Genomic DNA, 230,686 nt, shown 5'->3' with positions numbered 1-230,686 from the left:
TTTTTTCGGAGTACAGGCACAACGATTTCAACGAGGCCAAGATGAAATACGTGTTTGGGTTCGTTATGATCGAGAAAATCGATCTTCTATCTTGGATCTCGATAATATGCGAATTTCTACGGCTTCAGGAGAGCGAGTACCTCTAAATGAAATTGTAGACTATTCTATTGAAAGAGGAGATGTAGCAGTAAACCATTTGGATGGTAGACGAGAAGTTCAAATATCCGCGGACTTAAAAGATCCTGAGACTACAAGTTCTACAGATATTTTAGACGAAATCAGATCTGTGATCATGCCAGAAATTATCGCAAAATATCCTACAGTTACTCCATCGTATGAAGGTCAGAATCGAGAAGCTGGTAAATTTCTTGGATCACTTGGTCCTGTTGGTCTAACAGCCCTAGCGCTGATTTATATTACGATTGCATTTACCTTTAGAAGTTATAGTCAGCCATTGCTGCTTTTGCTTCTGATACCGCTTAGCCTTCCAGCTGTTGCATTGGGTCATTGGATTCACGGTTTTCCGATTAATATATTGTCTTTACTGGGTATTATTGCTCTAATAGGAATCATGGTTAATGACGGATTGGTACTTATCGGAAAATTTAACAGTAATCTAAGGGATGGAATGACATTCGACAATGCAATTTTTGAGGCTGGGAAATCTCGTTTCAGAGCCATATTTCTAACATCCTTAACTACTATTGCAGGATTAGCACCGTTAATTTTTGAGGAAAGTCGCCAAGCAAAATTTTTAATTCCCATGGCAATCTCAATAGCGTACGGAATTGGGTTTGCAACTGTACTTACTTTACTGGTACTACCATTATTTTTGTCGTTTAGCAACAAGTTGAAAGTAGGGACCAAGTGGTTGGCCACAGGTAATAAAATAACCAAAGAAGAAGTAGAACGCGCTATAAAAGAACAAAAAGAGGAAAATGAAGAGCAACTCGAATTACAAGCATAGATATATAACCGGATTTATGTTGTTATTATTTATGGTCGGAAGCAACATTTTTGCCCAAAAGTTAAGTAAACAGGAAGCTATTAGACTAACCTTAGAAAATAACTATGGAATCCTAATAGCTACTAATAATATAGAAGCTGCTAAAAATAACAAAGGAATATTAAACTCAGGTTATTTACCAACCTTGGCCGCAAATGCAGGTGCAAATTATCAGGAGACATCTTCTACTACTTCATTTCCTGGGGCAATTAATCCGGATACAGGACTTCCAAGGGAAGATATTGAAATCTTAGGTGCCGAAACACAGCGATATAATGCTGCTCTCAATCTTAATTATACCCTGTTTGATGGTCTAGGACGTTATTATAATTACAAAAGATTAAAGGAACAATATAATCTTACAGGCTTGCAGGCAAGAGAAACCATAGAGAATACATTATTGCAGTTGTTTTCTGTGTACTATGAAGTAGCACGCCTTACTGAAAACGAACAAATTTTGGAAGAAACTTTACGTATTTCCAAAGAACGTGTAACCCGATCGAGTTATCAATTTGAATATGGACAAAACACGAAGCTGAATGTTCTAAATGCAGAGGTAGATGTAGCAAATGACAGTATTAATCTATTGAATTTAAAGCAGCAGTTAAGGAATACCAAAAGAGATCTAAATGTGATTGTTGACAATCAGTTGGAAAAACAGTTTACAGTAGACACTATTGTTAGTTTCATTTCAAGATTAGAAATTGATAGTTACTTGGAAAAGTCAATTGAAAATAATGTGACGCTATTACAAAATGAAGCTAATATTAGGATAAGTGATTACGACCTAAAAGTAAGTAAATCCGGATATTTACCAACGGTGGGTTTAACCGGATCTTATGGCTGGAACGAAAGTAGAAATCCACCCTCTGCGTTTTTTCCAGGAAATATCGGAGATACATATACATTGGCAGCAGGTGTTAGTTTAAGCTGGAATTTGTTTGATGGTGGTGGAACAATTACTAGAGTTAAGAATGCCAAAATTGCTTTAGATAATCAGGAATTAGCAAAAATGCAAGTAGCGCAACAGGTAAAAAGAGATATTGCAAATGCTTTGGGTAATTATGAAAATCGTTTAAAGGTGTATGAAATACAGCAACAAAATGTCCTGACCAATCAAAACAATTTTGAGCGCTCTAAAGAACGATTTAATTTAGGTCAAATCACCTCTATAGAATTTAGACAAGCTCAAATTAACCTGATACAAGCCCAAACCAATAAAACGTTGGCAAAATATGATGCTAAGTTAGCTGAGTTGCAATTGCTACAACTCACAGGTCAATTATTAAATATTGAATTTTAGTTTATATGTTCGAACATTTTTTTCAATGTCCTTATTGTTGGGAAGAAATCTCCATGTTATTGGATTCTTCGGTTCTTTATCAAGAATATGTAGAGGACTGTGAGGTATGTTGTAATCCGATGATGGTAAAACCAAGATTCGAAGATCAGGAACTGGTCGCTTTTGAAGCCCTTAGTATAGAACAGTAAGAATATGATGCTGCTTCAAGATTTATAAAATCCATAAAAATTAACAATGTAAATTTTTATTCATCTACAGTAAACTTCCATTCGTCGACACTTAAATAATATTTATCGAAATAAAGTTGAAATACAAATGGAAAAGAAGAATTTTATACCATAGAATTAAAACTTAATTTAAACCTAATGAGAGCCTTGAAGTTTTTGTTGATTGAAGATGATGAGATAGAACGATTAAAATTTGTTCGTGTATTGGATAAAAACAATTATCAATATAAGTTGTTAGAAGCTCAAAATGGTGAAGAAGCTTTAGATATACTCCAGAATCGTGAAGAATTTCCAGATCTGATCCTCTTGGATTTAAATATGCCTAGAATGAGTGGACTTGAGTTTCTCAAGATTTTAAAGTCAAACGAGAAATTAAAATATATTCCGGTAGTAATTTTAAGTACCTCAAATAATCATAAAGATTTGAAGCAGAGTTATGAAGCTGGAATTGCGGGCTACATAGTGAAACCTCTTAAATATGAAGACTACGTTGAAAAAATAAAGGCTCTTGTTGAATATTGGGGAAAAAACCAACTTTTTATTATGTAAAGAAACATAAAAAATGTAACTTTCATACCACAAGGAATGAGAGTTCACTATGTTAAGAAATAACATTCCAGCACAAAATTTTCTTACAGAAAACTCTACACATTTATAGTTAACCTACATTTATGAATTATGAAAGGTATTGTATTTACTGAGTTTTTAGAGCTAGTGGAAGATAAGTTTGGTCTAGAAATGGTTGATCGAATCATCGAAAAGTCGAATCTTCCTTCTCAAGGAATTTATACTTCTATAGGAACGTATAAATTTTCAGAAATGTTAAGTCTACTTACAAATCTGAGTATTAACACCAACATAAATACTGATGATCTGCTTTTAATCTATGGCGAACATTTTTTTGATGTTCTTTCTAAGAATTATGGGGATTTATTGAATCAATATGAGAGTCCACTCGAATTATTGGGGTCGATTGAAAATCACATTCATGTAGAAGTAAGAAAGATATACCCCGAAGCAGAATTACCTACTTTTGAGATTTTGAATAAAACTGAAACGGAGCTTATTATGGTTTATAAATCAAGTAGAGCTATGTATAGTTTCGGATTAGGTTTGATGAAAAAGACCTTTACGCATTTTAACAAGCAAGCAAGTATAGCGTTCGAGAAAATAAAAGAAGACGGGACAGAAGTTAAATTTATGATTCAATTGCATCATGAATAAAATTGATTCTGGTATCCTCGAAAGGGCTTTAAAAAGAGAAAAAGCAGCAAGAAAGCAAGCAGAAAATATTCTTGAAGAGAAATCCAGAGAACTATATAACACTACACAGGAATTAAGAGCAGCAAATCATAAGTTAGAAGAACTTTTTGATACTAAAAAAAATGAATTACAGGGAGTTTTTGATAATCTTGTAGATGCTTATGTACTTATGGATATCAACGGTAATATCCTAGATATGAATACTTCGGCAGTAAATCTATTTGGGTACAACATTAAAGATGAAAATGTCAATGTTTTATCACTGATTTATAAAGACGATTTTGAATATGCAATGTCTTCATTTCAAAAGTTAATAGCAGAAGGATCCTTTTCAGATTATAAAGCGAGAGTATATACAAAATTTAAAGGCGTTAGAACAGTTCATATTAATGCTAGTATCATAAGAAATAACGAAAAAGGTATTATCGGTGCGCAGGGTATTGTAAGGGATATTACTAGTCAGTTGGAAGAAGAGAAACAAAAGGAGAAGTTATTACAAAGCTTAGAAATCAGTAATAAAGAGCTTAATGATTTTGCCCATGTAGTTTCTCATGATCTAAAGTCTCCTTTAAGAGGGATGAACGCTTTAATTAATTGGTTGAAAGAAGATTACAAAAGTGTTTTAGACCAAAGTGCCCAGAATTCCTTTGACTCCTTACTTCATAAAATCGAGAAAATGGATAACCTTATTGAAGGTATTTTAGCATACTCGAGTATTGATAAACAACAGATTCAGGACAAGTGTATTGACCTTAATGAAATAGTAGAAGATATCCTTGCAATGATATTTGTACCGGATCATTTTAAAATTTCAGTCATAAATCAACTACCTGTGATAAAAGGCGATAGATATCGATTGCAGCAGTTGTTTCAAAACTTAATAGGAAATGCCATTAAATACAACGATAAAAAAAACGGTCGTCTTACAATAACATGTAGAGAAGATAAAGAATATTGGTTATTCGAATTCTCGGATAATGGACCCGGTATTCCAGTTGAATATCATAATAAAATATTTGAGGTTTTTCAGACCATAAACCCATCTAAAGAGTCAACAGGTGTAGGATTATCTATCGTAAAAAAAATTGTTGACTTGTATGAAGGTTCTGTCAGTGTTTCATCAGAAGAGGGTAAAGGAACCACATTTAATTTTACCATAAAAAAGCATCTTTAAAACATAATTTAATTATGAAAATACAACAGTACCAGAAAAAGAAAGACGGTAAATGGAAGTCTCTTAAGGGCTATGATGGTATATTAAAAAGGCCGCTGGTGATGGTTTTTGGTAATAGATATTTACTAGAAGATGCAATTATTTTTGATGAGATTCGCCACATGTATCCAGATGGAGAAATTGTAATAGGTTCTTCCGCAGGGGAGATTGTAAATGAAAGTGTTTCTGATTCTTCTATCTCTTTAACTGCAGTTGAATTCGAAAAAAGTGAGTTTACTATTGTCCGCGAAAATATTCTTGAACACCAAAAAGATGCTTTCGTTACTGGAAAGAAATTATCGGAAAAATTACCAACTGCAAATTTAAAACATGTTTTTATACTTAGTGAAGGTAGTTTCGTAAACGGGTCTGCTTTAATTAGTGGATTAGAGTCAATCGGTAATGAGGTAGTATTTACAGGAGGTTTGTGTGGAGATGATGCAAGATTTGAAAAAACAATAGTCGGTTATAATAGTACACCAAAAGAAGGAGAAATAATTGCTATCGGATTTTATGGTGATGAATTGGATATTACCAGTGCGCAGTTTGGTGGTTGGACTCCTTTTGGACCAGAACGAATTGTCACTAAATCAAATGGCAATGTCTTATATGAATTAGATGAACAACCGGCATTAGATTTATATAAAAAATACTTGGGCGATAAAGCTTCAGACTTGCCTCAGTCAGCTTTGTTATATCCATTAAGTGTGAAAATAAAAGGCAAAAAGGAAGCAATAGTTAGAACCATACTTTCAATTGATGAAAAAGATAATACAATGATTTTGGCAGGAGATGTTCCAGAAGGTTCGGTGGTACAGCTAATGATGGCGAATATTGATAAAATAGCGGAAGGAGCTGCTAAGGCAGCGGAAATAGGTATGAAAACACGGAAGAAAAATCCAGATTTAGCCATTTTAGTAAGTTGTATTGGTCGAAAATTAGTAATGGACCAACGGGTAGAAGAAGAAATTGAAGAAGTAATTGAGGTTGTTGGAAAAGGAGCTACTATAACTGGTTTTTATTCTTACGGAGAATTGGCACCATTTAGTAATAGTATGAAGTGTGAACTGCATAATCAGACCATGACATTAACTCTTTTAAGCGAGTGAATATGAATCCATTACTTAAACGGCAAATACGAAAAAACCTTCCGGAATATCTTAAAGAAAATTCTGATTTAGGATCTTTTTTAGATGCTATAGATAGATCATACTATAATTATGAAGAACAATTTACTATGCTACAACGAGCAATGTCTATTAGTTCGCAGGAATTATATGATGCTAATCTAAAGTTAAAAGAAGAAGCAGAACAACAAAGATTGGTAATTTCCAGCTTAAATGATGCAACAAAAACGCTAAGATCCATTAGTTATAAAACAGAAAAATCAAATTCTGGGACCAGTCAAGAATTAACGGGATTAGAATTGGCGTCTTTAATCGAACAACAGGCTAAGCAAATTTCTACTTTCGAAAAGCAAAGGGCTCAAATCCTTGAGGATCTCGAAAAAAGTAATGAAGAATTAAGTAATTATGCACAAATCGTTTCTCATGACTTAAAATCTCCGTTAAGGAACGTAAGTGCATTAGTAGCGTGGATCAAGGAAGATACCGAAAATATGGGAGGTACTGTTCTTAGCCACATAGATCATATAGAGAAAAATTTACTCAAAATGGATAATCTTATTAATGGAATACTTGAATATTCATTAATTGATAAAAAAGAGCAAGCAGAAAGTGTAATAGACTTAAACGAACTTGTGAAAGATACGATAGAGTCAATACACGCTCCAGATACCATAGAATTTATTATTGATAATGTTTTACCTAATGTAAAAAAAGATGCTAATCGAATTAGACAGCTTTTTCAAAATTTGATTAATAACGCTGTAAAAAGTATAGATGCAAATTCAGGAGAGATTCATATCGGATCAAAAGAGAGAAAAGACCATTGGGAACTGTATGTAAAAGATACAGGAAAGGGAATAGCAGAACGTTATTACAAAAAAATCTTTGAAATTTTTCAAAGTGTAGACAGCGGAGAACAATCAACTGGGATAGGACTATCAATTGTAAAGAAGATAGTGAATTATTATGGGGGAGAGATTTGGTTAGACTCTAAAATAGGAGTTGGTACTACTTTTTATTTTACTTTAAAAAAGAATGAATGATTGAAAAACCTAATTTAGAATATATCCACGAATTAGCCGCAGGATCCGAAACGTTTAAAAAAAAACTGATTACGATTATAAAACGTGAGTTTCCAGAAGAAAAAAATATCTTTCTAGAAAATTATCATGAAAAAAAGTATGGTGATGCAGCAGAAAATGTACACAAATTAAAACATAAAATAGGAATGCTTGGGTTTGAAAAGGGGTATCAAACCACAATAGATTTTGAAGAAGAATTACTTGACGGGGAACATTCCCTATTCTCAGAATTTATGCTTATTTTAGATTCGATAGAAAACTTTCTTACTACTATTTAAATGTTTACAACTATGAATTGTATTATTATCGATGATGAAGAAACTGCCAGAATGATTATAGAACAATTATGTTCTCAAGTGGATGATATAAATGTTGTAGAACAATTTCCTAATGCAATTCAGGCAATCAAATATTTAAATCATAATGAAGTTGACCTTATCTTTCTGGATATACATATGCCGGATTTTACAGGGTTCGATTTTATTCAGACACTTAAAAATCCTCCAAAAATCATTTTAACTACTTCTGATAAGAACTTTGCTTTAGAAGCTTTTGAATATGATTGTATCGTAGACTATATGGTAAAGCCAATTACATTGCCACGTTTTCTAAAGTCTATACAAAAATTACAAAATACTCCAACTCCACCCAAAGAGGATGTTTCTATTAATGAGATTACCGATGGAAACACTAAAATAAAGGATGGAAATGATCTATATATCAATATTGATAGGAGACTTATCAAGCTAGATATATCCAGTATTTATTTAATTGAAGCGAAAGGTGATTATATAACAGTTAAAACAGAAAAACAAAACTATACAGTACATTCTACTATGAAAAAAATAGAAGAAAAGTTACCAGATGATATTTTTCTTAAAATTCATAGATCATATATAATCAACACTAAGAAAATTATCGATATCGAAGATAATAGTGTTTTAATAGCTAAAGATGTTATCCCTGTTAGTCGCTCTAATCGTCCGGAGCTTATGAGAAGATTGAATCTACTATAATCTAGCTTCAGTCGTTTTACTACTAAATAGTAAATCTACCCTTTCTTACCATTCACCGAAAGGAACCGTTTACTCATCGTTTTTCAAGATTTTCAGGATCATTTCATTTTATTTTTGATCCAATAAAACCAAATCTTAGAATCATGAAACGAATTTTACTATTTCTACTATTATTAATCAGCAATCTAGTTAGCTGGTCACAAAATTATAACTACTTAGGAACTTACGATGCAGAGGGTGTACCTGACTATCTTGTAGAAAATGATACTGTAACACAAGCGCTATTGGATAGTATAGCTAATGCTTTGCCCGAAGGTTTTCCTGTTCCGGATTATAATCCACATTATATTTCTTCAGGTTATGACACCGATATTATTTTAGAAGAAGATGCTGATGTCTGGGTAACATTTGTTGGAGAAGGAGCAGGATATAAAAATGTCTTGGGTTTTTATACGTATGATATCAATAACCCTCCATCCACTATTCCTACTCCTGAAGAAATCACTATTATTTTTCCTAATGTCTCAAAAAAATATAGCGGCGGTGGATTAGAACCAGGCAATAAGGTTAAGATCGGAACATTTTCTGCTAATACTGGTATAGGATGGGTCTTACTGGCAAACGCATGGTCAAATGGTACCGTTGGATACGGACACTGGCAGTTATTTTCTAACCCTGACTATAATCCAGAAGCCGATCAAGCACTAAGATATCATAACGTCCTTTTGTCTGATGTAGAAAATGAAAGAATCATCTTAGGATTTGAAGATATTAGGAGAGATTATGGATCTTGTGATAATGATTTTAACGATGCGCTTTTTTATGTAACCGCTAATCCGTTTACGGCTATTAAATCTCAGAACTTTGCTGATATAAAAAGCGCTACCGACGTGAGTTCTGCTAACAATGGAGGGTTAGAAAGCAATGGTAAACTTGCAAACCTTATCGCCAAACGTAATTTTAAAAGAACAAAAAATAATAGTTCACAAAATAAAAAAAAGCTTCAGAAAAAGTTTTCGCCTAATACAGAAAACTATAAATCTGCTAGCGGGATAAACTTTGGAAAATATTTTCCTCAGACTGGTGTATCGGGAGTTGAAATACCACACGTTTCAAGTCCAGAAGATCTGATCTGGATTACTAACGCAGAGACTGTCTTTTCTGTAGATTATTATCAGCAAGATAAGAGAACTGCTGCTGCATTGGCAATACATACAACAGAATCAGTTTACAATCACACTAAGACTATTTGTGATCGATTAAATAGTTCGGTTCTTGAGGATATACGCACAGTTAAAGTCAAAAATCACGAAGTTGTTTTAACTAGACTAAAAAGAGCCTCTGGAGAAAGAGAATACGCTATACATTTTTCTGTAAAATCAGATACAAATAAAAATATATTATACAGTCTATGGAATATTGATGAATACCCATCTGGCGAGTATCAAAATTTTCAAATTTGGGGTAACTCTGTTCCACAAGTCGCTCATATAGCTAATAATGTCATTGACTCTTTAAAAGAAGAAAAAGATCTGATCAGTTACAATGTATCAGAAAGAATACCTAATCTATTTGTTAAAAAAGGATACTATGAGAATGGGAAGTTACATTTGACAGTTATAAACAAAACGAAGGTAAGATCTATCCATTTTGTCGGAAATTATCGAGAAACTGAACTTTCTGAAGAAAACACCATTGATTCAACTTTTACACTTACCGGAGAATATGAACAAGAATTGGTTATCAATTCTGGTAAATTATTTGATATAGGAGTATCAATTGGCAATACCAATTCAAGCATGAAAGATGTACTTTATCTTGCAGATGGTCCTTGGGGCTTAGATTATCTGGAAGAAGGAGCGAATATTGCAAATTTTGAAGTAATGCAATCACAAGAAGATCTTGATGACAGCTCCTATCTTATTGAAAGAAATGTGAGAGTTTCTGGCGAGGTTAAGGAAACGGTAAATATCTTCAGGAATATTTTAGCAGGTGATCAGGCAAAGGACATATCTTCATATCAAACTATAGAATTTGATCTTAAAAGCACATCGGATATAGAATTAATTTTAGTGCCTGAGAATTTAGCAAATTGGGAAGATCGGTTACGCTTTACTGTAAAAGCAAGCGACGAAATAAAAAATCACATCATAAGATTATCCGATTTTGATGGCGCCAAAATCAGAAATCTTGATAGTTTACGCATAAAAAATATTGTATTCTCTATTCAAGGAGACTATAATTCTCATAAAAGTTTTGAAGCTTATATAGAGAACGTAAAATTTTCTAATGAAGTTTTGTCAACGCCAGATTTACAAATGGAAATAGTGGAAGGAACAGTTAACTATCCAAATCCTTTTTCAGAAAAAACTACAATACAAATACCGTCTCAGGAAAATGAAGTTGATATAGTGATATATGATATGTTAGGCAGAGCGGTAAGAAAGAGTAATATCAGAACAAACTCTAAGAATCAGATAGAAGTAAGAAGAGAAGCCTTGCTTGTAGGTACCTATATTTATGAAATTAATTGTAATGACGGTAAAAGATATATAAATAGATTCACAGTTAGGTAGAGGCCTTTGGTTTCTTGATTTGGGAAAATAGCGAGATCAGTTTTGATTCTCGCTATTTGTTTTTAAGTTCATAATCTTTTTGTCAAAAATAGGTTTTTCAAGAAAGTACCACTTTAATTTAAAACCAATTTCTGTGAACTCGAAACCAGCTGCAGTAGCTGAGGCTATATTACTATACTTACCATAAATATTAGCCTTGAACCTCTTTGAAAAATGATGCCCTATCTTTCCTTCTGCTCTAAATGTAGTAGAAGCTGGATCTTCTTCGACATATTGACGACCCACTGCGGCACTTAGACTATAAAACCAATTTTGATTTTGATCGTTAAGAATCTCTCCAAAAAATTCCGCCAAATTAAATGAAGATGGACTAAAATATATTGTGGGAACTTGATTTTTAAAAGAAATATATTGATAATTTAATCCAACTTTTAGAACAGGCCTATTTAAAACATTGTAATATAAGGATGTAAATAGCAAGTTTCTGGTATTATCATCAGATTGCGAAGTATATATGGCTTGTGTATACCAACCTAAATTAAAATTAGTTCCTAAATTATAATTAAGAGAATAGTTATTCATAATAATCTCTCTATCGATCAGGTCTGCATTAAAATTTTGAAACTCCCTTTTATATCCAACATCCAAATTTTGAAGCTTAAAGGGTTTAATACTTAAGATAGCCTCTGCAATAATACCGGTATAATTATCTGTTTCAGCATTAGAACTATTAAAACCTATATTAGTTTTAAGGGTCACTTTGCCGCTAAATTTATAGTCTAATCCAATAGACGCTTCATTGGATTCTGCTTTAACATTAGTGCTGGTGTTCTCGGTTGATCTAAAAGAATAACTACTTTTTACTTTTAACTTAGTAGACAAAGGAATTTCCACGTTAAAATTGGTGTTGATTGCCTCATTATTACCATTGTCAAAAGTGTAAGCCGTTTTGTTTTCGATAAATGGAGTATGAGAAATTTTTAAGTCAGAAATTAATTTTTCTGCATCTGGTTGTTTTGGGTAAAAAGACAGTGTTTTAAAAGCGAATTCATAAGCTTTCATATCTAATCCGGAAGCTCTGTATGCATTAGCAATACCGAGATTGCCATCAAACGAACTTTTGTCAGAATCTAGAATTTTATTGTATTGATCAAGACTCATCCTGAAATCACTAGTATACATTCCATAACTTGCCTGCAAACCTAATAATTTTGAATTACCGGGATATTTATTCTGAAGTTCATCAATAGCAGCTTTGGCAGCTTTAAATTTTCTATTCCAAAAAAGAGCCTGTATATACCGTTCATAAGAGCTTAATAGTAGTTCGCTATCTGAGGCTAGTTTTTTAGCTTTTGTTAAAGATTCAGTAGCTAAATCAAGTGCCTTTTTTTCTTTATGCCTTTTATGTGCTACTAATGATAAACCTTGTAAAGAGATGATACTATCTTTAGGGCTTTTCGCCGTTTTATAGTACATTTCTTCTGCATCAGCATATTGATTAATAACCAGATATATGTTAGCCTTATTTAATAAAGTGTCTTTGTCATCAGGAAAATCTTGTAAGTTCTGATCTAACAGCGTTAAAGCTTTTTCATATTGTTTGTCTTGGGATAAAGTAAAAGCATACCCTAATCGAATATATTTTCTAGAGATTAATGCATTAGTATTACCTTCTTGTATTTCTAAAGCTTTATTTACTGTCTTAAGAGCTAAAGAATATTTTTTTAGGTTGGACAGCGTATTTGCATAACCGAGAACAGCTGCAAAACTGTTTGAATTTTCTTCTATTATTTTAACATAATACGCCTCAGCTTTTTCATAGTCTTTATTCCATAGCAAGGATTCTGCATAATTGAGTTTTATTTCCAAATCATCAGGATACTTTTCTTTTAATTCAGTAAATATTGAGACCGCCTCTTGGGAGTCTCCAAGAAGACCTACCGCCCTACCGTAGCATAATTTTGCAGTTCGATTATCCGGGAAATCAGTAAGAATATCATTAAAAAAAACTTTCGCTTTAACATAATTACCATTCTCCAGGTAATTAAATCCCTGAGTCATATCCTGACCATTGGACAAATGAATAAAAAATAAAAAAAAGACAAAGGATATTCTTTTGATCATAGGCAAAAACTAATAGTAACAAGATAAGAATATCTTTCTAAAACAAGCATACTTTATTTTTTTTATACCTCTAAAATTTCCCCACTCATCTACAGTAAAATGCAACTCATCGAAAAACATAGGGATTACTATTTTCATGTAATGATATTTGTATTGTTATTAATCTTAAAAAGAAATGTTATGGCACTAAAAATTACAAACAAACAAGGAGTTTATGAATTGGTAGGAAATTTACAAGGTAAGAACGCCCTATCATTACAGCATCATTTTGAGCAGTTAATGACCTCTACAGAAAAGGTAATTTTATCCTTAGACAAAGTGTCAAGTATTGATACCTATGGAATACACGTTCTTAATAAACTATACCGTACAGCTATTAAAGACAATAAAATTTTCTATCTAATTGGATCAGAAAATAATAAAATCAAAACTGCATTTGGTAATGTAAGCTATATGCTAAGAAATGATTTTCTGTAACAAGCCCCCAAATTAAAATATCATGGAATTACAAATACATAACACCAATGGACGAATAGAAATTAAAGGAAACTTCACTTCTGGTAATGTCAACAAAGTAAAAGATTACTTTAACTACTTATTAGATCATTATGAGGAAGTAGTAATGTGTCTTAATAACGTTCATCAGGTAGATAAAAGTGCTCTCAAAGTTTTAAAGAATATTTATGCAAAAGCACAGAAAAGAAGCAAAGTATTATTCGTATTAGGCAAAGGAAATAAAAAAGTTTTTAGAGCCTTAAAAAGAAACCAACTTACTCATATTTTTAGAAATGACTATTAGCACCTACATCCCCAAATTATCTGCAGAGCAAAAATTTATGGTAAGTGTTATCATCGTGAATGCTGGAAATTATCTATATAATCTGTTGTTAGGAAGAATCTTAGGACCAGAAATGTTTGCCGATGCAGCTTTATTAATTACTTTTTTGTTAGTACTGTCTTTTGTCGCGATGACGTTTCAATTAGCGACTGCCAAATTCTCTGTACTATTTGAGAATGATACATTAAAGAGTTTTATTAACGTAGCGTATAAATATGCAAGTATCACTGGATTGGTTATAGGAGCTGCGATGATAATTTTTTCGCAGGAACTACAAAATATTTTTAATACCAAGTCTTCTTTGATGTTTACCATATTTGGTTTAGGAATTCCTATCTATTTTGTTATGAGTGTGAATCGTGGATTCTTTCAAGGAACCAAGAAGTTTGAAAAATTAGCTCTTACCTATCAGGGTGAGATGTTTAGCAGGTTGCTAATTACTTTATTCTTAATTTTTTTCCTTACACAAGTAAATTCATCAATTTTAGTAGTTATAGGTATAGTAGCTTCCTTCTTTTTTGGATTATTACCATTTAAAAGAGAGAACATAACACTGCGATCAAAAAACATATTAAACAAAGAGCAAACTAAACAAATAAGTAAGTTTTTTGTACTAACTGCCTTTTATGAATTGACACAAATCATTATTAATAACAGTGATATACTTATGGTCAAGCATTATTTTGAAGAGTACGATGCTGGATTATATGCTTCTTTAGCACTTATCGGACGTGTGGTATATTTTGTAACCTGGATGTTCGTGATGCTTTTATTACCGGCAGTTATTGAAAAGAAAAAGCTTGGTGAAGCCACTACTCCAATTTTAATCAAGTATGTTGGTTATGTTGTGGGATTAGCTACAGCTGTAGTTTTAGGATGCTATCTTTTTCCTGAATTAGCAATTAATATCCTGTTCGGAAATGATTACTTATCAATAGCACCGTTACTCTGGAAATATGCCATTGCTACATCTCTTTTTGCAGTTTCTAACATATTTGCTTATTACTTTTTATCTCTGGATCAGTATATACCGGTAATTATTTCCGGGTTGCTAGGTGTTTCACAAATCGTATTGATAACCTTTTTTCATTCATCATTGCTAGAAGTCGTGATAGTACAGATAATTGCGATGGCGATTTTATTAAGTGTACAATTGATTTATTTTTTCTATCGATCTATAAAAATCTCAAACTAAAGATACTAGTTTTCCATTCGTCGACACAAAATTGCAAACCACCGAAAATGAATCTCATAACCTTCATTTCTGTAGCATATTTGTAGTGTAATAGTATAATCCAAATCAAAAAAACCAAAATCATGAAATTAGCAATCGTAACAGCATACCCACCTAGCAAAGTGACCTTAAATGAATATGCTTTTCATTTGGTAAAACAATTTAGACAGCAATCAGAAATCACTGAACTAATCTTACTTACAGACACTACAGAAACTGAAGCAAACATCGAGTTTGAAGAAGCCGGTTGTAAGGTTGTAATTAAACAATGTTGGAAATTTAATAGTTATAAAAACATTGTTTCTGTTATGAAAGCTGTAAATCAAACAAGTCCGGATGCCATTCTTTTTAATCTACAGTTTATGAAATTCGGAGATAAAAAAATTGCAGCAGCTTTAGGGTTATTATTACCGCTTTTATGTAGGATTAAGAAGATTCCTACTGTTGTTTTGTTACACAACATTATGGAGCAGGTAGACTTGGACAAAGCAGGATTTACAAATAATCCAATACTTAAAACAGTATTTAATTGGATAGGAACTGCATTGACGCGATTTGTTTTATCCGCAGACCGTGTTGCCGTTACCATTAGTAAATATGTAGATATTCTTGAAAAGAAATACAATGCCAAAAACGTTGTATTAATCCCTCACGGAACCTTTGAAATCCCAGCAGAACCATCTTATGACTTGCCATCTGGCTCATTAAAAATTATGACATTTGGAAAGTTTGGGACTTATAAAAAAGTAGAAATCTTAATTGATGCTGTAGAGAAAGTAAGAAAAACTACAGGAGTTGATTTAGAAGTTGTGATCGCAGGAACTGATAACCCAAATACTCCTGGCTACCTAGAGAATGTAAAAAACGAATACAAGAATACACCTCAAGTGACATTTACCGGATATGTAGAAGAAGAGGATGTCCCTAAGATTTTTGGAGAAAGCGCTATGGTTGTCTTTCCTTACACATCTACTACCGGAAGCTCTGGAGTATTACATCAGGCGGGTAGTTATGGTAAAGCAGTTGTTATGCCCGATCTTGGAGATCTGAGTATACTGGTTAAAGAAGAAGGATATAGAGGTGAATTTTTTGATCCTCAAAACACGGATAGCTTGGCAAATGCTATACAAAAAATAGTGGTGGACGCCAATTACAGAAAAGAATTGGCAAAAGCTAACTACGATGCTGCTACCGCATTCCCTATGAGTAGAATTACTCAAATGTATACAGATGCTTTTAAACAGATTAAAAAGGAACGATTTTCTAAAATAGAGAAAAGCTTAAAAAGAGTTTCTATTTAAAAAAATAACACTGTCAGTAGTTTGACAGGATTACCCCAGATTTTACAATCGTCATATTTTAAGAACCTTTGAGATATCTCAGAGGTTTTTAGTGTGTAATATATTCAAATGACTTCTTTTTATTGCCTTGTTTATCAATAAATCCAAAATGTTTTTGTGTGTTTTTTCTCCAAGGCAATCTACCAACAACATCAGTAGGTATGTTATCAAAATCATACAACGTCCAGGACATATAGTGAAGTTTATTCTTTTTTATAATTTCCTGAAAATCTTTGTGATAACTGGCTTGATCCTTTGCTGAATTTCCAAAGGGAGCCCATAACCCTTTATTAGAAGATAACCCGAATTCTTGCAGCACTAATGGTTTATCCAACGAGGATATAGATTTAAAAGATTCAGAGAAATTTTCTAAGTCCAAATAATAATGAAAAGAAACAATATCGACCTCATCGACCAGTAACTCTGCTGATTCTATGGATGACCAACCAATTGTTATTGGATGCACCCTATCTAAAGATCGTACCTGACCAATCATCTCCCTTAACCAAGCAAGCACTATTTCTTTTCCTCTACTATCAAAATCAAGATTAGGCTCATTCTTGATATCCCAGGCCAGTAAAGCTTTGTGATTTTTGAATTTACCTACAATTTTTTCTGCGTGTCTGTGTGTAAAGGTCCAATCTTGAATCGCATAATTACCATAAAAATCAAAAAGCGTGACAATTACTTTTAAGCGAGCAGCATCTGCCAAATCCAATACGGTTAGCAATTCCTCTAGTTTATCTTCTTTTACATTCTCTTTTCCAAAAACTGTATATGGAACAAAAATCCTAATCGTATTAAGATCTGCATTTTTAATAATATCAAAATCGGTTTTGATGATCTCAGGATTAAAATCTTCACCAAACATATTCCAAGGAGTTTTTTGAGGATAATAATTGATGCCTTTTATTTGGTAGGTACTACTATCAACTATAATCTTTTTGCCTTTTACGTATGGAGATTTCTTTTGTAATGTACTATCTGGTTGTGATAAAGATTGTTTAACAATATGACGAACTCTCCAGAATCCATCTTCTAGTAACATGGCTATTTTGTAATCAGCAGTATCTTTGGACGCAAACTGTAATTCATTCTCTTTAAAAAATTGAGTATAGGATGTTACATTTTGATCTTCAAAAACAACTAATTGCCCATCTGCGCTATAAAAATCTAAAGAGAGATGATGATTTAACGTTGTACTGATAACTTTTATATTATTTGTTCTATTAAACTGAAGACCGTTCAAGAGATTTTTGCGCGCGTTTTCTGTATAGAAATCAAAAATACCCAGCGAATCATAAGTGGCATATCCTACATTCTTCACATACCAAGAATTAACATAGTCTTTTTGAATGTCACCCATAGTTTGTTTTTCTATAGGTCGACCTGGATTCGTAGTATCTTTCCAAATAACTTTTGGCATATACGCTTGCTTATTTTTTACTCCAATATGCAACATACTCGAACGATCAGCTCCAGTATTAAGAAATGATAAAGTTTGACTTATACCAAAAAGAATGAGCGCATTTATAGCTATAAATGAAATAATAATAAAAGACCTGTATATCATTTTGTTTTGTTTCTTCATTTTAATTCTATACGATCATATTTTTTAGTAATACCCATACCATTAATTTCTACTGTATATTTTCCGTTAGGAAAGAAATCTTCTGACATATTAAACTCTACAAAGCCTTCTGAAGAAAATTCTGATAGGGTATCGATCATTTTATTATCATTTTCTATACTTAGAGAAATTATAGCACCATCCGGAATAATTTGATTCATAAAACTTAAAATTGGTCCGACAGTAATCTTTCTATTTGTTTTAGAAAATTGAATTTCATAATCCTTTACAGATGATTTAAATGTCATCGTTAGCTTATTACTTTGTGCCATTTCAGGAATAAAAGCCTGTATATCCCATGTGGTTTCAGAAACTGGGTGTACCATATATCCTGTTGCAACTCCGTTAATACTGGTCCCTGTAGTTCTTAATCGTTCTTGGTTTGCTGTGACGATACTGAATTCTACTAATCTGCCATCGCTAATTACATTACCGTAAGCATCTTTGATGATGGAGGTTGAAAATTCTATAATTTGATTACCATCTGCATACTCGTGTTTTTTTGAAGTATACAGATCAAAGTCTTGAGCTTGCGCCGGAAATACATCAAGAGTGAATTCTTTTGAAGCTGTTTTGGCTGTATGTGCACTTACCAGAATTCGACCAGATTTCTCATAAGAATATATATTATTCCAAACGATAAAATCCTTGGTATAGAATTCAGAATTCTTTTCAGTTTCTAAGAATTGATGTTTAATAGATATTAAGGTGCTATCCTCAATAGGATTGTCAAATACATCAGATGGTAATACGGTAATCATTCCATAATCTATACCTCCCGCAATAATACTGGTTGGTCCTAGATAAGATTCCAGTGGGGTTTTGATTTTGTCGGAAGCTTTGATATTTAGTCTTCCTGAATGTAGTTCTTTGGTATTGAAAATCAATTTATAGTGTAAAACTCCTTTTTTTTCTGATATAGAAGATGGAATTTTAAAAATGAGCATTTCATCCTGCTGTTGCGAATTAAGATGCGTTTTACAATAAGAGCTTTCTAGCAATAAGTTTGCTTCAATTCGTTTATTGGTTTTAAATTTTAGAACAATTTCATCTCCGGCAATATAATCTGTTTTATTGTGCACAGCTACAACATCTATTTCTTGAATTCCGCTATTAATTGGATTAATTACGGTGAAACCCAAAACGAGAATCATCAAAAACAGCAGATATATAACTTTATTCAGTTTCATCAATTAGGAGCTCCTATATAATTATTTACTTCAATTTTAATATAATCATACCCATTACCTTTGACAGGAATTAAATTATAATCAGGTTGATCTCTTTTTCTATTTGGTGTTATTTTATAAGCAATATCCTGATTAGGCAGGCCATTGATATAAATATTTTCCATACTCGTATTAATTGATTTTAGTTTGCCTATATCTTTTAAATAATATTCGAATATCTTTTTACGCTGTGGTCTTATTCCTTCTCTAACATAAGAATGATCAACCCAGATAAGTTCTTTATTGTCATTATAGTAGGATATAATCAACTGTGGTATCGTTACTTCTTGTAAACCAGAATTAAACAAAACTCCTTTTATAACATCTTGTTTAATTTCAATTTGTGAAAGTGCTAAACCTTTGTACAAATCGGTGGTAGCGACATTACCTGCACATTGAAGATTGAAGTTAAGGGGAATATCAGAAAATGAAACAGCCGTAAATTCATCCGGATTAAAGGTTTTTGGTTTTTGATCATCCTTATTCAACCAGGCTATTCCTTCAAAATTAATTCTAAAGCTAGTAACCTCTTTTGGCGTAAGTTTATGCTTCAGCTGATCTTTTGCATTATGCACTGCTAATTCTTTATTTTCAGAATTATATAACGTTGCCTTGATAACAATATCAGCCGGAACATTATCGACATTTTGTATTTCTCCAACAATGGTATAAATAGAATCTTTTTTGATAAGACTTGCATAAAGGACTTCCAACACCGGTTGTTTTATAACATCTTCGTGAAAAGTCTGTTCAGAAGATATCCTTCTTCTTCCGTGACTATAGAATTGAGTTTTGTTTTGTGAGAATAATTGGTCGGGTGGAATATCCAAATCATAATCTGATGGTTCTACATACCATTTACCATTTCTTTTTGCCAACTTATGATAGAAGGTCTTGTCAATTCTTTCAAGAGGTGTTATCCAGTAGGTTTCTGCTCTCACTTTTGCAGTGCTATCGGTTCGATCTAACACAATGGTTTTTATCTCATCCATTTTAGCATAAGAACTTAATAAACCATCAGTAACCGCTATTTCTAGCATGTATTGATCTTCCATTTTATTACTATTAGGATCAATGTAACTGTATGCTCTTTTAAATTCTTTAAAATCCAAAGCATCGTAATATGCTTCAACTACATTTTGCGGACTAATTTGTGTAGCATTTTTGATATAAAAAAGATAAATACCATATGACATGATCAATAACAATAATAACGCCCACATATGTTGAAAACGTATAAGATAGTTTTTAAAGCCTTTATATTTAATTGAATAGTTAAAAAAATCGGGATGGCTGCGATCACTCGTTTTTAGAGCCTGAACCCACATCATCTGGATATTTATGATAAAAGCTAATAAAGCAGTCGTAATAGGAATCAGACCCCACATCAACTTTAATGGTAATGCAACATCATCTTTTGGAATAATATTGGGTATTGGAGGAACATTTAGTTTTTCCCAAACCATGATACCATTTTCTAATTGTCTTAGTCTTTGCCAACCACAGAAAAATAGAATTGGGTCATAAAATTTATCATTAGAAAAAACATACTTTAAATTGTATTTTTCAGGCACGGTTAAAAACTGCTGTAAGGAACCTATACCTTCTACTCCTCTAAACTTAGAGTTTTCTAGTCGCTCTACAGCTCTTGATGTAAGCTCCGGAAGTCTTCTGGCAGAATGATAATTTCCGTCTACGGTCATTGCATTTGTTTGAGCAGATAACCAAGCCATTTGATCTCCAAAACCTAAAGGCAAATAACGCCAATGATCGTGCTGATCTTGTTTCAGGAAATTTAAAATCGGAAGCATCTTTATCTTCTGGGGTTGAGAAGGTCTGAAATATCCTAAACTCATTGTGAATACACAAGCAAAAATAAACGCTCCAGCCAGTAAACCGCCTAATAAACGATGATAAACGCTACCAAATTTTTCCTGAAGTTTATTCTTTATATCGCCTTCTACAAATCGATAACAAAACTCACCAAAAATCGGAAGAGACATTATTGATCCCCATAATGTAAATCGGTCTAAAGTGAGAATATTAAAAGCATTGTCTCCTAAGACCATTTTTGGGATCGGTGTGGTACCACCGGTTCCTAATAAGGTAAGTAAGGACAGTGATAAACCAAAAAACAAGTGCCGTTTACTATAATATCTATAAAATATATAAGGTAAAATAAACAAGAGAATTCCCCAGGGAATCAAAAAAAAGACCAATCCCGATGAAGTAACCTCCAAAAAATTATCTCTGGAACCGTGTGGAATGGGAACCTGCGTAATAGGATTGTTTTTAGTATTTATCCAGTATGGTAAAATGCAAAAAATAATGAGTGCCAGAGATCCCATTCCAAAGCCTACAATTCTCCAAAAAAGTTTAAAGAAGGTGTTTAAAAATATTTTAAATCTGATAGCCTTGTAAGAACCAGCGCTGTCTTTGGCAGTATCCATAATGACCATTCCAATTAATGGAAAAATGAAGAATACCATCCCAAAAATTGGGGTAACATGATGAGAAGTTACGGTTACTGCTAGCAAACTAAATGCCCTTAATAAATATTTATATCGACCAGTCTTGATCCATAGGTAAATTTCGGGTAGTGCGTGCATTAGAATCGAAATCCCAACAATACTAGGTAGTTGACCAAAGATATGCAAGGTTTCAACAAAAGAAGAAGAGAACACAGCCACAAGAGCAGCATAACCGGCAACATTTCTCTTGCCAGTCATTAGTAATGAAAATCTAAATACTCCGGTGATAAATAATATGATCGCAATAATAGCAACCGCAAAGAGCCCAAATTTAAGACCGCCAATTAGAGAGAATAGTCCAATACTTTGATGTACTAAAGGAGGATACCCCATAACCGTAAAACCTGTATACCAACTATAATTCCAAGGTTCGAACCAACTTGTAGCATAATGATCTGCAAAAAAAAGATGGATTAAAGCGTCATACGTAGTTTCTAATGTAAAAAAGATACAGGAGCTATGAAATACAACTCCTATTAATAGCGCGCTTATTAAGTATTTATTAGTAATTCTTTTCTTCATTCAATAGATATAAGCGGAAACTTCCCTAAAAAACTCATTAAAAAATTTCACTGGATTAAATATACAACAAAGCTTTGGGTTTCGACGAATGGTCCATCTTTCGACGAACGCCATTCATCGAAAGCTTTCTTTCGACCATCGAATTACCTCAATTTCAGGGAGCTAACCGTGCTACTTTTGACCTGTAACCCAAAATAATCTATTATGAAAACTGGAATAATCATACCGTGCTATAATGAAGAAAAAAGACTAAACACAAACGCTTTTATAGAGTTTATAAACCAAGAAAACGAATATCATTTATGTTTTGTAAACGATGGAAGCAAGGACAATACTGTTGGAGTGTTAAAAGAAATTCAAGAGGTAAATCCAACAAAAGTAAGTATTGTAGATATTAAAAAGAACGCTGGAAAAGCAGCAGCCGTAAGAGCAGGATCAAGGTATTTATATAGTAAAGGCGATATCAACTATATAGGATTTATAGATGCCGATCTTTCTACGGATTTTGAAGATTTTGGAGATCTTTTAAAAACATTAAAAACCAATAATAACTTAAGCTTTGTTTTTGGTTCACGAGCTAAGAATGCATCCGATGCTATAGAAAAAGACAAAATTAGAGCAGTAATATCTAAAGTTATAAATATTTTAATTGTATTGATTTTAGGTCTGTCTATTAAAGATACACAGTGTGGCGCAAAAGTTTTTAAGGCAGATTTGGTACCCGTGATCTTTGCAAACAGTTTTATAAGCAGATGGCTTTTTGATGTAGAAATGTTTATTAGAATGAAAAGATACTTTGGTAAGGCGCAGATTACGAAAGCTATTTTTGAGCAGCCTTTAAAAAGATGGGTTCATATGGAAGATTCTAAATTAGGGTTAAAAGATTCGCTGGAAATTCCTTATCGATTACTATCCATATGGTTTAACTATAATGTACTTGCTGTATTATCAACTAATAAAGATATAAAGGTTAGTGAACCAGTAGTAGAAATCTATGGTGCTTCTATCCCTACCATGGCGGCTTAATTAAATCTATAAAGTATCAAAGACCCTAAATCTAGAAATCATGATAAACTATCCTATAAAATTTGAACCTATATTGAAAGAAAAAATATGGGGAGGAAATAAATTAAAAAATGTTCTATGTAAAAATACTACTCAAAATAATATCGGAGAAAGCTGGGAGATAGCAGATGTTGATCAAGATGTATCTATTGTTGCTAATGGCATTGCTAAAGGAACTTCATTAAAGGAGTTGATCAATTATTACAAATCCTCATTATTAGGAAGAAAAAATTACAAAGCTTTTGGGGAAAAGTTTCCGTTACTTATTAAATTTATTGATGCAGATAAGGACCTTTCTATCCAAGTACATCCAGATGATAACGTAGCAAAAAGACGCCACAACTCATTTGGTAAAACCGAAATGTGGTATGTAATGCAAGCCGATAAAAATGCTAATCTTATTGTTGGTTTTGAAGAAGAAATATCCAAACAAGACTATGTAAATCATCTAAATAATAATAGTTTAGAAAGTATTTTACATTATGAGCGTGTTAATCCGGGTGATTCGTTCTTTATTAATGCCGGAAAAGTACACGCTATAGGGGCAGGCGTTTTGTTAGCAGAAATACAGCAGACATCAGATATTACATATCGTTTATACGATTGGAATAGAAAAGATGTTAATGGTAAATCTAGAGATCTTCATACTGAAGAAGCATTAGATGTTATTGAGTTTAGCAATAAAAATGATTATAAAAAAACGTACGACAGGTCGGCCAATGAAACTTCTACTATCGCGGCTTGTCCTTATTTTACAACTAATTTCACTTTAATTTCTGGTGAACTTACAAAGGATTATTGCAACTTAGACTCATTCGTAGTGTATGTATGCACAAAAGGGGAAGGTAGAGTCTCGGTAGATGATCATAGCGAAACTATTAAAGAAGGAGAAACAATTTTGCTTCCTGCTATGGTAAATAAGGTGCATATTCACTCTGATTATTGCGAGCTGCTAGAAGTGTTTATTTAATATCAGAAACAAGAGTTATTTATTAATAGAAGATAATTTGTTTCACATTTAATTTTGGGAAGAAAGCCCTGTAGATTGCATACGTAATCTTTAGGGCTTTTAATTATATATTCTTCACCAACCAATCTCCAACTTCGCTGGTTTTGTAGGCTTTGCCGTCTCCGGCTAAATCTTCGGTGACCACGCCTTCGTTTAAGGATTTATCAACTACATTTCTGATCGCTTGCGCTTCCTCATTCAATCCAAAAGCGGTTTCAAACATCATAGCAGCAGACAGTACCGTGGCTAATGGATTGGCGATATCTTTTCCTGCAGCTTGTGGATAAGATCCGTGAATAGGTTCAAATAAAGCAGTTTTCTCTCCAAGAGAGGCAGAAGGCATTAACCCCATAGAACCTGATATTACAGAGGCTTCATCTGTAAGGATATCTCCAAATAAATTCTCAGTAATCAAAACATCATAAGAATTTGGCCATTGTACTAACCGCATAGCTACTGCGTCAACGAATTCGTAGCTTACTTCAACTTCTGGATAATCTTTTTCCATTGCCTGAACAGTTTCTCTCCATAAACGAGAGGATTCCAGCACATTTGCTTTGTCTACACAACATAGTTTCTTGCTACGAGTCATAGCCATTTCAAAGCCTTTTTTAGCCAAACGTTTTACTTCTTCTCTGGTATAGGTGCACGTGTCATAAGCAGTATTTCCGTTATCTTCTCTTCCTCTTTTACCAAAGTAAATTCCACTGGTTAATTCACGAAGAAATACCAGATCAGTTCCTTCAATTCGTTCTCGCTTTAAAGGAGATTTGTCGATCAACGAAGGAAACGTAAAAGTGGGTCTTACATTAGCAAACAACCCTAGCTTTTGACGCATTTTGAGTAATCCTTGCTCTGGTCGAACCTTGGCAGACGGATCATTGTCAAATCTGGGATGACCGATTGCTCCAAATAATACTGCATCTGCATTTACACAAATTTCATGGGTTTCATCTGGGTACGGTTCTCCAACAGCATCAATAGCAGCAGCTCCTGTTAATGCTGATGTCCATTTTATTTTATGCCCATATTTTTTCGCAACTGCATCACAAACTTTGACTGCTTGATCTATTACTTCGGGTCCAATACCGTCTCCGGCTAGTAGTGCTATGTTTAATTCCATTCTTTTCTTTTATTCTAGATTGTTTTATCAGTTACTCTATTACATCTAGTCCTGAGCATAGTCGAAGGATACGATGTGACAAAAGTTTTTATTTATAGTTCGATAATATTCAGCATTTTTTCGGTAGCCTTAATGGCTGATACCGTTTGATCAGAGTCTAATCCTCTGGTTACAAATTCTTTTGTTTCGGTTTTCCAGGTGATCACTGTTTCACAAAGTGCATCAGAATTACTTCCCGGCGGAATCCGAACAGCATAGTCTATCAACGTAGGCAAAGACTTTTTTTTCTGCGCATATACTTTTTCCAAAGCATTCATAAATGCATCATATTGCCCATCTCCTTGTGCGTGTTGTTCAATCACCTCATCATCCATTTTGATAGCGAGTGTAGCAGATGGCTTCAATCCTTTTGCGTGAGTTAAAGCGTAGGACTTAATTTTTACTTTGTCTTTGTATAGTTTGCTATCCAATACATCCGAAATGATATACGGTAAATCTTCCTGAGTTACGACTTCTTTTTTGTCACCGAGTTTAATGATCTTCTGGGTTACTTTCTTAATATCTTCCGGGCTTAGTTTTAAACCTAATTCCTGAAGGTTTTTTTCGATATTAGCTTTACCCGAAGTTTTTCCCAGAGCATACTTTCGTTTTCGTCCAAAACGCTCCGGCATCAAATCATTAAAATACAGATTGTGTTTGTTGTCTCCATCAGCGTGTATTCCTGCAGTTTGTGTAAAGACGTTATCTCCGACCACAGGTTTATTTGCAGGAATTTTAAATCCAGAAAAAGTTTCCACCAGTTTACTTACCTTATATAATGCTGATTCTTTTACATTGATACTAACTTCTGGAAGGTAATCATTGATGACTGCTACTACACTAGCCAATGGCGCATTTCCTGCACGTTCACCCATGCCATTCATCGTAAGGTGTAATCCGTTTACTCCAGCTTTTACTCCTTCGATTGCATTGGCAACCCCCAAATCATAGTCATTATGCGCGTGGAAGTCAAAATGCAAATCCGGATATTTGTTTCGCAAAGAGGACAAATATTTATAGGCTTCTGACGGAATCAGCACGCCTAGCGTATCGGGCAATAATACTCTTTTTACTGGTTGCGTGGTCAAAAAATCTAAGAATTGATATACATACTCAGCAGAGTTGCGCATACCATTGCTCCAGTCTTCTAAATACACATTGGTGATGATTCCTTCTTTAGTTGCTTGTTTAAAAGTGGCTGCAATGTCCTCAAAATGCTGTTCTGGAGTTTTTTTTAACTGATAGGTAAGGTGATTTATAGATCCTTTGGTAAGAAGGTTTTGGACTTTAGCTCCGGTGTCTTTCATCCATTGTATGGATTTACCATCATCTACAAAGGTCAGTATTTCCACTTTATCTATATATCCATTTTCTTGAGCCCAGTCGATAATGTTTTTAACCGCTTCGAACTCACCTTCGGATACTCTAGCAGATGCCACTTCGATACGATCCACTCCTAACTCCTCGATCAAAAGACGCGCAATCGTTAGTTTTTCTGAAGCAGAAAAGGATATTCCAGAGGTCTGTTCTCCATCTCGGAGTGTAGTATCCATGATTTCTATTGATCTTTTGCCCATATATGTATTATTTTTCCTTCTCAGATCTCACAGGTTTTGAAAACCTTTCAGCCCTTTATTATCTCTTGCGTTAAGGATAGAAGTGGCATCCTTTTTTAAACTTGTGCCCAGAGGTTCTCGAAGAGTACAAGTTTAAAAAAGATATAACGGACTTGCCTGCTCACCGCAGGTAGGCAGGTAGCCCGCTCGAACGCCCTAATTATATCTTTAGAAAGGACGTGCTGCGGCGAATTCCTGAATTTCTGATTTCATTTTGGTCAGATAGTCAATATCATCATATCCATTTAGCATATTTTCTTTTTTGTAACTGTTAATTTCAAAAAATTCTGATTCGCCCGAATCCTTAATTGTAATAGTTTGCTGAGGTAAATTGACTTCGATTTCTGTAGTAGGATTTGCCTCAATCGCGTTAAAAATTTTTTCTAAAAATTCTGGACTTACCTGAACAGGTAATACACCAATATTTAAACAATTTCCTCTAAATATATCTGCAAAAAAACTAGAAACCACACATCTGAATCCGTAGTCATATACAGCCCAGGCAGCGTGTTCACGAGAAGATCCTGATCCAAAATTTTTACCACCTACAAGAATTTTACCACTATAAGTAGGGTTGTTTAATACAAAATCTTCTTTTGGAGTATCATCACTGTTATATCTCCAGTCTCTAAAAAGGTTGTCCCCAAAGCCTTTGCGTTCTGTTGCCTTTAGAAAACGTGCAGGTATGATTTGATCCGTATCTACATTTTCTATAGGCAATGGTACTGCGGTTGAGGTTAGTATGTTGAATTTATCGTATGCCATGTTTTAATTATGAATTATGAATTAAGAATTGCGAATTCAGGATGATCATTTGATTCTTTCTTATGTTCTGAATTCAACTTTCCAAACTCTGAATTACTTTTATGCTAATGCTTCTTCTAATAATGTTCTTGGGTCAGTTACTACTCCGGTTACTGCAGTGGCTGCGGCTACGAGCGGACTCGCCAATAAAGTTCTTGAACCTGGTCCTTGCCTTCCTTCAAAATTTCTATTAGAGGTACTAACTGCCAGTTTTCCTGCCGGAATTTTATCAGCATTCATAGCCAGACACGCAGAACATCCAGGTTCTCTTAACGAAAATCCTGCTTCTGTAATGATATCTAAGATACCTTCTTCTTTAATTAAAGCTTCTACTTCATGGGATCCTGGAACCAACCAGGCCGTGATGTTTTCAGCTTTCTTTTTTCCTTTTACAATCGATGCGAACGCTCTAAAATCTTCAATTCTACCGTTCGTACAGCTTCCTAAAAAAACATAATCTACAGGTTTACCAATCATCGCTTCTCCCTCCTTAAATTCCATATATCCCAAGGATTTTTTGTAGGTAGCAATACCACCTTCTACCTGAGAGGCATCCGGAATATTGTTCGTTATTCCAATCCCCATGCCTGGATTGGTCCCATAAGTAATCATAGGCTCTATTTCAGCGCCATTAAACGTAAGCTCCTTGTCAAAAACTGCATCTTGATCTGTATATAAGGTTTGCCAATATTCCATAGCCGTGTCCCAAGCTTCTCCTTTTGGAGTTAATGGTCTTCCTTTAATATAATCAAATGTTTTCTCGTCCGGGGCAATCATTCCGCCTCTTGCACCCATTTCTATACTTAGGTTACATACCGTCATACGACCTTCCATCGTCATATTTCTAAACACATCACCAGCATATTCTACAAAATATCCCGTAGCACCTGAAGTGGTTAATTGAGAAATGATATACAATGCTACATCTTTTGGGGTAACTCCAAAACCAAGCTCACCGTTCACATTAATTCGCATCTTCTTTGGTTTAGGTTGCATGATACATTGCGTCGATAACACCATTTCTACCTCTGAGGTACCAATACCAAAGGCAATCGCTCCAAACGCTCCGTGCGTTGAGGTATGAGAATCACCACATACAATGGTGGCCCCTGGTAATGTGATCCCATTTTCTGGTCCAACTACGTGTACAATACCATTTTTTTGATGTCCCAATCCCCAATGAGAAATGCCCCATTCTGCAGCATTTTTCTCTAAGGCTTTTAGTTGATTTGCTGATAGCGGATCTTCTACCGGTAAATGTTGATTCAAAGTAGGAGTGTTATGATCGGCTGTTGCGAACGTTCGTTCTGGATATAGCACTGAGTTTCCTCTGCTTTTCAATCCTAGAAAAGCAACGGGGCTGGTCACTTCATGAATGAAATGGCGATCAATAAAAAATACATCAGGTCCATTTTCTATGTTACGTATTACGTGTGAATCCCACACTTTATCAAATAATGTCTTACTCATTTTATGATCTATATTTATGATGCCTTGCGCATTTTCTTATTAAAATGTTAAAAAGGAGGTAAATTTACGAGTTACAGAAGATATCAGCTAATAAAACAGCAAAGAGGGAAGTAGTTTTAAGTATATCTCAAAATAAGCTGTGATTTTAGATAATTTGATAAAAAAGTAGCCAATTTTGACAAAAGCTTTTATTCTTTAATTGGAGTATATGATTTAAAATCAGATGGTAAGAAAAGATGATATAAAAAAAATGTTAGTTTTTGTTAAATATGCTTTGTAAAGCTAAAAAAGATTGTATATTTGCCGTCCAATAGCGCGGGATAGAGCAGTAGGCAGCTCGTCGGGCTCATAACCCGAAGGTCACAGGTTCGAGTCCTGTTCCCGCTACTAGATAAAAGCTTCACAGAAATGTGAAGCTTTTTTATTTTATGTATTTATTGTTACTCATATCGCCCTTATACAGACTCGGGATCAAAACCAATTGTTGTGTTTATGCAAATATTCTAGTTAATCTAAAGAGGAAGAATTCTACATTTTTCACATCTATAGACTGTGCTCTGAATGCTTTTATCTTTGCTACCACGATATCAGAAAGATCTGAGCAATATTATGAATATCGTCATTTGGATCTTGTCCGAGGATTGCATTATACATTTAGAAAGTACAGCTCCCAAACTCACTTTATAGACTCTTTTAGTAATAGCCCTCTCACTGCCTTAACTTTCGGAAAAAGAGGGCCTTTGTAGTAATATCAAAGAGACCAGATAAATTAAATCATACAGTAGTTTGAGAAATATATCCTCTTAAACGTTTTTAGTCAAATACATAACGCTCGTAAGAAGGTAATACTTGATTCAACCCCCAATCGTATTCTTTATAATCTAAATCCTGATTTTCTCTAATTTTAACATTTGAATATTGATTGATGAATTTGACAACGTCACCATCATTCACTTTAAAATCCCTTCGATACCAATCAAATAATTGAGAAATACGCACTTTAGATCTGGTAATTTCATTACGTGTTGGATCATTTATAAAATCCCTAGTTTGTTTATCAAGAGCTTCTTCCAGATTCTCTGCGGTATAGGCTCTATTCCATACTACGGGACAAGAGATTGCGGCACAATTGATAGCGAAATGTATCCTTGGATCATCAAATTTTCTTAAAATTTTGTGTTCTAAGTCATTTAGGCTGTACCATTCCCCATCTATCTTAAAAAACTTTTTTTTCCAGGGTTTTTTCAAGTTTGTTATACTTTTTAAGGGATAACTATCGATAATTAGTTTTATGGTATATGCGTTATACGCATTAATCCAATATGCCATACGCTCATTTCTTGTCCATGTTTCGTTAGGTTTGTTTTTTGATAGTTCCTGAAAATAATCATATAGCAAGTAACTGTTTTGCATAAAACCATCGTAATCCACTAATCCATTTCCGGAAACATTTAATAAGAGTGCTTTATCCCAACTGGTGTGGTCGAATTTATTTTGACCGATTATAGTGGTACACATAATTAATGCGATAAATAAAACTGTAAAATTCTTCATTATATATTTTTTTAAAATTATTGTTAATGTGATATTACTTTTCTGTGATACTTTTGATCTGTAGTATTACACATCAATACATACGAGAGAAAAGACAGTTAGGTTTTTGCGAGAATGTTAAAGTTTACTTAAAGCTTTTTTAATGAAACACTTGCTTTGCAGTCAATATTGCCAAACGTTCAGTGAAAAGTGTAGTTCAGAGCATAAAACGCACCCGCTTTAACTTCAAGTGCTCACGAGAACGATACGTTTAATAAATGAGATTTAGCAAAATTTTGATTAAGAATAAGAGCTTACGTAATAGGAAATCAAAAATGGTACTACTGTCTTTTTTACGTATCAAGCGAACCTATAAAATAAAGTTTGAACCAATATATGAATTGACTTTTTTAACGTATAAAAAAACGGCTATGTAAAAACATAACCGCTCTTCGTCCTAACTTCTAAACCTACACATTACATATTTGGTAAAAGGACTTGATCGATAACATGCACAATACCATTGGTAGTTTGAACATCTGGAATGACCATATTTGCCGGACTCATATTACCAGAACCGCTAACTGTAAGAACGCCATTAGTATATATGCCTAAAGTGATAGTATCTTCGCCTAAAGTATCGAAACTACCCGCAGATAGCTCTGATGTAAATTTATCTGCGGATACATCAGCAAACACATGATTAAGTAAAACAGCAGTAACGAGCTCTTGGGGTAATTGCCGTATATCAGCTGGTTCTGTAAATGTAAGACCTAATATAGTACCTAGATCTATAAAAGCCTGATCAGTAGGGGCAAAAACAGTGAAATTAGCATCAGGATTACTTAGGGCGTCAATTAAATCGGTATATACAACGGCTTCCACAAGAAATGACAGTTCTGGATTGATAAAAACGGCTGCATCGTTCAGCGCAAGCGCAGATTCTACTACGTTCCCACCTGTTGCAATCATGATTTTGTCGATTACATGAACGGTTCCATTAATCGCATTTACATCGGTAGCCAAAATTTTTGATCCGTTGATAAAGAGCTCATTGTCGCGGTTTACAAAGCGTCGGTTTATACCTAATGCCGACATTGACATATCTCCTTCCGAAATATTACTCCCTGCTAAGTTTCCGTTTGAAACATGATATAAAAGAGTGTTTGTCAAAAAATCTTTCTGCAGCACTCCCAGTGTGTTTTCGTTGAGACCCAGTCTTGCAAATGCATCATTTGTAGGTGCAAATACGGTATAATCTCCTGATGGGTCATTAGGGTTCGGATTACTTAAAGTGACTGCGACACCACCGGTTATAGCGGCTTCTTCTAAGGTACTAAAATCAGGGTTGCTCACCGCAATGTTCGCAATGGTTGGCTGTACATCTTCGTACGCACTTTGCGTTTCGCAACTTGAAATAAAGGTTGCAAAAGCGAAAAGTAACATTAAATAGTATGTTTTGTATAGTGTATTCATAATTTTAAAATTTATTGGTTAATACTAAAACGAGTAGGTTAGACCTCCATAAAACCCTGTTGATACACCTACATTTCTTCCGGCGACGTAGGTGTTAGCTCCTCCTGAAATACCGAAATTATTAATCACAGGAACGTAAGCATTAAGCCCTATTCTCGTATAATTTACCTGCGTAGCAGGAAAGAAACCATTAAAGCCTTCCCCCAAGATATCAACTCCATCCTGAGAGATTTGATTGGCTACATATACATCTACATAAAATTTTTGTGCAGCGTATCCTAGTTTTAGCTCATTAAAAAAAGCATCCGGTACATCGTTGTTTCTGATACTATATCCAATTTGAGCCGTAGCAAAAAAACCAGAATTGTGTTTAAAGGTTAAAACACCTAAAGTATTGATGTCCGTAGATCGGTTTCCAATCGCTATAATGGATTGTAAACCTTCATCCACTTCATAATTTCCCACAGGAAATTCAAGCCCCAAACTTCCTATAAAATCGAGTTTACTTTTCCCAATTTTTGCAGTGTAAAATCTATATTTGGTATACAGACTTAGGTCTTGCAATCCTTCACGTACATTTTCGAACCCATTATTTTCTTGGTTAGCTTCAGATGCGTCACCTTTAGCTCTTATAAATGGCAAATTGGCTATTACCATAAAATTATCGGTAAGTGAATAATCAACATACAGCGAAGTAGCGCTGATATCCACTTGATCAAATACAGGGACACGGTCCACTTTTTCAGGAACTAGAAAAACTTCGTCATAACTTTCCATAGATTGGGATAATGTAATACTTCCTTTACCTTTTTTTTTCATAAACCCGTCTATTGGGCTTTGGGCGAAACAGAATGTAGACGCCATTAAGGCTGAAAACATTATAATTGTTTTTATTTTCATAATTTAGATTTAGAATTCACTTTACTTACGAAGAATTCTGATGTACGGTTTTCTAAAACTTGTTAAAAAAAACTTAATGTCAATTTATTTACTGAATACTATTGAATTTTCTTGTTTTCGTTTACCGGGAGTTGTAGAAGAAAAGCTATCATTAGAAAGGCCCATAAATACATTTCGTATTTGAGTTAAAAATTGAAAGATTTCTACCTTTTTTTCTGGTATAAAGTTGTAAAAACTTTGCGAAACAGTATTTTGTAGTTCTATTGTTTTGAAGAGGATTAAACCAGAGCGTGAAATCTAAAATTCGATATTCGTCAGCTCGGTATTACTATAGGCAGCTTCCTATAACATAACACCTTCCTATTTAATTCTTCCAATTAATAGTACCGACACTTCCAATAAAAAGTGACCGACATCAGTGTCGGAAAAATGATAGCATTGTGCGGTTCTGTTACATCTTCATCGAGTGTTTGCCTATAATTTTGTCCTCAGAAGACGAACATATAAAGCACTATTTTGAATATAAAGTAATTCCCTTTAAAGCTGATTTTTCGTCTTCAACTAATTTCCAGATGGAATCTATAATAATACTATTGATGTTCCTATCTAGTAACAACAGAAAAGAAAAAGATGAAGAAAATGTATAAAAACCCGAAGAAGAAGTATTTCCTTTTCATTCTGATCGTATGGATCTTCGGTTGGTCGTATGATAAAATAACTGATCCCACTGAAGCAATTCAATATAGTAGCATACAGCTTGATGAAACAAACGACAGTATGGTAACAGATATAGATATTGACAACGAGAACCTTGATCGTGAAAAGGAGCTCTTAGTTGGAAACAAAACGAGACCTTATAGCTATCGAAGAAAAGCCAGGAAGCAGTATCAACCTATTTTTCAAAGCGAAAGTAAAAAGTTGAATACTATAAGAAGGTAATTTTTAGTGGGTTTCAGGAATGACACGTAAATATCTTTCCCTTTCAACCCTGTTTTTTTCCTTCTCACAGTATTTCTTTTGCCGGACAACGCATACGCAGCCTACTTTAGCCAAAGAATTAATAACCCTTAATATTTATAATTATGAAAACGATTTTAAACCTAAGAACGGTATTCACAACAATGATTTCTTTTATTAAAGAATTGCCAACCGCGGCACATTATGCACAACAACGATAAACGAATTCTATTGATATCAGAAAGTAGATACGTATAATATTCATAAAAGTTTAAACAGTGAATCTTCTAAAACTGATCATCAATAATTGAAACTATAAATAGTAATTAAAATGAAAAATTTTCTAATCACATTATTCGCTTTTACTGCTCTTTTCGGATTCATAAGCTGTGAGCAGGATGATACAGACGATATTGAAATCGATATTAGAAACATTAATGATCGCCTCAGTATAGCACGAGAAGAACACGAAAGGCTTTTGGACTCCATTACCGTACTTATTAGTTCCTTAGAAAATGATGCTGACTTTAATGTAAACGCCCTTAAAATGAGTCAGAACAATAGTTTGTTTTTTTCGATTGCCAGACAACCGGAAGTTGCCGAAGATCTTATTAGTGCATCAGAAAGTAGCTATAGTAATTTTACAGAACTACTGCCATTTTCTGACGATGTTATTTTAGAAAGAGGAATTGCCATGGGTAGTTTATTTATAGGAATGGCAAGACAGCCTTCTGCCAGTGATATTCTTAACATTGCGGCAGCTCAATTTCTTGGCGAGTTTGATGAGGTGCCGATGAGTGATGACTTTTTTGTCAACGGTAGATCAAGAGGGCTAGCTCTTAAGGATTTATTTGAAGGGGTAGCAAGACAACCGGAAGCATTTGATACTCTTGTAAATACTGCTACTCGATTCTTAGGCGATTATGATGCGGCTATTTTTGATAACGAAACAAACACCGTAGTAAAAGAATTTGCCATAGATGGACTTATTGAAGGTATTGCCAGAAACCCGGAAGCTATTGATCAATTAAATTCCATAAGTATTCAGTTTTTGGGATTTGCATTTATAAATGATCAGGGAACGTTCATTGATGAAGATATAGCTACGCTTGCAAAAAGAATACAGTTTTAAAATTTTAGATAACAAACAAAATTTCTACAGAAATACATTCAAAAACAAAAAAAACTAAGCAAAATGAAAAAACTAACCTTAACTCTTATCGGAATCATCATCTTAGGATTCGTTAGCTGTAGCGATGATGGATTGGATGATATAAATAATGATCTGGATACTATCAGAGAAAACGTAAACCTGATTGAAAATCAGAACGATCAGCTACTGGATTCAATTACAAACTTAATTGAAGATATTGATGAAACCAATGACGAAAATGCCGAAAGAATTAGAATATTGCAAAGAGGAGAAGCTATAGCTAATCTATTTCAGTTTATTTCCAGAAACCCTGCTGCGGTTGAACAACTAGCTAACACGGCTACACAGTTTATAGGAGTATTTGATGCTTCGCAATTATCAGGGGATGTGGCTGTTGATGGACAGGCCAGAGGTATTGCATTGAGTTCATTGTTTGAATCCATAGCAAGGCAACCCGAAGCCTCTGCTGTACTAATGGACACCGCAACCAAATTTTTAGGGGATTATGATCCTGTTATATTTAGTAATGAACTTAATGAAGTAGCCAAGACATTTGCCATCAATGGATTGACAGAAGGATTGGCAAGGCAGCCGGAAGCCATAGAACGATTTAGAGAAGCGTCGATTCGATTTTTGGATTTTACGTTTTGATTTTTCAGAAGCTATTGAATTTTAGCTACACGATTAACAATATATCTCAATACTGAATAGACCATTTTTAAGAAAACAAGAAAGCACAACTAAATAGTTTGATAAAAGTATAAACAAGGAAAGAGGAGAATTGTAACTAAGTTCGTTTTTGGTTTATTTGTAGAGATGAGATCCCGTTTATATGAGCGGGGTCTTTTTTGTTTTAATCCTTAGTATAAAGCCCCGATCTTATCGAATAAAAACAAAATAAAAGTATGCATTGGTTTAGCTAATCTATTTCTTATGATACATCGAACACCTAGGTGCCCGGCAAACAGGAATCTTTGTTTTTAAACTGACCCCAAGATGTAGTCAATGTGGGATCGATATTTATTTTCAAGCTAGTTTCTCAATTGTTTTAAAAATCTTTATACCAAAACGCTTTAGAATTACCTCTAACGTACTTGTTACCATTTATATGAATTATGTTATTTATAATTAAATATTATGAACTTTATATTTCACAATTACTACTAAGATTTCCTTAACAATTTATAAGATTTTTTAAAACTTTATAAAGTATAAAAATCTAGTAATCAATTTTTTATAAAAATTTCGATTGTTTTTTGGTTTGGTTGTTGCTAGGAGCTCTGTTAAACTAAACATAAAAAAATAAATACATTAAAATAACTTATAAAAATGATAATAATTATAAATAAAAATATATGAATTAAAACTCGTAAATTGAGGTAAAATGGTCAAACTTAAAAAGAAAATACTATGAAGACACGTATTTTATTGTATGCCGGAATCTTGATATTTTTATCCAACTGTGCAGTGATACGACCCGGAGAAGCCGGGGTTAAGCAAACTCTGGGAAAACTTTCAGATAATGTCGTTACACAAGGCACCATGTTCTATAATCCTTTTGTGAGTAGAGTTATAAAGGAGTCTACACAAACAAACAATATTAAATTAATCCTCAGTCTTCCTAGTAAGGAAGGATTAAGTGTGAATTCTGAAATTTCAATTCTCTACAGATTGGAACAGAATAAAATACCTAGTGTACTTGAAAATTTAGGCAGAGATTATGAGTCTATCATAACCAGCGTCTTCAGGTCAGCTTCTTCTGATGTATGTGCCCAGTTTTTCGCTAAAGATATGCACTCTGGTATGAGAGCAAATATAGAAGAAGAAATAAAAGTTAAAATGAAGGAAAACCTGGAGAAACAGGCCGATGGGATTGAACTTATAGCAGTACTTATGAAAAGTATACAGTTACCTCAAGGTTTAGCAAATTCAATAGAAAGAAAATTACAGGCAGAACAGGATGCTATGCGTATGAAATTTGTAATTGATCAGGCAAAATTAGAAGCAGACAGGAAAATTATAAATGCAAAAGGAGAAAGGGATGCTCAAAAAATATTGGCAGAAGGTCTTACCAAAGAAATTATAAGGATACGAAGTATTGAAGCTTTTAATAAGCTTTCTGAATCGCCAAATAGTAAAGTGATCATTACAGATGGTAAAGCACCTTTTCTCATAGCAGGAGACGATTAGTATAACGCAAACTTTAACCAGATGAGGTTGTGGGGGGTATTGCAAAAGCCTGAAAGGGTTATAATAAAAAGCTGGTTTTATGGTAAAAATTGAGCAAAACAGTTTATGCTTTGAATTAAACGGTTTATAAAAAATGAATACTCTATGAATGGAGTTGACATTGTAATAAACCTTGAAAATTATGAATTATTAAGGGGTTTGCCATATGTGAGGATGTTGGTTTTGTGAATAGATGAATGTTGAATCTCAAAAAATAAAGAATATGGAAATAGTTTTTGAATATCATAATGCGGGAAGTAGCAAATTCTTATCATCGCTGGCTAAAAAGAAAATAAAAAGACTTATTAAAAATTATCCTTTTGTGGCGAAAAGCTATGTGCTTTTTAAAGAAGAGCTTAGTCTTAAGGAAAAAGGACGCGGATACATCTGCGGAATTCGCCTTAGTAATCCCGGGCCGTTACTGTACGCTTCATCACATAATAATGATTTGCTAACCGCTTTTAATGAAGCAATTGAAAGTTTAAAAACACAACTCAAAAAGCGTAAGGCTCTTTTATAAAATAGGAAGTAATCAACACTAATAGTGTTCTGATTGATTGTTTATTTGTAGCCAACAAAAAGGCTGTTCCTTATTTTCCGAACAGCCTTCAATTTGCGATAGAGATTTGTTAATTTAAATGGATTTCGTAAAATACATTTGGGTTCAGCCAAAAATTGAGGTTGTAATCAAGGAATAAATTAGTAAAAGCTAAAAAAGGTGACCTAATGATAGATCACCTTCATTAAATAACTACAACACTCGTTTTATTTATCTAAAACCAGTTCTGGCTCGTTGATAGTTGTTTTTATTTCGAATTGATTACTTGTGTTTTTCTCACCGCCTGCTTTCAATGCTTTTTCGCCGGCAAAGAAAGTCTTGTGATCATCTCCTAAATCAGAACCAGCCATACGTTGGTGTTTTACACAGGCAACTCCTTTTCGAATTTCTTGGCGTTGTACAGAACTTACGTAGGCCAACATTCCTTTGTCGCCAAAATACCCTTCTACCAGATCATTCATATGTAGCGCCGTAGTATGATATGTTGGTAATGTAATTAAGTGATGGAATACACCAGCTTCACGAGAGGCATCAGCTTGAAAATTTCTAATCATTTCATCAGCTCTGTTGGATAATTCAGTACCATCATATTTAGCATCCATAAGTTCGGCACGGTTATATGCAGAAGTATCTTCTCCTTGTGCTACCATCAAATCAAATGCTTGTTGACGGAAGTTGATCGTCCAATTGAAAGAAGGGGAATTATTGTATACTAATTTAGCATTTGGTACCTGTTCCTTTACACGATTTACCATATGTGCAATCTGTTTTACGTTTGGAGTAGGAGTTTCAATCCATAATAAATCTGCTCCATTCTTTAAACTTGTAACACAATCCAATACTACACGATCGATATTTGAACCTTCTTTGAATTTATATAAACCGTTTGGTAATCGCACCGGACGTACTAATTTACCATCACGTTTAAACAATACATCATTTTCATTCACCTCTTCCATCGTAACTTCTTCTGCTTCTACAAAATCCATATACTGTGATGCCAAATCTCCTGGTTCTTGAGAAACAGGGAGTTTTTGAGTCAAACCGGCACCTTCAGAATCAGTTCTGGCCACAATGATACCGTCGTCTACACCTAATTCTAAAAATGCATACCTAAGAGCATTTAATTTAGCGATAAAATCTTCGTGTGGTACTGTTACTTTTCCATCTTGATGACCACATTGTTTGGCGTCGGACACCTGATTTTCAATCTGTAATGCACAAGCCCCGGCTTCAATCATTTTTTTAGCTAAAAGGTAGGTTGCTTCTTCATTACCAAAACCTGCATCGATATCTGCAATAATAGGTACTACGTGGGTTTCAAAATTATCGATTTCATCCTGAACATCTTCTCCGGCATCTAAACGGCGGAACAGATCATTTAATTCTACAGCATCCGCCTGACGTAAAAACGTATAGATCTCTTCGATCAATTTTGGAACAGATGTTTTTTCGTGCATAGACTGATCAGGCAAAGGTCCTAATTCAGAACGCAATGCAGCAACCATCCAACCAGATAGATATAAATAAGTTTTATCGGTGGTGCCCTTGTGTTTTTTTACTGCAATCATTTTTTGCTGCGCAACAAAACCGTGCCAGCAACCTAATGATTGTGTGTAATTTACGCTATTGGCATCATATGCTGCCATATCTTTACGCATGATAGACGCTGTATATCTGGCAATATCTAAACCTGTTTTAAATCTGTTTTGTACTGCAATACGAGCTGCATTTTCTGGTTTTATTGTAGCCCAGGTATTTCCATATTTTGTTTTTAACGTTCGTATGGTATCAAGTGCCGAATTATAAGTAGTCATAATGTTCTTCTTTTAAATTTTATATCAAGGGTTAATGTTTATTTAGCTTTTGTTTTTTCCACATTGTAGTCGATCGTATTATTAATAGCCCAATTGGTGACCAATGTTTTTGTTTTTACTGTTGATTTCATCCTTTTAGTTTTTATTTATTAATAATTCGAATTCTAATAGCTACAGCGTGGCATCTACCAGATTCTTTTTTTGTAATACCATTTACAAACACCGTAGTAAATTATTTACAGGACAATATTAAAAAAAAGTTTTTGATTAAAAAAGCGAACGTTCGCTAAAATTATAAAAAACTTGAAAAAATAATGTTCGCAAATACTGATTGTTCGCTAAAATCAAGTTTTTATAAAGGGGTTGAAATAAAATTATTTAATCTGATAATCAGTCACATATACATGTTCTTTTAGCTCTTTTCTTTTTGATCTGATTTAAAATTTTAATTTGTTTTTTAAATCATTTTTTTTAGAATTTAGGAATAATACTTAATTGAAAAATCGATAAGATCTCATTTTTTTTTGGGAATTGGATGCTTTTTTATCTGACTTCATTTATTAATTATAGTTAGCTTCAAGTATTTTGGCATAAATAAAATCCCAAAATATTTCTGAAGCTTTTTTGCTATTTCATTTATAAAAAAAGGGTATTCCGATTTGTTTTATCATTGCAGTTGGAGAAACAAATGAATGTGCCCTGTTTTTCCCGGATTCAACAGAACAGAGATTTTTTATGATTTTATTATCGAAAATAGTTGTGATATCTCTTCATTTTTTAATACCATGAATAGGTAAGCATAAAAAAAAGTATCAGAAGTATGTCGGAATTTAATGTAGAATTATTAAGAAAAATTTCAATTGGTTTAGTTGTTTTATTTCTAAGCTTTTTTCTAATCTTTTTTGTTTTGCAACTCATAGGGAATAATAAAAGAGTATTACTTCCATTGGAATTTGTAAGGCGTATAAAGGTTCCTCTTTTTTTGCTATTGTTTACAACTACTTTACACTTAAAGTTTATCAAAAGCATTTTCTCTGTCGATCAATTTAGGATTGTGAAAGGTATAACTACGGTGCTATACATTATTGCATTTACGTGGTTTGTTATTGTTTTCATTCGAGTTCTTAAAAATCAAATTATAAAAAGTTATGATGTGAATGTAAAAGATAATCTCAAGGCTAGAAAAGTGTTAACCCAGTTTAATATTTTAGAAAAAATATCAATTTTTATTACTGTAATTTTTGCTATAGGAGTTGGGTTAATGAGTTTCGAAAGTATTCGTAGTGTTGGGGTTAGTATGCTAACATCAGCAGGTGTAGCCGGTATTATTGTTGGGTTTTCTGCGCAAAAAGCGCTGGGTACAATTTTAGCGGGGATTCAAATAGCCTTTACGCAACCAATACGATTAGATGATGTTGTAATTGTAGAAGGAGAATGGGGGATAATTGAAGAAATTACCTTAACCTATGTAGTCGTTAGGATTTGGGATAAAAGAAGATTTATAGTTCCTACAACGTATTTTATAGAGAAGCCTTTTCAAAATTGGACAAGAAGTACATCAGAACTTTTAGGAACTGTTTTCATACATACTGATTACACAATCAACATAGATATATTAAGAAAAGAATTGACAAGAATTTTAAAGACTACGAATTTGTGGGACGGAAATGTGAATGTTATTCAGGTTACCGATGCCAAAAAAGATTCTATAGAAGTTAGAGCATTGGTTAGTGCTGTTGATGCCAATAATGCTTGGGATCTACGAGTATACGTTCGAGAAAAACTGGTTTTGTTTTTAAAAGAAAATTATCCCGAAAGTATTCCAAGAACAAGAATCTTAATTGATAAAAATGAACTTACGTCTTAAGACTTTAGTGAATATAAGTGTTTAGAACTGCAAGTTATGAACACTCATTTTTTCTTTCGATCTATTCATACTAGTTAATGGAAATTAAAAGTATAACATCAATTAAATTTATTTTAGTCAAATACTTTCTATAGAAACTATTTTTTAGTATCTTTGCAGAAATGGTTAATAATAAAGGTTTTTGTAATCATTTTCAATAGAATAGTAAGTAGTCATATATGCCTCAAAACATAGAGTTTATAGAAAAAAATAATCACTCTTCAGAAAATGGATTTTTCGTAAGTAGCACCAAAGTATCTAACGAAAGATTCGAGTACTCTAATTTCTATAGATTATGTGCTCTCTCTATTTATATTAGTTCTCTTGTGTTCTAATCCGCTCAGGCTAAGATTTAGCGTATAAGTCAGAGAGTTTTTGACTTATTTCTTGTACATATTTCTTTTTCCACTTTTAAAATTTTATCAATTTCCTAGATGACTTTAGGATTGACATAAAAAAAATATACCAGACTTTAAAAGGTTTTCAAAATTGATGGCCTATAAACTACTTACTCGCAGCGAATCGTGTGAAGCTTAGATTACTCATCAAGTTTTAACATAGTAAGATCTTCTGCAAATAAACATAAAATTTAAAAAATGAGACAATTAAAAATTACTAAACAAGTTACAAACCGAGAATCAAAATCACTTGAGAAATATTTACAGGATGTATCTAAATTACCACTGATTACTGCAGATGAGGAGGTAGAATTGGCTCAACAAATCAGGGAGGGAGATCAAAAAGCATTAGATAAATTGGTAAATGCAAATCTTCGTTTTGTAATTTCTGTGGCAAAGCAATACCAAAATCAAGGATTAAAACTTTCAGATCTTATCAATGAAGGTAATATCGGCTTAGTGAAAGCAGCCAAACGCTTTGACGAGACCAGGGGATTTAAGTTTATCTCTTACGCCGTTTGGTGGATCAGGCAATCAATCTTAAAATCACTTGCAGAGCAATCAAGAGTTGTTAGATTGCCACTTAATAGAATTAATACAATTAGTAAGGTCAAAAAAGCGATATCTTCTTTAGAGCAAAAACATCAGCGACATCCTAGTAATCAAGAATTGGCAACAGAGTTAGATCTTCCTATAGATAATATAGAAGAATCTGTTCGAAATGCCAGTAAAAATTTATCAATGGATGCTCCTTTAAAGGAAGGAGAAACATCAAATCTTTATAGTTTGGTAGCTCACAAAGAATCTACTAATCCCGACAAAAATTTATTATTGGAATCTTTACAATCTGATGTGGATAAAGCCCTTGACCGATTAACAGAGAAAGAAGCAAATATTATTCGTCTTTATTATGGGATTGGATCATTTGACTCGATAAGCTTATTCGAAATTGGAGAAATATTTGATCTAACCAGAGAAAGAGTAAGACAGATTAAAGATAGAGCAATAAACCGTCTGAGAAGATCTTCGGACACAAGAATATTAAGAACTTATTTGGGATAAACAAACTGAAATATGCTAAAAATAGAAGTAAAAGAAGGAGAAAATATAGATAGAGCATTAAAGCGCTATAAAAGAAAATATAGAAATGTAAAACAGTTGCAAGAATTAAGAGAGCGCAGTTATTACAAGAAAAAGTCTACCCAAAGAAGAGAACAGTTTAAAAAAGCACAGTACAAAGAAAAATATATTAGAGAGCATAGTGATTTGTAAGCATTCTCTCCAACAATTAAAACCAGATGTCAATCTTTCAAATATTGAATAAGTTTAATGAAATTGATAATTATTAAAAGAAAAACGAAAACGAAAACTACGTATCATCACGAAATAGGTAAACTTACTTCAAAAGTTACTTATGTAAAAAAATATTTCTTTGGATTACCGATTAAAACATTGCGTAGATACAACGAATCCTGCTATAGTGAACCTATAAATTATGGGGGTTATGTATTGTTTCTATGACTTCTTTATGAAAGTTTAAAAACAATAAATCTATAAAATTATAAGATACAATGAAGGTATTAGTAATTGGAGCAGGTAATATGGGATTAACATATGCCGAGGGAATGTCTAAATCAAAACTGCTCAAGAAAAAAAACATAATGGTTTTAGACAAATCTGAAGAAAAAATTGAAGAACTCCATCAAATTTCTCATTTTGATGCTTTTAAAAAACTAGAAGATTGTGTTCCCAAGGCAGATATAATTTTTATTGCAGTAAAACCACATCACGCCGAAGACTTATTTAAAAAGATTCGCTCTCTCGTAATATCGGATCAAATTATAATTTCAATAATGGCTGGGGTTACTTTGGATATGATCAGAGATTTATCTGGGTTAAAAAAGGTAGTTCGAGCAATGCCTAATTTACCAGCAAAGGTTGGACTAGGATTAACTTCTTATGTTGCCTCTCCAGATGTGTCTCGAATAGAACTTCTTACTGTCGAGAGTTTATTGAGTACTACCGGGAAATCAATACAGGTAAGTAACGAAAAATTTATTGATGCTTCTACGGGAATTTCTGGTAGTGGACCGGCTTATGTATTCTATTTCATGCAAAGTATGATGGAAGCTGCTTTACAAATGGGATTTTCGAAAAATGATTCAACCGTGTTGGTGAGTCAAACATTTACGGGTGCGATTGAACTTTTCAATCAATCTAGCTTATCTCCTAATTCCTGGATGGAAAGAGTAGCTTCAAAAGGGGGTACAACTCAGGCAGCGCTTGACTCTATGGACGATAATAATGTAAATGAATTAATTAAAGAAGCCGCCTTTGCCGCCTTTAGTCGCGCTATCGAACTAGGAAAAGAAAATCATAATGTATAAAGAAAAATTGTCATCAAAGGCAGTACTAATCTAATTACTAAGCAGAGCACCAATAATTTTGATGCTCTGCTCTAAGTCTAAGCCTGATTTATTCTTCTACAGAGAGAGTGTCTGAAACTTCTTCATTTTCTTCTATTTCATTTTCTTCCTCTTGATCATCATTTTCTTCTATTTCATCTGATAAGGAGTTTTCTTCTTCATTATACTCTTCTTCTTTTTGTGTCGCTGTTTCTTCTGTTTCAGTCTCTTCTTTTAATTCTTTTTTGGTTTCTCTACAAGAGATAGAAAACACTAAGAAAAGAGCAATAACCCAAAAGCTTTTATTCATTTTCATTATAAAGGTGTTTTTGAAATTAATCCAATAATTCTAAATCTGTAATGGTTCTAACCGTATATGCCTGTTCATCACCATCTTCGTCAACTTCGGTTTCAGTTTCAGAAATGAAAGTAATACTAAATGTTTTACCACTGTATTTTTCGTCGCTTAGATTGTATTTTGTTAATACTCCATCATTCGCTTTAGAAAAAAGCATAATATCTTCTTCATTATTTTCGTCTGTAATATTGAATATGAAATTTTCTCCGTCAAAAGTGTCAAATACTCCGGTTATAGTTTCTGTGTCCTGATCAAGACTTTCCTGAGCATTTGTGTGTAGACTACAAAAAAATAACAGGATCATTGAACATATTGTGTATATTGGTTTTTTCATTTTATTTAAAATTTAGTTTTTATGCTTATATATTGTTTGGTTCCAGATTTTTGTCACTTCAAGTCTGGGGGCTTTTAGTAGGCTATCTTTTGGATACCTTCGTGTGATAGAGGAACTTGATATTTGTTTTTTACATTTTATTCAAGATTTTAGCTAGAAGAGCCCGTACTCAGAGATTTTGTTTTAAGCAAGTTCTAGTTTTTCAATTTTGTACCATACAAAATCTTCATCATCATCTTCTATATATTCAGAATATGTAATTTCAAAACTTTTACCTTGAAATGTATTCGATTTTAGATCAAATTTTCGAATGGTCAATGGCGATGCTTCTTCAAAAACTAATGTATCTCCATCGTCCATAATAAACTGGAAGTACCCGTCATAGTATTTCTTAAATACTCCGTACTCCACATTTTGGTTAATAATCGAGCCTTTCATTTTATTGTGTTTTATGGTTAATCTTACAAGGTTTGAATAGTTCTTTGATTATTTTTTTATCCGACTTGTTTAAGGATTTTATGGCATCTTCCCAGTACACCCATTCTATTTTTCTAAAATTTTGTGGTTCTGCAAGGATAAATGGATTTGAATATTCTTTAGAAACAAAATAGTGTTTAGTAAGTCTATTCTTTTCGTCTTGATCTATAGTTATAGAAGTATGATATTTTAAATGTTCTGAAGAAAGCCTTACAGATGTTTCTTCATATGTTTCTCGGATCAAAGCTTCTTCTGGCGATTCTCCCTTTTTGAGAAAACCGCCTATAAGACCGTATTCAAGTTCGTTACTGACTTTCTGGAAAAGAAGTAATTCATTTCCTTTATATATAATGAGTCGTGATTTTTCTTTATGCTTCCTTATTTTCATCTTTATATATTTTACGTAGTAAGTCTGATGTTATAGTAACACTAGCTTTTTTTTGTCATTTCTTTCGTAATAATTAGATCTTATGGACTCCATTTTTGCCTCACCTTTTTCTATACGTACAATTAGTGACCATAAATCTTGATCGATTAGTACCTGCAAAGGTTGTTCAACTTTTGAAACGTATCTGAAAGCGCTAAGAAGTTTCTTATCCCAGAGTTTGTGATATTTCAACAGGTCATCAGGATATACTATTTTACGTTTTGTACCTTCTTCTATTCCTCTAAAAGGTCGATCTATATTAAGGTAACCATAATCATCGGTTAGCTGTTCTCCAGGATAAATATCTCTGATCGCAAGTTCAAAATTATATGCAGTAGTAAGGCAATTTGAATTAAAACTATGATTGACAAACCTTCCGTTGTCCCAACATAATACTAGATTTCCTCTATTATTTTTGTAAGCATATGTTTCAAAAATATCTTTGTAAACAGGCTCCATGTTTTCTAGTTCGTTTGGGGTAAACTCGCGGTCTAACTTATCTAAAACCCAAGTAATAGTACCTTTTGGAATAAATTCTTTGGCTATAACCCCATAGCCAATATCGTTATTGATAAATTGTATTTCTGTTTTTGGATGTATCATCTGTATCTTGTTTTAAATCGAATTGATGGTTTTTTTCATTTTGATCTAAGTATATCTTCTTGCTGGAAATATTTGTCTGTAGTGTTCCTTACTAATTATAAGCTTGGAAAAGTATACTCGTTAAAGAAAAAAAGAAATTAGGTTTATCATATTTATTAGGTTAGTTGTATTGCAAATAATTCATCTTTGTTCTTGAAATTTTTAAACTCTACCATGTATCCATTAGGATCTTTAACAAAAAAAGATCCGTGTTCTCCTATATTTTGTTCAAAAAAAGTAGCTTTTTTAGTCACCTCTAAATTCATCGAGATTAATCTCAGATACAGCATATTCCATCTTTCGGAGTTCACGATGACTCCAAAGTGAAAGGATGGTAATACTTGGTCACTTAGGCGATAGCTTTTAAAACTAAAATCAAAAGCCCCGGCCTTGGTAAAAGTTATTTGATTTCCGTGTAGATTAATATCAATCCAGGTGTTTGAAGATCTTCCTAATTGAGCTCCAAGTTTATACACATAAAAGTGTTTTGTTTTTTCCAAGTCTTCACAAGGAAGAGCAAGATGGAATGAGGCATTTTTCATTGTTCATCATTATTGTTTTATGTTTGATTTTCCGAATTATTCTTATAAGATACGCTCCTTTACATCTCTTAAATCATCTAAATATGTTGATGTTTATTCTAGAATTTTGTTAGAATGAACCGGAGATCATTACTAAGCTGTATTTTCTTTATTTCCCTCAATTTGGTTGAAGAAAATATGTTATTGATAAAATCTTAATCTATTTTGGAATTTGATTCATCGTTCTATTTCCCAAGAACTAGAAAATAAATGATTAATAAACTTTTATAGCGACAACATAGGGGTAATTGAACCGTTGTACGTTCAAAGAATTGAAGTGCAGAATAATTTTTTTTAGAAGTCAGCCTTAAAATTCGGATCCCCATCCTTGAGGCAGCTTTTGGAGTAGACTTCTTTATCCTCCTAAGCCCGAATCTGAAAATAGTTTCCATTTATGTAGGCAATGCGTCTGTATTGATCAGACTCATTATCGATTATATCAAATGTAATAAAAAAGTAATATCGCAATCAATTTTTCTTTAAAAAATCCAAAGTATTACTTTATTTAAATGAAGTCAAAGAAGATAGAATCAAAACTATTTATGTATTTGTACGGTTTAATATAAAAAAGTTGCGAAAGTATTAATCTTCTTCATAGACTCAATGAAATGAAAGCAGGTGTATACAAAAAAAGCTTCAGAAACATTCTAAAGCTTTTAGTGGTTTAGCAAATTTGATTAAAAATAAATTGGCTAACTTTTGTTTACGGAGTGTCTTCTCCTTCTCCTACTGGTTCTTTTCCTGTACTAAGCGATCCCCACTTGAGCGTAGTATGAAACTTTACGTATACTGGATCTTCATTCCTTAAGGTGTCAATCAGTGACTCCATTTCAGCTTCATGGAAATAAATGTTTAGAATATTATTGGAATGCTGCACATTTTGTGGCAATGCTTGTCCGTCTTTAATAATCCCAAAATATCCTAAATATTTATTGTTAGCATCGTATAAGTATATGAATGCTACTTGTTTTCCTCCAGAGTAATTACTAATAATTAAGGTGCTATAATCTTTGATTTTGTGTGAAACTACCATTTTTGTTTGTTTTAAAAGTTAAATTTTATATCCGTACAAATGTAGATGATAGTATTTATTAAAATAAGGGTTAAAAAACTGATTTTCAAATAGTTGTTTTCCTGTTTAAATAGTGTTTTAAGAGAAGATATTTGTTTTGACTAGTAATTCCTATTTCCTGTCTACTAAATAGTTATACTCTTCAAAATCAAGTGATCCTTGAAAAAATTTTATTGACTTTTTAATGAGTTTCAAAGCCTTTTCTTCAGAAATGAATTAAAAATAAGATTAAAAAGAGCTAGAATTAAAGCCTTTGAAGGGCACGATATGATTCGCTAAATACGGTTCTTTTTAATCATAGTGTTCTTCTTCACTGTCTTCAATCTCCGTAATCTCATCGTCTAATATTTCAATTCCTTTTTGAATAACCAATGCATTTGGTAATGTAATATTACGACCATCATCGGTTTTCATAAAAAGATAAAAACCTGTAATATCCTTTACCTGTCCGGTCCAATCAAAATCTTTATCCAAAACTCTTATTCGGTCACCGATTCGTAAAGGATGACTGAAAAATAGAATTACACTAGCCGTTAGGTTCGAAAGAATAGACCATTGGGCAAAGAAGCCGACACCAAGTACCGCCAATATTGAAGAAATGAATAAGGCAAATTGTCGATGATCTACTCCCCAAATAAGTGCAAGTAGCGAACCTGCCGTTATATAAATAACAAGATAGCTTAAGTTAAAGATAATTTTTCTGCGGTTAACATCTATTGATTTAACAAAACTAAACCTTCTTATGGCTCTTTTAGTTAATAAAATTGCCAGTATAATGGTAGAAACCAAAATTAGCGTTAAAAGAAGCTCTTGCTTATATACCAACATGTATAAAATAATATTTGATGATTTAAACGGCAAAAATAAAACACATTAATGAATGGGCGATATCTTTATAAATTATTTATGTTTTTTCTATTTCCATTCGGATAGTATAAGCAAAGGTAAGGGACTATTAAAGCTTATCTTATCTACAACGTCTTCTTCTAATAGTTTTTGAAAAAAGTTGTGTTTATGATGTATCAGTGCAATCAAATCACTTTCTGTATATTTAGCAAAATCTTTCAACGCATTTGTTTCGGATGTTTCTACATCAATTTTGCAAAAAATATAGTCAAGATTGTTAAATAAGCTTTTCAGAGTTTCCTTATTCTCTTTTTGACGATCTGTTAAATATTCTTCTTGCATTATTCTTGCAATATTAATTTTTGAATTATTAGCAATCGCGATATCTATTAGTGGTTTTAATTCTTTCTCAACAAAAGCTCTTTTAAAATTTGTGGAAAATGCAATAACAGAAGGTAGTTTAGATTGGTAATTTTGGGGAACAACAACTACAGGGCAGTTTTCGATACCATTGATAACTTTGACAGCATTGCTACCCAGAAATACTTCTTTACTGCCTTTTGCACCTTTTGTACCCATCACAACAAAATCGATTTTGTTTGTCAGGATAGCGGCGTTCATTTCCTTTACCAAACTACCAGTTTTAGAAATAATTTGGAAAAAGTGCTGCCCATTATTATTTTCTTTCCTAGCTATATTCAAAAAATCTTTTAGATCCTGTTCTTCATTGTCCGACATCCCATCGAGTATAGAAGTATGCTGTTCAGAACTTATCAGGTTTGAGGAGGTACTGATATATACGTGCATCAAATAAAAAGTGGCGGCATCATTAGAAAATAATGTTTTCGCATAATTTAATGCATTATAGGCATTGTCCGAAAAATCTGTTGGAATCAAAATATGTTTCATCATCATAAAGTTTAGGCTATTAATAAATGTACAAAATAAAACTTCAACAAAAACCGATGAATAATACTTGAGGTTAAGATTATTTTTGATAATGATTGCTTAGTTAAGTTGCTTAATACCAGATATCAATAAAAAATGATCAAAAAAAATACTAAATAATGTTTTGGTATTACTTTTTTAGTATTTTTAACCTTACGAATGAGTCAACTAAAAAGACGCATTGCCTACATAAATGAAACCGTATTTCAGATTCGGGCCTAGGAGAATAAAGAAGTCTACTCCAAAAGCTGCCTCACGTTCGAGGAACCGAATTCTCAGGCTGACTTCTGAAATTCATACAGCATTCTTGCTCCTAGAGCCCAAGATGTTCATGCCTGCTACTATTTTTATTTTTCGTATCTGAATTCTTAGAGGTTTTCCTTTTACCAGGCTTAATTACATTCTAAAATATTTATTTATAAAACAATGAAAACCAAATATATTGATCTAATCGATCAAACATTTTATTTTCCGCAGGAAGAATTTACCCTGGAAAATAACGAACTGCATTTTCATGGTGTAGATTTAATGGCTTTGATAGCTCAATATGGAGCGCCTTTAAAATTTACATACCTCCCAAAAATATCAGAGAATATTAACAGAGCAAAAGAGTGGTTCAATACTGCTATAACCGCAAATAATTATGCAGGTAGTTATAACTATTGCTATTGTACCAAAAGTTCTCATTTTAAACATGTCTTGAACGAGGCTTTAAAGAATGATATTCATATAGAAACTTCATCAGCTTTTGACATCGATATCGTGGAAAAGCTAAAAGTTGAAGGTAAGATTACAAATGATACCTATGTAATTAGCAATGGTTTCAAACGGGATCGATACGTTAAGAATATTGCTAGATTAATTAACAATGGGCATCACAATTGTATTCCAATAATTGATAATTATGAAGAATTAACTTTGTTGAGTGATGAAATTGAAAAAGATTTTCAGGTTGGTATACGGATAGCCTCTGAAGAAGAACCAAAATTTGAGTTTTATACTTCTCGTTTAGGGATCGGGTACAAAAACATCGTACCATTTTACAATAATCAGATTAAAGGAAATGCTAAGGTAAAACTTAAAATGCTTCACTTTTTTATCAACACGGGTATTCGCGATACAGCTTACTACTGGAATGAGTTGCTAAAGTGTCTTAAAGTATATATCAATCTTAAAAAGATTTGTCCTAGTCTGGATAGTTTGAATATAGGTGGTGGTTTTCCGATTAAGAATTCTTTGGCGTTTGACTATGATTATCAGTATATGATTACTGAAATCGTAAGTCAAATTCAAAAAGCCTGTGAAGAGGCTCAAGTAGATGTTCCAAACATTTTTACAGAATTTGGTAGTTTTACGGTGGGCGAAAGTGGAGGAGCTCTTTATGAAGTATTATATCAAAAGCAGCAAAATGATCGTGAAAAGTGGAATATGATCAATTCATCATTCATAACTACCATGCCGGATACCTGGGCGATTAATAAACGTTTTGTAATGTTGGCCGTGAATCGATGGAATCGCGAATATGAACGTGTTTTGTTAGGTGGGTTAACCTGTGATAGCGATGATTATTATAATTCTGAGCAACACATGAATGCTATTTATTTACCTAAATACAAAAAAGAAGAACCTTTGTATATTGGTTTTTTTAATACAGGGGCCTACCAAGAAACTATAGGAGGTTTTGGAGGATTACAACATTGTTTAATTCCGCAACCTAAACATATTTTAATCGATAAAGATGAATTTGGGAATATAACGACAGAAGTTTTTGTAGAACAACAAACTTCTGAGCAACTGTTGTCAATTCTTGGATATCAAAATAAGATATCTCAATCTCAAAGTGATGATCCTGAGAAAGAGGTTCTATTACAATCAAAGTAAGCAATTAATCAAAGTATTATATTAAAAATGAAAACTAATAAGACGTACGCCGGCATAGAAGAAAAATATGCTAGTTATGAAAAATCCAAAGTAGTTTTAATTCCGGTTCCCTATGATGGAACCAGCACATGGGGTAAAGGAGCAGATAAAGGTCCAGAAGCTTTTTTGCATGCTTCCGAAAATATGGAACTTTACGACATCGAAACGGATACCGAGGTGTATAAACAAGGGATCCACCTAGCAGATCCGGTAACCGATACCAGCTCTCCCGATACAATGGTAGCCGCTGTACATAAATTGGTAAAAACAAACATCAAACGTAACAAGTTTGTTACGACCTTTGGAGGAGAACATTCTGTTTCTATAGGTGCCATTCGTGCATTTAACGAATGTTTTGATGATCTTACGGTACTTCAGATTGATGCACATGCAGATTTGAGAAAAGAGTATGAAGGCTCTCGTTATAATCACGCTTGTGCATTATACGAGGCGAATGAAACTACAAACTTAGTTCAGGTAGGAATACGAAGTATGGATGTTTCAGAGAAGTCAGTCATGAATGAAGAGAATGTATTCTTTGCACACGAAATGGCTACAGATGATTATTGGATGGACAATGTGGTTGATCTTTTAGGAGATAATGTATATATCACTTTTGATTTAGATGCTTTGGATCCATCTATTATGCCCAGTACTGGTACGCCAGAGCCTGGAGGATTGTTTTGGTATGAGACCTTAGAGTTTCTAAAAAAGGTATTTGAAGAAAAAAACGTAGTAGGTTTTGATATCGTAGAACTATGCCCTAACGAAACAGATAAATCATCTGATTTTCTGGCTGCAAAGCTTTATTACAAAATGCTAAGTTATAAGTTTTTTGAAAAAAATGTAGACGAAGAGAATGACAACCTTTATACAAATCAAAAAGAAAATAACATCAACAAATTAAAATACGATCAGGATGAAGACTAAAGGGGCGATCTCACAATTCATAGAAAAGTATTATTTGCATTTTAATGCTGCTACGGTTGTAGATGCTGCCAAGTCCTATGAGGAACAAATTAATAATGGATCTAAGATGTTGGTTTCTCTTGCAGGTGCTATGAGTACCGCAGAATTGGGAAAGATATTTGCAGAAATGATCCGTAAAGAAAAAGTTCATATCGTTTCTTGTACAGGTGCAAATCTGGAGGAAGATATCATGAATTTGGTAGCTCACAGTCATTATCGTAGAGTTCCTGAGTATCGAGATCTTACACCACAACAAGAATGGGATTTGTTAGAAAAAGGATTGAATAGGGTTACGGATACTTGTATTCCTGAAGAAGAAGCTTTTAGAAGGCTGCAACAACATATCTTTAAAATCTGGAAAGATGCAGAAGACAAAGGAGAACGTTATTTTCCGCACGAATTTATGTATAAAATGCTGTTGTCAGGAGTACTAGAACAATACTATGAAATTGATATAAAGGATAGTTGGATGTATGCTGCTGCAGAAGCAAATTTACCAATGGTGGTTCCAGGATGGGAAGACAGTACTATGGGTAATATTTTTGCCAGTTATGTAATGAAAGGAGAATTAAAAGCCAGTACCATGAAGTCGGGTATTGAATATATGACCTTTTTAGCAGATTGGTACACAGACAATTCGGAAAATGGAATAGGATTCTTTCAAATCGGAGGAGGTATTGCAGGAGATTTTCCTATTTGTGTTGTGCCTATGTTATATCAGGACATGGAACGAACAGACACCCCTTTTTGGAATTATTTCTGTCAAATTAGTGACTCTACTACGAGTTACGGGTCGTATAGTGGAGCAGTGCCTAATGAAAAAATTACCTGGGGGAAACTGGATATAAACACACCCAAATTTGTTATAGAATCGGATGCAACCATTGTAGCGCCGTTAATATTTGCTTATTTATTAGATATGTAAAGTTATGAAAGGATCAAGAAACAGTAATCTTAAAAGAGTCATTGTCGACTTTAAAAAATTAAATAACGATATTCTCGACTTGTTAGTAGAGAAATATCCTGATGGATATGATGAAGACGATATTATCACTTTCAGGAATGCACAGAACGAAATTGTAGAATGTGTAGAGGTTAAAACTGAAGATACTTTATATTTGGTTAAAGTCAGTAAACGTTTGGTAGCAGCTATGGAAGATCACGAAGAAGAAAGTGATGATAATTCTGATATAGAAGTTCCGGATGAAATGGATGATGATGATGATGATTAGATCCAAAACCAATATTTCTTATGAAAAAAGCTGATTTTCATCTCGCTCTTCCTTGCGATGACCTGGAAGCAACTAAAGACTTCTATGTTTCTAAAATTGGAGCGTCGTTGGGAAGACATACAGATACTTGGATAGATATTAATTTGTTTGGAAACCAGATTACGTTTACCAAAGCGGGAAATTTTAGTTTTGATTTTAAAAATTATCGACTAGGAGATCAGGTTTTGCCATCTTTCCATTTCGGGGTGATTGTCGATGTGCAGATTTGGGGAACATTATATTCTAAGCTTTTTTCAATGGATTTGGAAGTAACCGCAGAAACTACATATTTTCTAAATAAAACCGGGGAACATTTATCTTTTTTTGTTAAAGACCCAAATGGATATCAGGTAGAGTTTAAAAGCTTCAAAAATGAAAATGAAGTTTTTGAATCTATGGATGGTCTAGGTTAGGTCATTTAATTTATTAGTGTTATTTTATCTTTGACAATTTTTTTGAACACTTAAAAAAGGAAGTCACAAAACAAAATCAAGTGAATATACAAGATATAGAAAATATAGAGCTTAAATTCCTGAATCTAGATGATTATCAGGAGCTTAAAGAAGCTATGATACAGGCTTACATTAGAATGCCGGATGCTTATTGGAAAGAGTATCAGATTAAATCTTTAATCAATAAATTCCCCGAAGGTCAAATTGTAATTAAGGTAAATGGGCAAATTGCGGGTTGTGCGCTTTCGCTTATTTTAGATTATGATCAATTTGATAATAGTCACACCTACAAAGATATTACAGGTAATTATACATTTGACACACACACCAATGATGGAGATGTGCTTTACGGAATTGATGTATTTATAAAACCTGAGTTTCGAGGTTTAAGGTTAGGAAGAAGATTATACGACTACAGAAAAGAGCTTTGCGAAAAACTAAACTTACGCAGTATCGCATTCGGCGGTAGGATACCGGGGTACCATAAGTATTCGAATACCATTACTCCTAAGGAATATATCAACAAAGTAAAGCGTAAAGAAATCAATGATCCTGTTTTGAATTTTCAAATTTCAAATGACTTTCACCCAGCAAAGATCTTAAAAGGATATCTGGAAGGTGATGAGGATTCGAATGAATTTGCAGTCTTAATGGAATGGGATAATATTTATTATCAAAAACCGTCTAAAAAAGCTGCTACCAAGAAGAAGGTAATTCGATTAGGTTTGATTCAATGGCAAATGAGGCCTTACAAAGATTTAGATGAACTTTTGCAACAAGCAGAATACTTTATCGATGCGGTTGCTGGATATCGATCAGATTTTGCATTATTTCCCGAATTTTTCAATGCACCATTGATGGCAGAGAATAATCATATGTCAGAATCCGAGGCCATTCGTGAATTGGCAAAACATACAGAAGCGATAGTGCAAAAGTTCTCAGAGTTTTCAATTTCATACAATATCAATATCATTTCCGGTAGTATGCCAGAGATAAAAGAAGGTAAGCTGTACAATGCAGGATATCTTTGTAAAAGAGATGGAACCATAGAAAGGTATGAAAAATTGCACGTTACACCAGATGAGGCCAAGGTTTGGGGAATGCAAGGAGGAAACGAGTTAAAAGCGTTTGATACCGACTGTGGGAAAATAGGTATTTTAATTTGTTATGACTCAGAATTTCCAGAATTAAGTCGTTTGTTGGCGGATGAAGGTATGGATATCCTATTCATTCCGTTTCTAACCGACACACAAAACGGATATTCCAGAGTTCGTAATTGTTCGCAAGCCAGAGCTATCGAAAATGAATGTTATGTAGCTATTGCAGGTAGCGTGGGCAACCTTCCTAATGTACATAATATGGATATTCAATTTGCCCAGTCTATGGTGTTTACGCCTTGCGATTTTTCTTTTCCGAGTAATGGAATTAAAGCAGAAGCAACGCCAAATACAGAAATGATATTGATTGCTGATGTTGATATTGATCTTTTAAGAGAATTAAACCAGTTTGGCGCTGTTCGTAATTTAAAAGACCGTAGAAAAGATATCTTTCAACTCACTAAAAAGTAAAGCATAAGCTACAACACTTTTTTAGAGGATATAGTGTTGATACTATTGGACAGTAAAAGGATGATAATACATTTAAAAAAATGGTGGTAGAACTAATAAGTTTTACCACCTTGTTTAATAGCTTGCTTAAGTACAATTTTTCTTCATTTCGTTACCAAAAATCACTCAAATTGACGCTTTCCTTTTTACATTTCATTCAAAATGTACGAGGGATTAATATGTTTTAGAATAAGTAGGTGACTTATCATACAGATTTGTGTCTAAATCAATAGAATACACAAAAGCGTATATTATTTTTTGAAGATATTATCTTTTATTTAGAGATTAGACAGAAAGGAAATATTCGTGATGGTAAAAACGATTATCAACTTAATTATAAATAACATGAAAGAATTAAAATTTTTCTTTGTATTGATGATACTATCTACAAGTTTTGCTGTTTTTTCTCAGGAAGAGGAAGAAGAGGAAGAGGTTGAAGAAGTGATTGTTGAAGCTGTAGCAGAGATAGCAGCAGAGGGAACAGAAACTATCCAAGCTACTTTTGATGGATTTGAAAGAGACTCTTATAGTTTTAATTATAAAAATGAAGAGAATGAAGATGATTCGATATTTTTTCAAGATATTACTCCCGAAGTTTTAAAAATGTATAACCTAAAAGATAAAAAATATATTGGTAAAAATTTTGAGGTTACCTTTTCTTTTAAATACGAAAATGAAGTAGATGAAGATGGAGATAAACAAGAATTTATAAAAAGAAGAGTAACAGGATTAAAGCTTTTAAACTAAATCGTGAAGAAGTAGTAGATCATTTGTTTAATGCGTATTACACAAACTCAACTAATGAAAATGCCTGCATATCGCAGGCATTTTCTATTTATAATGAAGTCGTAAAGCTGTATGCTTCTTACAACCATTTTTTTCTTTTAAAATAATACAACAAACCAAAGAAAATGACAATCATCAATCCCCAAAGCACAAAGTATCCATATTTGTATTTTAATTCAGGGATGTATTCAAAATTCATTCCATAGATTCCTGCCAAAAATGACAACGGAATGAAGATTGATGTTATAATCGTAAGAACTTTCATCACTTCGTTCATTTTATTACTAATCGTCGTCATATACATATCCATTAATCCCCAGATCATCTCTCGATAAATATCGATACTTTCTGAAACCTGAATAATATGATCGTATAAATCTCTTAAATAAAACTGGGTTTTATCGGTGATTAAGGGATGATCACTTTTTTCGATCCTGTTTACCACTTCTCGTAATGGAAATACGGCTCTTCTGATCTTTAGAATTTCTCTTTTCTGACTTTGGATGTCATAGGTAATATCATCATTAGGTTTTTCTTCGAATAAATCATCCTCTAATTCTTCAATTTTTTCACCCATCGCTTCGATCAGGTTAAAATAATTATCTACTACTGCATCCATCAGAGCGTATAAGAGATAATCAGATCCCATCGATCGCACTCTTCCTTTGCCGGTTCTGATACGGTTTCTTATGGCATCAAAAACATCACCATCTGCCTCCTGAAAAGTGATTACATAATTGGGTCCCAAAACAAAACTGATATGTTCAATTTCTAAATCTTCGTCCTGATTAAAATACAGCATTTTCAGGACTACAAAAAGATACCCGTCGTATTCGTCAATTTTAGGACGTTGTTGGGTATTGGCAATATCTTCTAGAATTAAAGGGTGTAGTTTGTAATGATCACCTATTTTTTCAATAGCTTCTGTATGATTAATCCCATTGACATTGATCCAGGTTACAGGTTCGGTATCTACATAAGTAAACGCTTCTTCTATTTGATTCAATTCTTTTTCTTCAAAAGAATCTTCGTCATAATCGAAAACTTCTATAAATAAATCACCAGATGATTTATTTCCGGTGTAGACTACCGTTCCTGGAACTAAACCTGATTGTTTGTTTGCAGGTGATACTGTATTATTTGCCATGCTCTGTACTTTGTATGATTACAATGTAGTATAATTTAAATGTCTTTACAAAATAATCATAGAGTTCAGGTTTTCTTTATTGTCTGTTTTTTTTGGCTTTATAGAAAAGATGATGAACACTTTTTATTATCGATGCATACTATCCAAAATCTCCATTACTTCTACTTTTTTACGAACAGAAACAGGAACATTCTCACCATTTTTTAGCATCAAATACCCACCATCGGCTTTGATAAAAGCACTAATACATTGCAAATTAATTAAGTGACTCTGATGAACTCTTAAAAATTGATAATTCTTAAGCATATCTGCAAAATATTTCAATGTTTTGGTTACAAAAACCTTTTGTCCATCTTGTAGATAAAATATGGTGTTGTTACTATCTGATTCGCAACGAACAATGTCATCCAAACTAACAATGATAATCTTATCCAAAGTGTGTAAGGATATTTTATCAGGTTTTTGTTCTGGAGCTGATAATGTCTCTTTTAGGATGTCTAAGCGTTCTTTGTTGGGTTGAATTTGTTGTTTTGCCTTGCTCACCGCTTGTGCTAATTCTTCATTAGAATATGGTTTTAGTACATAATCTATAGCTGCAAATTTGAAAGCCCTAATGGCATATTCATCGCTAGCTGTTACAAATATAATTTTGGATTTTAGTTCCGGAAATATTTCTAATACATCAAAACCGGTACCGTCTCCAAGCATAATATCAAGAAAAAGGATATCGGGCTCATTTGTTCGAAGAGCTTTTGCAGCTTCTACAACGCTTCGGGCTGTATCAATAATTTTTATTTCAGGGTGGTTTGTTTCCAGATCACTTTTTAAAAGTTGAAGAGCGTCTGGCATATCTTCTACAATAATTGCTGTGAGCATAGTGGTTATTAATAGTCGGTTAATAATGGTATTTTAAACGATATTTCGGTGCCTGCTACAGTGGCATCTTCTTCTAGAATTTCCTTTATTTGCAGCGCATCTTTTCCAGAGATTGATTCTAATCGTTCTCTGGTTACCGTCAATGCCATGGATTGATGATCAGTTTTGGTTTTAGCTTTTTGGGATTGAAAAATACCCAATCCGTTATCTAATATTTTACAATGTAAGAATTCTTCATCAGTATCAAAAAATACTTTTAGTTTTCCATCTCTATTTCCTTTCAAAATACCGTGTCTTATTGCATTTTCGACAAAGGGTTGGATGAGCATTGGAGGTATCAACACCTCTTCAGGATCAAATTCTGAGTCAATAGAAATGGTATAGTCAAAAGATTTGTTGGCCATTAGTTTTTCGACTTCAATATAGTGTTTTAAAGTTTTCATTTCCTGATCCAGCGTAATGTGGTCTTTTCTGGAATTATAAAGCGTTTCTCTTAGGAGCGTAGCAAACGTATTGATTGTGCTATTCATTTTAGTTGGGTTGCTGGTACCCATTGCTTTAATACCGTTGAGAACATTGAAAATAAAATGTGGGTTCATTTGTAATCTCAGCGCTTTTTGCTCTAAAGAAAGGAGATGATTTTGCATTTGTAATTTTTCACGTTCTTCAGCATTTTTCAGTTTGACCTTTCTTATATATAAAAACGTGATGATGGTGAGTATCAACAGTAAAATTCCGAGCATAGTGAGCTGAAACCATATTTTATTATAAATAGGACTATCGATAAATATTTTAAAAGTAATGGGATCACTTTCTTCCCATCGATAATTTCTGGATTGCGCAGAAAACGAATGTGCACCATAGGCTAATCCGGCCAGGTTTTGCTTCATTTCTGAAGACCACGGACTCCAGGCAGTATTATTCAACTTATATCGATACTCTATATCACTTGGATGATCCAAATCAACTGTTTTATAGCTAAATGATAACTCGGTTTGTTCCGGAGTTAATTGTAATACATTGCTATTTTTTGCCCAGATGTCAGGGTTAATAGAATCAAGTGTTTGATAAGCTATTTCAATATTTTCAAAGTGTATCTCGGGTTTTACCGTGTCTTTACCAATTTCTCCAGGTTCATATTTTGTTAGCCCGTAGATGGCACCAAACCATAGATTTCCTTGAGTGTCTTTGGTAATAGCATTCAGACAGGTTTCGATACCTAAGAAACCATCGTTTCTTCCAAAATGCAGCACATCTTTTATTTGATTAAGAAGATTAATTTCTACGCGATCCACGCCTCTTTCGGTCCCGACCCATAGATTTTCCTCATTATCAAAAATCATTTGATAAATATTGTTGGAGTACAAATTCTTCTCACCATTTAATTTTTTGAAAGAAAGTTCTCCATCCAGACTACTCCACCAAATACCTTGTCCTGCGGTACCCACGTATATTTTGTTGTCTTTAAAAACAAAAGAATTTATCGCGATTTTTTGATCAAGCACATTGCGGTGATGTGTAACTTTGTTTTTCACGATAAATCCAAGATCTCCATTCTCTGTAGCGTACCATATTTTGCCCTTTCCATCAGCGGCCATATGTTTAATCTCCAGGTCTTTTATCCCACTTTTTTTGGCAAATTTACGTATGGATCTTACTTTATGTTTTTTATAATCGTATTTAAACCTGGTAATTCCAGAAGAATAGGTGGCTGCCCAAACGGTATCATTAGAAATATGTATAGATCGAATCCAATTTGCAGATAATCCTCGTTTTTTGTTGATGATATAGTTCTTAATGATTTTTTTGGTGACTGTATCTTTTATCGGTTTTTTAGACTTTTTCTTAGTAACGATGATACTGTCTCTAAATGTAATCTCTTTAAATAAAATACCTTTCCCTTCAGTTCCAGCCCATATATTACCTTTACTGTCACTGGTAATTGTTTTTATTTTGATATCGGCTAATCGTTTGTCTTGTTTAATTTGATGGATGCCTGCACTGTCAATTTTTATAAGTCCTTCCTCAGAGTTAGATGCCCATATCTCATTATTAATGCTATATACGGCATATACTCTGTTGCCTTTTAATCCGGTATCCTGATTATAATGCGTAAAATTGTTTTGAGAATACTTATAGAATCCTCCCCCAGAGGTAGCAATCCAGATGTTAGATTGACGATCAGTAATACTTTTGCTAATATTAGAAACTGCAAGTCCGTTTTTACGGTTTATTTTTTTCTTAAGCCGGTAATTATTGCCATCCAAGATGGTTATCCCGGCATTATTGGTAGAAAACCATAATTCAGAATTGAGTATAGAAATGTCGTTAACATTCAATGGTTCTGGTATCCACTTATTACCATAACTTTTGGCATTTGTATTTAAAACTAAGATTCCCTGGTTGGTAGCGGCAGCAAATACCTTTGTTTTATGATATAAAGCGGCAGTAAAATCATACGCACTATGCCTTACCATAATGCTTGCATCCTTTTCAATTTTATTGAGTTTCCAGAGTCCTTTATTAGTAGCAATCCAAAATAATTTTCCGTCAAATACAATGTCGTTTACAATGCTTGTGTTGATTTTTGGATCTAATTGTATTTTTTTTAACCCTGCAGAAGGTTGGTAGAGGTGGATTCCAATATTGGTCGCCAGATACGTTTTGTTATGAATTCTAAATATTTTATTGATCTGTAATCCTTCAAAATTAACAAACTGCTTTTTTGTTTTGATAGAAAGCCCTCTTCTAGTCCCGATGAATAAACTATCATTTGCAAAATGCAGTGCGTGGATATAATTAGATAATAGACCGTCGTCTTCGTTCCAGGTCTTAAATTCTTCTCCGTTAAATCTGCTTAGTCCTCCACCACGTGTTCCCAACCATAAATAGCCAATATCATCTTGTATGATATCATTTACTTGTGATTGCGGAAGTCCGTCTTCTAGGGTGTATGCTCTAAGCCCGTTATTTTGGGCAAATAATGTGTGAAATGAACTTATCCCTAGTAAGGTTATAAGTAATACATAGGAAAAACGATTGGGGCTCATAAAACTATGGTTTGATAACAAATATAATCAAACTGATTTTTTTGTTTTGTAAACCCATAAAATATTGAGATAAAAAATGTGGTTTTTAAAACCGTATACAAGCAGGCAGTTTTTTTGGGAAAAACAATAATTGGAAATAATTGGACGCGCCTGCTGTATACATTGGTTTTTAAACTGTTAATAGAAAATCTTAAAGCTTAGTACGGTAATGAAACCAAACAAAAACAAACAGTATAATAAAATTATAGAATAATAGATGTTATGTCGTTCTTTACTTATCATGTTAATTGCTAGTGATTGCCGTATTTCTTATAGTACTTACCTTGTTATCGTTCCAGGTTAAGCTTTGTTTTAGATTTACGTATTTAATAATTTCTGATGTTTCTTTATATAGCGTTTCGGTTTCCAAGATATTTCCTTTAATACCATACTCTTGGTTAGGAAATGTGTATTGGGTATCCGTGTCTGCATTTTCACAATATACGTTTGTTAATTGTGGAAGCGGAATAATGGTGTTACTATCTTCGGTTACCAAAAAGTAGTAAGCTTCTACCTGAGCACAACACGCAAGATATTCAACTTCCATCTTAATCACCTCAGAGATCCCTTCCAGACCAGGGTTCTCTAAGGTGGTGATAAAGATGTCCTCAAAAAGCTCAGTGTCGTTAATCCTGAACGTAGCTAAGTTTTCCGAAATTCCCCCCAAACGATTCAGATTAACAATGCAAGTCGGTTGTTCTGAACCATTCTCTTTAATTTCAGTCACTGCTACGTACTTTTCAGTGTTCTGAAAACTTTGCGCTTTCATAAACTGAAACCCTATGATTAGGATGAAAAGAACAATGATCTTTTTCATAACAGTATATTTTGAGGTTGATTATTTTGTACGAATTTATGCGCTTAATGCTGTAAGTAAAGTTAGGTTTTAGAATTCGTTGCCATCAATTTAGAATTCGTAATCCATCTTGGTTTTTCAACACGGTTATTATTGTGATTAGTGCATACACTTCATATTTTTGTGATATGGTTGATAATTTTGAAAATGAGTTCTTTGGTATTGGAATTCAGAACGGAAAAACACCCGAGAACCTCGGAGTCTTATGGAGAACTGCTCAGAATATGGGAGCCAGCTATATATTTACCATTGGTAACCGGTATGCTAAACAAGCGTGTGACACACATAATGCAGTAAAATCAATGCCTTATTTTCATTATAAAACTTTTGAAGATTTTTATCATCATCTTCCTAAAGGTGCTATGCTTGTTGGTGTAGAGTTGACCAAAGATGCTGTTCCGCTAGAAACCTTTAACCACCCAAAAAGATGTGTATATTTATTAGGTGCAGAAGATCATGGTCTATCTAATAAAGCCATAGAAAAGTCACATTTTTTAGTCAAGTTCAAATCAGAATTAAGTATTAATGTGGCTGTTGCAGGAAGTATCGTGATGTATGACAGAGGAATTAATAAACCTAGGTTCATTAGAGTTGCAGAATAGTTTTATGGGCGTGGGCTATCAGCACTGCACGGTAGCTTGCTCCTATCCCTGCCTGCAGAAGGTAGGCCTCACGCAATCAGAAGTAGACTTTTGAGTTTAGAATTCTTTTTTAACTACATTTATACTATCCAATATGTTGATATGGTAAAAGCTCTAGAAAATGCAATCGCTGCATTTAGTTCTTGGATATGGGATTGGCCTTTGTTGATTCTTTTAGTTGGTGGAGGGTTGTTTTTTCTTATCTTTTCTCGATTTACTCCTTTTTTATATTTTCGACACGCTATTGATATTCTCAGAGGTAAATATGACCACGAAAATGCTCCAGGACAATTAAGTCATTTTCAGGCATTGTCATCTGCCATTGCTGCTACTGTGGGAATGGGTAATATAAGTGGGGTTGCCATAGCTTTAGTAATGGGTGGTCCCGGGGCTATTTTCTGGATGTGGATCAGCGCATTAATCGGTATGGCTACCAAGTTTTATACGTGTACACTCGCCGTAATGTATCGATCCGAAAGTAAAGAAGGAACCACACTGAGCGGACCTATGTATGTTATTACAGAAGGATTAGGAAAACGCTGGAGGCCATTGGCAGTATTCTTTGCGCTCGCTGGTTTAGTTGGCACTTTACCAGCTTTTACAGCAAACCAGCTTACACAAACGTTAGTAGATGTATTAGATTGGAAAGAAAGTGATAAGCTCTATATAGGTATAGTTTTGGCTGGGATTGCATCTTTTGTAATTCTGGGTGGTATTAAAAGAATCGGAATCGTAGCAAGCCGATTAGTACCGTTTATGGTAGTATTGTATTTTATTACGGTATTTACTATTCTAATTTTACAGATCGATCAAGTATCAGAGATGTTTGTATTGATTTTTTCTGATGCTTTTACCGGAGAAGCTGCTGCAGGTGGTGCTTTAGGGTATTTAATTAAAACTGGTGTAAAACGAGCAGCTTTTTCTAACGAGGCAGGAATTGGTACTGCTTCGATGATGCACGGAACCGCTAAGACGCACGAACCGATTCGAGAAGGATTAGTAGCAATGATCGGCCCTGCAATTGATACCTTGCTGGTCTGTACATTAACAGCATTGGCAATTTTGTCTACGGGAGTTTGGCAACACTCTGACGATAACGGAATCTCTTTGACTTTAGCCGCATTTAATTCTGTTTTACCCTATAGAATAGGAGATGGTGTGGTCATAATTATGGTGCTTGTATTTGCTTTTTCTACCTTGTTTTCTTACTCTTATTATGGAGTAACTTGTTTGGGTTTTTTAACCAAACCAAAATATGGTATGTATTACAACTATATTTATATTGTCTCCATCGTGGTAGCTGCCGTGGTAAAGATTGATGTGGCTATTAATTTAATTGATAGTGCATTTGCTTTGATGGCAATACCTACAGTGTTTTCTGCTTTATTATTAGCACCTAAGGTTAACAAAAGAGCTAAGATGTATTTTAATACCGTTAAGACTACCAGGAAATAGTATATATTTTTAAGGTCGACATAGGGAAAGAAAAATAAATTCGAAAAGTTGAAAACCATCAATTCGATTTTTTCGTATATATTTGGCATAACCTCAAAATAACATAAAATGAATAGATTTTTTTGCATCCTTACATTATTGGTTTTGGCAACGACTACTTCTTGCGAAGAGTTAAATAGATTAACAGTTTTTGAACTTGATTACGAATCAGAATTTACAGTTGCCTCTACTACTATTATTGATGTGCCTATCAGTATAGAAACACCACCGGTACCTACAAATTCTGAGTCTGAGTTTGAAAATAATAATACCAGTAGCTCTTTAATAGAGAGCATTCAGCTGAAAAGGTTACGATTGATTCTTGAGAATCCTGCTGATGGAGATTTTAATTTTTTACAAGAGGTACGTTTGTTTATTGATGCCGAAGGTTTAGACGAACAAGAAATTGCTTTTGCTGAAAACTTGGAAAATCAAGATCTTAGAGTGATAGAGTTAGAAACCACAGGAGTGGAACTTAAAGAGTACTTGAAACAAGATTCTTTTTCACTAAGAGCATCAACTACCACAGATGAAACCATCAACGAGAATCACGATATCAAAGTAGATTGTACGTTTAGGGTAGATGCTAATATATTAGGGTTGTAGAGCGTTTTTGTAGCAAGATTACATTAGAAAAGCCAGATATTCAAAGAAGTACGTAACAATTGCACCGCGACAAAAAATGATCACTTTCGCCAACAAATTTCAGTAGGTCGGTTTTTGAGAATCTTGTAAAATACATTTATTACTTTTCAATAACCCACCTCACCCCATCCTATACCCCCTCTGAGCCCTTAAAAAAGTGGTTCGAAATACCTTTTTAATCCTTCGAAAGAGTTCAGTAACGCTTCGAATGATTTCTGAAATGGTTAGAGAGACTACAGCAAGGGGTTTTAAAATTTAATTTGCTATAAAAATGCCTTCCGGTTGCTCCCTCAACAAAGGTGGGGGAGCTGTCCACCAGAAGCAGACTGAGGGGGCAATGGCATAGTTATACTATTTTTTGATTACTATATAATTTTAAAAAGTGCTCTTTGATTTTATCTATAAAGAGGCACTATAACATAGTGTCGGTGGCATTAGAATTGTTACTGTTGGTTTTTGGATTTTTTTGAAAAATTATTGGTTTATGCATGTATGCGCCGTAGGAGGAATGGTTACCATCGTTGTAGTAAGTACATTATTTTCGTATCATCGGTTTTTGATTAATTAGACTGGTTTTCTTTAAAAAGATTTTATCTAAAGAATCGTTCTTTTCTTTCAGCTCAGTTTCATTCAAAGTACCTTTTTGTAGTTCAATTTCTAATTCAATATTTTGAGAAATTCTGATCAATGTTAAATTATACTGTTCTGCTACTAAACTACTTTGCTTAAAAGAGTAGGTATGAAACAAATTTTTCATTTTTTTTGAAGATTCAAATCGAGATAAGAGTGATTTGTAGGTGTTCTTAGAAATATACTGGCTTATTTTTGAATCAGCGAAAATAATTTCTTCGGTAAAGGTTGGATAATTTAAAGCATTAATAGCAACATTTAGCGAGTCTAATTTTACTTTTCTGTATAAATCAATAAGACTTTTATTTTCATCTATATTTTGATCTACATTGCTCTTGGATATTTCTAAAATATCGATGACATATTGCTTGTCTTTTCTTTTTTCAGCCAAGTCAGAAAAATAAAAGGCTAACAACACACCAATGATCGTTGCTATGAGAGTGAAATAGAAATCAATTCCGTTGCTATATCGCTTTCTAATTCTGTTGAATTTTTTGTTGAAAGAGAAAATGGTTATAACAACAACTAAAATGATGATGACAATTAAAAATCTCATATTAATTAATTTCCGTTTCTTCGATAAGCTACATAATTTACTGCAATGTAAAGATAATGTGTTTGTGATTAGTTATTTCTTAAATCTAAATAATTGTAATTTTAGATGTCAGATTGATAGATTGGTCTTCTGCTAGATTTACCGTTTTACCTGTTAGGATTTGTTTTATGCCTAAAAGATGCTGGTCTAGTTGTGTTAATTTTTCTTCTGTAAAATTTACACTAATTAGATTTTCTAGTAAGATTGTTGTGTGTGTTTTATTTATAAAATTCTCGTTCATCCACTTTAATTGTCGTTAATTCGACTGTATGTCCGTCGAGGTCTTTGGTATATATTGAGTCAAAGTAATGATGGTCTTGGATAATAAATTCCAAATTCAATTCTTCATATTTTTTTTTAGCTTTTTTAAAATTTTCCTGTGTTACATTAAAAGCAAAATGGTCAATTTTTACATTATTTGAAGAAGGGTCAAATTTAGTGGCAGTCAAATTAGCGGGAAATAATGCGATTCCTGTCTTTCCAGAGAGTAAAAAGATTGGAAATATTCCCCATTCAGGTAATCGATATCTTTTCAGTCCTAACACTTTTTCATACCATTGTGCAGAAGCTTCTAGGTCAGCAACTCTAATTGCTACGTGATCCAAAAAATCAATTTCTATGTCGTACTTTTTATTTGTCATTTCTTAAATTATAAAAAATGGTTGTGCAATAATTAGTCAGGTAAATTAGCATTCAATTTTCCTTTATTTATCCGGCCCAAAATGAGATGTTATCTCTCCATTTTTTGGATATAAATTTTGTTTAGATTAGATATACATTTCTTTTATGTTGCGTTTATCGCAATACGGGAGCATGTGCTGTATATAATTTTTAAGTTTGAAAGATAATGAAAATAAGATCTATTCTTTAAACCCGTTTTTTGAAAGTATATCTGAATACCAGCTATAGGAAATTTCTCCCCTTTCGTAGTATTTCTGTACTTCTTCAATACTACCCTTTATACCATAATCAATTGTAGATTTCAGTTTACCGTTTAGGTCATAGTACTTCCATGTTCCTATCTTAATTCTCCAATCTTTATAGTTGCCTTCTGCTTTAATAATTCCGTTTTCGTAATACTTTTTTATTGGCCCTTCAACAAGGTTATTATTATAGTATCCTACTTCCTTGTAGTTTCCGTTTTCATAGTAGTTTATCCATTTTCCTTGACCAACTCCCTTAACATATTCTTGCCAAGATGAATAATTTCCATTGGGATATTTTGCAAATAGTATTCCTGTAAAGGGTTTGTCATCCCCTTTAGCATAATACTTATATATACCATCAGTTCTTTTGCCAGTTGCATCAGACATCGAAACTTCTCTTTTCGTCACAGTTTGTGACATTGATATTGTTTTTTGAGCATATCCTATAGCTGTTATACAGAAAATCAAAGAAAGGGGAACTATTTTAGACAAAGAATTAGTAATTGAAATCATAATGTTGTTTTTTAAATTTTAATGATAATCTCCGGACTTCCATACAAAATGTGATGGGTTTTACAAACTTACCTTTCGGTTTGTTATTAACTTCTGTTCATACTAGAAGTTGTTTTCTTTATATACACCAGAAAAGGTAGTTTGGATGAGGAAAAAATATATTTTATAGATTTTTAAAAATATACAACCTTTTTGGCACTCTTTTATTCGTCCATTATTTTTGTAATTCACTTTTTTGTCCGTTGTATATTTTAAAGAAATCAGCTGGCTTGTTGGCAATTAATTTTACTCGCTCTTTGTGGTCATGATTTAGACGATATACTTTTCCTTTTTTATCTACTGCAATATAATTTCCATCTTCCATGTCCAAAATTGTGTAGAATAACTTTTCGTTAAATTCGATTTCAAATGAGTATTCCAATTCCAAAAGTAAGAGTTGCTCTTGATTTAATGATTTAAGAGCTCTTTCAGCAATTTTTTGGTCAGGATTTTCTATTTCAAAATGCTCCAGTTTAATTTCGTTCTTCTCAATTTGATCTAAGTCAAACGTTTAAAAACAATAAAATAACCGTTTATTATACCTTATAATTGAACGTTTATGTTTTGCTTTTTATTTAAAAGTAGCCTAAATTTTCCCACAAACAAAAACACATCACCTCTGTTGATAAAATGCTTTGCAAGACACTGTACCGTATATGTAACGCTACTTTCTTACAATAAATTCGCTTCTTCTATTTTCCTGATGCTCTTCTTCTGTACAAGGAACGCCGTTGGCGCATTTATTAATAAGTCTTCGTTCTCCATACGCTTTTCCTCGTATTCTTCTCCAGTTAATCCCACCTTTACGTACGATATATCGTACCGTAGCTCGCATTCTCTTTACACTAAGTCTTTTGTTGTACCAGTAACTAGACCTACTATCTGTATGAGACCGAACTTCTATTTTTAGGTTTGGGTTTTGTTTCATAAAAGCAATCACTTTTTGCAGGTCTGCTATCGCATCAAGTCTGATCTCGTCCTTATCAAGATCAAAGAAGATTTTACCTAACTGTAAAGGATCAACTATATCATCCCCTAGATTGACTGGTTCTGAAGTGCTGGATAGTAATTTTTCTCTTTTAAATTCTATAGGAACTTTATTGGTAGTTTCGTAAGAAGCTTTTGATCTAAAAATGATGTCATTTGGATTAAATCCTTCAATAGATGCTCTAATAAGATATTGCTTGTCACAATCTACTTCAAACTGGTAACCACCATCAGTATCAGATTTCATTTTGTTAACAATATTTCCTTCCATGTCTATCAATGACACCTCAACATCAGATATGGGATCATTACTTTCATGATCGGTTATAATACCTTCTAGATATTCTCTGCAAGAAGTAATTAATGCTTCTGTTTGTTTAAAGCTGTAAATATCATCGTTTCCTTTGCCTCCTTTTCTGTTACTGGCAAAATAACCTGTTTTAGTCTCTTCATCTATAACAAACGAAAAATCATCTTTAGGGCTGTTGATGGGTTTGCCAACATTAAAAACTTCATAGCCACCATCTTCTTTGGTAACGGCAACAAATACATCCAATCCACCTAAACCTACGTGTCCATCACTAGCAAAGTATAATCTTCCGTCATTACTGATATACGGAAATGTTTCCCGGGCTTCTGTATTGATGTCGTCTCCTAAGTTTCTTGGTTTTCCGTATTTTCCACCAGGTAGGATGTCTACCACAAATAGGTCTGATTTCCCCCTTGTACCCTTCATATCACTAGCGAAATACAATTGTTTGCCATCTGGGCTCAAGGCGGGATGCGATATTGAATAATTATCACTATTAAAGGATAACTCTGTCACATCAGACCATCGATTATTGTTATAAGTAGCTTTATAAAGCTTGAGCAGCACTACTCCTTTTCTACTTTTTCCAAGTTTGTTGTTGGTAAAATTATTACGGGTAAAATATACTGTGTTTCCGTCTTTGGTAAAGCTTGTAGAAGATTCGTGAAACTTGGTATTGATCTTACCTTTTAATTTTTTCGGCTCCTCGGTAGATACGTTATCTTCTTTGATGGTAGAAGAGAATAAGTCTAAAAAAGGCATTTGATTCCATTCATGAACTTTCGCATTTTTGCTGCGAGAAGAAGCAAATACAATATCACCTCTATGGTTAAAACTCGGAGCATAATCCGAATACTCAGAATTGATGGTTAACGTATATAAGTCATATTTGCCGGATTGCTTTTCGATAAAATCAAGATAATCTCTCTTATTGATAAAAGATTCCGCACGTTTGTCATTTCCGGTAACTGTGTTAAACCTTTCCATAATCGCATCAGATTCACTGTAACGTTCAGCACTTTTTAAACTTTGAGCATATCTAAACAGATATTCGGGCTTTACCTTTTCTGGAAACGAGGAGATTAATTTCTGATACCATTGTATAGATGCTTCTAATTCACCTGTAAAATAGTAAGAGTCCGCTAACTTTCTAAATAAATCATAAGAAGAATATCCTTGTTTTGCAACATCTAGATAAATGTCGCGGGCGTTTATATAGGCCAGCGCTTCGAAGCTTTGATCCGCTTTGGCAAGTTGCTTATCTCTATCTTGTGTAAAACCAGTATATGACAACAATAATAGTACGATTACAAGTACAGACGTATTGTAATTAATCTTTATAGAATACGAAAAAAGTAAAGAATAGTTTCCCAAAATGATCCCAGTATTATAATGATAAATTCTTTGTTTTCGTGGGGTTTTGAAAACGTACTGGAATTAAATTTACGAAAAATTAACATAAAGGTCATTTTCTTGATGGTTTTTTCCCAAAGAACGCTCTTGATATCACGATGTTTAATGAGTGACTTAGATGTTTTGTGATGAATAATCCTTTATAGGATTCACTGAACTTGAAGAATAATCAACTAACTTTGTAGCAAAATTTTTTCTATGGGTCATAAAGCCGGTTTCGTAAATATCATTGGAAATCCTAACGTTGGAAAGTCTACCTTGATGAATGCTTTCATTGGAGAGCGATTATCCATAATTACATCTAAAGCACAAACTACCAGACACAGAATACTAGGTATTGTAAATGGAGAGGATTTTCAGGTTATTCTGTCGGACACTCCTGGGATTATTAAACCCGCTTACGAATTACAGGAGTCTATGATGGGTTTCGTAAAATCAGCTTTTGAGGATGCCGACATACTAATTTATATGGTAGAGATCGGAGAAAAAGAATTGAAGGATGAAGCCTTTTTTAATAAGATTACCAACGCTAAAATTCCGGTTTTTTTATTACTCAATAAGATTGATAAGTCTAATCAGGAACAACTTGAAGAACAAATGCAATTTTGGGCAGAAAAAGTACCCAACGCAGAATTGTATCCCATTTCGGCATTAGAAAATTTTAACGTGAAGGAGGTTTTTGGAAGAATTGTAGAGTTATTACCAGAGTCTCCCGCGTTTTATCCAAAGGATCAATTAACAGATAAACCAGAACGTTTTTTTGTAAATGAAGCGATTCGTGAAAAAATTTTAATGCACTACAAAAAAGAAATTCCTTATGCAGTAGAAGTGGAAACCGAGGAATTTTTTGAGGATGAGAACATAATAAGGATCAGATCTGTAATTATGGTCGAAAGGGATTCTCAAAAAGGAATTATTATTGGTCATAAGGGCGCTGCACTAAAAAGAGTTGGTATAGAAGCAAGAAAAGAATTAGAAAAATTCTTTGGCAAACAGATTCATATAGAACTGTATGTAAAAGTGAATAAAAATTGGCGTAATAATGAGCGTCAACTAAAAAGGTTTGGCTACAATAAATAATTTTTGTGATAATGTCGTTCTCTTAGATTGATTTGTAAGATTTTTTGTAAGTTTTTCAAATGTCTTGTTTACGGGAAAACTGTAGTTTGAAGGTAAAATGCTGCATTTGAACGTTTTTGCCTAGTTTTTTTATGCTTTTTTCAAAGGAATCTTCTAATTTAGTATCCTTAACTAATTCAAAAATGCCCCACATATGATATAAACTTTACTTTATCTTCACACACTTTTTTACGTAACGGCTTAACTTTAAAAATCAAATACTTTTCTAAAGAGTACAAGTATTCATAGCGTCTTAGACTTCTATGTGATATTTTATCTTCAATTTTATTTGATAAATACCCAAAATAAATTAACCAGATTGAATTTTTAAATTCAAACGAAAAACAACTACACAATGTCAAAATTTACTAACAAGCTTAACTCATTAAGCCAAAAGATTAAAACGACCCCTCTTTTGTCGTCTTTGTCTGGTTTAACATTGATCATCATTTTTATAATGACTTCGGGATTTAATGCTATCATCGAAGAAAATAAAAAAGAACTACCTAATCAATCTGCAAGAAATATTCATTCTCCATTGGCGAATGGTTGTCAATTAACAGTAGATGCGGGTGAAGACTCTGAATTTTGCGGAGAAGGAGAAGTAACGCTAACGGCTACGATCTCTGGCGCTTCAGAATGTATCAATTGTACCGGAGAATACGGTGTGGAAAATACTAATAATTGTAGAAGAGACCAAAACTATGTAATGTGGTTAACAGATGGAAATAATCCGCGATGGTTTTCTAATATAGATTTAGAGTGGAATGAACTAGCCGATGGCACAGCTACTCTAACAGGAACAATTTTTGACCATACCTTAACTCAGACAACCTACGAGGTGAATGCCCTATATTCTGGAAGGACGAGTACAGCACCTGCCAACAGTCCTAAAGGACATGAATGTAATAATGAAGATGAATCAGGTTGGATTTATTATACAGAGTTATCAGGTACTGTGACTAGCACCGACGGCTCCTGGTCAATTGATTTGTCAAGAAGAGGTCCTGCATTTCAGTTAGGAAACGGGGCAAATGTTACCGAAACCGAACGAGGTAAATATGGAGCTTGTGGATGGTTTAATACCACCGATGGTCAATATAACCGAGGAGATTTTAATTTTAATTTGGGAGACTGTGTGACAACCTCAACTACAGAGGTGAATTATTTATGGTCTACCGGAGAAACTACACCGTCCATCACGGTAAATCAAGGAGGAGCGTATACCGTAACAGTATCAGATTGTGAAAACTGTGAAGCTTCTGATAGTGTTGAAGTGATCATAAGTGAGTTGCCTCAGGTAGATGCCGGTGAAGATCAGGAAATATGTTTAGGTGACGAAGTTACTTTAACGGCAGTAACGAGTAGTAATGAAAGTTGCGAAAGTTGTATAGAGTATGGTATCCAAAACACTGATTATTGTTCAGGTGATCAAAGCTATGTACTGTGGTTACAAGGAGGAAGATTTTTCTCTAATGTAGATTTAGAATGGAACGAATTAGCAGATGGAACCGCTACCTTAAAAGGAACTGTATTTGATTATACAATTACCCAGTCCAACTATGAAGTAGATGTAGTTTTTACAGGCAAAACCAGTACTACACCACAAAATAGTCCGAAGTCGCATGATTGTAATGATGAGGATACATCAGCTTGGGAATACTATACCGAATTTACCGGTACTATCACTAGCGAAGATGGCTCCTGGTCCACAACAGTAACAAGAAGAGGGCCAGCATTCCAAATGGGTAATGGTGCTAATGTAACTGAAACCGCACAAGGAAAATTTGGTGCTTGTGGATGGTTTGACACAACGGATAACGAATATGCGGTTGGTGATTTTAATTTCAATTTCGGAGATTGTATTACTTCAGAAACAAGAAACACTTCTATCTTGTGGTCTACAGGAGAGACTACAGAAAGTATCACTGTATCCCCAGAAGAGGATACGGTATATTCCGTAACTGTCACTAACTGTAACGGATGTTCTTCCACCGATGAGGTGAAGGTATTTGTTAAGTCAGCAGCCGTAGATGCCGGTGATGATCAAAACATTTGTTTAGGTGATACTGTAACCCTTGCAGCTACCGGTGAAGGTGCATTTATGTGGTCTACGGGAGAAACGACAGAAACAATTATAGTTTCGCCAACAGAAACTACTACGTATACTGTAATCGCAACAAGCGGTAATTGTGAAGCGTCTGATGCTGTAACCGTGGTTGTTAATGATCCTGTAATAGTAGATGCTGGAGAGGATCAGGAGATTTGTTTAGGAGATGAAGTAACACTTACTGCGCAGGTAAGCGGTATTGAAAATTGTTCAGAATGTATAGAATACGTAGTTGCCGGCACAGATTATTGTGCAGGGAATCACGATTTTGTGATCTGGATGACTAATGCAGATAGATCGGATAAAAGATGGTATTCAAATGTTGATTTGGTTTGGAAAGAAAATCAGGATGGCACAGCGACGTTAACTGGTACTGTTTTGGATTATACAGTAACTCAAGATACTTATGAGTTAAACGTTACATATTCAGGCAGAACGACCGTTGCTCCAACAAATAGTCCTAAAGAACATGAGTGTAATGATGAAGATGCAAACGGATGGATTTATTATCCTGAGATGACAGGAACAATTACTAAAACTGATGGTTCAGAGATAATTACAATTACCAGAAGAGGAGAAGCTTTTCAGGTAGGGAATGGAGCAAATGTTTTTGAAACTGAAGAAGGTAAAAACGGAGCTTCAGGATGGATCGATGTAATAGATGGGTATTTTGCTTATGGTGATATCAATATCAATTTTGGTGATTGCATCACTCCAGGTCAAGGGGAGGCTACTTATTTGTGGTCCACAGGAGAAACTACTCCAAGTATCGCCGTGTCTCCAGAAGAAGATACAACATATACAGTTACTGTTACCAACTGCTCTAATTGTGTTGGCGAAGATGAAATAACAGTAATTGTTAATTCTACAACAGCAGATGCTGGAGAAGACCAAACAATTGCAACAGGAGAAACCGCTACTCTAACAGCTTCAGGAGGTGATACTTATCTGTGGTCTACAGGGGAAACAAGTGCAACAATAAATGTTTCTCCAACAGAAACTACTGCGTATAGTGTTACCGTTACTTCTAATGGATGCGAAGATAGTGATGAGGTGACTGTATTTGTAGAAGGATGTGCTGTTACTGCTGATGCAGGAGAAGATCAGGAGATTTGTTTTGGAGAGGAAACTGTTCTTACAGTAGTAGGAGAAGGAGATATCTTATGGTCTACAGGAGAAACTACAGAAAGTATCACGGTTTCTCCCGGGGATACCACCACCTATTCTGTGATGGTAACCAATGGAAGCTGTGAAGCGATGGATGAAGTAATCGTAGAAGTGACAATAGTAGAAGCCAGTGCAGGAAGAGACAGATTCTTGTGCGAAGGATTTGGAGAAGAGGCTACATTGAGAGCGACGGGAGGAGATACATATCTATGGTCAACAGGCGAAACGACAAATACAATTGTGGTTTCTCCAACCGTGACGACAGATTATTCTGTAATCGTATCTATAGGAGACTGCAGTGAAACCGACGAGGTTACTGTATTTGTTGATAATTGTGATGACAGTATTATTGGTTCAAAAGTATATCCAACAGTACTAAAATCGGGAGATAAACTAACTATCGATGTGATGTCCAAAAAGGAGCAAAATATAGCGGTTTCCGTTTATAGCATGTCAGGAGCCACCATGATTCCGGTATCTTATAACAACGTCACAAATGGTAAGGCCTCCTTAACACTTGATATGTTAGGTTCTATGAAATCAGGAATGTATCTGGTAAAAATAGATAAAGAGGAAGGTACAGAATACAAGAAGTTTATTATTGATTAAATATTATTTAGAACAAAAGTTTGATGAAACGGTCTATTTTTTAGACCGTTTTTTTATCCGAATTACACGCATAAACTATTAAAGAAGGTTTAATGAGCTTTATGATACACGTAACTCTTAGTATTGCTGTAGTTGGTAAGGTCACTTATTTTATAACATTTAATTCAAATTCGACTATATAAGTTATAAGTAATTTATTCATTAGATAACATTAAGGATATATGTATTATTCAATTTAGCTGCCGAACGCAAATCAAATGAATAATGAAAATTTTTAGCAAATTAAGCTTTTTTATACTTGGAGTTTTAGGAGTATTGTATTCTTGTAACTCCGATGATTATCAAGGAGGAGGAGGAAGTGCAAATAACCTTACATTTAACAAAATCGGGAGTATTATCAACGGAACTGGAGATGAAGGTTTTGCCGAAATTTCTGCTTTCGATCCACAAACCGCAAAACTTTTTGTGGTAAATCCAAATGATCTAAAACTTTCTGTATGGGATCTTTCAAATCCATTTAATCCCGTTGCAGGTATAGATATCGCGTTAGACGGAATTCCGAATAGCGTTGCTGTCCACGATGGTTTGGTAGCGGTTGCATTAGAAAATGCAGCAAATAAGCAGGCAAATGGTACTGTAGCGATTTATGATACAGATTCACAAACATTACTAGAAACGTATACCGCCGGAGCTTTGCCCGATATGGTTGCATTTAGTCCAAATGGCAAATATATTGTTATCGCAAATGAAGGAGAACCTAATGATAATTATACAATTGATCCTGAAGGTTCTGTAACGGTAATTGAAATAGGCACAGGAGAGGTAAGCCAAGTTGATTTTACAATGTTCAATGGCCAAACGATCGGAAAAGATTTCAGGGTATTTGGCCCTGGAGCTACGTTAGCTCAGGATATAGAACCAGAATACATTGCAGTTTCTGATGATTCAAAAACAGCTTATGTAGCGTTACAAGAAAATAATGGGATCGCTGCGATAGATTTAATAACAAAAACGGTAAGCTATATTACCGGTTTAGGAGTAAAGGATTATTCGCTCCTGGAGAATCAAATGGATGCCAGTGATAAAGATGGTATTGTAGGTAACTTTCAGAATTGGCCTGTTTTAGGATACTATCATCCTGATGCAATAGCTTTTACAAGAGTTGGAGGGGCAGCATTTTTAATTACAGCAAACGAGGGTGATGCCAGAGATTATGATGGATACTCTGAAGAAACGCGGGTAAAAGATCTAACACTAGACCCAACAACGTATCCAGATGCGGAAACACTTCAGTTGGATGAAAACCTTGGAAGATTAAAGACTACCCTTGCAAATGGTGATACCGATGGAGACGGAGATATGGATCAGATTTATGCATATGGAGGAAGATCTTTTACTATTTGGTCAACTACAGGGGATAAAGTTTATGATAGTGGCGATCAAATTTCCAGGACCGTATTAGAATTGGATTCTAACGCTTTTAATAGTAATGAAGGTGATGGTGTAGATGAAAGATCCGATGATAAAGGAGCAGAACCGGAATCCGTAGAAACATTAACAGTAGGAAGAAATACTATATTATTTGTAGGTTTAGAAAGAACTGGTGGAGTAATGGTGTATGATATTTCCAATCCTGTTAGCCCTAGATTTATAGATTGGTTAAGAGATACATCTGATATCTCCCCAGAAGGTTTGATTACTGTAAAGGCTGAAAATAGCCCGACTGGTAATGCATTGGTAATCGTAACACACGAAGTTTCTAATACCATTGCAATTTATGAAGTAAAGTAAGAACATCCATAAAAATTTTGATGTTTTACAGTAACCAACTTATATAGATTTGTTTATATCTTTGAAATAAGTAATTATTTCACTGACTGACTATCAATTATGAAAAAGTTCAACAGGTCGATGCGCTGACCGTTGAGCTTTTTTGTTTTAATAATCCTCACTTTCATATTTATTTACCTCATAATTTGTGTTCAATAGTATAGGAAGAATAAAAAGACTAATTTTGCACAAATTTTAGAATTCAGGATAATGGGTAATATAGTGGCAATTGTAGGAAGACCTAACGTAGGTAAATCTACATTCTTTAATAGACTGATCCAAAGGAGAGAAGCAATCGTAGATGCCGTTAGTGGAGTTACTAGGGATCGTCACTATGGTAAGAGTGATTGGAATGGCAAAGAATTCTCTTTAATAGATACCGGTGGTTATGTAGTAGGTAGCGATGATATCTTCGAAGCAGAGATTGATAAACAGGTAGAGTTAGCAATCGATGAGGCTGATGCCATTATTTTTATGGTTGATGTAGAATCGGGCGTGACCGGCATGGATGAAGAAGTTGCCAATTTACTTCGTAAAGTAGATAAACCCATTTTTTTAGCAGTAAATAAAGTTGATAACTCAAAAAGAGCCTCAGATGCCGTAGAGTTTTATAGTTTAGGGTTGGGGGAATACTATACAATTGCCAGTATTAATGGTAGTGGTACAGGAGAACTTCTGGATGCATTGGTAGAAGCATTACCAGAACAGGAAGAAGAGGAAGCATCAGAATTACCACGTTTTGCTGTAGTAGGAAGACCAAATGCAGGAAAATCTTCTTTTATCAATGCCTTGATAGGCGAGGATCGATATATAGTAACAGATATTGCCGGTACCACAAGGGATGCAATTGATACTAAATACAATCGCTTTGGTTTCGAGTTTAATTTGGTAGATACTGCCGGAATTAGACGTAAATCTAAAGTAAAAGAAGACTTAGAGTTTTATTCTGTTATGCGATCCGTTCGTGCCATCGAACATAGTGATGTTTGCTTATTATTAGTAGATGCTACTCGTGGATTTGATGCACAGGTTCAAAATATATTCTGGTTGGCAGAACGTAATCGAAAAGGAATTGTGATCCTAGTAAATAAGTGGGATTTAATTGAAAATAAGGAAAGCAATACCTTAAAGGATTTTGAAAAATATATCCGTAAACAAATAGAGCCATTTACCGATGTGCCTATTGTGTTTATTTCGGCATTGACCAAACAAAGGCTTTTTAAAGCTATAGAAACTGCTGTAGAAGTATACAAAAATCGTTCAAAAAAGATTAAAACCAGTGTGATGAATGATACTATGTTACCTATTATCGAAAGAAATCCTCCACCGGCTTATAAAGGAAAATACGTAAAAATAAAGTACTGTATGCAGTTACCAACACCACAACCGCAATTTGCATTTTTCTGTAACTTACCTCAGTATATCAGAGAACCATATAAGCGGTTTATCGAAAATCAATTACGAAAGGAGTTTGACTTTCATGGTGTGCCGGTAGCGGTGTATTTCAGGAAGAAGTAATAGCACGGTATATAGGTTATGAAATAAGCAATAACCATTTAAGTTGATATGCAATCAAAAATGATGCTATATCGATTTTATTCTTGCATTGAACTAATTCGAAGTATGACCTTTAAAAAGCAATATATAAAGAGATGAAAAAACCACTATTGATTATACTGGTGTTATTGGTCTTCGTAGTATCAGGAATCAGTTTTTTAGTTTCTAGAGCCAGAAAGAAAATGTTGATTGATTATGTCCATATGGATCAAAAATTGGAGCAAATGACCTATCCTTTAGAAAAAGAAAATGATTCTTTATTACGATTGATAACGAATTCGGATATATGGAACAAAGCCCAAGAAATTGATTTGTTAACCAAAGGTTATAAAAAATATCTGGAATCTGTAAAACTAGAAATGCAGGGAACCAAAGATCCAGAACAGTATGAACTGTTGTACGAGCCTAATAATATGTTTTTTACTGAGAATGGGTTGTCCGAAAAAGGGAAAGAATTCGTTAAAAGAACCGATGAGCTCAGAGAAAGTCTGATTATATTAGTAGAAACTCCAGAATTAAAAACCAAAATAACCAATGTGTTAAGTACAGGACAAGTATATGACAGAAATCGTGTAAGACGAGATTGGTTAGAATTTAATTTCAAGGATTTTCCGTTAATTGCCAACATCACAAGGCTTACTCAAATGCAATCGGATGTCTCTTCTATCGAATCTGATATTTATAAATACTATTTAAGATTATCACATTAAGTCTGCATATGTTACAAAAACGTAACAAAACTGAAGGATTAAGCGTGGTCAAAGTCCGATTTTTTTTGAATGAAGGCATTATAAACCTAAAGCTGCTCCTTGATTTTAAGCAATTGCCCTCGGATAGATTCTAACTTTCTTATAATATCAAAACTGTCAAGTGCTTCCTGCTTTTGCTCTTTGAGATGAATCTTAGCACCTTCTAATGTAAAACCACGTTCCTTTACCAAATGATAGATGAGCTCCAGGTTTTTGATATCTTCCGGAGTAAATTTTCTATTGCCCTTGGCATTCTTTTTAGGTTTTAGAATATCAAATTCTTTCTCCCAAAAACGAATAAGAGAAGCGTTTACATCAAATGCATCAGCTACTTCACCAATACCGTAGTATAATTTTTTTGGTAAGTCTACATACATACTTAATTCTCTTTTTGTTGGGTAAAACTTCCATCTTCTTTAAATACCAAATTGCTTTCCGGAAAATCTTCCTGAGTCAATTTTTTTATTTCTTCAAGCGCTCTTTTTTTGTCATCCATAAATGGATACACCTCATCAATTTGCTTCGCAGAATGCAATTTCCCTTTGATGAAATTGCCTTCGGGATCGATGTCTATCTCAGCGATAGGAGCATATCCTTTAATTCCGGTTAAATTAAACCTTGAATAGGTGCAAAAATTACCTAAGCTATAGGCAATAAACTTGTTATTATACACTTCAAAAGCTCTTGATACGTGAGGCCCATGACCTAAAACAATATCTGCACCCGCATCTATCAATGTATGTGCAAAAAGGTATACATTTCCGCGATCTTCTCCATAAAAACGTTCAGTTTTTCTTGGCACGTGCGTGTGATCAGCACCTTCTGCACCACCGTGAAACGATACTATTACGATATCTGCTTTTTCCTTCAGCTCCTGAACAATCCTTTTCGCTTTGGTTAAGTTATGAATTTTTACGCAATCTTTATTTGGCGCAAAGGCACAAAATCCATAGGTGATTCCATTTTTTTCAAATAGAGTAGATTCCTGAGCAAAAACTCCGGCATAGGCAATGTTATGTTTTTCTAAGGTTTTGGCTGTATTTTTGATACCTATAGCTCCAAAATCTCCAATATGGTTATTGGCAATGCTCATTACATCAAAACCGGTTTCTTCCAGGTATTTTCCAAAAGATTCTGGAGACCGAAACGAATAACACTTTGAGGGATCAGAACATCGCTTTGCATTTTCTCCTTCATCGGTAAGCGTTCCTTCCAGATTACCAAATAGGATGTCAGCTTGCTGTAAAACCACATTTACATTATCAAAAGGACCTTTGTTTTCTGGAGGCATATAGCTTGCATTGGGAAAATTTGTGCCCATCATGATATCTCCAACAGCCATTAGTTTAATGCTTGTGGGAGCGGCTAATTTTTCCATCTCCAATTTGAAATTCTCAACGATTGTAGTCATCGAGTCGATCTCTTCTTTCGAAAATTTCTGAGCTTGAATTGTACAACTAAAAACAGCAAAAATTATAAAAAGAAGTATTCTGCGCATTGGTGCTAATCTAGGGTTTCATTAATAACAGAAGAAGCTTTCAGCATTTCGTTAAACTCTTCAGAAGTTAAACTTCCGTAGTAAAAATTACGTGGGTTAATGCGCTCTCCATCTTTAAATATTTCATAATGGAGGTGAGGTGCTACAGATCTTCCTGTACTTCCTACATACCCAATAATATCGCCACGCTTTACTTTTTGACCTTTCTCTACATTATATTTGCTTAAATGTGCATAGAGACTCACATAATTAAATCCGTGGTCTATACGTACGTGTTTTCCATAACCGGTAGAGTTTGCATCTGCTCTGGTAACAACACCGTTACCCGATGCATATATAGGAGTTCCGGTAGCAGCAGAAAAATCCATTCCGTAATGAAATTTTCTAGCTTTGGTGAAAGGATCACTTCTCCATCCATATCCTGAAGCCATACGTTTTAAGTCAGAATTTTGAATAGGCTGTATTGCAGGTATGGTAGATAGTAATTCTTCTTTTTGTTCTGCTAATTCTTTTATTTCATCTAATGAAATAGATTGCACAGCAATTTGCTTAGTGAGTTTATCTATCTGTTTTTGGGTTTCGATGATAATTTCAGAATTATCATATCCTTCATATCCCTTATATCGGTTTACACCTCCAAAACCTGCGTTTCGTACTTCTTCAGGTATAGGTGGTGCCCCAAAATAAAGACGATAGATGTTATCATCTCTTTCGGCGATTTCGTCAAGAACAGCATGATCTTTTTTCAACTGCTTATTCATAAGCTCATATTGGAGCTTCATATTTTCTAATTCTCTTCTGTATGCTTTTTCTTTCGGAGTTTCTAGTTGTGGAATGTTTAGATAGATCAATAATAGTACAAAACCAGCTAAAAAAGCACCAAGAACACCTAAAATGGCAAAACCAAATTTACGTCCTTTCTTTTGCTCAATTCTACGATAAGATAGCGTCTCGCTATCGTAGTAATATTTAACCTTTGACATAATCTAAAATATACTATTTTTGCAGGATATTAGCCAAAAATAGGCTTGTTTATACTTTGCGGCGAGAACAAAGATAATAAAATGTCACAAAGTCGAGAAAAAACTGACAAATATCGGTAGCATATCTTTAGGTAGGTTACTGTAATTAATTGATTATTAAGAAAATATTTAAAAATGAAATCCCAAGACATCAGAAACCAATTTTTAGCGTTTTTTGAATCCAAAAAACATAGTATAGTGCCTTCTGCACCGATGGTGATTAAGGACGACCCGACCCTGATGTTTACCAATGCCGGGATGAACCAGTTTAAAGAATATTTTTTAGGCAATGGAGTTTCTAAAAATAACCGAATCACAGATACACAAAAATGTCTTAGGGTCAGTGGTAAGCATAATGATTTGGAGGAAGTTGGCATGGATACCTATCACCATACCATGTTTGAGATGCTGGGCAATTGGAGTTTTGGAGATTATTTTAAAAAAGAAGCTATTGAATGGGCGTGGGAACTGCTAACAGAGGTATTTGGGATTGATAAAGACATACTTTATGTTTCTGTTTTTGAAGGAGCAGAAGATGAAAACTTAGAAATGGATCAGGAAGCCTATGATTTGTGGAAAAATATTGTCCCCGAAGATCGTATTATCATGGGTAACAAAAAGGATAATTTTTGGGAGATGGGAGATCAGGGACCATGTGGACCTTGTTCAGAAATTCACGTAGATCTTAGGTCAGAAGAAGAAAAAGCAAAAACACCAGGTCGTGATTTGGTTAATCAGGATGATCCGTTAGTTGTAGAAATCTGGAATCTCGTATTTATGCAATTTAATCGCAAAGCAGATGGTTCTCTGGAGAAATTACCAGCACAACACGTGGATACAGGAATGGGATTTGAGCGTTTGTGTATGGCGCTACAAGGTGTTAAATCTAATTACGATACAGATGTATTTACACCTTTGATACGAGAGATAGAGACAGTTACCAATACTACATATGATAAAAATAGTTTACCAACTGACCCAGATGGTAAAGTAAGTGTAGCTATTCGTGTGATTGCAGATCATCTTAGAGCAGTATCATTCTCTATAGCAGACGGACAGCTACCAAGTAATACCGGAGCTGGATACGTGATCCGCAGAATTTTGAGAAGAGCTATCAGATATGGATTCACATTTCTAAACACCAAAGAGCCTTTTATCTACAAATTGGTTGAAACGCTTAGTAATGAAATGGGAAGTGCTTTTCCTGAGTTAAAATCTCAAAAAAATCTAATTACCAATGTGATTAAAGAAGAAGAGAATTCATTTCTACGAACTTTAGACCAAGGATTAGTATTACTGGATAATGTGATTAAGAATACAAAAGGTAAAGTGGTTTCAGGAAAAAAAGTATTTGAATTATACGATACCTATGGTTTCCCTGAGGATCTTACAGCACTTATTTTGTCAGAGCAAGGATATGAATATGAAAAAGAAATTTTTGAAGCAGAACTACAGAAACAGAAAGATCGTTCTAGAGCTGCTTCTGAAATAAAAGCCGGAGATTGGGAAGTTTTAATTCCGAATGCAGAAGAAGAATTCATAGGATATGATCACATCTCAAGCGAAGTAAAAATATCGCGTTATCGCAAAGTAAATAGTAAAAAAGATGGTGAGTTGTATCAATTAGTTTTAGATAAAACGCCTTTTTATCCCGAAGGCGGTGGACAAGTTGGAGACAAAGGATATTTGGAAGCTGCTAATGGTGATGTGTATTATATTTTGGATACAAAGAAAGAGAATAATCTGATCATTCATTTTACAAAAAGTTTACCTAATCACGTAAAAGACACTTTTACAGCAGTAGTGAGCGATAAGACACGTACAACATCTGCAGCAAACCATTCTGCAACTCATTTGTTACATCAGGCATTACGTACTGTTTTGGGAACTCACGTCGAACAAAAAGGTTCTATGGTGCAAAGTGCTAATTTACGCTTTGATTTTTCGCATTTTTCGAAGGTTACATCGGAAGAGTTACAACAAGTAGAAGATTTTGTAAATGCTAGAATACGAGAAGCATTACCATTAGAAGAAAAACGAAATATCTCCTATGATCAAGCTATTGCAGAAGGCGCTATTGCACTGTTTGGTGAAAAATATGGAGATTCTGTTCGTGCCATCCGTTTTGGGGAATCCATGGAATTATGTGGAGGAATCCACGTGCAAAACACTAGTGATATTTGGCATTTTAAAATCACATCAGAAAGTGCTGTGGCTGCCGGAATTCGAAGAATTGAAGCAATCACCAGTGATGCTGCGAAGGATTATTTTACCAATCAGTCTGAAGCATTTTCTGAAGTAAGAGCTGTTCTGAAAAACCCAAAAGATCCAATTAAAGCCATTACAGCACTGCAGGAAGAAAACGCAAGTCTCAAAAAACAAATAGAGGTTTTGCTTAAGGATAAAGCCAAGAATCTAAAAGGAGATCTGAAGTCAGAATTCATGGACATAAACGGGATTCAATTTTTAGCAAAGAAAGTAGATCTTGATCCGGCAGGTATCAAAGATCTGTCTTTTGAAATAGGTGGAGAAATAGAAAATGCTTTCATGATTTTCGGAGCTGATAATAATGGGAAAGCATTACTGTCGTGTTACATTTCAAAAAATCTGGTAGAAGAAAAAGGATTGAACGCAGGTCAAGTGGTTCGAGAACTTGGAAAATATATTCAAGGAGGTGGTGGTGGACAACCCTTCTTTGCCACGGCCGGCGGGAAAAATCCGGCAGGAATTGAAGAAGCTTTGGAGAAAGCTAAGCAATATGTATAACTAAAACTGAAGCCCCCTCTCTCTCCCTTTGGGGTGAGGGTTGGGGTGAGGGCTTATGAATTTACAAACCAAAATATCCTTAAAACCTCAGCAACCTAAAATTGATTATGATGCCGAGTTGTTATTGCTAGGATCTTGCTTTGCAGAAAATATAGGAGAAAAGTTTGATTACTTTAAATTTAAAACCTTGATCAATCCTTTTGGGATACTTTTTCATCCAAAAGCCATAGAAACCTTTCTTTGGATGGCTACTCAGAAGGAACAGTATACTGAAACTGATTTGTTTTACCATAACGAGCAATGGCATTGTTTTGATGCGCATTCTAAGTTGAGTCATCCGGATCAGAAACAATTACTGCAATCTCTTAATGAATCCTTGAAGGAGACTTCTAAGAAGATTCAGTGTGCTACGCATATCTGCATTACATTGGGTACCGCTTGGGTATATCGGTTACACGCGTTGGATATGATTGTGGCCAATTGTCATAAAATTCCGCAAAAAGAGTTTCAAAAAGAGCTATTATCTGTAGAAGAAGTAAGTCAGTGTTTACAAAATAGTATTGGTTTGATTAAGAGCTTGAATCCAAGCGTAAAAATAATATTCACCATATCTCCCGTAAGACACAGCAAAGATGGTTTTATAGAAAATAATCGTAGTAAATCACATTTGATTGCGGCAATTCACCAAACGATAGATGCTAATCAAACTTGTGATTATTTTCCTTCATATGAAATAATGATGGATGAGCTAAGAGATTACAGGTTTTATGATACTGATATGATTCATCCGAGTGCGGTTGCTATTGATTATATCTGGGAGTATTTTAAACAAACATGGATTTCTGAAGAAGCGTTAAAAACGATGAATACAGTCAAAGAAATCCAAAATGCAATGGCGCATAGGCCATTTAATCCAAAAAGCAAACAACATCAGTTATTTCTTCAAAAGTTAGAAGAGAAAAAAATACTGGTACAGCAGAAATATTCTTTTATCCGTTTTTAATTTTATTTTTGTTGTTTTTCGCTATCGTATCAGGCTAAAACTTCCTTTGAAAATAGTATTATTGGTATCAATAAAAGTAAACCAATATTGACTAGAAGGCATCAAGCTTCCATTGTATGTTCCATCCCATCCACCAGAATTACTTGAGTTAAACTGTTTTAATAGTTTTCCTAATCTGTCGTAAATTCTAATAGTTCCAGAAGTATTAATTGCTTGGGTAGGTTTAATATTCCAAAATTCATGAAACCCATCACCATTTGGGGTAAAATACTCTGGAAACAAATCAGAAACATCACAAGTTCCTGTACTGATATTTATCTCGAAACTTGATTCTATACTACAGTTTATTGTATTATTATAAATGTAAATAGTTTGTGAAGTCGTGATTTGATCACCCGGAAAAAAAGATATGCCAGTACCATTAGGTGAAGAGAAATAATTTCCATTGTCAAGTGCAGGTAAAATATATGTATTACAAGCAACCACATCCTCTAATTCGTCTACTTCCAAATTTTCAATAGTTACAACAAAACTACTTTCGTTAGAGCAGTTCAAATTTTCGGTGTAAATAAAGATTTCTTGTGTGCTTCCAATAATATCGCCAGGGAGTAAAAGTGTCCCAGATCCTCCACTTTCGGTAAAATAGTCATTGTTTGGATTTAAAGCTGGTAACGTATAGCTTTCGCATTCCACAATATCCATAAGAGTGTCTACCGTAGGTGGCCCAGTTATAGTCACTGTAAAGCTGCTTTCGTTGTTACAGGTTGCAGTTCCGGTATAAATATAGATTTGCTGGGTGGTCATAATCATATCTCCTACAGTCAATTGAGTACCGGTGGCACCACTACCTGTATAATAAAAATTATCAGTGCTCAAGGCAGGTAATTCGTAACTTGTACATTCAGTGGTATCTGGTAATGTATCTGCTACAGGTTGCCCCAGTATGGTTACAGTAAAGCTACTTTCGTTATTACAAGTTGCAGTTCCTGTATAAATATAGATTTGTTGAGAACTCATAATCATATCTCCGGCAGTTAATTGAGCTCCTGTTGCACCACTACCTGTATAATAAAAATTATCAGCGCTTAAGACAGGTAATTCATAGCTTATACATTCAGTAACATCTGTTAGAGTGTCTACTACAGGCTGTCCAGTTATGGTTACAGTAAAGCTACTTTCGTTGTTACAGGCCGTAGTTCCGGTGTAAATATAGATTTGCTGGGTGGTCATAATCATATCTCCAGCAGTCAATTGTGTTCCTGTTGCACCACTACCTGTATAATAAAAATTGTCTGCGCTTAAAACAGGTAATTCATAATTTATACATTCGGTAATGTCTGAAATTGTATCAACAGTTGGTAGGTCCGATCCTCCATCTGTAACCATCCATCCATCTGAGGTGATCATATTTTCTCTAGCCGCTTCTCCAAGACAGTACAAGCTATTACCTCCACTAAAGGTTACATTGGGTTGTAGGTTTTGCGCGTTCCAATTTATTAATAAAGAATCATAGTTTTGGGTAGATAAAGTAATACCACCAAACATCCCTGATGCATCAGTAACATTTTCTACATTCCAGTTACCCAAATCTTGATCAAAAGAGCTGGCGTTATTAAACATAAGACTCATATCCATTACAGATGAAACATCCCATCCACTAATATCTTGATTGAATGAAGCGGCGGCTCTAAACATTCCGTGCATATTTGTCACAGCGGATACGTTCCAATTTCCAATATCTTGATTAAATAGAGTAACTTCATTAAACATAAGAAACATATCCGTTACAGAAGATACATTCCATCCACTAATATCTTGATTAAACATTGATGCTCTATTAAACATAGAGGACATGCTGGTAACAGAAGATACATCCCAACCACCAATATTTTGGTTAAAACTACTGGCATCCTGAAATAGCGCTGACATATCAGATACAGAAGATACATCCCATCCACCGATATTTTGATTAAAAGAAGCTGCACCATTAAACATAAAATCCATTTGGGAAACATTAGCAACATTCCAAGTGCTTAGATCTCCATTAAAAGAAGTTGCATTTTCAAACATAAACCTCAAATTCACTACGTTTGTAACATCCCAAGAACTAAGATTTTGATTGAAAGAAGTTGCTCCTCTAAACATTGCTGACATATTTGTAATTGTAGATACATCCCAACTAGTGACATCGCCATCAAATGAAGCGGCGTCATTAAACATTCTTCTTAAATTAGTAACATTCGATAAGTCAGGAGTGTCGATTGCAGGATTAATGATATTGAGGTTAGTGCAACCACTAAAAGCATTTTCCATTGAGAACCAAGATATATTACCCCATTGTTCGATTGTTTGGATTTTGTCTCTGTCAGCAGCAACACTATTAAAGAAAATTCTAGGAAAATCGCCTGAAATACTCACTGTATAAACTCCCGGTGTTGTATAATTATGTATAGCATCTCCTGTTTCTCCAGTTGTGATGATACCATCTCCCCAGTCTACATTGTAATTATAGCCACCTCCTACAGTAGGAATTGTTATGGTTTCATTAGCAACAGTTGTTTCCCAAGTGGTAATAAAAGCTCCAATATTATTAATAAGTGTTAGTTGAAAACTTTGTTCTATACTATCGCAGCCATTAGGATCATATGCATATAGGGTAATCGGATAAGAAGGGAAATCAGCAAAATTTAGAATTGTGCCCGCTGTGTAAGCAGTTCCTCCACCATTGGTTGCGGTATAATACATTTCTGTTCCTGAAAGGTCTGTACCTGTAATTGCAGGTAATGTATAAGAATTGTTTTGAACAACATCACTGATAGTATTTAGAACTGCTGTATTTTCTTTTCCTCCATCTGTAATTATCCAGTTAAAATTGTCGATAATAGATTGACGCTCTGCCTCTGCATTACAGTATATACTATCACCCCCGCTAAATGTAACATTAGGCTGTAAAGTCTGAGTACTCCAACCAATCAATAAGGCGTCATAGTTTTGGGTGGATAAAGTTACCCCATCAAACATGTTTGATGCATCGGTGACATTCTGAATATTCCATACACCAATGTTCTGATCAAAAGAACTAGCCCCTTGGAACATAGTAACCATATTGGTAACCGAAGACACATTCCAGATGCCTATGTCTTGATTGAAAGCAAATGTATTTCTCAGCATACTCTGCATATTAGTAACAGAAGAAACATTCCAAGCGCTAATGTCTTGGTTAAATGAAGTAGCAGAATTAAACATAAAGGACATATCTGTTACAGAGGATACGTCCCATATTCCAATATTTTGATTGAAAGTATTTGCTGATGCAAACATTGCTCTCATATTTGTAACATTAGAAACATCCCATCCGCTTATGTTTTGATTAAAAATCGTAGCACGATTAAACATAGCATTCATATTAGTAACATTCGCTACATTCCAACTTCCTATATCAGCATTAAAATCTCTAGCTTCAGAAAACATACCTCTCATGTTTGTGACATTAGATACATCCCACGAGCTAATATCCTGATTAAAAAAATCTGTTTGACCAAACATAAACTCCATATCCACTACATTGCTAACATCCCAAGTGCTGATATCCTGATTAAATACCTGTGCATTTATAAACATTGTACTCGTATCTGTAACATTAGATACATCCCAATTGCTAATGTTCTGATCAAAAGAGACTGCATTGTTAAACATGGAACTCATGTCCGTAACATTAGATACATCCCAACTACTGATATCACCATTAAAAGTACTTGCGTCTGAAAACATTAGGCTTAAACTACTTACGTTTGATAGATCAGGAGCATCAATACCGGGGTTGGTAATGGTAAGATTGCTACAGTTTGCAAAAGCACCAGCCATAGAGGTCCAGGCTATATTTCCCCATTGTTCTATGGTCAAAATCTTATTTTGATTGTCTGCAGTGGAAAAAATAAATGTTATTCTGGGGAAATCCCCGGAAATACTCACGGTGTGTATTCCTGGTGTGGTATAGCTATGCGTAGCATTACCCATTTCTCCAGTCGTAATAGTACCATCACCCCAATTTACATTATAATTATAGCCTACACCATTGGTAGGAATTGTAATAGTTTCATTGGCAGTGGTAGTTCGCCAGGTAGTAATAAAATCCTGCGCTACTATCGATTGATTTTGTAATAATACTAATAGTAGAAAGATAAGAAATTGAAAAATTTTTTTGTAGATAAGTGTCTTTTTAAAAAGACCTAAATATGGAGGCATAGAATAATTAATTTTTAAAGAGCAAACAAACGGTCATTAAGTTTGATGCATAATAAAAGCTTACTTTTTTTAATGATTATCAGTTAATTGTAGATGTGAAGTCTGTCAATTACGGCGACCAATATAAGAATTAAGAAAACAAGTAGGGCCAATTTTTTATGACATGATTTAAAATTTAAGATTAAATCAATTCTTTTCATAAATATTAGAATTTTTCTCAATTTCTTTTTCACTAGAAGATTCTGTGTTTATAAAATATTTCAGATTTTATTCCTCACTTTAACAACAACATACTTTTCTAATATCATAGCGACAAAATTATTCATTAATTAAATAGAATTAGATTTTTTAGAACGTTATGTTAACTTGTTAAATATAAAGACACTAATTAAGTAGGATAGATGCATAAGTACAAAAATCTTTATTGTGAGGTTTTTTACGTGAGATCGGGTGATGACTATATAGAGTCGTCCCCGATCTTTATCTAATTATTTCTTCTTGGCTCTTCTTCAAGCAAAACAATTTTAGTTTCTAAGTCAAGTAAACGGTCATACACATCTATAGGTTCTGGAATCTGTTTTGAAGCAAACATTGTAATATACCAGGTTTCTAGGCTTTCTTCAGAATTGATAGTATAGGTTGGATAATTACCATCTTTATTGTTTGATTTAAGAATAAGTTTTCCAGGCTCTTCAATCCTGTTACTAACCTCCTTAATTAATGAGCATATTTTGTGTAATAATTTCAATACCACTTTCGATCAAGTGCTTTATACTTGGTTTTTTCTTCTTTATACCATCCAGATATTTTAAAATAGCATTGGCAAAATTTGGTTCTCTATGATATACTAATTCATAGATTTCGATAGGAAGTAACCAATCTTCGGAATGGTCTTTTTTGATAATAGCAAAAACAGCCTCTAAAGAAAACTTAGTATTTTTACCTTTTCTTACATTTCTAACAGCCTGATATAGAGTGTGTAGTTCTTGTTCTTTTGGGGAGTAGGTTCTTTTTATCGTATTCATATCCGGATTATGCGTTATCATATCAAATGAGTAATCATCAGCCGGTCCAGAGAATGCAGATACAATTTCTTTTCCCACCGCCAGATCAAAAGTGCCCCACTCGGGTTTAAATAAATATTCACCTCTATATTTGATGGTACACTCTTTAAACTGAATAAGAATTAACTCTCCTTTGATATTTCTCATTCCAGTGATATTTATTCCCGCAACAGTAATACCACTTTCAAACTCAAATTCGATATATTCTCCATCATAAAAATTATAAGCTTTTAGATCTCTGGGAGACATATTCTCTATAGCTAAATTGATGCCTTTCAACTTGCCCAGTGGAGATCTAAACCCATTAGGATGTGTATCGATTCCTTGTCCAATTAGTTCTTTTTCTCTAAAAGATAGTGCTGTTGGCCCTGAAGTTTCAAAATAAATAACCTCATTATCTTCATTCTTGATCATCCTGGTAAACACACCAGAAATTTGTAAACCGGTGCTGAGTTCTATAGTGCCTAGATTCTCAGATTCGATTAGTTTCGTAAGCCCACGATGTCCACCTTTTCGTAAAGCCATAGTGTCAGCAAATTCCTCAAGAACTTGACACAAATAGGCAAAATCAGGGGTTACAAATAATTGAGGCTGAGGTTTGGTGATATCAAAATCTTGAAATGCAGCATCCGGAGAATATGAAAGTTTTTTCACATTATCTGTCATACACCATTCACTTTCTCCAATCGACGAAAGCAAACCTGCACCGTAAATCTTTGGATCATCAAGCGTACCAATCAATCCATATTCAACCGTCCACCAATGTAAATTACGGATCAAAGCCATTTCTGAAGGTTCGGACTTTTGATTCTGCAGTTCATTGACTCTGTTTTCAGCATCTTCAATCTCTTGGGCAGAGGAATCTGCAGATTCTTTTAAAATAGAAAGTGTACGAACCGCATCATACATGTCATAATCTCTTTTAGATGAAATTGCTTTGCATCCAATTTTTCCAAAACGTCTCAAGTATTCGGCGTAATCTGGATTGGCAATAATGGGAGCATGACCCGCTGCCTCATGAATGATATCAGGAGCGGGTGTGTATTCTATATTTTCTAACTGTCTGATGTCAGATGCTATAACCAGAATATTATACGCCTGAAATTCCATAAAAGCATTGGGTGGTATGAATCCATCGACCGCAACTGCCGCCCATCCAATTTCTTTTAGGATCCTATTCATTCCGTACATACTAGGAATTTCATCGATAGAAATCCCTGTTTTTTCTAATCCTGTTAAATAAGATTTATGTGCTACTTTACTCAAAGAGGCAATGTTTTTACGCATTACATACCTCCAAACTGCTTGATCCACAGGGGTGTATTCATCGTAGTTTTGAGGTTTGATGAATTGTTTAAGATGAGGTGGTAATCTGTCGAGTAAAGGATTAGATACTATCTGTTCAGGCATAGCACATTCAAATTTTAGTCTAAAATTTTGTTTTCGAAAGTACTAGTTTTGAAGATAATATTGGAATTAATTAACTAATTTTGTTAAGAGGCATTAAGGCCTTGACTGGACTTATCGTTATTATTTTAGAAAGATATTCGATTATCTGATCTTTCTAATTGCTTGATTAATAAAAAAATACACTAACTTAATATACCACACAAATATTATGAGAAAACTTATTTTATATGCTGTAGCTTTACTCGTAAGCAGTCTTGCTAGCAGTCAGGTAACAAACGAAGGATCTCCAAAGAGTTGGGATTTAGATTTTTTAAGTAAGGAAAAGCAAGCTTTAACTGCTATTGAAATGCCGACTTTTGATCTAAAAAAGATACAGATGGAAGATGCAATAAATGATCAGGATAAATCAAAAGTATATCGTTTTGGATATGAATTTAAAGTTGATTTGGGTTTTAAAAATGCTGGTGTATGGAATCGACTAGAGAATGGAGATTGGATTTGGAGAATTAGAATAAAGTCAAATAATGCTAAAACCATCAATTTCGTTTTTGATAATTATAAATTGCCAAAAGGCGCTTCTGTGTATTTTTATAATACTGATAGATCTGATTTATTGGGTGCATATACAGATGTATTTAATAGGGAAGATAAAATGTTAGGGACTTGGATGATAGAAGGAGATGATATTATTGTAGAATATTTTGTTCCGGCATTGATGAAAGGAAAAGGAGAATTAAATATCTCTAAGGTAGTACATGGATATAGATCCGTTACAGATACAGAACTAGAGGCTAAAGCTTTAAATGATTCAGGGAACTGTAATCAAGATGTTGATTGCCCTGTAGGATCGGATTTTGATGGTTTGAAGGATGGGTTGAAACCTGGGGTAGCACTTTTTATTCTAGGTGGAGGTGTCTGTTCAGGAACATTAGTAAATAATACTAGTAACAATAGAAATCCTTATTTTCTATCTGCAAATCATTGTTTTGAAAACACTAATGGGACGAGTAACCCAGCTACCTGGGCGTTTAGATTTAACTGGGTTAGCCCAAATCCTTCTTGCGGCAATACAACACCAAGTACTAATGGAACTTTTGATCAAACCACCAGTGGAGCAACGATATTAGCCAATAATAGAAAATCTGATGTGTTATTGGTAAATATTGATACAAATTTACCGGAGAGTTGGAACTTAGAATGGGCAGGTTGGGACAGAACGGGTAATGCGCCAAGTTTTGTAATAGGAATTCATCATCCATCGGGGGATATCATGAAGGTATGTCGTGAAAATGTAAGTCCAACAGTTGTAAATAATGTTAATATCGGCGGATTGCTTGCTCCTACGGATACTTGGAGAGTTGCTGATTGGGATTTGGGTGTTACAGAAGGAGGGTCGTCAGGATCAGCCATTTTTGATCCTTTAGGTCGAATTATAGGTCAATTGGCAGGAGGGTCTGCTTTTTGTGCTAATGGTGGTTCAGGAACTAATGATAATAATCTACCGGATTTTTATGGAAGGTTTGATGTTTCTTGGGATTTTGGAACAACAAATGCGACAAGGCTATCTAATTGGTTGGATCCAACCAATACAGGAAGAACTACACTGAATTCTTTATCCGAAGAAATAGCATTAAGTGTGGATGAAAATGAATTTGCCAGTAGTATGGTTTTATATCCTAATCCTTCTCAGGGAATTTTGAACGTAAATAATAGGTCTGGAAGTCAGCTAACTTACGAAGTTTACAATATCGTTGGTCAACAAATCAAAAAAGGACGAGTTGTTTCAGAAAGTTCGTCAATTGATTTATCAGGAAATGAAAATGGAGTTTATTTTATTTCCATAACAGATATCTCTACTAATGTGAATATTACTAAAAAAGTGGTATTGAGGAGATAAAATTTAATTTATAATAATCCCCTGAACTTTAAAATACATTAAAGTTCAGGGGATTTTTTACTTTTCTTTTTTGGCAAAAAGTATATTTTCTTTTTTTCCGTTAGTTAAACTAAGAGTGTTTCCTTCTAAATTTTTGTTTTTTTCTTCTGAAAGCATTTTAAAAAACTGTTTTTCGAGATTACTAGTTTCTTCACAAAACATTTTAGTGGCTATAGGAAAACCAGTGGTTAATAACTTGCCATCTACGCTATACTCACTAGTATAGGAATTACATCCTGAGAATCCAGAAAGTGTTTTTTTGGAAGGGTCAAAGGTTAAAGTAAGTTTATATTTAGAAACGTCTTCACCATAAAGTGTAGAAACAAAGTAAGTGCCTGTAAGCTCAGGCTCTTTTTGCGATGTTTCACTTTTGTTGTTTGCTATATTTGCACTATTACAATTACTCAATAAGGTAACTGAAAACAGGAGAAAGCTTACGTATTTCATGAGGGTTTGGATTGTTTTTAAACATCAATGCGATGTAGTATAGGCATAATATAACAAATTTATTATATTTTAGTCTATAATCTCTTGCAAAGCACGGAGCATATTCTAAAAATTATTAGTAACCCTAACGTAAACCCCATTTTGCCAATGAAACAAGAAAGTAGAAAGCAAGAAATTATCAATGCAGCTGCCATTCTGTTTAAGGAAAAAGGGTATAGTGCTGTTACCATGAGGGATTTGGCAACAACTATGGGTATCAAAGCAGCTAGTTTATATAATCATATCCAATCTAAACAAGAGATTTTATCTACAATTATTATAGAACTTGCAGAAGAATTTACTTCAGGAATGAATGAAATAGTGCACTCTGATCAAAATTCAATTCAGAAACTAGAACATATTATAAGCTTACATATTGATGTAACATTACGCAATGCTGACGGATTGGCTTCATTGAATAATGATTGGATGCATCTGGAAGAAGAAAATCTTTTATACTTCGAAAAAATGCGCAGGGATTATGAAGAGAACTTTAGGAACATCATAAAGAAGGGCGTAGAATTCAACGAAATCAAACCGAACAATATTGAGATTATGGTATTTTCTACACTCTCTACCCTAAGAACCTTGTACTTATGGTATCCGAAACAGAAAAATATTGACGCAAATATTCTAAAGAAAGATATGATCTCTGTGTTGCTCAAAGGGGTAGTTTAAAATTAACAATTAATTAATTGCGTAAGAAACTAACAATTGTTAGTTTTGTGATACTATAACGATATAGTATAGCGCCAAATGAATGATTTTCATACCATAAAAATAGCTGAAGTCCATAAAGAAACAAAAGATTGTACTTCTATCACTTTTGATATTCCTAAAGAATTAAAAGAAAAATTTTCCTATAAACAAGGTCAATATCTAACTCTAAAGACATTATTGAATGGAGAAGAGGTTAGGAGAAATTATTCTTTATGTTCCAGCCCTATTGAGGATAAATGGCAAGTAGCCGTAAAAAAAATAGAAGGAGGACTTTTCTCCACTCACGCATGCCAGGTTCTGAAAGCAGGAGATGAGCTAGAAGTTTTGGCACCCAACGGAAGTTTTTTTACCGAAGTCGATCCAACGAAATCAAAAAATTATATTGTTTTTGCAGCAGGAAGTGGTATCACACCTATTTTGTCAATCATTAAGACACATTTAGCATTAGAGTCCAACTGTACGTTCAAATTATTTTACTTGAATCGCACCGTAAAATCAATTATCTTTAAGGAAGAGATAGAGGCCTTAAGAAATATGTACTTCGGAAGGTTCGAGATATTTTATTTCTTAACAAAAGAACACCGAGATATACCTTTGTTAAATGGGAGATTTACGTCGGATAAATTAAAAGAGCTCACCGACAAGATTATTGATGTTTCTAGTGTCGATGAATGCTTTATTTGTGGCCCAGAAGAGATGATCTTTTTAATACGGGATGAGCTGTTAGAGGCAGGATTGTCTAAAGATAAAATTCATTATGAACTTTTTTTCTCGGGCGTTACAGAACAGGATAAGAAAAGAGCAGCTACAGCAGTAGAACATAAATTTGATGAAACCAAAGTGACTATTATCGATGGTGGTAAGGAATTTCATTTTGGGATGAGTAATGAGTATGATAATATTTTAGACGGAGCATTGGCCGCTGGAGCGGATCTTCCTTTTGCCTGTAAAGGAGGTGTTTGCAGTACCTGTAAATGTAAATTAATAGAGGGAGAGGTAGAAATGAAAATAAATTATGCGCTCGAGGAAGATGAGGTCGCCAAAGGATTGGTTTTGTCTTGCCAAGCAGTGCCAACTACAGAAAAAGTTGTGGTTGATTTTGATGTATAAAATTTAGTTGTTTTCCAGTGTGCCACATAGATTTTATCAAAACGTAAACTGGAATCTAAATCATAATAAAAATTGTTGTTATGAGTGAAAAAGAAATTAAAAACACCCGGGCTGAGCGTAGTCGAAGTCTGGAAGAAATCTTTGAGCAGAGAATTGCCAGAGATGAAAAAATTGAGCCAAAAGATTGGATGCCTGAGAAGTATCGCAAAACACATATCAGGCAGATATCTCAGCACGCACACTCCGAAATAGTGGGAATGCTACCAGAAGGCAATTGGATATCCAGAGCGCCTTCGTTAAGGCGTAAAGTAGCATTATTAGCAAAGGTTCAGGATGAAGCCGGACATGGATTGTATCTTTACAGTGCTTGCGAAACACTAGGCGTTTCGAGAGAAGAGCTTTATGAGCAGTTACACACCGGAAAGGCAAAATACTCTAGTATTTTTAATTACCCAACCTTAACCTGGGCAGATATAGGTGCTATTGGTTGGTTGGTTGATGGTGCAGCGATTATTAATCAGGTACCGTTATGTAGTACTTCATATGGACCATATGCGAGAGCAATGATCCGTGTATGTAAAGAAGAAAGTTTTCACCAACGTCAGGGTTATGAAATAATGATGACCTTGGCAAAAGGAACTCCTGAACAAAAAGAAATGGCGCAGGATGCGCTAAACCGTTGGTGGTGGCCTTCTCTAATGATGTTAGGTCCAACTGATGCAGAATCAGTACACACAGAACAGTCCATGAAATGGAAGTTGAAACGTAAAACAAACGATGAACTTCGTCAACAATTTATAGATCAAACTGTTCCTCAAGCGGATCTTATAGGATTAACCATTCCGGATCCAGATTTAAAATGGAACGAAGAAACTAAGCATTACGATTTTGGCGAAATTGATTGGGATGAATTCTGGCAAGTCGTTAAAGGTCACGGTCCTTGCAATGAAGAACGATTATCCGCTAGGGTAAATGCTTGGAATGAAGGTGAATGGGTTCGCGATGCCGCAATGGCGTACGCTGATAAGCAACGAAATAATAAAATAAAAAAAGCAATTTAATAAATCTTATTTACACCTTTTCTCTTTACGAGAAGGTTGAAAGTGAGGGTCTTTAATTATGAAAAAAAACTGGCCACTTTGGGAAGTCTTCGTAAGAAGCAAAAACGGACTAGAACATCGTCATTTTGGAAGTTTACACGCAGCCGATGCAGATATGGCATTAGAAAATGCTAGGGATGTATATACCCGAAGAAGTGAAGGCGTAAGTATTTGGGTGGTGGAGTCAAAACATATCACTGCTTCTAACCCTGCAAATAACGGAGAGTTGTTTGAGCCGGCACAGGATAAGGTGTATAGACATCCTACTTTCTACACGTTACCGGATGAGGTAAAACATATGTGATTTGCTTCGCAAATCACCCTGAGCGAAGCCGAAGGGTAAAACTTGTAAAATTAAAGATAGCTTTAACAGATGAAAAAAGAAAATTTAATTCAATACATCTACGGGATTGCAGATAACGCATTAATATTAGGACAACGTCTTTCTGAATTATGTGGTCATGGGCCCAACTTAGAAACTGATATCGCTTGTACTAATATGGCATTGGATTTATTAGGTCAAACACGTAGTTATTATCAATACGCAGCTCAACTATCAAATGATAAAGTTACAGAAGATGATATAGCATTTCTAAGAACCGAAAGGCAATACAAAAATGTATTGTTAGTGGAACAACCAAATAATCACTTTGGCTACATCATAACGAGACAGTTTTTTTTCGATGTTTTTCATTTATTGTTGTTACAAGAGTTACAAAACAGTAAGGATTTAACACTTTCTGCGATTGCAAAAAAAGCAATCAAAGAAGTAAGTTACCACCAGCGTTTTTCTTCAGATTGGATTAAACGATTAGGTGACGGTACCGAGCTAAGTCAACAAAAAGTGCAGGAAGCAGTAAACGATCTCTGGAAATTTACAAATGAGTTATTTCAATTAACCGATATTGATGAAGTAGCTGTTGAGCAAGGTGTTGGTGTTGATGTAAGACTTTTAAAAGATAAATATTACGAGATCATTAGAAAGGTTTTAGAAGAAGCCACCTTAACAATTCCAGAACCAAAATGGTTTAGAAAAGGAGGGAAAGAAGGAATACATAGTGAACACATGGGATATTTACTTGCAGATTTACAATATATGCAACGTACATATCCTAATATGAAATGGTAAATAGTATATTTTATGCTATTTCCGTGAAAACGGAAACTTTATTTTGAGTATGGATGTCAAAAATGACAATTGAATTAGAACAGCATATTGACCCTCAATTATACGAGATTCTAGAGAAAGTTAGTGATCCGGAAATTCCGGTATTGTCTATAATGGACATGGGTGTTGTTCGATCTGCCAAAGTAGTTGATAATGTTGCCGAGATAAAAATTACGCCAACATATAGTGGATGCCCGGCGATGGATGTCATTGGTGATGATATTATTAATGCTTTTAAACAAGAAAACATTATAGCAAACGTATCTCTGGTACTATCTCCCGCGTGGACTACAGATTGGATTACTCCAAGAGGGAGAAAAGCTTTAGAAGCATATGGAATCGCAGCACCTTTGGAGGAAGAAGCAGATAAAGAAGCTTTATTGGGTAATAAAAAAAATGTAAAATGTCCGCAATGTAAATCTACTAATACCAAAATGATAAGCCAATTTGGTTCTACAGCTTGCAAAGCTTTATTTCAATGTGAAGATTGTTTGGAACCTTTTGATTACTTCAAATGTTTAAAATAAAATGCTAGGACTAAGAACTACCATATATAAAGTCAGTGACTTAGAAAAAGCGAAACAATGGTATGCAAAGGCTTTTGATACGAAACAATATTTTGATGAGCCATTTTATGTTGGTTTCAACATAGGCGGATACGAACTAGGACTTTTACCAGAAGAAGACAATGCGAAAGACAAATCAGACAACGTCCTTTCCTATTGGGGAGTAGATGATATATATAAGATGTATCAAAAACTTATCGATATAGGTGCAAATGAACACGAAATACCCACCAATGTAGGAGGAGAGCTTATGGTAGCCTCAGTAAAAGATCCCTGGAATAATGTAATCGGAATTATTTATAATCCGCATTTTAAAATAGAAAGTTTAACAAATTAAAAAAATAACCCGTAGTCTTCTCCTTGCGAGCGGATTGGGTTGAGGGCTTATGAACTCAATAGAACTAACAATAGAAAACAAAATTGCCAAAGTAATCTTAAATCGTCCTGATTCCTTTAATAGTTTTAATAGAGAAATGGCATTAAGATTACAAGATACCTTAGACTCCTGTGAAACAAATGATCAAGTAAGAGCAATAATTTTAACCGGTAACGGTAAAGCCTTCTGTGCCGGTCAGGATCTCAAAGAGGTTACTTCTCCTGAACTAAACCCTGGTTTCAGAAAAATACTGGAAGAACACTATAATCCAATAGTAAAAAAAATAAGAAGTATCGAAAAGCCTATTATTGCAGCAGTTAATGGTGTAGCAGCAGGAGCCGGAGCAAATCTGGCCTTGGCTTGCGATATTGTGGTGGCTTCAGAAGTAGCAAGCTTCATTCAGGCGTTTAGTAAGATTGGATTAATCCCGGATAGTGCAGGAACTTTTTTTCTGCCAAGATTGATAGGTTTTCAAAAAGCTTCTGCGCTGATGATGCTTGGCGATAAGGTGTCAGCAAAAGAAGCAGAAAATCTAGGAATGCTGTATAAAGTTTTTGCTACGGATTCTTTCGATGAAGAAGTTACGAAGTTAGCCTTCAAGATTGCACAAATGCCAACAAAAGCTCTTGGATTGACAAAAAGGTTGCTAAATCAATCTATGGTTAATACTCTAGAAGAGCAGTTAGCAATGGAGTCAGATTTGCAAATAGAAGCCGCGGAAAGTGAGGATTATGCAGAAGGTGTTCACGCTTTTATAGAAAAAAGAAAACCAGTTTTTAAAGGAAATTAAAGTATAATTCACAAAATATCGATATAAATATTGTTAATCGTGATTTTCAAATCAAAAATATGATCATAGGCGTAATAGGATCCGGAACTATGGGAAGTGGTATAGCACAAGTTGCTGCTACAGCTGGTTGTAAAGTGAAAGTGTTTGACACGAAACAGGAAGCTCTCGAAAGAAGTCGAAAAGCACTTGATAAGATTCTTTCTCGATTGATCGAAAAAGGAAGAATCGATCATAAAGAAAAACAACATATTCAGTCAAACATCTCATATGTAAATTCTCTTAAGGATCTTAGTGATAATGAGCTTATTATCGAAGCAATTATTGAAGATTTGGAAATCAAGAAAAAAGTATTCTCCGAACTTGAAGGCTACGTTTCTGAAGATACCATTATCGCATCAAATACATCTTCGTTATCTATAGCTTCCATAGCTTCTTCTTTGCAAAAGCCTGAAAGATGTATCGGAATCCATTTTTTCAATCCAGCTCCATTGATGAAACTTGTAGAAGTCATACCTGCTGTACAAACGTCTGATGAGATAAAGGATAAAGTTGTAAAGATTATCCAGAGTTGGAAAAAAGTGGTAGCTATTGCAAAAGATACACCTGGTTTTATAGTTAATAGAGTGGCTAGACCGTTTTATGGAGAATCGCTTCGTATTTATGAGGAAGGATTAGCAGATATCACCACAATAGATTCAAGTTTGAAAGAATTAGGAGGTTTTAGAATGGGACCTTTTGAACTTATGGATTTTATAGGTAATGATGTTAATTATACAGTAACCGAAACAGTATTTAAAGCTTTTTACTACGATCCTCGATACAAACCATCATTTACTCAAAAACGATTATCCGAAGCGGGATATTTAGGAAGAAAATCAGGAAAAGGCTATTACAATTATGATTCACAAAGTAAAATAATATCTCAAAATGTTGGAACCAATCCTGATAGTAATTCAAAGATGAACATATCGGAAGGTTTCTCTAATGAAGAACTTTCTCAATATATATTTAATCGTGTTTTGGTAATGCTTATTAATGAAGCAGCAGATGCTTTATTCTGGAATATAGCTTCTGCCGAAGACATTGATAACGCGATGACCAAAGGAGTAAATTATCCAAAAGGACTATTATCGTGGGCAGATAAAAAAGGAATTGATTGGTGTGTCAATAAATTGGATAAATTATACAGTGTATATCATGAAGATAGATACCGCTGCAGTCCGTTATTAAGAAAGATGGAACAAGAGAATAAAAAGTTTTTCTCGTAAGAATGAGTGCCAAGGATTGAGCAATAAGAAAACAAAGGTTGTATATGGATTCTAAACATAATTTTATATTCGAAAATTTGACTGTCAATTATAAAGCATTGAAATTTAGCAATGTAGCACACACCTGGTTAAAAAAGTTCTTTAGACAAATACCATCTGAACGGAGTTCTCAATTCAAAATAGTTGTAGATTCCAGAGCCCTTAATACTGCCAATAGGTTAGAAAGAATTGTTTTTCAATTTTATAATTATTTAGGAAATATCTCCGATAGTGTATGTCAGGATGTTTCCTGTAGTGCAAAAGCTAGGACAAGAAAATATGGTACCTTCAGGACACTGAAGAGAAAAGAAGAATGATCACTGAACTTTATAAGATGATTAAAGCCATACGAAGTTTAGTTTCCAACAGAATAAAAAATAGATCATGAAAAAACTCAAACCTACTTCCTCAAACCTTATACCACATCAGATGCTCAGTCTGGATCCATTTAGCCAATGGTTAGGTATTGAAGTTTTAGAGGTTGAAAAAGGAAAATGTAAGGTGGGTATGACAATTAGAAAAGAAATGCTAAATAGTATGGGCAAAGCTCATGGAGGAATATCTTATAGTCTGGCAGATACCGCTTTTGGTTTTTCTGCAAATACACATGGTAAGTATGCGGTGTCTATAGAAACGTCTATTAACCATATTGAAGCATTAGAAGAAGGAGATTATCTAACAGCAGAAGCAGTGACTGATATCGCAAAGACTAAAATTGGATTTAATATCGTTGAGGTCAAAAGAGGAGATCAAATTGTGGCACTTTTTAAGGGAGTCGTGTATAGGACTAATAAGAACTGGTAATAGATAAATTAACTAACTAACGAATATGAACCAATGAGAAATTTTGTAGTAGCAATAATATTTTTATCAATTATTTCCTGCGGAAAAGAAGCAAAATCAAAAAAAGAAACTCTAAACGGAACGGAGCCAATCCCTACCGAAATCACAGAGGAAATTTCACAAGAAACTCAAAATACTATCGAAGATCTTTTTAGTGACCAAATAGACATGAAAGTTGATGAAACGGTGTTTGTAATTGATAACGGAACAAACCGAGCAAATGAAGATATGTCTGCTGGTATTATGAAAATGCTGGCGCCTCAACCTTATGATGCCTTCAAACAAAGAATGATGGAAGAACCCGGAGAACAAAACGGAGTAACTTCTTTGGGAATTAAAGAAGTTGAATTGGAAGGTAAAAAGGTACTTGTGCAGAAATCAATGACACTCGATGAGACTGGTGAAAAAATGATAATGATGATGCACGCTTTACCTGCAGGAGAAAAAACTATAATGATATCTTCTTATTTTATGGAAAAAGAAGAATCTAAATACTTACCATTAATAGAAAAATCAGTAGTGACAGCAAAACTGAAAAAATAATACTAAATGAAAGAAGCATACATAATAGATGGAGTTCGAACTCCCATCGGAAGTTATAAAGGAACATTATCTGCTGTTAGAACTGATGATTTAGGAGCTTTGGTTATCAAAGATTTGGTAGAAAAGAATCCAAACATTCCTAAAGAAGACTATGATGATGTCATTATGGGATGCGCTAATCAGGCAGGAGAAGATAATCGAAATGTGGCTAGAATGTGTTCATTACTGGCAGGACTACCGTTTACGGTACCAGGAGAAACAGTAAATCGTTTATGTAGTTCAGGGCTCTCTGCGATCATACACGCGAATAGGGCAATAAAAGCAGGAGATGGAGATCTTTTCATTTCAGGAGGAGTGGAAAATATGACTCGTGGGCCATATGTGATTGCAAAACCTTCTTCTGCGTTTGGCAATGATGCTAAGATGTATGATTCTAGTTTTGGTTGGAGGTTTGTGAACCAAAAAATGCATGAATTGTATGGTACTGATGGAATGGGAAATACAGCTGAGAATTTAGTGGAAAAATATAATATATCACGAGAAGATCAGGATGCTTATGCGTACTGGAGTCAGATGAAAGCTGCAAAAGCTCAGGAATCTGGCAGATTAGCAAAAGAAATTACTACTGTAGAGATTCCGCAGCGAAAAAAAGATCCGATTCTATTTGCTAAAGATGAGTTTATAAAACCTTCAACCAGTAGAGAAGTGCTTGCAAAATTACGTCCGGCATTCAAAAAAGACGGAAGCGTAACTGCAGGAAATTCATCTGGACTCAACGATGGTGCTGCTGCTACTATTATTGCTTCAGAGGATGCAGTAAAAAAATATAATTTAAAACCTCTTGCACGGATCGTAAGTTCTGCAGTAGTAGGAGTAGAACCTAGAATTATGGGGATAGGCCCTGTTCAGGCTTCTAATAAAGCTTTACAAAAAGCAGGAATTACAATAGATGATATTGACGTGATTGAACTAAATGAAGCTTTTGCTTCACAAGCGCTAGCGTGTATAAGAGAATGGGGATTAAAAGATGATGATCCTAGAATAAATCCTAATGGTGGATCCATTGCTATCGGACATCCATTAGGTGTAACCGGAACCAGAATTGCATACTCCGCAGCTTTAGAATTACAAGAACAAAACAAACGATACGCATTAATCACTATGTGTGTAGGGGTAGGACAAGGATATGCCGCTGTTATTGAAAATGCTAAAATGAAATAATTATGAGCATCCCTTTTATAGTCTTTGTCTTTACCTTAATTATTGCTGTTATTATTTTTAACTCCAGCAAAAACCCTAATGCAAAACCAATACGGAATGCTCTTTTAGTCATTCTAATGGTACTTGGGACATACACAGTAACTGCAATTACTTGGGATCTATATGAAGATTATTTAGAGGAGGAGATTTTTACAGAACAAGATGCGAATAAACAAATATTGGCTAACAAACAAAAATTAGAGATTTTTAGAAAAGAAAGTACAGAAAAACAATTATACATAGATATTAAAAATCATTATGAATATCTAAAGAATACTAGTGAATATATTTTACAGCAACATACAACCAAATCCGAATTATTTGAGAGTTATACCTTTAGGAATGAAATAGAAGAAGAAGCGTATGATGATGGTATGGATTATGATTCTGAGTATTTTTTCAATACTTCAGTAGAAAAATTATCAGATGGAATACCACCGCCAATTCCGTTTTGGATAATTCTTCAAAATATTTACACATATTCAGACTTAGACATAGAAGAGGATAATCTATACGATGATTATGATTTGTCAGAGTTCAAACATAACTTTTTTAAACCAGAAAGCGTTTCTGTAGATACCTTCATTAAAGAGAAAGTAGCAACCAAACACTTGATGCAGTACCTGTCTCAAGATATTCGTTCTGTTGACTTTATTGATAATTTTTGGAAATCTCATAAAAATAGAATAATGAAATTTATGCCTTCCATAGAGATGAAATATGGTGAAACACCTGAGCAACGAACAAAAGATTTATTGAAAATATTTAATCAAGGTGTTCTTAAAACTCCTTATAAATCTCTATTCAAAGAATATAACTATGATGATAAAGAATTAGTTGATGAAATAAAACCAATATTAGAGGATATTAACCTGAGCGAAATAGACACAGTTAAATATTATTATGTTAATGAAATGGAACGTAAAATAGAATTGTATGGTTTTTGGGATCGAAGATATACAGAAGGAAATTTAGAGGTAGTATTAAAAATTTTAAATGAGATTCAATAAAAGTACTTAAACCGTGAAAAAGACATATTGGATTTTCGGAATAATTAATACAGTTCTAATTGGCTTAGGAGTTTATTTTTATTACCAGGTTCATCTGGTAGAGAAAGGCGCATCAAGAAAGACCATGGATGAACTGTATGAACATAGTTTAGCTCTGCAGGAAGCAAAAGATAATGAGAACAATTATTCTGAAACCGTAATTCATTATTTCACAGATACAGAAGATTGGGATGTATATAAAGCATTGGAAATTGAAAAAAGAAATTTACGAAGATATAGTGATACATCTGCTCCTCAACTTTTGGTAGATTTATTTAAGTCAGAAGGAGAAATGACTTTTTATAAAAGCATTTTAGGTTATGAGTTGTTCCACCGTAGAGCTGAAATTGATACAAGTAATTTTTCGTTGCACAGTTTTGTAAGTAATTTTATTTATCGGGACTTGAATACTTCTGAAGGAATTATGATATCGGTTATAAAAAATCAGATGGATACTTTAAGAAATCCTATTCACCTTAGAAATACTTTTGAAAAGTATAAAAGAGAGTTTTTTAATTATATTCCAAAAAGTTTTTATCAAAAAGTGTTTAAAAAACAAGTTGCAGAATTATTAAAGTCTTATGATTTTGTCAATAAAATAGAAGATCAAGAATCATATTTTAACGAGTTGTTTTTAAAGGCTAATGAGACACAAACACATTTTGAGGTATGGGACAAAACCTTTTGGTATCGAAGAACATTAGAAAATAATAAAGAAGAGGTATTTCAAATTTTATCAGAGATTGAAACGTATTATCAGCAATAAAGATTAATTAAAAAACATGAAGCTACAATCATACATAACCGGAAAATGGGCTGAAGGTTCTGGTGAAGGAATCGTAATGAACGATGCCGTTACTGGAGAAGTTATAGGTACATCCACTACCGAAGGCTTGGATATTCCAGAAGTTTTACAATACGGAAGAACGAAAGGTGGTGAGGTGTTACGAAAGATGACTTTTCAGGAGAGAGGAAATATGCTTAAATCATTAGCACTATATCTTACTAAAAGAAAAGAACAGTTCTATGAGTTAAGTTATAGGACAGGAGCTACTCGAGTTGACAGTTGGATTGATATAGAAGGTGGTTTTGGTAATCTTTTTGCCAATGCGTCTTTACGTAAGCTATTTCCTAATCAATCCTATCACGTAGAAGGAGATCCTATTGATTTGTCAAGAGGAGGAAGATTTATGGCACATCACATATTAGTACCAAAGCGAGGTGTTGCGGTTCATATCAATGCCTTTAATTTTCCGATTTGGGGAATGCTGGAAAAATGTGCTGTAAACTGGATGGCAGGAATGCCGGCAGTGGTTTTACCAGCACCACAAACTGCATATCTTACCGAAGCTGTGGTGAGAGTAATTGTGGATTCAGGGATTTTACCAGAAGGATCATTGCAGCTTTTAAGCGGAATGACTAAGAATATCTTAGATACAGTAGGATCACAAGATGTAGTAACATTTACAGGTTCGGCACATACAGGAAGAATATTAAAAGCACATCCTAGATTGATCGAAGAATCCGTACCTTTTACGATGGAAGCAGATTCATTAAATGCTTGTATTCTAGGAGAAGATGCAGTACCGGGAACACCTGAATTTGATTTATTTGTAAAGGAAGTTCGAAAAGAAATGACGGTAAAGACCGGACAGAAATGTACAGCCATCCGAAGAATTATTGTCCCTACTAAATTAGTAGAGGATGTACAAATAGCTTTAAGCAGTCAATTAGACAAAGTGACCATAGGAGACCCAAGACTGAAAGAGGTACGAATGGGAGCTTTGGCAAGTAAACAACAAGTAGAAAGTTTTAAAAATAATGTTTCAGAAATTGCTAAAACAGCTCAGATTGTATATGGCGATCTAGACAAAATAGAAACTGTCGGTGCAGATGCTCAAAAAGGAGCATTTGTCAGTCCAATTTTGATGAGACAAGATAATCCTTTCCAAAATACTAATGTTCATGAGATTGAAGCTTTTGGACCGGTATCGACTATTATGCCATATGATACATTGGATGATGCTATAACACTATCCCAGATGGGTAAAGGCTCTTTAGTGTCTTCTATTTTTACATACGACGACCAAATTGCAAAAGAATATGTAGTTGGAGCAGCTTCTCATCATGGACGTATTTTAGTAGGAAATAGAGAAAATGCAAAACAAAGTACAGGTCATGGTTCTCCATTGCCAATGCTTACACACGGAGGGCCAGGAAGAGCAGGTGGCGGAGAAGAAATGGGAGGAATGCGTGGCATCAAACATTATATGCAACGTTGTGCCATACAAGGAACACCGACAACCTTAACAGAAGTTACTGGGATTTATCAAGCTAACTCAAAATATAAAGAATCGGATAAACATCCATTTGCATATCATTGGGAAGACATTGAGCCAGGGATGTCTCTTAAAACTCATAAGCGAACAGTAACAGATACCGATATCATCAATTTTGGTAACCTGACTTGGGATCATTTTTATGCCCATACCGATATCACCTCTTTAGAAGGAAGTATTTTCGAGAAACGTACTGCTCACGGATACTTTATTTTGGCTGCTGCTGCTGGATTATTTGTATATCCGAATAAAGGACCAGTTGCTGCTAATTACGGTTTAGAAGAATGTAGATTCTTACGCCCTATTTATCATAATGATACGGTGTATGTGAGATTAACGTGTAAACAAAAAATAGATCGAGATCATCGTGGCAAAGAATTACCTAGCGGAATTGTAAAATGGTTTGTAGAGGTATTTGATCAGGAAGATGAATTAACTGCAATAGCTACAATTTTGACGATGGTACAAAAGAAATCACCATTTGTACAAGTGAATCGTAAAAATATTGAAGCATATTTAGCAAAGCTAAAAGAAGAGACCAAAGCTAAATGGGGGATGATGACAGCACACCATATGGTGGAGCACTTAGAAAAAACAATTAGAATTGGTGCCGGAGAAATTCAGGATTTCGAGATTGCTACGCCAGAACAGTATTTAGAGAAGGTACAAGAGATGATCTATAATCATAAACCAATGCCCCAAGGACATAATCATCCTTTAATGAAAGAAGGAGTATTAGAAGAGTTGGTTCATGAAGATTTAGACACGGCCAAAATGAAACTTTTAGAAGCTATGGATAAATTTGAAACGTATTTCAAAGAAAATCCAGATGCACTTACCAAGAATGCAGTGTTTGGAGAGATGAATAAGTTTGAATGGGATTTGTTAAACGTGAAACATTTGAATCATCATTTTGAACAATTTGGATTATTATAAAATTTAAGAATAAAGAATTGACAGCACCTTACGTAAACATAGAAATAGAAAATAGAGTAGGAACTATAGAGTTTTTCCATCCAGCCCACAACTCTCTACCAGGTGATATCTTAGCAAAGTTAGCTCAGACTATAACAGAGGCGGGTAATGCTGACGAAATTAAAGTTATTGTACTAAAAAGCGGTGGAGATAGAACGTTTTGTGCAGGAGCCAGTTTTAAAGAATTGATCAATATTAACGACGCTCAAACTGGTAAAATATTTTTCTCGGGATTTGCTAATGTGATTAATGCAATGCGTAAATGCCCAAAATTTATTATTGGTCGCGTACAAGGTAAGACTGTTGGAGGCGGCGTTGGAGTTGCATCAGCAACAGATTATTGTATGGCAACAAAATTTGCTGCTATTAAGTTAAGCGAATTGAATGTAGGTATAGGGCCTTTCGTTGTAGGACCTGCTGTAGAAAGAAAAATAGGGCTATCGGCAATGACACAAATAGCGATTGATGCTAATTCGTTTTATGATGCAGAATGGGCTCGAGATAAAGGATTATTTACTAAAGTATTTGAAGATACTGAAACCTTAGACAAAGAGGTAAAAATATTTGCGGAACATTTATGTACCTACAATCCTGAGGCTATGCGAGATATGAAAAAAGCTTTTTGGGAAGGAACGGAGCATTGGGATACACTTTTAGCGGATAGAGCCGTAATAAGTGGGAGATTAGTTTTAAGTGATTTTACAAAAGAAACATTGAAACGGTTTAAGTAATTTATGATGTACGATCTTAGATTGACGACTTTGTTGAAAAGTAATAGAATCGTAAATCGTAACTCAAAAATCTAAAATTAAAATGATTTACAGCTTCAAGGGATACATACCAGTAGTACACGAAAGCAGTTTTGTGCATCCGTTAGCCGCAGTAACGGGTAATGTTATTATTGGTAAGAATTGTTATATCGGTCCTGGAGCTGCCATACGAGGAGATTGGGGTGAAATTATTCTTGAAGACGGAGTGAATGTACAAGAAAATTGCACAGTGCATATGTTTCCCGGTAAATCTATTGTACTTAAGGAAAGTGCTCACGTAGGTCACGGTGCTGTTATTCACGGAGCTAATTTGGGACGTAATTGTCTTATAGGAATGAATACGGTTATTATGGATGATGCAGAGATTGGAGATGAGTGTATCGTTGGCGCTATGTCTTTTGTAAAAGCAAATGCCGTTTTTCCAAAAAGAAGTTTGATTGTAGGCAATCCGGCAAAAGTTATAAAAGAGGTGAGTGATGAGATGATTGTCTGGAAAACGAAAGGTACAGGCTTATACCAGCAATTACCCGCTGATTGTTTTGAGTCCCTTAGAGAAGTAGAGCCTTTAAGAGAAGTGCCAAAAGATAGGCCAACGCAAGAGGTGTTTTATAAAACATTGTCAACGTTTAAAACGAAATAAGACTGTACTGAACCTTCCTTGTCGGTAGACAAGTTTGTCGAAGCATTGTCATCCCTGACTTGATCTGGGATCTTTTATGGAGGAGTTTGTAAATTAAATAAGGAAAAGATAAAAACTAACAAACATTAGTTCGTAAATAGTAATAAAAATTTAAATCGAAATACTGAATTTATAATTCTTAATTATACAGATGTCAACAGTAGAATTGAAAATGCCCAAAATGGGCGAAAGTATATCCGAAGCAACCATTCTTAATTGGTTAAAGAATGTAGGTGATACTGTAGAAGAAGATGAAACTATTTTGGAAGTAGCGACAGATAAAGTAGATTCTGAAGTGCCTTCTCCTTGTAATGGTACTATTAAAGAGTTACTTTTTCAACCTAATACGGTGGTTGAAGTAGGCAGAGTGATCGCTATTATTAGCGCAGAATTGGGAGCTATATCCAATGTAGATAAATCTGAGAAATCACAAAATCTTTCGTCTGATGAACAAAAACGTGATCAAGCTTCTCTCCCTTTGGGAGAGATGTCCGCTAAAAGCGGACAGAGAGGGCAATTTAAGTCGGAGCTTTCCTCGGTAAACGATGTTTTCTTGTCTCCGCTAGTCATCAGTATCGCTCAAAAAGAAAACTTGACCATTGAGGAAGTTCAAAGTATTGCTGGTACCGGAGATGGAGGTCGTATTCGTAAGAGTGATGTGATGCGGTATCTTAAAAACAGAAAATATCCATTACCCAGCAGACCGCAAGCTATTGCTCCAAAACCATCATATAATGCACCTCCAATTTCTTATATAGAAGGAAAAGATCGTATCGTAGAAATGGATCGTATGAGAACCATGATTGCAGATCATATGGTGTATTCTAAACATACATCACCTCACGTAACAAGTTATATAGAAGTAGATGTAACAAACTTAGTCAATTGGAGAAATAATGTGAAGCAAGAGTTTTTAGAAAAGTATGGAGAGAAATTAACCTTTACTCCAATTTTTGTAGAAGCGGTTGCCAAAGCAATTCAGGAATATCCGATGATCAATGTTTCTGTTGATGGTAAAAAAATTATAGTTCATAAAGACATTAATGTTGGTATGGCAACAGCCTTACCAAGCGGAAATCTGATTGTGCCTGTAGTTAGAAATGCTGATGAAAAGAATTTATTAGGTTTAGCTAAAAATGTAAATCAATTAGCTAATAATGCCAGAAACAATGCATTAAAGCCTGATGAGATTGGAGGAAGCACCTTTACGATTTCTAATGTAGGAACGTTTGGTAGTTTAATGGGAACACCCATCATCAATCAACCAGAAGTTGCTATTCTGGCTTTGGGGATTATTAAGAAAAGACCGGAAGTAATCACAACAGACAAAGGCGACGAAATTGCAATCAGAAGTATGATGTATTTATCATTGTCATTTGATCATAGAGTGGTAGATGGATTTTTAGGAGGTTCGTTTTTACGTAAAGTAGGAGATGAACTAGAAGCTTTTGATATAAATAGAGAAATATAGTAAATGCGCAAGGCCTGCCTGATGGTAGGCAGGGATAGTAGTGACATCCTTTTCTGGCACTTCGAGCGGAGTCGAGAAGTAAGACAGAAAAGATATAACGAATAGCCCGACCCACCTCAGGGGGATGCGCCCAAAATAAATCAAAATGGAGCAACAAATCAAAATTACGAGAACCTCAAACTCAAAACTAAAGGATATAGATTTTTCTACTATTCCTTTAGGGAGAGCTTTTACAGATCATATGTTTATCTGCGAATATGAAAATGGAACCTGGAACAATCCTAGAATAGAACCATTGGAGCTGATCCCAACACATCCTGCAGCAATGGCACTTCATTATGGTCAAGCAATTTTTGAGGGAATGAAAGCAACCGTAGGAAAAGAGAATACTTCATTACTTTTTCGTCCTGAAGAGAATGCAAAGCGTTTTAACCATAGTGCTGCTAGACTGGGAATGCCTTCAGTTCCTACTGAGCTTTTCGTAGAAGCGGTAAAACAAATCGTTGGAGTAGAGCATAACTGGATTCCTCCTCAAGACGGAAGCGCATTATATCTTAGACCTTTTATGTATGCCGATGAACCTTTTATTGGTATGCGAGCTGCTACTAGTTATAAGTTTATTGTGATATGTTCACCTGCTGGGCCGTTTTTTACAAAAAAAATCCGATTGTGGGCAGAAACTGAATATATCAGAGCTGCAGACGGAGGAACCGGAGAAGCAAAAGCAGCCGGAAACTACGCTGCCGCTATCTTACCAACTGAAAAGGCAAAAGAAAAAGGATATGATCAGGTATTGTGGTTAGATGCTATTGAACACAAATATATTCAGGAAGTTGGTACGATGAATATATTCTTTAAAATTGATGGAAAATTCATTACACCATCTACAGATGGTTCTATTTTGAAAGGAATTACCAGAGATAGCGTTATCACCTTGTTAAAAGACAAAGGTTTTGATGTGGAAGAGCGTCCGATAACTATTGATGAAATTATCCAATATTCTAAAGAAGGGATATTAGAAGAAGCTTTTGGTACGGGAACAGCCGTGGCCATTGCAATGATAGAAGCAATCGGATATAAAGATGAAGTAATTACCTTATCTGATCACAATCCGGTAAGTCAAGATGTGAAAAATACGTTAGATGGGATCAAGACTCAAAAAATAAAGGATAAGTTTGGTTGGATGATACCAGTAAAAGTAGAAGAGAAGGTAGGATAACTATTAAATGCGAATGAAGCATTCAGAATTACCAATAGTCGTAACTCATAAATCGTACATCAAAAACTAAAGAGAGATGTTAGCTGAAAAAACAATAGCAAAAGAAGTTCTGAAAAAAGCATTTAGTACCCTTTGTACTGCTAAAAGTATGACAGAACTATATGAAGAAAATTTTAAAACAGTTTCAAAATATGTTCATGCAACGTCCAGAGGACACGAGGCTATTCAGATCGCCGTAGCGATGCAATTGTTACCTCAGGATTACGCCTTTCCGTATTATAGAGATGATTCGATGTTGTTAGGGATCGGAATGAAACCTTATGACTTAATGTTGCAATTGTTGGCGAAAAAGAATGATCCTTTTTCTGGAGGAAGAACCTATTATTCGCATCCGAGTCTTAGAGATGATGACAAACCAAAAATTCCACACCAATCATCTGCCACAGGTATGCAGGCAATTCCTGCTACAGGAGTTGCATTAGGAATGCAGTATAAAGAACTGGTTGGGATCGATCATAATGAGTTCCATAAGGTTGAGATATCAAAACCATCTATGATGGAGAGTGAGATACTAAAACCGTCTATGACGGAGAGTGAGATAAATAAACAGCATATGGCTGCACCTCTCGTCGTATGTTCGTTGGGAGATGCATCGGTTACCGAAGGAGAGATTGCAGAAGCATTTCAGATGGCAGCTTTAAAGCAGTTGCCGATATTGTATTTGGTACAGGATAATGGTTGGGATATTTCTGCGAATGAAGCTGAAACCAGAGCGCAGAGCGCTTATGAGTATGCAGCAGGATTTCATGGATTAGATGCCATCACCATTGATGGAGCCAATTTTACAGAAAGTTATATAGCAGTACAAGAGGCTATTCGGATTATACGAGAGGAAAGAAGACCCATTTTAGTTCATGCAAAAGTACCGTTATTAAATCACCATACTTCTGGAGTTCGAATGGAATGGTATCGTGATGATCTGGAAGAAGCTCGTTCTAGAGATCCATATCCAGTTCTACGAAATCAGTTGTTAGAAGCTGGTTTTACTGAAGATGAGGTAAATAATATTGAAACTGAAGCAAAGGAAATAGTTGTGCAAGATCTTCAGGAAGCAATGAAAGCAGAAGATCCTAAACCGGAAGATTTGTTTACAAACGATTTTGCTCCAACACCAATTACAGAGGAAACTGGTGAACGATCTCCAAAGGATAAAGAGGAGGTAGTTATGGTAGATTGTGCACTTTTTGCTGTAGAAGAATTAATGCGGAAGCATAAAGAATGTTTATTATATGGTCAGGACGTCGGCGGACGGTTAGGAGGAGTGTTTAGAGAAGCGGCTACATTGGCACAAAAATTTGGTGATGAACGTGTTTTTAATACACCGATACAAGAAGCATTTATTGTTGGATCTACGGTGGGGATGTCTGCTGTTGGTTTAAAACCAATTGTAGAAGTACAATTTGCAGATTATATTTGGCCGGGACTGAATCAATTGTTTACAGAGGTAAGCAGATCGTGTTATTTATCTAATGGTAAATGGCCAGTGTCTATGATCTTACGTGTTCCTATCGGTGCCTATGGTAGTGGCGGACCCTATCATTCATCATCTGTAGAATCTGTGGTTACAAATATAAGAGGGATCAAAATTGCATATCCAAGTAATGGAGCTGATCTAAAAGGATTAATGAAAGCTGCATATTATGATCCTAATCCTGTAGTAATTTTAGAACACAAAGGATTGTATTGGTCTAAGGTAAAAGGAACTGAAGCAGCTAGAACTATCGAGCCTGCAGAAGATTATATATTACCTTTTGGTAAAGCCAATATCGTACAACAGATATGGCCACAAGAAGAAAAGGAGACAATGACTGTGGTAACATACGGAATGGGAGTACATTGGGCATTGAATGCAACAAAAGATCTGAAAGATGTCGTAGAGATTATAGATCTACGTACCTTATATCCATTAGATGAGAGCACTATTATGGAATCTGTAAAAAAGACAAAGAAGTGTTTAGTAGTAACAGAGGAACCAACTAATAACTCTTTTGCCAGAGCCTTATCAGGAAAAATTCAGGAAGAATGTTTCCGTTACCTAGATGCACCGGTAATGACGATTGGTTCAGAAAATATGCCCGCTATACCATTAAATAGTACATTAGAACAAACAATGATCCCTTCTACTGAAAAAGTAAGAGTTAAAATTGAGGAGTTACTCAGGTATTAGAAGCCTGCTAAAATCAAGGTTTTTTTAAGAGTTATAAAATCAATTTTTATGGATTCCTGATTTTTGTTTTAAGTCCGGTATTTCTTAATGTAGTTTAGGATGTAATCTTTAGTTCAATTTCAGGGTGTAAATTCGACTATCTTTTACTTTAAAACCTAACTGGGTATAAAGTTGAATTGCAGCGGTTCGATGGTCTTCTGTAAAAAGAAGTATTTCTGAAAGATTTTTTTGTTTAGCCGCTTCAAGTAGTTTGGTTATTAGTTTTCTGCCGATTCCCTTACCTCTAGAATCAGCTTGTACTACTACGTCTTCGATCCATCCCTTTTTACCCGAAATAACTTTATAAGTACCCATCATGGCTATCCCTTCAATTTTAGTATTCTCAGAGCAATAAGCAAGTGTTATCTGATTTTTTTCTTCTAATATCTCACTTAGAGCTACTTGATTTTTATCACCACCTAATTGACGAAACAATTTGGATATCTGATCTTGAATAAGAGGATTTAGATCGTGCTTGGTTAAAATGTCTATTCTCATTTTTAGTTTTTTAAATAAAAATTAAACGTCAAATTGATTTCTGAATATAATCAATTTGACGTTTAGGCGGAATTCGAGAACTCTAATTAAAAAGTTTACAATGTTGATCTGATGTTACTACGACTGCTCAAACTTAATTTGAACCGAACCATCGGTTGTAATGTAGCTTTGTTTATTTACTAAGTCAATCTCGTATTTTCCCTGACTCAAGTTAATGGTTCTTATTTCAGTACTACCTTCTTCTGCAGAGGCAACTACTGAACCTTGCTCATCGTAAATAGTGATGTAGGTATTAGTTGTATTTACAGAAATAGTAACAATCGCTGATGAAGCAATTTCAAAATTTATTCCAAGTCTATTATCAGGTTCGCAATCCTGAATACTAAATTCATAAGATTCATCTAGCGTAGTGGAAAGGACGCCAAGATTCATATCCGTATCACGAGCACCTCTTATTGAAATGGAAAGATCTCCTGCTAATTCTGTTGCATCTCTATTGATAATTTCTAAAGTCATGGTACCAGAAGATAGCATTTCTCCGCCAGTAATTTCAGAACTCACGGGATCACTTGTAATAAAATTATCTCCCGAGGCAAGGATATTATCTTCATTATCTTTCAGGACCAGCGTTACATTTTGATCTGATTTAATGATATAACTTCTTTGTAAATCAACACTAAAGGTATAGGTGATTTTATTGTCCGGTTCATTTTCTCTAAAAGAATAATCAAAAGAGTTTTTATAAGGGATATTGAGTTCTCCTAATTCAAAAATTTGGGGATCAATAATCGGGTTTCCAAACGTTATGCTTATAGATCCATTAATGGTAGTATATTCCTGTTCGTTTACCAAATCGATCGTATATTTTCCAGCACTTAATGATGTCCCGGAAACTTCTGATTCATCTAAAGATTCTGCTACCACTGTACCTTGTTCATTATATATTGCAATAGATACTTCTGCATTGGTGGAAATCGTATAAGTTGTAGATTCTACGATTTCAAAAGTAATCCCAAGTCTATTATCGGGTTCACAGTCTTGTATGCCAAAATCAAAAGATTGGTCTAGCGGTGTAGAAAGCACACCAAGATCCATATCTGTGTCACGAACATCTCTTATAGAAATGGAAAGGTTTCCTGTAAGTGGTGTAGCATTATTATGGACAAGTTCCAGAGTCATAATGCCAGAAGATGGTAATTCTCCAGGTGTGATCTGTGAACTAGAAGGATCGCTTGTGATGAAATTTTCTCCCGATGCTAGAACAGCACCTTGATCATCTCTCAAGATTAATGTTATATTTTGATCTGATTTGATAATATAACTTCTTTGCAAATCTACACTAAAAGTATAGGTTATTTTATTATCCGGTTCATTTTCTCTAAATGTGTAGGCAAAGGTATTTTTGTAAGGAATGTTTAATTCTCCTAATTCGATTAGTTGTGGTTCTAAAGCAACCGGAGGATTATCATCATCATTGCAACAAGAGCTGATAAAAATAGAAGTAAATAAAAATAAAATGTGTGAAATCTTTTTCATTAAAATTTGATTTAAATATTAGTAATTGTTTCTGTTTGGTAAGCTCATTTTTTAAAACTGACTGACATTTGAGCTTGATTAAAAAATTATGTTTCTTTCTAAATTGAAAAAAGTTTTTTTTGGTTTTTGTTTTATGGGAGCAAATCTAAGATTTAAAAACCCTTTTTTTCCTCATTAAGCTCCCTACATTATCTCTACGGATTGTTATTTCTGATCATAAAAAACCTCTACAATTTTATTTTTTTATTCTGATTTTCAGTTTTTTATGATTGAATCTTATCTACAACAATGTTTTCATATAATTAATGAGTTTTCGTAGTTTATGAGATATTGGTACAAGCGTGGTTATTTGATAAAGAATCAAAAAAGTCTTGTAATTTTTTATCAGAGGATAGATTTAGTTTTTTTCTTAATCTGTATCGTGCCATATCTACAGAACTTGGCGAAATATTAGATAAAATGGAGATGTCTTTTGACGAATATCCTAATCTGAGCATTAGAGCAAGTTCTTTTTCTTTTGATGAAAGGTTCGGAAATTTTGAATTCAAGTCAAATAAAAAGGTTTTGTGTAACTCCGTAATGTTCCCATAGAATTCTTTTCTAGACTTTTCTAGGTTCATCGTTTGTTTCACAAATGAATCGAGTTCTTTAATTTTTTTGATATTTTCCTCTTTTTCGAGTTTGGAGGTGGTGAGTTTGATTTTTTTGCTAATCTGGGTTAAAAGTTCGTGGTTTTTGATGATTTCTAAGGCCGAATTTAGTAACTCATTATTTTTAAAAACCAGCTCTTTTTTCTTGTTATTTAACTCATATTCTAATTTTAATTTTTCTGAAGTAGAATCCTGTAGCTTGTTTTTAAGATTTTTCTGGATCAATACGTGTTTTTCTTTCGTAATCTTAATTCGTTTTTTTTGTAACCAATAGAGTGTTGCTAAAACTATACAAACTAAAAAAAGTGATAATCCAAAGATCAGGTACCACATTTTTTTTTCTTGTTGCTCGTGTTTTATTTGTATGAGATTATTATCGTATTCGTGGTTTAATTCCAGTTGAGCAATTTGTTTTTTAGTCTGTTGATCAGAAATGCTATCGCTTACTTGAGCATATTTTTTAAACAACTCTAAGGATTTTTTATAGTCTTTTTTGAAGGAATAAATTTCACTTAGCTTTTCTAGTGAAAGCTTTACAAAATCAGAGATACCTCTTTCTTTGGAAAGCTCAAGAGACTTTTGCAGATAGGTGATCGCATTTTCGTAGTTTCGATTATCCATATAGTACAAACCGAACAGATAATAAAACTCTGCCTTGTCCAGAAAATCATAAAGAGAGCTTTCGAGCGATTTTATGTACGTAAGTTTGTCATATGCTTGTCCATATTGTCCTTTTTTCAGATCTATATGTATAAGATTTATATTACTATTGATTATATACCTAGTGTCTTTGTAGTAGGATATTGCCTTATGTAAATAATCCGATGCCTCTTCATATTTCTCTCTTTTGAATAACATATATCCAAGGTTGTTATAGATGTTTCCAATTCCACTAGAATCGTTGAGCTTTTTATAATAGGAGAGTGATTTTTCGTAATAGGTTTTGGATTTATCAATTTCTTCTATTTTAGAATAATTCATTCCTATATAATTGTAAATAGAAGCGTAAGAACGTTTTGATTGTACTTCTTCGTTTAATTTGATCGCCAAGAAAAGTTCTTCCTGAGATAGGTCGTGCCGGCTCATATAATAAAGTATAATTCCCTTTAATTGATGACCGGCCATTTTTCCATAAGCATCATCAATTCTTTCGGCCAACTGGATGGATTGATTAATGTATTTCATTCCTTTTTTAAGATCATAATCGAAAATATTCCTGCTTAAATGGTATAATTCGTCAATTTTAGTCGTGTCATTTTTGGAAATAGCAAATTTATTGAGCAAGCTATCTTCCATTTTTAAAATTGCTTCAGGTATATCTTGCGCAGAGCAAAAAACAGTTTGAACAATACATAAGAAAAGCGTTAATCTATAGAAGGTTGAAAACAATATATTCATGTTTTTATTAAGTAAATATTCATTCAAAAAATCGTAAGCATTTGCGTTTACGGATTGATTATGGAAGCTTGGATTAAAGAAGTTAACATAAGGCGTGGAATGTTTCAGCCTTTTTTAAAATCATAGATATGAATCTAGCTCTTCAATTCTTTTCTTATTCTGCTTAATTGGGTTGAAGTAATATTTAGAAAAGATGCTATATGATAAAGAGCAACCCTATTTTCAATGTCAGGATACTGCTGTAACAAATGAAGATATCGTTCTGTGGCATTTTTTGTAGCATAGAGAAATTCTTTTTCTTCTTTCTTAATAACCCAATTGACTTCTAAATATTTAAGATATAAATCTTTTAAATCAGGTAAAATTTCAGTTAGCTTTCTGAATTTTTTAAAATTAATTCCAATTAGCGTAGTTTTCTCTATAGATTGGATGGAAATAGTACTTTTCGTTTCTTGAATCAAACAAGAGGTGGCAGCAGGAAAGTCATTTTCAAATAGTAAATTCTTAGTATATACCTTACCATTTGCGTCGGTATAGTATAAGATTACAGAACCTTGATAAATAAAAAAGATATTTTTAGGGATTTGTCCTACTTCAATAATGAATTGGTCTTTTTCTATAGAATAGAATTTCAGCAATTTTTCTAACTGCGTCCAGGATTCTGGCGAAATTTTACTTAAACCATTCATAACGTTTTGTAAACGTAAACTTAGGGCTACCGTATTCTCTTTTATTTCCTCCATTGATATTATCAAATCTAGTTAATACTATAACTAAGTTGAATTCTTTGATTATAATAAATGTTTCATTGATTTGAGGTCGGCAAAAGTATTAAATGATTGTCTTATAAAAAATTACATATGTTGATTTCTTTAGACATTCATATCTATATAAATATGTAAGAATAATACTACTTATACGTTTTTATTTGATATTAAGATATGTTGAAAAGCATTTTTTTTAGACAAAATACACAAAAAGTTTGGTGAATTAAAAAATAGTTGTATCTTTACACCAGAGTTAATGAGTTAGTGTTTTCATCCTCCCCAAGATGAAAACATTTATAAAAAGTGAGTTTTAATTTTAGAATAAGCCCCTAAATTAAGATGATTTGTGTGAAGAAAAAGAGCGTGGAGACGCTCTTTTTTGTTTTACAATATTTTCTTTTTGAGTGCCAACTTACTTCCGCCTGATTAAGACAAAACTTCTAATAAAAATAATTTTCAATTTAAGTGTTTGATAGTCAGTTTTTTGTTTCTTGTAGATTCTTTTTTTTGATAATTTTTTTAAAAAATAGTAGGGTGTTTTTAGAGGCATGTGTTTTAGGTCTATAAAAATTAAAAACAAAAACACAATCATGAAAAAAATCATTTTATTAGTAGCTGTTTCAATTTCAATTTGTTTAATCTCTTGTCAATCTGATGATGATGCAGGACCTTCAAACGCACAAGACCCTTTTATAGGCAGTTGGAAAATCGCCCAAGAGTTTGAAAACGGTGTCGAGGTGGAGGTAGAACCATGTACCTTACTTGATGTATTAACCGTGTCCATAGATCAAAAATTTTCATCTACCAGTTACATTGAAGAGAATGGAACCTGTGTCCTGGAAGACACTTTTACCGGCAATTGGGAGAACATAGGAGATAATATTTATAAATTTACTCACGATTCTGATGACGGGGAAGCTGCAGAAACAAAAATTACATTCTCCGGAAACACTATGAGAATTGAGGTAATCTTTCTGGAAGCAGTATTCGTGCAAGTATTTACCAAAATTTAATGTTATAAGTCAAAAAGCAAAACTGCTCGTGATCGCAGTTTTACTTTTTATTATAGTTTCTTACTCCTTATTCATTACTTTATCAGGGGTTTGCAATTATTTAATACCTAAAATTAACTACTAACAAACTAAAGTTTTAGTCATTATATTCTTTCGGATAAAGTTTCTCTAAATATTATTTTTTCTAAAAAAAAAGTAGGGTGTTTTAGGGAGTATATGTTTTAGGGTTGTAAAAATTAATAAATCAAAAAAACACTCATGAAAAAACTCATTTTATTAGTAGCCGTTTCAATTTCAGTATTTTTAACCTCTTGTCAATCAGATGATGATGCAGGACCTGCGAATACACAGGATCTTTTTATAGGAAGTTGGAAAATAACTCAAGAATTTGAGAATGGCGTTGAACTGGAAGTAGAGACTTGTGACTTACAAGATGTTTTAACTGTGACAGCAGATCAGAATTTTTCAGGAACCAGCCATATAGAGGAGAATGGAACTTGTATATTAGAAGATACGTTTACAGGAAATTGGGAGAATCTGGGAGATAACATTTACAAAATTACGCCAGATATGGATGCAGCAGAAGCTATAGATGCTACCATTACCTTCTCTGGAAATACCATGAGAGTTGTAATAACTGATGAAGACGGTCAATTCGTACAAATATTAACCAGAATTTAATGTTACACCTAAAGAGCAAAACTGTAATCATGAACAGTTTTGCTCTTTTATTAGGCATCAAAAGTTAAAGCGCAATACCAGATCCGGGGTAAATGGTAAGGATGCATTATTAAAAGTTTTTAGTGTAGTATTGAAATCGTTATCTGTCAATTCTAAATATCCTTGTCCAATTGTATTAGTCCTATCATAAAGATTTCTGATAGAAATTCCAATCATCCCGTTCCAATCTTTTTTTGAGTCTACTTTAAAGCGATAGACTCCCGAAACGTCTAAGCGATGATAGTCTTTGAATCTACTTGAATTTATACCTCTGGGATCTATGGTACCTCCAAATAGAGCATCAGAATCTTCGATGATTCTAGTAAAGGGCCTTCCTGTGGCGTAGTTCCACCCCAAAGCAATTTCGAAATTCTTGATTTTTAAAGTTTGAGATAAATTAAAAACATGGCGCTGATCAAAATTTCCCACAAAATACGAATCCTGAACTGTAGGAAAGGATGTAATCGTTTTACTAAGAGAATATCCGGCCCAAATTCTGTAATTTTGAAATCGTTTTTTTATCAAAAAATCTATACCTATCCGTTCTTCTTCTCCATAAAAAATATCTACTATCGACTCATCGTCTTGGGTTGCGATATCTAAAATAAGGTCACTCAAAGATGAGAGATCTGTTATTTTTTTATAATATCCCTCTAGATCAAAATTCCAACCATTGTATGAATATAACGCACCTACTGTAAATTGCATACTCTTAAGGACTCTAATACTTGGAGAATCATCAATATCAGAAGAAGAGTTATTAGAAAGAATCCAAACATTATCAGCAACTGGTAAGGTAGATAGCACCCCGTCTTCGGTACTACCGTAAGTAGAATAATTGTTAAGTTGCTGATTCTTCAATTCTGCAGAAGTGTTTACCGTAAAATTTTTAAATAGCTCATAAGAAGCAAATATTCTGGGTTCAATAAAAAAGTCCTTGACATTACTTAATTGAGAGGCTCTGAAGCCTAAATTGAGATATGTTTTTGTTGTCTTATATTGATATTCTGAATATAACGTATGATTGGTTCCATTGGCATCTAAAATTACAGGGTCATCATCACCCAGGCCTAAATCAAATGAAAATTTAAAATCAGTTTCGTTATAAGAGAATTGATATCCCGTATGTAGAGAATGATTTTTAGCAATCGGGAAACGGATAGAATATTCAAGACCAACATCTTTGACAACGTTTTCTGTATTGGTAACTCTTGTAAGATTCTCATCTGGTCTATTTATTCCTAAAGCATACCTTTGATCATAGGATGAATAGTATACATTGGCATTTTGGAAAATTGAGTTGGTACTTGTTTTATCCCAATGTACACTTGCTCCCAAATTTCTAATTTTAAGAATATCCTGAGTTTCATTGAGATTGTCCTCAACAATAATATTTTTTTTGTTGTCCAGTCGGTTCTCTGCAAGTATCGAACTGAATTTAATTGTAGAGTTGCTATCCAGATGCCAAATAGCTTTAAAATTAACATCAGAAAAAGAAATATCGTCTTCTCTGGATGCTTCTTCCGGTGTAACTTCTGAACCTGCAGGAGGAATCGTAGCCCTTGTATTTTGAAATACTTTTCGAACCAGATTATTATAAGTTATATTTTGATATATATCTGTGGTAGATCTTCTACCTGCTAACATAATTCCTAATTTTCTAGACAAGGGCAGTTTCACGTAGGCATCAGCATGAGTAAGATTGAGACCACCTCCCACTTGTATTTCTTCTGTAAGGTCATCATCAGATTCTATGACGACTACACCAGAGATTCGGTCTCCATACCTAACACTAGTACCTCCTCTGTATACTCTTACATTCTTTGTGATAAAAGGATTGAATGAAGAAATTTGGTTAAAAAAGTGACCGTTTTGATACATCTTTATTCCGTCCCATAGCACTAAATTCTGTCCTGGTGTTCCACCACGGATATAGAGTCCGGCAGGGTCTTCAGTTGGACTACTAATACCCGGTAATAATTGAAGACTTTGTAAAACATCGGGCTCTGCAAGACCAGGAAGAATTCTAAGTTTTTTAGTTGATATGTTTACAGATGCGTCTTGATTTTTTTGTATACCTCCTGTTAGGTATTCCTTTACCAAAACCTGACCCAGATTCTGAATCTCAGGTTGTAATCGAATCGTATCACATCGATTGTGACTTAATTCTGAAATTTTGACCGTCCTGTTTCGATACCCAAAATATGATATTGAGATAGAATCGGAGGGGAGAAGCTGTAATTCGAACTCTCCATTTTTGTCTGTTAGCCCGATAGTTTTTTTATGTAATAGTATATCAGCTTGTGGTAATTCGAATTTAGAATCTGCATCAATAACTACACCGCAGATATTGACAACTTTCGTGTTTTTTACAATGATATAATCCGTATCACTAATTTTTTGTAATAAAAATGGAGTTTGAAACTCAATGATTTCTTGTAAGGAGCTAATAGATAGTTCAACGTTTTGCAGATGTAATACAATGTTTTTGATCGCTTCTACATCGTAAGAGAAGTTTAGTTGACGTTGACTTTTAAAAGCTTCTAAAACTTCTGAGAGTGATTGATTTTTATCTGTATTCGTTAATTTTACTTCTTGCGAAAAAGCTATATAATGGCAAAAAAATAAAAAGAATACTAGTTTTTTAAACGATGTCACTTATTTGTTAATTCTATATTTTTTGAGGTTTTAAAGATATAATTAATATTCATGGGTTCAAAACAAGTTTTTAACGCTTTCTCAAGATCATTATGAACAAAGAATCCAGAGAACAATCGGTTTAAATCAATATCGGTCGTCGTAATTTTTACGTCATATTGCCTTTCTAATTCTGAAATCAAACGTCGAAGCGTAACTTGACTAAAAGTACTTTTTCCTTTGATCCAAGTAGGTGTCGATCCAATAGTTTCTTCTGTTATTAATACGCCATTGGTATCAGGTTTCACTCCTTTTCCAGGAGTGAGTATGATTGTTTGGTCAGCATTGCTAACTTGAACTTTTCCTTCAAAACAATGTACCTCTATTGTTTTATTTCGAGAATAGACATTAAATTCTGTTCCCAGTACAGTAATATCTCCATTTTTTGTTTTCACAATAAAACTGGATCCTTTAGCCACATCAAAAAAGGCTTCTCCATTGAGATGAATAATTCTATTTTCTACAAATGATTTTTTATCATACGTTATTGATGATTCGGCATTCAGAGTAACTACAGAATTTTCTGGCAAAGTCCAGATTTTAGATTCCGCTATGTGGGTCGAAACTTCTATGGTATTAAAAAACACTGTTCTAAGTGTCAATAAAACCACGACTACTGCTGCAGCTGCAAAGAGCCAAAATCGAGGTTTAATTACCATTCCCTTCGGAATGTTTTTATAAGTCTTGTTATATTCTTTTTGGTTTTTAAGCCCCTCTTCGACATCAAATACAGGGCGTTCAAATTTTTCTACGCCTCTTAAAATATCTTTATATGCCAAATATTCAGGGCTGTTTTCAAAATCTTTTTTTTCTTTTTCTGATAGGTCGTTTGCCAACCACCTACCAAGAAAGTTGTCTTTATCTTTATTCATTTGGGACTATTTTGTAAATTTTTTATTTCAGTTTTAGAAGTTACCAGGTTTCTATATAATTGCGAATTGATAAAATCCATATACTCCTCAAAAGTGAGTTCACTGTATATCCATTTTGTTAAAAATTCGTTTTGCTTATCTAGATATAAAAAGGCCATAGCTTTAAAGTTTAGATATTTCCTATTTTTTTTCTTAGTGTTACTAATGCTAAATGCATTCTTTTTTCCACTGCTTTTACAGAAATATCAAGCATTTCTGCAATTTCTTTGTAGGTTTTCTTTTCGATACGATTTAGAAGAAAAACTTCTCTTTGTCCTTCTTTGAGATTTCCGATAGCAATATTTAACTTATCCATAAACTCTTTCTCTTCCATTTGAAACTCAGGGGACTCATTCGTATATGTTTTCTGTTCGATAGATTTATATTTGAGCACTGTTTTCTGGTGTTTGTAATCATTTATCGAAGCGTTATTCGCTATTTTGTATAGAAAACTTTTTGCTGCACCAAAAATAATTTTGGAACAATTTGTCCATAATTTTGCAAAACTATCTTGTACAATATCCTGAGCTTTTTCCATATCACCATATTTATAATATAGATAGTAACAAATTTTTTCGGCGTGATCCCGATATAATTGTTCATACACTTTCTCGTCGCAGACACTAACTAAATTGTTGGGCATTTTTGTTAAATTTTGGTCAATCATTTAAAAGTTATTGTTCTTTTCAGGGTTAAATTAATAATATTACCAAGAGTAGCCTATAGAAAATTCTAATAGTGTTCTTGCAGAAAATTTTTCTATGAATTCTTTTAACTTAAATATACCATCTACACCAGCAACCACCCCTAGGGTAAATCCTTTTTTAAAAATCCATTGATAGCCTGTTTTAACAGACCCTCCGATTAAAAACGCTATGTAATCTTCATTATTGGGTGTATTGGATTTCTGGAAATATATATGTTCATAACCACATATAATACCAGGGCCAATAAACCATCCTCTGGGAGCAGTTTTTCGTTTTGATATATAATATCGAACTCCGATTTCAGAAACAACTTTGTTTCTTTTCGCAATTTCTCCTTGTTTTATAGAAGGATGTTGAACACGATTGGAATTGTAAAAATCACCAAAAAATTGAATGAATAAAGAGATATCCCGTGAAAAGGTACGTTCATATTCAAAATGTATTCCTCCAAATAAAATAGGTAGTGGTAAAATTCTTATACTATTCTTAAAGGTATCATTTTTAACTGTAGTCGGAGTTGAAGATATAGTATCTTGCGCCTGACTTATATAAAAGATACAACATATGGCTATCAATGTAAGAGCACTTGATTTCATCACATTTTTGCTAGAGTTCGTATATTATTTATCCCTAAAACAAAAATGTTTCAAAATACCCTACCTAAAATAGTCAAAGAACTTTGATTTTATCAAAATGAAAGAAAAATACTACAAAATTATATTATTTAAGATTAAAATATTGACAAAAAGCATTTTTATAAGATAAAATGCATAAAAAATTTGGTGGAATGGAAAATAGTTGTATCTTTACACCAGAGTTAATGAGTTAGCGTTTTCATTCCCCCCAAGATGAAAACATTTATAAAAAGTGAGTTTTAATTTTAGAATAAGCCCCTAAATTAAGATGATTTGTGTGAAGAAAAAGAGCGTGGAGACGCTCTTTTTTGTTTTCTGCTATTTCCCATTAATAATTTCTTTAGACTTTTTTTGTTTTCTACCTTTTAGATAATTGAGAATCGTATAAGTTTTTCATTTTATAGATGGGCAATTCACTTTTTTGAAAAAAATAGGAAGCTTGTGTTTATTTAAAGGAAAGTAAAAAGTAAGATTAATATTACATTATTGTTGTTTAATACTGTTAAAAACGTTAAAAAGTATATTTTTTAAGATAAAATGCACAAAAAGTTTGGTAAAATGAAAAATAGATGTATCTTTACACCAGAGTTAATGAGTTAGCGTTTTCATCCTCCCCAAGATGAAAACATTTATAAAAAGTGAGTTTTAATTTTAGAATAAGCCCCTAAATTAAGATGATTTGTGTGAAGAAAAAGAGCGTGGAGACGCTCTTTTTTGTTTTCCAATATTTCCATTTGATGAGTTACATATAAAAATGTGCTGATCATTATAATCAGCACATTTTTTTCACACCTACCTATTCACAGAGAATATATCCTTCAATTGTTTTACCATTCCACCATTCCCGGAGAGAGTGATTTCACCGATCTTATCAGCAATTTTCTCTACATATTCCATTTCTTTCAGTTTGTAAAGCATCTCGTTATCTTCCATTAGTTTTGCTGTATTCAGCAAACTTCTGGTAGATGCAGTTTCCTCTCGCCTGGTGATGATATTAGCTTGAGCTCTCTTTTGTGCTACCAGTACTTGGTTCATGATTTCTTTCATTTCACCAGTAAGAATAATATCTCTGATACCACAATTCAATACTTTTACACCTAGTTTACTTGTTTGAGTTTTGGTTGCTTCTAGTATAGCATTTGCCATACTGTCTTTACGTTCCAAAAGTTCATCCAGGGTATAATTTCCTACGAAAGCTCTAAGAGCTAATTGCATCTCGATATATAATTGTTTTTCATATTCTTTATTGTCAAGTAAAGCCTTTTCGATATCTACAACTTTATATTGTGTGTAGAAATTGATACGAATAGCAGCTTTATCTTTAGTCAACAATTCCTGACCTGCAATTTCTAGCTGTAATTGACGCAAATCGGCTTTGGCAATTTTAATGGTGGTATCGTTTCTCCAGAAACGATAGGTACCACTAGCTAATGTTTGATCGTATACATCATCTATGATTAATACTGCTTTTTCATAAGCAGCAACATCAAAAACTCGAATGTATTTGCTAAGCGCAAAATTGCTGAATAGCGATTTGTCAATCTTTTCTGTAATGTAAATTTTGCTAAGATCTACAGTAGTAAATTCATATTTAAGCAATCCTTTCCATAGCGTATATCTTCCGGCAGAGAATACGCTTTTGAAGTTTCCATTCTCATAGACCAACACAATTTCATTATCCTTTACCTCAATTAGATGTAACATATCTTCCAACACTGTATCTTTTAACAAGAGTTCCAGCGCAATTGGAGCCGAAAAAGGTTTAGAAAGATCATATTGTATAACACGCTCATGAAATCCTAACCAATGGATTCCTTGTGTTATTACCCGATTGTAATCACCTTTTCTGAAAACCAAGCCTACTTTGCCAGCATTGATTCGTACTCTTTTCATTTTTTTCATTTTTTGTCTGCTTTCTTACAGACAGATTTAACATTAATTGAGTGATAATCCCGTAACGGAGGCATTATCTACTTCTTTAAATTATCTTTAGATTAGTATTAGTAAAGAAGTATATTTTTAGGGCGTATTCCGCTTAAGGCGGATCGGGCTATCCGCGCTACATGGTAGCTTGCTTCTATCCCTTACGCAACTCCATATCATAATTGTATAATTCTCAAACTTCAGTTTCGATCCTTTTTAAGGAGAGATATCCGAAGGACAGAGAGCTTAAAAAACTGTGAAAGCAAATCATCTTTCCAGTACGGAAATCATAGCACCTGATATCTGCTACAATTAGTTTTTAGTATCGAGATAAAAGAATAGCTATCGAAAAAGGGATAGTTAATTCTAAAACCTGAACACAAAAAAGTAACTATTTCTGATGACAAGATCACTACCATCTCAAAGCACTTTTAAGACTGTTCTTATACCAAGAGTATAAGAACGGATTTGCTAATCACTGTTTTTGTTATTTTTACAGCTTAACAGGCTGTGGATCAGTTTTAAAAGATGATCAGCTTTTAACCTACATTATGAGTGTAGTGCTCTAGCCTACTGAGCTACGAAACCTATTTTGGTGGTCTCGACGGGAATCGAACCCGTGCAATTTAGAAAAGGCATTTTCAGTGCCTTGTTCGCTAGATCCTAAATCTAGTGCGTTTACCAATTCCGCCATATCCCAAGAGGATAGTGGGATTCGAACCCACATGAACAAAAGTCTATTGCTCTACCAACTGAGCTACGGGACCATTTTTTTACTTTTATTAGTGGTCCCGATGGGATTCGAACCCATGACACATAGAGTTGAGACTATTATTTGGTTAACAGTCAAACCTTCAAACCAAGTTGAATATGAAGTGATGATACAAACCTGCAATACTTCATACAATAGTGCTATACAGAAACACCCAACAAGACTTGCTTGATATTTTTATTGTACCTCTTACCAGATTCGAACTGGTACTTTTGCCTAAGCGAACAGATTGGCTCTAAACCTGCCTGCCGGCAGGCAGGTGCGCTTCCCTACTTTGAATCCTGTTCATTTCGGTGCTTCTGCAAAACCTATTCATTAACGAGCGCGTCATTAACAACATCATCCAATCACTCCACGGTTACGTAACTGTCTTTTTCCGCAGCACTTCCCTTTGTGCTAAAGAGGTATAGTAATACTAAAGCAGGATTTCTTTAGGAAAGGTCTCTAGTATTGTATTATCACCTTCGACTCTAAAAATACTTACACAGCATCCACATCCTTCATCTTCCGAAATGTAGGTTAGTGTATTTTTATTCTTATGAATCCAATCATGAAGTATATCCTGATAATTTCCTTTAGCTTCAACAATATATTCTTCCTTTGCTTTCATAATGTTATCTTTTTATAATTGCCCTGCTACCTTCCTCACGTATAGCAGGGCGCTACAACAAACCCTCATTTGTTTACCCCTTATTAAAGAAGGTTTGTTTTAATTACTATGCAAATGTTTAATGTATCAGCGCAATGTTTTTGCGTAGTAATTATTTATTTATAAAAAATACGATTTTGATCATTCTTACCCTTTGGAGTATCCGCATCAGGATATAAGGCCTTAGTCATACTATTGACATAGCCAGATACCCACTTTATAAGTAAAAGCTGCAAAACGTTTTTTCTTTTTTGTTTGGTAATTGTTAGTTGTGTTTTCATAATATTAGTTTTTACATCATATTTTAATTATGGTTTGTTTAATAATTCATATTCGTGATCACGTCTGTCAATTTCACCTAAAGGACTTCCTTTAAAAATGGAGATGTTTTTAAATCCATTTTCTTCAAGAATTAAGGATTCTTCTTTTTTAACAGCTCCTCTACGAGAATTTCCGTAGTCACCAGTAAGCTTTTTGGTAGCAGGATCCAGATCACCCCAAAGCTTTTCTGGTTTACCATTATCGATTGGTTCTACGAAATAGGTAATACCAGTAATTTTGGATTGAACTATGAATCTACCTGTGTCTTCGGTTTTACATAAAAACCTTTGTAATAAATTGTTTTTCATAGTTATTAAGTTTAATAATTAGTGGAACAGACAGAAATCGAATACCGGATCTAGTCTGGAACATGCCGTATATCTTCGGAGATTAACTCCGGTAGATCTATTTGATAAATAGTTTTTGTTGAATTCGTGGACTCATTTCAATTCAACCCGCCTGCCTGCCAAAGCTGCGTGCAGGGAGGTTGACCAACTCAGCTACTATTCCTTGTTAGGGTGTACTCCGGGGCTCGAACCCTGTTCTTCTCATTCACAATGAGATGCTTTACCAAATAAGCCTGCCCGCCATACAGCAGGTAGGCAGGTTAGAGACACCATTTTATCGTATTTGGATTGTTTGATATTCAGAGTGTTGATTAATAAATCTTTATATTAGTCAATAGATTGGAAAACAAAGTTTATGGATAACACTTCGACGATTATTTTAGCTGCAGCCTTATTCATCATTATGTTAGGGATGGGTTTATCTCTCGTAACAGCCGATTTTAAGAGGATACTTATTTATCCAAAAGCTATTTTAGTTGGTTTAACAAATCAACTCGTAATTTTACCACTTATAGGATTTGCAATTGCGTCATTATTTCCTTTAAAACCAGAGATTGCCGTAGGGATCATGATATTAGCGGCTTGTCCTGGTGGAGCAACGTCTAATTTAATCTCTCATTTAGCTAAAGGTGATATTGCCTTGTCCGTTACCCTTACAGCATTTAGCAGTCTGATCACGATCATAACCATACCGTTTATAGTCAATTTTTCACTGCTTCATTTTTTATCAGAAGATCAAACCATTCAGCTGAATGTGATCGAAACTATTATACAGATTCTGTTAATCATTATTGTGCCAGTAGGTATAGGAATGATTATTAGAAAATACAATGAATCTTTTGCTTTAAGAATGGCTAAACCAGTAAAAATTGCTTCTGCACTGGTTTTGGCTTTAGTTATTGTTGGTATTTTAATCAAAGAAAAAGATAATTTCATTTCTTATTTTCAGGAAGCGGGATTGGTTGCTTTAGTACTAAACATACTAACAATGACAATCGGCTACTATTCTGCCAAGTTATTTCGAGTCCATCATCGTGGGGCAATTTCTATTTCGATTGAATCTGGAATTCAAAATGGGACGCTAGCGATATCAATTGCCATCGCTTTGCTTCATAATACCTCTTTTGCAATTGCACCTGCTGTATATAGTTTGTTAATGTTTTTTACAGGAGGCCTTGCCATCTTTTTCGGAATTAATAGTAAAAAGTAGATGAGTCAATAATGTAAATTCACAGGCAATTTATGTGAGCTTTACGGTTTTTGCATTAATAATGTTTAAGGCATTGGGAATCGAACCCAAGACTCCCGCGATATGTCCGCGGTACTCTACCACTGAGTTATGCCTTGTTTTTTTACGTGGAACAGACAGGAATTGAACCTGTATCTTCGGATCTTCAATCCGCCGCATTGACCAACTTTGCTACTATTCCGGTTGGGTATTCTCCGGGATTCGAACCCTGTTCTTCTCATTCACAGTGAGATGCTTTACCAAATAAGCCTGCCTGCGATACCGCAGGTAGGCAGGCTAGAGATACCATAAATATTGTTTTAAATAAAAATATGTATTGATGACCTGAAAGGATTTGAACCTTTACACCAAGAGTCAAAGTCTTAGATGCTACCGTTACATCACAGGTCAATTTGTAAGCTCAATAGGATTTGAACCTATACTTCAAGGGTCGTAACCTTGGGTGCTTCCGTTTTACACTATGAGCCTGTTTTGTACTCCACCTTGGATTATTCATTGTTTTAAGAAATCGTGAATGCTATGCATTTCGAACCAAGACTGAACCAGGCTTAGACCGGATGCGGCTGACTGCAGGATAATGGAGCATAAGTACAGGAAGAGAGATTCGAATCTACCTGAGGCAAATCTTCCTCGTCGTTAGACAGGCAGGCTCTCAGAACCTTGATTCTAAATCAAGTGCGCCTGCCTCCCGAAGCTCTGCGCAGGCAGGTATGCCAGTTCCGCCATTCCTGTATTACATATAAAATTGTACTCTGTAGGAGAATCCCCGCCTGCCATCGTATTTCTTAAAAGCTGTGGCGGGCAGGGAACTCCTATTTCCTCATAGAAATGAGGAACGAATTCAACAAAACCTATTTATCAAATAAACTTCTTTGAGTTAAAGTGAGGTGTACTAAACTATTATACGAACAGAGCATTTGTAAACCTACTAAGACTTGAACTAAGACTTAGGGATTAGAAATGCTGTGCATTCACGAACTCTTTAGTGTGAAATAAATAACTTGTGAGCTAAATCCCTTGTGCTTCCAATTACACCATAGATATATAGTCTAGAGAGCAGGACTCGAACCTACAACCTCCCGCGTCCAAGGCGGGTAAACTACCATTGTTATATCTCTAGAAAATTAGCAGTACCGACGGGATTCCCTTCGACCTAGCTCAGGATAAACTTCTCATCCCAAGTCCTGCTTTGCAGTACCGACGGGATTCGAACCCGCGACCTTCCGAGAGACAGTCGGGTGCACTAGCCACTGTGCTACGATACTATATTTCCGTGAAAACGGAATTTTATATATAATCAGTATTTGATTTTGTGGAAGTAGTAGGACTCGAATCTACCTAGCGACAGACAGGCCTACACGCTCCGAAGAGACCAGATTTACAGTCTGGAGAGCCAACCAATTGCTCAATACTTCCATTTTTGGAGACAAGAATGAGATTCGAATCTACCTGAGGCAGACAGGCTCATAAAAAACGGATTTGCAGTCCGTTGCCTTAACCATTCAGCCACCTTGTCTTTTTTAATTCAGAATTATGAATTCATAATTCTGAATTGGAAAGCGGAGGACAAAGGAATTTCCGTCTGCCTTCAATTATTATAAATAAAAGCGGGCAGGGAACCTTCACAGCCGTTAGACTGACTTGGTTAACAGACAAGCGCAACAAACCAGTATTTGCCTATCCTCCAAAGCGGAAGAAGTGGGAGTCGAATCTACCTGAGGCAGATCTACCTCGTCGTTAGACAGGCAGGCCCATACGAATCATTAGCTCCTAACAGTTTTAACTCTTGTTTGCTATTTCCCTTTTTGATTCGCTGAATCGCAAGCTTATTTCAAGACTGCGGCCACCGCCAATTGGCTTCCTCTTCCTTAAAGTTGACACAGAGGGATTTGAACCCACATCACCTCGATTAAAAGTCGAGTGCTTTTCCAGTTAAGCCTGCCTGACCGTCAGGCAGGCTACGTGTCAATTTTGGTTTTCAGTATGTCAATGAACTAATACTATCATCTTCAATTAAAACACGAAGTGTTTTAGAAATCAGAATGTTAGTTTTTAGAATCCCGCTCTTTTGCGGGATGAGTTCAACTATTTTCTTTGTATAATCCACAAAAGTGGATTTCCAAAGCAAAGTTTTACTCATAAAAAAAGGCGCCTTATTCGGGCGCCTTTATATATCTTGTTATCGTATGTCAGTTTATAATCGCATACGTTTCCTTTCTATATAATAGACACCATGTATATTCCAATCGGAACAATATTCTCTTTGTTTGCTAAAGAGGCGGGTTACACTATGTTGTAAATTATTCGGTATCATTCTTACTTCTTTTATTGTTGTAAATAACTCAATCACTATTGATTTTTGTTTTATTGTGATTGCGATGCAAAGATCAAAACTTTTTTTTAATCTCCAAATATTTTTTTAATTTATTTAATTGATAATCAATTATTTATGTTTGTTTTTAAGCATAAGAATCCTTGTCCGTTTTTCAACAGATGTTGGATGTTTTTGCAATAGTCTGTCTCTCTGATGCTTACTTTCCAAAGGCTATTTTTTATGCGCTAATTATTTTTTAAACATTTTTTCAAAAAATTTTAATAAAAAAAGCGTCCAATTTCTTGAACGCTTGTAGTTTTATATAGATTTTATCTAATTCACTTCATAAATAAGGATTAAAAATGGCTACATAACGTCCGTTTTCGATGAGATAATTCTGTTATCCATCGATAATCACACTGACTAAACAGCGATTTCGGATTTATATGTGCTCTAATTTCTGTCATTTTCAATGCAAATATGTGATAATCGCGAGATATTTTCCAAATTTTCAATGTATTTTTTAAGATTGTCTTATTAGTTTAGAATGAATTTAAGTGGCTTTCCGCGAATAGAACTTGATATTATAAAAACTATATTCGTACTTTTATCGTTAATGACAGTTCAAGATTTTATCAATTGGTTTGGCAATAATCCGAATTTAGTGTTGGGTTATTTTGCAATAATTATAGCATTTTCCTTAATAGGTTTACTTTTTGTAAAGCCGTCAAACTTTAAACCTCCTATTAATTACTTATATGGAATTTTAATTTATGCGGTTACCATCCCAGGATTGCTAGCTTTGGTTTTGTTGTTGTATAGTTTTTTCTTCCTAAAAATAAACCTACTTCAAGTAGATTTGATTGCATATTTTGTTCCTTTGATAGCTACTATTATCACTTTGGTTATCATTAATAAAACCATTCCCATGTCTCGAATACCTGGTTTTGGGAAGTTATCAGGTCTTTTTATCCTAATTATGATTGCCTTTATCATTACTTATATTCTGCAGAGAATGTTCTTTGGGGTATTTTTTGTGGGTAGATTTCAATATTTGATACTATTCTTTTTAGTATTATTATTAGGTGTAAAAATAGCTTGGGATCGAATAGTAAAATGATGATGTGCAAAATATTTGTAACATTTTGATACCAGATGATACCAATAATATAAAGGTACAAGAGGAAAAACTACTCATAACCCCATATACAACACTTATTTTTTTAAATTTGTTTAAATTCACTAACCATGCTAAAAAACTTAAAATCTTTATTTATAGTAGATGATTCTGAGGAAGAAAATAAAAAGCCTGTAGAGTCGATAGAAAAAACAGAAGGAGGTTCTGAAAAAAACGTTGCTAGATCTACTCCACCACCAATTCCTAACAACGTGGTAAATACTTCGTCAGAAGGTGCTTTGGATACTAAGATTGTAGAAAAACTATTACAAGCTATTGAGAAGAATAATCTGGACGGATTTGATTATTTGGAATATAAAAAATCCTTAAAGGCATTGGAGAAGATGCCAATGGACGAAGCGACTAAATATCGCTCGGCTTTTGCTACAGCTTCAACAATGGGGGTGACTTTAGATAAACTTTTACAAACTACGAATTTTTACATAGGCGTTTTAGATAAAGAAAATGAACAGTTTTTGGGCGCTTTTAAAAATCAATTTGATAGTAAGGTATCGGGTAGGGAAAGAGAAATTGCTCAGTTTGAATCTATAATTAAAGAAAAATCGGAGCAAATTAAAAAACTAACAGAAGAGATAGCTAAACACCAACAACAAATTGGAGATCTAAAGGCAAAAGTAGAAGAGAGTAATCATAAGATCAATAAAACACAAAACGATTTTAAAGTGTCTTATGATCATCTGAAAGCGCAGTTTGAAGAAGATATTGTAAAAATGCAGAAATACTTAAAATAAATGGACAACAACTCATTAAAACCAAAGTCATTTTGGAAAAAACCCGAAGGTAAAACAGGGATGTTATTTATGGGGCTTCTAGGAGCTGGTGGATTATACGCATTATATAAAGCACTTCCTTTTCTTATCAATATAGTTGAAAACACCTTGTATTTAGGAGTATTGTTGGCTGTATTAGGAGCTCTGATTTATATAGTTTTAGACCCTAAGATGAGAAATCTTATTTTCTATATGTATAAATCTTTTATGCGCTGGCTTACGGGAATTTTCATTCAGATTGATCCTATCGGGATTCTAAAAAGTTATGTAGACGATCTTCATAGTAATTTGAAGAAGATGAATAAGCAAATAGCTGTTCTTAAAGGACAAATGAAACGCCTGCAAACGATTATATATGACAATAAGAAAAGTATAAATAGTAATCTAAAGTTAGCTAGTGCTGCAAAAGAAAGGGATAAAAAAGGAATAATGATTCTGAAATCCAGAAAAGCTGGTAGGTTAAAAGAATCAAACTTAAAGTTAGATGAGCTTTATAAAAAGATGGAAATCTTATACAGAGTGCTAGTGAAGATGTACGAGAATTCTGAAATCTTACTCGAAGATATTGAGGATCAGGTAATGGTTAAAGAACAAGAGAGAAAAGCAATCAGGGCGAGTCATTCTGCGATGAAGTCTGCAATGAACATTATTGCCGGGAATAACGATAAAAAAGAGATGTTTGATCGAGCGCTTGAAGCAATCGCCGATGACGTGAGTATGAAGATAGGAGAGATGGAACGTTTTATGGAAATGTCTAATAATTTTATGGATTCTATCGATTTACAAAATGGAATCTTTGAAGAAGAAGGTTTGGAATTACTTGAAAAATGGGAAAACGAAGGAGTTTCGCTTATTCTTGGAAACCAAAAAGATTTATTAGTGCACGATCAGCATAGTGTAGATTTGGACGCACCCATCGTAAAAACTAAAACACATAACAATCAATACTCAGACTTATTTAATTTTGAAGATTAAAAATAACACTAATCAAAAATTATGGCAAAAGGAAGATTAACACCGTTTTCGAAAATATTAATAGTAGTACTTATTATAGGAGGATTGTATTTTTTACTCAATAAATTTGTAAGAAATAATCCAGAAGCTAAAGAAAAAATAGAGGAACTGACCTCTAAAGACAAAAGCGGAAAAACCAAAGATGGATATAAAGATGTCATCAATGTTGGAGTAGTAACCTGGGGTGGATATGCTGGTGGACAATATTTCAACGAAGGATTTAAAGCAAATACCGATTCAAGATTTTACAAAGATTATGGATTTAAAGTGAATTTTGAAGTAATTGATGACTTTGATGCTTCTAGAGATGCTTTTAAGAATGGTTCTATCGATTTAATGTGGGCAACAATTGATGCATTCCCAACAGAAGTTGAAGGATTATCTCAATATCAACCACAGGTGGTTTTCCAGGCAGACTGGAGTCGTGGAGGAGATGCTATTGTAGCAGCTAGAGGTATCAACAAGGTAAGTGATCTGAGGGGAAAGAAAATAGCTGTTGCTCCAATGACACCCTCACACTCGTTCTTGATTTGGTTGTTAGAAGCAAGCGATATGACGACTAAAGATGTACAACTAATAGAAGTGCCAAGTGCTATTGATGCAGCCGATTCTTTTAAAAGTAATACAGTAGATGCTGCAGTTGTTTGGAGTCCGGATGATGCAGATTGTGTAGCTAAAGTAGCGGGAGCAAAGGTTCTAGAAAGTACTAAGAATGCTACTCACATTATCGCAGATGTTTTTGTGTCTAAAAAAGAATTCATTGAAACACATAAGGAACAGTTGCAAGATTTATACGAAGGATGGATGATAGGAGCTTCAGAATTAAATAACTCAGATAGTAATAAGAAAAAAGCTGCAAAAATTTTGGCAGAAGGACTATCACAACCTGAAGATTTTTGTTACGATGCTATCAATAATGTACGCTTAGCGACACACGGAGATAATAAGGATTTCTTTGGGTTAAACCCAAGTTATAATGGAGTAACAGGTGAAGATCTATATAACAAGATGAAAGTAAAATATGATGCACTAGGGTATAGTACAGCCGGAGCAAAAAGTTGGAGATTATTGTCGACAAAAGATTTGGTGAGTAAAACTTCACTTTCAGGTAGTGCTCATAATGCTGAGCAGCAAAAACAATTTACGGCAGTTGATAAGAGTTTAGAGGAAAAAGAATCATTATCATCTAAAAAAGTAAGTATCAGTTTTAGAACTGGAGAGTTTCGGTTAGACGAGAATTCTAAGCAATTAATAGATCTTCAGTTTACACCAATTGCAAAAGCATTTGCTAATGCGCGTATTAGAATTGAAGGAAATACCGACAACGTAGGATCAAGAGGTCCGAACATTGCTTTATCTAAAAAAAGAGCGCAATCAGTAGCAGATTATTTGATTCAACAGCATAACATGCCTGCCAACAGATTTATTATTATTGGTAATGGTCCAGATAAACCTGTTCCTGGATGTGAGCGTAACCAAAATGCGGATTGTAAGTCTAAGAACAGAAGAACAGATTTTGAACTGGTAGTAGACTAATGATAGGGATCAAAAAACTTTTTGAGCTTAGGGGGAACTTAGAATCAAGAGACAGAACAATTCTGACCATAATTGGTGCACTAGTTCTAATTGGTTTATGGTTTCTGCTGGCAGAGATGTTATCAACCTCGGTAATTACTCAGGATGAATCTATAGATATTTCTAAGATTTCACAAAATCAGCGAAAGTATTATGAAAGTGATTCACTTTTGGTAGCCAGTTATGATGCTTTAGAACTGATGAGTGTGGATGAATTGACATCCTTCGGATTGAAGAAAAATAAAGTGTATCCTTTGTTGCCATCACCAATTAAAGTAATTAAAGCTTTTCCGGATCTGAATCAAAACGATGATGTAATAGGAAACACTTTTTATTCCATTAAATTAAACTTTTTAGGATATCTGGTAGCAATTTTGGTTTCCATACCGATTGGGTTTTTATTAGGATTGATTCCGTTATTTAGAGGATTATTCAGTCAGATCATAAATTCGTACCGTTTTATTCCACTAACCGCTGTTACTGGTATCTTTATTATGTGGTTAGGATTGGGTAGTGATATGAAAGTATCTTTTTTAGCATTTGGTATTATAGTGTATCTGATACCTGTCGTCATCCAGCGAATCGATGAGGTTCAGAATGTATATCTCAATACTGTTTTTACATTAGGAGCAACTTCATGGCAAACGATCAGAACTGTGTATATGCCCTATGTGTTTTCAAAAATCATAGATGATATCAGGGTGTTGACAGCAATTTCTTGGACTTATATTACTATTGTAGAAATGCTGAATAAAGGTGGAGGGATTGGAGAACTGATCTGGACTGCAAAACGACAAAGTAGAATCGATAAAGCTTTTGCGATACTAATTATTATTGTAGTTATAGGGATATTACAAGATCGACTTTTTGTGATGATTGATAGAATATTATTCCCTTTCAAACACGTTAACAAAGGAAATAAACATTAATATGGCATTACAGTTTACAGATAATCCTCAGGCTCCCAATATTATTGAACTCAGAGGGATATCCCAATCCTATGATGGAGGCAAAACCAAAATTATAGAAAACTTAGATTTATTAGTAGAAGATAAACCCATGCAAGGTCAGTTTTCTGTCATTTTAGGTATGTCTGGATGTGGTAAATCTACTTTGTTGCGATATGTTGCGGGATTACAAGAGCCGACTTCAGGAACAGTTTTGGTAAAAGGGAAGCCTGTTAGTAAGGAGAATAGGGTGAGTATGGTGTTTCAACAATATTCGTCATTACCTTGGATGACCGTGCTGGATAATGTTGGTTTGGGATTACGTTTTAAAGGAGTCTCTAAGAAAGAACGTGATGAAAAAGCGATGGAAATGATTCAGTTAGTTGGATTAGATGGTCATCAAAAAAAGTACGCTCAGTATCCTACGCTTTCCGGAGGACAATTACAACGTGTAGCGATTGCCAGAAGTTTAATGTCTAATCCAGAAATTTTATTGATGGATGAGCCTTTTGGAGCATTAGATATCAAAACCAGATTGCAAATGCAGGATCTCTTGATTGGTATCTGGGAAAAATTTAGCCCTACAATCCTGTTTGTGACTCACGATATACAAGAGGCGGTTTATCTGGCAGATGATATTTATATCATGAAACATGCACCTTCTCATTTTGTGAAGCATATTGATATCGATTTACCATTCAATCGAAACAGAGAAACGAAAAGACTAGCACATTTTGATGAACTAGTACACGAAGTAGAAGATGCGATGATGCAAATTGATACTGGAAGTTAGTATCTCTATACAAGTTTCATATGAGTATTTGTTCTTTTAAAAATTTGTAAGAAAACTCTAGTAATAAATTTTTGATAGAATATTAAAAATAAAAAGGGATGCAAATGAAAAGTATAATAAGTATCATCTTGATTGCATTATCATTAGTGATTTTTGGAGTGCGGATTTCGAAAAAGATACAGTTTAAACAAAATGTTTCTGGATATTTAAAAAGGGCGGCAGACGCAAACACTATAGCACTTGCTAATGATGAGTTGACAAAAGTGATTGATTATTTAGAATCTAATAATATTACCAGTGGATATACTTCTGTTTTATGGGAAACTCCAGACGAAGATATTAGTTTTTGGTATAAAAACTTAAAAGCAAGTCAAACTGAACTTCAGAATTTGAAATCAAATAGTGCCTTAGAAAGAACCAATGTGTTAATAAAACTAAGAGAAACTTTGGTAGATACTGGCGAAAGAACAAGGGTTACTGTTCCCAAAGGGTTAGCGGTATATCCTAATAACACATTATGGAGTGTCCTAATGTGGATTGCAGTTTTATCAATATCCACTGGCTTTGTAATACTTGCCATAGAATCTGATAAGAGATCTAAAAAGAAAAAAGAGCAACAACTATCATCATCCTAAGTTAGATATTATAGGAGTATTATGACCAACAGAAAATACCATAAAACCACGGATCAGTTTTTTTCAAAATTACCTCAAGATGATAAAGCATCTTTTTTTAAAGGAAAGACGATCAATCCATTAAAGATTTTAGCTATTTCCTCTGCTTTTCCGTCGTTGAGGATTAAAGATGAAGATTTGTTGGTGTTATATTCTTTAAAAGAATCAATTGACGAATTAGATTTCATTATCACCACCCATCATATTCATATTGCAGCACATAAGATTCCTCTGGATAAAGATGTTTTTCAGGATGTGAAATTTAGCGCATTTCCAAAAGATCATGTTTCCTTACTAAATGATTTGATAGACGATTTGTTGTTGACCAAAAAAGATGAACGGAAGAACTTGTCAGACTTTACTAATAAGTTCAAAGATTTTGTTAATCAAAAAGAAGATACCGTCCAAAACTTTGATATCGATTATGAATTTCTTCAAATATTAAAAAATGAAGGCGAAAAGATTCAGAATCTCGCTGAGGATCTAAATAATAACAAACGGTTTTCTAATACCATCAATGCCATTGTTCATAAAACCGATGATGCCTTAGAATTTAAAGCAGAACATGTGATTCTTCAGGACATTATTAGGGTATTTAATATGATTTATCCTTTAAGTGATAACAAGAATACCGTTGCAGATGCCAAGATAAAGTTTTTGTTGGCTTTTATGTTTGAGAAGTTGCAAGGAAATGACATCATAGCCTCTCTTTCTATAGAACGTATTAATAAGTTCGTTCAATCAGATAAGTTTGACAAAAATATTGAAGTAATCAAAACAGCCAGTCTTTTTGATTTAGGCGAAGAGTATAAGAATGAATTTTTGCTGCCATCGCTTTTAAAGCGATTGGACAGCCAGCATTTTGCCAATTCGGCATCTTTTTTATACCGTATTGCTTCGCTTATAACAAAGGCAGACGATACAATCTCGGATGAAGAAACAATATTGCTTAAAAAGATTAATGATAAATTATTACATCCTAAAGAAAAACTTGAAGGAGTCAAACAAACAGAGATTGATGAGAATGAGACGCTGGAGGATGTGATGGACGAGCTAAATGAACTCATAGGTTTAGATAATATCAAGACTGCTGTAAAGGAACTTTCTAATTTCCTAAAGGTTCAAAAACTTAGAGAAGAAAAGGGTTTAAAAAACGTGAATAACTCGTTGCATTCTGTTTTTATGGGACCCCCGGGAACAGGCAAGACAACAGTAGCACGCTTGGTTTCTAAAATATACAAACACTTAGGGTATTTAGAAAAAGGACATTTGGTAGAAACCGATAGAACCGGAATGGTAGCAGGTTATGTAGGCCAAACTGCCTTAAAGGTAGAAGAAGTCATAAAAACTTCATTGGATGGAGTACTGTTTATTGACGAAGCATATTCCTTGGCGAAAGATAATAAAAAAGATTTTGGTAACGAAGCGGTTGAGGTATTACTGAAGAAGATGGAAGATCACCGAGATCAATTAGTCGTGATCGTTGCAGGATATCCTGATGAGATGGAGGAATTTATAGAATCAAATCCGGGATTGCAATCACGATTTAATCGATACTTTACTTTTGATCACTATAAACCCAAAGAACTTATTGGAATTTTTGAATTGTTTTGCTTGAAAAATGATTTTGTGTTGGCAGACGAGGCAAAAGAAAAGCTAGAATTCATCTTCGATAAGTTATACGAAAAAAGGCATAAAAGTTTTGGGAATGCCAGAGTTGCCAGAAATCTATTCGAAAAAATCATAGAGTATCAAGCGAATCGTATCGTATCTATTACTCCACTAACAGAAGAATTACTAAAAACGATCGTTGAGGATGATATTCCACCAATTAATCAAACCGTAGATGATTATTTAAGATTTCAAAAAGACGAGGAAGAAGCTTAAATTAGTGATGTATGCACATAGAAAAAGTCTTATCGTATTATCAGGATTGTTATAAGCAGGAATTCAGAGATAACGATGTACTCAATTTTTTAGGGACTAAAGTTCATAAACGATTCTTTCTAAATTCTATTGATCAGTTGTATCGTGAGGAGGACACGACTTTTATGAAAACCGATTTTGGTGAAGAGCTGTACAAATATCTTGAGATACATAGAAAAGAGAAAACATTTATAGCGTGTAGTTTTTTTGTTACTGGGAAACTTACTTTTTTAGGCAAAAAAAGAACAATATGTGCTCCACTTATAGTTACACCTGCCACATTAGATATTAATAGAGAAGCTTTATATCACATCAATTATAATTTTGATGAAAACAGAGTTAACGATGCTTTGCTCAACGTTCTGAAATCCAACTTTAATCTTGATGATTCCTTTATACTAGAATTAAAATCATTGATTAATGATCAGGAACCTGGTAAACAAGATATTCGGGCAATCGCCAGAAAGCTCAAAGAAAGTATAACAATAGATACCATTGCTCTAGAAGAGCTGCCAACACTTATTTCTGGAGAAAAACTAAGAAGTCATCTAAAATCTACGTCTCTAAAATTACTTCCTGCCATAGCCTTAGGAATTGTAGAGAAATCAAAATCGAGTCGCAATGTATTACACGAAATCGATGAAATAAAAGAAAGACATTTATTTAATAATACACTTCAAGGATTTTTTTCGAGAAGAAAAATAGAAATTAATTCTGATAGAAAATCAAAAGAGGCCGTATACGTTCCTTCAAACCTTAGCGAATCCCAATTAGATATTATTAGGGCTCTAAAATCGAATGATGTCACTGTGGTGATTGGTCCACCTGGAACCGGTAAGTCCTACACCATCGCTTCGCTAGCTCTGGATCAGGTGTATCATAATAAAAGTGTGTTAATCTGTTCTAAGTCCGACCAAGCAGTAGATGTGTTACAAGATAAGATTGTAAATGATTTAGGTGTAAAAGGACTTTCAATAAGAGCTGGTTCCGGAAGAAGTCATCGCGCTACCTTAAGAAAAAAAATAGAATCAATTACTAGATTCAGAAAATCAGGTGGTGATTATTACATTCCCAAAAAGCAAAGCGAAATCGACTATGCAAAGAATAAGATCAAGGAAATAAGCGAAGAAATACAAGAAAGAGAGCTTAGAGAGATTAATAATGCAGAACTATTCCTGGATCATAAACCTTCTTTTTTCAAAAGACTAAAGCGTAAGTATGTATCTAGACAAGTACTAAAAGAGTACCCATTTTGGCAATTGATTGAGTTATTGGATCATTATATCCATCAGAAAAACAAATTGATTAAAGAGATTATTTCCCTAAAATATCAGGATAAGATTTCTAATTTACTACAAAAAGATAGAACGTTCCCTCAATTATTAAAACTCATAAAGACCAAAGATCCTTTGGAAAGAGAACGATTATTTGAATCGATTGACTTTCCGTCACTGTTGCAATGTTTACCTATTTGGATTACAAAGGCTACCGATGTGAGTGATGTGTTTCCCTTAGAGAATAATATTTTTGATGTGGTGATTATAGATGAAGCCTCTCAATGTGATATCACCACAATGATTCCGGTATTAGCAAGAGCCAAAAAAGTAGTGGTAGTTGGAGATCCAAAACAACTTAAACATGTTTCCTTTTTGTCCAGGCAAGTGATGGAAAATATTGCTGATAGTTATGGCTTGCTAATGGGTGAGGATATTATGAATTATAGAGAAACCAGTTTCTTAGACTACGCTATGGAGCGATTACCATCTCAAAGCAATATCCACTTTCTAGATGAGCATTACCGCAGTGTACCCAGCATTATACGATATAGCAATCAGAAATTCTATTTTGATAAGCTAAAAGTTATGTCAGATTTACAGCTTCATAACAAATCATCAGCTGTACACTGGGTGTTCTGTGAAGGAGAAAAACTTAAAGATGGTACAAATCTAAAAGAAGCTGATAAAATATTAGAAGATGTACAGAAAGTAATTGATGAAGAGCTTCACGTTGCTTCTGGCGTTGCGACTACCATCGGAATTCTTTCCCCATTTCGAGATCAGGTAAATTATCTTAAGAATAAGATTGAGGAGTATGATCTTTCTGCTATAAAAAAGCATAGAATTGCGGTAGGAACGCCTTTCGAGTTTCAGGGTGAAGAACGAGATCAGATGTATATCACGTTTACTATTGATAATGACATTAGTACTTCGGTGTTTCAATATCTCGACAGAGAAGACGTATTCAATGTAAGCATCACCCGTGCGAAACATAAACAATTTTTGTATTATTCGTTTGATGCAAAAAACTTTAAAAATAAACATTTGTTAATCGATTATCAGTCTGAAACAAGGATACATTATCAGCATAGTATGATTGGAGAACATGTGGATAATTTTGCAACAGAAGTACACGAAGAATTGATTCAGTTGGGGATTGAAGAAGAAGATATTATTGTTAATTATATGTTGGCGGGATATGTGATGGATATTTTACTAACGTATAACCAAAGAACCATTTGTATCGACTTGGTAGGATATCCGGGAGCATTAGAAAAAACATTTTCTATTGATCAGTACAAAACCTTATTTAGAACAAAGATTCCTATCATTACCATACCGTATGCTTACTGGTTATTTAATAAAAATGCTTGCTTAGAACATATTAGTAAAAAAGTACGAATCAAAAAGTGATTACAGAAAAAGACATATCCAAGGATGTTGGCAGAACAATTAAATCACCTATTCGAGTTGGTGATGTCGCTGATTTAGGTATGGATGTGAAATCTTTTTTACATTTTTTTCAGCCTTTTTTCGAAGAATTACAAGATGATATCTATTTGGTAAGAGGAAAACAAATTGCTTTTTTAAAAGAAACGTTTCCCGAGGATGCGAGATCGCTTGAAAAGTTGCATAAGCCATATTTTGAAGGTACAAGATCCATAGATGCTTTAGCATTTTGGATACAACAATTAGATGATAATCAACAGCAAGAATTCGATCAATTATCTATGATCACTAGGCAACGAAATATTTCCTCTTTTTTAATAGAGATATGGGATAATCAATATTTTGTAGAACGTATAATACAACAGGGGTTTGAACAAGATGTGGATGATTTTAGAGTATGGAAACGCGTTTTTAAGCAAGCAACAAGAGAAGCCGTAGAGAATGATTTATTTTTCGGACTACTTAAAAAAATGGCAGATCTCGTCAAAAAATTACATCCGGAAGTTCGCAAGATTCAGATTACCAGTCATTTTATGAGAACTATTTCTAAAGAAAAAATAAAAGGTGAAAATGCTCCAGAAGGAGTACACGAAGATGGCGCTCAGTATATTATGTCTGCACTGGTGGTGAATCGCCAAAATATCAAAGGTGCCGAAAGTCATATTTATGAAAAAACAACTTCGGATACCAATGAACTCATCTATAAAAAAGTGTTACAACCTGGAGAATTTATCTTTCAGGCTGATACAGGAGAGGAGTTTACTTTTGGGAATGATCTTTGGCATTATGTAACTCCAATTGAACCAGAAGATATTTCTAAACCCGGAATACGAGATATTATTGGCTTTGATATGGATATTTTAGACTAAAGGCTTTCCGCCGTGTTCTTCTTGTAATTTTGAATACTTTAATATATTATTTTTGATTCCTTTATAGGAGGTTTCCTGATAGAGTTTTTTAAGTGCTTCCTTTCCGGTATCATCATATTGATAGGCCAGTGTATATATACAAAGTTTACCCAAAGATTGAGAAGTTTCTCCCAATCTAAGAGCATTAGCATTAGAAAAAGACCTTCCAATGATTTTTATAAGGTACGGAATTACGCTTTTCTTGTTATTAAAAATTGCAATGGATAAAATCATACTTTTTAAAACCGCAATGTTTTCTTTTCTTATATATTGACAGTTGTATTGAACTTCATAGCCGGTATTATACGTTACTCTTTCTACTCTTAAATTACTCATTTTGGGCTTAAATAATGAGGCTTTTTTAATAAAATCTACTACTTGTTTTTTGTAAGCATTTTCCCCAATATCTTCTATATGTTTTTTAATAACTACAGATAGTTTAAAAGGATTATAGAATTCTTTGTTTGTCTCAAAGGTTTTTAATATTTCACAATAAGCATTTTGTTCTTTTTGGTTAAGATTTCTAAGATATTTGTTGATGTAGTCTGCAAAAGGATCAGAAACTAAAAGGAATGGAGGTTCATTTTTCATCTTTATTCACTGAGTGATTATGAAGTATTTTTTGTAGGGTGTTTCTTGGAGTTTTATAGTAATTATAAAACTCATTATGAAAACGAGGATGCTTTAGGAATTTTTTTAAATACTCGTACATTTCATCGCTAATCCCTTTCTTTTGTGCTTTTTGTCGCAGACGTGAAGTAAGAGAACCTAAAGTGATATAGGCTGGGTAGTCTTTCCAAAAATTCATAAAATATATAAAGTCTTTCTCTTTGAAATGAAGATTAGACTGCAAAAGCAATCTCAGGATTTCTTGAAGATAATGTCCTTCCAAATCCTTTTGAAGCATTCTATGATGTTTTATAAAATTAACAAGTTTATCTACTATCCAATACGCAAAATCACGTTTGAACGAAGTTTTTTGCTCTGATAGAAATTTGTAAGAATCTAAGCTACTATATTTTGGTGCCCAATAATTATATCTATTAACTTTATATTTTTGAGTAGCTTCTGTAAATATAGTTTCTGAAAGTGATTCAAAACTGTCTTTAAATAATACAGTGGTATCTACATCAATGTTGTTATTCTCATCTAAACTTTTTGCAGAAATTTTTTCTAATTCTTTCTCTGAAATCTGAAAATTAGACTTTTTAACTCCAAGAATATAGGATATAAGTTTATCAAGCATAATCGTTTTGATAAAAATTTGTTAAAGCTATCGATTTTTTTAATCAGTAGGGTAACGTTTTACGGAATACTGCAATTAAAAAAGACATAAAACATTTTAACTTTTAAAACTTAGAATTATGTTAGAAACAATTTTGAATCTTAAGAACTCTCAGGAGCTTAGCAAAGAAAAACAAAAATTAATATCAGGAGGTTATATCCCGACACTGGAGCAGTTCTGTTGTGGTCCCCGTTCTCAGGGATGGTGGATTTCAAGATATCCTTTTTTAGGAAATGATCCGTATTATACTTGCTCGGACTCCACTTGTGGTGATTGGTAAATACTCTCTTTTAGGATCAATAAGAACAAGTTATTTTAGCTAGTTATGAAAGAGTTTGCTATAATCAATCAAAACCGAATAGTTATTTGTTTTCAGCAAACTCTTTCTTTTCTCAATAATAAAGAATTACCTCTTATTTTTCTCTAATACAAAATGTCAAGAGTCATTGTCATAATACATTTTTGTTAAAATTCTTTTATTTCGAGTTTTTGAAGGTAACCTTTAAACATCGCTCTGCAATAAACATATAATGAAAATTTTTAATCTCAAAAACCAGAAATCATGTTAAAAAAAATTTTAGAATTGCAAGGGGTGCAAACATTGGAAAAAAAAGATCAATCTACACTTAGGGGCGGTACTGATCCTATAGATGGAGATGGCAGTGGTGGCAACGGCGGAGGAGGTGGAAGCACTAGTTTTGGCTTTTGCTTGGAAAACGGCATTTTTGTTAGAGTTCCTTGCAACAGTCTGTGTAGTAACCGCACTCAACCTATATGCGGGTTTTAACTTTTAATTTATAAGGAGAGTGCGAGCGAAGTAGCTACATTCTCCTTTCAACAAAATACATTTTGCCCTTGATGATATATTCAATTTATTAGTTTATCAAGACAACACACAACTAATATCATCCAGAGAGGAACCATAGTTAAAACTAAAATCAATATGTACTAAATCTCCGGCTTTTACTTCCTGAGTGTTGGTGGTTTTAAGTACTGTCGGCGGCATCAAGCTGTCCGTGCCGGTAAAATTAGATCCTTCCGTTACTTCTACATAGGATTCCAGATATAAAGCATTCACAGTTCCTGAGAAGAGAACCGGAACAGAAAAACTAAGTTTTACGCCTTGCTTTTTTTCTTTAAGTAATTCAATTTCATTAACCAAAAATTGCTGGCTTAAAAACATGGGTTGGTGACGGGTAAAATTAACCGGATAATGATGAATACCTGTATCGATTTCTGCTTCACATAACCTAGCAAAATTTACAATACGATTAGGGAATAATTTTCCGCCTGGTTTTAAGAATTCTCGCATATGCTGAAAAATCTGTACTTGGAACTCATTCGCACAATAAATACTCATCAATTCGCCTACGACAAAGTCTACTTTTTCAGGTAAATTTACAGTTAATGCATCGGCATAAATAACCTCTACCTTATCTGCCCAAGGATACTTAGCAATCTCTTTGTTAATAAAAGGAATCAGATCAGGATTGTTTTCGATCAAATATGCTTTTTTTACATAAGGCATATACAATTTAGTCAGGGGTAGCGTTCCTACGCCAATTTCACAAACGGTTGCATCTTTAAAATTATTATTGAGCTGAAATGCTTTATGAAAAGCATCTACACGTTGCTTATCGGTTTCCATGATCTTATAATATATTTCTGGAAAACCAAAATGGGATTCATTGAAGGTCTGTGCTTTTAGTAAACTATATTTTAGTGCATCGTAATTATCAATTACTTCTTCAAATAATTTGTCTTTCATTACTTTTTGGTTGTTTTTAGTAAATATAAGGGTTAAGATAGTTAAAGCTATAAACAGCAAAAAACTAAAAGACAGAAAAATGATAAAATGTTTACTGGTAAGGGTAGGGTATTTTGAAAGTCACGCGTCTTATTAAAGAGGTGATAAAAGCCAATATTAGAAACACTTACTTTTATGAATATATTTCCTATCTCATTATTTACTTCAAAAAACGTTTTGAGAATTCCTCTTTTATTTTTGTTTATGTTTTTTACAGAGGGAAGTATATGTCAAATAAGTAACAGCTCTTATATTTTTGGACATAGTTTGGTAAACCACAGTGCGGATCCATCTACACAGAACCGGAGTAATATTCCGGATTGGATGTATTTATTGGCACAGCAAGCCGGGAATGGCTATTCGGTTGATGGTCAGTTTGGGTTTTTACCACTTCAGGAGTTGCCTCCTATATATCAATGGGGCTTTATCGATGCCCCAAATACCAGAACGAATGAATCCAACGAGGATTTTGGTAGCTGGGATTATGATAATGTAATTGTTACGCTGGCTAATTTTATTCAGCAAACATCCACGCCTTCTCAAAATGCTTTTTGTGATGAGCCTTATTACTATGACTGCAACCAAGATCCAAATGCGCTGAGTTCAGTAGAAGCAGTATTGAGAGTTTTGGATTATGCACGGAATGAAGAATCAGGCATTAACTTTTATATTTATGAAAACTGGCCAGAATTTAATGGAACTTTTCCTTCGGTTTCCCAGGAAGAAGAGGATAGAGAATTTGGTGCATTTTATGAGTATACTCGAGGAGAGTTTCATGATTGGTGGATTACTTTGCAGGATGAGGTATTGGCAGCAAGACCAGATGTGGATGTGAAATTAATTCCGGTGGGTCCTATACTTGCTGATTTGTTTTCAGACAACGGAATATTGGGAGATATTCCTGCCTCTACGTTATATGAAGATTCAGCTCCACACGGATATCCGGTTGTATATTTTCTAACAGCTTTGATACATTACTCTGTTTTATATGGAGAACGTCCTCCGACTAATTTTCAATTTCCTGATGCAGACCTACCGGCGCCGATTCGTATTCCGGATATGGTTAAAAATAATTATGCTGCTATTGTAGATTTTATCTGGAACAGTTTACAGCAATACACTTTTAGTACTGGCGAGAGCAGAGTGTTCTTAACAAGTCAGATGTTGTCAACAGACGATATATCAATACAAACTCCAAAACCAATACTTTATCCGAATCCCGGAAACGGTGTTGTCAATCTTGAGCTACCGAATTCGACAATTTTTCCGGTAGAAGTAAAGGTTATCAATACGATCGGTCAAGTGATCGATGTTGTTTCTATAACTGATCATCAATCAACAACGTTTAATTTAGATAAAAAAGGGACGTTTTTTCTAAAAATTATTGGTGATCAGTATTCGGATATTGTTAAACTCATTGTGAAGTAATGCATAATGCGGGCTAAAGGTAAAGAAGGAAAAATATCATGCTAAGCTCATTGAAGAATTTGTGTTAGGCTATTTTATTTGGGGAATAGTTTTCAATGAGCCACAGCATGATTTTAAAGGCAAAAAAAGGCATTATATTAAATGGATTCGATCTAATTTAATCGCATCCAAGATCGACTCTGGATATACTGTCGTTATTAGGAAAACAGTTTCCTGAGTTTATCGATGGAGGAACGTATCGTGATAAATCAGGGTCATGTAACCCGTTTTCAATAAACAAAACTAAATTGTCGATTTCAGTTTTATTTAATTTAATATTTCCGAATTGTTCTGCCAAGTTTTCTGAAGGTACTTCTGCATTTTGGGGCACTCCATTAATTTTATATTCTATTACCTCGCGCACGTAGGTAAAAGTACCTCCGTGACCATAGAAGCCATTATCGGTCAGATTGTACAAGGTTGGTGTTTTAAACTTATAGTTATCTGTAGCAACTTTCGTAAATCCGCCTCTTCCTTTTTTGACATCTTCAAAATTTACATTTTCTAATACAAATGCGTCTGTATCATTATCAAAATCTCCCATTCCGAAAGCATAGAAATTTTTATCATTCAAGGCAGGACCCGTATGGCATTGATAGCATTTTCCCTTATTAAAGAATACTTTTGCTCCTTTTTTTTCGGCAACAGATAAGGCATTATAGTTGCCACGTAACCATTTTTGCCAAGGTGATTGATTAGAAACAACAGTTCTTTCGTAAGCCGCAATAGCCAAGGCCGCATTTTCTGTAGAGTATCGTTCGGTGATGGGTGAATCTGGAAACGCATCATCAAACATTTGCTGGTACTCAAAATTTGTAACAAAGTCATCATCAACCAAAAGCCTATGCACTCCCTGCCCTTTAATAGCTTGAACTTCTACTCCTTCAAAACCTACAAAATTTTCAGGAATATTTGTCCAATTGGCCTCTGTACCTAAATTAGTTCCGGAACCTCCAAATTGCCCATTCCAGAGCATAATATCCTGGTACGCTACATTTAAAACAGTAGGGGAGCGAATAGGCTGTATATCTGCTTCGGTTAATGCGATGTTATCATTAAATATTCTACTTTCTCCTCTATTTCCAAAACCAATTCCAGCTTCGCCTATTCCTTGTCTTAATCCAGAACTAAATCCAGCAGCGGCGTGATGACAAGATGCACATGAATAGGTAAATAAGTTAGATACAGTTTTGGGGTTCCCTCCTGTAGCAGTTTCGTGAAAAAGTAGTTTACCCAATGCTACTTTTTCTGCGGTAATTGGATTTAGGGGGTCTTGTGGGAAATCAGCAAATTGATTACCATCAGGGAGTATAAAATAAGACGCTCCAATACCATTAGAAATAGCTTCTAATTCATCCAGAATTTGTTTGTCTAATCCAGCTGCCACAGGAGTGGATTTTGATATTGCAATAGGATCAACATCAATGTAATCATCTTTTTCGCAAGAGAATAAGGTGAAAACTACGACAAAAAAGAATATCTTTTTCATAAGAAAATGTTTAGATTGAAAAATTGTTTTTTTATTGATTATTACAGTTTAATTGGATTTTTGGGTTACTCCACTTTATATACTAATCCTAAAGAAAAACCGGATGCTCGATCAAAATTTTTACCGCTCATATTTGCAATATATCCAGAAGAAATACCAATACTTTGTTTATAAACCGGAACGTATAGATCAAAATAGAAATTGGTATAATCCACTTCTGTTTCGGGTAAAGCCCGAGCACCACCAGCAGCGGCAAATTCGGGAGATCCGATATCAAAACCATCCAATGAGTTCTGAGTGCCAATTTTTGCGTGAGCATAGAACCATTTGTTATAATATCCCAGTTTGGCACTAAACAGCGTAGCATTTGGAATTTCAAAATCAGAATTATTTCTTAGACTGTAAGCAGCTTGCAACTCTATAAAAAGATTAGACGGTGTTTTAATTTGGATAAAACCACATCCATCTACTGCAGTAGCTCCGTTTCCTAAGGAAAGAATACCTGCTTCTTCATAGCCGCCAACAGGTAGAGAAACCCCTGCCGCACCTCCTATAGCTACTTTTGAGGTGTTGAAGTTTTTTTCTAATACTTTGGCTTTTAAAAACAGGCTTAAGTCTTGTACCCCACTTACTTCACTGGTTTGTGATACAGGATCCAGAACTCCGGTCTCATTTTGAGTAGAAATGTATGGTAAAGAAACAGTGGTCGAAAGCCAATTTAGGATGCCATATTCACCATAGATACTTATAATAGTAGAGGAGATTTCGCCCATATCCATAGGGTTTGATTTGGTTTCATTACTGCCTCGATAAAAGTTATCAAAGCTTTTATATGAATAGGATGTAGCAAAAGTAAAATCATTTTTTTTTGGAAAAAAACCGTTAATAATAGTTTGAGCTGATACCGAAGAAACACATACTAAACTCAGGATCACAATTGTTTTTTTAAAATAGGTAATGTTGGTCATAAATAATAATGTTAAGGTTTTCAGAGTATTTGCTTATATCATATTTTGTGTTTGGAAGTTTTAAAAATTCCAATTCAGTGTATACAAAGTAATTGATTGATACTCGATGAGTATCTAATAATGATTTAAGTAAAATTTTGATTTAGGTAATGGATAGATGTGTGTTCTCAATTTTTATCAAGAACTTTATACTCCAAAACTATATGCACGGGTATTTAGTTGTTACTCGTTATCGGAGTTTTTTTATCATTTTTATTAAGGCTCCAATCATAGGTAACGTACTTTTTCGGCATATTTTTGTTTATGGTAATGGTCGAATATTGATTGATAAAGTCAATAACATCAATATGATTACTTGCAAAATCATCTTCATACCATTCGAATAGCTGAGAGATTCTAACCGTTTTAGAGTTGATCTGATTTCTTTGTGGATCATTAATAAACTCTTTTGTTCTTTCTTCAAGAGCATATGCAATATTGGTACTGGTGTATGCTCTATTCCATAGCCTGGGAGAAGATATAGAACCACAGTTTAATAAAAAGTGTATTCTGGGATCTCCGTATTTTCTTAAGATGTTGTGCTCGATGTCATCTAAGCTGTATCGCACACCTTTTGATTTAAATACCTTACGTTTCCAGGGGTTTTCTATTTGATTAATAGATTGAATAGGATATTCATCAATAATCATTTTCATTACAGTAGCATTATAAACATTTAGCCAATAAGCTAATTTTTCTTCTTGACTCCAATGGTTTTCCGGAGAAATATTTTGAAGATATCTGAAGTATTTATAAAAGACGAGTACATCACTAGTTACTCCGTCGTAATCCACCAAACCATCATCCGTAACGTTTAGAACCAGAATTTGATCCCAAGCTGAATGGTCAACAGTTTCTTGAGAAAATGTATTTAAAAATAATAGAGAAAATAGGACATGGGAAAAGGTTTTAAGGGTTTTCATTTTGTTAGTCATTTTGGGGTTATGTAGTAAATCTTTTATTTTGGAAGGACTAAATTAACAAAAAAAGAGACGTAAGAAAGAGGGTTGGTGTTTGTAGGAAAAAATGAAGAATGAGATTTTTGTGCCCTATTGAAATTAAGTTGTAATTTAATTACTGTTAAACCTTTTTGTCAATTACGGTTGTTTAGATTTAAGAATACTCTGTTTTTGACGTATTATCTGAACGCTCTGTTAGATCGATATAAAATGAATAATTTACTCATTTTTTCTGTGGTCTTTAACTTCTTTGAGACCTTGAATGTGCTAATGAGACTTAACTTCTGATTCGGGAATAAACCAAGAAATGAGAGTGTTGGTGTCTGTAGGAATTTTAGCAAAAAAAATGTCAGAATAATTATTGGAATTTGTGTTGAGACCGTACTTGTTTTTATATAAAAACAGAAATAAAAGGTTTCAATATAAAACCTTACAAAAAATATTTATTTTAACAATAAATTAACATTTTATTATGGTTTTCAAGTAGCTTGTTTATGATATAGTGCTAAGATAAAAGCGTTTGAGTTATCCTGTTAGTAAGGGTAAACAGGAATTCTTTTTTAAAAAAATGGTTGGAAGCATATTTTAGTGTTAAAAAAATGCAAAAATCATATTCTTTTTTTGTAGGAAGAGTATAATGTATAAGTCAAATGGTGTTATTTGAAGAGATTAGGCACCAATGCAAAATTTTAGCAATGTTTTTTGCATCATCAACACCTCTATGATGTATTCCCTCTAGTGGGATTTCCAAAATGTCTAAAGCTCCCTTCATCCCAACTTTTTTTCGTAAACCTTTTGTCTGCACAAAAAGCTCTTTGATGTTCACATGGTATTGTGATAAAGGGTATTCGATTCCTCTATAGCTACATTGTTTCTTCATCATATTTAAATCATATTGACCGTAACTTGCCCAGGTGTATTGATGCCCTTGATATGTTGTCCTTAAAATTTCGCAAGCTTCTGTAAAAGAAATCCCTTCTTGCTCCAGTAGTTCTTGCGCAATAGTCGTCAATTCTGTACAGAAAGGACTTACTTCAGATCGTTCTGGCTTGATAAGTATCCCTTGGTTTTTAGAGATCTCTCCAGTTTCTGTATTTAATAAACAGATACCGATTTCAATGATTTCGTTTACCTGTCCTTTTGGTATTGAACCGTTCCAGCACGTAGCTTCTAGGTCAATAATTATGATTGTATTTGTTGTTTTCATTTTAATATGCTTTAGGACCTGTTAGTCTGCCAAAGCCGACACCAGGTCTGGATTATTTTTTAAGTTTTCGGAATAGCAACTAATTCCTCTCTATCCAAAGGATCGATATCTTGATCTAATAGTTTGATCGCAGATTGTACTGCCCAGCACTTATCGCTAGAGTGGATATTAGAATACAATCCTAATATATAAGATGGCTCTACAATTGTCCATCCTTTTGCAATACGATGGGGAATATTGAGTTTTACGAAAAAGTCAATGGTGATTCGTACTGATTTTTCGTTTTTAGTAATCACTGTTTTTTCGTAACGTCTAAAATTCTCTTCACTTGGTAAATGATCGTAACGTGTCCATACTTTCTGAAAACCTGTTTTTTGTAGTATGTACATTACCTGAGCTACGTTTTTTGGATCTACAAAAAGATCAATATCCTTATGATCGTGAGCGTGTTTATATTCTGTATGACCCAATGGTGACAGAAAGTGCCATGCCCAGCCTCCGGATAATATCACTAATTCTTTAAGGGGCATTAAAGCAGCTAATGAATGCTGAATTCTATAGTTAGGCCATAGTTCTCCGTATCTTTTTTTGTTATGTGGTGCTCCCATGATTTTTTTATTTTGTCATTCTGGTATAGACCGGAGTCCACTGCTGTTTTGTGGATTCCAGCCTTTAGTTTAGCCTGAGCCAAGTCCAAGGGCTGGAATGACAGATTGTTATTATTTCTTCTTTTTCTTTTTAGAAGAACTCTGAGTTTTACTGCTCTTTTTCGTGTTCTTCTTTTTCTTCTTTTTTGGCATTTTGTCCTTGATTCTTTTTTCATCGCCTTCGATATCACTTATGAAATAGTTGTTATAAGTATATACCTTAGCAGTTTTTAGGACTTTCAACGCAGTCTTATATTCTTTTTTTTGTTCAAAAAGAATTCCTTTTTTTAAATACAAAACGGCTTTGTCTGTACCTTTTAGAGTCAATGCGAAGTCAATTAATTTTTCTGCTTCGTCATAATCTTCATTCCAGAGCAATACATTAATGTACTTTGGGTATACATCTAATGCATACATGTCTTCCGCTAATGCTTGTTGGTAGTACTCTTTTGCAGTTTCATAATCCCTGAGGTTTTCTGCATAAATCTGTCCCATCAAACAAAGTGCAACCGGATTTTTATCATCATATGACAATGCATAATTCAAAGATTCTACCGCTTCTTCTAAGTTATATGGATATGCATCCAATGCCTGAAATAGATATTTGTCTAGTAAATTTCCCATGATCCTAGTATTTTAAATCGTCGCGTAGATCTTTTTTAAGTTTTTGTCGATCAGAGGCATACGATTGTTTTTTATAATTTTTCTTAAAATCAGTTCCTTTAAATGTTCTAACAGGATTACCACGTTCTACACTTAGGTGATTTTCCCATTGATCAGACAAGGATTTTTTAATGTTGTCTAACTGACTTTGATGTACTTTTTCTTTTAATCGTTCTATTGCAATTTTTTTATTTTGATGTTGTGATCTGCTGTCCATTACTACTACCTGATCTCCTGTTGGATTGTATGTAGCTCGAACTGCAGAATTTACTTTGTTTACGTTTTGGCCTCCGGGACCTGAACTTCGCATCGCCTGAAACGAAATGTCTTTTTCCTTTAGAGCTATCAGTTGAGTCTGTTTAACTTCATACATTCCGATAAACCAATTTTTTCGTTTATGATGTTTTCTGAATGTAGAAGTGCCAATCCACTGAATGGTTCCTAACCAAGACGTTAAAAAGGAGTCTATTTCTTTTCCTTTTAGTTGTATGGTAACAGATTGTACCGTTCCGTTTTCAGAACCTGCATCCCTCTGCAGTATATTATAAGTAAATCCACTATTTTTAATTTCTTCTAGAAATAGTTTTAGTACTTGCGCTACTACCCAGCAACATTCTACGGGTCCTCTTCCGGCTGTTATTTGAATTATTTTAGTTTTCATTTATTTTATTTTTAAGCCTATCAGTCTGCCACTGCAGACTGATAGATCTGATATTGTCCTCGGGCCTCAAGCCTGAAACCTATTTATTTGTCCATTCGCACGATTTTAGGTGTGAATGTTCCAACTACCTCAACTAATTCTTGTTGATTTGCCATTACTTTATTAATATCCTTGTACGCCATAGGTGCTTCATCAATTCCTCCACCAATCAGCGTGACATCATTTTCTTTTAATTGCTTTTTGATATCACTCTTAGTAAATTTCTCTTTGCACTTTCTTCTGGAATGTAATCGTCCCGCTCCGTGAGATGCAGATTGTAAACTTTCTAGGTTTCCTAATCCTCTCACTATAAATCCTGGAGCTGTCATAGATCCCGGAATAATTCCTAACTCGCCTTTGGCGGCAGGAGTAGCTCCTTTTCTATGAACAATACATTCCTCACCGTTGACTTCTTGTTTCCAGGCAAAATTGTGATGGTTTTCAATTTTGGCAACAGGTTTCGATCCTAATAACTTTCCGATTCTGGCGTGAATATCATCGTGACATGCTTGCGCATAATCTCCGGCAAGATTCATAGCTAACCAATATTCCTGGCCATCGTGTGTGTTTAGATCCAACCAAGCTAATTGTTGTACATGCTTTGGTAACGGACATTGTTTGGTTGCCAAATAGGTATAGTGTTTAGCGATATTGGCTCCCAATCCTCGAGATCCGCTATGCGATAAAACTCCTATATAGGGTCCTACATCCAATCCCCATTCATTATTTGTATCTGTAATGTCTACCGATCCAAATTCTACAAAATGATTACCACCACCAGAGGTTCCCAATTGTTTGTATGCTTTGTCTTTTAGTCTTTTTACCAATGGAATGTTTTTAAACTCCTCTCGTTCAAAGATTTCATGATCATGCTTTATTTTGTGGGTTTCATACATTCCGAATTTGGTGTGTTCAGACAATATGTTCTCCAATTGATGTTTTTTCCCTTTTAAATAAGAGATTGCAATTGGATACACGGTTAAACACATTCTACACCCAATATCAACACCTACACCATAGGGTATCACTGCATTTTTTGTAGCAAGTACTCCACCAATTGGTAAGCCATAACCACTATGTGCATCTGGCATTAACGCTCCTGCAACTGCTACTGGTAACTTGAGTGCATCATACAATTGATATTTTGCCTGGTCATCGATTTCATTTTCTCCATAGATCTGAAATGGTACTCTGGTAGTTTTTAAAGCGTGTTTTTTTACTTCCACAGGCTTTAGTAAACTTTCGGCAATCTTACCCCAGATACCATCACCTTGATAAGCTTCTGGATTTAATAATACTTTTTTGGCTTCTATTAATATTTGTTCTTTTTTTACTCTTTTTTGATATCGATTAATCTGACCTAGTGTCACATTAATACTATTGTTTTTTGGAAAGCCTAATTTGATTAGGTCTTTTCCGCTTAATTTCTTTCCCATGATTTTGGAATTTGGGCGTTTTCCGCCTTGGCGGATCGGGCTTTCGCGCATACTCCTCGATAGTCTACACTTCGACAACACTTCGACAACACTTCGACAAGCTCAGTGTACGGCTCAGTGCGACAATCTGTGGGTAACCGCTCTATCCCTGCCTACTGTCAGGCAGGCCTAACGCAATACGTAATTATTCTATAAACTATTTTCGGAAAGGTCAAAATTCATACTAGTCAAGTAGAATTGATAATGAATTTTTACAAATAAAAAATCCGAAACTTTTTTCTGGCTTCGGACTTTATATCAAACTGATGGAATCAGCTTATGAATTATAGAAGTCCCGAAGCATACGCATAAAAGAACCTGGTTCTCTTAGTGTATCTGTGTACGTGTTTGTAAAGGTCATAGTACTTCGGTTATTAATGATTATTACACTTCGACAAGCTCAGTGTGACATTTTGTTTATTGCTTTATTGCGGTGCAAATATGAAATCTATTTTTTAATTACACAAATAAAATATTGATTTATTTTACTGATTATCAATTATTTAATCTTGTTTTTAGGCAAAGAAAACCCTGTCCGTTTAGTAACGGATAGTGATCTAATAGGTAACTAACTGTAGCTCTTATGAGTATCGCTCAAACAACATTTTATTTGATGTTCATCGTTTCTAAAAAAATAACATAAAAAAAGCGCCCAATTTTTTTGGACGCTCTTTAGAATATATGTTTTTCTAGTTTTTTATCTATGCTTTCGATTTGAAAACAGCTTTACGGCGTCCTTTTTTATGTGTACAAAATAGATTCATAGATACTTAAAACTTGTTTTTTGTTCTTATTTACAATGCAAATATGAGTTTATTATTAAATAAGTTCCAAATTTTTCAGATAATTCATTTTGATTCTAAGTAATGTTAGATGATGGTTATTGTATAACTACTTGTATGAATTTGTCCTTCATCAAGTTTTTGAATCCCTTCTTTCTCTTCGAGATTTTGAGTTGTTTCTTCTACGTCTGCATATCCTAACCAAGGTTCTATACAGATATATGGTGCTTTTGGTTTCGCCCAAATACCAAGATCCGGAAAGTCATTAAAATCTATCGATAACATTGGACCCTTGATTTTATGAGTGAGAATTGCTTTTTTCGCGTTTATATCCTTGAAAATTAAAGCATCTTTATCAAAAAGAGTTTCGGTAAGCCAAATTTTATGATCATCTATGATAGAAATAGTATTTTTAGAAATAAGTCCTTGATCATTTAGAACATAGCTTTTAGAGTTCTCTACACTTTCTAACTCAATATAATAATCCTCATAAGTTTCAGATACATGGAGAGGACAATTAAAAGCGGGATGCCCTCCAACTGAAAAAAACATGGTTTCTGAATCATTATTTGCTATGTTGTGAGAAACATGGATCTGATTATTGATAAGTTCGAAGCTAATCGTAAAATTGAATGTAAATGGATAACTTTTCAATGTCTCTTCTGAGGCACATAGTGTAAATGAGGCTTTAGTCGTGGAATCTTGAGTTCCAACAATATTCTTATTATACCGTATAAATCCATGTTTTGGAAGTGAATAGCTCTTTCCTTTATAAGTATACATGCCATTTTTTAGTCCACCAATAACCGGAAAAAGTACCGGTGCCTGACTTGCCCATATGGCTGGATCTCCTTGCCATAAAAATTCTTTAGTATCTTTTTTGGTTTTGATGCTTGTAAGTTCTGCTCCTACAGTATCAATACGAACTATTAATTCATCATTTTCTATGGTATAGATCATTGTGGGAAATTATAATTGATTAATAAAGTAATATTTAGTATTATCTTTTTGACTTTCATTGTCAGTCTGAGCCTGTCGAAGACTAACCAACTTATCAAGTTTATTTACACTTCGACACCTGTCCGCCTATGGAGGAAGCTCAGTGTGACACCTTAGTTTTATATCTTTGTTGATTACAATATTTAAAACTTACTATTTTACATCAAATGTACAGAAAGAGGTTATTTATTTGAGAATGGAATTTTATAAAAAAGGTTCTAAAAACCCAATTAACTTGGTTCCGTTGGCATTCCATCTAATTCCATGTCCACTTGGCACTCGAATCTCATATACCAGTTCGTGTTTATAATGATAAAAGATATTCCACCAGGTCTTGTTATCGATGATTTCCAGAATACGTTTTTTTACTTTTTCTTCTTTTTGAGTAGGATTGCCTTTCATTTCTCCCCAGAAATTATCAGATGATCTTCCGATATGCTTTTCCCAGGCTCTGGTTGCTATACAGATTTGATCATTAAAAGGCGTAAAACAGCTTTCGAGTAATGTTTCTTTTAGAGGAGGAATTGCTTCCTCATTTTTTAAAGTAGCTGAGGTCCATCGTTGTCCAATCAATATCAAAAGATATTCGAATGGAGTGGTTTCTATTACTTTTGCCCAATCTTTTGGTGTTGTATTTTGATCAGCTAATAACCTTTCGAAACTTTTGAATGCTTCTGATAGTGATGGTGTTATTTCTTCATCAAAATGGGGAAGTGGGTGCGTATCCGGAACTCCAAACTGATGGTAGCGTTCTAGATTTTTGGCAAAAACCAGTAAATGTTCTTCCTGTAAAAATCCAGCATACTGCTCCTTCCAGGAATCTGAAAGGAACTGAATGCTGTTTTGTATGGTTTCAAATAAATTTATTTCCACTGTTTTTTTCTTTGACTTTTCCAGTTTCGTTCTGGAATGGTGCAATTGATGGTTTCATATCCGTGTGGAAAGCACCAGGAACAACCTGATTCTTCACCAATTTTGATTCTGGAAACTTTAATCCCTGATATCTTTTTCGGAAAATTAATCATTTCAAGTTCGTTTAGTTCGAATACTTTTTTGAAGCGTTTGAACTTTTTCATCTGTATTAATTTTTAAGTTAAAAACTTAATACAGGGTTCCTTTTCTTGTTACCATTTCAAGTAATTTTTATTGTAAACATCTCCCTAAATCCCTCTTCGAAGAGGGACTTTTGATCTACCTTCCTTTGAAGGAAGGGTTAGGGATGGATGTTTGTTTAATGAAGATTAGATTTCAGTTCAGACTCTTTCATTATTTGTTTCTATTCCTCCTTTTTACCCTCCAAGGCGCATTGATCTGGAAATCTCCAGCCATAATACATCCATAAGGCATCACTTCATCAATCACCGTACCTAAACCAAACTCTGACATTTGATCTCTAACAGTTGCAGCATTTTTATAAGCACTCGGCAATTCAGAAATATCGATTTCTTTAGAGTAGAATCTAACATCTAGACCTTTGGTTTCGATCTCAAAGATTTCTTCTCGGGTTTGTCCTTCTTTATTTCTTTTATGTTGACTTCTACTCAGATTTCTACCAGCTCCGTGTGGGGCAAATCCCAGGTTCGTATCTGTAGTTGCTCCTTCGACAATTAAAACAGGTTCTGACATATTCAGCGGGATCAATCTTGGACCTTTGATATCCGGCATAAACTTATTATCTAACGGTGTGGCACCTTTGGCGTGATAAAACAAATCACCGTCTTTAAAAACAAAGTTATGTTCATTCCAGAATCTGTTTTCAGCTTCAATATTTAATGCCTTCAAAGTTGCATCATGAATTACTTCGTGATTTAGTTTTGTCCATTTTCTGATGGTTTGCAATGCAGACCAATAGGCTTGTCCTTCTTCTGTATCAAAAGGGATCCACGCATTTTGCTTTAGAGTATCCGGAGATAAGTCACATCTGAATTTGTTAGCAATATGCATTCCTTTTTTATACAATCTGGCACCCACACCTCTGGATCCGTGATGTGTGATCATCATGGTATTTCCTGTTTTGGCAGAAGTACCAATGAATAAAAAATGATTACCATCTCCTTGCGTTCCCAGGTGTTCTCTGGCCATACTGATATCTTTATCTTCTTTCAGGAAGAAGTTGGATTTGAATTCGGCTAATAGTTCATCCGTCAAATTATATTGTTGTCCTCTAGGTCTTCCACCAGGACCAAAGTGTGTGCTGGCGTGTGCAGCGTCCAATACTTTTTTCGGATCTGTTTTTCCAAAATCAGTTAACATCACAGAACAACAGATATCGGCACTATGCATTCCCGGATGGATTGCGTTTTTGGCAACCGCCACACCACCCACAGGAATGGTTCCGTTAGGGCCCGCAGGACATGCATCAGGCATCACCGCACCATTGACGATGGTTGGTGTTTTCATCAGGGTTTTCATAGAATCCAGAACCGAAGTCACATTGTCCTCTTCCAATTCGTTTTCTGCTTTGATGTTGATTTTAAAATCTATCGGAGTGTTATGTAATTCCTGGATAGGAGGCATTTTATATTGTTCTAAATATGCGTGCATTGCTTCATCAACTAATTGATGTGTATTGATATGTTCAATCGCTTCCGGAAACCATTTCCCGGATCTAAATCCTAAATCGATTAATGTTTTTCCTGTAATATTTACTTTATTTTCCATGTTTTCTTTAATTATGAAACAAAGATGAGGTGGTATTGCGCAATAGTTTTGCGTAGATTAATTTATTTATAAAAATCGTCTCTAATTTTAATCAATAGATTGTTTACTTCAGTTAAATCTGGTCTTTCGATCAAATTTGATTTCTCATACAAAAGATCTAAACTTTGTTTAAGTTCCATTTTGTTAACTAACTTAAATCACCTTACCCTCTTTTTATTTCCTGTTTCGGATTGTGTTTTCTGCACCAAGTTTCTTTTTCAACTGTATATTGCTTTTTTAGATCATCAACTATTCTAAAGCTACACTTTATTTTATTAGGAGCAGTTTGCCCCAATTGTAAATTTTTATTGTTGGGACAGCCAATTAAAATGATCTTAGCTTCCTTTAAGTACGATTTTCTTAAATTCTTTTGTAGATTTGATTAAACAATTGATTGGAGAAATATTCGATCATGTTGTTAAACTCACTTTTGTTTGGCAATATGGTAAGATTAATAAGGTCAATTTCTACTTCATATTTATCTTTATTGATCATTAAACTATATAATTTTCCGATTCCCCAATAACCTTGAACGTCATTATTACGACTAACAAATGATCCTAATACTCCGTTAGCTATATTTTTGAATAATTTTCTTTTTCCCATTGTGTTAATCTATTCTGAAACTTCTTCAATAATAATTTTATCCTTTGCTATTGCCAGATAGTGGTATGTATAACATTCAGTTACTATGGTAGCAATTCCTTTTTGACAATTTGGACAAATCTGATTTAGAGAATTGGTATCATAGTATCCACAACATCCCATATAATTTTTCAGAAGCTTATGATTTAATAATTTTGAATCTTTATTATTTACAAGTATTCTATCATTATGAGCTATCGAAATATCCTCATGACCATCACAGTAATGACCTTTTTCAACAATTTCTTCGCCTACATCAAAATGAGTTAGGTCAAGAACAAACCGTCGTATAGCATTAGTTAAAGTTTCTTGACAGCGAGCGCATCTAATTTTTATGATTTTCATCTTTACTTTAATTACCGTACAAAGAAGTAGTGTTATTACGCAAAGATTCTGCGTAGCAAAAAATAATTCAAAAAAAATCCTCAAATAAAAACTTTACTTGAGGACGATATACTAATTAGTGTTATTCTTTATTGTCTGAGAAAAATCTTGAGATCGTCGCTTTTTTTCATCGCATACGATAAGGATTTATTACTAAAAGATTTTTCAGGTTTATAATTAGTCAAAGACAAAACATTAGGCAGTTTCATATTCCACGAACCCGATTTTTTACTATCTCCAGGAACAATCATTACTACGTGACCATACGTTTCTGCGGTATCGATAATCAATGCTAAACCACCTCTGTTGGCATGCGCCAATGCCTGATCGATCGTTTCTTGAGTTACTGTACCTAACTGCAACCAGTTTTTAGAGCGTGCTACAATCGGTCGAATGCTGTCGTAAACCACATATCCTAATTTAGGATCGCTAAATTCTGTAAGGTCATATGCCTTTGATATTATCTTGGTAATACTATTTCTACAGTCATTCCTTTCTGTCGCGGCTTTTTTACAAATAATAAAATTCTCCACTTCTTGGTCTAAGTTCAAGTCAGATGTAATAGTTTTTGAAGTGGTAGGATGTGTATCAGTTGTTTTTGTAGTTTTCGATTCTTGACTTTGGATGGATTCTGTCTGTTTTTCTGTATCTGACTTTTTTTCTTTTGAATCTTCTTTACAAGAAAGTATGCAAATCATCAACACAAATAGGGGTAGTAGTTTTTTCATCTTTTTTCGTTTTAGTTTGATAATAATAGGGAATTTTTTATTGTCTACAAAGTCATCTTGAAACTCGGCGATACGTTTTGTAACGTTAAATATCTTTTTTTTGAAAAACTAGTAGGGTATTTCTGTGGTTAGCTGTTTATAGTATAAATGCGCTATTAAAAAGGAAATAGGGGTTATGTCTCATTTTTCATAATCGACTAGTCAGTCGGTAGTAAATGTGTTTAACACAGAAAACCAGGTTTAGGCCTGGTTTTTTTAATATAATAGCAATAAGCAAAAAACGTAATAACGATTAGGTGGGGCATCGTTTGCCGGGAGTCGAACCCGGTTCATCTCTGTGTATGAATCCTCCCCTTTCTTGGTACGAAGTAAGTTATCACTATGGCATTATTGCTGTGTTTTATTACATAAACAGCCTGGCAATATTTCTATAATCAATGATATTGATGGGATTCGAACCCATAATTAAACGAACCAGTAAGCGAAGTACGATTATAAAACGGCACATTCTGTTGTTTTTAAAAGAGGTAATTAGTTGAAAAGTGACAAATTTTTCAAAATCTTGTGAACGAAGTAACACTTTTCTACGACACTCTTTTTTTAATATTATTAAATTTTAAGCAAGGCAAAAAACGATAAAAGACCGTGCTCTACCAATTGAGCTACTCTCCCTAATTCATATTGTTAATTGCGGAAGAGACGGGACTCGAACCCGCAACACCGGCATTAAAAGTGCGAAGTAACTTTTATCTACGGCACTTACTTTTTGTATGTGTTAAAAGAGGTAATTATCAAAAAACGACTATAACGGTGTCCTACTATTAGACGACCTCTTGCGAAGGGAGGAGTTGCACCTACATTTCCGGAACCTGAATCGAAGTAACGTTTTTCTACGACACTCTTTATTTTAGTATTTTTTTCTCTTTTTGATAAAGGTAAAAAACGAGCAGTGATTCTTGCTCACCAAATTGAGCGTAATTCCCCCAAGATACTTGTTTTGTTAATTGTGGAGGAATTAGGAGTCGAACCTGTGAAGTAACACTAGTCTACGACACTTTATTTTCTAGAGAATATATTTTAAAGTAAGGTAAAAAGCGAGAAGTATGTTATGTATTGTGCTCTAACCTATCTGAGCTATCCACCAAAGTGGAATGGGACTCGAACCCATGACCCCAATATCCGAAAACGAAGTAGTACTTTTCTACGACACTTACTTTTCCCTCATTGAGGGCTTAAATCTTAAAACAAGGCAAAAAAGCAAAAAGAGAAATGCTCTTAAAAGAGCGTCGTTCTTATCCTAAATGAGGACAGTGAACCGGTGATTCTAAATCTCAAAGAGATGTGCACAAATATGCTTTCACCCTGCTGGTTTTCAACCCAGCTTCGCCCACACAATCGCTTGTGCTACGCTACCTTAGGACCGTTATAGTTACGAAGTAACTCTTTTTTACGGCACTTGTTTAATGAACTAATATTGTCAATGAACTTGATGATAAGCTCACACCACGGATAGATGTGAGCTAACTATTATAAGGATTGCTCCTTGATGTATTGAATTACTGAGTTTCCGTTTTCTAATGCATCTAGTACATCAAAAACTTTATCACTCCAACCTCCAATTAGGTATACATCATTTTTTTCAACTTGTAATGGCGCACTTTTGTACCCCATTAGGTCAAAGATGTATAATTTGGCATTAGGCGCGATACTTTTGTATTGTTTCCACTCGGTTTCAATATGTTTATCAGCGTTGTAATGACCGCTGTTCCATAATTGACAATCAGTAAAGATCATTACCTTGTCTACCATAGTTTTCTGGTTGTTCAAACTCTCAATTACTTTGTAACCATTGGTTGAATATCCAACTTCACCTTCAATTTTTTTCAGTTTCATTACGTTGGATAAGACATCACCTTTTGGTAAAATATATTGTTTCCATCTGTCTCCAAAAATACCAGTGATTACATTTTTACATTTGTTTTGCAAAAGCATGCCCAACACCAATCCGATATCGTAAGCTTGTATCTTACTATTTCTGGAAATTGGTTGCATCATTGATCCCGATACATCACAGGCAACCACCACTTTGGTATCCAGTTCGAAACCTTTCATATTGATCACGCTGATTTGGATTGCTTTTTCTAGAGCATCTAAAATATAAGCTGTGTATGAAGATTTAGTCGCGCTCAACTCTTGATATGCTGCCATAAATCTAAATGGTAATTGCTTCGATCTTTTTACTTTGTTTTCATCCGTAAGTGTCTCCACAATTTTAGCAACGTGTGTATGGCTTACTTCTGCTTCCAAAATGTTTCTTAAGTTTCGCATTAGTGCCATATAGCCTAATTTGTTACTATCAATTAATTCTTCCCACTTTGTGGTAAAAGCCTTTTTCTTTTCTGCAACATTTGCAAATTTTTGTTGCCCCAAGGTTGATAGCTCTACTTCCCACGTATATGGAATCTCTAGCGTATCATTGATAACTTTGTTAAAAATAGATTGCTGTAGATCATCTTTTGGTTTTGGATGTGTCAAAAAGATAGCATCTTTAAAAGTCACTTCAGTCTTTCTGTTGTACTTCGCAAATTGATACGCATCAAACTTATTTAATGCCATCACGATACCTTTTTGAATTTGTTTAGAAAGCTTGTTCAGTTTTTTGGCACCTTCTCTTTGATTCGCTACCTGGTAATAAGCTAAAAGCTCTGTGATTTCATCAGCTCTTTGTATCACACCATTTACCGTTTTACTCACTAAATTATCACCACTATGGATTTTTGATAATTCTACTGCTAATACAATAGGAATAGATCTTAAGTACATTTTTTGTCTTACATATATGGCTAACTGTGCCACAAAGTATGGATCATTTTTTTGCACAAGGCTTATGATTCTTTTTAGTCTGGCGTTACCGGATTCATATGTTGTCTTTTCTAAAGTAGCATTAACAACGGCTGTGTACAATTCCATTTGAGGCGATAGTCTAAATGCTTTAGCACCTTGATAATTTTTCACCTCATTTTTTGCTTTTGTAAATACATTAAATTTCATCTTACTTTTATTTAGTTGTTAATTACTCTGCAAATATTTTAAGCTAGTACGCATTCTTTTTGCGTAGTAAAAAATAAAACGTATTTTTCTTTTTTTTAAGTTGAAAATTGTGGCTTTAAGATTTTATGAGATGGATTTAATCTGCTTAAGCAGTGACTCTTAGTTCATTATACAACGGGTCTTTTTCAATCATTGTTAATAGTTGTTTTTTTACGTCAAATTTCTTTTTTCTGGTATATCCTTCAGTATATCCTGTCATTTTTGAAATTTCTCTAACAGATTTCCCTTCGAAATAGAGAAGTAAAAGATTTTTGTTGTCACTGCTTAGTTTTTGAAAATGTTTTCGGTACAAATGTTCTCGATCTGCAAGTTCGATTTCTCTGGTAACAGAGTCTATATCTTTTTCTTGGTTAATGATAAGCGTTTCATTGGTAAGAACTCTTTGTCTTTTGCGAAACCTACTTCTCCAGGTGTTTTTACAGATTCCATAAAAGTATGTTTTAACAGGTACACGAATTTCTAAGGATCCTGATTTTAGTTTTTGATATAGTACTACTAAAGCATCTTGAAAAACATCTTCTACATCTTCCATCGTGCCACCATTTCTGAGAACATATCCTTTAATATAAGTAATGTTATCCCTGTAAAATTTTTTTAATGTCTTTTCATCCCCCTTGATGATACCTGACTTAATTACTTGCTCTGTATTCATTTTCCCTCACTTTTTTTGTTTGTACAAACATAAATCTATGCATGGCGAAGTCCTTACAGATTTCCGTAATCGAGGGTATTTTTTGTTTGAAATTTAATTTTTAAGTGATAAGTGAGGATTTGTTTTGAAAAAAAACTTCTTAGAAAGTAATATAGAGCGATTTTGCCAAAAAATTATATGCAGCAAGGATGATAGACAAGAATTCACTTGCCTTTCTGTAATTGGATAGTTTTTTATAGGATTATCGTTATGATTAGAGATCGTTTCCTAATGGATCTTAATTTTATAAGAAGGACACAATGTGATTTCTAAAATCACTTGTTACAACAACCCTAAATCCTTTACAATCGCTACTAAATGTGTGGTGTTTTTGGCTTTAAAATCATCAAAAAGTTTACTTACTCTTTTGTCAATCGTACTTTCGCTATTGGGAGAGATTTTTTGTTTTTTTAATTTCTGTACGATTTCTTTTTTGGTAAAACCTTGGGCTAACTCTTCTAGTAGCATCATATCGAAATCATCTAGATTGATGATATTATCTTTGGTAGCATCTGTTACTTCTGCAGGAAGCACGGTTTCTCCTTTATATACACCTTGCACGCAGTTTACTAATTCTTTTACGGCATGTTGCCCTTTGCAAACATAGCCGTTGATATTGAGTTTTTGGAATAACATATTAATCTTATCAGGTCGGCTTTCTTGAGAGTATACGATAACTTTTATATCCGGTTGTATTTTTCGAATGTCCTGAATGAGCTCTATACCAGAAGTTCTTATTTGTACTTTATGATCTTCTTTAAAAGAAAGATCGGTAATCAGTAACTCAAACAATTCTCCATCCTGATGCGCTTTTCTGAATTTTAGATAAGCATCATCACAATATTTCGCCTCGTGAATATTGCGTATATCGACTTCGTCATTTAGTACTTTTACAATACCTTGATTAGCAATTTCATAGTCTTCTGCTACCAATACTTTTGTAAACATATGTGATCCTTTTTTACTCGGGATTTTAATCTCAGCTTTAAAGCCTTTATTTTTTTCTGAGTCAAAGATAATTGTTCCGATATTAGTTTGATTACGTTTTTCCGTATTCTCTACTATTTTCTTATGCTTTCTTCAAGATATCTCCCTAAATCTCTACCTTCATAATCGGAGACCAGCTTTCTAGGAGGGACTTTTTGGTTTATTGATAAAACATCCCTCCAACCTCCCTTCAAAGGGAGGCTTTATTAGCTCCCTTTCTTTAAAATGAAATCACGGGATTGATTGTGGGGCCTAAGCGTTGCAATGAGATGGATGTTTAGGAAGGGTGATTTTCGTTTAAAGAACATCTAACTGCATCTCTTCCTCTAAAATAGCGGACAAGCTTTCGAAGAGGGACTTTTTGGTTTATTGATAAAACATCCCTCCAACCTCCCTTCAAAGGGAGGCTTTATTAGCTCCCTTTCTTTAAAATGAAATCATAGGATTGATGGTTTTATATATCTGATCGTCACATCGAGTATTTTTTGTGTAGCGGTAGCGAATCAAAAAATGTATCGAGATGTTAGTAAGTTTTCCTCTTTAAAAGATTTTCGTCACACTTTTCTTTAGTCAAAGAAACCGAATTGACAGTTTTAGATATTCATTAAGCACCATCTCCCTTAATCTCTTCCTCCAAAATGGCGGACCAGCTTTCGAAGAGGGATTTTTTTAGCTCCTCTCCTTTGAAGGAGAGGCTGGGTGAGGATGTGCTTTATAAAGGAATAATTATCTCTGCTTTAAAGCCTTTGTTGTTTGCAGAGTCAAACGCAATGGTTCCACTAACGGCTTGAATACGTTTTTCTGTGTTGCGAAGACCGTTTTTGGATCTGATATCTTCTTGTTCGATGCCCACGCCATTATCAGAATATTTAATGAGGATTTTATTTTTATCATTTTTGAAGACAATAGCGACCAAATCTGCCTGGCTATGCTTTTGCATATTGGTCATTAGTTCCTGCAAAACTCTATAAATAGTAATTTTGAGGTTTTTATCTACGGTATCCCAATCTATTTTATCGATACCTCTCAGAACTAATTTACAATGGTTTTCTGTATAATTGGTGAGCATATCTGTGAGTTCCTCTACATAGGTCTCATCTACCTCGAATTCACTGTTTTCTCTGGATATATCTCTGGCTTTGGTATAAGCGGTATTGAGTTTTTTGGTGATTTGTGGATCGTGTGGATCGTTTTGATATTGCATCATTACCTGAAAAATATCATTCCCTAACTCATCGTGTAATCGTTTAGAAATCCGGGTTTCTGTTTCATAAGCCGCCTGGAATTCCACAATTTTGTTTTGTTGTGCCAGATATCGAGTACGTTGACGCGAAAAGTAGATGATAAAAGCAATAAAGGTAACGAGTAGGAGCATCCCAAGCAGATAGATAGTATTTTGATTTTGTACTTCCTGGATTTGTTGTTCTCCTTCCTTTATAAGTTGTTCTTTTTGCAGAATTTGTTTTTCCTTTTCCTCAGTTTCGAAACGTATTCTGGCAAACTTATCTCTAAATAGATTATCTCTTTTGGTTAAGCTATCACTCAGTTTGATATACTGCATAGCATATTGCCTCCCTTCTTCCGGAGGAGAAACTTGGGCTAATAAATCATAGGCTTGAAGGAGTTCTGTATTTTCATTGATCGTAGTAGCAGCTTGCTTAGCTTTTTCAGCAAATTCTTTTGATAAATAATTATCGTCTTTGGATTGGTAATATTTTGCTAAATGCAGATAATTAGTAGAAAGACCTCTAATGTCTTTTATACTATCCCGTATTTTATAGGCTTTGTTGAATAAGTACAGACTACTATCATTATTTTTATTAGCAAGAAATTTCACATAGCCTAAGTTATCTAATAACCTTGCAAATCGTTTTGGTTTATTTCTTAAGAAACTTTCAAAGGATAAGCCTTTTTTGAAATATTTTTCTGCTTTGTCATATTGTTCTTTAGATTTATATACAGTTCCGATATTATTAAATGAAACAGTTTTATATAAGGTATCTTGGTCTTTATTATCCGTGAGTTCAATTACTTTTTTATAATAATTTATTGCTTCATTATAGCGTTTTGAATTTTTAGCTATCATTCCTAGGTTATTATAGCAAATAGGAAGAAATCTTTCGTTTCCTGAGAACTTAAACTTTTTGATAGCTTCGATTGTAAGGGCCTCACTATTACCAAAGTTTTTAACATTTCTTGACAATTTAGCTAAGTCAATAAGTATTTTACCATGGTTAAAAGCATATATAGAATGATCAATACTTTTATTTTTATCATACGATTCATAAATCTTATTTGCAGAGTAAAAATAATGGTATGCGCTATCCAGTTTATTTATATTTCTATAATGAATTCCATAGTTGGAATAGGCTTTTGCTATTCCTAAAGAATCGTTTAGTAATTTAGATAATTCTAAAATCTTTTTATCCATTTTAAATGAAGCCTCAAAATCTTTTAAATTATAATATAAATTGGAAAGTGCCTCTGTTTTTTTTAATTTATTTAGATCTGCTTCAAGTTTGGAATATATATTCGATGCCTTTTTTAAATGTTTTTTTCTTTCAGTAATGGACTGTTTTCTGTCATTAGCATTTTTAATATGAAATTCAAAAACATCGTTAGTTGGGTTTTTATTTTGGGGTATATTATTTCTTTTTTTACAGGTATTATTGATAATAAGAAATAAAACAATAAGAATATATTTAAATAAGTTATTCATTGCAGATCTATTATAAACGAAAGTTAGTAAAATCATCTTTATATAAATTACACAAAGAAGAGCTTTTTACAGCTCTTCTTTCATTTAATTATAAATAAAATTATCCTTTAGGAACTTCGACATCTTCATCTTCAGTCAAGGAAGTTGTCTCAACTTCCTCCACCCCAATTTCATCATTAATAGTAGGAGGTTCGCAAGAAACGAAGTTTAGACCTAATAATATAGCTAATAGTATGTATCTTAAGTTTTTCATGTCGTTAGTTGTTTATGTTTGATATTCCAATGGTTGGGGTACGCCCATAGATTGCAACCCCAGCTCGTATGTAGTTACATACCTAGTACCTATGGGAAATGATCGATTTTGTTGGGAAAGTGATCCTTGTACAGTCGCGATACCCTACTTTCCCTTTTGGGTAGTGGCGAACTGCACTTCGACAGCACTTCGGCAACACTTCGACAACACTTCGACTTCGCTATTAGTTTAGTATTCTATATTTATAGGAAGTTTAATCGTATTAAATTTCTGAAAAACCAGAAGGAAAAGGTGAACTATTTCGACTCTTAGACTTCGAGATCTATCCTGAGCATTAGTCCTTTCCCTTCTTAGGTTTTGGTACCATTTAGAATGTTAAGCTTAAGACTTATTAATAGCGTTAGTACACAGACCTTTTGGCTTTTCAGGTTTTTAATAGCTAAATTAAAGTTATGAAAAAACTTATTGTAGGGATCGATATCTCTAAAGATACTTTAGATTTTTGTATACTAGTGGCTTGTGATGTGCAGATCAAAGACAAAGGTGTTTTAAGCAATGAACGGAAAAGTATTATAAAGTGGCTCAGTCAATTTGAAAAACATCAAGTCATTTTTACTCTGGAACATACGGGGCATTATGGTTCGATCTTAGTCCATTGTTTAAGCGAGCTAGGGTTTACTTTTTATTTGATCAATCCCTTGGAATTGAAAAAATCATTAGGTATTCAAAGAGGCAAAAGTGATTCAAAGGATGCCTATCGTATTGCTGAATATGCTGTCACCAACAAACACAAGTTGACTCCTTTTAATCTACCTACCGAAAACCTAAGCAAACTAAAAGCCCTTATGACAGCTAGAGAGCGTTATGTAAAGATATCCGTACAGATTCAAAACAGTCTGAAGGCCAATACGATATTGAACGAGTCGGTTGATGTAAGAATGCTAATCAGGGAAGAGAAAAAGCAGTATAAGTCTATTGAGAAAAGTATCAAAAAGATTGAAGCTGAGATGCTGAAATTGATCAATCAGGATAAAAGCCTAAAGGATAGCTATAGAAAGATTACAAGGATAACTGGTGTGGGTCCGATAATTGCTATGAAGTGTATCGTGGAAACAGAAAACTTTATCAAGTTTCAAAACGCTAGAAAGTTCAGCTGTCACTGTGGTCTTGCGCCTTTTCCTTATAAGTCAGGAAGCAGTATAAGAGGGAAAACCAAAACCCATTTTTTAAGAGATAAATCATTAAAAGCAATGTTGACTAAAGGAGCCATTAGTGCAATACAACACGATCCACAGATCAAAGCATATTACAAAAGAAAGATTGCTGAAGGCAAACATCATATGAGTGTGAAAAATGCAGTAGCAAACAAATTAGTACTTAGAATTTTTGCAGTAGCCAAAAGAAATGAGCCTTTTGTAAAATTGGTAGCATAAAAATTTGCTTTTGTCTTAGAATGCTCAGTGTGACATCTCAATGTGACATCTCAGTGTGACAGCTCAGTATGACAAAATGAGTTTTGTAACCTTGTTTCAATAAGCGTCATAGAAATGTATCACTGGATACGTTCGATATGTTGATGTTGTAAGCGGATAATAAGTGATTCAGAAAGAAACATCTCCCTAAATCCCTTTCTTCAAAATTGGAGACCAGCTTTCTAGGAGGGACTTTTTGGTTTTTTAATAAAACATCCCTCCAAACCTTGCTTCAAAGGGAGGCTTTATTAGCTACCTTTCTTTGAAGGAATGGCTGGGGATGGATGTTCAACATCAACTATAGTTTATCTCCCCAGAGGGAGAGGAGACTATTACTTTGATAAAAACTTACTTTTGGTTTTTACCATCACTTTATGCAGCTTACGAAAAGGAAACTATATGCGAAGTATAGCTGTCAGTTACAAACACTTTGCGAATACTCACGCTCATAAGGTTCAGTACCTTTTCCAGAGTTCTGTTGCTGTTTGCACCTGGCATTTTTAGTGGAGTAGTTTGTACAACAAAAGTGTGTAACCCCATTCCACTGAAGCCTGCAAATGCATCGGCTAACAGATAACTTCTGATCTCCTGCTCCTTTTTAGAAAATTGATTAAACTTCATTGTACTATCTTTTAATTGTTACTTATAAGAAACATCAAAATAATGCTTCTTGTTTTGTTATTGATAGTACAAATGTCCGGGGTCGGTACGCATTCTTTTTGCGTAGTAAAAAATAAAACGTATTTTTTACGAATTATTTTTAATCCGGAACTATAAAGCATGGTTTGCTGTGTACCTTTCGACTTGAGCGTGTCCTGAGTTTTGTCGAAGGGCTCAAGGTGACAGAAACATTCGTGTTTTTCAAAAAATTTTAAAAATGGCATCCAATAAAAACGCCCTGATACGATATAAAACAATTGATCAATGTCTTAGAAACAAGTACAGAGAGTGGACTTTGGACGACTTGATCGAGGCGTGTTCTGATGCTTTGTACGAATATGAAGGTAAAGATGTGTATGTAAGTAAAAGAACAATACAGTTAGATATACAAATGATGCGTAGTGATAAATTAGGATACAGTGCACCAATAGAAGTATACCAACGTAAGTATTATCGATATGCAGAAGAGGATTATAGTATAATGAATATTCCGGTTACGGATCACGATATAAAGATCATGAATGAATCTATACAAATCCTGAGACAATTCAAGGATTTTTCTCTTTTTAAAGAGATGAACGGAGTCATAGAACGATTGGAAGATTCTGTATACGCAACTCAAAAAAACAACATACCCATCATTCACCTCGAAAAAAATGACCAATTAAAAGGGTTAGTGCATATTGATACGTTGTATCACGCCATCCAAAATAAACAAGTATTGAAGATAACTTACAAATCTTTTAAGGCAACAGAGCAAACTGAAATTCTTATCCATCCGCAATTGCTGAAGGAGTTTAATAATCGATGGTTTTTATTGGCATTGGGGAATAAACGAAAAGTGTTAACGACCTTTGCATTGGATAGAATCGTTAGCATTGATCGTGCAAAAGAAAAGGTGACTTATATCGATCAACATATCGACGGGGATATATATTATAAGGACGTAATCGGTGTGACCGTTTCAGAAAATGTAGTGCCCGAAAAGATCATATTTAGAATTGATAACCGTAATGCGCCTTATGTAATCACAAAACCATTTCATAATTCGCAAGAAATTGTATCTCAGGATGAAAGAGGAGCAACCTTTAGTATCCGAGTACAAATGAATTTTGAATTAGAACGATTGATTCTTGGTTTTGGAGATAGTATCGAAGTCCTGGAGCCGGAAAAATTGCGAACCCGAATTCACAGCAAGCTAAAACGTGCCTTAGGGAGATATGACTAGTTTTTGATTCCGCAGAGAAGAGCAAAAAGTTGTTATAACTGACAATTATCATAGTAAAATATTTATGTATGGAGTAATTTAAGGGATGTATATTTTATGAATCAATAATTAGTTAGATTATGAAAAAGATCATTATTAGTTTATTGTTGATTGGGGCAGCATTTCCTTCTTTCTCTCAGATACTGGAAAAATTACCTGAGGTTGTAATCATTGCAACAAACTATAAATATTTAAGGACGGTAGATTCAGAAGACGAGTCGGTTTCTGTAGATTTATTGCAAAAAGAAGTAGCATCGTACGATTTAAAAAATTCGGATGTTTATGAAGACGAATACGATTTGTATTATGTTTCTTTTCATATTCCGGATGGAAAAATATTGGCAGCATATGATAAAAATGGTAAGGTTTTACGAACGATCGAAAAATTTAAAAATGTGAAACTACCCAAGGAAGTAATTCAAGCTGTCTCCCAGCGGTTTCCCGGTTGGATAATTGCCAAAGACGCATATTTGGTTAATTATCACAGTGAAAACGGTGTTTCAAAAAAATATAAACTCAGATTACAAAACGGAAATAAACGTATAAAAGTAAAAACAGATGAGTTTGGTAAATTTCTTTAAATTGTAAAGAAACCTGTTTATAAAGTAATTTATAATTGTCAGACTGAGCATTCTAAGACAAAAGCAAATTTTTATGCTACCAATTTTACAAAAGGCTCATTTCTTTTGGCTACTGCAAAAATTCTAAGTACTAATTTGTTTGCTACTGCATTTTTCACACTCATATGATGTTTGCCTTCAGCAATCTTTCTTTTGTAATATGCTTTGATCTGTGGATCGTGTTGTATTGCACTAATGGCTCCTTTAGTCAACATTGCTTTTAATGATTTATCTCTTAAAAAATGGGTTTTGGTTTTCCCTCTTATACTGCTTCCTGACTTATAAGGAAAAGGCGCAAGACCACAGTGACAGCTGAACTTTCTAGCGTTTTGAAACTTGATAAAGTTTTCTGTTTCCACGATACACTTCATAGCAATTATCGGACCCACACCAGTTATCCTTGTAATCTTTCTATAGCTATCCTTTAGGCTTTTATCCTGATTGATCAATTTCAGCATCTCAGCTTCAATCTTTTTGATACTTTTCTCAATAGACTTATACTGCTTTTTCTCTTCCCTGATTAGCATTCTTACATCAACCGACTCGTTCAATATCGTATTGGCCTTCAGACTGTTTTGAATCTGTACGGATATCTTTACATAACGCTCTCTAGCTGTCATAAGGGCTTTTAGTTTGCTTAGGTTTTCGGTAGGTAGATTAAAAGGAGTCAACTTGTGTTTGTTGGTGACAGCATATTCAGCAATACGATAGGCATCCTTTGAATCACTTTTGCCTCTTTGAATACCTAATGATTTTTTCAATTCCAAGGGATTGATCAAATAAAAAGTAAACCCTAGCTCGCTTAAACAATGGACTAAGATCGAACCATAATGCCCTGTATGTTCCAGAGTAAAAATGACTTGATGTTTTTCAAATTGACTGAGCCACTTTATAATACTTTTCCGTTCATTGCTTAAAACACCTTTGTCTTTGATCTGCACATCACAAGCCACTAGTATACAAAAATCTAAAGTATCTTTAGAGATATCGATCCCTACAATAAGTTTTTTCATAACTTTGATTTAGCTATTAAAAACCTGAAAAGCCAAAAGGTCTGTGTACTAACGCTATTAATAAGTCTTAAGCTTAACATTCTAAATGGTACCAAAACCTAAGAAGGGAAAGGACTAATGCTCAGGATAGATCTCGAAGTCTAAGAGTCGAAATAGTTCACCTTTTCCTTCTGGTTTTTCAGAAATTTAATACGATTAAACTTCCTATAAATATAGAATACTAAACTAATAGCTTGTCGAAGTGTTTGAATTTATAATTGTCATTATGTTTTCGACAAGCTTAGATCGACAAAGTTTTGTTTTTACGATTTTTAAAAAGTCTTTTGTTTTTGCAATCTTGTTTTTACTTTCCCAGCATTAAAAATTCATTACAAACTACTTCTGTGATATATCTTTTGTTTCCTTCACTATCATCATAGCTTCTGGAGGTAAGTTTGCCTTCTATTGCAACCTCCTGACCTTTGTTTACGTATTTCTCAATGATTTCTGCAGTTTTCCCCCAAGCAACAATGTTGTGCCACTGAGTATCTGTAACTTTATCACCTGCTTTGTTATAGTAATAATCATTGGTAGCAATAGAGAATTTTGCTAGTTTTCTACCAGAATCCAGGTTTACGATTTCTGGTTCTTGTCCTAAGTTTCCAATTAACTGTACTTTGTTTTTTATAGTATTCATAATATAAGTTTTAGTGCCTGCATATAACAGGTAGATTAAAAAGATGTTACTGTCGAGTTCTGATGTTTCGACGAGGCAAACATAGAAACCGAATGCATTGAGATTCGGTTAGGAAGTGTTTATTTTCGGTTGTAAACGTTTGTAGTCGTTTGTATTTTTATTTAAAACGTAATTTTCATAAAAATATCATACCTTAGAAACACTTATAAACAACGCTTTTTGACTGATGAGTGATTCTGTGATAGCAGTTCTAAAAACAATTTTTGATCGTGATTTGACTAAATTGAAAACAGAGATTGATGCCTATTCTAAAGAAGAAAATCTATGGATAGCAACCAAAGATATCAGTAATTCTGCCGGAAATCTTTGCCTACATCTTATTGGTAACCTCAAAACGTATCTAGGTGCTGAGTTTGGTAAAACAGGATATATCAGAGAAAGAGATAAAGAGTTTTCGTTAAAAAACGTTCCCAGAACTCAACTAATATCAATAATTGATGATGTCTTGACTATTGTGCAAGATGCTCTGGACAAAATAACTGATGATGATTTACAAAAAGAGTATCCTAGAATATTGATGGATAAGAATCCAAGCACCTTACGATTTCTCATACATCTTACCACACATCTCACCTATCATTTAGGGCAGATTAACTATCACAGGAGAATATTAGATGTGTGATCAGGAGGGAAAAACAATCTGAGATTAAAACCATTTTGATACAATTATGCTAAAAAAGTTCTTAAAAATAGTAGTGGTTGTCCTTGTTCTGCTGGGGATAGGTGCTGGTTATTTATATAGTAGATTGCATAATGATATTGAAAACATTTTGCAAGCGCACGATAATTGGCGGAGCGAAGTCTTAGAATTTCCGTTATTATTTGCAGGGGACCTAGAGTATGTGGGAGAAGAACACATCAGGTTTGCACCTGGTTGGGGAGAAACTAATAGTGAGGACTATTTTTCGTATGTTTTTGTTTGGGTGTTAGAAGAAGACCCAAAAATAAACGAACGGACTTTAGAAAACATAATGAACATTTATTTTGATGGATTGATGAACACGGGAGCCATCACAAATTTTAAGTTTTTTAAGGACATTCCAAAGACAAAATCTTCAATGCAGAAAATGAGGGATTATCGTTACCAAGGTTCTATAAAGCTTTATGATGAGTTTTTTGCTAAAGATATGATTACACTTAATGCAAATATCCAGTATCAATATTGCAATGATGGAGGAAAGCATTTGATTTGGTTTTACTTGTCTCCTCAAGAAAGGGTTCATAGGATTTGGGATGAACTTAGAGAAGTACGCTTAAACATGAGTTGTAATTAAAAACCATTTTTGATAATTACAGAGCGCATTATAGTATTTTTATGATAAGATTATAAAGACATATTTTCCAGAAAAACTATCTCATTTATATCAAGATGAATCAACTCTTAGCAACCGAATTTGGATTTTATACACCGGAAATTAAAAAGCTCGACGGCTACGATAACATCAATTATATTGTAAAAGATCAGTCTACACCATATATTTTTAAAACATACGGATATAGTAAACGATTAGTTCGTATTCTGGAAGCAGAAACTGAGGTACTGCTGTGTTTGCAGAAAGAAGGATCTAATAGATTTCCGAAGCCTATTCAATTTTTGGATGGTACTTTTGTAAAAGTATTAGACATAGGTGGTTCTAAAACCATTTGTAGAATGTTGTCATTTCTGGAAGGAAAATTTTTAGGTGACATAGTCCCTACAGAGGAGTTATTCTATTCCTTCGGAAAGTTTTTAGCAGAAATGAACCTTGCTTTTCAACAAATTGACAACTACGTGTTGCAAGCCAGACAATGGGAATGGGATATTCAATATCTACATTTAAACAAAAAATATCTTGAAGACATTGTGGATCCGCACAATAGAAATGTAGTACGCTATTTTTTTCAACAATTCGAAGAAAATGTAGTTCCAATACTTCCGGGATTAAGAAAGCAGATCATCCATAACGATGCAAATGAATGGAATGTCCTTACAAAAACTGGAAATGTTTCTGGTATTATTGACTTTGGTGATCTTGCATATTCGCAACTTATTAATGAGGTAGCCATCGCTATAACATATGGGTGTTATGATAAAGAAAACCCATTGGATTGGGCACCGGCAATTTTAAAAGGGTATCACGATATTTTTCCGTTAGAAGAAAAAGAGATTAAGGTATTGTATTACCTAATTGCAGCAAGATTGTGTACAAGTGTTTGCAATGCTGCTCATTCTCGAAAACTGAATCCCTATAATATCTATGCAACCGTAAGCGAAAAATCTGCTTGGCAAATGATACATAAATGGTTAAGAATTAACCCCATTCGAGCAGAATTGGTTTTTAGAAAGACTATAGGATTACCTATTGACCAAGTTGAAACTATCGAGGAACAAGTAGAAAAAAGACATCAACACATAAGTCCCATTTTGTCTTTGAGCTACAAGAAACCAATTAGTATGAGCCGTTCGGCTTTTCAATATATGTATGATACCAAAGGGAATACTTTTTTGGATGCATATAATAATATTCCTCATGTGGGGCATTCACATCCAAAAGTAGTAGCAGCTGGTCAAGAACAAATGGCTAGGTTGAATACCAACACGCGATATCTATATGATTTGTTGCCCAACTATGCAGAAAAACTACTGTCGAAATTCCCGGATTCACTAAGTAAAGTGTTTTTGGTGAACTCCGGGAGTGCAGCTAGTGATCTGGCCTTGCGAATGGCGTACGCACATACAAATCATAAAAAAATTATGGTGATGGAACACGGATATCACGGAAACACTCAAATTTCTATAGATATCAGTGATTATAAATTTAATAACCCAAAAGGACAAGGACAAAAAGAACATATACTTAAAACTCAAATTCCAGATACCTATCGGGGAAAATATACGGGTCAAAATGCTGGTAAGTTATATGCTGAAGAAGCTATAAAACAAATTGAAACGTCTGATCACCCTATTGCTGCTTTTATTACCGAACCCATTGTTGGATGTGGTGGCCAAGTTCCGTTGGCAAAAGGTTATCTAAAAGAAGTATATCCTGCAGTTAGAAAACAAGGTGGAATCTGTATAAGCGATGAGGTACAGACCGGTTTTGGGCGTTTGGGCGATCACTACTGGGGGTTCGAATCGCAGGATGTTGTGCCGGATATCGTTATCCTGGGGAAACCCATAGCAAACGGTCATCCTATGGGAGCGGTGGTGACAACCCAAGAAATAGCTAGATCGTTTGAGAAAGGTGTAGAGTTCTTTAGCTCTTTTGGTGGGAATCCGGTTTCTTGTGCGATTGCATCGTCGGTTTTAGAAGTATTAGAAGAGGAACAATTGCAGAAAAATGCTCGGGAAGTAGGTATCTACTATAAGTCGCTTTTAAAAGAACTTCAGAAAAAATACGATTGTATTGGTGATGTGCGAGGATCAGGTTTTTTTTTAGGAGTAGAAATAGTGAAAGGAGCGGATAAGGAAACGAACAAAACAATGGCTCATTACATTAAAAATGAACTGCGAAATAGACATATCCTCGTGAGTACAGATGGTCCTGATGATAGTGTGCTAAAAACAAAGCCGCCCTTATGTTTTACAAAAGAAAATGCTAAAGAAGTGGTGGATACTATCGATGAAATATTAGCAGTATATTACCAAAAAAATTAAAGGCTTTAAATCAGAATGATCAAAGGGAAGGTTAGACTTGTAACAGGAATTATCCTCTCATTAATTTTAGGATGTAATCAACCTGAAAAAGATGTGATTACGATTGCCGCTGCCGCAAATATGCAGTTTGCAATAGAAGAAATTACCAAGACATTTACAGAGCAATCAGGAATTCTTTGTGAATTGGTGATTAGTTCTTCTGGTAAATTAACCACACAGATAAAAGAAGGTGCTCCATATGATATTTTTATTGCTGCAAATATGAAGTATCCTGAAGAAATTTACAAAAGTAAATTGGCTGTTCATGCTCCTAAAATTCACGCATATGGTCAATTAGTATTGTGGTCAGTATATGACGATATAGAACCTTCTCTTGAAATATTAACCAATGAAAGTTTACAACACATTGCTTTAGCAAATCCTAAAACAGCGCCTTATGGTAAGGCAGCAATTGAACTTTTAAAAAATTATGGTATATATCATAATGTGAAAGATAAACTGGTATTTGGAGAAAGTATAGCGCAAACCAATCAATTTATTACATCTAAGGCTTCAGAAATTGGTTTTACCGCCAAATCTGTTGTATTATCTCCTAAAATGAAAGATACTGGAAATTGGGTAATACTAGACAAAAAACTGTATCAACCTATTGAACAAGGCATAGTAATGATTAAAAGAGAAAATCAAAATAAAAAAAATGTACAACAGTTTTATAATTTTCTTTTTTCACCAGAAGCGAAAGAAATACTGAAAGAATTCGGATATTTAGTGGTTGAAGAATGAATATTTTCTCAGGAAACATATCAAATATAAAAGTAAGCCAGAGTGTATCGTTGGTTACTATTCGATTAAATGAGCAGGTCGAATTTAAAACCATTTTAGTAGAAACTCCCGAAACTGCTTCCTACCTAAATCTGGGAAATCCCGTAAATGTGCTTTTTAAAGAAACAGAAGTAATTATTAGTATAGAGGATCGATCTATGATCAGTGTGCAAAACAAAACAAAAGGAGTTATAAAAGAGGTCATAAAAGGAACTTTGCTAAGTAAGGTTATTTTGAAAACATCGATAGGCGATATTGTTTCTGTAATTACAACCGAGGTTTTAGACGAACTAAAGTTGAGACAAAATCAAGATGTTATTGTGATGGTTAAGACAAACGAAATTATGTTATCTGAATAATGGATTGGGCCCCGATCATATTAACTGCAAAACTTGCCTTAGTAACCACCATAATTTTACTGGTGATTTCCATTCCGATTGCGTATTGGCTTGCTTATTCTAAATCACGAATCAAACCAATTATCGAAACTCTGGTGAGTATGCCATTAGTATTGCCGCCAACGGTGTTAGGATTTTATTTATTAATGGCGTTTAGTCCCGGTAATGCGTTAGGAAGTTGGTTACAGGATTGGTTTGGAATTCGATTAATTTTTTCATTTTCAGGATTGGTGATAGGATCCGTAATTTATAGCTTACCTTTTATGGTCAATCCAATTCAGTCTGGTCTTGCCAGTTTGCCGGCTTCCCTGTCAGAAGCTTCATACGTATTAGGTAAGTCAAAGATGCAAACCTTATTTAATGTATTGTTACCAAACATAAAACCTTCTATTTTAACAGGTATTGTTTTGGCCTTTGCACATACCGTAGGTGAATTTGGAGTAGTTTTAATGATTGGAGGAAATATTCCTGAAAAGACTAAAGTAGTTTCTATTGCAATTTATGATGAGGTAGAAGCACTTAATTATAGTAACGCACATACCTATTCCCTGATTTTGTTCTTGATTACATTTGTGGTGTTATTATCGGTGTATTTGATTAATGGTGGATATCTAAAACGTTTTTGGAAATGATAGAAGTGCAGATCAATAAAAGTTTAAGTACTTCAAAAGGGAAGATGCATCTGGATATTAAGTTACATATTCAAAAAGGTGAATTCATAACTTTATATGGCTCTTCTGGAGCCGGAAAAACATCTACCCTTAGGATACTAGCGGGATTGTTAGCTGCAGATAAAGGGCAAATCATAGTTGACAGTGCGACTTGGCTACAAACGGAGAAAAAGATCAACTTAGTGCCTCAAAAACGTAGCATTGGTTATGTTTTTCAGGATTATGCATTGTTTCCTAATATGACGGTCAAAAAAAATTTGGAATTTGCTCTAGAAAAAGGACAGGATAAGGCTATTATAGAAGAATTGATCGCCATTGTAGGTTTAGAAGAGTTACGGGATAGAAAACCCGAAACCTTGTCCGGAGGTCAGCAACAAAGGGTTGCCTTGGCTCGTGCGTTAGTTCGCAAACCAAAGGTTCTCTTGCTGGATGAACCACTTTCTGCATTGGATATAAAAATGAGGCATAGACTACAAGATTACATTTTAGAAGTACATCGACAGTATGAGCTTACCACTATTTTGGTAAGTCACGATGTTGGAGAGATTATTAAAATGTCTGATAAAATCTATTGTTTACAAGACGGAAAAATCAGTAAATCGGGAGATCCACTTACTGTATTTACCAATGATCAACTTAGTGGTAAATTTCAATTTACAGGAGAAGTAATTGGCATCCAAAAAGAAGAGGTTGTGTATATTATTACTGTTCTTATAGGGAATAATGTAGTAAAAATTATTGCGCAAGAATCAGAAATTACAGATTTAGGGATTGGATCTAAAGTAGTTGTTGCTTCCAAAGCTTTTAATCCGGTTCTGGTTAAAATTAAAGAATAGAGAGAAACGTATTCAGATGGATCTTATTTGACTTTGAAAGTTGCTTGAGAATTAGTTTTTCTATGACCTTGTAAAGAATATTTAAAGTGTCAATTGCTCAGAATCAGTAACGGACTGTCCTTTGTATACGAGTTTCCAGCCTAAAGAATTGGTGAGAATATAGATTTTCTGCAATTCACTTATCAATCTATTTTCAGCATTAGATTTAAGCGTAGAAGCTTCAATTTTTTTATTGAGCTGACGTATTACTTCTTTTTGAATCAGATTATGATCCTCTGGATTGAATTGATTAAAAAAATCTTCTTCTAGGTCGTGGTATCTTATATTTGGATTAATATTAATCTCCGCTTCGGGAATTTTCGTTATAGTGAGGGTTTTATTAACCTCGTCAATAATGTGTTCAATTTTACTTAGATCATAAGAAACGGTAACTCCCGCATTGACAACTACAATTGCTTTTTTCTCTGCAGTTAGTATATCGAGATAATATTTTTTTGCGTCTTTATAGGTAATTACTTCAGAAAAATGTCCCTCGGTAACTACCAATTTGCCTACATTTTTTATCTGATCCAAAATAAGATCAGAAGACTGTAATTCAGTTTTTTGTGTTTTTGACTGAGTAATAAAATAGTTGATACTTATTACGACAAAAACTGCAATCAATGCACCAAGAAGAAAATTACGCATATTGTTGTGAGTCAAGTTCTGCATAAATGTACATAAAAAAATAGCCTTTCTTTTAAAGAAAGGCTCTGATATTATCATACAATTCGTTATAAATACTCTATTTTATTTCTGGTGGGTATTTTTCTAAAATAGCACTTACAATCTGATTCATTCTTTCTTGCTTTTTTTCAACCTTGGTTGTCAAAGCTGCCGTTCCCATCCCTTGCCAGATCAATTCATTCTTAGAAGCGTCGATTAAATCAATATATAAAGTACCTTCTGTAGTTCTGGATACGGTATTGAAACCTGGGTTCCATAGCCACGGATTCCAGCCCCAGCCCCAACCCCAGCCAACACCGAAGTTATTTTGGTACACATTTACATTTTCTTTCGTCTTCGTAAAGATGCTTACCAGTACATCTGGATTTTGGGATTTAGTAAACCCTTTGGCAGCCATATCTGCTTCTATAGCTCTTAGAATCCTTTTTTTATCTAGATCGCTTATTTCTGCTTTGTCTATACCTGGTTTATAAAAGGCATAGCTTTTGTAAGAATTAAAATTAGTTTGCCTATCATAGTCAGAAGCAACTCTTACACTAGAGCAGGAACTGAGCGATATGATAAGGACTAGTGATAAAAGAGAGAAAAATTTCATAATCCTGTATTTTACATGTTCAACAATATGTTTTTGATAAAATATGCACAACAATCATACCACTAGTGCAATAAAAATGACTATTTGGTATACTTGTTTGTCTTTTTGTTATAGCCATAAGGGCAATGCCTGCAGCCGCTCTCACAACAATATCCTCTTTTAAGATGATATTGTTCTGTAAAACATCGATACCCTTCTGGAGTAAGATAATAATCTCCTTCTTCGGGTTTTAGCGTTCTTTTTGGGTTGTTCATCAATACAAAAATACTATCTTGCAGTAAGATGCCGGTAGTAGTTAACAAATATTTGATAGGTCGCCACTTTGTAGGAATTGCACTTTGGCCATTTATTGTGGTAAAAGATCATCATCTCAAGCATGATGAAGTTTTCATAAATCACGAAAAAATTCATCTTAAGCAACAATTAGAGTTGTTGGTGATACCCTTTTATTTTGTATATCTCACAGAATATATGATTCGATTGATTCAATATGGAAATTCAAGAGAAGCGTATCGTAATATTTCATTTGAACGTGAAGCGTACGAGATGGAAACCGAACTTTCTTATTTAAAACATCGAAAACTTTGGAGTTTCATCAAATACTTATAGTTTATTATGGATTTCTTTTCTTCGGAATTGAACGCTTCAAAAAATGAAGAAATAGTTCATCCTGTTCTAAAAAAAGCTGGAGTGCGTGTCTTTATAAAACGAGAGGATCAAATTCATAAGCACGTTTCCGGTAATAAATTCAGAAAACTAAAGCACAATCTGACAGAAGCTAAAAAATTAGGATTTGATACCGTTCTTACGTTTGGAGGTGCCTACAGCAATCATATCGCCGCTACTGCTGCGGCAGGAAAAATAGTTGGGTTAAAAACTATTGGAATTATTAGAGGAGAAGAACTGGCAAATGATTTAGAGCACACCTTATCAGAGAATAACACCTTACACTTTGCCAGCAAAAACAGAATGCTATTGAAGTTTGTTAGCAGAAACGATTATAAACAAAAAACTTCAGCGTCATTTTTAGAAACGTTAAAAAGAGAATTCGGATTATTTTATACGATTCCGGAAGGTGGAACTAATACATTGGCTGTTAAAGGATGCCAAGAGATTTTAACAGAAGAAGATAGAATATTTGATATTATTTGTTGCGCTGTTGGCACTGGAGGTACAATTTCGGGAGTTATTAATGCAAGTTCTAAACATCAACAGGTTATTGGATTTCCTGCACTAAAAGGAAGTTTTCTTTCTGATGAAATAAAAAAATATACCGATCGAACAAACTGGAATTTAATCGAGCAATATCATTTTGGGGGTTACGGTAAAATAAATACAGAGCTGATAGAGTTTATAAATAGATTCAGGGATGAACAAAATATACCACTGGATCCTATTTATACCGGAAAGATGATGTATGGTCTTTTTGATAAAATTCAGAAGGGCGTTTTTACAAAAAATACTCGTATTTTAGCCATTCATACTGGAGGTTTGCAAGGGATCATAGGTATGAATAAAATACTATCTAAAAAGAAGCTCCCGCTTATTAGAATTTGATATGAACGTGAGGAAAATTATATTGATGTTTTGTGTTACTACCCTTTTAATTTCTTGTGGTAGTAGTAAAAAGGCAACCTCTGCTAGGAGAACAACTGCGCCTTCTCCAAGAAAAACAGAGGTTAGCAGAGAAGTAAAAGAAGTCAAAGAAACAGAAAAAGAAGTTAAAAAACCTCTCGCAACTGTACCGTATAAGGAGAAAGTTCAGAATTATATTTTCGAATATGCTGGTATCGCTAAGCACGAGATGGTTCAATATGGTATTCCGGCAAGTATAACCCTAGCACAGGGGATTTTAGAATCGGGTGCTGGTTATGGAGATCTTACAAGTAGAGCCAACAATCATTTTGGAATAAAATGTCATGATTGGACAGGAGATAGAGTGTATCACGATGATGATCTCGCTCAGGAATGTTTCAGAAAATATGAAAAAGCAAGTCATTCATTTAGAGATCATTCTTTATTTTTAAAAAATAGGAAGCGCTATTCAAAGCTTTTTACTTATCAACAAGATGATTATAAGTCCTGGGCATATGGATTGCGAGCTGCCGGTTATGCAACTGATAAAAAGTATCCTGTAAAGCTGATAGGTATTATAGAAAGATACGGTTTGGATAAATACGATGCCGAGGTCTTAGGAAAAACGTACGTAGCAGAAAAACAAAAAAGATCCCAGGAGACTTCGATTCCTGAAGTTAATAATGGTGCATATGTCGTTCAAAAAGGAGATACATTATACTCAATATCCAGAAGATACAATATTAAGGTTGCTCAATTAAAAGCGTATAATAATTTAAAAGATAATGCAATCGCCATCGGGCAAGTTCTTAGGGTAGAAGAACCTGATGATGATGCAGAAGAATTTTAATCCAGTATGATTTATAAAAGAAGCAGTACTCTTTTTAAAGAGGCTCAAAAAGTAATCCCCGGCGGAGTTAACTCACCGGTTCGGGCATTTAAAGCAGTTGGAGGAGATCCAATTTTTGTAAAAGAAGCAAAAGGCGCGTATCTATATGATGAGGATGGGAATCGCTTGATTGATTACATAAACTCTTGGGGGCCAATGATTTTGGGTCACGCATATCCTCCTGTTGTGAATGCCGTTATAGAAAAAGCCAAAAAAGGAACTAGTTTTGGGGCGCCAACAGAGATTGAAACCAAAATTGCAGAATTGGCAGTTTCTATGGTGCCTAACATTGATAAAATAAGATTTGTAAATTCTGGAACAGAAGCTTGTATGAGTGCTGTTAGATTGGCACGTGGATTTACAAAAAGAGATAAGATTATAAAATTTGCAGGTTGCTATCATGGGCATAGTGATTCTTTCCTGATTCAAGCGGGTAGTGGAGCTGTTACTTTTGGTAGTCCCAATAGTCCTGGTGTTACCAAAGGTACTGCAAAGGATACTTTACTAGCCCGTTATAATGATTTAAAAAACGTAGAGGAGCTTATTAACGCTAATAAAGGTGAAATCGCTTGTATTATCGTGGAACCTGTAGCTGGCAATATGGGTTGTATTCCTCCAGTAGAAGGGTTTTTAGAAGGACTGCGATCTCTTTGTGATGCTAACAATATTTTATTGATTTTTGATGAGGTAATGACTGGTTTTAGATTGGCAAAAGGAGGCGTGCAGGAGCTATTGGGAGTAGATGCTGATATTATAACCTTTGGTAAAGTTATCGGAGGAGGACTTCCCGTTGGTGCATTTGCGGCGAGAGAAGAGATTATGAATCACTTAGCGCCATTAGGTCCTGTGTATCAAGCAGGAACCTTGAGTGGTAATCCATTAGCAATGGCAGCTGGATTGGCAATGCTAACAGAACTGAATGATAATGCCGCAATATTTAATAGCATCGCAAAAAAAACGGAATATCTTCATCAAGGGATGACCAAAGTTTTAGGTGAGAAGAACATCGTACATACGATTAACAGAATAGGATCAATGATCTCTGTTCATTTTTCTGAAGATCCTGTTGTTGATTTCAAAAGTGCCGCCAAAGGGAATAATGAAAGCTTCAAGAAGTTCTTTCACGGTTTGCTGGGTCAGGGTATTTATATTGCACCAAGTGCCTTTGAAAGCTGGTTTATTACGGACGCACTTACTTACGAAGATCTTGATGAAACTATAAGGGCAGTTTCTATAACTGCAGAAGTTTTATAAATTATAAAAGCTGATCGATCCTGATCAGCTTTTTTATTTGATTAGACGCAAAGATCTGGTTTTTATGATGCTTTCGGTAGCGTAATACAAAACGTACTTCCTTTACCAAGGATGCTTTTTACTTTAATTTCACCTTTGTTAAGTTCTATTAACTCTTTACAGATTCTAAGCCCAAGACCAGTTCCGGTTTCTTGCTGCGTTCCTTTTGTAGTAAAAGTATCTTCTGCAAACAATTTGTCTAAGTTTTCTTCCGGAATACCAACACCAGTATCTTCAAAACAAATCTCGTAATACTTTTCTTTTTCTTCAGAGTGCAGGGTGATAGAATCTCCGGGTTTACAAAATTTGATCGCATTAGCGATGAGGTTTTGTGAAACTATAGAAAACATGTCTTTATCAGCATATACTATTGTGGAATCTAACTGATTGTTGAGTTTGATCTCTTTTTGATCCGCTTTAGGCTCAAAAAAGTTGAACTTACTATTAATCACATCTTTAATATTAAATTCTGTTGGCTTTGCATTTAGCTCTTGCATTTGCGATTTGGACCAATTCAACAAGTTATTCAACATGATCGAAGTTTGATGGGTTTTATTTGCTAATAATGGTACTATTTCCTGAAATTCCTCACGAGAAATCGCATCTTCTTTCAATAGGTTTAGTGTGCCGTCTAATCCGTGAATTTCATTTTTTAAATCATGAGAGATGATAGAGAATAGTTTATTTTTTACCTGATTGGATTCATTTAATTCTTTGATATATCTTTTTCTTTCTTTTCTTGTTTTTATAACAAAAATCAAAAAGATAAAGATCAGAATTGAAACTCCTAAACTAATAAAAGTAAATATTCGATACCGGTATAATTCTTCTTTCGTTTGTAATTCAGTTTTTTTCTGGGCCTCCAGAAGTTTTAGTTGTTCCAGTTCGGATTTAAAACGGGTTTCGGCCTGTTTAATTTTTTCAGAGGTTTCTTCAGATGAATTTTGATCCGCTAATTCCTGGTATTTTTTTTGCCAGAGAAATGCAGATGCAAAGTTGTTCTTTGCTGAATCCAAGGATGCTGAATATTTGTAATTGGTTAAAAGTAACGGCGGTATATCTAACTTTAATAATTCTTTACGCGCATCTGTTAATAACTCGTCAGCTTCTTTGTAATTTTTAAGTTTGATTTCTATGAATCCCAATTGTTGTTTTATATTGGAGGCTACTCTGTAATTTTTTGATTGTACAGCATTACAATATGAGGAGTCATAGTATTTCTTTGATTTTTCGTACTCTTTGTTCTCCAAAAACAGGTTTGCTAATCTGTTGTAAGCCATTGCTTTGTCTAGTGTGTTGTTCTTTTTTTTGCTAATTTCCAAAGCTTCGTTGATTAGTTCTTTTGCTTCATCGATTTTACCTTGTCCGATGTAAATAAGTGACAGATTATTTAATGCAGAACCTAATTTTTCAGGTCTAAATTTTTTCTTTAAAGTGATAGATTTTTGATAATATTCCTCTGCAAGTTCATACTTATCAATGTCTGAATAGATATTGGCTAGGTTGTTATAAGTACTCGATAAAACCACACTGTCATTTATGCGTTCAAAATATAAGTTTGCTTCCAGTATATGGTGTATGGCTTTTTCAGAATTACCTCGTCCTTGTTCAATGGTGGATTTATTGTTATGAATGATAGCTAACCCTCTCTGATGATTAGCTTTTTCAAAATAACTTGCCGCCTTATCATAGTTATAAAAAGCCTTGATATGCTGCTGGGTCATATTATGGATATTTCCAATGTGTTGATACACATTGCCAATACCTTTGTCATAAAGTATGTTATTGGAAACAGATAAAAGTTTGGGTTCATAAGATAATGCAGCTTCAAATTCTCCCTGTCTCCAGATGTTCTCAAAATATTTCATCGCCGTATCAAATACGACAGAATCTTTTTCGGTCTTTATAAAAGGTAGTATGCTATCCAGAGATTTTTGTTGGGAAAAACAATAAGAACTCAGTAGCAAGCATAGGCTTATGATAAGAGTAGTTTTTTTCATACATTCTATTTTGGGGAACAGATTAAATGCAAAAATATGCTGCAAAATACAAATAAATATTGTTTTATAAGTATTTTTGTAGTCTTATTCTTTCAAGAAAAATCAATTTTTTATGGTTTTAACGTAAATTAAGTAGGTTTTATGTTTTTATAAGAAGTAGTGTTATACGTTTGAAACTCTAGTAGTTCTAAATAGTTAACTTAGAAATGTAAGATCTCTACAGGTAATTTACGGGTGTTATTTTCTTATAATTGTAATTTTTTTTCTAACTCAATGATTGAATTTATAAATTCTTTTGCGAGAGTCTCTTTGAGATCGGCATATGTTTTTTTATGCTGATGAGCCTTGTCTGCTATTTCACGTTTAAGGTTTTCATACTTTGCCCTGGCATCTTTATGTTTTCTTAGATGGTTTCTAAATAAAATGTGGCGATGTAATTCTTTGCTGTGGTGTGGGCAAACATATAAATGATGTATGATTGTATCTAATGTTTTATTTTGGGTGATGTTGTTTCTCTTAAAAACTTCTCGATCGGGAATTTCTTGATTTCCTTTATGACTATATCCAATCTGAGATAGTTTGTCTTTTATGATTTTAAAATCTAGAGTATTTTTATATACAAGATCAATATCTATTATTGGCTTTGCAGCTAATCCAGGAACTGACGTGCTTCCTACGTGTTCAATATAGAGGTCTAATCCAAATAATGTGCCTTCCAGAAGTTTTTTTATACTCAAAAACTGTGTTCTCCATTTCGGCTGGTAATCTTGGATGAGCAAATGGTCTTTCATTTTATACCTATGTTTATATTATAGTCCAATATAGTAGATCTCATTATGCGATAAATCTAAAATATATCAAGATTGATGTACGATTTCCAATGTAGTTTGGTACAAGTTAGATTTTAAAACCCAGGCTTTTAACCAGGCATAAAAACTCATGGCAAATATATCTTCCTGTTCAGGACTATTTTGTATTAATGATTGCTCTATTTTATTTAAAAATTCTTTTGTATTTATAGTATCTTGATTCAAATAGAAATTACTGGTCAATGATAAAAAAGTTAATACACGACCTTCATTATTCGTTTTTAAATAATCACTATGCTTCTTTCTGAAACTTTTTATTCTGGATTCTACCAGATCTATGTGATCTAATTCTATGCGCAGTAATATTTCGGTCAGATTTTTCTTAATTACCCAGATCAAGCCGGCTTTTTCGGTATACCAAGTATCACTATGGTGTAGTTCATTAAAAAGTCTTAACGCATCTTTGAATCTGGCTTGCTGAAAGTAACATACAATTAGAGACAATTTTAAGTCTAAAATGAAGGTGATTTGATCTTTAAATATACTAAAATCAACATCTTCTAGAATCGATATCGCTGTGGTTGCTTCGCCTGTATAATTATGGTTTAAAGCTTTTAACAGACAAAGTTGTGGGAGAAATCTTTTAAAATATTTTCCGTTCTGTTTGGTCATTTGTTCCTCCATCTGATGTAAGTATTCAAATGAAGTTGTAAAATTTTTATTTCTGAAATAAGAATTTGCTACATAGTAAAGAATCTGAATATGGTAGAATAAATGCTTATCTGTAAGTTGTTCTTTTGATTCAATTTGTTTATAAGTTTTTTCTACAAACAAAAGTGTTGAGTAGAAATTGCGTGCTGCATTGGCAGCTTGATTTATAATTTCAAGTATTTTAAACAAGGATCTAAATGTAAGATCCTCGGTTATCGAAATGTTATAAGTGCTCAAAGATTCTCTGATCATTTGCGAAATATCACTTCTGTTTTGCGCTAGTTTATTTTGAATATTCGCATAAAAAAGATTTAGGTTTTCTTCTTGTTGTAATAATTTTTGATTTTGTTTAAAATCTTGTATTAAGTTCTCTAAAGTAGTTTTTGGATCTTTATGTGCATATTGAATTCGTGTATAATAAATTTCGTGCAGAACACTAAAAAGATTGTAGGTTTTTGCTTTTAACTCTGCTTTCTTAATAGTTTTTACAGCAATCTTGTATTGTTTTTGTTCAAAGAAAATTCTGCTCGCCAGCAATAGTTTGAAGATTTCCATCTCTTCTGATGTCTCACTTTCAAAACTCTTTGTCGCAATAAAATCAATAAGGCTATCATGTAATCTTTTGCAAAGTGCATGAAAAGCCCCTTTTGACTTTTTTCCATATAGCTGTATATCTAAGTTTTTATGATCCGAAGAAACATCCAGTAGCTTAAACAATTGGATGTTTTTAACGTCGTTTCTCTTATTCTTTTGCTTAAGATTATTGATGAAATTCTTTTTTTCTTCAGTTGATAGCGTAGCAATTATAGAAGAAAGGGTGTTCATTATATCGTAAGTATTTTTTATTAAAAATATTAAAAATATTGAACAAAAATTATTTTAAGATGAATTATATCGTAAGTTTTTTAATAAAATCGAATTTTTAAACTGATCAAGTCGTTGCAAATTTGTCCCGTTCAAAACAATCAATTGAAATAAAAATTTAATCATCAAAATCAATTATTATGGACTACAAGTTTAGTAACGATGTAACAGAGGAAATTATCAATGATACTATTGATAAAAAAGAAGTGAAAGTATATGATCAAAAACCAACCCCAGCTTTTATCGGAGCTTCTTGGGTTGCGCTTTTCGCGGGTATGGTATCTTTTTGTACAGGTTTGTGGAATGCAGACATGCTGCTTAATGAGAAGGGATATTATTTTACCATCCTGCTATTTGGATTGTTCTCTGCAGTATCTGTTCAGAAAAATGTAAGAGATAAACTGGAAGGATTGCAAGTAACAGAGATTTACTATGGTATCAGTTGGTTTGCAGCATTAGCATCGATCGTATTATTAATTATAGGATTATGGAATGCAGATCTGGATTTAAGCGAAAAAGGATTCTACGGAATGTCATTTACCCTCAGTTTATTTGCAGCCATAGCCGTGCAAAAAAATACCAGAGACAAAAAATTCATTGAAAGTAAGGAGATGTAAATGGAATGAATCAAAAGGAGGAACTGCAGCAATGTGGTTCCTTGTTTTGATGATTAGGAAAGGCAGCTACAATGCTGTGGCTGTCTTTTTTTAAAGAAACAATTGTTATGAAAGACAGTTTAAGACGCATTCACGCATTTCTTCTTATTTGTTGTGGGTTTTTGACACTATTGATGTCTAAAATAATTCCAATTGGAGGCGGAGGAATCTCTTTAATATTTGGGATAACGACTCCATTTTTCATAATAATTGGGATTGTTTTTGGAGCAATCAGTTTCTATGGTGTAAGATCTAATACCAAAAGAAGGATTGTGGTGCCATTGTTGATTTACTTTTATGTTTCTCTTTTAATTGGAACACTGTTGATGTTTCCTTTTGAATAATTACAAATTAAAATCATTAAAAAACATGAGCTCAAAATTCAATAAAGAGTTGCAATTGCTAGTCAAAGATCAGGTCATCTCATCAGAGGTGGCAGATAAGATATCGCTATATTATGACCAGAAACAGGCATCTAAACCTAATCGGTTATTTACCATATTTGGGATTTTTGGAGCATTGCTGGTTGGGTCCGGAATCATCTTGATGCTGGCACATAATTGGGATGATTTCTCGAGGTTAACAAAAACCATATTGGCATTTACACCACTTATTATTGGTCAATGTTTTGCAGGTTTTTCTATTCTAAAGAATAAAAGCCGCACCTGGAAAGAGGCTTCAGGAACGTTTTTGTTTTTTGCGGTAGGAGCTAGTATATCTCTGGTGAGTCAGATTTATAATATTTCGGGCGATTTAGGAGCTTTCTTAAAGACTTGGACGATGCTTTGTTTACCATTGATTTATCTCCTAAGATCTCATTCGGTTATGTTACTTGTTATTTTGTCAAGTACGTATTATGCTGCAGAAGTAGGTATCTGGAGTTATAGAAACGATAGTATTCCTTGGTGGTACTTTGTTTTTATGTCGGCAATCATACCACATTACTGGTTACAGATAAAGAGTTACATAGCTAGTAATGCAACCACAATTTTTAGTTGGGTGATACCATTGAGTATTGCCGTTGGCTTTGGAGCATTTATAAACGGTAACGAGGAATTAGGCTTTGTGATGTATATGACACTTTTTGGAATCTATTACAATTTGGGTAGACTCTCTGTATTTAAAGAAGTAAGAACATTGAAAAACGGATTATTGATCGTAGGTTCTTTAGGAACGATTGTTTTGCTAATGATATTTACCTTCAGATGGCCTTGGAAAGAAATATATGATACAACTACGTACCAAGCACAAGAATTCTATATTTCATTGTTTTTGGTAGCTATAGCGATTTCGATTTTAGTATATAGCATTATTAAAAAAGGGATTCGATCCATAAATCTGTTTCAGATTTCATTTGTAGCATTTTGGGGTTTATTCTTCTTGCTTTCCGGAATGTCTTTGTTACCAATGATCTTGACAAATATGTTAGTTTTTGCACTAGGAATAACAGCTGTAAAAATTGGTGCTGATAAGTTCAATTTTGGGATTCTTAATTATGGATTGTTGATCGTTTCTATTCTAATCATATGTAGATTTTTTGACACCGATATGAGCTTTGTAATACGGGGATTATTATTTGTTATTGTAGGAGTAGGTTTTTTCATGACCAATTATATGATGTTAAAAAGACAGCAGAAAAAATCAAATTCATTAAAAACAAACTAAAATGAAAATCATTTATTTATTAATTTTATTTATAATAGTTGCACTGGCTCAGATCTTTGTTCCGACCCAGATGATTCTGGGGAGTGAAGGTACCATCAATAAGGGTACAGCCTATAAATTTAAAACCAGACCGATTGATCCAACAGATCCTTTTAGGGGTAAGTATATTACACTGCAGTATGAGATGAATCATTTTAATACAGCAGATAGTAGCTATGTAGTAGGAGAAGAAATCTATATTTATCTTAAAAATGATGAAGAAGGCTTTGCAGAAGTTTCAGATATAAGTAAAACGCCTTTAGAAACCGAAAGAGATTACGTAACTGCTAGAGTAACATATTACTATAAAGGCAAAGTGAACTTTCAGTTACCTTTTAATACTTTTTACATGGAAGAAACAAAAGCATATGATGCAGAGTTGGCGTATGCCAAAGCAAATAGAGATAGTTTGCCTAACAATGTCTATGCGTTAGTGTATGTCAAGGATGATCAGGTAGTTCTTAAAGACGTGCTGATAGACGATATTCCTATACAAGAGTATGTAGAGAAATAATTTTTATTTAAAGGAATTAAACCTTTTTGAGTAGTAATAGTCATAATAGTGAAGAACAAAAAAAGATGATTATTATGAAGACACTATTGAAAACACTGATATTAGGTATTTTGTTATCTACAGTAACTACATCTTGTGCAACTACAGTAAGAGTGCGTCCGGTAAATAGCGTGGTAGTGACCAAAGTACATAATCCTAGAATGGTAGTTCATAAAAATATAAAATACTATAGAAGCGGTGGCGTTTGGTATATCAAAAAGAATAGAAGGTACGTAACTGTTGCAGCTCCGATTGGTGTTCGCGTCAATGTGTTACCTACTGGTTATAGAGTCGTCAAAGTAAATGGAGTAAGATATTACAGATATAAAGGAGTATACTACAAAAAATCCGGTAGGAATTATGTAGTGGTAAGTGTATAGTGAGTTTAGATTGAGTTGGTTAGTTTAGTTAAGAAAAATTCCTTGAAGTTTTATGAAGTAAAATCTCGAGGAATTTTCATTAAAAATGGCTATTACCAGGCTTCCTCAATTTTTAAACGTTTTCCGTTTTGGTAAGAAGCAATAAAAGCACCTCTAAATCCTAAACGGACTAATTCTCTGCGGAATTTTTTGGCTTCGGCCAACGTCGCAAAATTACCAAGGGCATATTTATTAAAGCTTCCGGCTTTGATCTCTTTAAAATTCACAAACTTATCTGAATAAAGGGATAAGTCTTTTTGTTCAAACGCTCCAATCTGAACAGCATAGACCAGTTGATCTTGTAAAGAAGCTTTTTCTTGCAATTCATCTGCATCATTTCCGGCAGCATTGATCTCCTGATCCATAGAGAGATTCTTGATCGTTTCTTCAAGTTCAGCAATTTTGTTCTTAAGCATTGAAGATTCCTTGTTAGCCTCACTTTTCGCAATCATACTATCAGAAGTGCCAAAATTCATAAAATAAACCGTTCCGGCAATTCCTAAAAGAGCTATAATTCCTAAGATAATCGTGGCAATTTTAAACTTTTTTGTGTTTTCCTGTTCATCTCGCAGAGCTTTGGTATGTGCAAAGTTGGTAACACGTTTCGCTTCTTTGGCTTCGTCTATCTGAACCTGGAAATCCAATAGTTCATCATCACTGATATAAGGCATGATTTGTGGTTTTAATCTGTTCAAATATAGGAGATTATTGTTTTACCCAAAAATTAAATTACTGATAAACCGTAATCTTATCATAATATGAGTATGTTTTTGATGTTTTTCCCCGATAGAAATTGCGATAAGATCAAAACGGACAAAAGAAAATCATAAGTTGAGGTGTCATCTTTTTAGGTTTGATTTCGTTTATTTTGAAAACAAAATGCAAAATGTAGGATTTTTTCTCTATAAAAATTATAAATACATAATTAATGGGCAGATAGCGATATTTAATAACAGGATATCGAATACTTTCAAAAAATGGAAATATTATAAACACTACTGCGTTATCCTTTTTTTCTAGTACTCTATTTGAAAGATCTTCCACCCTAAATCAAAATAGAATACTACTGGTTTGACCATACAAAAAACTTAACCAACGTGAACATAAGGATATGCCTTAGGGTGTTTTTACTGTTTTTTCTTGTATCGAGTACAGAATTGTCGCTTTGTCAATGGGGTTTGAAAGTACAAAAAAGTGTACCTGAAACTTTCTTAGGATACATATCATTTGATGATGACCAACCTCTTAATCTATTCAGAAAAAATGTATTCGCTAATGTTCGACTATCCAGCTTAAATAATTCTTTTATAAAATCCAACTTCATAAAAACTAACCACTATGATACGTAAACTGTTTGTCAATTGCGTAGCGCTTTTTTTGTTTGTCTTTAGTTATGGACAAACTGTTACTTTTCTTACCGATGATGGTTTAGCAGCCAAAACGGTCTGTGAGAAAACCGAAATTCAATTAAATTTAGAAATTGATCCGCCCAGACCATCCGGAGGAGGTAGTACTTATAATGTACAATGGGAAAAAACAACGAATCCTACCTTTATAAGAAATTGTCCATTTCCAAGTACGGATAATTCTTGTTCATTTTACAGGGATGTTCCTCTGGTTACCACAACCTACACGGTTACCGTGAACGGTGGATCTAATGGCCCGGTTTCGGCAAGCGTTGTTATCACTGTAGAAAATCTCTCTAACCCAGGTCTTAACACCACTATGTTTTTATGTGGCAGAACCGGGATTATCGATTTGTTTGACGAATTAGATGGTGGCCCGGATCCCGGAGGTACCTGGAGCAATGGTACAGGTACTTATGATACGTCAGATCCTAATGGAGGTGCTTTTACATATACCATAGACAATGGTGGAGAATGCCCGGCGGTTAGTGCAGTAATTACAGTAAAACCCTGTGGAGATAACGATACAGATAAGGATGGAGTTCCTGATGTAACGGATAATGATGATGATAATGATGGTATTCCTGATACTATCGAAGACGGATTTTGTACCGCTGTAACAACCACCCCTATATTTGTTTTAGAAGAAGATTTTGGTTTTGGCGGGCCTACAAGAAGCAGATATTCAGAGGGTTTAGGCTTGACGTATAATCCACTTTTACCTGATGATCGCTTCAACTCCGGAGAATATAACGTGGCAACCTCCACATATTTCAGAACTGCCGGAGGATTTGATGCCACATTTCTTTCAACCAACATTATTGGCGAAGTAGATGCAAATGGTGATGTAGACGGACGTTATTTAGCTATCAATATGAAATCAGCTGATTTTGAAGATAAACCAGTCTTTGTGGCAGAAAACCTGCCGGTAACGCCAGGAATAGAATATGATTTTAGTATGTCTATAGCAAGTTTGAATGACAATAGAAATGAGGTACCTGCAAACTTAACCATAGAGGTGATTGATCAAGCTACCAATATGCAACTTACGTTTGCAGATTCTGGTGATATTGAGAATGGAACCGATGAGTGGATTTTGGTAGAACGTTCTTTTATACCGGGCCCGACTACAAATGTGGTGTCGATTAGGGTGATTAACAGGCAAGGTCAGGTTGGTGATGGAAACGATATTGGAATAGATAATATTTTTCTTTCTACCAATGCTTGTGATTTTGATCGTGACGGCATCCCTAATTCTCAGGATTTAGATGCAGATAATGATGGGATCTATGATATTGTCGAGTCGGGAAATTCAGCCTTTGATGGGAATGGTGACGGTCGTTTTGACGGGGCCATCAATACCGATGGAACATCCACTACTGTAGTCCATAATGTTATCAATTCTGATGGAGATCCTAACCAGGATTTTCTAGATATCGATTCAGATGGTGATGGTATTATTGATCATATAGAAGCGCAATCTACGGCTGGTTATATTCGTCCGAGTGGTATTGACGGAGACTTTAATGGAGTTGATGATAGCTACGATACAAATGGTACTGCAATTGTCCCGGTAAATAGTAATACTGACCCTGCTAATAATATTCTTCCGGATTACAGAGACCTGAACTCCGATCCTGTATCTGGTGATTGCCTGGAAGATACAGTAGAGGCTTATGATGTAGATCAAGATGGAATTCCGGACACGTTAGCCGGTGGTTCTGATAGTGATGGAGATGGATTGGATGATGCTTTTGATACGGTCGTATTGGATCGATTAACCGGAAATACGAACGCTAATAATGGAGGAACACTCCCAACAGATTTTCCTAACAATCATAATCCCCTTACAGAAGAAAGAGATTGGAGAGAAGAAATTGGGGATGTTGATGTCGGAAGTTTAACGATTACAGTATGCGATCCTGTAGACTTATTTGATGAATTACCAACGGGAACATTAACAACCGGGATTTGGACCGTGCCGGCAACAGGTACTACACTAACCGGAGGGCATTTAGGAACACTAGATCCTTCAATCAGCGGAATTTTGGATGGAGTATATACATACACACTTCCTGCCTTGGCAGCAAGTTGTCCACCAATACGGTTTCTAATAGATGTCACCATTAATGATACTTGTCAATGCCCTGATATTGATGAGCCAGTGGTTCCGACAACGCCTATATTAAGTTGTATTGATGCAAATCCTTTGCCATCTGTAACAGTGACACTTGCTCTCGGTTTAGAAGGACGTTGGTACCTTGCTGATGGAATAACACCAATCGCGAGAGCGCAGAATACAGATACATTTACACCTCTAAGATCAGAATTGGTATTAGGTGATAATATATTTAAAGTAGAAGCATACGAACCAACTGGAATGTGTGCTAGTGATATGGTAGATGTAATTATTACGGTGACGGCTGCACCCGAAGCTGGAGAACCTAATGATACACCACCGGTACCGGTATCACTTTGTGAAGGTGATACTACGAGTATTGATCTGTTCAATGAACTAACCGGAGAAGATACTGGAGGTGTTTGGACAGATGCTGCTGGTACTGTTATTCCGAATGGTACGATTACAGCGAGTGCAAATACTGCTGGGGATTATACGTATACCGTTAGCAGTAATGGATGTGAGGATACGGCAATGATTTCTGTACAGATAAACACTGTTCCCACATTAACCTTCGGCACTACAACCTGTGACACTGATCGAGCTACATACAATGTGTCTTTTACAACCAACGGAACCTGGGAAATATCAGTTGATCCTTCCAATAATGTAACTATCGATGTTGACAATTCGATAATTAGTGGAATACCCGCAGGAGTTGACATAACAATTTTGGCTATGAATCCCGCAAATGATAGTTGTGAAGGCACTTTGTTGGTTACCGCACCCGATTGTAATTGTCCTTTTGTTGCAGAACCAACGAATCCGAGTAATGAAAGTATATGTGTAGGTTCGACATCACCAGTATTGTCTGTAGATGTATTACCTGGCCAAACAGCTAATTGGTATGATGCAAATGGAAATACATTGATCAATAATAGTACTACATATACACCTGTAGATACCGCAGTAGGCAATTACATTTATAATGTAGAAGCCCTAGATACGACAGAAAATTGTGTAAGTGATCAAATTGAAGTTACTTTTCGAATTTTAGATATTCCGGTGATTGATCCTGTAGATCCCGTATCTGCGTGTGAATCCTATGAATTACCAAACCTTGAAGCAGGTAACTATTTTACGCAAATGAACGGAGCTGGCACCCAGCTTTCTGCTGGAGAAGTTATCAATACAAGCCAGGTTATTTATATCTACGCAGAAACAGGTACGACTCCTAATTGTTTTGATGAAAAAGAGTTAGAGATAACAATTAATCCACTACCCAACCCTGTGGCGCCTGTAAACTCTGGAGATCGTTTTTGTGATGGTTATACGTTGCCAGCTGTGCAAAATGGACAAGGCTATTTTACGGAACCAGAAGGAGGTGGAGCTCAATTAAATGCTGGTGATGTAATTCAAACGAGTCAAACCTTATTCTTACGTGAAGTTGACAATAATGGCTGCGCAAACGAAACTCCGTTTTTTGTAGAGATTTCAAATATTGAGGATATAGAGATCGAAGCCGGGATCATATGTGCCGGACCTATTACTAACACCTCATTTTTGATTGACACCGAGCTAAGTGATATAGATTTTTCTTTTGAATGGAGATTTGAAGGTGCAGTCATTCCAGGTGCTACCCAATCTTCTTATGAAGCAACACAGCCCGGAACATATACAGTAATTTTTACGGATGTGATAGCTACTTGTTCGGGTAGTTCAGAGGTTGTAATTACAGGTATAAACGATCCGATAAATTTAGATCTGCAGCTAACAGCTGGATCTTTTGCAGAAAGCAATGATATTGTTGCGACCGTGACCGGAGATGGCACCTATGAGTATATACTTGATAACGGTGGTCTACAGGATAGTAACATCTTTACCAATGTTGCTCCGGGATTACATGAGGTTACAGCTGTCGATGTCAACGGATGCGGTTCGATTACCGCTTCAATATTTGTTGTTGGGTTCCCTACGTTTTTTACTCCAAATAATGACGGCATCAATGATCAATGGGGAGTTATAGGAGATGCAGATACTCCTGATATGGATATCTATATTTTTGATCGATACGGAAAATTATTGCAACAGCTGAACAAAGAAAACAAATGGGATGGAACCTATGGAGGGAAACCATTGCCGGCTAGCGATTATTGGTTTGTTGCAGAGTTTAAAGATGGATCAGCTACCTACAGGAGGCACTTTACACTAAAACGATAATGGAAACATTATTTCTTTATTTCAAAACAAAAAAGATGAAGTTTACAAAAATATACCTGACAATAGTGATGTTATTGTCTATAGGAATTGGTACTGCTCAAGAGGGGTTGTCTATATATTCGGATTATCTCACTGATAATTATTACTTATTACATCCGTCTATGGCAGGAGCCGCGAATTGTTCACAAGTGAGGTTAACAGGACGCAGAAATTGGATTGGAGAAGAAAATAGTCCCGGGTTATATACCGCTGCATATAATGGTAGAATCGGAAACTCTCAATCGGGTATCGGAGCGATCCTTTACAATGATAAAAATGGTTTTTCTTCTCAAACGGGAGGTTATTTTACATATGCCCATCATTTAATGTTCTCTAGTAGTGAAGCAGATCTCAATCAACTATCGTTAGGTTTAAGTGCGGGGATTATTCAGTATAGATTAGATCAAACCAGATTTGACCCTAATGATCCTTTGGTGGGTCCTGGATCCATTAGTGAAGCAGAGTTTAATATGGATATTGGGTTTTCCTATAATCTGTATAACTTTTATACTCATGTGACCGTAAAAAATCTCTTGAAAAATTCAGGAATTAATAATGATCTCCAAATAGTCAATAACTTAAGAAATTATCTGGTGTCTGTTGGATATGTTTTTGATCGCCCGGGAAAAACCGTTTCTTACGAACCATCTATTTTATTTTCTCATAGAGAAGGAGTAGAGCAATCCAGTATTGATTTTAACCTGAAAGTGTATAGTGATCTAAGTTTTGGGAAACTATGGGGAGGATTATCATACAGAAGAAGTTTTGACTCAATAGATTTTGTAGAAGGTTCTGAAATAAAAAGCCAGAGCCTGAATTATGTTACTCCGTTTGTAGGAGTCAACTTTGGAAAATATATGTTTTCTTATACCTATTCTTATCAATCAAATCCGGTAACGTTTAATAATGGTGGTTTTCATCAAATCACATTAGGAATTGATTTTTCATGTCGAGCAAAAAAATATGCCTGCTACTGCCCTTGGGTAGAATAATCTTGTTTATTGAAATTAGCCAAAAAAACGCAACCTGTTCGGGTTGCGTTTTTTATCATTAGTATAGAATAGAAAACTATTCTACAACACAATTGGTTAGATCTTTACAGAATTGAAGTAAATCTTCCTGATTGTTTTTATATTCCTTGTTTGCCACTTTTTCCTGAATTGCAGAACATCCTTCTGCTAATTTGGTCAAATTCTTTTTAAAGCCAAATACATATCCGGTAGACATCGTAGAATTACCTTTTTCATTACCAGTAGGAAGTATTACCAGTTCTTTATTGTTAAAAAGGTATAGGTTGATTTTTTCAGACTCAAACAAAACTTTACACAGCTTATCTGTAGCACCGCCCAATAGCATTTGACCTGCATCAACCTCTCCGTTTTTGATAGAAGACTCTTTGAATCTGATATTTCTAAAACGATCTCCATCTACAAACACAAGCTCTTTACAATTTTTTGCTTTTCTTACTCTGGTACCAAAAGGTTTGCCATTTTGGTCGTATTCTACAGTTTTTAAGCTGTACGCGATATTATTCATATCCGAAGTTTTAATGTCCACAAGGGTGGTATCATTTTCTTTGGTAATTAAATATGCTTTATTAACTTCAATTTCAGCAACTTCATTTTCCTGGCTGTCTTCTTGCTGATTGCTTAGATCTTCTGTAACTACTTCAAAATGGCGTGTCTTAGTTTTATTAGCTTCAAATTCTTTTAATAAATCATCAGCAATTTCATTAAGATACTTTCCGTCAGACTTATCATAATCATTATCAATTAATTTCTGGGCATACTCTTTAGTTTTTTCAGGCATATCCAGATAGTAGTAGATTTTTGCAATATTGTAATAACTGGCGTATCTTACTTTTCGAATTTTTCTTTTATCACCTTGATAGTTCGGAATTACACTATTAAAGTAATCAATCACAGGTTGAACTTCTATTTTTAAAGAGTCAATGGGTTTATCGTGCTCCATTTTCTCAAAAGCGGTTTTCAATGTTTGATATGCTTCCTGATGTTTTGTGAATTCAGGATGTTTTTTTGAAGCCATTATCCAGAAAAATTCTCTTTCGTGAGATTCGATATCATATCCATAAGTTTTAATAAGATGGCGTTTTGCTGAATTTTTGAACTGACTTCTATGTTCACTTTTGTATTTATCCCTTAAGCTATAACGGTTATTATTATAGTATTCCTGCGCACCTTTGTAAGAATTAAATGATTTACTGGTATAGTTGTAACTTTCAGAATAATTTTTATCATACGTTTCTCCTGTGATCGCATTGCTTACTGTTAAGGTAGCAGATGATGAGTAGTCTACATTAGCGGTGTATGTATAACTTACAGAAAGTACTTTTCCTTCTTTATCCTTTCTCTCGTGTTTTTCTTTTTTAATATCTACGGTTCCAATTTTAGTACCGTTAAATTGGTAATTAATGTCCAATGTTCCACCTGTTTTTACTTTAGAAAACCCAGGGATTTTGATAGCATTGGTGTTAGTAGAATAGGTTCTTTTGCTATCATCCACGATAGGTTTTGAAGGTAAATTAACGTAGGATGTCTTGAAGTTTTCTCGATCTAAATTTGCTCTTTGTGCAATGGATACGGTGCATAGCAAAAATGCTACGCAAAAAAGTAGTATTCGTTTCATTAATAAGGGGCTTTTTTTAACGCCGCGAAAATAGTTAAAATAACGTTAATAAAAATCAAAGATTAGAAACTTTAACAGTTGTTTAATAAAAAAAAGTGTCCAAATTAGTATGAACACGTTTTCTTATTTTAAAAAAGTTATATGTTTTATTCAGCAACCTCCACAATCAGACTATCATCTGTTTTGGTAACTTTGGTAAGTCCTAGTTTCGAAAGACCTTTCATTCCTTTATCCCAGGCTTTGTTACTTAATCCTGAAGCAGCTTTTAGATCTGTTAAAGTCATACTTTGTTCCTTTTTGATAATCTCAAAAATCGCTTTTTCGTTCTCATTTAAAGACTCTATAACATTCGCCTGTGCGGCTCGCACTTCAGGTCTCATCTGTGGAAAGAACAATACCTCTTGTATCGATTGATTATTCGTTAAATACATAATCAATCGGTCCATACCAATTCCCATTCCGGATGTTGGTGGCATACCATATTCTAAAGCTCTGATAAAATCGTTATCGATAAACATGGCTTCATCATCACCTTTTTCACTTAGTTTTAGCTGTGCTTCAAAACGTTCTCGCTGATCGATAGGATCGTTCAACTCAGAATATGCATTGGCAATTTCTTTTCCACAAACCATCAATTCAAAACGTTCTGTTAGTTCCGGGTTATCTCTGTGTTCCTTACATAAAGGACTCATTTCTTTTGGATAATCTGTGATAAATGTTGGTTGGATGTAGTTTCCTTCGCATTTTTCTCCAAAAATCTCATCGATCAATTTTCCTTTCCCCATCGTTTCGTCCACTTCGATTCCCATTCCTTTGGCTGCTTCACGAATCTCTTCTTCAGATTTTCCTGTGATATCAAAACCGGTAAAATGTTTAATAGAATCAGTCATTGTTACACGCGCATACGGCGTTTTGAAATTGATAGTGTGTTCTCCAAAAGTAGCTTCAGTAGTACCATTTACTGCAATAGCACAATGTTCTACCAGGTTTTCGGTAAACTCCATCATCCAGTTATAGTCTTTGTAAGCTACATAGATTTCCATAGCCGTAAACTCAGGATTGTGAGTTCTATCCATTCCTTCATTTCTGAAGTTTTTAGAAAATTCATACACTCCTTCAAAACCACCTACGATTAATCGTTTTAGATATAACTCGTTTGCGATACGCATATATAAAGGAATGTCTAAAGAATTGTGGTGTGTAACAAAAGGACGTGCCGCAGCACCACCCGGAATTGGTTGAAGTATTGGCGTTTCTACTTCAAAATACCCTTTGCTATTAAAGAACTCACGCATCGCATTAAAAAGCTTTGTTCTTTTAACGAATACATCTTTCACATGCGGATTTACTACCAGGTCCACATAACGCTGGCGGTATCGTAACTCGGGATCCGTAAATGCATCGTGTACTTTACCATCTGCATCAGTTCTGGGTTGAGGTAACGGTTTTAAGGTTTTGCTTAATAAGGTAAAATCCTTAACCATGACTGTTTTTTCACCAACCTGCGTTGTAAAAAGTTCTCCTTTTACACCAATAAAATCACCAATGTCGAGTAGTTTTTTATAAATCTCGTTGTATTTGGTTTTATCTTCACCGGTACAGATCTCATCTCTATTAAAATATACTTGTATACGGCCATTAGAGTCTTGTAACTCTGCAAAAGAAGCTTTCCCTTGTATACGTCTGGACATTAATCTCCCCGCGATCACTACTTTTTTTCCTTCTTCAAATTGCTGTTTGATGTCTTTAGAAGTATGATCAACCGGAAATAAAGCTGCCGGATAGGGATTAATACCTAAGTCGCGTAGCGTTTGTAGTTTTTCTCTTCTTACAAGTTCTTGTTCTGATAATTGCATAATGCTGCCGTTTTAAGCGTGCAAAGATACAAAGTATGATATAATCTTTCAATTGATTTTTAAGGATAGTCAGGACAAGAGCATTTAAGAATTTCCAAACACCCAATAAAAATTGATTTTCTATGAATTAGAGCGTCCGGGCGAGCTATCCAATACAATTCCTCGCACCTCTCCGCCGCGGCGGATCGTGCTGCGGGATTTCCATTCCTATCCCTGACGCATATCCAATGTATCATCAGCTAAGAATATAGGACTTCGAGAGCACTTCGACCCTTATCCACCTGCGGCGGAAGCTTAATGTCACACCTCAGTCCTCGCATGGTATGAAAGTATAACTATTATACATTTCCGAAGGGTGAGGTGTCACATTGAGCCTGCCTTGTCGGCAGACAGGCGTAGTCGAAGTGCTCTCGAACCCTGAGCTGTCTTGCTGAGCGGCGTAGAAATGGGAGTCGAAGGGTACGATACCCCAAAAAGATGTACTTTCAACATCTGTTAAAATTGCTTCAAAATCTAAATTTCCTTCATTTTTAACACTTTATTTTATTAAGGATCAGTACATTGTGTATTGTAACACAAATCAGAGTACAATCAACGCTATGGGGATAGCATCATCGTAATCTTTATAAAACATAGATTTTTTCGTTTGTAAAAACACTATAAACGACAGTGTATAACCGTACACACTATTTTCATAAAGAAAAACCAGATGAGTTGTATTTGATCAACAAAAAAGTAATCCATGACATTGCAAAAAAACCTTTTGGGGCTGGTTTTTTTCTTTATGCTGAGTGCAACACAAGCTCAGCTAAATCCATTAGCATTGTATAATGAAACATATGATGAATATGCTTTTGTAGAGTCAGCCAACGAGTATGAAAACATAACAACAGATGTAGCGATACCAGCAGCCCTTTCTGAGGACTTAAAAGAAGTAAAAATATATGATTTTCTTGAAGGGCGGTCTGTATCTGTAGGTAAAGCTACAGAAAACTTTATTGTAGAATCTTTACCTTTTAACTCCAATACTTCAGACTATGCACCCAGTTTTTATAAAGGAGAACTGGTTTTCGCATCGTCTCGTAATAGCAAATCATTTACGGTCATCCTTCAGGAAAACACTAATGAACCTTTTCTGGATTTGTATACCACTAATAAGAACATTGCTAATAAAGGAGTTTCAAAACTTAAGGGAGCTATCAATACGAAATTTCATGAATCTTCTGCCACCTTTAGTCCCGACGGAAAAACCGTGTATTTTACCAGAAATAATTATGCTAATCGAAAGTTTAAGAGGAATACAAAAGGATGCGTTTTGTTAAAGATATATAAGGCAGATTATGTGAATGGTAAGTGGAAAAATGTAGCAGAATTACCGTTTAATAGTGACGAATATTCTACAGCGCATCCCGCATTATCACCCGATGGAAAGTTTTTATATTTTGCCAGTGATATGCCGGGAAGTAATGGCAAATCTGATATCTATGTCGTAGCCGTACACGAAGACGGAAGTTACGGTAAGCCCCAAAACCTCGGTAGCCTAATCAATTCTGCTGGTAGAGAAACGTTTCCGTTTGTGAGCGATAAAGGCACCTTGTTTTTTACCAGTGACGGTCACCTGGGTTTTGGAGGGCTAGACATTTTTATGGTATTGCCCGATGATCATACCGGGTGGGAAGTTTATAATATGGGAGTGCCTATCAATAGTCCTGAAGATGATTTTACCTTTATCATCAATGAAGAATATCATATGGGATATTTTGCAAGTAACCGATCCGGCGGTAAAGGCGGAGATGATATTTATGGGTTTAAACAATTAACTGCACTACAAGAATATCGCAATCACATGCCAGAGATCAAACGAAAAATCAAAAGACATTTAGATATAAAACCAGCAACAGAAGAGGTTACTTCTTTCTAGAATTTTGGATCATTTGATTGTTAGAAAATTTGGCAGAATAACAATATTTATTTTGCTACATTTACCTACGAATCCAAATGATTTTTATTTTCTGAAATGTATCTGACCTGTCAGTCTGAGCCTGTCGAAGACATTTTGAAAATCAAAAAGTTGAAAACTTCGACAAGCTTCTTTTGACAAAAGATTAGAAGAAAATAATAGTTTGGATGCTAACAGATTTATAGTCATAATGATTTCTTCAATTCTTCAATCTTACTCTCGATTTTTTCATTTTTCTTATATTTCAAAGAACTTTCGTAGTAAGCAATTGCATCAGTCAGGTTGTTGATAATAAACAATTTGTTGGCTAAACTTATATACGTATCCGCTTCTTCTGGAAATAGTAATGTATTCAACTTCAAAATCTCTATTGCCTCTTTTTCTTTACCTGCAAAAAATAAAACATTGGCATAGGTATTCAGTTCGTAGAAGCTTTCGGTAATTGTACTTAATTTTTCAATTAGCGATTCAGAATTGTTAACGAGATTATCTACACCTTCAGTTTCGATGATATGGTTGATGTGAGTGACAGATATGTAGTTTGGAACGTAATTTCCTGATATGATGTCATGAATATCTTCTTCAATAGATCTTTTAGGGGATTCTACGATACGGTTCACTTCTTTTCCGTTCTTATATAGAATAAAGGTAGGCACTCTATGAATGTTTAAACCTTCTTCTTCACCTCCGGGGCTTTGTTTATAATGTTCTCGATCTGCTGCTACCGCAATGATCGTTAATCGATTCATCGGAAACTCGCACGCATTCAATACTTTATAAAATTTAGGAACTTCTCGTTTACTATCACCACACCAGGTACCCATAAATACTTTGATCGTATATGCCAGTAGGTCAGTTTTTATAGTATTGATTGCGTCTTGCTTAGGTATGTAAGCCTCGTAATTAGCAGAAAACCAAGCGTCATAAGGAGCAGTATTTAGTTTTTCGAAATTGATTTTTCCGTAAAGTTGAGGTTTTCCTTGCTCATTGATAATTTCCTGATTAAAGGATTGTGCAACCAGACTAGAAGAAATCGCTAAAAAGATAACAAAGTATAGTATTGTTTTCATAAGAATAAGATTAAAATTTATACGAGAATATATATAGAGAATGATTATTTCAACCTAAGTATTATCATCAATTAGAATAAGAATGATCTAATACTTAGGCTGATAAATAGTGAGATTTATTTACACTTATTTACTAAATGGAATACCACTTGAAGCATTTTTAGTCTTGGGTGTGACCATAGCTTTTACTTTTAGGATTTCTTTTCCCGAAGCTGTATTGGCTGTGATAGTAACTTGTTTGTTTTGTAAGTTTGGTTTACCATTGGTATTAAAAGTAACCAGCATTTCCTTAGTCGCACCAGGAGCAATAGGTTCTTTGGGCCAGTTAGAAACCGTGCAACCACAACTTCCTTTGGCATTGACAATTACTAAAGGAGCATTTCCTGTGTTGGTAAAGGAAAATGAATGTTCTAGTATATCACCTTCTGCTACTGTTCCAAAATCAAATTCGGTGTATGTAAAAGTCATCACAGGAAGCTGGTTTTTATTAGTCAAATTTTGATCACTTTGCACAGCAATGGTTTGCGAAGAATTGTTATCGTTTTTTGTTCGATGGCTACAAGAGACCATAAGTCCAGAGGCGATCATCAATAATAGTAAAAGAGTGTTCTTTGCTTTCATGTCTTTTTAATATTTTAATTCATAATATTTTAGAATTCTGATTCTGGATCAAAACTCTGGACATGTGAATAAAAATGCAATAAAAGTGAGGTGGAAATAGGGACTAGACCCCCGATGGAAATTTAAAATCAGTAAGAAAATTAAGTAAGCATTATCGGTTCTTATAAAGCGTTTTTACCTCTTCGCGACTTTCGACATCTATTTTTTTGTATAAGTTATTAATGTGTGTTTTTATGGTGCTAACACTTAAAAACAACATAGACGCGATTTCTTTATTAGTTTTATCCTTTAAAATGAGATCCAATATTCTTTTCTCCTGCTGGGTGAGTCTTCTCTCTGTAAGCTTGTAGGAGTTTTGATGTTTTTTTAATTTCTGAAATTGAACTAGGTTAAAAATCCCAGATATAATGAGCAGGAGAATCAGTATCCATATCCAATACGATGAAGGTTGATTTTTAGTTATGGATACCGAGAATTTATCTGCAGACAATTCGGTTTTATATTGTCTGGTGTAAGAACTTTCGGGATATTTGTTTTCTAAACGTTCTAATAATTCATCGTAATATGTGTTTTGTTTCAGATCTTCCAGATAATAGGTATATAAATTATTTGACTTGTCAGATAAAAAAGAATAAACATATAACTCTATTAATGGTTCATTTTGGTTTTTACCATATTGCTGTAAAGTGTTAAACCATTTTTTGGAATTTACTTTTCTGTTCGCTTCACTGCGATAAGAATTAAATGCATAACGCATATTTTCTATAATCGAATCCACTTTTAAAAAAGCATTGCTACGTTCGTTGGTAGATATAACTTCGCAAAATACTTCTTGTTCTAAGGTAAACGGTAAGGAAATAGTATCATCATTCTTAGCAATAAAAAGAATTTCTTTACTATTCAGGCAGATGCCATTAAAATGCACAGATTCTTGATCAGTTTCAGTACAATTTTCAGTATGAATTCGATAAATACTATTTTCCAAGGGTAAATTGTTGTCTGTAAAAACAAAATAACCTGTGCTGTCCGGAGTTACTTTTTGTATAATCTGTTCGGGATAAATACCAGACATCTTTCGATAATCTTCGATCAGCGATAAGTAAACATTACTATCCTGATTGTTGTTGTCAACAAAACCCGAAAATTGATACTGACTCCAAATGGTTGTCGAACAGATCAAAAAAGCGATACAAAGAATAGTTTTTATGCAGTTCATGTTAATGTCAGGCTTTTTTTAGAAACCATCCCAATATAAAAATAATTTTAAGATAGGGCTGTAACATAATAGGAGATAAGACTACCTATAATTGTATTATTTAATTTATTTTTGTTTATGAGTATTTGGAGAGTTTTATTATCGATTTTTTTTCCGCCACTGGCAGTTTTAGACAAAGGATGCGGATCAATCATAATTGTACTTTTATTAACCTTATGTGGATGGGTTCCTGGTGTGATAGCAGCGCTGGTAATTATTAATAATCCCAATAAATAATTTTTTATGAAACGATTTTCCCTGTTTGTACAGGCTTTTTTGATGGCAATGTTGTTAGTAGGATGTCAATTTTCTGAGGATTTATATATTAATGAAGATGGAAGTGGAAAAATATCTTTCAATTTTGATGGTTCTGAAATTATGCAAATAGCCGGAGATAAGGTTACAGAAGAGAAAGAAGAGGTCATTGATTCTACCCTGGTTTTTAAGGATTTTTTAGAAGAGAAAAGAGATAGTATTGCCCAATTGCCTGTAGAAGAACAGGAAAAACTTAGAAAACTAGAAAATTTCAAAATGCATATGCTGATGAATCCTGAATCCAAAGAGATGAAATTTGATCTGTATTCAGAATTTAAAAGTGTAGAAGAATTGGGCGATGTATTTAATAATTTCAAAACTGCTTCTTCGATAGGAAATAATAATAAAGGCAGTGAATTGGATAGCCCAGTAGGAGATCCGTTATCTGCCTCTGAGGGAGAAGATCCTACTAAAGTTATCTATTCTTATAAGAAGAATAAATTTAAGAGGGTAACTCAAATTCTCGACAGAACCAAGTTGAAACAAAGTCTGGATAGTATTGAGCAAATGAAGATGTTTTTGGCAAGTTCTAAGTATAGAATCAATTATCACTTTCCGAAAAAAATAAAAAAGATCTCTTCCGAAAAGGCAATGTTTAGCCAGGACGGAAAGAGCTTTACACTAGAAGTAGGTTTTTTGGAATTTATGGAAAACCCAAAAGTCTTAGATATACAGGTTGAGTTGGAAAACTAGCATTTGGGTATCAGATGCTGAAGTAGAGAAGCGAATGAATAAAAAGGTAGAAATACAAGAGCTGGGTCTTAAGGATTTTAAAGAAACCTGGGAGTATCAAGAGGTACTGTTTCAGGGAATACTGGATACCAAGATCAAAAATAGAAGAGAGGATGCTAACCTGGATACCAAGAACTACTTTCTTTTTGTAGAACACCCTCATGTATATACCTTAGGAAAAAGTGGAGATATCAGTAATCTGCTTTTAAATGAAGAACAGCTCAAACAAAAAGGAGCTACTTTTTACAAGATCAATCGAGGAGGTGACATCACCTATCATGGCCCTGGTCAAATTGTTGGATATCCCATATTGGATTTAGATAATTTCTTTACTGATATTCACAAGTATCTGCGTTTTTTAGAAGAAATGGTCATACTAACGTTAGCAGAGTACGGAATCACAGGTGTGAGAAGTGATGGAGAAACCGGAGTTTGGTTGGATGTAGGAACTCCTTTTGCCCGTAAAATTTGTGCCATGGGTGTAAGAGCAAGCAGATGGGTAACCATGCACGGTTTTGCTTTTAATGTAAATGCAGATCTTGGATATTTTGATAATATTATTCCTTGTGGGATAAATGATAAAGCGGTGACTTCATTAAATGTAGAGTTAGGAGTAAAACAGGTAGATCTTGTAGAAGTAAAACAAAAATTACTAAAGCATTTTATCAATCTGTTCGAAGCAGAAAGGATTCAACAAAAAACCGAAGCATAGCATACTTCGGTTTTTTCGACTAAAAACTAAACAAATCAAATAAGTTGGGGTTAATTTATTTTATATCCTTCGAACCAACTACCTGTTCCATCGATGCGAACATCACTGGGACCAAAGTTTCTTAAGTTTACAAATACTTCTTGTCCAACATTTAGGAAATAAATACCGCTAACATCTATTTTTACATCATCACCATCAACGATTTGAGTAAAATCTACACCCGGATCTACATTAAAGCTAATTCTAAAAAAGGAAGAGGTCACCGTATTGGATTGTCTTACTACCGCATGCAGATAATAGTATCCGCTTTCTGGCACAACAAATCTATCTGTGGTGGTGTTAAAAGCATTTCTGGTATCATATGTTCTGATATCCCAGATATCCGTTTCTATGGTTGTATTAATATTTAGGTCTTTTACCGCAAAACCATTTCCTCTCACCTTAAATACAACGGGTGTAGTAGCAGCCGTGGCATTATCTACATAGGTTTTTATAGCTCTCTCTGTTGGGATAGCATTATTGCTATTGCTTCCTAGAGTTGCATCGGTTGATATCTCGTTAACTGATGTGCCATTTTGCAATCTTAAGTCTCCATTAATATCTAATTTGGCAGTAGGAGTCCTGTCAATACCTACATTTCCGCTATTTATATTTTCTATATCATTACCATTAGAAATCCATCGGGTATCTCCGGATGTTATCGCGTAGGGTACAGCCATCAGTTCATTGGTTCCAACTTCTGCACCATTTACAGATACAGTAACATAAGAAGCAATTCCTCCCCAAGGCAATGTGTTAAAGTCACCTGTCACTGCAGTTCCGTTACCAATTAATAATCCAAATACTCCATTAGGATTGGTAGTAACCGTATGATTTTCTACATAGCTCGCGGCAATATCAGGCGCTCCAAATTTTATAGCGATTTGTATATTAATAGATTCATCAACAAGAATATCTCCACTGGCGCTTCTCGCTACTCCCTGGTAGTTGATAAAGTTTTTTTGAACAGATTGTGCTGATAATAATGTGCAATAGAATAGCATACTAAACAATAGAAAATTTGATATTATTTTTTTCATGATATTAAAGTTTATGAGGTGTGGTTTATTTTTTTATGATTTTGAATACTTTGTTTTCATTAGTTTCAGGAACAGAAAGCTTGAGTAGATAAGTTCCCTTTGCTAGAGAACTGATGTCAATTTGATGGTCTCGTAATATAGCATTGACCTTTTGATTCATTACTTCTTGTCCATTCAGATTGTATAATGAAAAAGTGTAACTGTCGATATCTGGAATCCGTATCCTAAAGAAATCGGACACAGGATTTGGATATATCGTTACTATACTATTATTAAACAGAAACTCTTCAGTAGAGAGTGCATTTAGAGCAGCTATACCTGACCAAAATCCTTGATCTATTGAATCTGAATTAGTGATGGTTCCAACAAAGGTTTCGCCAATGGTAAAATTTATCACGTGAGAAGCGTTGCCATTACTGCTACCGGCATTAGAGACTACGTCGACACCAATGGATTGAGATTGACTGGTTAGTGCAAAACATAGAAATAGCAAAGTGTATACGAATTTCATAATATTTTAGATTTTAGATTTTATTTAAAGAAAGATGAATACCGAGGCAAGTCTTTACGATTAAATCGCAAGAAGTTTCTTAATTTCTAAATAATTCGTTGATTCCCGAACCACTTACAGTTATATCATTATTAGTTAAATTTTCATCATCATTACGCTCATTTCCATCAATAAAAATATCAGGGTCATAGTCCAAAACGATTCGATAATCTGGAGGGAATTCACCTTCTGCCGGTGATGAAGAGTTCCAAGATCTCATGTGGCTAATGGTAAGGGTTTCTCCGGCTGCCAAGTTTGTAAAATTTAAAGTGCTTACCAGATCGCCTGGAGCTGGTGCTCCGAGATTTCTTTGGTACAAACGTATGGACTGTTGTCCTGTAGAGGAATTAAAGTCAGCCGTGCCAATGTTGGTCACCGTTCCGGTGATGGTCGCTGTTCCTGTAAAATCGCTGCCTTCGTCTTTTACAATAGAAAATGTAATAGAAGTAGCTTCCAGATCAATGGTTCCTAAAGGAGTAGTATCATCATCACTATCGCAAGCAATGAAAAAAGCTGAAAGAAATAATACGGATAAAATTTTAAAAGTTTTCATGACGTTTTAATTACGTTGTTTCACATTAGTGATATACGTATTTAAAAAGTCAACATAAAAATGAAATTATTCAGTACACGAATTAGTTAATCTGATAAATCAGTACACTATTTTCTTCTCCCTGAACAGTAAATTCTAGATTCGGATCTTTATCCATGTTGCCAAGACTGATGATAGAATTACCATAGACAGGAAAATTAGGAAACAATTCTGCATTACTATCGTACAAGTATACTTTTTTGGCTTGTATGTCTGTAATAGCTACATAAATTTTATTGTTGATGTAGAATATTTGAGGCTTGGTATATACTCCAAAATCCAGTTCTAGAGTTTTTCCTTTAATGGATAGCTTATTTTCAGAAAAAGTGACGAGGGTTTTATTGGTAGCAACTAAAGAACTACCCGGGTTTAATTCTTTGTCTGTCAAGGATACAGTTCCATCAGATTGCACCTGAATAAGTTTTCCGTCTTTGGTAAGAGATGTAAATTTGTTTTCGTACTGATGCCAAGGATTTGTAGAAAAACTAACATTTTGTTTTACATCTACTCGGGTTCTTCCTAATCTATCTAAAATATTTAATTTCCCGTTTTCTTCAGAGATAAGAATGTAATCTTTACTCCCGATGCGAATATGCTGTGGGGGCATCACCAGATTTGTTTCAGTTCCTTTAAATCCAAAGCCGGTAACCACTTTTCCTTCAGCATCCAGCATGGTGACCTCATTTCCTTGCGCAATTAGGATTCGGTAACGCTTATTTTTATCATAATCAAATAGAGATAAAGGTTGCGTAATGGGTTTTTCAAATTTTTTAGGGTAAGAAGTTACATCATTACCGTCTCTATCAACTAGGTATAAGGTAGTTTCTGTATTGAACAAAAGCTGGTATCTTCCGTTTTTATAAATATCAATTTGTTGGATATCACCCATAATAGCGCCATTAATCTGTTTTTTCCAGAAAATACTCCCCTTATCAGAAATCAAATAAAGATTATTGTCTACATCTTGTATAGCGATATCCATACCTTTAGTTCTGTGGTTCTGAACCAAAATAGGTCTGGTTAATATTTTATTTTCCAAAGTGGTGGACGCTGTTTGGGTAACAGAGGTTGCAGCACCTTTACTTACATTCTTCTCAAAAACCCCGTGAATATGTGCAAAGTTGTTCTCTTTTGTAATTTGTAAGGCAGCAATTTGATATCCATTTATCTTAGCTTCTTTCCATTGCTGCTGATTTGATTCTCCAACATTAGTAGCAATATAATCCTGAAGTTTTTTAACCGAGCCTACTAGTAATATAGAAGATTCATCAGAGAGTTTTTGCATAGCATTGGCATAGTATGTCTGCTCCTTTAGTATTGTTTTATTAAGGATGTTGGCGATGATGGTTTGTAAACTGTTTTTAGATGCTGCGAATACAATGTGATCTTCGTAAGTAAAATAATAGTTTGCTTTAAACTCTGGTATCAGAGGTTTTAATAATCCTGAAAAAGTAGTGTTTTCTTCGTAACTAAAAATATCAATATTTCTGTAAGAACCTGATGCAGATCCTGCCAATTGTTCTAAAGTGTTTTCTGGTGCCAGTGAAGTTAAAGCAAATACACTTTCATTTCCAAGGAAAATCATTCCAATTTCTGAAACTCCGGATAGCATCTCATCCAGATCATCAGGTATATTTTCGATTTCCCGATCTTGAGCTAGTGCTAAATTCTTTTTTAATGTATAAAAATCATCATAGGTAAAAGATACAAAACCATCTGCTGTAACCGGAGTTATTTTTGCAATCTTGTTTTCTTGAGCAATGGTATTGTCAAAAATCCCAATGGTGGTAGGTAATGAGTCTCTTTCGATAGCAATACCATCAATATATATTGCATTTTGTTCTAATTTGGCATCCACAGAGATCCATCCACTAAAATTCGATATTTCAGATAAATTGTTATTTGATACTATAGAATTATGAATTTCACTAAGCTGTTTTCCGTTTACCAAAACCGATATGGGATTTTTAGAATCAGAAACATCATATGCCTTTATTAGGTCTTTACTGATCAAAACTTTATTTTCCTGCTGACGGATAGCATTTTCTATCAATATCTGAGAAGAAGAAGCGATGAGCAGGCTGTCTTGTTTAGTAGCATAAAAAGTATTATTGGCAGAAACTATTTTATGAATAGTTTTGTTAGAATAGGATATGTTTTCAATATTTTTTCGATGTACAGAATCATTTTGTACAATCGAAGAGTCAAATTTTGAGATATAGGTATATTCAAAATCATTTTTTCCGATAGGAGAAAAGCATAACAGTCCTTTGGGTTGGTTAATTTCATCCAAGATCGGAAGTTTTTTAAAATAGGTAAAAAAGGCAATCTCACTATTGTTTTTCAAAAAATCGTTATCCCGTAGCATATTCTTAGTTTGCTCCAAATCGTTGATTTTTATGACCACCTGAGCATCTTGCGGAATATAATCAATGAGGGTGTTTGGTTTTTCTGTGGTTGTGTTACAAGCTAAAACAATTGTGGATAGTAGAAGTACAACTATTTTTTTCATGTGTGAGTGTTCCTTTTTTTGTTTTTTATTTTCAAAAGTCTTCATAATTTAAATAAATGACTTTTTTGCAACAGTGGTTTTATAAAGCCTCTTTGAGGTCAAAGATAATTATTTGAAATCTAGTGTAAGCTGTTCTGGTAATAATCTAAAACTTTTTCTGTGATATTTCGTGATACCATACTTTTTGATCGCTTCTCTATGCTCTGCAGTGGGATATCCCTTGTTTTTTTTCCAGTTATACATTGGGAACTCCTCGTGGATCTTCTCCATATACTCATCACGATACGTTTTGGCCAAAACAGAGGCGGCAGCGATGTTCATAAATTTACCATCACCCTTAATAACGCAAGTATATGGGATATTATGATACGGTTTAAATCTGTTTCCGTCTACCGATATATGTTCTGGTTGAGGTGTTAATTGAGCAATAGAGCGTTGCATACCGAGGATCGAAGCGTTAAGAATATTAATTTTATCAATCTCTTTCATATCAATATGTGTCACACCATAGGTAATACAGCAGTCTTCTAGTAGAGGACGTAATGCTTTTCTTTTGGCTTCGCTAAGCTGTTTAGAGTCGTTTAGAACATCATTGCTGAAATCATCTGGAAGTATAATGGCTGCAGCAGTGACCGGTCCGGCCAAGCAACCACGACCAGCCTCATCTGTGCCGCATTCGATGAGATTAGGGTTTAATTTTAATTCGAGCATAACACGAAGATAATGTATGAGTTGAACATCAGAAAACTATTTTTAAGAATCAGTAAAAAAACGTGAACCCGGATAAGGTATTTAATACATCCCTCGAGTTAAATTTAAAACCGACAATCAGTGTCCTTAACTTTCGTTAAAAAAGTATATTTTTGCCAACAGTTTACCATATAGATGAAAAAAAACATAGTATTTATAATTATACTTCTCATAGGATCAATAGCAGTTGCTCAGGAAGGAAATGAAGAAGAAATAAATGAAGGGACGAAGACTTTTCAGACCAGACCTGATATTACAAAGAGTAAAAAGCCATTATTAAAAAATAAAAAACAGAAACCTCCTATTACGGATTATAAAATTGTAGATATCTCCAACGATACTACTTATGTAGATACAACCTTAACCATTCAAAGAGATTATAATTTTAATTACTTACGAAGAGATGATTTTGGGCTGCAACCCATAAATAATGTTGGTCAGAGTTACAATAGTCTTGTAAAAGTAGAAGAACCCGATCATCTATTGCCACTTTTTGGAGCAAGGGCAAGACACTTTAATTTTATGGAAGTAGAAGATATACAATACTATCACGTTCCTACACCACTTACAGAGTTATACTTTAAAACCACTTTTGAACAAGGACAGCAGTTAGATGCTTTTTTTACAGTCAATACTTCACCAAGGTTAAATCTTTCGATAGCATATAAAGGAAACCGTTCTTTGGGCAAATATCAGCATGCATTAACAAGTACTGGTAACTTTAGAGTAACAGCCAATTACACCACAAAAAATAATCGATATCATATAAAAACACACTTCGTATCCCAGGATTTACTTAATCAAGAAAATGGTGGATTATCAGCTACCGGAATAAATCAATATCTTAGCAATACTGAAGAATTTAGAAATGCAGATGAATTTGCAGACAGAGGATCCATAGAAGTTAATTTCGAAAATGCTGAAAGCATTTTATTGGGTAAAAGATTCTATCTGAACCACAGGTATGCAATTATCAAGAAAACGGATAGTAGTAATACAAATGTTGCTGTTGGTCATATACTAGACCTTACCGATAAGTCGTTCCAATTTGATCAGACGGCCCCTAGTGATCTTTTTGGGGAATCCTATGAGTCCGGTGCACTCATGGATAAAGTAGCACTGGAGGATTTTAGTAATCAGTTGTTTGTAAAACTAGATAATGATTGGTTAGGTAGTCTTAGTGTCAATGCGGGAATGTCAAATTATAACTATGGTTATAATACGTTAGTCAATTTCCAGAATGGGGTAAGTGTTGCCAATAGACTGAAAGGCGATATATTTGCTATCGGAGGCTCCTATCAAAAAAACTATAAAGGATTCGAATTAGCTGCAAATGGTAGATCTATTATTTCCGGAGGTTTTGATGGACATTATGTAAACGCCTCAGCAGCCTATCAACTTAGGGATTATGGATTGCGATTAGGGATCAGTACAAATTCTGTAGCCCCTAATTATAACTTCCTGTTATATCAAAGTGATTATGTACAATATAACTGGCAGAATTATAATAATAATATTCCTGACAATAACCCTGCCTCTTTGGTTAATTTCAAAAATGTAGAAACCCAAAAAATTCAAGCAAATTTAAATATAAAGAAATGGGCTAATATCGAAGCTAGTTATAGTAGCATAGACAATTATACCTATTTTACAAAAAACAGGGATTCAATTACGGTACCCGAGCAATTTGGTGGAAACATTAATCTTTTGAAATTAAAGTTTACCAATAGACTAAGCTTTGGTTGGCTAGGTTTTGATAATACCATACTTTATCAGAATGTTGATGGCGCGGTTAATTCGATTTCTAATGAAAATGTTACTAGGACGTATGAAGTGTATAACGTTCCAACATTCGTTACCAGAAACAGCGTGTATTATCAGGATCACTGGTTTAAAAGAGCTTTGTTTTTACAAACAGGAGTTACTTTTAAATATTACTCAGAATATAATGCCGATGGATATGATCCGGTGCTATCAGAATTTTACGTACAAAGCCCGGAAGAGATTGACTATTTTGATGACGTGGATAAGACTGATGAGGCAGGGGATACAACACAGACTTTTGGAGGTTTCCCTCAGTTTGATATATTCTTTAATGCCAAAATCAGACAAACTCGCATCTACTTTAAAGTAGAAAACTTTGGGGAAGCATTCAATCAGAATAATGAGTTTTCCGCTCCGGGTTATGCACCAAGAGATGCTGTGATTCGTTTTGGATTAGTTTGGAATTTCTTTTTATAATGTAAGGCACCCGAGCGGGCCTGCCTGCCAACAAGAGGCATATAATAGATTGCCTGGTAGGCTATTCGTTACAATTCCTCTCTGTCTACGTCGGATGCGGGATTTTAACTACGATCCCTGGTGCAAATCATTTTAGTAAATAGATTGTAAGGCGTATCTTTGATATAAATCACTTTCCATTTATACAAAATACATAATGAGCATCAAGAAACGAAACGTATCCGTCTTAGGTCCCGAAACTTTTACTGGAATCAAACTACAGGAACCTGCAGAGTATGCGGCAGGAATGCCAGCGGTGAAAGTTGCGCTTCAGCACGTGTTTAAAGAGATGGGAGTTGTAAAATCAATGAGTGGTCTTTTTCAGATGAACCAAAAAGATGGGTTTGATTGTCCGGGTTGCGCCTGGCCTGATCCCGAAAAGCCATCCAAGCTTGGCGAATACTGCGAAAATGGAGCCAAAGCACTGGCAGAAGAAGCAACGAATAAAAAAATAGATAGAGACTTTTTTGCTAAATATTCTGTAGAAGAACTTTCTAATTGGTCTGATTATCAAATAGGAAAAAGTGGAAGATTAACAGAACCTATGGTATTGAAACCGGATAATATTCATTATGAACCAATTTCTTGGGAAAAAGCATATGAGTTAGTGGCTCAAAAATTACACGAATTAGAAACTCCGGACGAGGCAATATTTTATACTTCAGGAAGATCGAGTAACGAGGCGGCTTTCTTATATGGTTTGTTTGTGAGGGCTTTTGGTACAAATAACATGCCGGATTGCTCTAATATGTGCCACGAATCTAGTGGAGTTGCACTTAGCGAAACCTTGGGGATAGGAAAAGGCTCAGTAAAACTAGAAGATTTTGATCAGGCAGATATAGTAATGGTCATAGGTCAAAATCCAGGCACCAATCATCCCAGAATGCTATCAGCATTGCAAAAATGCAAAGAAAATGGTGGAAAAATAATTAGTATCAATCCTTTAGAAGAAGCTGGTTTAATACGGTTTAAAAACCCTCAGGAAGTCAAAGGCGTCATAGGATCAGGAACATCATTAACAGATGTACATCTTCAAGTAAAAATAAATCAAGATGTTTCCTTATTAAAAGTAATTCAGAAAAAACTAGCAGTATTAGATAAAAGAAACAAAAATGTGTTCGATCATCAATTTATCGATTCGTATACGAATGGTTACGAAGAGTTATTAAAGCATCTTGATACATATTCCGAGGAAGAATTAATAGCATTATGTGGAGTAGAGGAAAACTTAATCGATACAGTGGTACGCATGCTGGCCAAAAAGGATAAGATTATTATCTGTTGGGCTATGGGATTGACTCAGCACAAAAATGGTGTGAACAATATAAAAGAATGCGTAAACCTGTTATTACTTAAAGGTAGCGTGGGAAAGCCGGGTGCAGGAACTTGTCCGGTTAGAGGGCATAGTAATGTTCAGGGAGATAGAACAGTAGGGATTATGCACCACGTGTCTCCTGAGCTTAACGAAAGAATAGAAAAAGCCTTTGGATTCACTCCTCCGAATAAAGAAGGTTTGGACACAGTGCATTCGATAGAAGCCATGCGAAAGGGTCAGGCAAAAGTCTTTATAGCATTGGGAGGTAATTTTTTGTCGGCGGCATCTGATACGCATTATACAGCAGAGGCGCTCCAGAATTGCGAGCTTACAGTAAACATAAGTACTAAGTTAAATAGAACACATCTGGTGGCGGGTAAAACGAGTTTGATCTTACCCACTTTAGGGCGCTCAGAATTAGATTTTAAAGATGGAGAACCAAGATTTTTTACGGTAGAAAACAGTATGGGTAAGGTTCACAGATCCAAAGGTATGTTGAAACCGGCTTCCGATAACCTAATTAGCGAGCCTGAAATTATTGGGGGTATAGCCAATGCCTATTTCAAAGCTAATCATATTGTAGATTGGAAAACTCTTAGTCAAAATTATGAATTGATTAGAGAAAAAATAGGAATCGTAATTAAAGGGTTCGAAGATGTGAATGCAAAATCGAAAGGATCAGGGTTTTATTTACCTAATAATGTTAGGAATTTAGATTTTAATAAATTACCTAATGGTAAAGCCCAATTTAGTTGTTGCGATTTGCCAGAACATGTATTAAAAGAAGATGAACTTCTATTAATGACAATTCGTTCGCACGATCAATTTAATACCACTATTTATGGTTTAGATGATCGTTATCGAGGAATATATAATGAACGTCGCATTGTTTTAATGAATGTAAAGGATATGAATAAACGTAACTTGAAAAAGTTTGATGTCATTAATATGATTAGCTTATATGATGGAAAAGAACGAAAAGCTTCCCGATTTTTAGTGATACCGTATAGTATTCCACAAGGAAATATAGCGGCATACTTTCCAGAGACAAATGTTTTAGTTCCTCATAATCACTTTGCAGATAAAAGCAACACACCTATTAGTAAGTCTATTGTAGTGAGTGTAGAGGTTTGTTTTGTTTAATTATTGTGTTTTTTTTATCTCTAACGATAATGTTTTTAGGGTGTTATAAAAAGGTTATAAAAATCTTTTTAAAAAAGTGTTGTTGATTAGAAAAAGGGTTGTATGTTTGCACCCGCAAAACGGGGTATTGTTTTGTTGAGTTCATTGAGGTTTTCGTTATTGTTTTACGGCGGTACTGTTTTTTTTGTTTTGGTATTACGGTGATTTTCTAGGGCTTTTTAATTTATTTCAAAATATTTTCAAAAAAGTTTTGGTGGATTAAAAAGGGGTTGTATATTTGCACCCGCTTTGAGAAACAAGCGATAGTTCATAGCGGAAATGAGTGATACTGGAGTATGGTGATTTAGGTCATTATTAGGGTTCGATTCCTTAGTTACTAGCAAGAGATCCGGGAGTGGTTGTGACAGATTGCTTCTCTCTTATTTAAGAGGCGTCCTGATGTATTTAGGCAGGGATTTAAAGTTCATTGATATATTGATTGACAGCGCGTATTGCGATTATATTTATATAATTGTTTTACAATAAGAATTAAGACTAGAATCATTTTTGAGATACGATTTATAATTTCTGTTGTGTTGTTTTTAGATAATATTTAAGAATACACGATGAAGAGTTTGATCCTGGCTCAGGATGAACGCTAGCGGCAGGCTTAACACATGCAAGTCGAGGGGTAACAGGTTAGTGCTTGCACTGATGCTGACGACCGGCGCACGGGTGCGTAACGCGTATAGAACCTACCTTGTAGTAAGGGATAGCCCAGAGAAATTTGGATTAATACCTTATAGTATGATAAGATGGCATCATTTAATCATTAAAGATTTATCGCTACAAGATGGCTATGCGTTCTATTAGCTAGTTGGTATGGTAACGGCATACCAAGGCTACGATAGATAGGGGTCCTGAGAGGGAGATCCCCCACACTGGTACTGAGACACGGACCAGACTCCTACGGGAGGCAGCAGTGAGGAATATTGGACAATGGAGGCAACTCTGATCCAGCCATGCCGCGTGTAGGAAGACTGCCCTATGGGTTGTAAACTACTTTTATAGAGGAAGAAACCGCCTGACGTGTCAGGCTCTGACGGTACTCTACGAATAAGGATCGGCTAACTCCGTGCCAGCAGCCGCGGTAATACGGAGGATCCAAGCGTTATCCGGAATCATTGGGTTTAAAGGGTCCGTAGGCGGGCTTGTAAGTCAGTGGTGAAAGTTTTCGGCTCAACCGGAAAATTGCCATTGATACTGCAGGTCTTGAATCATTATGAAGTGGTTAGAATAAGTAGTGTAGCGGTGAAATGCATAGATATTACTTAGAATACCGATTGCGAAGGCAGATCACTAATAATGTATTGACGCTAAGGGACGAAAGCGTGGGTAGCGAACAGGATTAGATACCCTGGTAGTCCACGCCGTAAACGATGGTTACTAGCTGTTCGGATTTCGGTCTGAGTGGCTAAGCGAAAGTGATAAGTAACCCACCTGGGGAGTACGTTCGCAAGAATGAAACTCAAAGGAATTGACGGGGGCCCGCACAAGCGGTGGAGCATGTGGTTTAATTCGATGATACGCGAGGAACCTTACCAGGGCTTAAATGTAGTATGACAGGTTTAGAGATAGACTTTTCTTCGGACATATTACAAGGTGCTGCATGGTTGTCGTCAGCTCGTGCCGTGAGGTGTCAGGTTAAGTCCTATAACGAGCGCAACCCCTGTTGTTAGTTGCCAGCGAGTAATGTCGGGAACTCTAGCAAGACTGCCGGTGCAAACCGCGAGGAAGGTGGGGATGACGTCAAATCATCACGGCCCTTACGTCCTGGGCCACACACGTGCTACAATGGTAGGTACAGAGAGCAGCCACTACGCGAGTAGGAGCGAATCTATAAAACCTATCACAGTTCGGATCGGAGTCTGCAACTCGACTCCGTGAAGCTGGAATCGCTAGTAATCGGATATCAGCCATGATCCGGTGAATACGTTCCCGGGCCTTGTACACACCGCCCGTCAAGCCATGGAAGCTGGGGGTACCTGAAGTCCGTCACCGCAAGGAGCGGCCTAGGGTAAAACTGGTAACTGGGGCTAAGTCGTAACAAGGTAGCCGTACCGGAAGGTGCGGCTGGAACACCTCCTTTCTAGAGACCTGTCTGCAGAGCGATCTGCGTAGGTAGAAAGACGATACACAGGAATTGTATTTTGGGAGTGTTTTTAGTCTTATGCTGTTAATTAATTAAACAATAGTTGTTAGTTTTTGGTTGTTAGTTGTTAGTATTTTTTTAAATATTTATAACGATCAACAAAAAACCACCAACCATCAACTATGAAGAAGTCTCATAGCTCAGCTGGTTAGAGCGCTACACTGATAATGTAGAGGTCGGCAGTTCGAGTCTGCCTGAGACTACGAAGCAGCAAAGCTGCAAGATTTAGATTCGAAGTTTTACATTTTGAATTTAAGAAAGTTCATTGATTATAGTATTGAAAGGAAATTCTAGAAGATAGAGTTTAAGTCACATTATTCGTAATTCTAAATTCGTAATTCTGAATTTCAAATAATGGGGGATTAGCTCAGCTGGCTAGAGCGCCTGCCTTGCACGCAGGAGGTCATCGGTTCGACTCCGATATTCTCCACAATTCTTTAGGTATAAGGATTGATAGTTCATAAAACACAGGATTCATTCAATTGAAAAAGTATTTATGTTCATCATTTTTATGCTGTTTATAAGAAAAACGTTCATTGACATATTGATTTAAAGAATACGAGCGTTAGATGTTCTCACAGGAGACATTTAACGACAAAAATAAAAAAGTGATAATACGATAGTTACTGTTGTATTATCAAAAAACTAAAAGAGCAAGTTACTACCAGCGATGGTAGTTAAAAAAGCAAGACGCATAAGCTAATTAAGGGCGTATGGGGAATGCCTAGGCTCTCAGAGGCGATGAAGGACGTGATAAGCTGCGAAAAGCTGTGGGGAGTGGCACATACACTATGATCCGCAGATATCCGAATGGGGCAACCCGGCATATTGAAGATATGTCACCTAGCAATAGGAGCGAACCCGGAGAACTGAAACATCTAAGTACCCGGAGGAGAAGAAAACAAAAGTGATTCCGTTAGTAGTGGCGAGCGAACGCGGATTAGCCCAAACCAGTATTGTTACGGCAATATTGGGGTTGTAGGACCACGCTATAAGATATATATTGAATTAGAACAGTTTGGAAAGACTGACCAAAGAGGGTGATAGTCCCGTATAGGTAAGATATATTGATTTAGTGGTATCCTGAGTAGTGCGGGGCACGTGTAACCCTGTATGAATCTGTGGGGACCATCCCATAAGGCTAAATACTCCTGAGAGACCGATAGTGAACCAGTACCGTGAGGGAAAGGTGAAAAGAACCCTGAATAAGGGAGTGAAATAGATCCTGAAACCATACGCTTACAAGCGGTCGGAGCGCATTTATGTGTGACGGCGTGCCTTTTGCATAATGAGCCTACGAGTTACTTTTACTAGCAAGGTTAATCTGTTAAGCAGAGCAGCCGTAGCGAAAGCGAGTCTGA

Annotated in this window: 200 protein-coding genes, 15 tRNA genes and 2 rRNA genes (2 of these 217 cut by a window edge); 113 read left to right on the top strand and 104 right to left on the bottom strand. The window is 34.4% G+C overall.

Going from position 1 to position 230,686, the window contains the following annotated elements:
* The 11 genes from ACE94K_RS01090 to ACE94K_RS01040 all read left to right on the top strand — a co-directional run.
* Window positions 1-967, top strand: the final stretch of a protein-coding gene (locus tag ACE94K_RS01090; RefSeq protein WP_378178712.1) for an efflux RND transporter permease subunit. The gene continues 2,258 nt to the left of window position 1, outside the view; the window shows 967 of its 3,225 coding nt (coding positions 2,259-3,225); its start codon lies off the left edge, out of view; the stop codon is at window positions 965-967.
* A complete protein-coding gene (locus ACE94K_RS01085) occupies window positions 939-2,309 on the top strand; it encodes a TolC family protein (protein ID WP_378178709.1) in 1,371 nt (456 codons plus the stop codon). Before ACE94K_RS01090 ends, ACE94K_RS01085 begins: the two co-directional genes overlap by 29 nt.
* 5 nt (window positions 2,310-2,314) lie before the next feature.
* Window positions 2,315-2,497, top strand: coding sequence for a CPXCG motif-containing cysteine-rich protein (locus tag ACE94K_RS01080; protein WP_378178706.1), 183 nt, complete (start codon window positions 2,315-2,317; stop codon window positions 2,495-2,497).
* Between the two features lie 177 nt (window positions 2,498-2,674).
* The gene (locus ACE94K_RS01075) at window positions 2,675-3,085 is read left to right on the top strand and encodes a response regulator (RefSeq protein ID WP_378178703.1); all 411 of its coding nucleotides are present in this window, start codon (window positions 2,675-2,677) and stop codon (window positions 3,083-3,085) included.
* Between the two features lie 129 nt (window positions 3,086-3,214).
* Window positions 3,215-3,760 (top strand): heme NO-binding domain-containing protein, encoded by a 546-nt coding sequence (locus tag ACE94K_RS01070; RefSeq protein ID WP_378178700.1) that lies wholly within the window; start codon window positions 3,215-3,217, stop codon window positions 3,758-3,760.
* On the top strand, window positions 3,753-4,973 hold the full coding sequence (locus tag ACE94K_RS01065; protein ID WP_378178697.1) for an ATP-binding protein: 1,221 nt from the start codon (window positions 3,753-3,755) through the stop codon (window positions 4,971-4,973). Before ACE94K_RS01070 ends, ACE94K_RS01065 begins: the two co-directional genes overlap by 8 nt.
* Window positions 4,974-4,987: 14 nt before the next feature.
* Window positions 4,988-6,121 carry an FIST signal transduction protein gene (locus tag ACE94K_RS01060; RefSeq protein WP_378178694.1) on the top strand — a complete coding sequence of 378 codons (1,134 nt, stop codon included), beginning with the start codon at window positions 4,988-4,990 and terminating at the stop codon, window positions 6,119-6,121.
* Window positions 6,122-6,123: 2 nt separating this feature from the next.
* Entirely contained in the window at window positions 6,124-7,182 is a 1,059-nt protein-coding gene (locus ACE94K_RS01055) for an ATP-binding protein (RefSeq protein ID WP_378178691.1), read from the top strand.
* On the top strand, window positions 7,179-7,499 hold the full coding sequence (locus ACE94K_RS01050) for an Hpt domain-containing protein (protein WP_378178688.1): 321 nt from the start codon (window positions 7,179-7,181) through the stop codon (window positions 7,497-7,499). Before ACE94K_RS01055 ends, ACE94K_RS01050 begins: the two co-directional genes overlap by 4 nt.
* Before the next feature lie 12 nt (window positions 7,500-7,511).
* Window positions 7,512-8,237, top strand: coding sequence for a LytR/AlgR family response regulator transcription factor (locus ACE94K_RS01045; RefSeq protein WP_378178685.1), 726 nt, complete (start codon window positions 7,512-7,514; stop codon window positions 8,235-8,237).
* Between the two features lie 143 nt (window positions 8,238-8,380).
* Complete coding sequence (locus tag ACE94K_RS01040; protein WP_378178682.1) at window positions 8,381-10,813, top strand: DUF4114 domain-containing protein; 2,433 nt, start codon at window positions 8,381-8,383, stop codon at window positions 10,811-10,813.
* Between the two features lie 36 nt (window positions 10,814-10,849).
* Here ACE94K_RS01040 and ACE94K_RS01035 read toward each other — a convergent pair whose 3' ends face one another.
* Complete coding sequence (locus ACE94K_RS01035) at window positions 10,850-12,937, bottom strand: tetratricopeptide repeat protein (RefSeq protein WP_378178679.1); 2,088 nt, start codon at window positions 12,935-12,937, stop codon at window positions 10,850-10,852.
* Window positions 12,938-13,117: 180 nt separating this feature from the next.
* On the opposite strand from ACE94K_RS01035, the gene ACE94K_RS01030 reads away from it, so the two are divergent.
* The 4 genes from ACE94K_RS01030 (at window position 13,118) to ACE94K_RS01015 (ending at window position 16,310) form a co-directional block, all read left to right on the top strand.
* Window positions 13,118-13,414, top strand: a complete 297-nt coding sequence (locus ACE94K_RS01030) for an STAS domain-containing protein (protein WP_378178676.1) — start codon at window positions 13,118-13,120, stop codon at window positions 13,412-13,414.
* Between the two features lie 22 nt (window positions 13,415-13,436).
* Entirely contained in the window at window positions 13,437-13,736 is a 300-nt protein-coding gene (locus ACE94K_RS01025; RefSeq protein ID WP_378178673.1) for an STAS domain-containing protein, read from the top strand.
* A complete protein-coding gene (locus tag ACE94K_RS01020; protein ID WP_378178670.1) occupies window positions 13,726-14,970 on the top strand; it encodes a sugar isomerase in 1,245 nt (414 codons plus the stop codon). Before ACE94K_RS01025 ends, ACE94K_RS01020 begins: the two co-directional genes overlap by 11 nt.
* A gap of 122 nt (window positions 14,971-15,092) precedes the next feature.
* Complete coding sequence (locus ACE94K_RS01015; RefSeq protein WP_378178667.1) at window positions 15,093-16,310, top strand: glycosyltransferase; 1,218 nt, start codon at window positions 15,093-15,095, stop codon at window positions 16,308-16,310.
* Window positions 16,311-16,398: 88 nt separating this feature from the next.
* Here the strand turns inward: ACE94K_RS01015 and ACE94K_RS01010 are convergent, their stop codons facing one another.
* The 3 genes from ACE94K_RS01010 to ACE94K_RS01000 are packed head-to-tail and all read right to left on the bottom strand — an operon-like array spanning window position 16,399 to window position 22,261.
* Window positions 16,399-17,940: a glycoside hydrolase family 2 TIM barrel-domain containing protein gene (locus ACE94K_RS01010; protein ID WP_378178664.1), complete on the bottom strand. Its 1,542-nt coding sequence runs from the start codon at window positions 17,938-17,940 to the stop codon at window positions 16,399-16,401.
* Window positions 17,937-19,169 (bottom strand): hypothetical protein, encoded by a 1,233-nt coding sequence (locus tag ACE94K_RS01005; RefSeq protein WP_378178661.1) that lies wholly within the window; start codon window positions 19,167-19,169, stop codon window positions 17,937-17,939. The genes ACE94K_RS01010 and ACE94K_RS01005 overlap by 4 nt, the downstream gene beginning before the upstream one ends.
* Window positions 19,169-22,261 carry a hypothetical protein gene (locus ACE94K_RS01000; RefSeq protein ID WP_378178659.1) on the bottom strand — a complete coding sequence of 1,031 codons (3,093 nt, stop codon included), beginning with the start codon at window positions 22,259-22,261 and terminating at the stop codon, window positions 19,169-19,171. Before ACE94K_RS01000 ends, ACE94K_RS01005 begins: the two co-directional genes overlap by 1 nt.
* Window positions 22,262-22,465: 204 nt before the next feature.
* Here ACE94K_RS01000 and ACE94K_RS00995 point away from each other — a divergent pair, with 204 nt between their 5' ends.
* Complete coding sequence (locus tag ACE94K_RS00995) at window positions 22,466-23,287, top strand: dolichyl-phosphate beta-glucosyltransferase (protein WP_378178656.1); 822 nt, start codon at window positions 22,466-22,468, stop codon at window positions 23,285-23,287.
* Between the two features lie 40 nt (window positions 23,288-23,327).
* Entirely contained in the window at window positions 23,328-24,296 is a 969-nt protein-coding gene (locus tag ACE94K_RS00990; protein WP_378178653.1) for a type I phosphomannose isomerase catalytic subunit, read from the top strand.
* A 103-nt stretch (window positions 24,297-24,399) separates the two neighbouring features.
* On the opposite strand, the gene leuB is transcribed toward ACE94K_RS00990, so the two are convergent.
* The 4 genes from leuB to leuC form a co-directional block, all read right to left on the bottom strand.
* Window positions 24,400-25,458, bottom strand: coding sequence for a 3-isopropylmalate dehydrogenase (gene leuB, locus ACE94K_RS00985; protein ID WP_378178650.1), 1,059 nt, complete (start codon window positions 25,456-25,458; stop codon window positions 24,400-24,402).
* Window positions 25,459-25,550: 92 nt separating this feature from the next.
* The gene (locus ACE94K_RS00980) at window positions 25,551-27,074 is read right to left on the bottom strand and encodes an alpha-isopropylmalate synthase regulatory domain-containing protein (RefSeq protein ID WP_378178647.1); all 1,524 of its coding nucleotides are present in this window, start codon (window positions 27,072-27,074) and stop codon (window positions 25,551-25,553) included.
* Between the two features lie 207 nt (window positions 27,075-27,281).
* Window positions 27,282-27,878: a 3-isopropylmalate dehydratase small subunit gene (gene leuD / locus ACE94K_RS00975; protein WP_378178644.1), complete on the bottom strand. Its 597-nt coding sequence runs from the start codon at window positions 27,876-27,878 to the stop codon at window positions 27,282-27,284.
* Window positions 27,879-27,977: 99 nt separating this feature from the next.
* On the bottom strand, window positions 27,978-29,387 hold the full coding sequence (gene leuC, locus ACE94K_RS00970; RefSeq protein WP_378178641.1) for a 3-isopropylmalate dehydratase large subunit: 1,410 nt from the start codon (window positions 29,385-29,387) through the stop codon (window positions 27,978-27,980).
* A 314-nt stretch (window positions 29,388-29,701) separates the two neighbouring features.
* Between leuC and ACE94K_RS00965 the strand changes: the two genes are divergently transcribed.
* A tRNA-Met gene (locus ACE94K_RS00965) sits at window positions 29,702-29,774 on the top strand.
* A 426-nt stretch (window positions 29,775-30,200) separates the two neighbouring features.
* Here the strand turns inward: ACE94K_RS00965 and ACE94K_RS00960 are convergent.
* The 3 genes from ACE94K_RS00960 to ACE94K_RS00950 form a co-directional block, all read right to left on the bottom strand.
* The gene (locus ACE94K_RS00960) at window positions 30,201-30,941 is read right to left on the bottom strand and encodes a DUF547 domain-containing protein (protein ID WP_378178638.1); all 741 of its coding nucleotides are present in this window, start codon (window positions 30,939-30,941) and stop codon (window positions 30,201-30,203) included.
* Window positions 30,942-31,397: 456 nt separating this feature from the next.
* A complete protein-coding gene (locus ACE94K_RS00955) occupies window positions 31,398-32,396 on the bottom strand; it encodes a fasciclin domain-containing protein (RefSeq protein ID WP_378178635.1) in 999 nt (332 codons plus the stop codon).
* Window positions 32,397-32,420: 24 nt separating this feature from the next.
* A complete protein-coding gene (locus ACE94K_RS00950; RefSeq protein ID WP_378178632.1) occupies window positions 32,421-33,215 on the bottom strand; it encodes a hypothetical protein in 795 nt (264 codons plus the stop codon).
* Window positions 33,216-33,926: 711 nt separating this feature from the next.
* Here ACE94K_RS00950 and ACE94K_RS00945 point away from each other — a divergent pair.
* The 5 genes from ACE94K_RS00945 (at window position 33,927) to ACE94K_RS00925 (ending at window position 38,155) form a co-directional block, all read left to right on the top strand.
* Window positions 33,927-34,235, top strand: a complete 309-nt coding sequence (locus ACE94K_RS00945) for a hypothetical protein (protein ID WP_378178629.1) — start codon at window positions 33,927-33,929, stop codon at window positions 34,233-34,235.
* 349 nt (window positions 34,236-34,584) lie between these two features.
* Window positions 34,585-35,385 carry a hypothetical protein gene (locus ACE94K_RS00940; protein WP_378178626.1) on the top strand — a complete coding sequence of 267 codons (801 nt, stop codon included), beginning with the start codon at window positions 34,585-34,587 and terminating at the stop codon, window positions 35,383-35,385.
* A gap of 63 nt (window positions 35,386-35,448) precedes the next feature.
* Window positions 35,449-36,057: a hypothetical protein gene (locus tag ACE94K_RS00935; RefSeq protein ID WP_378178623.1), complete on the top strand. Its 609-nt coding sequence runs from the start codon at window positions 35,449-35,451 to the stop codon at window positions 36,055-36,057.
* A 759-nt stretch (window positions 36,058-36,816) separates the two neighbouring features.
* Window positions 36,817-37,596, top strand: a complete 780-nt coding sequence (locus ACE94K_RS00930; protein ID WP_378178620.1) for a prohibitin family protein — start codon at window positions 36,817-36,819, stop codon at window positions 37,594-37,596.
* 262 nt (window positions 37,597-37,858) lie between these two features.
* Window positions 37,859-38,155: an HPF/RaiA family ribosome-associated protein gene (locus ACE94K_RS00925; RefSeq protein WP_378178617.1), complete on the top strand. Its 297-nt coding sequence runs from the start codon at window positions 37,859-37,861 to the stop codon at window positions 38,153-38,155.
* A gap of 245 nt (window positions 38,156-38,400) precedes the next feature.
* On the opposite strand, the gene ACE94K_RS00920 is transcribed toward ACE94K_RS00925, so the two are convergent.
* On the bottom strand, window positions 38,401-40,011 hold the full coding sequence (locus ACE94K_RS00920) for an isocitrate lyase (protein ID WP_378178614.1): 1,611 nt from the start codon (window positions 40,009-40,011) through the stop codon (window positions 38,401-38,403).
* Between the two features lie 1,054 nt (window positions 40,012-41,065).
* Here ACE94K_RS00920 and ACE94K_RS00915 point away from each other — a divergent pair.
* The 4 genes from ACE94K_RS00915 (at window position 41,066) to proC (ending at window position 44,702) form a co-directional block, all read left to right on the top strand.
* The gene (locus tag ACE94K_RS00915) at window positions 41,066-41,878 is read left to right on the top strand and encodes a mechanosensitive ion channel family protein (protein WP_378178611.1); all 813 of its coding nucleotides are present in this window, start codon (window positions 41,066-41,068) and stop codon (window positions 41,876-41,878) included.
* Window positions 41,879-42,513: 635 nt separating this feature from the next.
* Window positions 42,514-43,377, top strand: coding sequence for an RNA polymerase sigma factor RpoD/SigA (locus ACE94K_RS00910; protein WP_378178608.1), 864 nt, complete (start codon window positions 42,514-42,516; stop codon window positions 43,375-43,377).
* A 12-nt stretch (window positions 43,378-43,389) separates the two neighbouring features.
* A complete protein-coding gene (gene rpsU, locus ACE94K_RS00905; protein ID WP_378178605.1) occupies window positions 43,390-43,587 on the top strand; it encodes a 30S ribosomal protein S21 in 198 nt (65 codons plus the stop codon).
* Between the two features lie 299 nt (window positions 43,588-43,886).
* Entirely contained in the window at window positions 43,887-44,702 is an 816-nt protein-coding gene (gene proC, locus ACE94K_RS00900; protein ID WP_378178602.1) for a pyrroline-5-carboxylate reductase, read from the top strand.
* A gap of 88 nt (window positions 44,703-44,790) precedes the next feature.
* Here the strand turns inward: proC and ACE94K_RS00895 are convergent, their stop codons facing one another.
* From ACE94K_RS00895 to ACE94K_RS00855, 9 genes are all read right to left on the bottom strand, one after another.
* Window positions 44,791-45,036, bottom strand: a complete 246-nt coding sequence (locus ACE94K_RS00895) for a hypothetical protein (protein WP_378178599.1) — start codon at window positions 45,034-45,036, stop codon at window positions 44,791-44,793.
* A 19-nt stretch (window positions 45,037-45,055) separates the two neighbouring features.
* A complete protein-coding gene (locus ACE94K_RS00890) occupies window positions 45,056-45,412 on the bottom strand; it encodes a hypothetical protein (protein ID WP_378178596.1) in 357 nt (118 codons plus the stop codon).
* 183 nt (window positions 45,413-45,595) lie between these two features.
* Window positions 45,596-45,850 (bottom strand): hypothetical protein, encoded by a 255-nt coding sequence (locus ACE94K_RS00885; RefSeq protein WP_378178593.1) that lies wholly within the window; start codon window positions 45,848-45,850, stop codon window positions 45,596-45,598.
* A 1-nt stretch (window position 45,851) separates the two neighbouring features.
* Window positions 45,852-46,277 (bottom strand): NUDIX hydrolase, encoded by a 426-nt coding sequence (locus ACE94K_RS00880; RefSeq protein WP_378178590.1) that lies wholly within the window; start codon window positions 46,275-46,277, stop codon window positions 45,852-45,854.
* 30 nt (window positions 46,278-46,307) lie between these two features.
* A complete protein-coding gene (locus ACE94K_RS00875; protein ID WP_378178587.1) occupies window positions 46,308-46,919 on the bottom strand; it encodes an SET domain-containing protein in 612 nt (203 codons plus the stop codon).
* A gap of 155 nt (window positions 46,920-47,074) precedes the next feature.
* The gene (locus ACE94K_RS00870) at window positions 47,075-47,500 is read right to left on the bottom strand and encodes a VOC family protein (RefSeq protein ID WP_378178584.1); all 426 of its coding nucleotides are present in this window, start codon (window positions 47,498-47,500) and stop codon (window positions 47,075-47,077) included.
* A gap of 742 nt (window positions 47,501-48,242) precedes the next feature.
* Window positions 48,243-48,572 carry a hypothetical protein gene (locus ACE94K_RS00865; protein ID WP_378178581.1) on the bottom strand — a complete coding sequence of 110 codons (330 nt, stop codon included), beginning with the start codon at window positions 48,570-48,572 and terminating at the stop codon, window positions 48,243-48,245.
* Between the two features lie 330 nt (window positions 48,573-48,902).
* Complete coding sequence (locus ACE94K_RS00860) at window positions 48,903-49,439, bottom strand: mechanosensitive ion channel domain-containing protein (RefSeq protein ID WP_378178578.1); 537 nt, start codon at window positions 49,437-49,439, stop codon at window positions 48,903-48,905.
* 87 nt (window positions 49,440-49,526) lie between these two features.
* On the bottom strand, window positions 49,527-50,366 hold the full coding sequence (locus ACE94K_RS00855; RefSeq protein ID WP_378178575.1) for a universal stress protein: 840 nt from the start codon (window positions 50,364-50,366) through the stop codon (window positions 49,527-49,529).
* 465 nt (window positions 50,367-50,831) lie between these two features.
* Here ACE94K_RS00855 and ACE94K_RS00850 point away from each other — a divergent pair, with 465 nt between their 5' ends.
* From ACE94K_RS00850 to ACE94K_RS00820, 7 genes are all read left to right on the top strand, one after another.
* Entirely contained in the window at window positions 50,832-52,286 is a 1,455-nt protein-coding gene (locus ACE94K_RS00850; RefSeq protein ID WP_378178572.1) for an arginine decarboxylase, read from the top strand.
* A 27-nt stretch (window positions 52,287-52,313) separates the two neighbouring features.
* Window positions 52,314-53,255, top strand: coding sequence for an agmatinase (gene speB / locus ACE94K_RS00845; protein WP_378178569.1), 942 nt, complete (start codon window positions 52,314-52,316; stop codon window positions 53,253-53,255).
* Window positions 53,245-54,219: a deoxyhypusine synthase family protein gene (locus ACE94K_RS00840; RefSeq protein ID WP_378178566.1), complete on the top strand. Its 975-nt coding sequence runs from the start codon at window positions 53,245-53,247 to the stop codon at window positions 54,217-54,219. The genes speB and ACE94K_RS00840 overlap by 11 nt, the downstream gene beginning before the upstream one ends.
* A gap of 4 nt (window positions 54,220-54,223) precedes the next feature.
* Entirely contained in the window at window positions 54,224-54,526 is a 303-nt protein-coding gene (locus tag ACE94K_RS00835) for a hypothetical protein (protein WP_378178563.1), read from the top strand.
* A 20-nt stretch (window positions 54,527-54,546) separates the two neighbouring features.
* A complete protein-coding gene (locus tag ACE94K_RS00830) occupies window positions 54,547-54,978 on the top strand; it encodes a VOC family protein (RefSeq protein WP_378178560.1) in 432 nt (143 codons plus the stop codon).
* A gap of 80 nt (window positions 54,979-55,058) precedes the next feature.
* Window positions 55,059-56,585, top strand: a complete 1,527-nt coding sequence (locus tag ACE94K_RS00825; RefSeq protein WP_378178557.1) for a bifunctional GNAT family N-acetyltransferase/carbon-nitrogen hydrolase family protein — start codon at window positions 55,059-55,061, stop codon at window positions 56,583-56,585.
* Between the two features lie 384 nt (window positions 56,586-56,969).
* Window positions 56,970-57,371: a hypothetical protein gene (locus tag ACE94K_RS00820; protein WP_378178554.1), complete on the top strand. Its 402-nt coding sequence runs from the start codon at window positions 56,970-56,972 to the stop codon at window positions 57,369-57,371.
* 118 nt (window positions 57,372-57,489) lie between these two features.
* Here ACE94K_RS00820 and corA read toward each other — a convergent pair whose 3' ends face one another.
* The 4 genes from corA to ACE94K_RS00800 all read right to left on the bottom strand — a co-directional run bounded on the left by corA (window position 57,490) and on the right by ACE94K_RS00800 (window position 63,339).
* Window positions 57,490-58,557 carry a magnesium/cobalt transporter CorA gene (gene corA / locus ACE94K_RS00815; protein ID WP_378178551.1) on the bottom strand — a complete coding sequence of 356 codons (1,068 nt, stop codon included), beginning with the start codon at window positions 58,555-58,557 and terminating at the stop codon, window positions 57,490-57,492.
* A 126-nt stretch (window positions 58,558-58,683) separates the two neighbouring features.
* Complete coding sequence (locus ACE94K_RS00810) at window positions 58,684-59,433, bottom strand: LytTR family DNA-binding domain-containing protein (RefSeq protein ID WP_299260180.1); 750 nt, start codon at window positions 59,431-59,433, stop codon at window positions 58,684-58,686.
* Between the two features lie 8 nt (window positions 59,434-59,441).
* Entirely contained in the window at window positions 59,442-62,483 is a 3,042-nt protein-coding gene (locus ACE94K_RS00805) for a two-component regulator propeller domain-containing protein (protein ID WP_378178547.1), read from the bottom strand.
* A 283-nt stretch (window positions 62,484-62,766) separates the two neighbouring features.
* Entirely contained in the window at window positions 62,767-63,339 is a 573-nt protein-coding gene (locus ACE94K_RS00800) for a hypothetical protein (RefSeq protein ID WP_378178544.1), read from the bottom strand.
* Window positions 63,340-63,506: 167 nt separating this feature from the next.
* Here ACE94K_RS00800 and ACE94K_RS00795 point away from each other — a divergent pair, with 167 nt between their 5' ends.
* The 3 genes from ACE94K_RS00795 (at window position 63,507) to ACE94K_RS00785 (ending at window position 66,119) form a co-directional block, all read left to right on the top strand.
* The gene (locus ACE94K_RS00795) at window positions 63,507-63,980 is read left to right on the top strand and encodes an RNA methyltransferase (RefSeq protein ID WP_378178541.1); all 474 of its coding nucleotides are present in this window, start codon (window positions 63,507-63,509) and stop codon (window positions 63,978-63,980) included.
* A gap of 141 nt (window positions 63,981-64,121) precedes the next feature.
* Window positions 64,122-65,474 carry an alanine/glycine:cation symporter family protein gene (locus tag ACE94K_RS00790; protein ID WP_378178538.1) on the top strand — a complete coding sequence of 451 codons (1,353 nt, stop codon included), beginning with the start codon at window positions 64,122-64,124 and terminating at the stop codon, window positions 65,472-65,474.
* A gap of 108 nt (window positions 65,475-65,582) precedes the next feature.
* Window positions 65,583-66,119, top strand: coding sequence for a hypothetical protein (locus ACE94K_RS00785; RefSeq protein ID WP_378178535.1), 537 nt, complete (start codon window positions 65,583-65,585; stop codon window positions 66,117-66,119).
* Window positions 66,120-66,693: 574 nt separating this feature from the next.
* On the opposite strand, the gene ACE94K_RS00780 is transcribed toward ACE94K_RS00785, so the two are convergent.
* The 5 genes from ACE94K_RS00780 to ACE94K_RS00760 form a co-directional block, all read right to left on the bottom strand.
* Window positions 66,694-67,344, bottom strand: a complete 651-nt coding sequence (locus ACE94K_RS00780; RefSeq protein WP_378178532.1) for a hypothetical protein — start codon at window positions 67,342-67,344, stop codon at window positions 66,694-66,696.
* A 257-nt stretch (window positions 67,345-67,601) separates the two neighbouring features.
* Complete coding sequence (locus ACE94K_RS00775) at window positions 67,602-68,024, bottom strand: VOC family protein (protein ID WP_378178529.1); 423 nt, start codon at window positions 68,022-68,024, stop codon at window positions 67,602-67,604.
* A gap of 219 nt (window positions 68,025-68,243) precedes the next feature.
* Window positions 68,244-68,822, bottom strand: coding sequence for a toxin-antitoxin system YwqK family antitoxin (locus tag ACE94K_RS00770; protein WP_378178526.1), 579 nt, complete (start codon window positions 68,820-68,822; stop codon window positions 68,244-68,246).
* Between the two features lie 214 nt (window positions 68,823-69,036).
* Window positions 69,037-69,243: a hypothetical protein gene (locus ACE94K_RS00765; protein WP_378178523.1), complete on the bottom strand. Its 207-nt coding sequence runs from the start codon at window positions 69,241-69,243 to the stop codon at window positions 69,037-69,039.
* Window positions 69,244-69,525: 282 nt separating this feature from the next.
* Window positions 69,526-71,532: an OmpA family protein gene (locus tag ACE94K_RS00760; RefSeq protein WP_378178520.1), complete on the bottom strand. Its 2,007-nt coding sequence runs from the start codon at window positions 71,530-71,532 to the stop codon at window positions 69,526-69,528.
* A gap of 237 nt (window positions 71,533-71,769) precedes the next feature.
* Between ACE94K_RS00760 and era the strand changes: the two genes are divergently transcribed.
* The 5 genes from era to ACE94K_RS00735 all read left to right on the top strand — a co-directional run bounded on the left by era (window position 71,770) and on the right by ACE94K_RS00735 (window position 80,673).
* Window positions 71,770-72,651 (top strand): GTPase Era, encoded by an 882-nt coding sequence (era, locus tag ACE94K_RS00755; RefSeq protein WP_378178517.1) that lies wholly within the window; start codon window positions 71,770-71,772, stop codon window positions 72,649-72,651.
* Between the two features lie 394 nt (window positions 72,652-73,045).
* Window positions 73,046-76,576 carry a T9SS type A sorting domain-containing protein gene (locus tag ACE94K_RS00750; protein WP_378178514.1) on the top strand — a complete coding sequence of 1,177 codons (3,531 nt, stop codon included), beginning with the start codon at window positions 73,046-73,048 and terminating at the stop codon, window positions 76,574-76,576.
* A 264-nt stretch (window positions 76,577-76,840) separates the two neighbouring features.
* Window positions 76,841-78,367 carry a choice-of-anchor I family protein gene (locus ACE94K_RS00745; protein WP_378178511.1) on the top strand — a complete coding sequence of 509 codons (1,527 nt, stop codon included), beginning with the start codon at window positions 76,841-76,843 and terminating at the stop codon, window positions 78,365-78,367.
* Between the two features lie 249 nt (window positions 78,368-78,616).
* Window positions 78,617-79,924, top strand: a complete 1,308-nt coding sequence (der, locus tag ACE94K_RS00740) for a ribosome biogenesis GTPase Der (RefSeq protein ID WP_378178508.1) — start codon at window positions 78,617-78,619, stop codon at window positions 79,922-79,924.
* A gap of 134 nt (window positions 79,925-80,058) precedes the next feature.
* Window positions 80,059-80,673, top strand: coding sequence for a hypothetical protein (locus tag ACE94K_RS00735; RefSeq protein ID WP_378178505.1), 615 nt, complete (start codon window positions 80,059-80,061; stop codon window positions 80,671-80,673).
* A gap of 86 nt (window positions 80,674-80,759) precedes the next feature.
* On the opposite strand, the gene ACE94K_RS00730 is transcribed toward ACE94K_RS00735, so the two are convergent.
* The 3 genes from ACE94K_RS00730 to ACE94K_RS00720 are packed head-to-tail and all read right to left on the bottom strand — an operon-like array spanning window position 80,760 to window position 83,193.
* Window positions 80,760-81,089 carry a MerR family transcriptional regulator gene (locus tag ACE94K_RS00730; protein ID WP_378178502.1) on the bottom strand — a complete coding sequence of 110 codons (330 nt, stop codon included), beginning with the start codon at window positions 81,087-81,089 and terminating at the stop codon, window positions 80,760-80,762.
* 2 nt (window positions 81,090-81,091) lie between these two features.
* Window positions 81,092-82,210, bottom strand: a complete 1,119-nt coding sequence (locus tag ACE94K_RS00725) for a CapA family protein (RefSeq protein WP_378178499.1) — start codon at window positions 82,208-82,210, stop codon at window positions 81,092-81,094.
* A gap of 5 nt (window positions 82,211-82,215) precedes the next feature.
* The gene (locus tag ACE94K_RS00720) at window positions 82,216-83,193 is read right to left on the bottom strand and encodes a peptidoglycan DD-metalloendopeptidase family protein (RefSeq protein WP_378178496.1); all 978 of its coding nucleotides are present in this window, start codon (window positions 83,191-83,193) and stop codon (window positions 82,216-82,218) included.
* 174 nt (window positions 83,194-83,367) lie between these two features.
* Between ACE94K_RS00720 and alaS the strand changes: the two genes are divergently transcribed.
* Together alaS and ACE94K_RS00710 are read left to right on the top strand one after the other, a co-directional pair.
* Entirely contained in the window at window positions 83,368-85,998 is a 2,631-nt protein-coding gene (alaS, locus tag ACE94K_RS00715; protein ID WP_378178493.1) for an alanine--tRNA ligase, read from the top strand.
* Window positions 85,999-86,053: 55 nt separating this feature from the next.
* Entirely contained in the window at window positions 86,054-87,001 is a 948-nt protein-coding gene (locus tag ACE94K_RS00710) for a GSCFA domain-containing protein (RefSeq protein ID WP_378178490.1), read from the top strand.
* Window positions 87,002-87,022: 21 nt separating this feature from the next.
* On the opposite strand, the gene ACE94K_RS00705 is transcribed toward ACE94K_RS00710, so the two are convergent.
* The 3 genes from ACE94K_RS00705 to ACE94K_RS00695 all read right to left on the bottom strand — a co-directional run bounded on the left by ACE94K_RS00705 (window position 87,023) and on the right by ACE94K_RS00695 (window position 93,720).
* Window positions 87,023-91,246: a BspA family leucine-rich repeat surface protein gene (locus tag ACE94K_RS00705; protein ID WP_378178487.1), complete on the bottom strand. Its 4,224-nt coding sequence runs from the start codon at window positions 91,244-91,246 to the stop codon at window positions 87,023-87,025.
* Window positions 91,247-91,730: 484 nt separating this feature from the next.
* Window positions 91,731-91,994 carry a hypothetical protein gene (locus ACE94K_RS00700; RefSeq protein ID WP_378178484.1) on the bottom strand — a complete coding sequence of 88 codons (264 nt, stop codon included), beginning with the start codon at window positions 91,992-91,994 and terminating at the stop codon, window positions 91,731-91,733.
* Window positions 91,960-93,720, bottom strand: coding sequence for an aromatic amino acid hydroxylase (locus ACE94K_RS00695; protein ID WP_378178481.1), 1,761 nt, complete (start codon window positions 93,718-93,720; stop codon window positions 91,960-91,962). Before ACE94K_RS00695 ends, ACE94K_RS00700 begins: the two co-directional genes overlap by 35 nt.
* Before the next feature lie 208 nt (window positions 93,721-93,928).
* On the opposite strand from ACE94K_RS00695, the gene ACE94K_RS00690 reads away from it, so the two are divergent.
* Window positions 93,929-95,617, top strand: a complete 1,689-nt coding sequence (locus ACE94K_RS00690; protein WP_378178451.1) for a T9SS type A sorting domain-containing protein — start codon at window positions 93,929-93,931, stop codon at window positions 95,615-95,617.
* Window positions 95,618-95,674: 57 nt separating this feature from the next.
* Here the strand turns inward: ACE94K_RS00690 and ACE94K_RS00685 are convergent, their stop codons facing one another.
* The gene (locus tag ACE94K_RS00685; protein ID WP_378178448.1) at window positions 95,675-96,103 is read right to left on the bottom strand and encodes an META domain-containing protein; all 429 of its coding nucleotides are present in this window, start codon (window positions 96,101-96,103) and stop codon (window positions 95,675-95,677) included.
* 147 nt (window positions 96,104-96,250) lie between these two features.
* Here ACE94K_RS00685 and ACE94K_RS00680 point away from each other — a divergent pair, with 147 nt between their 5' ends.
* The 21 genes from ACE94K_RS00680 (at window position 96,251) to ACE94K_RS00580 (ending at window position 116,654) form a co-directional block, all read left to right on the top strand.
* A complete protein-coding gene (locus tag ACE94K_RS00680; RefSeq protein ID WP_378178445.1) occupies window positions 96,251-96,820 on the top strand; it encodes a TetR/AcrR family transcriptional regulator in 570 nt (189 codons plus the stop codon).
* A gap of 78 nt (window positions 96,821-96,898) precedes the next feature.
* Complete coding sequence (gene paaE, locus ACE94K_RS00675) at window positions 96,899-97,972, top strand: 1,2-phenylacetyl-CoA epoxidase subunit PaaE (protein WP_378178443.1); 1,074 nt, start codon at window positions 96,899-96,901, stop codon at window positions 97,970-97,972.
* Between the two features lie 80 nt (window positions 97,973-98,052).
* Window positions 98,053-99,033, top strand: coding sequence for a 1,2-phenylacetyl-CoA epoxidase subunit PaaA (gene paaA, locus ACE94K_RS00670; protein ID WP_378178440.1), 981 nt, complete (start codon window positions 98,053-98,055; stop codon window positions 99,031-99,033).
* A gap of 58 nt (window positions 99,034-99,091) precedes the next feature.
* The gene (paaB, locus tag ACE94K_RS00665; RefSeq protein WP_378178437.1) at window positions 99,092-99,376 is read left to right on the top strand and encodes a 1,2-phenylacetyl-CoA epoxidase subunit PaaB; all 285 of its coding nucleotides are present in this window, start codon (window positions 99,092-99,094) and stop codon (window positions 99,374-99,376) included.
* A 69-nt stretch (window positions 99,377-99,445) separates the two neighbouring features.
* Window positions 99,446-100,201 carry a 1,2-phenylacetyl-CoA epoxidase subunit PaaC gene (paaC, locus tag ACE94K_RS00660; RefSeq protein ID WP_378178434.1) on the top strand — a complete coding sequence of 252 codons (756 nt, stop codon included), beginning with the start codon at window positions 99,446-99,448 and terminating at the stop codon, window positions 100,199-100,201.
* Window positions 100,202-100,263: 62 nt separating this feature from the next.
* Entirely contained in the window at window positions 100,264-100,767 is a 504-nt protein-coding gene (paaD, locus tag ACE94K_RS00655) for a 1,2-phenylacetyl-CoA epoxidase subunit PaaD (RefSeq protein WP_378178431.1), read from the top strand.
* A gap of 1 nt (window position 100,768) precedes the next feature.
* The gene (locus ACE94K_RS00650; RefSeq protein ID WP_378178428.1) at window positions 100,769-101,143 is read left to right on the top strand and encodes a VOC family protein; all 375 of its coding nucleotides are present in this window, start codon (window positions 100,769-100,771) and stop codon (window positions 101,141-101,143) included.
* Between the two features lie 49 nt (window positions 101,144-101,192).
* On the top strand, window positions 101,193-101,972 hold the full coding sequence (locus tag ACE94K_RS00645; RefSeq protein WP_378178425.1) for an enoyl-CoA hydratase-related protein: 780 nt from the start codon (window positions 101,193-101,195) through the stop codon (window positions 101,970-101,972).
* A 59-nt stretch (window positions 101,973-102,031) separates the two neighbouring features.
* Window positions 102,032-103,240: a 3-hydroxyacyl-CoA dehydrogenase NAD-binding domain-containing protein gene (locus tag ACE94K_RS00640; RefSeq protein WP_378178422.1), complete on the top strand. Its 1,209-nt coding sequence runs from the start codon at window positions 102,032-102,034 to the stop codon at window positions 103,238-103,240.
* A gap of 44 nt (window positions 103,241-103,284) precedes the next feature.
* Complete coding sequence (locus tag ACE94K_RS00635) at window positions 103,285-103,596, top strand: four helix bundle protein (protein ID WP_378178419.1); 312 nt, start codon at window positions 103,285-103,287, stop codon at window positions 103,594-103,596.
* A 67-nt stretch (window positions 103,597-103,663) separates the two neighbouring features.
* Window positions 103,664-104,083, top strand: coding sequence for a PaaI family thioesterase (locus tag ACE94K_RS00630; RefSeq protein WP_378178416.1), 420 nt, complete (start codon window positions 103,664-103,666; stop codon window positions 104,081-104,083).
* Between the two features lie 33 nt (window positions 104,084-104,116).
* A complete protein-coding gene (locus ACE94K_RS00625; protein WP_378178413.1) occupies window positions 104,117-104,665 on the top strand; it encodes a hypothetical protein in 549 nt (182 codons plus the stop codon).
* Between the two features lie 6 nt (window positions 104,666-104,671).
* The gene (gene pcaF / locus ACE94K_RS00620) at window positions 104,672-105,886 is read left to right on the top strand and encodes a 3-oxoadipyl-CoA thiolase (protein ID WP_378178410.1); all 1,215 of its coding nucleotides are present in this window, start codon (window positions 104,672-104,674) and stop codon (window positions 105,884-105,886) included.
* Window positions 105,887-105,888: 2 nt separating this feature from the next.
* Window positions 105,889-106,935 (top strand): hypothetical protein, encoded by a 1,047-nt coding sequence (locus tag ACE94K_RS00615; RefSeq protein WP_378178407.1) that lies wholly within the window; start codon window positions 105,889-105,891, stop codon window positions 106,933-106,935.
* Between the two features lie 13 nt (window positions 106,936-106,948).
* Window positions 106,949-107,740: a hypothetical protein gene (locus tag ACE94K_RS00610; protein ID WP_378178404.1), complete on the top strand. Its 792-nt coding sequence runs from the start codon at window positions 106,949-106,951 to the stop codon at window positions 107,738-107,740.
* Window positions 107,741-107,756: 16 nt separating this feature from the next.
* Window positions 107,757-110,249: a phenylacetic acid degradation bifunctional protein PaaZ gene (gene paaZ / locus ACE94K_RS00605; protein ID WP_378178401.1), complete on the top strand. Its 2,493-nt coding sequence runs from the start codon at window positions 107,757-107,759 to the stop codon at window positions 110,247-110,249.
* A 17-nt stretch (window positions 110,250-110,266) separates the two neighbouring features.
* Window positions 110,267-111,019, top strand: coding sequence for an enoyl-CoA hydratase/isomerase family protein (locus tag ACE94K_RS00600; protein ID WP_378178397.1), 753 nt, complete (start codon window positions 110,267-110,269; stop codon window positions 111,017-111,019).
* Between the two features lie 82 nt (window positions 111,020-111,101).
* On the top strand, window positions 111,102-111,698 hold the full coding sequence (locus ACE94K_RS00595; RefSeq protein WP_378178394.1) for a transferase hexapeptide repeat family protein: 597 nt from the start codon (window positions 111,102-111,104) through the stop codon (window positions 111,696-111,698).
* A gap of 190 nt (window positions 111,699-111,888) precedes the next feature.
* A complete protein-coding gene (locus tag ACE94K_RS00590) occupies window positions 111,889-113,208 on the top strand; it encodes a dihydrolipoamide acetyltransferase family protein (RefSeq protein ID WP_378178391.1) in 1,320 nt (439 codons plus the stop codon).
* A gap of 145 nt (window positions 113,209-113,353) precedes the next feature.
* Window positions 113,354-114,427: a branched-chain amino acid aminotransferase gene (locus ACE94K_RS00585; RefSeq protein WP_378178389.1), complete on the top strand. Its 1,074-nt coding sequence runs from the start codon at window positions 113,354-113,356 to the stop codon at window positions 114,425-114,427.
* A gap of 76 nt (window positions 114,428-114,503) precedes the next feature.
* A complete protein-coding gene (locus tag ACE94K_RS00580; protein WP_378178386.1) occupies window positions 114,504-116,654 on the top strand; it encodes a thiamine pyrophosphate-dependent enzyme in 2,151 nt (716 codons plus the stop codon).
* Between the two features lie 108 nt (window positions 116,655-116,762).
* Here the strand turns inward: ACE94K_RS00580 and ACE94K_RS00575 are convergent, their stop codons facing one another.
* The 4 genes from ACE94K_RS00575 to ACE94K_RS00560 form a co-directional block, all read right to left on the bottom strand.
* Window positions 116,763-117,191 (bottom strand): GNAT family N-acetyltransferase, encoded by a 429-nt coding sequence (locus ACE94K_RS00575; RefSeq protein ID WP_378178383.1) that lies wholly within the window; start codon window positions 117,189-117,191, stop codon window positions 116,763-116,765.
* Window positions 117,192-117,308: 117 nt separating this feature from the next.
* Window positions 117,309-118,727, bottom strand: coding sequence for a hypothetical protein (locus ACE94K_RS00570; protein ID WP_378178380.1), 1,419 nt, complete (start codon window positions 118,725-118,727; stop codon window positions 117,309-117,311).
* A 320-nt stretch (window positions 118,728-119,047) separates the two neighbouring features.
* Window positions 119,048-120,775, bottom strand: coding sequence for a tetratricopeptide repeat protein (locus ACE94K_RS00565; protein WP_378178377.1), 1,728 nt, complete (start codon window positions 120,773-120,775; stop codon window positions 119,048-119,050).
* A gap of 134 nt (window positions 120,776-120,909) precedes the next feature.
* Window positions 120,910-121,518 (bottom strand): Crp/Fnr family transcriptional regulator, encoded by a 609-nt coding sequence (locus tag ACE94K_RS00560; RefSeq protein WP_378178374.1) that lies wholly within the window; start codon window positions 121,516-121,518, stop codon window positions 120,910-120,912.
* A 614-nt stretch (window positions 121,519-122,132) separates the two neighbouring features.
* Between ACE94K_RS00560 and ACE94K_RS00555 the strand changes: the two genes are divergently transcribed.
* Both ACE94K_RS00555 and ACE94K_RS00550 read left to right on the top strand, forming a co-directional pair.
* Window positions 122,133-122,555 (top strand): lipocalin family protein, encoded by a 423-nt coding sequence (locus tag ACE94K_RS00555; protein WP_378178371.1) that lies wholly within the window; start codon window positions 122,133-122,135, stop codon window positions 122,553-122,555.
* A gap of 258 nt (window positions 122,556-122,813) precedes the next feature.
* Window positions 122,814-123,236 (top strand): lipocalin family protein, encoded by a 423-nt coding sequence (locus ACE94K_RS00550; RefSeq protein ID WP_378178369.1) that lies wholly within the window; start codon window positions 122,814-122,816, stop codon window positions 123,234-123,236.
* Between the two features lie 57 nt (window positions 123,237-123,293).
* Here the strand turns inward: ACE94K_RS00550 and ACE94K_RS00545 are convergent, their stop codons facing one another.
* From ACE94K_RS00545 to ACE94K_RS00500, 10 genes are all read right to left on the bottom strand, one after another.
* On the bottom strand, window positions 123,294-125,933 hold the full coding sequence (locus ACE94K_RS00545; protein ID WP_378178366.1) for a TonB-dependent receptor plug domain-containing protein: 2,640 nt from the start codon (window positions 125,931-125,933) through the stop codon (window positions 123,294-123,296).
* Window positions 125,930-126,844 (bottom strand): FecR family protein, encoded by a 915-nt coding sequence (locus ACE94K_RS00540; protein WP_378178364.1) that lies wholly within the window; start codon window positions 126,842-126,844, stop codon window positions 125,930-125,932. The genes ACE94K_RS00545 and ACE94K_RS00540 overlap by 4 nt, the downstream gene beginning before the upstream one ends.
* A 169-nt stretch (window positions 126,845-127,013) precedes the next feature.
* Window positions 127,014-127,526: an RNA polymerase sigma factor gene (locus tag ACE94K_RS00535; RefSeq protein WP_378178361.1), complete on the bottom strand. Its 513-nt coding sequence runs from the start codon at window positions 127,524-127,526 to the stop codon at window positions 127,014-127,016.
* Window positions 127,527-127,589: 63 nt separating this feature from the next.
* Window positions 127,590-128,186, bottom strand: a complete 597-nt coding sequence (locus tag ACE94K_RS00530) for a hypothetical protein (RefSeq protein WP_378178358.1) — start codon at window positions 128,184-128,186, stop codon at window positions 127,590-127,592.
* Window positions 128,187-129,017: 831 nt separating this feature from the next.
* Window positions 129,018-130,118 (bottom strand): slipin family protein, encoded by a 1,101-nt coding sequence (locus tag ACE94K_RS00525; RefSeq protein WP_378178355.1) that lies wholly within the window; start codon window positions 130,116-130,118, stop codon window positions 129,018-129,020.
* 623 nt (window positions 130,119-130,741) lie between these two features.
* Window positions 130,742-130,840, bottom strand: a tRNA-Leu gene (locus ACE94K_RS00520).
* 94 nt (window positions 130,841-130,934) lie between these two features.
* A tRNA-Asn gene (locus ACE94K_RS00515) sits at window positions 130,935-131,025 on the bottom strand.
* 310 nt (window positions 131,026-131,335) lie between these two features.
* Complete coding sequence (locus ACE94K_RS00510; RefSeq protein WP_378178352.1) at window positions 131,336-131,530, bottom strand: hypothetical protein; 195 nt, start codon at window positions 131,528-131,530, stop codon at window positions 131,336-131,338.
* Between the two features lie 155 nt (window positions 131,531-131,685).
* Window positions 131,686-131,850, bottom strand: a complete 165-nt coding sequence (locus ACE94K_RS00505) for a hypothetical protein (protein WP_378178349.1) — start codon at window positions 131,848-131,850, stop codon at window positions 131,686-131,688.
* Window positions 131,851-131,877: 27 nt separating this feature from the next.
* Window positions 131,878-132,198, bottom strand: coding sequence for a hypothetical protein (locus tag ACE94K_RS00500; protein ID WP_378178346.1), 321 nt, complete (start codon window positions 132,196-132,198; stop codon window positions 131,878-131,880).
* A gap of 394 nt (window positions 132,199-132,592) precedes the next feature.
* Here ACE94K_RS00500 and ACE94K_RS00495 point away from each other — a divergent pair, with 394 nt between their 5' ends.
* Window positions 132,593-133,447 carry a bile acid:sodium symporter family protein gene (locus ACE94K_RS00495; RefSeq protein WP_378178343.1) on the top strand — a complete coding sequence of 285 codons (855 nt, stop codon included), beginning with the start codon at window positions 132,593-132,595 and terminating at the stop codon, window positions 133,445-133,447.
* 65 nt (window positions 133,448-133,512) lie between these two features.
* Here ACE94K_RS00495 and ACE94K_RS00490 read toward each other — a convergent pair.
* From ACE94K_RS00490 to ACE94K_RS00445, 10 genes are all read right to left on the bottom strand, one after another.
* Window positions 133,513-133,584: transfer RNA gene (locus ACE94K_RS00490), tRNA-Met, on the bottom strand.
* 10 nt (window positions 133,585-133,594) lie between these two features.
* Window positions 133,595-133,667, bottom strand: a tRNA-Phe gene (locus ACE94K_RS00485).
* A 12-nt stretch (window positions 133,668-133,679) separates the two neighbouring features.
* Window positions 133,680-133,736 (bottom strand) — tRNA-His (locus tag ACE94K_RS00480).
* Window positions 133,737-133,805: 69 nt separating this feature from the next.
* A tRNA-Gln gene (locus tag ACE94K_RS00475) sits at window positions 133,806-133,876 on the bottom strand.
* Between the two features lie 5 nt (window positions 133,877-133,881).
* Window positions 133,882-133,954: transfer RNA gene (locus ACE94K_RS00470), tRNA-Arg, on the bottom strand.
* A 121-nt stretch (window positions 133,955-134,075) separates the two neighbouring features.
* A tRNA-Leu gene (locus tag ACE94K_RS00465) sits at window positions 134,076-134,218 on the bottom strand.
* Window positions 134,219-134,534: 316 nt separating this feature from the next.
* Window positions 134,535-134,606 (bottom strand) — tRNA-Pro (locus ACE94K_RS00460).
* Window positions 134,607-134,678: 72 nt separating this feature from the next.
* Window positions 134,679-134,751, bottom strand: a tRNA-Asp gene (locus ACE94K_RS00455).
* Between the two features lie 48 nt (window positions 134,752-134,799).
* Window positions 134,800-134,902 (bottom strand) — tRNA-Tyr (locus tag ACE94K_RS00450).
* Between the two features lie 5 nt (window positions 134,903-134,907).
* Window positions 134,908-135,002: transfer RNA gene (locus ACE94K_RS00445), tRNA-Cys, on the bottom strand.
* 1,414 nt (window positions 135,003-136,416) lie between these two features.
* Here ACE94K_RS00445 and ACE94K_RS00440 point away from each other — a divergent pair.
* From ACE94K_RS00440 to ACE94K_RS00395, 10 genes are all read left to right on the top strand, one after another.
* Complete coding sequence (locus tag ACE94K_RS00440; RefSeq protein WP_378178340.1) at window positions 136,417-136,920, top strand: hypothetical protein; 504 nt, start codon at window positions 136,417-136,419, stop codon at window positions 136,918-136,920.
* 128 nt (window positions 136,921-137,048) lie between these two features.
* The gene (locus ACE94K_RS00435; protein ID WP_378178337.1) at window positions 137,049-137,729 is read left to right on the top strand and encodes a hypothetical protein; all 681 of its coding nucleotides are present in this window, start codon (window positions 137,049-137,051) and stop codon (window positions 137,727-137,729) included.
* Entirely contained in the window at window positions 137,730-138,743 is a 1,014-nt protein-coding gene (locus tag ACE94K_RS00430) for a hypothetical protein (RefSeq protein WP_378178334.1), read from the top strand.
* A 21-nt stretch (window positions 138,744-138,764) separates the two neighbouring features.
* On the top strand, window positions 138,765-140,318 hold the full coding sequence (locus ACE94K_RS00425) for a phosphate ABC transporter substrate-binding/OmpA family protein (protein ID WP_378178331.1): 1,554 nt from the start codon (window positions 138,765-138,767) through the stop codon (window positions 140,316-140,318).
* Window positions 140,318-141,286 carry an ABC transporter permease gene (locus ACE94K_RS00420; protein WP_378178328.1) on the top strand — a complete coding sequence of 323 codons (969 nt, stop codon included), beginning with the start codon at window positions 140,318-140,320 and terminating at the stop codon, window positions 141,284-141,286. The genes ACE94K_RS00425 and ACE94K_RS00420 overlap by 1 nt, the downstream gene beginning before the upstream one ends.
* A 1-nt stretch (window position 141,287) precedes the next feature.
* Window positions 141,288-142,097 carry an ABC transporter ATP-binding protein gene (locus tag ACE94K_RS00415; RefSeq protein ID WP_378178326.1) on the top strand — a complete coding sequence of 270 codons (810 nt, stop codon included), beginning with the start codon at window positions 141,288-141,290 and terminating at the stop codon, window positions 142,095-142,097.
* 104 nt (window positions 142,098-142,201) lie between these two features.
* Window positions 142,202-142,732 (top strand): hypothetical protein, encoded by a 531-nt coding sequence (locus tag ACE94K_RS00410; RefSeq protein ID WP_378178323.1) that lies wholly within the window; start codon window positions 142,202-142,204, stop codon window positions 142,730-142,732.
* A 21-nt stretch (window positions 142,733-142,753) separates the two neighbouring features.
* On the top strand, window positions 142,754-144,658 hold the full coding sequence (locus tag ACE94K_RS00405) for an AAA family ATPase (RefSeq protein ID WP_378178320.1): 1,905 nt from the start codon (window positions 142,754-142,756) through the stop codon (window positions 144,656-144,658).
* An 11-nt stretch (window positions 144,659-144,669) separates the two neighbouring features.
* A complete protein-coding gene (locus ACE94K_RS00400; protein ID WP_378178318.1) occupies window positions 144,670-147,387 on the top strand; it encodes a DEAD/DEAH box helicase in 2,718 nt (905 codons plus the stop codon).
* Entirely contained in the window at window positions 147,384-148,292 is a 909-nt protein-coding gene (locus ACE94K_RS00395) for a 2OG-Fe dioxygenase family protein (protein ID WP_378178315.1), read from the top strand. The genes ACE94K_RS00400 and ACE94K_RS00395 overlap by 4 nt, the downstream gene beginning before the upstream one ends.
* Here the strand turns inward: ACE94K_RS00395 and ACE94K_RS00390 are convergent.
* Together ACE94K_RS00390 and ACE94K_RS00385 are read right to left on the bottom strand one after the other, a co-directional pair.
* Window positions 148,284-148,922, bottom strand: a complete 639-nt coding sequence (locus tag ACE94K_RS00390; protein ID WP_378178312.1) for a hypothetical protein — start codon at window positions 148,920-148,922, stop codon at window positions 148,284-148,286. The genes ACE94K_RS00395 and ACE94K_RS00390 overlap by 9 nt on opposite strands.
* The gene (locus ACE94K_RS00385; protein ID WP_378178309.1) at window positions 148,912-149,577 is read right to left on the bottom strand and encodes a hypothetical protein; all 666 of its coding nucleotides are present in this window, start codon (window positions 149,575-149,577) and stop codon (window positions 148,912-148,914) included. Before ACE94K_RS00385 ends, ACE94K_RS00390 begins: the two co-directional genes overlap by 11 nt.
* Before the next feature lie 118 nt (window positions 149,578-149,695).
* Between ACE94K_RS00385 and ACE94K_RS00380 the strand changes: the two genes are divergently transcribed.
* Both ACE94K_RS00380 and ACE94K_RS00375 read left to right on the top strand, forming a co-directional pair.
* Window positions 149,696-149,896: a hypothetical protein gene (locus ACE94K_RS00380; RefSeq protein ID WP_378178306.1), complete on the top strand. Its 201-nt coding sequence runs from the start codon at window positions 149,696-149,698 to the stop codon at window positions 149,894-149,896.
* A gap of 312 nt (window positions 149,897-150,208) precedes the next feature.
* Entirely contained in the window at window positions 150,209-150,403 is a 195-nt protein-coding gene (locus tag ACE94K_RS00375; RefSeq protein ID WP_378178303.1) for a hypothetical protein, read from the top strand.
* 96 nt (window positions 150,404-150,499) lie between these two features.
* Here ACE94K_RS00375 and ACE94K_RS00370 read toward each other — a convergent pair whose 3' ends face one another.
* On the bottom strand, window positions 150,500-151,384 hold the full coding sequence (locus tag ACE94K_RS00370) for a methyltransferase domain-containing protein (RefSeq protein WP_378178300.1): 885 nt from the start codon (window positions 151,382-151,384) through the stop codon (window positions 150,500-150,502).
* 174 nt (window positions 151,385-151,558) lie between these two features.
* Between ACE94K_RS00370 and ACE94K_RS00365 the strand changes: the two genes are divergently transcribed.
* Window positions 151,559-152,851: a T9SS type A sorting domain-containing protein gene (locus tag ACE94K_RS00365; protein ID WP_378178297.1), complete on the top strand. Its 1,293-nt coding sequence runs from the start codon at window positions 151,559-151,561 to the stop codon at window positions 152,849-152,851.
* 157 nt (window positions 152,852-153,008) lie between these two features.
* Here the strand turns inward: ACE94K_RS00365 and ACE94K_RS00360 are convergent, their stop codons facing one another.
* From ACE94K_RS00360 to ACE94K_RS00265, 20 genes are all read right to left on the bottom strand, one after another.
* Window positions 153,009-154,379: a cytochrome-c peroxidase gene (locus ACE94K_RS00360; RefSeq protein ID WP_378178294.1), complete on the bottom strand. Its 1,371-nt coding sequence runs from the start codon at window positions 154,377-154,379 to the stop codon at window positions 153,009-153,011.
* 65 nt (window positions 154,380-154,444) lie between these two features.
* A complete protein-coding gene (locus ACE94K_RS00355) occupies window positions 154,445-155,347 on the bottom strand; it encodes a hypothetical protein (RefSeq protein ID WP_378178291.1) in 903 nt (300 codons plus the stop codon).
* A 215-nt stretch (window positions 155,348-155,562) separates the two neighbouring features.
* Window positions 155,563-156,309: a DUF547 domain-containing protein gene (locus ACE94K_RS00350; protein ID WP_378178288.1), complete on the bottom strand. Its 747-nt coding sequence runs from the start codon at window positions 156,307-156,309 to the stop codon at window positions 155,563-155,565.
* A 682-nt stretch (window positions 156,310-156,991) separates the two neighbouring features.
* A complete protein-coding gene (locus ACE94K_RS00345) occupies window positions 156,992-157,552 on the bottom strand; it encodes an exonuclease domain-containing protein (RefSeq protein ID WP_378178285.1) in 561 nt (186 codons plus the stop codon).
* 59 nt (window positions 157,553-157,611) lie between these two features.
* Window positions 157,612-158,160, bottom strand: a complete 549-nt coding sequence (locus ACE94K_RS00340; RefSeq protein ID WP_378178282.1) for a hypothetical protein — start codon at window positions 158,158-158,160, stop codon at window positions 157,612-157,614.
* A gap of 111 nt (window positions 158,161-158,271) precedes the next feature.
* The gene (locus ACE94K_RS00335) at window positions 158,272-158,823 is read right to left on the bottom strand and encodes a tetratricopeptide repeat protein (protein ID WP_378178279.1); all 552 of its coding nucleotides are present in this window, start codon (window positions 158,821-158,823) and stop codon (window positions 158,272-158,274) included.
* 4 nt (window positions 158,824-158,827) lie between these two features.
* The gene (gene prfH, locus ACE94K_RS00330) at window positions 158,828-159,523 is read right to left on the bottom strand and encodes a peptide chain release factor H (protein WP_378178276.1); all 696 of its coding nucleotides are present in this window, start codon (window positions 159,521-159,523) and stop codon (window positions 158,828-158,830) included.
* An 83-nt stretch (window positions 159,524-159,606) separates the two neighbouring features.
* On the bottom strand, window positions 159,607-160,998 hold the full coding sequence (locus ACE94K_RS00325) for an RtcB family protein (RefSeq protein ID WP_378178273.1): 1,392 nt from the start codon (window positions 160,996-160,998) through the stop codon (window positions 159,607-159,609).
* Between the two features lie 908 nt (window positions 160,999-161,906).
* Window positions 161,907-162,779, bottom strand: coding sequence for an aldose 1-epimerase family protein (locus tag ACE94K_RS00320; protein WP_378178270.1), 873 nt, complete (start codon window positions 162,777-162,779; stop codon window positions 161,907-161,909).
* A 243-nt stretch (window positions 162,780-163,022) separates the two neighbouring features.
* The gene (locus ACE94K_RS00315; protein WP_378178267.1) at window positions 163,023-163,691 is read right to left on the bottom strand and encodes a hypothetical protein; all 669 of its coding nucleotides are present in this window, start codon (window positions 163,689-163,691) and stop codon (window positions 163,023-163,025) included.
* Window positions 163,682-163,894: a phosphate ABC transporter substrate-binding protein gene (locus ACE94K_RS00310; RefSeq protein ID WP_378178264.1), complete on the bottom strand. Its 213-nt coding sequence runs from the start codon at window positions 163,892-163,894 to the stop codon at window positions 163,682-163,684. Before ACE94K_RS00310 ends, ACE94K_RS00315 begins: the two co-directional genes overlap by 10 nt.
* Before the next feature lie 190 nt (window positions 163,895-164,084).
* Window positions 164,085-165,479, bottom strand: coding sequence for an RtcB family protein (locus tag ACE94K_RS00305; protein WP_378178261.1), 1,395 nt, complete (start codon window positions 165,477-165,479; stop codon window positions 164,085-164,087).
* Window positions 165,480-165,878: 399 nt separating this feature from the next.
* The gene (locus tag ACE94K_RS00300; RefSeq protein WP_378178258.1) at window positions 165,879-166,124 is read right to left on the bottom strand and encodes a hypothetical protein; all 246 of its coding nucleotides are present in this window, start codon (window positions 166,122-166,124) and stop codon (window positions 165,879-165,881) included.
* Between the two features lie 9 nt (window positions 166,125-166,133).
* Window positions 166,134-166,508, bottom strand: coding sequence for a hypothetical protein (locus ACE94K_RS00295; protein WP_378178255.1), 375 nt, complete (start codon window positions 166,506-166,508; stop codon window positions 166,134-166,136).
* Between the two features lie 128 nt (window positions 166,509-166,636).
* On the bottom strand, window positions 166,637-167,275 hold the full coding sequence (locus ACE94K_RS00290; RefSeq protein WP_378178252.1) for a hypothetical protein: 639 nt from the start codon (window positions 167,273-167,275) through the stop codon (window positions 166,637-166,639).
* Window positions 167,276-168,802: 1,527 nt separating this feature from the next.
* Window positions 168,803-170,326, bottom strand: a complete 1,524-nt coding sequence (locus ACE94K_RS00285) for a TROVE domain-containing protein (protein WP_378178249.1) — start codon at window positions 170,324-170,326, stop codon at window positions 168,803-168,805.
* Between the two features lie 145 nt (window positions 170,327-170,471).
* A complete protein-coding gene (locus ACE94K_RS00280; protein WP_378178246.1) occupies window positions 170,472-171,038 on the bottom strand; it encodes an RNA polymerase sigma factor in 567 nt (188 codons plus the stop codon).
* A 321-nt stretch (window positions 171,039-171,359) separates the two neighbouring features.
* Complete coding sequence (locus ACE94K_RS00275) at window positions 171,360-172,025, bottom strand: response regulator (protein ID WP_378178243.1); 666 nt, start codon at window positions 172,023-172,025, stop codon at window positions 171,360-171,362.
* 751 nt (window positions 172,026-172,776) lie between these two features.
* A complete protein-coding gene (locus tag ACE94K_RS00270) occupies window positions 172,777-174,783 on the bottom strand; it encodes a tetratricopeptide repeat protein (RefSeq protein WP_378178240.1) in 2,007 nt (668 codons plus the stop codon).
* Window positions 174,784-174,883: 100 nt separating this feature from the next.
* Window positions 174,884-175,036, bottom strand: coding sequence for a hypothetical protein (locus ACE94K_RS00265; RefSeq protein ID WP_378178237.1), 153 nt, complete (start codon window positions 175,034-175,036; stop codon window positions 174,884-174,886).
* Window positions 175,037-175,488: 452 nt separating this feature from the next.
* Here ACE94K_RS00265 and ACE94K_RS00260 point away from each other — a divergent pair, with 452 nt between their 5' ends.
* A complete protein-coding gene (locus tag ACE94K_RS00260; RefSeq protein ID WP_378174882.1) occupies window positions 175,489-176,469 on the top strand; it encodes an IS110 family transposase in 981 nt (326 codons plus the stop codon).
* Between the two features lie 420 nt (window positions 176,470-176,889).
* Here ACE94K_RS00260 and ACE94K_RS00255 read toward each other — a convergent pair whose 3' ends face one another.
* Window positions 176,890-177,129 (bottom strand): hypothetical protein, encoded by a 240-nt coding sequence (locus tag ACE94K_RS00255; RefSeq protein ID WP_378178234.1) that lies wholly within the window; start codon window positions 177,127-177,129, stop codon window positions 176,890-176,892.
* A 256-nt stretch (window positions 177,130-177,385) separates the two neighbouring features.
* Between ACE94K_RS00255 and ACE94K_RS00250 the strand changes: the two genes are divergently transcribed.
* Together ACE94K_RS00250 and ACE94K_RS00245 are read left to right on the top strand one after the other, a co-directional pair.
* Window positions 177,386-178,396: a helix-turn-helix transcriptional regulator gene (locus ACE94K_RS00250; protein WP_378178231.1), complete on the top strand. Its 1,011-nt coding sequence runs from the start codon at window positions 177,386-177,388 to the stop codon at window positions 178,394-178,396.
* A 119-nt stretch (window positions 178,397-178,515) separates the two neighbouring features.
* Entirely contained in the window at window positions 178,516-179,016 is a 501-nt protein-coding gene (locus ACE94K_RS00245) for a nicotinate-nucleotide adenylyltransferase (protein ID WP_378178228.1), read from the top strand.
* Window positions 179,017-179,087: 71 nt separating this feature from the next.
* Here ACE94K_RS00245 and ACE94K_RS00240 read toward each other — a convergent pair whose 3' ends face one another.
* Together ACE94K_RS00240 and ACE94K_RS00235 are read right to left on the bottom strand one after the other, a co-directional pair.
* Entirely contained in the window at window positions 179,088-180,068 is a 981-nt protein-coding gene (locus ACE94K_RS00240) for an IS110 family transposase (protein WP_378174882.1), read from the bottom strand.
* Between the two features lie 343 nt (window positions 180,069-180,411).
* On the bottom strand, window positions 180,412-180,744 hold the full coding sequence (locus ACE94K_RS00235) for a single-stranded DNA-binding protein (protein ID WP_378178225.1): 333 nt from the start codon (window positions 180,742-180,744) through the stop codon (window positions 180,412-180,414).
* 226 nt (window positions 180,745-180,970) lie between these two features.
* Here ACE94K_RS00235 and ACE94K_RS00230 point away from each other — a divergent pair, with 226 nt between their 5' ends.
* The 7 genes from ACE94K_RS00230 to ACE94K_RS00200 all read left to right on the top strand — a co-directional run bounded on the left by ACE94K_RS00230 (window position 180,971) and on the right by ACE94K_RS00200 (window position 187,168).
* On the top strand, window positions 180,971-181,426 hold the full coding sequence (locus ACE94K_RS00230; RefSeq protein WP_378178222.1) for a DinB family protein: 456 nt from the start codon (window positions 180,971-180,973) through the stop codon (window positions 181,424-181,426).
* Window positions 181,427-181,472: 46 nt separating this feature from the next.
* The gene (locus ACE94K_RS00225; protein ID WP_378178219.1) at window positions 181,473-182,078 is read left to right on the top strand and encodes a hypothetical protein; all 606 of its coding nucleotides are present in this window, start codon (window positions 181,473-181,475) and stop codon (window positions 182,076-182,078) included.
* A gap of 95 nt (window positions 182,079-182,173) precedes the next feature.
* A complete protein-coding gene (locus ACE94K_RS00220) occupies window positions 182,174-184,441 on the top strand; it encodes an aminotransferase class III-fold pyridoxal phosphate-dependent enzyme (protein WP_378178215.1) in 2,268 nt (755 codons plus the stop codon).
* Between the two features lie 15 nt (window positions 184,442-184,456).
* A complete protein-coding gene (modA, locus tag ACE94K_RS00215; protein WP_378178212.1) occupies window positions 184,457-185,224 on the top strand; it encodes a molybdate ABC transporter substrate-binding protein in 768 nt (255 codons plus the stop codon).
* The gene (locus ACE94K_RS00210) at window positions 185,221-185,622 is read left to right on the top strand and encodes a molybdopterin-binding protein (protein WP_378178209.1); all 402 of its coding nucleotides are present in this window, start codon (window positions 185,221-185,223) and stop codon (window positions 185,620-185,622) included. The genes modA and ACE94K_RS00210 overlap by 4 nt, the downstream gene beginning before the upstream one ends.
* The gene (gene modB / locus ACE94K_RS00205; RefSeq protein ID WP_378178206.1) at window positions 185,622-186,293 is read left to right on the top strand and encodes a molybdate ABC transporter permease subunit; all 672 of its coding nucleotides are present in this window, start codon (window positions 185,622-185,624) and stop codon (window positions 186,291-186,293) included. The genes ACE94K_RS00210 and modB overlap by 1 nt, the downstream gene beginning before the upstream one ends.
* Window positions 186,290-187,168, top strand: a complete 879-nt coding sequence (locus ACE94K_RS00200) for an ABC transporter ATP-binding protein (protein WP_378178203.1) — start codon at window positions 186,290-186,292, stop codon at window positions 187,166-187,168. The genes modB and ACE94K_RS00200 overlap by 4 nt, the downstream gene beginning before the upstream one ends.
* A gap of 81 nt (window positions 187,169-187,249) precedes the next feature.
* On the opposite strand, the gene ACE94K_RS00195 is transcribed toward ACE94K_RS00200, so the two are convergent.
* From ACE94K_RS00195 to ACE94K_RS00185, 3 genes are all read right to left on the bottom strand, one after another.
* Window positions 187,250-187,855 carry a DUF4230 domain-containing protein gene (locus tag ACE94K_RS00195; RefSeq protein ID WP_378178200.1) on the bottom strand — a complete coding sequence of 202 codons (606 nt, stop codon included), beginning with the start codon at window positions 187,853-187,855 and terminating at the stop codon, window positions 187,250-187,252.
* A gap of 97 nt (window positions 187,856-187,952) precedes the next feature.
* Window positions 187,953-188,489, bottom strand: coding sequence for a DUF4136 domain-containing protein (locus ACE94K_RS00190; protein ID WP_378178197.1), 537 nt, complete (start codon window positions 188,487-188,489; stop codon window positions 187,953-187,955).
* An 80-nt stretch (window positions 188,490-188,569) separates the two neighbouring features.
* Window positions 188,570-188,743, bottom strand: a complete 174-nt coding sequence (locus ACE94K_RS00185) for a DUF5522 domain-containing protein (protein ID WP_378178194.1) — start codon at window positions 188,741-188,743, stop codon at window positions 188,570-188,572.
* A 28-nt stretch (window positions 188,744-188,771) separates the two neighbouring features.
* Here ACE94K_RS00185 and ACE94K_RS00180 point away from each other — a divergent pair, with 28 nt between their 5' ends.
* Genes ACE94K_RS00180 through hemL form a run of 4 tightly spaced genes read left to right on the top strand, consistent with a single transcriptional unit; the run spans window position 188,772 to window position 192,207 of the window.
* Complete coding sequence (locus ACE94K_RS00180) at window positions 188,772-189,098, top strand: hypothetical protein (protein WP_378178191.1); 327 nt, start codon at window positions 188,772-188,774, stop codon at window positions 189,096-189,098.
* Between the two features lie 6 nt (window positions 189,099-189,104).
* Window positions 189,105-190,046 (top strand): 1-aminocyclopropane-1-carboxylate deaminase/D-cysteine desulfhydrase, encoded by a 942-nt coding sequence (locus ACE94K_RS00175; protein ID WP_378178188.1) that lies wholly within the window; start codon window positions 189,105-189,107, stop codon window positions 190,044-190,046.
* A gap of 1 nt (window position 190,047) precedes the next feature.
* Window positions 190,048-190,914 (top strand): glucosaminidase domain-containing protein, encoded by an 867-nt coding sequence (locus ACE94K_RS00170; protein ID WP_378178185.1) that lies wholly within the window; start codon window positions 190,048-190,050, stop codon window positions 190,912-190,914.
* A gap of 6 nt (window positions 190,915-190,920) precedes the next feature.
* The gene (hemL, locus tag ACE94K_RS00165; protein WP_378178182.1) at window positions 190,921-192,207 is read left to right on the top strand and encodes a glutamate-1-semialdehyde 2,1-aminomutase; all 1,287 of its coding nucleotides are present in this window, start codon (window positions 190,921-190,923) and stop codon (window positions 192,205-192,207) included.
* Window positions 192,208-192,269: 62 nt separating this feature from the next.
* Here hemL and ACE94K_RS00160 read toward each other — a convergent pair whose 3' ends face one another.
* From ACE94K_RS00160 to ACE94K_RS00150, 3 genes are all read right to left on the bottom strand, one after another.
* On the bottom strand, window positions 192,270-194,246 hold the full coding sequence (locus ACE94K_RS00160; RefSeq protein ID WP_378178179.1) for a tetratricopeptide repeat protein: 1,977 nt from the start codon (window positions 194,244-194,246) through the stop codon (window positions 192,270-192,272).
* Window positions 194,247-194,491: 245 nt separating this feature from the next.
* The gene (locus tag ACE94K_RS00155; RefSeq protein ID WP_378178176.1) at window positions 194,492-195,037 is read right to left on the bottom strand and encodes a GrpB family protein; all 546 of its coding nucleotides are present in this window, start codon (window positions 195,035-195,037) and stop codon (window positions 194,492-194,494) included.
* A 66-nt stretch (window positions 195,038-195,103) separates the two neighbouring features.
* A complete protein-coding gene (locus ACE94K_RS00150) occupies window positions 195,104-196,591 on the bottom strand; it encodes a hypothetical protein (RefSeq protein WP_378178173.1) in 1,488 nt (495 codons plus the stop codon).
* Window positions 196,592-196,770: 179 nt separating this feature from the next.
* On the opposite strand from ACE94K_RS00150, the gene yiaA reads away from it, so the two are divergent.
* From yiaA to ACE94K_RS00125, 5 genes are all read left to right on the top strand, one after another.
* The gene (gene yiaA, locus ACE94K_RS00145; protein ID WP_378178171.1) at window positions 196,771-197,247 is read left to right on the top strand and encodes an inner membrane protein YiaA; all 477 of its coding nucleotides are present in this window, start codon (window positions 196,771-196,773) and stop codon (window positions 197,245-197,247) included.
* A 107-nt stretch (window positions 197,248-197,354) separates the two neighbouring features.
* Window positions 197,355-197,630, top strand: a complete 276-nt coding sequence (locus ACE94K_RS00140; protein WP_378178168.1) for a hypothetical protein — start codon at window positions 197,355-197,357, stop codon at window positions 197,628-197,630.
* Window positions 197,631-197,655: 25 nt separating this feature from the next.
* Window positions 197,656-198,951 carry a DUF2157 domain-containing protein gene (locus ACE94K_RS00135; protein ID WP_378178165.1) on the top strand — a complete coding sequence of 432 codons (1,296 nt, stop codon included), beginning with the start codon at window positions 197,656-197,658 and terminating at the stop codon, window positions 198,949-198,951.
* Window position 198,952: 1 nt separating this feature from the next.
* A complete protein-coding gene (locus ACE94K_RS00130) occupies window positions 198,953-199,504 on the top strand; it encodes a GDYXXLXY domain-containing protein (protein WP_378178162.1) in 552 nt (183 codons plus the stop codon).
* A gap of 74 nt (window positions 199,505-199,578) precedes the next feature.
* Window positions 199,579-199,923 carry a DUF6515 family protein gene (locus tag ACE94K_RS00125; protein ID WP_378178159.1) on the top strand — a complete coding sequence of 115 codons (345 nt, stop codon included), beginning with the start codon at window positions 199,579-199,581 and terminating at the stop codon, window positions 199,921-199,923.
* Between the two features lie 92 nt (window positions 199,924-200,015).
* Here the strand turns inward: ACE94K_RS00125 and ACE94K_RS00120 are convergent, their stop codons facing one another.
* Window positions 200,016-200,633 (bottom strand): SPOR domain-containing protein, encoded by a 618-nt coding sequence (locus ACE94K_RS00120; RefSeq protein ID WP_378178156.1) that lies wholly within the window; start codon window positions 200,631-200,633, stop codon window positions 200,016-200,018.
* 667 nt (window positions 200,634-201,300) lie between these two features.
* Between ACE94K_RS00120 and ACE94K_RS00115 the strand changes: the two genes are divergently transcribed.
* Together ACE94K_RS00115 and ACE94K_RS00110 are read left to right on the top strand one after the other, a co-directional pair.
* Window positions 201,301-205,707, top strand: coding sequence for a T9SS type B sorting domain-containing protein (locus ACE94K_RS00115; RefSeq protein ID WP_378178153.1), 4,407 nt, complete (start codon window positions 201,301-201,303; stop codon window positions 205,705-205,707).
* A 35-nt stretch (window positions 205,708-205,742) separates the two neighbouring features.
* The gene (locus tag ACE94K_RS00110) at window positions 205,743-206,738 is read left to right on the top strand and encodes a type IX secretion system membrane protein PorP/SprF (RefSeq protein WP_378178150.1); all 996 of its coding nucleotides are present in this window, start codon (window positions 205,743-205,745) and stop codon (window positions 206,736-206,738) included.
* A gap of 76 nt (window positions 206,739-206,814) precedes the next feature.
* On the opposite strand, the gene ACE94K_RS00105 is transcribed toward ACE94K_RS00110, so the two are convergent.
* Window positions 206,815-208,392 carry a hypothetical protein gene (locus tag ACE94K_RS00105; RefSeq protein WP_378178147.1) on the bottom strand — a complete coding sequence of 526 codons (1,578 nt, stop codon included), beginning with the start codon at window positions 208,390-208,392 and terminating at the stop codon, window positions 206,815-206,817.
* Between the two features lie 146 nt (window positions 208,393-208,538).
* The gene (gene lysS / locus ACE94K_RS00100; protein ID WP_378178144.1) at window positions 208,539-210,248 is read right to left on the bottom strand and encodes a lysine--tRNA ligase; all 1,710 of its coding nucleotides are present in this window, start codon (window positions 210,246-210,248) and stop codon (window positions 208,539-208,541) included.
* A 742-nt stretch (window positions 210,249-210,990) separates the two neighbouring features.
* Here lysS and ACE94K_RS00095 point away from each other — a divergent pair.
* Complete coding sequence (locus tag ACE94K_RS00095; RefSeq protein ID WP_378178141.1) at window positions 210,991-212,169, top strand: TolB family protein; 1,179 nt, start codon at window positions 210,991-210,993, stop codon at window positions 212,167-212,169.
* 224 nt (window positions 212,170-212,393) lie between these two features.
* On the opposite strand, the gene ACE94K_RS00090 is transcribed toward ACE94K_RS00095, so the two are convergent.
* From ACE94K_RS00090 to ACE94K_RS00080, 3 genes are all read right to left on the bottom strand, one after another.
* Complete coding sequence (locus tag ACE94K_RS00090; RefSeq protein ID WP_378178138.1) at window positions 212,394-213,278, bottom strand: thioredoxin domain-containing protein; 885 nt, start codon at window positions 213,276-213,278, stop codon at window positions 212,394-212,396.
* 126 nt (window positions 213,279-213,404) lie between these two features.
* Window positions 213,405-213,899 (bottom strand): DUF1573 domain-containing protein, encoded by a 495-nt coding sequence (locus ACE94K_RS00085; RefSeq protein WP_378178135.1) that lies wholly within the window; start codon window positions 213,897-213,899, stop codon window positions 213,405-213,407.
* A gap of 151 nt (window positions 213,900-214,050) precedes the next feature.
* Window positions 214,051-215,115, bottom strand: coding sequence for a response regulator transcription factor (locus ACE94K_RS00080; RefSeq protein ID WP_378178132.1), 1,065 nt, complete (start codon window positions 215,113-215,115; stop codon window positions 214,051-214,053).
* A 117-nt stretch (window positions 215,116-215,232) separates the two neighbouring features.
* Between ACE94K_RS00080 and ACE94K_RS00075 the strand changes: the two genes are divergently transcribed.
* Genes ACE94K_RS00075 through lipB form a run of 3 tightly spaced genes read left to right on the top strand, consistent with a single transcriptional unit; the run spans window position 215,233 to window position 216,913 of the window.
* The gene (locus ACE94K_RS00075) at window positions 215,233-215,391 is read left to right on the top strand and encodes a YqaE/Pmp3 family membrane protein (protein WP_081415682.1); all 159 of its coding nucleotides are present in this window, start codon (window positions 215,233-215,235) and stop codon (window positions 215,389-215,391) included.
* Window positions 215,392-215,397: 6 nt separating this feature from the next.
* The gene (locus ACE94K_RS00070) at window positions 215,398-216,162 is read left to right on the top strand and encodes a hypothetical protein (protein ID WP_378178129.1); all 765 of its coding nucleotides are present in this window, start codon (window positions 215,398-215,400) and stop codon (window positions 216,160-216,162) included.
* Between the two features lie 34 nt (window positions 216,163-216,196).
* On the top strand, window positions 216,197-216,913 hold the full coding sequence (gene lipB / locus ACE94K_RS00065) for a lipoyl(octanoyl) transferase LipB (protein WP_378184186.1): 717 nt from the start codon (window positions 216,197-216,199) through the stop codon (window positions 216,911-216,913).
* A 50-nt stretch (window positions 216,914-216,963) separates the two neighbouring features.
* On the opposite strand, the gene ACE94K_RS00060 is transcribed toward lipB, so the two are convergent.
* The 5 genes from ACE94K_RS00060 to ACE94K_RS00040 form a co-directional block, all read right to left on the bottom strand.
* Complete coding sequence (locus ACE94K_RS00060) at window positions 216,964-217,992, bottom strand: hypothetical protein (RefSeq protein ID WP_378178126.1); 1,029 nt, start codon at window positions 217,990-217,992, stop codon at window positions 216,964-216,966.
* 25 nt (window positions 217,993-218,017) lie between these two features.
* A complete protein-coding gene (locus tag ACE94K_RS00055) occupies window positions 218,018-218,503 on the bottom strand; it encodes a T9SS type A sorting domain-containing protein (RefSeq protein ID WP_378178123.1) in 486 nt (161 codons plus the stop codon).
* Window positions 218,504-218,582: 79 nt separating this feature from the next.
* Window positions 218,583-219,095 (bottom strand): hypothetical protein, encoded by a 513-nt coding sequence (locus tag ACE94K_RS00050; RefSeq protein ID WP_378178122.1) that lies wholly within the window; start codon window positions 219,093-219,095, stop codon window positions 218,583-218,585.
* An 82-nt stretch (window positions 219,096-219,177) separates the two neighbouring features.
* On the bottom strand, window positions 219,178-221,646 hold the full coding sequence (locus ACE94K_RS00045) for a hypothetical protein (RefSeq protein ID WP_378178120.1): 2,469 nt from the start codon (window positions 221,644-221,646) through the stop codon (window positions 219,178-219,180).
* A gap of 108 nt (window positions 221,647-221,754) precedes the next feature.
* Window positions 221,755-222,357, bottom strand: coding sequence for a ribonuclease HII (locus ACE94K_RS00040; protein WP_378178118.1), 603 nt, complete (start codon window positions 222,355-222,357; stop codon window positions 221,755-221,757).
* 174 nt (window positions 222,358-222,531) lie between these two features.
* Here ACE94K_RS00040 and ACE94K_RS00035 point away from each other — a divergent pair, with 174 nt between their 5' ends.
* From ACE94K_RS00035 to ACE94K_RS00010, 6 genes are all read left to right on the top strand, one after another.
* Complete coding sequence (locus ACE94K_RS00035; protein ID WP_378178116.1) at window positions 222,532-224,637, top strand: putative porin; 2,106 nt, start codon at window positions 222,532-222,534, stop codon at window positions 224,635-224,637.
* Between the two features lie 196 nt (window positions 224,638-224,833).
* Window positions 224,834-227,134: an FdhF/YdeP family oxidoreductase gene (locus tag ACE94K_RS00030; RefSeq protein ID WP_378178114.1), complete on the top strand. Its 2,301-nt coding sequence runs from the start codon at window positions 224,834-224,836 to the stop codon at window positions 227,132-227,134.
* A 602-nt stretch (window positions 227,135-227,736) separates the two neighbouring features.
* Window positions 227,737-229,262: ribosomal RNA gene (locus ACE94K_RS00025) — 16S ribosomal RNA — on the top strand.
* Between the two features lie 192 nt (window positions 229,263-229,454).
* Window positions 229,455-229,528, top strand: a tRNA-Ile gene (locus ACE94K_RS00020).
* Between the two features lie 153 nt (window positions 229,529-229,681).
* Window positions 229,682-229,755, top strand: a tRNA-Ala gene (locus ACE94K_RS00015).
* 262 nt (window positions 229,756-230,017) lie between these two features.
* Window positions 230,018-230,686, top strand: a 23S ribosomal RNA gene (locus ACE94K_RS00010) (it continues 2,154 nt past the right edge of the window).
* The 16S and 23S rRNA genes sit together here with 2 tRNA genes alongside, the layout of an rRNA operon.

It is taken from the genome of Aquimarina besae (assembly GCF_042434905.1).
Taxonomy (GTDB): domain Bacteria; phylum Bacteroidota; class Bacteroidia; order Flavobacteriales; family Flavobacteriaceae; genus Aquimarina.
This window is presented reverse-complemented; position numbering and strand designations above follow the sequence as displayed.

Bases quoted from the DNA above. Each gene is read 5' to 3' on its own strand.
- ACE94K_RS00335 (WP_378178279.1), bottom strand. From the start codon at position 158,823: ATGGGAAATTTACTAGACAAATATCTATTTCAGGCATTGGATGCATAT.
- ACE94K_RS00730 (WP_378178502.1), bottom strand. From the start codon at position 81,089: ATGTATGTAGACTTACCAAAAAAATTATACTACGGTATTGGTGAAGTA.
- ACE94K_RS00275 (WP_378178243.1), bottom strand. From the start codon at position 172,025: ATGTTTACAAAAGTATTGGTAGCAGAAGACTATGAAATTGCTAATCAA.
- ACE94K_RS00580 (WP_378178386.1), top strand. From the start codon at position 114,504: ATGTTAGCTGAAAAAACAATAGCAAAAGAAGTTCTGAAAAAAGCATTT.
- ACE94K_RS01050 (WP_378178688.1), top strand. From the start codon at position 7,179: ATGATTGAAAAACCTAATTTAGAATATATCCACGAATTAGCCGCAGGA.
- ACE94K_RS00245 (WP_378178228.1), top strand. From the start codon at position 178,516: ATGAAAAAGATCATTATTAGTTTATTGTTGATTGGGGCAGCATTTCCT.
- ACE94K_RS00630 (WP_378178416.1), top strand. From the start codon at position 103,664: ATGAAAAAACTCAAACCTACTTCCTCAAACCTTATACCACATCAGATG.
- ACE94K_RS01055 (WP_378178691.1), top strand. From the start codon at position 6,124: ATGAATCCATTACTTAAACGGCAAATACGAAAAAACCTTCCGGAATAT.
- ACE94K_RS00220 (WP_378178215.1), top strand. From the start codon at position 182,174: ATGAATCAACTCTTAGCAACCGAATTTGGATTTTATACACCGGAAATT.
- corA (WP_378178551.1), bottom strand. From the start codon at position 58,557: ATGGCAAATAATACAGTATCACCTGCAAACAAACAATCAGGTTTAGTT.
- ACE94K_RS01080 (WP_378178706.1), top strand. From the start codon at position 2,315: ATGTTCGAACATTTTTTTCAATGTCCTTATTGTTGGGAAGAAATCTCC.
- ACE94K_RS00745 (WP_378178511.1), top strand. From the start codon at position 76,841: ATGAAAATTTTTAGCAAATTAAGCTTTTTTATACTTGGAGTTTTAGGA.
- leuB (WP_378178650.1), bottom strand. From the start codon at position 25,458: ATGGAATTAAACATAGCACTACTAGCCGGAGACGGTATTGGACCCGAA.
- ACE94K_RS00365 (WP_378178297.1), top strand. From the start codon at position 151,559: ATGAATATATTTCCTATCTCATTATTTACTTCAAAAAACGTTTTGAGA.
- ACE94K_RS00945 (WP_378178629.1), top strand. From the start codon at position 33,927: ATGAAGAAAATGTATAAAAACCCGAAGAAGAAGTATTTCCTTTTCATT.
- ACE94K_RS00555 (WP_378178371.1), top strand. From the start codon at position 122,133: ATGAAAAAAATCATTTTATTAGTAGCTGTTTCAATTTCAATTTGTTTA.
- ACE94K_RS00790 (WP_378178538.1), top strand. From the start codon at position 64,122: ATGGTAAAAGCTCTAGAAAATGCAATCGCTGCATTTAGTTCTTGGATA.
- ACE94K_RS00780 (WP_378178532.1), bottom strand. From the start codon at position 67,344: ATGAGATTTTTAATTGTCATCATCATTTTAGTTGTTGTTATAACCATT.
- ACE94K_RS00510 (WP_378178352.1), bottom strand. From the start codon at position 131,530: ATGAAAGCAAAGGAAGAATATATTGTTGAAGCTAAAGGAAATTATCAG.
- ACE94K_RS00925 (WP_378178617.1), top strand. From the start codon at position 37,859: ATGGAAATAGTTTTTGAATATCATAATGCGGGAAGTAGCAAATTCTTA.
- paaE (WP_378178443.1), top strand. From the start codon at position 96,899: ATGAATGATTTTCATACCATAAAAATAGCTGAAGTCCATAAAGAAACA.
- ACE94K_RS01005 (WP_378178661.1), bottom strand. From the start codon at position 19,169: ATGAAACTGAATAAAGTTATATATCTGCTGTTTTTGATGATTCTCGTT.
- ACE94K_RS01030 (WP_378178676.1), top strand. From the start codon at position 13,118: ATGGCACTAAAAATTACAAACAAACAAGGAGTTTATGAATTGGTAGGA.
- ACE94K_RS00355 (WP_378178291.1), bottom strand. From the start codon at position 155,347: ATGACCAACATTACCTATTTTAAAAAAACAATTGTGATCCTGAGTTTA.
- ACE94K_RS01070 (WP_378178700.1), top strand. From the start codon at position 3,215: ATGAAAGGTATTGTATTTACTGAGTTTTTAGAGCTAGTGGAAGATAAG.
- ACE94K_RS00350 (WP_378178288.1), bottom strand. From the start codon at position 156,309: ATGAAAACCCTTAAAACCTTTTCCCATGTCCTATTTTCTCTATTATTT.
- ACE94K_RS00050 (WP_378178122.1), bottom strand. From the start codon at position 219,095: ATGAAAACTTTTAAAATTTTATCCGTATTATTTCTTTCAGCTTTTTTC.
- ACE94K_RS00410 (WP_378178323.1), top strand. From the start codon at position 142,202: ATGAAAAGTATAATAAGTATCATCTTGATTGCATTATCATTAGTGATT.
- ACE94K_RS00870 (WP_378178584.1), bottom strand. From the start codon at position 47,500: ATGAAAAATGCCTCATTCCATCTTGCTCTTCCTTGTGAAGACTTGGAA.
- ACE94K_RS00885 (WP_378178593.1), bottom strand. From the start codon at position 45,850: ATGAAAGGCTCGATTATTAACCAAAATGTGGAGTACGGAGTATTTAAG.
- ACE94K_RS01035 (WP_378178679.1), bottom strand. From the start codon at position 12,937: ATGATCAAAAGAATATCCTTTGTCTTTTTTTTATTTTTTATTCATTTG.
- ACE94K_RS00565 (WP_378178377.1), bottom strand. From the start codon at position 120,775: ATGAATATATTGTTTTCAACCTTCTATAGATTAACGCTTTTCTTATGT.
- ACE94K_RS00640 (WP_378178422.1), top strand. From the start codon at position 102,032: ATGATCATAGGCGTAATAGGATCCGGAACTATGGGAAGTGGTATAGCA.
- ACE94K_RS00345 (WP_378178285.1), bottom strand. From the start codon at position 157,552: ATGAAAACAACAAATACAATCATAATTATTGACCTAGAAGCTACGTGC.
- ACE94K_RS00735 (WP_378178505.1), top strand. From the start codon at position 80,059: ATGAAAAAACCACTATTGATTATACTGGTGTTATTGGTCTTCGTAGTA.
- ACE94K_RS00085 (WP_378178135.1), bottom strand. From the start codon at position 213,899: ATGAAAGCAAAGAACACTCTTTTACTATTATTGATGATCGCCTCTGGA.
- ACE94K_RS00300 (WP_378178258.1), bottom strand. From the start codon at position 166,124: ATGGGAAAAAGAAAATTATTCAAAAATATAGCTAACGGAGTATTAGGA.
- leuD (WP_378178644.1), bottom strand. From the start codon at position 27,878: ATGGCATACGATAAATTCAACATACTAACCTCAACCGCAGTACCATTG.
- ACE94K_RS00720 (WP_378178496.1), bottom strand. From the start codon at position 83,193: ATGTCAAAGGTTAAATATTACTACGATAGCGAGACGCTATCTTATCGT.
- ACE94K_RS00090 (WP_378178138.1), bottom strand. From the start codon at position 213,278: ATGAAAACAATACTATACTTTGTTATCTTTTTAGCGATTTCTTCTAGT.
- proC (WP_378178602.1), top strand. From the start codon at position 43,887: ATGAAGGTATTAGTAATTGGAGCAGGTAATATGGGATTAACATATGCC.
- ACE94K_RS01085 (WP_378178709.1), top strand. From the start codon at position 939: ATGAAGAGCAACTCGAATTACAAGCATAGATATATAACCGGATTTATG.
- ACE94K_RS00860 (WP_378178578.1), bottom strand. From the start codon at position 49,439: ATGTTGGTATATAAGCAAGAGCTTCTTTTAACGCTAATTTTGGTTTCT.
- ACE94K_RS00980 (WP_378178647.1), bottom strand. From the start codon at position 27,074: ATGGGCAAAAGATCAATAGAAATCATGGATACTACACTCCGAGATGGA.
- ACE94K_RS00285 (WP_378178249.1), bottom strand. From the start codon at position 170,326: ATGAAATTTAATGTATTTACAAAAGCAAAAAATGAGGTGAAAAATTAT.
- ACE94K_RS00645 (WP_378178425.1), top strand. From the start codon at position 101,193: ATGAACTCAATAGAACTAACAATAGAAAACAAAATTGCCAAAGTAATC.
- ACE94K_RS00370 (WP_378178300.1), bottom strand. From the start codon at position 151,384: ATGAAAGACAAATTATTTGAAGAAGTAATTGATAATTACGATGCACTA.
- ACE94K_RS00340 (WP_378178282.1), bottom strand. From the start codon at position 158,160: ATGGGAGCACCACATAACAAAAAAAGATACGGAGAACTATGGCCTAAC.
- ACE94K_RS00045 (WP_378178120.1), bottom strand. From the start codon at position 221,646: ATGAAAAAAATAGTTGTACTTCTACTATCCACAATTGTTTTAGCTTGT.
- ACE94K_RS00305 (WP_378178261.1), bottom strand. From the start codon at position 165,479: ATGGAAAATAAAGTAAATATTACAGGAAAAACATTAATCGATTTAGGA.
- ACE94K_RS01020 (WP_378178670.1), top strand. From the start codon at position 13,726: ATGACTATTAGCACCTACATCCCCAAATTATCTGCAGAGCAAAAATTT.
- ACE94K_RS00680 (WP_378178445.1), top strand. From the start codon at position 96,251: ATGAAACAAGAAAGTAGAAAGCAAGAAATTATCAATGCAGCTGCCATT.
- ACE94K_RS01075 (WP_378178703.1), top strand. From the start codon at position 2,675: ATGAGAGCCTTGAAGTTTTTGTTGATTGAAGATGATGAGATAGAACGA.
- ACE94K_RS00250 (WP_378178231.1), top strand. From the start codon at position 177,386: ATGGCATCCAATAAAAACGCCCTGATACGATATAAAACAATTGATCAA.
- ACE94K_RS00440 (WP_378178340.1), top strand. From the start codon at position 136,417: ATGACAGTTCAAGATTTTATCAATTGGTTTGGCAATAATCCGAATTTA.
- ACE94K_RS00115 (WP_378178153.1), top strand. From the start codon at position 201,301: ATGATACGTAAACTGTTTGTCAATTGCGTAGCGCTTTTTTTGTTTGTC.
- ACE94K_RS00080 (WP_378178132.1), bottom strand. From the start codon at position 215,115: ATGAACTGCATAAAAACTATTCTTTGTATCGCTTTTTTGATCTGTTCG.
- ACE94K_RS00255 (WP_378178234.1), bottom strand. From the start codon at position 177,129: ATGAAGTTTAATCAATTTTCTAAAAAGGAGCAGGAGATCAGAAGTTAT.
- ACE94K_RS00435 (WP_378178337.1), top strand. From the start codon at position 137,049: ATGCTAAAAAACTTAAAATCTTTATTTATAGTAGATGATTCTGAGGAA.
- modB (WP_378178206.1), top strand. From the start codon at position 185,622: ATGGATTGGGCCCCGATCATATTAACTGCAAAACTTGCCTTAGTAACC.
- ACE94K_RS01045 (WP_378178685.1), top strand. From the start codon at position 7,512: ATGAATTGTATTATTATCGATGATGAAGAAACTGCCAGAATGATTATA.
- ACE94K_RS00120 (WP_378178156.1), bottom strand. From the start codon at position 200,633: ATGCCTTATATCAGTGATGATGAACTATTGGATTTCCAGGTTCAGATA.
- ACE94K_RS00895 (WP_378178599.1), bottom strand. From the start codon at position 45,036: ATGAAAATGAATAAAAGCTTTTGGGTTATTGCTCTTTTCTTAGTGTTT.
- ACE94K_RS00190 (WP_378178197.1), bottom strand. From the start codon at position 188,489: ATGAAATTTTTCTCTCTTTTATCACTAGTCCTTATCATATCGCTCAGT.
- modA (WP_378178212.1), top strand. From the start codon at position 184,457: ATGATCAAAGGGAAGGTTAGACTTGTAACAGGAATTATCCTCTCATTA.
- paaB (WP_378178437.1), top strand. From the start codon at position 99,092: ATGAAAAAAAACTGGCCACTTTGGGAAGTCTTCGTAAGAAGCAAAAAC.
- ACE94K_RS00270 (WP_378178240.1), bottom strand. From the start codon at position 174,783: ATGAATAACTTATTTAAATATATTCTTATTGTTTTATTTCTTATTATC.
- ACE94K_RS00995 (WP_378178656.1), top strand. From the start codon at position 22,466: ATGAAAACTGGAATAATCATACCGTGCTATAATGAAGAAAAAAGACTA.
- paaC (WP_378178434.1), top strand. From the start codon at position 99,446: ATGAAAAAAGAAAATTTAATTCAATACATCTACGGGATTGCAGATAAC.
- ACE94K_RS00265 (WP_378178237.1), bottom strand. From the start codon at position 175,036: ATGAAAAACTTAAGATACATACTATTAGCTATATTATTAGGTCTAAAC.
- ACE94K_RS00940 (WP_378178626.1), top strand. From the start codon at position 34,585: ATGAAAAATTTTCTAATCACATTATTCGCTTTTACTGCTCTTTTCGGA.
- ACE94K_RS00110 (WP_378178150.1), top strand. From the start codon at position 205,743: ATGAAGTTTACAAAAATATACCTGACAATAGTGATGTTATTGTCTATA.
- ACE94K_RS00770 (WP_378178526.1), bottom strand. From the start codon at position 68,822: ATGATTTCAATTACTAATTCTTTGTCTAAAATAGTTCCCCTTTCTTTG.
- ACE94K_RS00835 (WP_378178563.1), top strand. From the start codon at position 54,224: ATGAAAGGATCAAGAAACAGTAATCTTAAAAGAGTCATTGTCGACTTT.
- ACE94K_RS00705 (WP_378178487.1), bottom strand. From the start codon at position 91,246: ATGCCTCCATATTTAGGTCTTTTTAAAAAGACACTTATCTACAAAAAA.
- ACE94K_RS00230 (WP_378178222.1), top strand. From the start codon at position 180,971: ATGAGTGATTCTGTGATAGCAGTTCTAAAAACAATTTTTGATCGTGAT.
- ACE94K_RS00170 (WP_378178185.1), top strand. From the start codon at position 190,048: ATGAACGTGAGGAAAATTATATTGATGTTTTGTGTTACTACCCTTTTA.
- ACE94K_RS00360 (WP_378178294.1), bottom strand. From the start codon at position 154,379: ATGAAAAAGATATTCTTTTTTGTCGTAGTTTTCACCTTATTCTCTTGC.
- ACE94K_RS00075 (WP_081415682.1), top strand. From the start codon at position 215,233: ATGAGTATTTGGAGAGTTTTATTATCGATTTTTTTTCCGCCACTGGCA.
- ACE94K_RS00140 (WP_378178168.1), top strand. From the start codon at position 197,355: ATGAAAGACAGTTTAAGACGCATTCACGCATTTCTTCTTATTTGTTGT.
- ACE94K_RS00990 (WP_378178653.1), top strand. From the start codon at position 23,328: ATGATAAACTATCCTATAAAATTTGAACCTATATTGAAAGAAAAAATA.
- ACE94K_RS00840 (WP_378178566.1), top strand. From the start codon at position 53,245: ATGAAGACTAAAGGGGCGATCTCACAATTCATAGAAAAGTATTATTTG.
- ACE94K_RS00310 (WP_378178264.1), bottom strand. From the start codon at position 163,894: ATGAAAAAGTTCAAACGCTTCAAAAAAGTATTCGAACTAAACGAACTT.
- ACE94K_RS00530 (WP_378178358.1), bottom strand. From the start codon at position 128,186: ATGAAATCAAGTGCTCTTACATTGATAGCCATATGTTGTATCTTTTAT.
- ACE94K_RS00810 (WP_299260180.1), bottom strand. From the start codon at position 59,433: ATGCTCACAGCAATTATTGTAGAAGATATGCCAGACGCTCTTCAACTT.
- ACE94K_RS00690 (WP_378178451.1), top strand. From the start codon at position 93,929: ATGAGAAAACTTATTTTATATGCTGTAGCTTTACTCGTAAGCAGTCTT.
- ACE94K_RS00930 (WP_378178620.1), top strand. From the start codon at position 36,817: ATGAAGACACGTATTTTATTGTATGCCGGAATCTTGATATTTTTATCC.
- ACE94K_RS00505 (WP_378178349.1), bottom strand. From the start codon at position 131,850: ATGAAAACACAACTAACAATTACCAAACAAAAAAGAAAAAACGTTTTG.
- ACE94K_RS00070 (WP_378178129.1), top strand. From the start codon at position 215,398: ATGAAACGATTTTCCCTGTTTGTACAGGCTTTTTTGATGGCAATGTTG.
- ACE94K_RS00030 (WP_378178114.1), top strand. From the start codon at position 224,834: ATGAGCATCAAGAAACGAAACGTATCCGTCTTAGGTCCCGAAACTTTT.
- ACE94K_RS00235 (WP_378178225.1), bottom strand. From the start codon at position 180,744: ATGAATACTATAAAAAACAAAGTACAGTTAATTGGAAACTTAGGACAA.
- ACE94K_RS00830 (WP_378178560.1), top strand. From the start codon at position 54,547: ATGAAAAAAGCTGATTTTCATCTCGCTCTTCCTTGCGATGACCTGGAA.
- ACE94K_RS00960 (WP_378178638.1), bottom strand. From the start codon at position 30,941: ATGAAGAATTTTACAGTTTTATTTATCGCATTAATTATGTGTACCACT.
- ACE94K_RS00035 (WP_378178116.1), top strand. From the start codon at position 222,532: ATGAAAAAAAACATAGTATTTATAATTATACTTCTCATAGGATCAATA.
- ACE94K_RS00615 (WP_378178407.1), top strand. From the start codon at position 105,889: ATGAGCATCCCTTTTATAGTCTTTGTCTTTACCTTAATTATTGCTGTT.
- ACE94K_RS00685 (WP_378178448.1), bottom strand. From the start codon at position 96,103: ATGAAATACGTAAGCTTTCTCCTGTTTTCAGTTACCTTATTGAGTAAT.
- ACE94K_RS01040 (WP_378178682.1), top strand. From the start codon at position 8,381: ATGAAACGAATTTTACTATTTCTACTATTATTAATCAGCAATCTAGTT.
- ACE94K_RS00750 (WP_378178514.1), top strand. From the start codon at position 73,046: ATGTCAAAATTTACTAACAAGCTTAACTCATTAAGCCAAAAGATTAAA.
- ACE94K_RS00095 (WP_378178141.1), top strand. From the start codon at position 210,991: ATGACATTGCAAAAAAACCTTTTGGGGCTGGTTTTTTTCTTTATGCTG.
- speB (WP_378178569.1), top strand. From the start codon at position 52,314: ATGAAAACTAATAAGACGTACGCCGGCATAGAAGAAAAATATGCTAGT.
- ACE94K_RS00585 (WP_378178389.1), top strand. From the start codon at position 113,354: ATGGAGCAACAAATCAAAATTACGAGAACCTCAAACTCAAAACTAAAG.
- rpsU (WP_378178605.1), top strand. From the start codon at position 43,390: ATGCTAAAAATAGAAGTAAAAGAAGGAGAAAATATAGATAGAGCATTA.
- ACE94K_RS00500 (WP_378178346.1), bottom strand. From the start codon at position 132,198: ATGAAAAACAATTTATTACAAAGGTTTTTATGTAAAACCGAAGACACA.
- ACE94K_RS00890 (WP_378178596.1), bottom strand. From the start codon at position 45,412: ATGAAAAAACCAATATACACAATATGTTCAATGATCCTGTTATTTTTT.
- ACE94K_RS00175 (WP_378178188.1), top strand. From the start codon at position 189,105: ATGGATTTCTTTTCTTCGGAATTGAACGCTTCAAAAAATGAAGAAATA.
- ACE94K_RS00865 (WP_378178581.1), bottom strand. From the start codon at position 48,572: ATGGTAGTTTCACACAAAATCAAAGATTATAGCACCTTAATTATTAGT.
- lipB (WP_378184186.1), top strand. From the start codon at position 216,197: ATGAATAAAAAGGTAGAAATACAAGAGCTGGGTCTTAAGGATTTTAAA.
- ACE94K_RS00325 (WP_378178273.1), bottom strand. From the start codon at position 160,998: ATGGGAAAGAAATTAAGCGGAAAAGACCTAATCAAATTAGGCTTTCCA.
- ACE94K_RS00935 (WP_378178623.1), top strand. From the start codon at position 35,449: ATGAAAAAACTAACCTTAACTCTTATCGGAATCATCATCTTAGGATTC.
- ACE94K_RS00785 (WP_378178535.1), top strand. From the start codon at position 65,583: ATGAATAGATTTTTTTGCATCCTTACATTATTGGTTTTGGCAACGACT.
- ACE94K_RS00650 (WP_378178428.1), top strand. From the start codon at position 100,769: ATGCTAGGACTAAGAACTACCATATATAAAGTCAGTGACTTAGAAAAA.
- ACE94K_RS00495 (WP_378178343.1), top strand. From the start codon at position 132,593: ATGGATAACACTTCGACGATTATTTTAGCTGCAGCCTTATTCATCATT.
- leuC (WP_378178641.1), bottom strand. From the start codon at position 29,387: ATGAGTAAGACATTATTTGATAAAGTGTGGGATTCACACGTAATACGT.
- ACE94K_RS00800 (WP_378178544.1), bottom strand. From the start codon at position 63,339: ATGAAAAAGATCATTGTTCTTTTCATCCTAATCATAGGGTTTCAGTTT.
- ACE94K_RS00040 (WP_378178118.1), bottom strand. From the start codon at position 222,357: ATGCTCGAATTAAAATTAAACCCTAATCTCATCGAATGCGGCACAGAT.
- ACE94K_RS00195 (WP_378178200.1), bottom strand. From the start codon at position 187,855: ATGCGTAATTTTCTTCTTGGTGCATTGATTGCAGTTTTTGTCGTAATA.
- ACE94K_RS00695 (WP_378178481.1), bottom strand. From the start codon at position 93,720: ATGCCTGAACAGATAGTATCTAATCCTTTACTCGACAGATTACCACCT.
- ACE94K_RS00405 (WP_378178320.1), top strand. From the start codon at position 142,754: ATGACCAACAGAAAATACCATAAAACCACGGATCAGTTTTTTTCAAAA.
- ACE94K_RS00880 (WP_378178590.1), bottom strand. From the start codon at position 46,277: ATGAAAATAAGGAAGCATAAAGAAAAATCACGACTCATTATATATAAA.
- ACE94K_RS00160 (WP_378178179.1), bottom strand. From the start codon at position 194,246: ATGAAAAAAACTACTCTTATCATAAGCCTATGCTTGCTACTGAGTTCT.
- ACE94K_RS00055 (WP_378178123.1), bottom strand. From the start codon at position 218,503: ATGAAATTCGTATACACTTTGCTATTTCTATGTTTTGCACTAACCAGT.
- ACE94K_RS00130 (WP_378178162.1), top strand. From the start codon at position 198,953: ATGAAAATCATTTATTTATTAATTTTATTTATAATAGTTGCACTGGCT.
- prfH (WP_378178276.1), bottom strand. From the start codon at position 159,523: ATGAAAACTAAAATAATTCAAATAACAGCCGGAAGAGGACCCGTAGAA.
- ACE94K_RS01015 (WP_378178667.1), top strand. From the start codon at position 15,093: ATGAAATTAGCAATCGTAACAGCATACCCACCTAGCAAAGTGACCTTA.
- ACE94K_RS00625 (WP_378178413.1), top strand. From the start codon at position 104,117: ATGAGAAATTTTGTAGTAGCAATAATATTTTTATCAATTATTTCCTGC.
- ACE94K_RS01025 (WP_378178673.1), top strand. From the start codon at position 13,437: ATGGAATTACAAATACATAACACCAATGGACGAATAGAAATTAAAGGA.
- paaA (WP_378178440.1), top strand. From the start codon at position 98,053: ATGAGTGAAAAAGAAATTAAAAACACCCGGGCTGAGCGTAGTCGAAGT.
- ACE94K_RS00920 (WP_378178614.1), bottom strand. From the start codon at position 40,011: ATGACTACTTATAATTCGGCACTTGATACCATACGAACGTTAAAAACA.
- ACE94K_RS00795 (WP_378178541.1), top strand. From the start codon at position 63,507: ATGGTTGATAATTTTGAAAATGAGTTCTTTGGTATTGGAATTCAGAAC.
- ACE94K_RS00155 (WP_378178176.1), bottom strand. From the start codon at position 195,037: ATGAAAGACCATTTGCTCATCCAAGATTACCAGCCGAAATGGAGAACA.
- ACE94K_RS00570 (WP_378178380.1), bottom strand. From the start codon at position 118,727: ATGAAAAAGATTTCACACATTTTATTTTTATTTACTTCTATTTTTATC.
- paaZ (WP_378178401.1), top strand. From the start codon at position 107,757: ATGAAGCTACAATCATACATAACCGGAAAATGGGCTGAAGGTTCTGGT.
- ACE94K_RS00200 (WP_378178203.1), top strand. From the start codon at position 186,290: ATGATAGAAGTGCAGATCAATAAAAGTTTAAGTACTTCAAAAGGGAAG.
- ACE94K_RS00135 (WP_378178165.1), top strand. From the start codon at position 197,656: ATGAGCTCAAAATTCAATAAAGAGTTGCAATTGCTAGTCAAAGATCAG.
- ACE94K_RS00125 (WP_378178159.1), top strand. From the start codon at position 199,579: ATGAAGACACTATTGAAAACACTGATATTAGGTATTTTGTTATCTACA.
- ACE94K_RS01010 (WP_378178664.1), bottom strand. From the start codon at position 17,940: ATGAAGAAACAAAACAAAATGATATACAGGTCTTTTATTATTATTTCA.
- ACE94K_RS00105 (WP_378178147.1), bottom strand. From the start codon at position 208,392: ATGAAACGAATACTACTTTTTTGCGTAGCATTTTTGCTATGCACCGTA.
- ACE94K_RS00425 (WP_378178331.1), top strand. From the start codon at position 138,765: ATGGCAAAAGGAAGATTAACACCGTTTTCGAAAATATTAATAGTAGTA.
- pcaF (WP_378178410.1), top strand. From the start codon at position 104,672: ATGAAAGAAGCATACATAATAGATGGAGTTCGAACTCCCATCGGAAGT.
- ACE94K_RS00875 (WP_378178587.1), bottom strand. From the start codon at position 46,919: ATGATACATCCAAAAACAGAAATACAATTTATCAATAACGATATTGGC.
- ACE94K_RS01000 (WP_378178659.1), bottom strand. From the start codon at position 22,261: ATGAAGAAAAGAATTACTAATAAATACTTAATAAGCGCGCTATTAATA.
- ACE94K_RS00260 (WP_378174882.1), top strand. From the start codon at position 175,489: ATGAAAAAACTTATTGTAGGGATCGATATCTCTAAAGATACTTTAGAT.
- ACE94K_RS00150 (WP_378178173.1), bottom strand. From the start codon at position 196,591: ATGAACACCCTTTCTTCTATAATTGCTACGCTATCAACTGAAGAAAAA.
- ACE94K_RS00560 (WP_378178374.1), bottom strand. From the start codon at position 121,518: ATGGAGGAAATAAAAGAGAATACGGTAGCCCTAAGTTTACGTTTACAA.
- ACE94K_RS00710 (WP_378178490.1), top strand. From the start codon at position 86,054: ATGAATTTACAAACCAAAATATCCTTAAAACCTCAGCAACCTAAAATT.
- ACE94K_RS00540 (WP_378178364.1), bottom strand. From the start codon at position 126,844: ATGAATAAAGATAAAGACAACTTTCTTGGTAGGTGGTTGGCAAACGAC.
- ACE94K_RS00240 (WP_378174882.1), bottom strand. From the start codon at position 180,068: ATGAAAAAACTTATTGTAGGGATCGATATCTCTAAAGATACTTTAGAT.
- ACE94K_RS00855 (WP_378178575.1), bottom strand. From the start codon at position 50,366: ATGAAACATATTTTGATTCCAACAGATTTTTCGGACAATGCCTATAAT.
- ACE94K_RS01065 (WP_378178697.1), top strand. From the start codon at position 3,753: ATGAATAAAATTGATTCTGGTATCCTCGAAAGGGCTTTAAAAAGAGAA.
- ACE94K_RS00180 (WP_378178191.1), top strand. From the start codon at position 188,772: ATGCCGGTAGTAGTTAACAAATATTTGATAGGTCGCCACTTTGTAGGA.
- ACE94K_RS00595 (WP_378178394.1), top strand. From the start codon at position 111,102: ATGATTTACAGCTTCAAGGGATACATACCAGTAGTACACGAAAGCAGT.
- ACE94K_RS00850 (WP_378178572.1), top strand. From the start codon at position 50,832: ATGAAAACCAAATATATTGATCTAATCGATCAAACATTTTATTTTCCG.
- ACE94K_RS00420 (WP_378178328.1), top strand. From the start codon at position 140,318: ATGATAGGGATCAAAAAACTTTTTGAGCTTAGGGGGAACTTAGAATCA.
- ACE94K_RS00185 (WP_378178194.1), bottom strand. From the start codon at position 188,743: ATGAACAACCCAAAAAGAACGCTAAAACCCGAAGAAGGAGATTATTAT.
- ACE94K_RS00590 (WP_378178391.1), top strand. From the start codon at position 111,889: ATGTCAACAGTAGAATTGAAAATGCCCAAAATGGGCGAAAGTATATCC.
- ACE94K_RS00380 (WP_378178306.1), top strand. From the start codon at position 149,696: ATGTTAGAAACAATTTTGAATCTTAAGAACTCTCAGGAGCTTAGCAAA.
- ACE94K_RS00535 (WP_378178361.1), bottom strand. From the start codon at position 127,526: ATGCCCAACAATTTAGTTAGTGTCTGCGACGAGAAAGTGTATGAACAA.
- der (WP_378178508.1), top strand. From the start codon at position 78,617: ATGGGTAATATAGTGGCAATTGTAGGAAGACCTAACGTAGGTAAATCT.
- ACE94K_RS00575 (WP_378178383.1), bottom strand. From the start codon at position 117,191: ATGAGAATAGACATTTTAACCAAGCACGATCTAAATCCTCTTATTCAA.
- hemL (WP_378178182.1), top strand. From the start codon at position 190,921: ATGATTTATAAAAGAAGCAGTACTCTTTTTAAAGAGGCTCAAAAAGTA.
- ACE94K_RS00210 (WP_378178209.1), top strand. From the start codon at position 185,221: ATGAATATTTTCTCAGGAAACATATCAAATATAAAAGTAAGCCAGAGT.
- ACE94K_RS00295 (WP_378178255.1), bottom strand. From the start codon at position 166,508: ATGAAAATCATAAAAATTAGATGCGCTCGCTGTCAAGAAACTTTAACT.
- ACE94K_RS00060 (WP_378178126.1), bottom strand. From the start codon at position 217,992: ATGAAAAAAATAATATCAAATTTTCTATTGTTTAGTATGCTATTCTAT.
- ACE94K_RS00390 (WP_378178312.1), bottom strand. From the start codon at position 148,922: ATGAAAAATGAACCTCCATTCCTTTTAGTTTCTGATCCTTTTGCAGAC.
- ACE94K_RS00290 (WP_378178252.1), bottom strand. From the start codon at position 167,275: ATGAAAAAACTACTACCCCTATTTGTGTTGATGATTTGCATACTTTCT.
- ACE94K_RS00400 (WP_378178318.1), top strand. From the start codon at position 144,670: ATGCACATAGAAAAAGTCTTATCGTATTATCAGGATTGTTATAAGCAG.
- lysS (WP_378178144.1), bottom strand. From the start codon at position 210,248: ATGCAATTATCAGAACAAGAACTTGTAAGAAGAGAAAAACTACAAACG.
- ACE94K_RS00225 (WP_378178219.1), top strand. From the start codon at position 181,473: ATGCTAAAAAAGTTCTTAAAAATAGTAGTGGTTGTCCTTGTTCTGCTG.
- ACE94K_RS00280 (WP_378178246.1), bottom strand. From the start codon at position 171,038: ATGAATACAGAGCAAGTAATTAAGTCAGGTATCATCAAGGGGGATGAA.
- ACE94K_RS00525 (WP_378178355.1), bottom strand. From the start codon at position 130,118: ATGAAAAGAGTACGAATCAATGCTGGCAAAGTAGGCTTGGTTTTCAGA.
- era (WP_378178517.1), top strand. From the start codon at position 71,770: ATGGGTCATAAAGCCGGTTTCGTAAATATCATTGGAAATCCTAACGTT.
- ACE94K_RS00550 (WP_378178369.1), top strand. From the start codon at position 122,814: ATGAAAAAACTCATTTTATTAGTAGCCGTTTCAATTTCAGTATTTTTA.
- yiaA (WP_378178171.1), top strand. From the start codon at position 196,771: ATGGACTACAAGTTTAGTAACGATGTAACAGAGGAAATTATCAATGAT.
- ACE94K_RS00820 (WP_378178554.1), top strand. From the start codon at position 56,970: ATGAAAGAATTAAAATTTTTCTTTGTATTGATGATACTATCTACAAGT.
- ACE94K_RS00725 (WP_378178499.1), bottom strand. From the start codon at position 82,210: ATGCGCAGAATACTTCTTTTTATAATTTTTGCTGTTTTTAGTTGTACA.
- ACE94K_RS00430 (WP_378178334.1), top strand. From the start codon at position 137,730: ATGGACAACAACTCATTAAAACCAAAGTCATTTTGGAAAAAACCCGAA.
- ACE94K_RS00385 (WP_378178309.1), bottom strand. From the start codon at position 149,577: ATGCTTGATAAACTTATATCCTATATTCTTGGAGTTAAAAAGTCTAAT.
- paaD (WP_378178431.1), top strand. From the start codon at position 100,264: ATGACAATTGAATTAGAACAGCATATTGACCCTCAATTATACGAGATT.
- ACE94K_RS00910 (WP_378178608.1), top strand. From the start codon at position 42,514: ATGAGACAATTAAAAATTACTAAACAAGTTACAAACCGAGAATCAAAA.
- ACE94K_RS00775 (WP_378178529.1), bottom strand. From the start codon at position 68,024: ATGACAAATAAAAAGTACGACATAGAAATTGATTTTTTGGATCACGTA.
- ACE94K_RS00955 (WP_378178635.1), bottom strand. From the start codon at position 32,396: ATGAATACACTATACAAAACATACTATTTAATGTTACTTTTCGCTTTT.
- ACE94K_RS00950 (WP_378178632.1), bottom strand. From the start codon at position 33,215: ATGAAAAAAAAAGGTAAAGGAAGTATTACATTATCCCAATCTATGGAA.
- alaS (WP_378178493.1), top strand. From the start codon at position 83,368: ATGAAATCCCAAGACATCAGAAACCAATTTTTAGCGTTTTTTGAATCC.
- ACE94K_RS01060 (WP_378178694.1), top strand. From the start codon at position 4,988: ATGAAAATACAACAGTACCAGAAAAAGAAAGACGGTAAATGGAAGTCT.
- ACE94K_RS00635 (WP_378178419.1), top strand. From the start codon at position 103,285: ATGGATTCTAAACATAATTTTATATTCGAAAATTTGACTGTCAATTAT.
- ACE94K_RS00320 (WP_378178270.1), bottom strand. From the start codon at position 162,779: ATGATCTATACCATAGAAAATGATGAATTAATAGTTCGTATTGATACT.
- ACE94K_RS00805 (WP_378178547.1), bottom strand. From the start codon at position 62,483: ATGAGCCCCAATCGTTTTTCCTATGTATTACTTATAACCTTACTAGGG.
- ACE94K_RS00415 (WP_378178326.1), top strand. From the start codon at position 141,288: ATGGCATTACAGTTTACAGATAATCCTCAGGCTCCCAATATTATTGAA.